General features: G+C 64.2%; 207 protein-coding genes, 1 other RNA gene and 4 pseudogenes (1 of these 212 running past the window's edge). 100 read left to right on the top strand and 112 right to left on the bottom strand.

Annotated elements, in window-relative coordinates; genetic code table 11:
- The 11 genes in view from ACKLLE_RS10345 to ACKLLE_RS10295 are tightly spaced (at most 20 nt apart) and all read left to right on the top strand, a layout consistent with a single transcriptional unit that may run on beyond the window.
- On the top strand, positions 1-619 hold the 3' end of the coding sequence (locus ACKLLE_RS10345; RefSeq protein WP_420057848.1) for an MMPL family transporter. 1,700 nt of this gene lie to the left of the window's left edge; the window shows 619 of its 2,319 coding nt (coding positions 1,701-2,319); its start codon lies off the left edge, out of view; the stop codon is at positions 617-619.
- Positions 616-1,776, top strand: coding sequence for a sodium:proton antiporter (locus ACKLLE_RS10340; protein WP_420057847.1), 1,161 nt, complete (start codon positions 616-618; stop codon positions 1,774-1,776). Before ACKLLE_RS10345 ends, ACKLLE_RS10340 begins: the two co-directional genes overlap by 4 nt.
- Entirely contained in the window at positions 1,763-3,010 is a 1,248-nt protein-coding gene (locus tag ACKLLE_RS10335) for an NAD(P)/FAD-dependent oxidoreductase (RefSeq protein ID WP_420057846.1), read from the top strand. Before ACKLLE_RS10340 ends, ACKLLE_RS10335 begins: the two co-directional genes overlap by 14 nt.
- Positions 3,007-3,738: a class I SAM-dependent methyltransferase gene (locus tag ACKLLE_RS10330; protein WP_420057844.1), complete on the top strand. Its 732-nt coding sequence runs from the start codon at positions 3,007-3,009 to the stop codon at positions 3,736-3,738. Before ACKLLE_RS10335 ends, ACKLLE_RS10330 begins: the two co-directional genes overlap by 4 nt.
- Complete coding sequence (locus ACKLLE_RS10325; RefSeq protein WP_009396848.1) at positions 3,735-4,220, top strand: hypothetical protein; 486 nt, start codon at positions 3,735-3,737, stop codon at positions 4,218-4,220. Before ACKLLE_RS10330 ends, ACKLLE_RS10325 begins: the two co-directional genes overlap by 4 nt.
- The gene (locus ACKLLE_RS10320) at positions 4,217-5,389 is read left to right on the top strand and encodes a beta-ketoacyl-[acyl-carrier-protein] synthase family protein (RefSeq protein ID WP_420057843.1); all 1,173 of its coding nucleotides are present in this window, start codon (positions 4,217-4,219) and stop codon (positions 5,387-5,389) included. Before ACKLLE_RS10325 ends, ACKLLE_RS10320 begins: the two co-directional genes overlap by 4 nt.
- Positions 5,386-5,856 carry a hotdog family protein gene (locus ACKLLE_RS10315; protein WP_009396844.1) on the top strand — a complete coding sequence of 157 codons (471 nt, stop codon included), beginning with the start codon at positions 5,386-5,388 and terminating at the stop codon, positions 5,854-5,856. Before ACKLLE_RS10320 ends, ACKLLE_RS10315 begins: the two co-directional genes overlap by 4 nt.
- Positions 5,849-6,577 (top strand): 3-oxoacyl-ACP reductase FabG, encoded by a 729-nt coding sequence (gene fabG, locus ACKLLE_RS10310; RefSeq protein ID WP_064301193.1) that lies wholly within the window; start codon positions 5,849-5,851, stop codon positions 6,575-6,577. The genes ACKLLE_RS10315 and fabG overlap by 8 nt, the downstream gene beginning before the upstream one ends.
- Complete coding sequence (locus tag ACKLLE_RS10305; RefSeq protein ID WP_420057842.1) at positions 6,577-7,803, top strand: beta-ketoacyl-ACP synthase; 1,227 nt, start codon at positions 6,577-6,579, stop codon at positions 7,801-7,803. Before fabG ends, ACKLLE_RS10305 begins: the two co-directional genes overlap by 1 nt.
- Positions 7,804-7,823: 20 nt before the next feature.
- Positions 7,824-8,264 (top strand): hypothetical protein, encoded by a 441-nt coding sequence (locus ACKLLE_RS10300; protein ID WP_420057840.1) that lies wholly within the window; start codon positions 7,824-7,826, stop codon positions 8,262-8,264.
- 15 nt (positions 8,265-8,279) lie between these two features.
- A complete protein-coding gene (locus tag ACKLLE_RS10295) occupies positions 8,280-8,726 on the top strand; it encodes an excinuclease (RefSeq protein WP_420057839.1) in 447 nt (148 codons plus the stop codon).
- A gap of 6 nt (positions 8,727-8,732) precedes the next feature.
- Here the strand turns inward: ACKLLE_RS10295 and ACKLLE_RS10290 are convergent, their stop codons facing one another.
- A complete protein-coding gene (locus ACKLLE_RS10290) occupies positions 8,733-9,620 on the bottom strand; it encodes a LysR family transcriptional regulator (protein ID WP_420057838.1) in 888 nt (295 codons plus the stop codon).
- 167 nt (positions 9,621-9,787) lie between these two features.
- On the opposite strand from ACKLLE_RS10290, the gene ACKLLE_RS10285 reads away from it, so the two are divergent.
- Positions 9,788-11,005 (top strand): MFS transporter, encoded by a 1,218-nt coding sequence (locus ACKLLE_RS10285; protein ID WP_420057875.1) that lies wholly within the window; start codon positions 9,788-9,790, stop codon positions 11,003-11,005.
- Between the two features lie 116 nt (positions 11,006-11,121).
- Here ACKLLE_RS10285 and ACKLLE_RS10280 read toward each other — a convergent pair whose 3' ends face one another.
- On the bottom strand, positions 11,122-11,475 hold the full coding sequence (locus ACKLLE_RS10280) for a NirD/YgiW/YdeI family stress tolerance protein (RefSeq protein ID WP_064301188.1): 354 nt from the start codon (positions 11,473-11,475) through the stop codon (positions 11,122-11,124).
- A 139-nt stretch (positions 11,476-11,614) separates the two neighbouring features.
- Between ACKLLE_RS10280 and ACKLLE_RS10275 the strand changes: the two genes are divergently transcribed.
- Positions 11,615-12,424 (top strand): hypothetical protein, encoded by an 810-nt coding sequence (locus ACKLLE_RS10275; protein ID WP_420057837.1) that lies wholly within the window; start codon positions 11,615-11,617, stop codon positions 12,422-12,424.
- Between the two features lie 103 nt (positions 12,425-12,527).
- Here the strand turns inward: ACKLLE_RS10275 and hemE are convergent, their stop codons facing one another.
- The 10 genes from hemE to pilM all read right to left on the bottom strand — a co-directional run bounded on the left by hemE (position 12,528) and on the right by pilM (position 27,015).
- Positions 12,528-13,592 carry a uroporphyrinogen decarboxylase gene (hemE, locus tag ACKLLE_RS10270; RefSeq protein ID WP_064301186.1) on the bottom strand — a complete coding sequence of 355 codons (1,065 nt, stop codon included), beginning with the start codon at positions 13,590-13,592 and terminating at the stop codon, positions 12,528-12,530.
- A 107-nt stretch (positions 13,593-13,699) separates the two neighbouring features.
- Positions 13,700-15,118, bottom strand: coding sequence for an FAD-dependent oxidoreductase (locus tag ACKLLE_RS10265; protein ID WP_064301185.1), 1,419 nt, complete (start codon positions 15,116-15,118; stop codon positions 13,700-13,702).
- A gap of 108 nt (positions 15,119-15,226) precedes the next feature.
- Positions 15,227-19,672 carry a glutamate synthase large subunit gene (gene gltB, locus ACKLLE_RS10260; protein WP_279899069.1) on the bottom strand — a complete coding sequence of 1,482 codons (4,446 nt, stop codon included), beginning with the start codon at positions 19,670-19,672 and terminating at the stop codon, positions 15,227-15,229.
- 373 nt (positions 19,673-20,045) lie between these two features.
- On the bottom strand, positions 20,046-21,683 hold the full coding sequence (locus tag ACKLLE_RS10255) for an SPOR domain-containing protein (RefSeq protein ID WP_064301183.1): 1,638 nt from the start codon (positions 21,681-21,683) through the stop codon (positions 20,046-20,048).
- A gap of 16 nt (positions 21,684-21,699) precedes the next feature.
- Entirely contained in the window at positions 21,700-22,797 is a 1,098-nt protein-coding gene (gene aroB, locus ACKLLE_RS10250) for a 3-dehydroquinate synthase (protein WP_064301182.1), read from the bottom strand.
- Between the two features lie 100 nt (positions 22,798-22,897).
- Entirely contained in the window at positions 22,898-23,416 is a 519-nt protein-coding gene (gene aroK, locus ACKLLE_RS10245; protein ID WP_009396827.1) for a shikimate kinase AroK, read from the bottom strand.
- 4 nt (positions 23,417-23,420) lie between these two features.
- Positions 23,421-24,671 carry a type IV pilus secretin PilQ gene (locus ACKLLE_RS10240; protein WP_420057835.1) on the bottom strand — a complete coding sequence of 417 codons (1,251 nt, stop codon included), beginning with the start codon at positions 24,669-24,671 and terminating at the stop codon, positions 23,421-23,423.
- A 39-nt stretch (positions 24,672-24,710) separates the two neighbouring features.
- The gene (pilO, locus tag ACKLLE_RS10235) at positions 24,711-25,577 is read right to left on the bottom strand and encodes a type 4a pilus biogenesis protein PilO (protein ID WP_420057834.1); all 867 of its coding nucleotides are present in this window, start codon (positions 25,575-25,577) and stop codon (positions 24,711-24,713) included.
- Complete coding sequence (locus ACKLLE_RS10230) at positions 25,574-26,110, bottom strand: PilN domain-containing protein (RefSeq protein ID WP_420057833.1); 537 nt, start codon at positions 26,108-26,110, stop codon at positions 25,574-25,576. Before ACKLLE_RS10230 ends, pilO begins: the two co-directional genes overlap by 4 nt.
- Positions 26,110-27,015 (bottom strand): type IV pilus biogenesis protein PilM, encoded by a 906-nt coding sequence (gene pilM, locus ACKLLE_RS10225; protein WP_420057832.1) that lies wholly within the window; start codon positions 27,013-27,015, stop codon positions 26,110-26,112. Before pilM ends, ACKLLE_RS10230 begins: the two co-directional genes overlap by 1 nt.
- Positions 27,016-27,217: 202 nt before the next feature.
- Between pilM and ACKLLE_RS10220 the strand changes: the two genes are divergently transcribed.
- Complete coding sequence (locus tag ACKLLE_RS10220; protein ID WP_420057873.1) at positions 27,218-29,647, top strand: penicillin-binding protein 1A; 2,430 nt, start codon at positions 27,218-27,220, stop codon at positions 29,645-29,647.
- Between the two features lie 268 nt (positions 29,648-29,915).
- Here the strand turns inward: ACKLLE_RS10220 and ACKLLE_RS10215 are convergent, their stop codons facing one another.
- Positions 29,916-30,725: an alpha/beta fold hydrolase gene (locus ACKLLE_RS10215; protein ID WP_420057831.1), complete on the bottom strand. Its 810-nt coding sequence runs from the start codon at positions 30,723-30,725 to the stop codon at positions 29,916-29,918.
- 154 nt (positions 30,726-30,879) lie between these two features.
- On the opposite strand from ACKLLE_RS10215, the gene ACKLLE_RS10210 reads away from it, so the two are divergent.
- Positions 30,880-31,665 (top strand): AraC family transcriptional regulator, encoded by a 786-nt coding sequence (locus tag ACKLLE_RS10210; protein WP_064301176.1) that lies wholly within the window; start codon positions 30,880-30,882, stop codon positions 31,663-31,665.
- 94 nt (positions 31,666-31,759) lie between these two features.
- Here ACKLLE_RS10210 and ACKLLE_RS10205 read toward each other — a convergent pair whose 3' ends face one another.
- The 3 genes from ACKLLE_RS10205 to rpmE form a co-directional block, all read right to left on the bottom strand.
- A complete protein-coding gene (locus ACKLLE_RS10205; RefSeq protein WP_009396821.1) occupies positions 31,760-33,028 on the bottom strand; it encodes a malic enzyme-like NAD(P)-binding protein in 1,269 nt (422 codons plus the stop codon).
- 179 nt (positions 33,029-33,207) lie between these two features.
- Positions 33,208-33,960, bottom strand: a complete 753-nt coding sequence (locus ACKLLE_RS10200) for a thermonuclease family protein (RefSeq protein WP_420057872.1) — start codon at positions 33,958-33,960, stop codon at positions 33,208-33,210.
- Between the two features lie 59 nt (positions 33,961-34,019).
- Positions 34,020-34,235, bottom strand: coding sequence for a 50S ribosomal protein L31 (gene rpmE / locus ACKLLE_RS10195; RefSeq protein WP_009396819.1), 216 nt, complete (start codon positions 34,233-34,235; stop codon positions 34,020-34,022).
- Positions 34,236-34,405: 170 nt separating this feature from the next.
- Between rpmE and ACKLLE_RS10190 the strand changes: the two genes are divergently transcribed.
- From ACKLLE_RS10190 to ACKLLE_RS10180, 3 genes are all read left to right on the top strand, one after another.
- On the top strand, positions 34,406-36,625 hold the full coding sequence (locus tag ACKLLE_RS10190) for a primosomal protein N' (protein WP_009396818.1): 2,220 nt from the start codon (positions 34,406-34,408) through the stop codon (positions 36,623-36,625).
- A gap of 105 nt (positions 36,626-36,730) precedes the next feature.
- Positions 36,731-38,467 (top strand): arginine--tRNA ligase, encoded by a 1,737-nt coding sequence (argS, locus tag ACKLLE_RS10185; RefSeq protein WP_064301175.1) that lies wholly within the window; start codon positions 36,731-36,733, stop codon positions 38,465-38,467.
- 1 nt (position 38,468) lies between these two features.
- A complete protein-coding gene (locus ACKLLE_RS10180; protein ID WP_009396816.1) occupies positions 38,469-39,158 on the top strand; it encodes an SPOR domain-containing protein in 690 nt (229 codons plus the stop codon).
- Between the two features lie 48 nt (positions 39,159-39,206).
- On the opposite strand, the gene ACKLLE_RS10175 is transcribed toward ACKLLE_RS10180, so the two are convergent.
- Complete coding sequence (locus ACKLLE_RS10175) at positions 39,207-39,626, bottom strand: NINE protein (RefSeq protein ID WP_420057830.1); 420 nt, start codon at positions 39,624-39,626, stop codon at positions 39,207-39,209.
- A 156-nt stretch (positions 39,627-39,782) separates the two neighbouring features.
- On the opposite strand from ACKLLE_RS10175, the pseudogene ACKLLE_RS10170 reads away from it, so the two are divergent.
- The 11 genes and pseudogenes from ACKLLE_RS10170 to ACKLLE_RS10120 all read left to right on the top strand — a co-directional run.
- Positions 39,783-39,900 (top strand): annotated as a pseudogene (locus tag ACKLLE_RS10170) (peptidase P60); the annotation flags it as partial.
- A gap of 80 nt (positions 39,901-39,980) precedes the next feature.
- Positions 39,981-40,415, top strand: a pseudogene (locus ACKLLE_RS10165) (C40 family peptidase); the annotation flags it as partial.
- Positions 40,416-40,596: 181 nt separating this feature from the next.
- On the top strand, positions 40,597-41,283 hold the full coding sequence (locus ACKLLE_RS10160; protein ID WP_420057828.1) for a YggS family pyridoxal phosphate-dependent enzyme: 687 nt from the start codon (positions 40,597-40,599) through the stop codon (positions 41,281-41,283).
- Between the two features lie 38 nt (positions 41,284-41,321).
- Positions 41,322-42,140 (top strand): pyrroline-5-carboxylate reductase, encoded by an 819-nt coding sequence (gene proC, locus ACKLLE_RS10155; protein ID WP_064301172.1) that lies wholly within the window; start codon positions 41,322-41,324, stop codon positions 42,138-42,140.
- A 10-nt stretch (positions 42,141-42,150) separates the two neighbouring features.
- A complete protein-coding gene (locus ACKLLE_RS10150) occupies positions 42,151-42,741 on the top strand; it encodes a YggT family protein (protein WP_009396807.1) in 591 nt (196 codons plus the stop codon).
- Positions 42,742-42,911: 170 nt separating this feature from the next.
- Positions 42,912-44,051, top strand: a complete 1,140-nt coding sequence (metX, locus tag ACKLLE_RS10145; RefSeq protein ID WP_420057827.1) for a homoserine O-succinyltransferase MetX — start codon at positions 42,912-42,914, stop codon at positions 44,049-44,051.
- Positions 44,052-44,058: 7 nt separating this feature from the next.
- A complete protein-coding gene (gene metW, locus ACKLLE_RS10140; RefSeq protein ID WP_009396803.1) occupies positions 44,059-44,679 on the top strand; it encodes a methionine biosynthesis protein MetW in 621 nt (206 codons plus the stop codon).
- Between the two features lie 27 nt (positions 44,680-44,706).
- Positions 44,707-45,141 (top strand): DUF4426 domain-containing protein, encoded by a 435-nt coding sequence (locus tag ACKLLE_RS10135; protein WP_009396801.1) that lies wholly within the window; start codon positions 44,707-44,709, stop codon positions 45,139-45,141.
- The gene (gene rdgB / locus ACKLLE_RS10130) at positions 45,138-45,734 is read left to right on the top strand and encodes an RdgB/HAM1 family non-canonical purine NTP pyrophosphatase (RefSeq protein ID WP_009396799.1); all 597 of its coding nucleotides are present in this window, start codon (positions 45,138-45,140) and stop codon (positions 45,732-45,734) included. The genes ACKLLE_RS10135 and rdgB overlap by 4 nt, the downstream gene beginning before the upstream one ends.
- Positions 45,731-46,945 (top strand): radical SAM family heme chaperone HemW, encoded by a 1,215-nt coding sequence (gene hemW / locus ACKLLE_RS10125; RefSeq protein ID WP_420057825.1) that lies wholly within the window; start codon positions 45,731-45,733, stop codon positions 46,943-46,945. The genes rdgB and hemW overlap by 4 nt, the downstream gene beginning before the upstream one ends.
- Before the next feature lie 9 nt (positions 46,946-46,954).
- A complete protein-coding gene (locus ACKLLE_RS10120; RefSeq protein ID WP_009396795.1) occupies positions 46,955-47,281 on the top strand; it encodes a DUF3392 family protein in 327 nt (108 codons plus the stop codon).
- Between the two features lie 97 nt (positions 47,282-47,378).
- Here ACKLLE_RS10120 and trmB read toward each other — a convergent pair whose 3' ends face one another.
- The 4 genes from trmB to ACKLLE_RS10100 form a co-directional block, all read right to left on the bottom strand.
- On the bottom strand, positions 47,379-48,104 hold the full coding sequence (gene trmB / locus ACKLLE_RS10115; protein WP_009396793.1) for a tRNA (guanosine(46)-N7)-methyltransferase TrmB: 726 nt from the start codon (positions 48,102-48,104) through the stop codon (positions 47,379-47,381).
- Positions 48,105-48,113: 9 nt separating this feature from the next.
- Positions 48,114-48,908, bottom strand: a complete 795-nt coding sequence (locus tag ACKLLE_RS10110) for a thiazole synthase (RefSeq protein WP_009396791.1) — start codon at positions 48,906-48,908, stop codon at positions 48,114-48,116.
- Positions 48,909-48,958: 50 nt separating this feature from the next.
- Complete coding sequence (gene thiS, locus ACKLLE_RS10105) at positions 48,959-49,159, bottom strand: sulfur carrier protein ThiS (RefSeq protein WP_009396789.1); 201 nt, start codon at positions 49,157-49,159, stop codon at positions 48,959-48,961.
- Positions 49,160-49,261: 102 nt separating this feature from the next.
- On the bottom strand, positions 49,262-49,633 hold the full coding sequence (locus ACKLLE_RS10100; protein WP_064301168.1) for a DUF423 domain-containing protein: 372 nt from the start codon (positions 49,631-49,633) through the stop codon (positions 49,262-49,264).
- 68 nt (positions 49,634-49,701) lie between these two features.
- Here ACKLLE_RS10100 and mtgA point away from each other — a divergent pair, with 68 nt between their 5' ends.
- Positions 49,702-50,403, top strand: a complete 702-nt coding sequence (gene mtgA / locus ACKLLE_RS10095; RefSeq protein ID WP_064301167.1) for a monofunctional biosynthetic peptidoglycan transglycosylase — start codon at positions 49,702-49,704, stop codon at positions 50,401-50,403.
- A gap of 81 nt (positions 50,404-50,484) precedes the next feature.
- On the opposite strand, the gene rpoH is transcribed toward mtgA, so the two are convergent.
- The 4 genes from rpoH to ftsY form a co-directional block, all read right to left on the bottom strand.
- Positions 50,485-51,339 (bottom strand): RNA polymerase sigma factor RpoH, encoded by an 855-nt coding sequence (gene rpoH / locus ACKLLE_RS10090; RefSeq protein ID WP_009396783.1) that lies wholly within the window; start codon positions 51,337-51,339, stop codon positions 50,485-50,487.
- 110 nt (positions 51,340-51,449) lie between these two features.
- Entirely contained in the window at positions 51,450-52,475 is a 1,026-nt protein-coding gene (ftsX, locus tag ACKLLE_RS10085) for a permease-like cell division protein FtsX (RefSeq protein ID WP_009396781.1), read from the bottom strand.
- Complete coding sequence (gene ftsE, locus ACKLLE_RS10080) at positions 52,472-53,143, bottom strand: cell division ATP-binding protein FtsE (protein ID WP_009396779.1); 672 nt, start codon at positions 53,141-53,143, stop codon at positions 52,472-52,474. The genes ftsX and ftsE overlap by 4 nt, the downstream gene beginning before the upstream one ends.
- Entirely contained in the window at positions 53,140-54,573 is a 1,434-nt protein-coding gene (ftsY, locus tag ACKLLE_RS10075; protein ID WP_420057823.1) for a signal recognition particle-docking protein FtsY, read from the bottom strand. The genes ftsE and ftsY overlap by 4 nt, the downstream gene beginning before the upstream one ends.
- A gap of 237 nt (positions 54,574-54,810) precedes the next feature.
- Here ftsY and ACKLLE_RS10070 point away from each other — a divergent pair, with 237 nt between their 5' ends.
- From ACKLLE_RS10070 to ACKLLE_RS10055, 4 genes are all read left to right on the top strand, one after another.
- Positions 54,811-56,163 (top strand): M16 family metallopeptidase, encoded by a 1,353-nt coding sequence (locus tag ACKLLE_RS10070; protein WP_420057821.1) that lies wholly within the window; start codon positions 54,811-54,813, stop codon positions 56,161-56,163.
- Positions 56,160-57,608 carry a M16 family metallopeptidase gene (locus tag ACKLLE_RS10065; protein ID WP_420057820.1) on the top strand — a complete coding sequence of 483 codons (1,449 nt, stop codon included), beginning with the start codon at positions 56,160-56,162 and terminating at the stop codon, positions 57,606-57,608. The genes ACKLLE_RS10070 and ACKLLE_RS10065 overlap by 4 nt, the downstream gene beginning before the upstream one ends.
- The gene (gene rsmD / locus ACKLLE_RS10060) at positions 57,608-58,189 is read left to right on the top strand and encodes a 16S rRNA (guanine(966)-N(2))-methyltransferase RsmD (RefSeq protein WP_009396770.1); all 582 of its coding nucleotides are present in this window, start codon (positions 57,608-57,610) and stop codon (positions 58,187-58,189) included. The genes ACKLLE_RS10065 and rsmD overlap by 1 nt, the downstream gene beginning before the upstream one ends.
- A gap of 91 nt (positions 58,190-58,280) precedes the next feature.
- Complete coding sequence (locus ACKLLE_RS10055) at positions 58,281-59,267, top strand: hydrolase (RefSeq protein ID WP_420057819.1); 987 nt, start codon at positions 58,281-58,283, stop codon at positions 59,265-59,267.
- Here ACKLLE_RS10055 and ACKLLE_RS10050 read toward each other — a convergent pair whose 3' ends face one another.
- Together ACKLLE_RS10050 and ACKLLE_RS10045 are read right to left on the bottom strand one after the other, a co-directional pair.
- Positions 59,268-60,122 carry a sulfurtransferase gene (locus ACKLLE_RS10050; protein ID WP_420057818.1) on the bottom strand — a complete coding sequence of 285 codons (855 nt, stop codon included), beginning with the start codon at positions 60,120-60,122 and terminating at the stop codon, positions 59,268-59,270.
- Between the two features lie 30 nt (positions 60,123-60,152).
- The gene (locus ACKLLE_RS10045; protein ID WP_064301161.1) at positions 60,153-60,818 is read right to left on the bottom strand and encodes a TetR/AcrR family transcriptional regulator; all 666 of its coding nucleotides are present in this window, start codon (positions 60,816-60,818) and stop codon (positions 60,153-60,155) included.
- Between the two features lie 188 nt (positions 60,819-61,006).
- Here ACKLLE_RS10045 and ACKLLE_RS10040 point away from each other — a divergent pair, with 188 nt between their 5' ends.
- The 6 genes from ACKLLE_RS10040 to ggt all read left to right on the top strand — a co-directional run bounded on the left by ACKLLE_RS10040 (position 61,007) and on the right by ggt (position 67,205).
- Positions 61,007-62,422: a coniferyl aldehyde dehydrogenase gene (locus ACKLLE_RS10040; RefSeq protein WP_420057817.1), complete on the top strand. Its 1,416-nt coding sequence runs from the start codon at positions 61,007-61,009 to the stop codon at positions 62,420-62,422.
- 54 nt (positions 62,423-62,476) lie between these two features.
- Positions 62,477-62,962 (top strand): twin-arginine translocation pathway signal protein, encoded by a 486-nt coding sequence (locus ACKLLE_RS10035; RefSeq protein ID WP_420057871.1) that lies wholly within the window; start codon positions 62,477-62,479, stop codon positions 62,960-62,962.
- A 14-nt stretch (positions 62,963-62,976) separates the two neighbouring features.
- Positions 62,977-64,605 (top strand): GMC family oxidoreductase, encoded by a 1,629-nt coding sequence (locus tag ACKLLE_RS10030; RefSeq protein WP_420057816.1) that lies wholly within the window; start codon positions 62,977-62,979, stop codon positions 64,603-64,605.
- Positions 64,606-64,677: 72 nt separating this feature from the next.
- Positions 64,678-65,157 (top strand): pantetheine-phosphate adenylyltransferase, encoded by a 480-nt coding sequence (coaD, locus tag ACKLLE_RS10025; protein WP_009396756.1) that lies wholly within the window; start codon positions 64,678-64,680, stop codon positions 65,155-65,157.
- Positions 65,158-65,268: 111 nt separating this feature from the next.
- Positions 65,269-65,520, top strand: coding sequence for a YfhL family 4Fe-4S dicluster ferredoxin (locus ACKLLE_RS10020; RefSeq protein ID WP_009396754.1), 252 nt, complete (start codon positions 65,269-65,271; stop codon positions 65,518-65,520).
- Positions 65,520-67,205: a gamma-glutamyltransferase gene (ggt, locus tag ACKLLE_RS10015; RefSeq protein ID WP_420057814.1), complete on the top strand. Its 1,686-nt coding sequence runs from the start codon at positions 65,520-65,522 to the stop codon at positions 67,203-67,205. Before ACKLLE_RS10020 ends, ggt begins: the two co-directional genes overlap by 1 nt.
- Positions 67,206-67,311: 106 nt before the next feature.
- On the opposite strand, the gene mutM is transcribed toward ggt, so the two are convergent.
- Positions 67,312-68,124, bottom strand: coding sequence for a bifunctional DNA-formamidopyrimidine glycosylase/DNA-(apurinic or apyrimidinic site) lyase (mutM, locus tag ACKLLE_RS10010; RefSeq protein ID WP_420057813.1), 813 nt, complete (start codon positions 68,122-68,124; stop codon positions 67,312-67,314).
- Positions 68,125-68,127: 3 nt separating this feature from the next.
- Positions 68,128-68,940 (bottom strand): HDOD domain-containing protein, encoded by an 813-nt coding sequence (locus ACKLLE_RS10005; protein WP_170395222.1) that lies wholly within the window; start codon positions 68,938-68,940, stop codon positions 68,128-68,130.
- A 195-nt stretch (positions 68,941-69,135) separates the two neighbouring features.
- On the opposite strand from ACKLLE_RS10005, the gene ACKLLE_RS10000 reads away from it, so the two are divergent.
- Positions 69,136-70,332, top strand: a complete 1,197-nt coding sequence (locus ACKLLE_RS10000; RefSeq protein WP_420057812.1) for a class I SAM-dependent rRNA methyltransferase — start codon at positions 69,136-69,138, stop codon at positions 70,330-70,332.
- 131 nt (positions 70,333-70,463) lie between these two features.
- On the opposite strand, the gene ACKLLE_RS09995 is transcribed toward ACKLLE_RS10000, so the two are convergent.
- Entirely contained in the window at positions 70,464-70,946 is a 483-nt protein-coding gene (locus tag ACKLLE_RS09995) for a DUF2867 domain-containing protein (RefSeq protein WP_064301155.1), read from the bottom strand.
- A gap of 321 nt (positions 70,947-71,267) precedes the next feature.
- Here ACKLLE_RS09995 and ilvD point away from each other — a divergent pair, with 321 nt between their 5' ends.
- Positions 71,268-73,109, top strand: a complete 1,842-nt coding sequence (gene ilvD, locus ACKLLE_RS09990) for a dihydroxy-acid dehydratase (RefSeq protein ID WP_009396744.1) — start codon at positions 71,268-71,270, stop codon at positions 73,107-73,109.
- Between the two features lie 80 nt (positions 73,110-73,189).
- Here ilvD and ACKLLE_RS09985 read toward each other — a convergent pair whose 3' ends face one another.
- The gene (locus tag ACKLLE_RS09985; RefSeq protein ID WP_420057811.1) at positions 73,190-74,104 is read right to left on the bottom strand and encodes a LysR family transcriptional regulator; all 915 of its coding nucleotides are present in this window, start codon (positions 74,102-74,104) and stop codon (positions 73,190-73,192) included.
- Positions 74,105-74,220: 116 nt separating this feature from the next.
- Between ACKLLE_RS09985 and ACKLLE_RS09980 the strand changes: the two genes are divergently transcribed.
- The 3 genes from ACKLLE_RS09980 to ACKLLE_RS09970 are packed head-to-tail and all read left to right on the top strand — an operon-like array spanning position 74,221 to position 76,471.
- Positions 74,221-75,564 carry a nucleobase:cation symporter-2 family protein gene (locus tag ACKLLE_RS09980; protein ID WP_420057810.1) on the top strand — a complete coding sequence of 448 codons (1,344 nt, stop codon included), beginning with the start codon at positions 74,221-74,223 and terminating at the stop codon, positions 75,562-75,564.
- Between the two features lie 41 nt (positions 75,565-75,605).
- Complete coding sequence (locus tag ACKLLE_RS09975) at positions 75,606-76,115, top strand: nucleoside deaminase (protein WP_420057809.1); 510 nt, start codon at positions 75,606-75,608, stop codon at positions 76,113-76,115.
- Positions 76,112-76,471 carry a hydroxyisourate hydrolase gene (locus ACKLLE_RS09970; protein ID WP_064301151.1) on the top strand — a complete coding sequence of 120 codons (360 nt, stop codon included), beginning with the start codon at positions 76,112-76,114 and terminating at the stop codon, positions 76,469-76,471. The genes ACKLLE_RS09975 and ACKLLE_RS09970 overlap by 4 nt, the downstream gene beginning before the upstream one ends.
- Positions 76,472-76,502: 31 nt before the next feature.
- On the opposite strand, the gene ACKLLE_RS09965 is transcribed toward ACKLLE_RS09970, so the two are convergent.
- Positions 76,503-77,558 carry a hypothetical protein gene (locus ACKLLE_RS09965; RefSeq protein WP_064301150.1) on the bottom strand — a complete coding sequence of 352 codons (1,056 nt, stop codon included), beginning with the start codon at positions 77,556-77,558 and terminating at the stop codon, positions 76,503-76,505.
- Between the two features lie 243 nt (positions 77,559-77,801).
- Here ACKLLE_RS09965 and ACKLLE_RS09960 point away from each other — a divergent pair, with 243 nt between their 5' ends.
- Positions 77,802-79,190 carry an L-cystine transporter gene (locus ACKLLE_RS09960; RefSeq protein ID WP_420057807.1) on the top strand — a complete coding sequence of 463 codons (1,389 nt, stop codon included), beginning with the start codon at positions 77,802-77,804 and terminating at the stop codon, positions 79,188-79,190.
- 73 nt (positions 79,191-79,263) lie between these two features.
- Here the strand turns inward: ACKLLE_RS09960 and ACKLLE_RS09955 are convergent, their stop codons facing one another.
- Positions 79,264-79,782, bottom strand: coding sequence for a dihydrofolate reductase (locus ACKLLE_RS09955; RefSeq protein WP_420057806.1), 519 nt, complete (start codon positions 79,780-79,782; stop codon positions 79,264-79,266).
- Between the two features lie 66 nt (positions 79,783-79,848).
- On the opposite strand from ACKLLE_RS09955, the gene ACKLLE_RS09950 reads away from it, so the two are divergent.
- Positions 79,849-81,228 carry a DUF2868 domain-containing protein gene (locus tag ACKLLE_RS09950; RefSeq protein WP_064301147.1) on the top strand — a complete coding sequence of 460 codons (1,380 nt, stop codon included), beginning with the start codon at positions 79,849-79,851 and terminating at the stop codon, positions 81,226-81,228.
- On the top strand, positions 81,221-82,585 hold the full coding sequence (locus tag ACKLLE_RS09945; RefSeq protein WP_420057805.1) for a GTPase/DUF3482 domain-containing protein: 1,365 nt from the start codon (positions 81,221-81,223) through the stop codon (positions 82,583-82,585). Before ACKLLE_RS09950 ends, ACKLLE_RS09945 begins: the two co-directional genes overlap by 8 nt.
- A gap of 32 nt (positions 82,586-82,617) precedes the next feature.
- On the opposite strand, the gene ACKLLE_RS09940 is transcribed toward ACKLLE_RS09945, so the two are convergent.
- Entirely contained in the window at positions 82,618-84,870 is a 2,253-nt protein-coding gene (locus ACKLLE_RS09940; RefSeq protein ID WP_420057804.1) for a heavy metal translocating P-type ATPase, read from the bottom strand.
- An 84-nt stretch (positions 84,871-84,954) separates the two neighbouring features.
- Between ACKLLE_RS09940 and cadR the strand changes: the two genes are divergently transcribed.
- The gene (gene cadR / locus ACKLLE_RS09935; protein ID WP_420057802.1) at positions 84,955-85,398 is read left to right on the top strand and encodes a Cd(II)/Pb(II)-responsive transcriptional regulator; all 444 of its coding nucleotides are present in this window, start codon (positions 84,955-84,957) and stop codon (positions 85,396-85,398) included.
- 162 nt (positions 85,399-85,560) lie between these two features.
- Here cadR and ACKLLE_RS09930 read toward each other — a convergent pair whose 3' ends face one another.
- Genes ACKLLE_RS09930 through ACKLLE_RS09920 form a run of 3 tightly spaced genes read right to left on the bottom strand, consistent with a single transcriptional unit; the run spans position 85,561 to position 88,188 of the window.
- Positions 85,561-86,532 (bottom strand): thymidylate synthase, encoded by a 972-nt coding sequence (locus ACKLLE_RS09930; RefSeq protein WP_420057800.1) that lies wholly within the window; start codon positions 86,530-86,532, stop codon positions 85,561-85,563.
- A 49-nt stretch (positions 86,533-86,581) separates the two neighbouring features.
- On the bottom strand, positions 86,582-87,391 hold the full coding sequence (gene lgt / locus ACKLLE_RS09925) for a prolipoprotein diacylglyceryl transferase (protein ID WP_009396730.1): 810 nt from the start codon (positions 87,389-87,391) through the stop codon (positions 86,582-86,584).
- Between the two features lie 14 nt (positions 87,392-87,405).
- Positions 87,406-88,188, bottom strand: coding sequence for a sulfite exporter TauE/SafE family protein (locus ACKLLE_RS09920; protein WP_420057798.1), 783 nt, complete (start codon positions 88,186-88,188; stop codon positions 87,406-87,408).
- A 133-nt stretch (positions 88,189-88,321) separates the two neighbouring features.
- Here ACKLLE_RS09920 and ACKLLE_RS09915 point away from each other — a divergent pair, with 133 nt between their 5' ends.
- Positions 88,322-89,065: an NRDE family protein gene (locus ACKLLE_RS09915; protein ID WP_420057797.1), complete on the top strand. Its 744-nt coding sequence runs from the start codon at positions 88,322-88,324 to the stop codon at positions 89,063-89,065.
- 103 nt (positions 89,066-89,168) lie between these two features.
- Here ACKLLE_RS09915 and ptsP read toward each other — a convergent pair whose 3' ends face one another.
- Positions 89,169-91,433: a phosphoenolpyruvate--protein phosphotransferase gene (gene ptsP / locus ACKLLE_RS09910; protein ID WP_064301140.1), complete on the bottom strand. Its 2,265-nt coding sequence runs from the start codon at positions 91,431-91,433 to the stop codon at positions 89,169-89,171.
- A 22-nt stretch (positions 91,434-91,455) separates the two neighbouring features.
- Positions 91,456-91,935, bottom strand: coding sequence for an RNA pyrophosphohydrolase (locus ACKLLE_RS09905; RefSeq protein ID WP_009396722.1), 480 nt, complete (start codon positions 91,933-91,935; stop codon positions 91,456-91,458).
- A 143-nt stretch (positions 91,936-92,078) separates the two neighbouring features.
- Between ACKLLE_RS09905 and ACKLLE_RS09900 the strand changes: the two genes are divergently transcribed.
- Positions 92,079-92,735: a histidinol-phosphatase gene (locus tag ACKLLE_RS09900; RefSeq protein WP_279900802.1), complete on the top strand. Its 657-nt coding sequence runs from the start codon at positions 92,079-92,081 to the stop codon at positions 92,733-92,735.
- A gap of 9 nt (positions 92,736-92,744) precedes the next feature.
- Here ACKLLE_RS09900 and ACKLLE_RS09895 read toward each other — a convergent pair whose 3' ends face one another.
- Together ACKLLE_RS09895 and ilvA are read right to left on the bottom strand one after the other, a co-directional pair.
- Positions 92,745-93,173 carry a DUF2269 family protein gene (locus ACKLLE_RS09895; protein ID WP_420057795.1) on the bottom strand — a complete coding sequence of 143 codons (429 nt, stop codon included), beginning with the start codon at positions 93,171-93,173 and terminating at the stop codon, positions 92,745-92,747.
- 40 nt (positions 93,174-93,213) lie between these two features.
- Positions 93,214-94,728 (bottom strand): threonine ammonia-lyase, biosynthetic, encoded by a 1,515-nt coding sequence (ilvA, locus tag ACKLLE_RS09890; RefSeq protein WP_420057793.1) that lies wholly within the window; start codon positions 94,726-94,728, stop codon positions 93,214-93,216.
- 131 nt (positions 94,729-94,859) lie between these two features.
- Here ilvA and rpiA point away from each other — a divergent pair, with 131 nt between their 5' ends.
- The gene (rpiA, locus tag ACKLLE_RS09885) at positions 94,860-95,531 is read left to right on the top strand and encodes a ribose-5-phosphate isomerase RpiA (protein WP_279900800.1); all 672 of its coding nucleotides are present in this window, start codon (positions 94,860-94,862) and stop codon (positions 95,529-95,531) included.
- A gap of 105 nt (positions 95,532-95,636) precedes the next feature.
- Here the strand turns inward: rpiA and ACKLLE_RS09880 are convergent, their stop codons facing one another.
- The 4 genes from ACKLLE_RS09880 to ACKLLE_RS09865 form a co-directional block, all read right to left on the bottom strand.
- Positions 95,637-96,536: an SdiA-regulated domain-containing protein gene (locus ACKLLE_RS09880; RefSeq protein WP_009396712.1), complete on the bottom strand. Its 900-nt coding sequence runs from the start codon at positions 96,534-96,536 to the stop codon at positions 95,637-95,639.
- Between the two features lie 90 nt (positions 96,537-96,626).
- Positions 96,627-97,565, bottom strand: a complete 939-nt coding sequence (locus tag ACKLLE_RS09875; RefSeq protein WP_420057791.1) for an SdiA-regulated domain-containing protein — start codon at positions 97,563-97,565, stop codon at positions 96,627-96,629.
- A 144-nt stretch (positions 97,566-97,709) separates the two neighbouring features.
- Complete coding sequence (locus ACKLLE_RS09870; protein ID WP_009396708.1) at positions 97,710-98,375, bottom strand: fumarylacetoacetate hydrolase family protein; 666 nt, start codon at positions 98,373-98,375, stop codon at positions 97,710-97,712.
- Between the two features lie 16 nt (positions 98,376-98,391).
- Positions 98,392-99,789, bottom strand: a complete 1,398-nt coding sequence (locus ACKLLE_RS09865) for an FAD-binding oxidoreductase (RefSeq protein WP_064301134.1) — start codon at positions 99,787-99,789, stop codon at positions 98,392-98,394.
- Positions 99,790-99,961: 172 nt separating this feature from the next.
- Here ACKLLE_RS09865 and serA point away from each other — a divergent pair, with 172 nt between their 5' ends.
- Positions 99,962-101,191 (top strand): phosphoglycerate dehydrogenase, encoded by a 1,230-nt coding sequence (serA, locus tag ACKLLE_RS09860; RefSeq protein WP_009396704.1) that lies wholly within the window; start codon positions 99,962-99,964, stop codon positions 101,189-101,191.
- Positions 101,192-101,398: 207 nt separating this feature from the next.
- Positions 101,399-102,175 carry a transporter substrate-binding domain-containing protein gene (locus ACKLLE_RS09855; protein WP_420057789.1) on the top strand — a complete coding sequence of 259 codons (777 nt, stop codon included), beginning with the start codon at positions 101,399-101,401 and terminating at the stop codon, positions 102,173-102,175.
- Between the two features lie 25 nt (positions 102,176-102,200).
- Here ACKLLE_RS09855 and ACKLLE_RS09850 read toward each other — a convergent pair whose 3' ends face one another.
- On the bottom strand, positions 102,201-102,695 hold the full coding sequence (locus ACKLLE_RS09850) for a 2-thiouracil desulfurase family protein (protein WP_420057870.1): 495 nt from the start codon (positions 102,693-102,695) through the stop codon (positions 102,201-102,203).
- Positions 102,685-103,317, bottom strand: coding sequence for a 2OG-Fe(II) oxygenase (locus ACKLLE_RS09845; RefSeq protein ID WP_420057788.1), 633 nt, complete (start codon positions 103,315-103,317; stop codon positions 102,685-102,687). The genes ACKLLE_RS09850 and ACKLLE_RS09845 overlap by 11 nt, the downstream gene beginning before the upstream one ends.
- A gap of 114 nt (positions 103,318-103,431) precedes the next feature.
- Between ACKLLE_RS09845 and ACKLLE_RS09840 the strand changes: the two genes are divergently transcribed.
- Positions 103,432-104,181: a DUF2059 domain-containing protein gene (locus ACKLLE_RS09840; RefSeq protein WP_064301130.1), complete on the top strand. Its 750-nt coding sequence runs from the start codon at positions 103,432-103,434 to the stop codon at positions 104,179-104,181.
- Here the strand turns inward: ACKLLE_RS09840 and bipL are convergent, their stop codons facing one another.
- Complete coding sequence (gene bipL, locus ACKLLE_RS09835; RefSeq protein ID WP_064301129.1) at positions 104,182-105,114, bottom strand: phospholipase BipL; 933 nt, start codon at positions 105,112-105,114, stop codon at positions 104,182-104,184.
- 99 nt (positions 105,115-105,213) lie between these two features.
- On the opposite strand from bipL, the gene ACKLLE_RS09830 reads away from it, so the two are divergent.
- On the top strand, positions 105,214-105,774 hold the full coding sequence (locus tag ACKLLE_RS09830) for a DUF6436 domain-containing protein (protein WP_420057786.1): 561 nt from the start codon (positions 105,214-105,216) through the stop codon (positions 105,772-105,774).
- Positions 105,775-105,876: 102 nt separating this feature from the next.
- Here the strand turns inward: ACKLLE_RS09830 and ACKLLE_RS09825 are convergent, their stop codons facing one another.
- Complete coding sequence (locus ACKLLE_RS09825) at positions 105,877-106,425, bottom strand: sugar O-acetyltransferase (RefSeq protein WP_009395587.1); 549 nt, start codon at positions 106,423-106,425, stop codon at positions 105,877-105,879.
- A gap of 96 nt (positions 106,426-106,521) precedes the next feature.
- Here ACKLLE_RS09825 and ACKLLE_RS09820 point away from each other — a divergent pair, with 96 nt between their 5' ends.
- Complete coding sequence (locus tag ACKLLE_RS09820) at positions 106,522-108,903, top strand: penicillin acylase family protein (RefSeq protein ID WP_420057785.1); 2,382 nt, start codon at positions 106,522-106,524, stop codon at positions 108,901-108,903.
- 108 nt (positions 108,904-109,011) lie between these two features.
- On the opposite strand, the gene ACKLLE_RS09815 is transcribed toward ACKLLE_RS09820, so the two are convergent.
- The 7 genes from ACKLLE_RS09815 to ACKLLE_RS09785 form a co-directional block, all read right to left on the bottom strand.
- The gene (locus tag ACKLLE_RS09815; RefSeq protein WP_009395591.1) at positions 109,012-109,893 is read right to left on the bottom strand and encodes an ABC transporter permease subunit; all 882 of its coding nucleotides are present in this window, start codon (positions 109,891-109,893) and stop codon (positions 109,012-109,014) included.
- The gene (locus ACKLLE_RS09810; RefSeq protein WP_009395593.1) at positions 109,890-110,810 is read right to left on the bottom strand and encodes an ABC transporter permease subunit; all 921 of its coding nucleotides are present in this window, start codon (positions 110,808-110,810) and stop codon (positions 109,890-109,892) included. Before ACKLLE_RS09810 ends, ACKLLE_RS09815 begins: the two co-directional genes overlap by 4 nt.
- Positions 110,807-111,949, bottom strand: a complete 1,143-nt coding sequence (potA, locus tag ACKLLE_RS09805; RefSeq protein WP_009395595.1) for a polyamine ABC transporter ATP-binding protein — start codon at positions 111,947-111,949, stop codon at positions 110,807-110,809. Before potA ends, ACKLLE_RS09810 begins: the two co-directional genes overlap by 4 nt.
- Before the next feature lie 59 nt (positions 111,950-112,008).
- Complete coding sequence (locus ACKLLE_RS09800) at positions 112,009-113,103, bottom strand: polyamine ABC transporter substrate-binding protein (RefSeq protein ID WP_420057783.1); 1,095 nt, start codon at positions 113,101-113,103, stop codon at positions 112,009-112,011.
- Between the two features lie 164 nt (positions 113,104-113,267).
- Positions 113,268-114,362, bottom strand: coding sequence for a polyamine ABC transporter substrate-binding protein (locus tag ACKLLE_RS09795; RefSeq protein WP_064301125.1), 1,095 nt, complete (start codon positions 114,360-114,362; stop codon positions 113,268-113,270).
- Positions 114,363-114,521: 159 nt separating this feature from the next.
- Positions 114,522-115,883: an aspartate aminotransferase family protein gene (locus ACKLLE_RS09790; RefSeq protein WP_009395600.1), complete on the bottom strand. Its 1,362-nt coding sequence runs from the start codon at positions 115,881-115,883 to the stop codon at positions 114,522-114,524.
- 48 nt (positions 115,884-115,931) lie between these two features.
- Positions 115,932-117,293, bottom strand: coding sequence for a glutamine synthetase family protein (locus ACKLLE_RS09785; protein WP_009395601.1), 1,362 nt, complete (start codon positions 117,291-117,293; stop codon positions 115,932-115,934).
- 602 nt (positions 117,294-117,895) lie between these two features.
- On the opposite strand from ACKLLE_RS09785, the gene ACKLLE_RS09780 reads away from it, so the two are divergent.
- Complete coding sequence (locus tag ACKLLE_RS09780) at positions 117,896-119,272, top strand: glutamine synthetase family protein (protein ID WP_064301124.1); 1,377 nt, start codon at positions 117,896-117,898, stop codon at positions 119,270-119,272.
- A gap of 123 nt (positions 119,273-119,395) precedes the next feature.
- Here ACKLLE_RS09780 and argA read toward each other — a convergent pair whose 3' ends face one another.
- Both argA and argE read right to left on the bottom strand, forming a co-directional pair.
- Positions 119,396-120,694 carry an amino-acid N-acetyltransferase gene (gene argA, locus ACKLLE_RS09775; protein ID WP_064301123.1) on the bottom strand — a complete coding sequence of 433 codons (1,299 nt, stop codon included), beginning with the start codon at positions 120,692-120,694 and terminating at the stop codon, positions 119,396-119,398.
- A 113-nt stretch (positions 120,695-120,807) separates the two neighbouring features.
- Positions 120,808-121,965: an acetylornithine deacetylase gene (gene argE, locus ACKLLE_RS09770; protein ID WP_420057781.1), complete on the bottom strand. Its 1,158-nt coding sequence runs from the start codon at positions 121,963-121,965 to the stop codon at positions 120,808-120,810.
- 125 nt (positions 121,966-122,090) lie between these two features.
- Here argE and ACKLLE_RS09765 point away from each other — a divergent pair, with 125 nt between their 5' ends.
- Positions 122,091-123,461 carry a CYTH domain-containing protein gene (locus tag ACKLLE_RS09765; RefSeq protein ID WP_420057780.1) on the top strand — a complete coding sequence of 457 codons (1,371 nt, stop codon included), beginning with the start codon at positions 122,091-122,093 and terminating at the stop codon, positions 123,459-123,461.
- 45 nt (positions 123,462-123,506) lie between these two features.
- Here the strand turns inward: ACKLLE_RS09765 and ACKLLE_RS09760 are convergent, their stop codons facing one another.
- A complete protein-coding gene (locus ACKLLE_RS09760) occupies positions 123,507-123,977 on the bottom strand; it encodes an Lrp/AsnC family transcriptional regulator (RefSeq protein WP_009395606.1) in 471 nt (156 codons plus the stop codon).
- Between the two features lie 126 nt (positions 123,978-124,103).
- On the opposite strand from ACKLLE_RS09760, the gene ACKLLE_RS09755 reads away from it, so the two are divergent.
- The gene (locus ACKLLE_RS09755) at positions 124,104-124,460 is read left to right on the top strand and encodes a hypothetical protein (protein WP_420057778.1); all 357 of its coding nucleotides are present in this window, start codon (positions 124,104-124,106) and stop codon (positions 124,458-124,460) included.
- Between the two features lie 63 nt (positions 124,461-124,523).
- The gene (locus tag ACKLLE_RS09750; RefSeq protein ID WP_420057777.1) at positions 124,524-126,179 is read left to right on the top strand and encodes a GspE/PulE family protein; all 1,656 of its coding nucleotides are present in this window, start codon (positions 124,524-124,526) and stop codon (positions 126,177-126,179) included.
- A gap of 123 nt (positions 126,180-126,302) precedes the next feature.
- Here ACKLLE_RS09750 and gcvP read toward each other — a convergent pair whose 3' ends face one another.
- From gcvP to ACKLLE_RS09705, 9 genes are all read right to left on the bottom strand, one after another.
- On the bottom strand, positions 126,303-129,176 hold the full coding sequence (gcvP, locus tag ACKLLE_RS09745; protein ID WP_420057776.1) for an aminomethyl-transferring glycine dehydrogenase: 2,874 nt from the start codon (positions 129,174-129,176) through the stop codon (positions 126,303-126,305).
- Between the two features lie 116 nt (positions 129,177-129,292).
- Positions 129,293-129,676: a glycine cleavage system protein GcvH gene (gene gcvH / locus ACKLLE_RS09740; protein WP_420057775.1), complete on the bottom strand. Its 384-nt coding sequence runs from the start codon at positions 129,674-129,676 to the stop codon at positions 129,293-129,295.
- Positions 129,677-129,724: 48 nt separating this feature from the next.
- Positions 129,725-130,807, bottom strand: a complete 1,083-nt coding sequence (gene gcvT / locus ACKLLE_RS09735; protein ID WP_420057774.1) for a glycine cleavage system aminomethyltransferase GcvT — start codon at positions 130,805-130,807, stop codon at positions 129,725-129,727.
- Positions 130,808-130,927: 120 nt separating this feature from the next.
- Positions 130,928-132,490, bottom strand: coding sequence for an ABC transporter permease (locus ACKLLE_RS09730; RefSeq protein ID WP_420057869.1), 1,563 nt, complete (start codon positions 132,488-132,490; stop codon positions 130,928-130,930).
- A gap of 238 nt (positions 132,491-132,728) precedes the next feature.
- Positions 132,729-133,730 (bottom strand): extracellular solute-binding protein, encoded by a 1,002-nt coding sequence (locus tag ACKLLE_RS09725; protein WP_420057773.1) that lies wholly within the window; start codon positions 133,728-133,730, stop codon positions 132,729-132,731.
- A 105-nt stretch (positions 133,731-133,835) separates the two neighbouring features.
- The gene (locus ACKLLE_RS09720) at positions 133,836-135,053 is read right to left on the bottom strand and encodes a 2-octaprenyl-3-methyl-6-methoxy-1,4-benzoquinol hydroxylase (protein ID WP_167654015.1); all 1,218 of its coding nucleotides are present in this window, start codon (positions 135,051-135,053) and stop codon (positions 133,836-133,838) included.
- A gap of 41 nt (positions 135,054-135,094) precedes the next feature.
- Positions 135,095-136,294, bottom strand: a complete 1,200-nt coding sequence (ubiH, locus tag ACKLLE_RS09715; protein ID WP_064301112.1) for a 2-octaprenyl-6-methoxyphenyl hydroxylase — start codon at positions 136,292-136,294, stop codon at positions 135,095-135,097.
- Positions 136,291-137,631 (bottom strand): Xaa-Pro aminopeptidase, encoded by a 1,341-nt coding sequence (pepP, locus tag ACKLLE_RS09710; RefSeq protein ID WP_009395625.1) that lies wholly within the window; start codon positions 137,629-137,631, stop codon positions 136,291-136,293. Before pepP ends, ubiH begins: the two co-directional genes overlap by 4 nt.
- 19 nt (positions 137,632-137,650) lie before the next feature.
- The gene (locus tag ACKLLE_RS09705) at positions 137,651-138,205 is read right to left on the bottom strand and encodes a YecA/YgfB family protein (RefSeq protein WP_279898751.1); all 555 of its coding nucleotides are present in this window, start codon (positions 138,203-138,205) and stop codon (positions 137,651-137,653) included.
- Positions 138,206-138,356: 151 nt separating this feature from the next.
- On the opposite strand from ACKLLE_RS09705, the gene ACKLLE_RS09700 reads away from it, so the two are divergent.
- The 4 genes from ACKLLE_RS09700 (at position 138,357) to ACKLLE_RS09685 (ending at position 139,744) form a co-directional block, all read left to right on the top strand.
- The gene (locus ACKLLE_RS09700) at positions 138,357-138,566 is read left to right on the top strand and encodes a TIGR02449 family protein (protein ID WP_009395629.1); all 210 of its coding nucleotides are present in this window, start codon (positions 138,357-138,359) and stop codon (positions 138,564-138,566) included.
- The gene (locus ACKLLE_RS09695) at positions 138,563-138,880 is read left to right on the top strand and encodes a cell division protein ZapA (RefSeq protein ID WP_009395631.1); all 318 of its coding nucleotides are present in this window, start codon (positions 138,563-138,565) and stop codon (positions 138,878-138,880) included. The genes ACKLLE_RS09700 and ACKLLE_RS09695 overlap by 4 nt, the downstream gene beginning before the upstream one ends.
- A 19-nt stretch (positions 138,881-138,899) precedes the next feature.
- Positions 138,900-139,077: non-coding RNA, 6S RNA (ssrS, locus tag ACKLLE_RS09690), on the top strand.
- Positions 139,078-139,138: 61 nt separating this feature from the next.
- Positions 139,139-139,744 (top strand): 5-formyltetrahydrofolate cyclo-ligase, encoded by a 606-nt coding sequence (locus ACKLLE_RS09685; protein WP_009395633.1) that lies wholly within the window; start codon positions 139,139-139,141, stop codon positions 139,742-139,744.
- Position 139,745: 1 nt separating this feature from the next.
- On the opposite strand, the gene ACKLLE_RS09680 is transcribed toward ACKLLE_RS09685, so the two are convergent.
- Positions 139,746-139,904, bottom strand: coding sequence for a hypothetical protein (locus ACKLLE_RS09680; protein ID WP_009395635.1), 159 nt, complete (start codon positions 139,902-139,904; stop codon positions 139,746-139,748).
- Positions 139,905-140,092: 188 nt separating this feature from the next.
- Here ACKLLE_RS09680 and ACKLLE_RS09675 point away from each other — a divergent pair, with 188 nt between their 5' ends.
- The 4 genes from ACKLLE_RS09675 (at position 140,093) to ACKLLE_RS09660 (ending at position 145,428) form a co-directional block, all read left to right on the top strand.
- Positions 140,093-140,542, top strand: coding sequence for an EVE domain-containing protein (locus ACKLLE_RS09675; RefSeq protein WP_420057772.1), 450 nt, complete (start codon positions 140,093-140,095; stop codon positions 140,540-140,542).
- A gap of 100 nt (positions 140,543-140,642) precedes the next feature.
- Positions 140,643-141,602, top strand: coding sequence for an HlyD family secretion protein (locus ACKLLE_RS09670; RefSeq protein WP_080604712.1), 960 nt, complete (start codon positions 140,643-140,645; stop codon positions 141,600-141,602).
- Positions 141,599-144,319: a ribosome-associated ATPase/putative transporter RbbA gene (rbbA, locus tag ACKLLE_RS09665; protein WP_420057770.1), complete on the top strand. Its 2,721-nt coding sequence runs from the start codon at positions 141,599-141,601 to the stop codon at positions 144,317-144,319. The genes ACKLLE_RS09670 and rbbA overlap by 4 nt, the downstream gene beginning before the upstream one ends.
- On the top strand, positions 144,319-145,428 hold the full coding sequence (locus ACKLLE_RS09660; protein ID WP_420057768.1) for an ABC transporter permease: 1,110 nt from the start codon (positions 144,319-144,321) through the stop codon (positions 145,426-145,428). The genes rbbA and ACKLLE_RS09660 overlap by 1 nt, the downstream gene beginning before the upstream one ends.
- Here the strand turns inward: ACKLLE_RS09660 and ACKLLE_RS09655 are convergent, their stop codons facing one another.
- Positions 145,429-145,836 (bottom strand): flagellar basal body-associated protein FliL, encoded by a 408-nt coding sequence (locus tag ACKLLE_RS09655; protein WP_009395646.1) that lies wholly within the window; start codon positions 145,834-145,836, stop codon positions 145,429-145,431. It abuts the gene before it with no gap.
- A 163-nt stretch (positions 145,837-145,999) separates the two neighbouring features.
- Here ACKLLE_RS09655 and ACKLLE_RS09650 point away from each other — a divergent pair, with 163 nt between their 5' ends.
- The gene (locus ACKLLE_RS09650) at positions 146,000-146,977 is read left to right on the top strand and encodes an NADPH:quinone oxidoreductase family protein (protein WP_064301105.1); all 978 of its coding nucleotides are present in this window, start codon (positions 146,000-146,002) and stop codon (positions 146,975-146,977) included.
- Positions 146,978-147,094: 117 nt separating this feature from the next.
- Here ACKLLE_RS09650 and ACKLLE_RS09645 read toward each other — a convergent pair whose 3' ends face one another.
- The 5 genes from ACKLLE_RS09645 to trxA form a co-directional block, all read right to left on the bottom strand.
- Positions 147,095-147,745 carry a gamma-glutamylcyclotransferase gene (locus ACKLLE_RS09645; RefSeq protein ID WP_420057766.1) on the bottom strand — a complete coding sequence of 217 codons (651 nt, stop codon included), beginning with the start codon at positions 147,743-147,745 and terminating at the stop codon, positions 147,095-147,097.
- A 285-nt stretch (positions 147,746-148,030) separates the two neighbouring features.
- Positions 148,031-148,999 carry a CDP-6-deoxy-delta-3,4-glucoseen reductase gene (locus ACKLLE_RS09640; RefSeq protein WP_064301103.1) on the bottom strand — a complete coding sequence of 323 codons (969 nt, stop codon included), beginning with the start codon at positions 148,997-148,999 and terminating at the stop codon, positions 148,031-148,033.
- Complete coding sequence (ubiD, locus tag ACKLLE_RS09635; protein WP_009395653.1) at positions 148,999-150,465, bottom strand: 4-hydroxy-3-polyprenylbenzoate decarboxylase; 1,467 nt, start codon at positions 150,463-150,465, stop codon at positions 148,999-149,001. Before ubiD ends, ACKLLE_RS09640 begins: the two co-directional genes overlap by 1 nt.
- A gap of 127 nt (positions 150,466-150,592) precedes the next feature.
- Positions 150,593-151,852 carry a transcription termination factor Rho gene (gene rho, locus ACKLLE_RS09630; protein WP_009395654.1) on the bottom strand — a complete coding sequence of 420 codons (1,260 nt, stop codon included), beginning with the start codon at positions 151,850-151,852 and terminating at the stop codon, positions 150,593-150,595.
- Positions 151,853-152,079: 227 nt separating this feature from the next.
- Entirely contained in the window at positions 152,080-152,406 is a 327-nt protein-coding gene (gene trxA / locus ACKLLE_RS09625; protein WP_064301237.1) for a thioredoxin TrxA, read from the bottom strand.
- A gap of 240 nt (positions 152,407-152,646) precedes the next feature.
- Here trxA and ppx point away from each other — a divergent pair, with 240 nt between their 5' ends.
- Positions 152,647-154,149 carry an exopolyphosphatase gene (gene ppx / locus ACKLLE_RS09620; protein WP_064301101.1) on the top strand — a complete coding sequence of 501 codons (1,503 nt, stop codon included), beginning with the start codon at positions 152,647-152,649 and terminating at the stop codon, positions 154,147-154,149.
- Here the strand turns inward: ppx and ppk1 are convergent.
- Positions 154,136-156,301: a polyphosphate kinase 1 gene (gene ppk1 / locus ACKLLE_RS09615; RefSeq protein ID WP_420057867.1), complete on the bottom strand. Its 2,166-nt coding sequence runs from the start codon at positions 156,299-156,301 to the stop codon at positions 154,136-154,138. The genes ppx and ppk1 overlap by 14 nt on opposite strands.
- Positions 156,302-156,398: 97 nt before the next feature.
- A complete protein-coding gene (gene hemB, locus ACKLLE_RS09610; protein WP_420057765.1) occupies positions 156,399-157,409 on the bottom strand; it encodes a porphobilinogen synthase in 1,011 nt (336 codons plus the stop codon).
- A gap of 208 nt (positions 157,410-157,617) precedes the next feature.
- Between hemB and ACKLLE_RS09605 the strand changes: the two genes are divergently transcribed.
- On the top strand, positions 157,618-158,253 hold the full coding sequence (locus tag ACKLLE_RS09605) for a DedA family protein (protein WP_081263055.1): 636 nt from the start codon (positions 157,618-157,620) through the stop codon (positions 158,251-158,253).
- Between the two features lie 501 nt (positions 158,254-158,754).
- On the opposite strand, the pseudogene ACKLLE_RS09600 reads toward ACKLLE_RS09605, so the two are convergent.
- A pseudogene (locus ACKLLE_RS09600) lies at positions 158,755-159,303 on the bottom strand (sterol desaturase family protein); the annotation flags it as partial.
- Positions 159,304-159,494: 191 nt separating this feature from the next.
- Between ACKLLE_RS09600 and elbB the strand changes: the two are divergent.
- Positions 159,495-160,160 carry an isoprenoid biosynthesis glyoxalase ElbB gene (gene elbB, locus ACKLLE_RS09595; RefSeq protein WP_420057763.1) on the top strand — a complete coding sequence of 222 codons (666 nt, stop codon included), beginning with the start codon at positions 159,495-159,497 and terminating at the stop codon, positions 160,158-160,160.
- A gap of 107 nt (positions 160,161-160,267) precedes the next feature.
- Here the strand turns inward: elbB and ACKLLE_RS09590 are convergent, their stop codons facing one another.
- Both ACKLLE_RS09590 and ACKLLE_RS09585 read right to left on the bottom strand, forming a co-directional pair.
- Positions 160,268-160,732, bottom strand: a complete 465-nt coding sequence (locus ACKLLE_RS09590) for a YaiI/YqxD family protein (protein ID WP_420057761.1) — start codon at positions 160,730-160,732, stop codon at positions 160,268-160,270.
- A gap of 63 nt (positions 160,733-160,795) precedes the next feature.
- A complete protein-coding gene (locus tag ACKLLE_RS09585) occupies positions 160,796-162,691 on the bottom strand; it encodes an FTR1 family protein (RefSeq protein ID WP_420057760.1) in 1,896 nt (631 codons plus the stop codon).
- Between the two features lie 320 nt (positions 162,692-163,011).
- Between ACKLLE_RS09585 and ACKLLE_RS09580 the strand changes: the two genes are divergently transcribed.
- Genes ACKLLE_RS09580 through ACKLLE_RS09565 form a run of 4 tightly spaced genes read left to right on the top strand, consistent with a single transcriptional unit; the run spans position 163,012 to position 166,149 of the window.
- A complete protein-coding gene (locus ACKLLE_RS09580) occupies positions 163,012-164,406 on the top strand; it encodes a COG3014 family protein (RefSeq protein ID WP_420057759.1) in 1,395 nt (464 codons plus the stop codon).
- Positions 164,407-164,420: 14 nt separating this feature from the next.
- Positions 164,421-164,792 (top strand): YcfL family putative periplasmic lipoprotein, encoded by a 372-nt coding sequence (locus ACKLLE_RS09575; RefSeq protein WP_420057758.1) that lies wholly within the window; start codon positions 164,421-164,423, stop codon positions 164,790-164,792.
- Between the two features lie 19 nt (positions 164,793-164,811).
- Positions 164,812-165,402: a penicillin-binding protein activator LpoB gene (gene lpoB / locus ACKLLE_RS09570; RefSeq protein WP_009395671.1), complete on the top strand. Its 591-nt coding sequence runs from the start codon at positions 164,812-164,814 to the stop codon at positions 165,400-165,402.
- A gap of 3 nt (positions 165,403-165,405) precedes the next feature.
- Positions 165,406-166,149, top strand: coding sequence for a hypothetical protein (locus ACKLLE_RS09565; RefSeq protein ID WP_064301090.1), 744 nt, complete (start codon positions 165,406-165,408; stop codon positions 166,147-166,149).
- Positions 166,150-166,246: 97 nt separating this feature from the next.
- Here the strand turns inward: ACKLLE_RS09565 and ACKLLE_RS09560 are convergent, their stop codons facing one another.
- From ACKLLE_RS09560 to ACKLLE_RS09550, 3 genes are all read right to left on the bottom strand, one after another.
- The gene (locus tag ACKLLE_RS09560) at positions 166,247-166,879 is read right to left on the bottom strand and encodes a LysE family transporter (RefSeq protein WP_064301089.1); all 633 of its coding nucleotides are present in this window, start codon (positions 166,877-166,879) and stop codon (positions 166,247-166,249) included.
- An 85-nt stretch (positions 166,880-166,964) separates the two neighbouring features.
- Positions 166,965-167,552 carry a mechanosensitive ion channel family protein gene (locus ACKLLE_RS09555; protein ID WP_009395675.1) on the bottom strand — a complete coding sequence of 196 codons (588 nt, stop codon included), beginning with the start codon at positions 167,550-167,552 and terminating at the stop codon, positions 166,965-166,967.
- A complete protein-coding gene (locus tag ACKLLE_RS09550; protein WP_420057756.1) occupies positions 167,552-169,462 on the bottom strand; it encodes an ATP-binding cassette domain-containing protein in 1,911 nt (636 codons plus the stop codon). Before ACKLLE_RS09550 ends, ACKLLE_RS09555 begins: the two co-directional genes overlap by 1 nt.
- Positions 169,463-169,512: 50 nt before the next feature.
- On the opposite strand from ACKLLE_RS09550, the gene ACKLLE_RS09545 reads away from it, so the two are divergent.
- The gene (locus ACKLLE_RS09545; protein ID WP_420057754.1) at positions 169,513-169,995 is read left to right on the top strand and encodes a TIGR02444 family protein; all 483 of its coding nucleotides are present in this window, start codon (positions 169,513-169,515) and stop codon (positions 169,993-169,995) included.
- On the opposite strand, the gene ACKLLE_RS09540 is transcribed toward ACKLLE_RS09545, so the two are convergent.
- Entirely contained in the window at positions 169,971-171,116 is a 1,146-nt protein-coding gene (locus ACKLLE_RS09540; RefSeq protein ID WP_420057753.1) for an AlgP family protein, read from the bottom strand. The genes ACKLLE_RS09545 and ACKLLE_RS09540 overlap by 25 nt on opposite strands.
- A gap of 241 nt (positions 171,117-171,357) precedes the next feature.
- Here ACKLLE_RS09540 and ACKLLE_RS09535 point away from each other — a divergent pair, with 241 nt between their 5' ends.
- Positions 171,358-172,020 (top strand): FKBP-type peptidyl-prolyl cis-trans isomerase, encoded by a 663-nt coding sequence (locus ACKLLE_RS09535; protein WP_420057752.1) that lies wholly within the window; start codon positions 171,358-171,360, stop codon positions 172,018-172,020.
- Positions 172,021-172,047: 27 nt separating this feature from the next.
- Here ACKLLE_RS09535 and ACKLLE_RS09530 read toward each other — a convergent pair whose 3' ends face one another.
- From ACKLLE_RS09530 to ACKLLE_RS09500, 7 genes are all read right to left on the bottom strand, one after another.
- The gene (locus tag ACKLLE_RS09530; protein WP_037058943.1) at positions 172,048-172,518 is read right to left on the bottom strand and encodes an Rsd/AlgQ family anti-sigma factor; all 471 of its coding nucleotides are present in this window, start codon (positions 172,516-172,518) and stop codon (positions 172,048-172,050) included.
- Between the two features lie 227 nt (positions 172,519-172,745).
- Positions 172,746-173,267 (bottom strand): disulfide bond formation protein B, encoded by a 522-nt coding sequence (locus tag ACKLLE_RS09525; protein WP_064301084.1) that lies wholly within the window; start codon positions 173,265-173,267, stop codon positions 172,746-172,748.
- A 199-nt stretch (positions 173,268-173,466) separates the two neighbouring features.
- A complete protein-coding gene (locus ACKLLE_RS09520; protein WP_420057750.1) occupies positions 173,467-174,705 on the bottom strand; it encodes a heme biosynthesis HemY N-terminal domain-containing protein in 1,239 nt (412 codons plus the stop codon).
- Complete coding sequence (locus ACKLLE_RS09515) at positions 174,702-175,832, bottom strand: uroporphyrinogen-III C-methyltransferase (RefSeq protein WP_064301082.1); 1,131 nt, start codon at positions 175,830-175,832, stop codon at positions 174,702-174,704. The genes ACKLLE_RS09520 and ACKLLE_RS09515 overlap by 4 nt, the downstream gene beginning before the upstream one ends.
- Positions 175,833-175,876: 44 nt before the next feature.
- Positions 175,877-176,644 carry a uroporphyrinogen-III synthase gene (locus ACKLLE_RS09510; RefSeq protein ID WP_064301081.1) on the bottom strand — a complete coding sequence of 256 codons (768 nt, stop codon included), beginning with the start codon at positions 176,642-176,644 and terminating at the stop codon, positions 175,877-175,879.
- A complete protein-coding gene (gene hemC / locus ACKLLE_RS09505; protein ID WP_420057747.1) occupies positions 176,641-177,582 on the bottom strand; it encodes a hydroxymethylbilane synthase in 942 nt (313 codons plus the stop codon). Before hemC ends, ACKLLE_RS09510 begins: the two co-directional genes overlap by 4 nt.
- A gap of 115 nt (positions 177,583-177,697) precedes the next feature.
- Positions 177,698-178,444 (bottom strand): LytR/AlgR family response regulator transcription factor, encoded by a 747-nt coding sequence (locus ACKLLE_RS09500; protein ID WP_420057746.1) that lies wholly within the window; start codon positions 178,442-178,444, stop codon positions 177,698-177,700.
- 303 nt (positions 178,445-178,747) lie between these two features.
- Here ACKLLE_RS09500 and argH point away from each other — a divergent pair, with 303 nt between their 5' ends.
- On the top strand, positions 178,748-180,142 hold the full coding sequence (gene argH / locus ACKLLE_RS09495) for an argininosuccinate lyase (protein WP_009395695.1): 1,395 nt from the start codon (positions 178,748-178,750) through the stop codon (positions 180,140-180,142).
- A 123-nt stretch (positions 180,143-180,265) separates the two neighbouring features.
- Here argH and ACKLLE_RS09490 read toward each other — a convergent pair whose 3' ends face one another.
- Complete coding sequence (locus ACKLLE_RS09490; RefSeq protein ID WP_064301078.1) at positions 180,266-180,934, bottom strand: glutathione S-transferase family protein; 669 nt, start codon at positions 180,932-180,934, stop codon at positions 180,266-180,268.
- 147 nt (positions 180,935-181,081) lie between these two features.
- Here ACKLLE_RS09490 and ACKLLE_RS09485 point away from each other — a divergent pair, with 147 nt between their 5' ends.
- From ACKLLE_RS09485 to ACKLLE_RS09475, 3 genes are all read left to right on the top strand, one after another.
- On the top strand, positions 181,082-181,366 hold the full coding sequence (locus tag ACKLLE_RS09485; RefSeq protein WP_009395700.1) for a hypothetical protein: 285 nt from the start codon (positions 181,082-181,084) through the stop codon (positions 181,364-181,366).
- Positions 181,367-181,449: 83 nt separating this feature from the next.
- Positions 181,450-181,695 (top strand): TIGR02647 family protein, encoded by a 246-nt coding sequence (locus ACKLLE_RS09480; protein WP_009395701.1) that lies wholly within the window; start codon positions 181,450-181,452, stop codon positions 181,693-181,695.
- A gap of 176 nt (positions 181,696-181,871) precedes the next feature.
- Positions 181,872-184,727: a class I adenylate cyclase gene (locus ACKLLE_RS09475; RefSeq protein ID WP_420057745.1), complete on the top strand. Its 2,856-nt coding sequence runs from the start codon at positions 181,872-181,874 to the stop codon at positions 184,725-184,727.
- Here the strand turns inward: ACKLLE_RS09475 and rnk are convergent, their stop codons facing one another.
- The 3 genes from rnk to cyaY form a co-directional block, all read right to left on the bottom strand.
- Positions 184,728-185,138: a nucleoside diphosphate kinase regulator gene (rnk, locus tag ACKLLE_RS09470; protein ID WP_009395703.1), complete on the bottom strand. Its 411-nt coding sequence runs from the start codon at positions 185,136-185,138 to the stop codon at positions 184,728-184,730.
- A 235-nt stretch (positions 185,139-185,373) separates the two neighbouring features.
- A complete protein-coding gene (locus ACKLLE_RS09465) occupies positions 185,374-185,595 on the bottom strand; it encodes a DUF1289 domain-containing protein (protein WP_009395704.1) in 222 nt (73 codons plus the stop codon).
- 1 nt (position 185,596) lies between these two features.
- Positions 185,597-185,929: an iron donor protein CyaY gene (gene cyaY, locus ACKLLE_RS09460; protein ID WP_009395705.1), complete on the bottom strand. Its 333-nt coding sequence runs from the start codon at positions 185,927-185,929 to the stop codon at positions 185,597-185,599.
- Between the two features lie 185 nt (positions 185,930-186,114).
- Between cyaY and lptM the strand changes: the two genes are divergently transcribed.
- Genes lptM through ACKLLE_RS09430 form a run of 6 tightly spaced genes read left to right on the top strand, consistent with a single transcriptional unit; the run spans position 186,115 to position 190,687 of the window.
- Positions 186,115-186,252, top strand: a complete 138-nt coding sequence (gene lptM / locus ACKLLE_RS09455) for an LPS translocon maturation chaperone LptM (protein ID WP_009395706.1) — start codon at positions 186,115-186,117, stop codon at positions 186,250-186,252.
- Between the two features lie 9 nt (positions 186,253-186,261).
- Positions 186,262-187,509, top strand: coding sequence for a diaminopimelate decarboxylase (gene lysA / locus ACKLLE_RS09450; protein ID WP_009395707.1), 1,248 nt, complete (start codon positions 186,262-186,264; stop codon positions 187,507-187,509).
- Positions 187,510-187,513: 4 nt separating this feature from the next.
- The gene (gene dapF, locus ACKLLE_RS09445) at positions 187,514-188,344 is read left to right on the top strand and encodes a diaminopimelate epimerase (RefSeq protein WP_009395709.1); all 831 of its coding nucleotides are present in this window, start codon (positions 187,514-187,516) and stop codon (positions 188,342-188,344) included.
- Positions 188,345-188,357: 13 nt separating this feature from the next.
- Complete coding sequence (locus ACKLLE_RS09440; RefSeq protein ID WP_420057743.1) at positions 188,358-189,095, top strand: DUF484 family protein; 738 nt, start codon at positions 188,358-188,360, stop codon at positions 189,093-189,095.
- Positions 189,096-189,995 carry a tyrosine recombinase XerC gene (gene xerC, locus ACKLLE_RS09435; protein ID WP_420057742.1) on the top strand — a complete coding sequence of 300 codons (900 nt, stop codon included), beginning with the start codon at positions 189,096-189,098 and terminating at the stop codon, positions 189,993-189,995.
- Complete coding sequence (locus tag ACKLLE_RS09430; protein ID WP_420057741.1) at positions 189,992-190,687, top strand: HAD family hydrolase; 696 nt, start codon at positions 189,992-189,994, stop codon at positions 190,685-190,687. Before xerC ends, ACKLLE_RS09430 begins: the two co-directional genes overlap by 4 nt.
- 166 nt (positions 190,688-190,853) lie before the next feature.
- Here the strand turns inward: ACKLLE_RS09430 and sutA are convergent, their stop codons facing one another.
- The 3 genes from sutA to glnK form a co-directional block, all read right to left on the bottom strand.
- The gene (gene sutA / locus ACKLLE_RS09425) at positions 190,854-191,177 is read right to left on the bottom strand and encodes a transcriptional regulator SutA (RefSeq protein WP_009395717.1); all 324 of its coding nucleotides are present in this window, start codon (positions 191,175-191,177) and stop codon (positions 190,854-190,856) included.
- Between the two features lie 469 nt (positions 191,178-191,646).
- Positions 191,647-192,984: an ammonium transporter gene (locus tag ACKLLE_RS09420; RefSeq protein WP_037058946.1), complete on the bottom strand. Its 1,338-nt coding sequence runs from the start codon at positions 192,982-192,984 to the stop codon at positions 191,647-191,649.
- A gap of 40 nt (positions 192,985-193,024) precedes the next feature.
- The gene (gene glnK, locus ACKLLE_RS09415) at positions 193,025-193,363 is read right to left on the bottom strand and encodes a P-II family nitrogen regulator (protein WP_002555808.1); all 339 of its coding nucleotides are present in this window, start codon (positions 193,361-193,363) and stop codon (positions 193,025-193,027) included.
- 416 nt (positions 193,364-193,779) lie between these two features.
- Between glnK and ACKLLE_RS09410 the strand changes: the two genes are divergently transcribed.
- The 3 genes from ACKLLE_RS09410 (at position 193,780) to dmeF (ending at position 195,391) form a co-directional block, all read left to right on the top strand.
- Positions 193,780-194,043 carry an accessory factor UbiK family protein gene (locus tag ACKLLE_RS09410; protein ID WP_009395804.1) on the top strand — a complete coding sequence of 88 codons (264 nt, stop codon included), beginning with the start codon at positions 193,780-193,782 and terminating at the stop codon, positions 194,041-194,043.
- 158 nt (positions 194,044-194,201) lie between these two features.
- On the top strand, positions 194,202-194,477 hold the full coding sequence (locus ACKLLE_RS09405) for a metal/formaldehyde-sensitive transcriptional repressor (RefSeq protein WP_009395812.1): 276 nt from the start codon (positions 194,202-194,204) through the stop codon (positions 194,475-194,477).
- A gap of 8 nt (positions 194,478-194,485) precedes the next feature.
- Positions 194,486-195,391, top strand: a complete 906-nt coding sequence (gene dmeF, locus ACKLLE_RS09400) for a CDF family Co(II)/Ni(II) efflux transporter DmeF (protein WP_420057726.1) — start codon at positions 194,486-194,488, stop codon at positions 195,389-195,391.
- 324 nt (positions 195,392-195,715) lie between these two features.
- Here the strand turns inward: dmeF and ACKLLE_RS09395 are convergent, their stop codons facing one another.
- Both ACKLLE_RS09395 and ACKLLE_RS09390 read right to left on the bottom strand, forming a co-directional pair.
- Positions 195,716-196,969 (bottom strand): type II toxin-antitoxin system HipA family toxin, encoded by a 1,254-nt coding sequence (locus ACKLLE_RS09395; RefSeq protein ID WP_420057725.1) that lies wholly within the window; start codon positions 196,967-196,969, stop codon positions 195,716-195,718.
- Entirely contained in the window at positions 196,959-197,207 is a 249-nt protein-coding gene (locus ACKLLE_RS09390; protein WP_009395815.1) for a helix-turn-helix domain-containing protein, read from the bottom strand. The genes ACKLLE_RS09395 and ACKLLE_RS09390 overlap by 11 nt, the downstream gene beginning before the upstream one ends.
- A 203-nt stretch (positions 197,208-197,410) precedes the next feature.
- On the opposite strand from ACKLLE_RS09390, the gene ACKLLE_RS09385 reads away from it, so the two are divergent.
- On the top strand, positions 197,411-198,907 hold the full coding sequence (locus tag ACKLLE_RS09385; protein WP_420057724.1) for a YifB family Mg chelatase-like AAA ATPase: 1,497 nt from the start codon (positions 197,411-197,413) through the stop codon (positions 198,905-198,907).
- A gap of 19 nt (positions 198,908-198,926) precedes the next feature.
- Here ACKLLE_RS09385 and vapC read toward each other — a convergent pair whose 3' ends face one another.
- The 3 genes from vapC to ACKLLE_RS09370 all read right to left on the bottom strand — a co-directional run bounded on the left by vapC (position 198,927) and on the right by ACKLLE_RS09370 (position 199,957).
- Positions 198,927-199,340, bottom strand: coding sequence for a type II toxin-antitoxin system tRNA(fMet)-specific endonuclease VapC (gene vapC, locus ACKLLE_RS09380; RefSeq protein ID WP_064301067.1), 414 nt, complete (start codon positions 199,338-199,340; stop codon positions 198,927-198,929).
- Positions 199,340-199,570 (bottom strand): type II toxin-antitoxin system VapB family antitoxin, encoded by a 231-nt coding sequence (vapB, locus tag ACKLLE_RS09375; RefSeq protein ID WP_064301066.1) that lies wholly within the window; start codon positions 199,568-199,570, stop codon positions 199,340-199,342. Before vapB ends, vapC begins: the two co-directional genes overlap by 1 nt.
- A gap of 75 nt (positions 199,571-199,645) precedes the next feature.
- The gene (locus ACKLLE_RS09370) at positions 199,646-199,957 is read right to left on the bottom strand and encodes a DUF6124 family protein (RefSeq protein WP_064301065.1); all 312 of its coding nucleotides are present in this window, start codon (positions 199,955-199,957) and stop codon (positions 199,646-199,648) included.
- Positions 199,958-200,364: 407 nt separating this feature from the next.
- Here ACKLLE_RS09370 and ACKLLE_RS09365 point away from each other — a divergent pair, with 407 nt between their 5' ends.
- Positions 200,365-201,783, top strand: a complete 1,419-nt coding sequence (locus ACKLLE_RS09365; protein ID WP_064301064.1) for a mechanosensitive ion channel family protein — start codon at positions 200,365-200,367, stop codon at positions 201,781-201,783.
- A 39-nt stretch (positions 201,784-201,822) separates the two neighbouring features.
- On the opposite strand, the gene amaA is transcribed toward ACKLLE_RS09365, so the two are convergent.
- Positions 201,823-203,112, bottom strand: coding sequence for an L-pipecolate oxidase (gene amaA / locus ACKLLE_RS09360; RefSeq protein ID WP_420057721.1), 1,290 nt, complete (start codon positions 203,110-203,112; stop codon positions 201,823-201,825).
- Positions 203,113-203,268: 156 nt separating this feature from the next.
- Complete coding sequence (gene amaB / locus ACKLLE_RS09355; RefSeq protein ID WP_420057720.1) at positions 203,269-204,759, bottom strand: L-piperidine-6-carboxylate dehydrogenase; 1,491 nt, start codon at positions 204,757-204,759, stop codon at positions 203,269-203,271.
- Between the two features lie 131 nt (positions 204,760-204,890).
- Between amaB and ACKLLE_RS09350 the strand changes: the two genes are divergently transcribed.
- Both ACKLLE_RS09350 and hglS read left to right on the top strand, forming a co-directional pair.
- A complete protein-coding gene (locus ACKLLE_RS09350) occupies positions 204,891-205,802 on the top strand; it encodes a LysR family transcriptional regulator (protein WP_009395827.1) in 912 nt (303 codons plus the stop codon).
- 84 nt (positions 205,803-205,886) lie between these two features.
- Positions 205,887-207,263, top strand: a complete 1,377-nt coding sequence (gene hglS, locus ACKLLE_RS09345; protein ID WP_420057719.1) for a 2-oxoadipate dioxygenase/decarboxylase HglS — start codon at positions 205,887-205,889, stop codon at positions 207,261-207,263.
- 111 nt (positions 207,264-207,374) lie between these two features.
- On the opposite strand, the gene ACKLLE_RS09340 is transcribed toward hglS, so the two are convergent.
- The 3 genes and pseudogenes from ACKLLE_RS09340 to ACKLLE_RS09330 form a co-directional block, all read right to left on the bottom strand.
- Complete coding sequence (locus ACKLLE_RS09340) at positions 207,375-208,106, bottom strand: methyl-accepting chemotaxis protein (RefSeq protein WP_420057866.1); 732 nt, start codon at positions 208,104-208,106, stop codon at positions 207,375-207,377.
- 135 nt (positions 208,107-208,241) lie between these two features.
- Positions 208,242-209,357: pseudogene (locus ACKLLE_RS09335) on the bottom strand (Cache 3/Cache 2 fusion domain-containing protein); the annotation flags it as partial.
- Between the two features lie 154 nt (positions 209,358-209,511).
- On the bottom strand, positions 209,512-210,456 hold the full coding sequence (locus ACKLLE_RS09330) for a LysR substrate-binding domain-containing protein (RefSeq protein WP_420057717.1): 945 nt from the start codon (positions 210,454-210,456) through the stop codon (positions 209,512-209,514).
- Between the two features lie 132 nt (positions 210,457-210,588).
- Between ACKLLE_RS09330 and ACKLLE_RS09325 the strand changes: the two genes are divergently transcribed.
- The gene (locus tag ACKLLE_RS09325; protein WP_420057716.1) at positions 210,589-211,977 is read left to right on the top strand and encodes a NorM family multidrug efflux MATE transporter; all 1,389 of its coding nucleotides are present in this window, start codon (positions 210,589-210,591) and stop codon (positions 211,975-211,977) included.
- 119 nt (positions 211,978-212,096) lie between these two features.
- On the opposite strand, the gene ACKLLE_RS09320 is transcribed toward ACKLLE_RS09325, so the two are convergent.
- Entirely contained in the window at positions 212,097-213,761 is a 1,665-nt protein-coding gene (locus ACKLLE_RS09320; RefSeq protein ID WP_009395834.1) for a putative bifunctional diguanylate cyclase/phosphodiesterase, read from the bottom strand.
- A 262-nt stretch (positions 213,762-214,023) separates the two neighbouring features.
- On the opposite strand from ACKLLE_RS09320, the gene rep reads away from it, so the two are divergent.
- Both rep and ACKLLE_RS09310 read left to right on the top strand, forming a co-directional pair.
- On the top strand, positions 214,024-216,033 hold the full coding sequence (gene rep, locus ACKLLE_RS09315; RefSeq protein ID WP_009395835.1) for a DNA helicase Rep: 2,010 nt from the start codon (positions 214,024-214,026) through the stop codon (positions 216,031-216,033).
- 66 nt (positions 216,034-216,099) lie between these two features.
- Positions 216,100-216,669, top strand: coding sequence for a xanthine phosphoribosyltransferase (locus ACKLLE_RS09310; RefSeq protein WP_009395836.1), 570 nt, complete (start codon positions 216,100-216,102; stop codon positions 216,667-216,669).
- A gap of 125 nt (positions 216,670-216,794) precedes the next feature.
- On the opposite strand, the gene ACKLLE_RS09305 is transcribed toward ACKLLE_RS09310, so the two are convergent.
- The 3 genes from ACKLLE_RS09305 to ACKLLE_RS09295 are packed head-to-tail and all read right to left on the bottom strand — an operon-like array spanning position 216,795 to position 221,708.
- The gene (locus ACKLLE_RS09305) at positions 216,795-218,168 is read right to left on the bottom strand and encodes an HlyD family type I secretion periplasmic adaptor subunit (protein ID WP_064304358.1); all 1,374 of its coding nucleotides are present in this window, start codon (positions 218,166-218,168) and stop codon (positions 216,795-216,797) included.
- The gene (locus ACKLLE_RS09300) at positions 218,158-220,311 is read right to left on the bottom strand and encodes a type I secretion system permease/ATPase (RefSeq protein WP_009405336.1); all 2,154 of its coding nucleotides are present in this window, start codon (positions 220,309-220,311) and stop codon (positions 218,158-218,160) included. Before ACKLLE_RS09300 ends, ACKLLE_RS09305 begins: the two co-directional genes overlap by 11 nt.
- Positions 220,312-220,349: 38 nt before the next feature.
- On the bottom strand, positions 220,350-221,708 hold the full coding sequence (locus ACKLLE_RS09295; protein WP_420057715.1) for a TolC family outer membrane protein: 1,359 nt from the start codon (positions 221,706-221,708) through the stop codon (positions 220,350-220,352).
- A gap of 351 nt (positions 221,709-222,059) precedes the next feature.
- Here ACKLLE_RS09295 and ACKLLE_RS09290 point away from each other — a divergent pair.
- On the top strand, positions 222,060-223,277 hold a 1,218-nt coding region (locus ACKLLE_RS09290; protein WP_420057713.1), incomplete at its 3' end, for a retention module-containing protein.

The raw sequence follows: 223,277 nt of genomic DNA, 5'->3' as shown, positions 1-223,277 counted from the left end.
CCAGGTCCTGGCCGGCCCGCTGGGCGAGGCCTGGCGCTCGCTGTGGCTGGGCAAGGACGCAGCGGGCGTCGCCGCCGTGGTCAGCCTGCAAGGCGCAAGCGATCCGGCTGTGCTGCGTCAACAAAGCGAAGGCCTCGACGGTGTACAACTGGTGGACCGCCTCGGCGAGCTGAACCGGCTGTTCGCCGCGACCCAGGTCAGCGCGGCGGAATTGAAGCTGCTGTCCTGCGTGCTGATCGTGGTGCTGCTGGTGTTGCCCTTCGGTTTCGGCGCCGCCGCGCGCATCGTCGCCCTGCCCCTGCTGGCGGCGCTGTGCAGCCTGGCCAGCCTCGGCTGGCTGGGCCAGCCCCTGACCCTGTTCAGCCTGTTCGGCCTACTGCTGGTCACGGCCATCAGTGTCGATTACGCGATCCTCATGCACGAACAGATCGGCGGCGCGGCGGTAAGCCTGCTCGGCACCCTGCTGGCGGCGACCACCACCTGGCTGTCGTTCGGCCTGCTGGCAGCTTCGAGCACGCCTGCCGTGAGCAATTTCGGCCTGGCCGTGAGCCTCGGCCTGGCCTTCAGCTTTGCCCTGGCCCCCTGGGCCGCGCCGCGCCACACGGAGAAGTCGGCATGAGTGTCGTGCTGTTCTGGGCCCTGGCCCTGTCGCTGTTCCTGATCGCCGGCGAAATCGGCCGGCGCCTGGGCCTGATCAACATCGTCAGCCACCTGCTGCTGGCGACCCTCGGCCTGCCGCTGCTGATGCTGTTGTGGGTCGAGCCGCACTGGCAGCTCAGCGGCGCGCAACTGATCGCCCCGGCCTGGCTGAAGACCCTGTACGGCCTGAGCTTCGCCCTGTTGCTGGGGCATATCCTGTCCGATGTCGTCGAGCTGAAACTCGACCGCCAGAGCCTGAAGATCGCCCTGCCCAGTTTCCTCGTGCCCTTCGCCTGCGGCCTGGGCTGCGGTTTTCTGCTGTTGCCGGAGCAGCCTTGGCTGACGTCCCTGGCGTTGGGCCTGGTGTTCGCCATTACCGCCGTGCCGGTGCTCTACCTGTACCTGCGCAATATCGGCTATCCACCCGCGGCCACCCGGCGCCTGATGCAGGTGGCGATCGGCATCGATGTGCTGTGCTGGCTGCTGTTCGGCCTGGGCAAGGGCAGCCTGGATCCGCTGAGCCTGGCCTGGCCGCTGCTGGCCGCCTGCGCACCGCTGCCGCTGTACCTGCTGGGGCTGCGCCGCCCGTGGCTGTTCGGCCTGGCGTTTCTCGCCCTGCTGTTCGTCGCCGAGCACTACAAGCTCAACGCGCTGATCCTGGGCATTGGCTACATGGCCTGCCTGGCCTGGCTCAAGCTGCCGCTGCGCCTGCCACTGCCGGCGGCGTGGATCGAACGCCTGCAACAGGGCGTGGCGATCCCGCTGATCCTCACCTTCGGCATCGTCCAGATCGACTTCGGCCACCTGCTGCAATCCCTCGACCTGCTGCAACTGGGCGCGCTGGTGCTGCTGCCGATCCTCAGCAAGATGGCCGGCAACTGGCTGGGCCTGCGCTGGGCCAGCCTGTCGTTCCCCGGCGCCAGCCGCTGGCGGGAAAACCTGCTGCTGAACATTCGCGGCCTGAGCGAAATCGTCTTCCTCAATCTGCTGTTGCAACAGCAACTGATCAGCCCGGCGCTGTATTTCGCCCTGATGCTGATGAGCCTGATCGCCACCCTGATGCCCGCCATCGCCGGGCTGCACCGTCTTCCAGTTCTCAACGTTTCAACGGCAAGGAGGCCCCATGCCCGCCAGTGATGTACAACAACGCCAGGTCCTGATCATCGGCGCCGGCCCGTCCGGCGCCATCGCCGCCGCGCTGCTCAAGCGCAAGGGCCATGATGTACTGGTCATCGAGCGCCAGCTGTTCCCGCGCTTCTCCATCGGCGAGAGCCTGTTGTCGCACTGCATCGATTTCGTCGAGGAAGCCGGCATGCTGCCCGCCCTCGAAGCGGCGGGTTTCCAGTACAAGAACGGCGCGGCCTTCGCCTGGGGCGATGAATACAGCGCCTTCGACTTCGGCCAAGCGTTCAGCAAGGGCCGGCCGAGCACCTTCCAGGTCCAGCGCGCGCGCTTCGACAAGCTGCTGGCCGACGAAGCCGCGGCCCAGGGCGTGGAGATCCGCTACGAAGAGGAAATCGTCGCTGCCGACTTCGAGCGCGAACGCCCGCAGGTGCGCGTGCGGCGCCAGGATGGCAGCGAGTACCAGGTAGAGGCGCAGTTCGTCCTCGATGCCAGCGGCTATGGCCGGGTGCTGCCGCGCCTGCTGGACCTGGAGGCACCGTCGAGCTTCCCGGTACGCCAGGCGGTGTTCACCCATATCGAGGACCGCATCGACCATCCGCACTTCGACCGCAACAAGATCCTCATCACCACCCACCCGGAACATCGGGATATCTGGTTCTGGACCATCCCCTTCAGCGATGGCCGCTGCTCCCTCGGCGTGGTCGCCGCAGCCGAGCATTACGCCGACGCGCCGCAGGACCTGGATGCCTGCCTGAAAGGCTTCGTCGCGCAAACCCCGAGCCTGGCGAAAGTGCTGGCCAAGGCAGTGTGGGACACTCCGGCACGGACCATCGGCGGCTATTCGGCCAACGTGAAAACCCTGCACGGCCCGGGCTTCGCCTTGCTCGGCAACGCGGCGGAATTCCTTGACCCGGTGTTCTCCTCGGGCGTGACCATCGCCATGCGTTCGTCGAGCATGGCCGCCGCCGTGCTCGACCGTCAGCTCAAGGGCGAAGCGGTGGACTGGGAGCGCGAGTTCGCCACCCCGCTCAAGCGTGGCGTGGACACCTTCCGCGCCTATGTCGAAGGCTGGTACAACGGCAGCTTCCAGGACGTGATCTATCACCCTGGGTCTTCGCCCGAGATCCGCGCCATGATCGCCTCGATCCTCGCCGGCTATGCCTGGGACGAGCGCAACCCCTTCGTCAGCGAACCCAAGCGGCGCCTGCGCATGCTCGCGGAAATCTGCGCGAGGGAAGAAGCATGAGCGGGCCGCGCTTCTTCAGCGATACCTATGTCGAGGAAACGAAGTTCGGCTTCTGGTTCCTGCGCAGCCATACCTGGCAGCACCATGTGTTGCGCGTGGCGATCAACGACCTGCGCCGCCTGTTCGATGGCGAGCCGCCGCACGCGCCGGTGCTGCTCGATGTCGGTTGCGGCCAGGGGCGCTCGTTCAAGCACCTGCACCAGGTATTCCGGCCGGGCAAGCTGCTCGGCACCGATGCCGACCCGCACAGCCTGGAACTGAGCGGCGCCGAGGCGGTGAACCTGGGCCTGAAGGTGGAACTGAAGGGCAGCGACTGCGCCAACCTGCAATTCCCCGACGCCAGCATCGATATGCTGTTCTGCCACCAGACCTTCCACCACCTGGTAGAGCAGGAAAAGGCCCTGGCCGAATTCTGGCGGGTGCTCAAGCCCGGCGGTTACCTGCTGTTCGCCGAATCCACCGAGGCCTATATCGATACCTGGGTGATCCGCTGGCTGTTCCGCCATCCGATGCATGTGCAGAAGAGCGCGGAAGGCTACCTGCAGATGCTCCGCGAGCAAGGCTTCGAGTTCGGCGAAAGGAATGTCTCGTACCCCTACCTGTGGTGGAGCCGCTCCAGCGACTTCGGCCTGCTCGAACGCTTCGGCCTGCGCAAGCCCCCACCGCCGGGCCAGCGCGAGGAAACCTTGGTCAACGTGGTGGCACGCAAGCCCCTGAATGCGGCATGAAAAGGCTGTTGCTACTGGTCGCCTGCCTGATCCTGGCCGCCTGCGCGGTGCGCCCGCCGTTGCCGCAGCAGTTGCCACCGCTGAAGCTGCCGATGACCCTGCATGTGCAGCGTGAACAGGCCGATCAGCGCCAGGACTGGTTGCTGGTGATACAACGCGAGGACCAGCGCCTGCGCTGGTCGATGATGGATCTGCTGGGCATTCCCCAGGCCCGCCAGCTGCTGGAGAACGGCGAATGGCAGGCCGACGGCCTGCTGCCACCGAACCCGGCGGCCCGCGAGCTGTTCGCCGCGCTGCTGTTCGCCTTGACCCCGGCCGAGCGCCTGGCGGCGCTTTATCCGGCGGCGCAGCAGCAGGATAATCAGCGCTGGCTTGGCGAGCGCTGGCATGTCAGCTACCGACAGGCCGACGATTTCACCTTGAACATGCAGCAAGGCCTGCGTTATCTAGTCACCCCCCTGCCTGGCGAGAACGCTCCATGACCGCTTACCTCAACGCCCTGGGCCTGGTCTGTGCCCTTGGACGCGATCAGGCCGAAGTCGCCCGCCGCCTGTTCGCCGGTGACTGCTCCGGCATGCGTGAGGCCGACGGCTGGGTGCCGGACAAGCGCGTGGTGGTCGGTGCCGTGGCCGGCGAGCTGAGCCCGCTGCCGGGCGAGAGCCGCAACAACCAGTTGCTGCACGAGGCCGCCCTGCAGATCGAAGCCCCGTTGCGCGCCGCCGTCGAACGCTTCGGCTCGCAGCGGGTCGGCGTGGTCCTGGGCACCAGCACCTCGGGCATCGAGGAAGCCAGCCAAGGCATCGCCGAGTACCTGCGCGAGGGCCGGTTCCCGCCCGGGTACGACTATGCCCAGCAGGAGCTCAGCGCCCCGGCGGTGTTCCTCGCCAACTGGCTGCAGGTCAGCGGCCCGGCCTACGTGATTTCCACCGCCTGCACCTCTGGCGCCCGCGCCCTGCTCAGCGCCCGCCGCCTGCTCGACCTGGGCCTGTGCGACGCGGTGGTGTGCGGCGGCGTGGACAGCCTGTGCAAGCTGACCCTCAACGGCTTCACCGCCCTCGAAGCGATGAGCGGCGAGCGCTGCAACCCGTTCTCGGTGAACCGCAGCGGGATCAATATCGGCGAGGGCGCGGCGTTGTTCCTGATGACCCGCGAGGCGAACGCCGACGGCGGCAACATCGCCCTGCTCGGCGCCGGCGCCAGCTCCGACGCCCACCATATTTCCGCGCCGGAGCCCGCAGGCAAGGGCGCCCTCGCGGCCATGCAGAAAGCCTTGGACAGCGCCGGCCTGAAGCCCGCGCAGATCGATTACCTGAACCTCCACGGCACCGCCACCCGGCACAACGACGCCATGGAAAGCCTGGCGGTCAACGCTTTGTTCGGCGCCCGGCTCGCCTGTTCGTCGAGCAAGGCGATGACCGGCCACACCCTTGGCGCCGCCGGTGCCCTGGAAGCGGCGTTCTGCTGGTTGAGCCTGGCCCACGGCCAACTGCCTCCGCACCTGTGGGACGGCCAGCAGGATCCCGAGCTGGCGCCCTTGAACCTGATCGGCCCCGGCCAGCGCCTGCACGCCGGCGGCCCGCACCATCTGATGAGCAACTCGTTCGCCTTCGGTGGCAACAACATCAGCCTGATTCTCGGAGACACCCCATGATTGCCTGGCCATTGGCCGAACTCCTGCCCCATGCCGGCGACATGATCCTCATCGACGGGATCGAGTCGTTCGACGAGGAGCAGATCCACGCCCACCTGACCGTACGCCCCGGCGGCCTGTTCAACCGCGAGGACGGCAGCCTGCCGGCCTGGGTCGGGATCGAGTTGATGGCCCAGACCGTGGCCGCCTATGCCGGCTGCCGCGCGCGCCAGCAGGGCAAGCCGGTGGAGCTGGGCTTTTTGCTCGGCACACGCAAGTTCGAATGCGCTGTCGAACATTTCCCCGTGGGCGCAGAACTGCGCATCCATGCCCTGCGCTCGCTGGAAGACGACAACGGCATGGGCGTGTTCGAGTGCCATCTGTACGGACCGGGGCTGCACGCCACGGCCCGCCTGAATGTTTTCCGTCCGCCGGAGGTCGCGCAATACCTGGCCGAAGCGGGCGATGAGGAGTCCCGACATGAGTGAGACCATCCTGGTCACCGGTTCCAGCCGCGGTATCGGCCGGGCCATCGCCCTGCGCCTGGCCCGTGCCGGCTTCGACCTGGTGCTGCATTGCCGTAGCGGCCGTACCGAAGCCGAGGCCGTCGCCGACGAAGTGCGCGGCCTGGGCCGGCAGGCCCGGGTGCTGCAGTTCGATGTGGCCGACCGCGCCGCCTGCGCCGCGATCCTCGGCGACGATGTGGAAACCCACGGCGCCTACTACGGCGTGGTGTGCAATGCCGGCCTGACCCGCGACGGCGCCTTCCCGGCCCTGACCGAGGAAGACTGGGACCAGGTGCTGCGCACCAACCTCGACGGTTTCTACAACGTCCTGCACCCGGTGATGATGCCGATGATCCGCCGCCGCGCGCCGGGTCGCATCGTCTGCATCACCTCGGTGTCGGGGCTGATCGGCAACCGCGGCCAGGTCAACTACAGCGCCTCCAAGGCCGGGGTGATCGGTGCCGCCAAGGCCCTCGCCATCGAACTGGGCAAGCGCAGGATCACGGTCAATTGCGTCGCCCCCGGACTGATCGACACCGCCATGCTCGACGAGCACGTACCGGTCGAGGAGCTGCTGAAGATGATCCCGGCCCAGCGCATGGGCACGCCGGAAGAGGTCGCCGGTGCGGTGAACTTCCTGATGTCCGCCGAGGCTTCGTACATCACCCGCCAGGTCCTGGCCGTCAACGGAGGCCTGTGCTGATGAAACGCGTGGTCGTCACCGGCATGGCCGGCATCACCTCCCTGGGCAGCGACTGGGCCACGATCTCGGGCAATTTCGCCGCCAACCGCAGCGGGATCCGGCGGATGGACGAGTGGAACCGTTTCGAAGAGCTCAATACCCGCCTGGCCGGGCCGGTGGATGATTTCGCCGTGCCGTCCGGCTGGACCCGCAAGCAGCTGCGCAGCATGGGCCGGGTCTCGCGGCTGGCGGTGGCGGCGTCGCAGAATGCGCTGCTGGACGCCGGGCTGCTCGATGATCCGTCGATCCGCGACGGGCGCATGGGCGTGGCCTGCGGCTCGTCCACCGGCAGCACCGACGAGATCAAGGCGTTCGGCAACATGCTGCTGAACTCGGTGGCCGAAGGGCTCAATGCCAACTCCTACGTGCGCATGATGCCGCACACCACCGCCGCCAACATCAGCATCTTCTTCGGCCTGACCGGGCGCCTGATCCCCACGTCCAGTGCCTGCACCAGCGGCAGCCAGGGCATCGGCTACGCCTACGAGGCGATCAAGTTCGGCCGCCTGCCGATGATGCTCGCCGGCGGCGCCGAGGAACTGTGCCCCACCGAGGCCATGGTGTTCGATGCGCTATACGCCACCAGCCTGAAGAACGATACCCCGCACAAGACCCCCAGCCCCTACGACAGCGGCCGTGACGGCCTGGTGATCGGCGAAGGCGCCGGCATGCTGGTGCTCGAAGAACTGGAGCACGCCCTGGCCCGGGGCGCGCGCATCCATGCCGAGATCGTCGGTTTCGGCAGCAACGCCGACGGCCAGCACACCACCCGTCCCGAGCAGGCGACCATGCGCCGGGCCATGGAGCTTGCGCTGGAGGATGCCGACCTGGCCCCGCACGCCATCGGCTACGTCAACGGCCACGGCACCGCCACCGAGCAGGGCGACATCGCCGAGACCCTGGCCACCAGCGCCCTGTTCGGCGCGCGGATGCCAATCAGTTCGCAGAAAAGCTTCCTCGGCCACACCCTGGGCGCTTGCGGCGCGCTGGAAGCCTGGTTCAGCATTGAAATGATGAACAGCGACCGCTACGTGCACACCCTCAACCTGGACAACATCGATCCACGCTGTGGCGAGCTGGACTACCTTTGCGGCGAGTTCCGCTCCCTCAGCAACCAATACGTCATGAGCAACAACTTCGCCTTTGGCGGGGTCAACACGTCGTTGATTTTCCGCCGCTGGGCCTGAAACCGACTGGAGAGAAAGGAATGTCTTCAATGATTCGCGCGGCCCTGCTGGGCCTGGTACTGGCTTTCGTCGCTGGCTGCACGTCCAAACCGGTGATGGTCCCCAAGGAACTGCTGGTGGTCGGCCACTCCTACACGGACGAGGAAATCCAGCGGGCCATCGTCAAGGCCTCGGCCGAGCGCGGCTGGACCGTACGCAGTACCAGCCCGGGCCTGGTCCAGGCCGATATCACCGTGCGCAACACCTTCTTCGCTGCCGTGGATATCCGCTACAGCCTGAGCAACTTCCGCATCGAGTACCGCGACAGCCGCAACCTCGGCTACAACGACGGCAAGATCCACCGCAACTACAACCGCTGGGTCTACAACCTCGATAAAAGCATCATGCGCGAACTGCAACGCATCGAGTCCGATCGCATGGTACAGCGCGCCCTCAACGAACAACGCTCCACCATTTATTAATCAAGGAAAGACACCATGCGTTTGAAAACCTGGACCGCCACCACCGCCCTGCTGCTGTGCGCCTTGCCAGGCATCAGCCAGGCCCGGGATACCGCACTGTTCCTGCCGTTCGAAAAGGTGGTTCAACAGATGACCACCGAGAAGAAGCTCGATGGTTCGGTGAAGTTCTATCTGGCCGGTGTACAACCGCGCGGCAAGGTCAGCGTCATCAGCCCGAATGCGACCACCAACAAGAAGACCAACGCCTTCAACAAGAGCGATGAAGCCGCTTGCGAATGGGCCCTGCAGTCGGCCCTGCTGACCATGCAAGACGCGGCCAAGAAGGTGGGAGCCAACGCCGTTACCAATATCGCCAGCTACTACAAGAAGAACGAGCGCAAGGACGCCAGCACCTACGAATGCCACGCCGGAGCCGTTATTGCCGGTGTTGCGCTGAAAGGCGATCTGTCGAAGGTCGACTGATCCCACTCAGCCCTTGCGCGTGAGCAGCTCGACGAAGGCACCCGCCATCGCCGAGCCCTGCTCGCGCCGCTGCACCAACCACACCGCCGTGACCGCATCGGCATCCAGCAGCGTGCGATAGACCACCCCGTCGATACGCATGCGCTGGAACGATGCCGGCAGCACCGACACCCCCAACCCCGCCGAGACCAGACCGATGATGGTCATCACCTCCGCCGCCTCCTGGGCGAAATGCGGGGTGAACCCGGCTTGCCGCGCCAGGCTCAGCAACTGCGCATGCAGGCCGCTGCCATAGCTGCGCGGGAAGAACACGAAGGGCTCGTTGGCCAGGGCCTTGAGCTCCAGGCCCTGTTCCGAACCCTCGACCAGCGGGTGGTCGGCATTGAGCACCGCCACCAGCGGCTCGCGGAACAGCTCGGTGGCCACCAATGATTCCGGTAGCGTCAGGGGCCGCATCAGGCCGACCTCGATGCTTTCGTCCAGCAGGGCGTCGGCGACGTCGCGGCTGCTCATTTCCTTGAGGTTCAGGTGCACCGCCGGGAAACGCTGGCGGAAGCTGTAGATGGCCTTTGGAATGCTGGAATTGAAGGGAGCCGAGGAGGTGAAGCCGATCTTCATCTCGCCCAGTTCACCTAATTGTGCGCGGCGGGCAACGTCGGCGGCCTTGTCCACCTGGGCCAGGACCTGGCGGGCCTCTTCAAGGAACAGGCGCCCGGCTTCACTGAGTGCCACCCGTCGGTTGGTGCGCTCGAACAGGCGCGCCCCAAGCTCCTGTTCCAGGGCCTGGATCTGCTGGCTCAGGGGTGGCTGGGAAATGCCCAGGGCCTGCGCGGCCCGGCCGAAATGCAGCTCTTCGGCGACCGCGATGAAGTAACGCAGATGGCGCAATTCCATGGATGCTCCAATAGGTCGTAGAACCTCTTAAACAGGTCGAACAATATATTGGAAATGATCATTAGCCAGCTATATGCTTTTTTTCAACTGCCCCAGAGGCCGCCCCCACCGAGGCTCCCGTGAAAACTGCTGTAGCGCCCCACGCCCACGACCTTCCCCCCGAACCTGTGGCCGACATCGCCGCCACGCTCAAAGACACCTGGATCGAGAAAGGCACGCCGGCCTTCATGCGGACCGTGCTGGCGCTGTTCTGCGGCGGTTTCGCCACCTTCGCCCTGCTCTACTGCGTACAGCCGATGATGCCGCTGCTGTCCCGCGACTTTGCCATCAATGCGGCGCAAAGCAGCCTGGTGCTGTCGGTGTCCACCGGCTTGCTGGCGTTCGGGCTGCTGATCACCGGACCGATCTCCGACCGTATCGGGCGCAAGCCGGTGATGGTCTTCGCCCTGTTCTGCGCAGCCCTGAGCACCATCGCCAGTGCACTGATGCCGACCTGGGAGGGCGTGCTGGCGATGCGTGCGCTGGTGGGCCTGTCGCTCAGCGGCCTGGCGGCGGTAGCGATGACCTACCTGAGCGAGGAAATTCATCCACAGCACATTGGCCTGGCGATGGGGCTGTACATCGGCGGCAATGCGATTGGCGGGATGAGCGGGCGGCTGATTGCCGGGGTATTGATCGACTTCGTCAGTTGGCATACGGCGATGCTGGTGATCGGTGGCCTGGCCCTGATCGCCGCGGCACTGTTCTGGAAGGTGCTGCCGGAGTCGCGCAACTTCCGTTCGCGCTCGATGAATCCGCGCAGCCTGCTCGATGGCTTTGTCCTGCACTTCCGGGACGCCGGCTTGCCCTGGCTGTTTCTCGAAGCCTTCCTGCTGATGGGTGCGTTCGTCACCCTGTTCAACTACATCGGTTACCGCCTGCTGGCCGAGCCGTTCAACATGAGCCAGGCGCTGGTGGGGCTGCTGTCGATCGTCTATCTATCGGGCATCTACAGCTCGGCGCAAATCGGTGCACTGGCCGACAAGCTAGGCCGGCGCCGGGTGTTCTGGGGCACCATCCTGCTGATGTTCAGCGGCATGCTGCTGACCCTGTTCAGCGCCTTGCCGCTGATCATCGTCGGCATGCTGGTATTCACCTTCGGCTTCTTCGGCGCCCACTCGGTGGCCAGCAGCTGGATCGGCCGCCGGGCATTCAAGGCCAAGGGGCAGGCGTCGTCGCTGTACCTGTTCAGTTACTACGCGGGATCGAGCGTGGCGGGGACGGCGGGCGGGGTGGCCTGGCATTACGCCGGGTGGAACGGGATCGGGGTGTTTATCGGCAGTTTGCTGGTGGTGGCGTTGGGGGTTGCGTTGTACCTCAGCAAACTGCCACCGAAAGCCGCCTGATCACGGGTTTGTGGTGCTGCTGATGGCCTCATCGCCGGCAACGCCGGCTCCCACAGGGTCTGGCGGTGTACGCGGACCTTGTGGGAGCTGGCGTTGCCAGCGATGGGGCCTTCGGATCAGTTCACGATCTCGACGATATCCACATCCACTTCCCGCGACATCAGGTGCTTTTCCACCTCGCCGGTCAGCTTGACCCTGGTCTTGTCATTGAATGCCACCGGCGGCAGGTCTTCGTCGTCGATCTCGACGGTGATGGTGCCGGTGTTGTCCTTGAACTCGTACTTGTCGTCGTTGTTGACCTTCTTGATCACATAGCCGGTCAGCACCACCGGGGTGTCGTCCGCGGCATCGTTGGCGGCGGCCACGGTGGTGACGCTCTGCGCACCCGGGCCGGTGTAGCCGGTGCCGGCAGCCAGGGCAGCGGTACTGAACAGAGGGGCGAGGATAAGGGCGAGGTAACGGGTTTTCATGGTTCTGATTCCTTGGCAGGTTTTGATGGGATCAGATTACCCAGGCAGGCTGAATTGAAGCTTAAACCTGATATTTCTGTCAGTTGTGCCTGATTTGAAGCGCATGGCTTGATGATTCCTCCTTCACGAGGACATCGACATGCTTACATCCTCCCTGCGTTACTTCTGCCTGCTCATTGCGCTGTTCCTGCAGATCCCCTGCGCCATCAGCGCCGATGACCCGGGGCGCAGCGTGGTCCTGCGCCTGCAACAGCGCTTCGACGATATCCGGCCGGAATGCGCCGATGGCAGCGCGGCGATCAACTGCAATGGCGTCATCATCCGCGCCATCCGTGACACGTCCAACCCGGCGTTCTGGAACCCCAGCCCGGAAAATGTCGAGCGCAAGGGCGTGTCCTTTTCCTATATCCGCCGGGACGTAGGCAACGAGCTGCTGGCGGGTGATGCCGGGTTGATCATGGCCCCGCTGGGCGAGCCGAGCGAGCAGCCGCTGACGGTGAAGTGCGTGTTTCCGCTGAATGCCGCGACTGACAGTCGTATCGAAAGTTGTGGCACGGAAGCGTTTCCGTTGCCCTGCCATTTGAGTGGCGTTGTGGATATTCCAACCTGGCAGGCGCACTTTGCCGAGTACACCGGAACCAAAGCTTGCTACTTCGAGCCAACGGCGCAGTGGTTCCAGTTCAGCATCGACGTGCGCCAGCATTTTCCGATCCCGGCTCACCGTCGCATCTGGAACGAAGTCGTGATTGCTCCGTGGCCGGAAGACATTCCCGAGAAGCTGCCACTGGAAGCGCTTTATTACACCGGGGCAGGGCTGGAAAGGGCGCGGCAGATGCAGGACAGCTTCATGGCCGCGACCGGGAAATTCATTCCCATCGTGCAGATCGACCTGACCAGGACGCCGGTGTTCTATTACGAACCGAAGGATCAGGTGGTGATAGTCAACTGATCGTACGCGGTCCATGTGGGAGCGGGTTCACCCGCGATTGCGATAGCGAACTCACCACCGCAATCGCGGGTGAACCCGCTCCCACATGGACCGCGTTGCCCTGTCAGCCGTGGTACTGGGCTGAAAGCTCATGCACTGCGTTGATGAACACGCCTGCATGTTCCGGATCGACTTCCGGGGTGATGCCGTGGCCCAGGTTGAACACATGACCCGTGCCATGCCCATAGCTGGCGAGGATGCGCGCAACCTCGGCGCGGATGGCTTCCGGCTTGGCGTAGAGCACGGTCGGGTCCATGTTGCCTTGCAGCGCGACCTTGTCACCGACGCGGCGGCGGGCGTCGCCGATCTCGCAGGTCCAGTCCAGGCCCAGGGCATCGGCGCCGGCCTCGGCGATGCTTTCCAGCCACAGGCCGCCGTTCTTGGTGAAGAGGATCACCGGCACCTTGCGCCCCTCGTGTTCGCGGATCAGGCCGCTGACGATCTTGCGCATGTAGGCCAGGGAGAATTCCTGGTACGCCGCCGCCGAGAGATTGCCGCCCCAGGTGTCGAAGATCTGCACCGCTTGCGCACCGGCCAGGATCTGCCCGTTGAGGTAGCTGGTGACCGATTGCGCCAGCTTGTCCAGCAGCAGGTGCATGGCCTGGGGGTTGTCGTAGAGCATGGCCTTGGTCTTGCGGAAGTCTTTCGACGAGCCGCCTTCGACCATGTAGGTGGCCAGGGTCCAGGGGCTGCCGGAGAAGCCGATCAGCGGTACGCGGCCATTCAGCTCGCGGCGGATGGTGCTGACAGCGTCCATGACGTAGCCGAGGTCTTTCTGCGGATCGGGGATCGGCAGGGCTTCGATGTCGGCCAGGCTGCCGACCACTTTCTTGAAGCGCGGGCCTTCGCCGGTTTCGAAGTACAGGCCCTGGCCCATGGCGTCGGGAATGGTGAGGATGTCGGAGAAGAGGATCGCCGCGTCCAGCGGGTAGCGGTCCAGCGGTTGCAGGGTCACTTCGCAGGCGAATTGCGGGTTCATGCACAGGCTCATGAAATCCCCGGCCTTGGCGCGGCTGGCGCGGTACTCCGGGAGATAGCGGCCGGCCTGGCGCATCATCCACACCGGGGTGACGTCTACAGGTTGCTTGAGCAGCGCGCGCAGGAAACGATCATTCTTCAAGGCAGTCATGTCGGCATCCGGAAAAAAAGTGCGGGCATTTTCTCAGACGCACAAAGAAAAGGCACGGTGCTAGCCGTGCCTTTTGTCTATCAGGATGCCTTGGGTCAATAGATTTTTCAGACGCCCAGGTAATCCAGGATCCCTTCCGCCGCATTGCGGCCTTCGAAGATCGCCGTCACCACCAGGTCGGAACCACGGACCATGTCGCCACCGGCGAAGATCTTCGGGTTGCTGGTCTGGTGCTTGAACTGGCCTTTTTCCGGAGCAACCACGCGACCCTGGCTGTCGGTGCGGATATCGAACTGCTCGAACCACGGCGCCGGGCTCGGACGGAAACCGAAGGCGATGACCACGGCATCGGCCGGGATGATCTCCTCGGAGCCCGGGATCGGCTCGGGGCTGCGACGGCCACGGGCGTCCGGCTCGCCGAGACGGGTCTCGACCACCTTCACGCCTTCGACCTTGTCTTCGCCGATGATGGCGATCGGCTGGCGGTTGTAGAGGAACTTCACCCCCTCTTCCTTGGCGTTCTTCACCTCTTTGCGCGAGCCGGGCATGTTCGCCTCGTCACGGCGGTAGGCGCAAGTCACGGCCTTGGCGCCCTGGCGGATCGAAGTCCGGTTGCAGTCCATAGCGGTATCGCCACCACCAAGAACCACGACCTTCTTGCCCTTCATGTCGATGAAGTCTTCCGGCGACTTCTCGAAGCCCAGGTTGCGATTGACGTTGGCGACCAGGAAGTCCAGGGCGTCATGCACGCCAGGCAGGTCTTCACCAGGGAAGCCGCCCTTCATGTAGGTGTAGGTGCCCATGCCCATGAACACCGCATCGAACTCTTCGAGCAACTGTTCCATGGTCACATCCTTGCCCACCTCGGTGTTGAGGCGGAACTCGATGCCCATGCCGCTGAAGACTTCGCGACGATTGCTCAGCACGGTCTTTTCCAGCTTGAACTCGGGGATGCCGAAGGTCAGCAGGCCGCCGATTTCCGGGTTCCTGTCGAACACCACCGGGGTCACGCCGCCACGCACCAGGATGTCGGCACAGCCAAGGCCGGCAGGGCCAGCACCGATGATGGCGACGCGCTTGCCGGTCGGCTTGACCTTGGACATGTCGGGGCGCCAGCCCATGGCGAAAGCGGTGTCGGTGATGTACTTCTCGACCGAACCGATGGTCACTGCGCCGAATCCGTCGTTCAGGGTGCAGGCGCCTTCGCAGAGGCGGTCCTGCGGGCACACGCGGCCGCAGACTTCCGGCAGGGTGTTGGTCTGGTGCGACAGCTCGGCCGCCGCGAGGATGTTGCCTTCGGAGACCAGCTTCAGCCAGTTGGGGATGAAGTTGTGGACCGGGCACTTCCATTCGCAATACGGGTTGCCGCAACCCAGGCAGCGGTGGGCCTGCTCGGCCGATTGCTGGGGTTTGAAGGGCTCGTAGATCTCCACGAACTCTTTCTTGCGCTGGCGCAGCAGCTTCTTCTTCGGATCCTTGCGCCCGACTTCGATGAACTGGAAGTCATTACTCAGACGTTCAGCCATTTTTCAAAACCTCTTTACCGCAGTTGCTAGCTTCAAGCTGCAAGCTGCCAGACGATCACGTTTAGCCGGCGAGCCTCGCACTGGGCGAGGTCGCCGCTTGCAACTGCGTTATTGCGGGTTGGCCCGGGTGCTGGAGAGCAGGTTCTTCAGGTTCGCCGCCTTCGGCTTGACCAGCCAGAAGCGACGCACGTAGTCGTCCAGGTTTTCCCAGAGCTCGCGGCCCCATGCACTACCGGTTTCCTCGACGTACTCGGTCAGCACGCGGTGCAGATGGCTGCGGTAAGCCTCCATCGCCTCGCCGGTGATCCGCTGGATTTCCACCAGTTCATGGTTCAGCTTGTCGACGAAGCTGTTGTCCATGTCCAGCACGTAGGCGAAGCCGCCCGTCATGCCGGAGCCGAAGTTGTAGCCGGTCTTGCCCAGGACGCAGACAAAACCACCGGTCATATATTCGCAGCAGTGATCGCCAGTGCCTTCGACGATGGCGTGGGCACCGGAGTTGCGCACCGCGAAACGCTCGCCCGCGGTACCGGCGGCGAACAGCTTGCCGCCGGTGGCGCCGTAGAGGCAAGTGTTACCGACGATGGCGCTGTCCTGGGTGGCGAACGGGCTGCCGGCTGGCGGTACGATGGTCAGCTTGCCACCGGTCATGCCCTTGCCGACGTAGTCGTTGGCATCGCCTTCCAGGTGCATGTTCAGGCCGCCGGCGTTCCAGACGCCGAAGCTCTGGCCTGCGGTGCCCTTGAAGCGGAAGGTGATCGGCGCCTTGGCCATGCCCTGGTTGCCGTGCAGACGGGCGATCTCGCCGGAGACCCGCGCGCCGATGGAACGGTCGCAGTTGCAGATATCCAGTTCGAATTCGCCGCCGCTCAGGTCACGGATGGCCGGGAGCGCCATCTGCACCATCTTCTCGGCCAGCACGCCCTTGTCGAATGGCGGGTTGCGGTCGACCTCGCAGAACTGCGGCTTGTCCGCCGGCACGTGGGCGCTGCCCAGCAGCGGGCTGAGGTCGAGGTGTTTCTGCTTCTCGGTTTCACCCGGGAGCATTTCCAGCAGGTCGGTCCGCCCGATCAGCTCGCCGAGGCTGCGCACGCCCAGCCTGGCCAGCCATTCACGGGTTTCTTCGGCGATGTAGGTGAAGAAGTTCACCACCATATCGACGGTACCGATGTAGTGATCCTTGCGCAGCTTGTCGTTCTGGGTGGCTACGCCGGTGGCGCAGTTGTTCAGGTGGCAGATACGCAGGTACTTGCAGCCCAGGGCGATCATCGGCGCGGTGCCGAAGCCGAAGCTCTCGGCGCCGAGGATGGCGGCCTTGATTACATCGAGGCCGGTCTTCAGGCCGCCGTCGGTCTGTACCCGGACCTTGCCGCGCAGGTCGTTGCCGCGCAGGGTCTGGTGGGTCTCGGCCAGGCCCAGTTCCCACGGGGCGCCGGCGTACTTGATCGAGGTCAGCGGCGAAGCACCGGTGCCGCCGTCATAACCGGAGATGGTGATGAGGTCGGCATAGGCCTTGGCGACACCGGCGGCAATGGTACCGACACCGGCTTCCGCCACCAGCTTGACCGAAACCAGCGCCTGCGGGTTGACCTGCTTGAGGTCGAAGATCAGCTGCGAGAGGTCTTCGATCGAGTAGATGTCGTGGTGCGGCGGTGGCGAGATCAGCGTCACGCCCGGCACTGCGTAGCGCAGCTTGGCGATCAGGCCGTTGACCTTGCCGCCTGGCAGCTGGCCGCCTTCGCCCGGCTTGGCGCCCTGGGCGACCTTGATCTGCAGCACTTCGGCGTTCACCAGGTACTCGGGGGTGACACCGAAACGACCGGTAGCGACCTGCTTGATCTTCGAGCTGCGGATGGTGCCGTAGCGCGACGGGTCTTCGCCGCCTTCACCGGAGTTGGAGCGCGCACCCAGGCGGTTCATCGCCTCGGCCAGGGCTTCGTGGGCTTCCGGCGACAGTGCGCCCAGCGAGATACCGGCGGAGTCGAAGCGCTGCAGGATGGCTTCCAGCGGCTCGACCTCGCTGAGATCCAGGGCCTGGTCGGCGGTCTTGACCTTGAGCAGGTCGCGGATCATCGACACCGGACGGTTGTCCACCAGCGCGGTGTATTCCTTGAACTTGGCGTAGTCGCCCTGCTGCACGGCAGCTTGCAGGGTGTTGACCACGTCAGGGTTGTAGGCATGGTACTCGCCACCGTGGACGAACTTCAGCAGGCCGCCCTGCTGGATCGGCTTGCGCGCGCTCCAGGCTTCGGCAGCGAGCAGCTTCTGCTCGTTCTCGATATCGACGAAGCGCGCGCCCTTCAGGCGGCTGGCCACGCCACGGAAGCTCAGGCCGACCACTTCTTCCGACAGGCCGACGGCTTCGAAGAGCTGCGCGCCACGGTAGGAAGCGATGGTGGAGATGCCCATCTTCGACAGGATCTTCAGCAGGCCCTTGGAGATACCCTTGCGGTAGTACTTGAAGACTTCGTCCAGGTCACCGAGCACTTCGCCGGTGCGGATCAGGTCGGCCAGCACTTCGTAGGAGAGGTACGGGTAGACCGCGGAAGCACCGAAGCCGATCAGCACGGCGAAGTGATGCGGGTCGCGGGCGGTGGCGGTTTCCACCAGGATGTTGCTGTCGCAGCGCAGGCCTTTTTCGGTCAGGCGATGGTGCACGGCGCCGACTGCCAGGGAAGCGTGGACCGGCAGCTTGCCCGGCGCGATGTGACGGTCGGTCAGCACCAGTTGGGTCTTGCCCGAGCGCACGGCTTCCTCGGCCTGGTCGGCGATGCTGCGTACGGCAGCTTCCAGGCCCAGGCTTTCCTCGTAGTTGAGGTCGATGATGTGACGCTCGAAGCCAGGGCGGTCGAGGTTCATCAGCGAGCGCCACTTGGCCGGGGAAATCACCGGCGAGCTGAGGATCACGCGGGAGGCGTGCTCAGGGGACTCCTGGAAGATGTTGCGCTCGGCACCGAGGCAGATCTCCAGCGACATCACGATGGCTTCGCGCAGCGGGTCGATCGGTGGGTTGGTCACCTGGGCGAACTGCTGGCGGAAGTAGTCGTAGGTCGAACGCACGCGCTGCGAGAGGATCGCCATCGGCGTGTCATCGCCCATCGAGCCGACCGCTTCCTGGCCCTGCTCGCCAAGCGGACGCAGCACCTGGTCACGCTCCTCGAAGGTGACCTGGAACATCTTCATGTATTGCTTGAGCTGGTCGGCGTCGTAGCTGGCCACGCCCTGGTCGTCGCTGAGGTCGGCCTGGATGCGCAGGGCATTCTGGCGCAGCCAGCGCTTGTACGGATGGCGCGACTTGAGGCGATCGTCGATGGCATTGGTATCGAGGATCTGGCCGGTCTCGGTGTCCACGGCGAAGATCTGGCCAGGACCGACACGGCCCTTGGCGATCACGTCTTCCGGCTTGTAGTTCCACACGCCGATTTCCGAGGCCAGGGTGATGTAGCCATTGCGGGTGGTCACCCAGCGCGCCGGGCGCAGGCCGTTGCGGTCGAGCAGGCAGACCGCGTGGCGGCCTTCGGTCATCACCACGCCCGCCGGGCCGTCCCACGGCTCCATGTGCATGGAGTTGTACTCGTAGAAGGCGCGCAGGTCGGCGTCCATGGTCTCGACGTTCTGCCACGCTGGCGGAATGATCATGCGCACGCCGCGGAACAGGTCGATGCCGCCGGTGACCATGAGTTCGAGCATGTTGTCCATCGAGGACGAGTCGGAACCTACGCGGTTGACCAGCGGGCCGAGCTCTTCCAGGTCCGGGATCAGTTCGTTCTCGAACTTGGTGCGACGGGCCTGGGCCCAGTTGCGGTTACCGGTGATGGTGTTGATTTCGCCGTTGTGGGCGAGGAAGCGGAACGGCTGCGCCAGCGGCCATTTCGGCAGGGTGTTGGTGGAGAAGCGCTGGTGGAATACGCAGATCGCGGTCTGCAGGCGCTCGTCACCGAGGTCCGGATAGAAGGCGGCGAGGTCCGCCGGCATCATCAGGCCTTTATAGATGATGGTCTTGTGCGAAAAGCTGCAGATGTAGTGGTCGGTGTCTTCGGCGTTGGCTACCGAGGAGCGACGACGAGCGCTGAACAGCTTGATGGCGAATTCCTGGTCGCTCAGGCCTTCACCGCCGATGAACACCTGCTCGATCTGCGGCAGGCGCTCCAGGGCCAGGCGGCCGAGAACGCTGGTGTCGATCGGCACCTGGCGCCAGCCGACCAGTTGCAGGCCGGCAGCGAGGATTTCGCGATTCATGTTTTCGCGGGCGGCTTCGGCCTTGGCGGCGTCCTGGTTGAAGAACACCATGCCTACGGCGTACTGCTTGGGCAGTTCGGTGCCGAAGGTTTCCTGGGCGACGGCGCGCAGGAACTGGTCGGGCTTCTGCATCAGCAGGCCGCAACCGTCACCGGTCTTGCCATCGGCGTTGATCCCACCGCGGTGGGTCATGCAGGTCAGGGCTTCGATAGCCGTTTGCAAAAGGTGGTGGCTGGGTTCGCCCGTCATATGGGCGATCAGACCGAATCCACAGTTGTCCTTGAATTCTTCGGGATGGTACAGACCTGTTTTCATAGACACTTTCTCACCAGGTTCGCCTCTCACAAAGGCAAATCTTTTTAATTCAACCACTTACCATCCACGCCGAACGAACGCCAGCTTTGCGGGGGGCAATACGGGTGCCATTGTTGCACGGCGACAGTGAATCCCACAAATTTGATGACGAATCATCGAAAATCCATGTCGCATTTTTGAATGTTTTTAAGCGATTGCCGTGGTAACGACTTGGCTCCACTCTGAAGCGTTTCAGCCTGGACTGCAAGACGGGCTTGTGGCCGGCAGTCTGGGACAGAAAAGCCTGCCGTGCACATGCACAGCAGGCTGTCTGGAAATTCAGAGGTTGATCTTCAGGTGGCGGGGGTAGGTTGCCACCTGGATCGGCTGTTTACTAGCGAGTCGCAGCGAGCTCTTGCTGGACGCTTGCGACGGTGCGAGGCCAAGGTTTACCAGCCTGGACCTTGGCTGGCAAGGACTTGATGGCATTCAGTGCCGCATCGCGACTGGAGAAGCTGCCGTAGGTCACGACGTAGAGCGGCTTGCCCTGCAGGTTTTTCTTGAAGTAGCGATAGTCGCCACCCTGGGCCTTGACGTATGCCTGGGCGGTGGCTTCCGAACTGGTACCGAGGATCTGCACCACATAATTGCCCGGCGCCTGGGAGGCGTACCAGCCACTGCCAGCGCCACCGGCGGCCGGTTTGGCAGCCGGTTTCTCCGCTGGTTTGACTGCAGGCGCGGCAGGCTTGGCCACGGCGACTTCAGCCGGCTTCGACGCAGGTGCAACCGGTTTGCTGGCTGCCGGAGCGGCTGGCTGGTGAGCCGGGGCAACCGGCTGTGCGGACGCCAGCGTCTGCGACGGCTGGATAGGCTGGGCAGGCGTCGGCGCCGGGCCGGCGACAGCGCCTTCGGGCGGCGCGGTGGTGGTCACGGTTGGCGGCTGCAAGGCGGTATTGCCGGCCGGGCCGCCTTCCTCGCCTTCATTCATGCCGGCAGCTTCCGCCAGCGGGCCGCGCATGACCGGCTGCGACTGACCCACCAGCGGCAGTGGCATCGGCTGCGACGAACCGGCGAACTCGATCGCCGGACCGCCATTGTTCGATTGTGCATTGCCCGGCTGGCCCTGGCCCAGCGGCAGTTGCGCCTGCTCGGCGGGTGCGGCGGTCTTCGGCTGGTCGCCCTTCTTCGGCATCAGCACGGCGGCGCCGACGGCAACGATTACCACGGCGGACAACGCCAGCACATGTTTCTTCGGCATAGAGAACCCCACTGATGGTCGCTTCGCCGTCGAGCGGCTGGCGATCATGGCTTCGATCAAGGTGTCGCGGGCAACCTGGTTGATGTTCCCGGGCCAGCCTTCGGAATTTTGCTGGATATCGGCGATCTGCTCGGCAGTGAACACCTCGATGCCACGCCCTGCACCTTCCAGACGCTGCTCCAGGTATTCCCGGGTCTCGTCTTCGCTGTAGGGCTGCAACTCGATGACATGGAAGCGTTCGTCTTCGATTTCCAGCGCATCCAGGCTGGTGATCAGCGAGGGTTCACCGAACAGGAATACGTGGGGACGACCTTCGGCGGTGCCCGCCGCCAATTCCAGCAACGCTTGGAGCGCCGATTCGCCAAGTTGTTCCGCATCGTCCACCAGCAAGTAGACTTCCTGGCCGGTCAGGCCGAGCTGCACCACCTGGGAAAGGATCGCCGGGACTTCGGCCGTTGCCACGTTGAGCGACTGCGCCACCTGGGCCAGCACACTGGCGGCATCGCTGGCGCCGCGGGCGGAGACCACGACGCTTTGCACCGACTGCTTGTTGGTGCTGGCGACGAGCGCCTGGCGCAGCAGGGTCTTGCCACTGCCGTGCGGGCCGGTCACCACCAGCAGCAGCTGGCTGTAGCGGGCCAGGTGATGCAGTTGGCCCAGGACCGGCTTGCGCTGGGCGGGGAAGAACTTGAAACCCGGGACGCGCGCGGCGAAGGGATCGTGGTTCAGCTGGTAGTGGCCGAGGAAGGCCTCATCGGCATGCAAACTAGTCATCTGGCTCTCATCGACCTCAAAGCTGGGCCACGATGGCGGGGTAGTCCGCCGCCAGGGTGGCCTGAAGAATCTCTTGCGGGTAGTCGTCGGTGACCACCGCCTCGCCCAGCTTGCGCAGCAGGACCAGGCGCAGACGACCATCAAGTACTTTCTTGTCCACGGACATGTGCTGCATGAACTGTGCAGGCGTCATGTCCGCGGGCGGCACGACCGGCAACCCGGCGCGCTGCATCAGGCGAATACCACGATCGCGGTCCGCCTGGCTGATCCAGCCCAGGCGCATAGACATCTCCAGGGCCATGACCGTCCCCGCCGCCACCGCCTCGCCATGAAGCCAGACACCATAGCCCATCTGGGTTTCGATGGCGTGGCCGAAGGTATGGCCGAGGTTCAGGGTGGCGCGCACCCCGGATTCACGTTCGTCGGCGCCTACCACTGCGGCCTTGGCCGCGCAGGAGCGGCGGATGGCCTCGGTCAGGGCCACGCCATCGAGGTTGCGCAGGGCCTCGACGTTGTCTTCCAGCCAGCCGAGGAACGGCTCGTCGCAGATCAGGCCGTACTTGATCACTTCGGCGAGGCCTGCGGACAGCTCCCGCGGCGGCAGGGTGCGCAGGCTGGCAGTATCGATCAGCACGGCGTTGGGCTGGTAGAAGGCACCGACCATGTTCTTGCCCAGCGGGTGGTTGATGCCGGTCTTTCCGCCTACCGAGGAGTCGACCTGGGACAGCAGGGTGGTCGGCACCTGGATGAAGTCCACGCCACGCTGGTAGCAGGCTGCCGCAAAGCCGGCCATGTCGCCGATGACACCACCACCGAGGGCGATGACCGTGGTGCGGCGATCATGTCGTGCGCCGAGCAGCGCGTCGAAGATCAGTTGCAGTGTTTCCCAGTTCTTGTAGGACTCGCCGTCCGGCAGCACCACGGGCAGTACCTTGTAGGCACCGAGGGTCTGGCTGAGGCGCTCCAGGTACAGGGGCGCGACGGTCTCGTTGGAAACGATGGCGACCTGCCGGCCGGCAATGTGCGGCGCCAGCAGTTCAGGTTGTTCCAGCAGCCCTTCACCGATGTAGATCGGGTAGCTGCGTTCGCCCAGGTCGACCTTAAGTGTCTGCATGTATCCCCACGAAGAACGAAGACGCGGCCCCGAAAACCCGGTCCGCGTGATAACAAAGTACCCTGTCAGGGCATGACTGGTCGCCGAGGATAGTCATGCGTCAGCGGGGCGGCAACTTCTGCAAGCGTTCGAGAATATCCAGGACCACCATGCGCGGTGGCCGTTCGTCGGTTTCAACCACCAGGTCGGCGATTTCCCGGTAAAGCGGATCGCGCAACGCCAGCAGGTTGCGCAGGGTTTCCTCGGGATTGGCAGTGCGCAGCAACGGGCGATTGCGGTCGCGCGCGGTGCGCCCCACCTGCTGTTCGACCGAGGCATGCAGGTAGATGACCCGGCCGCCATCATGCAGCGCCTTGCGGTTGGCATCGCGCATCACCGCACCGCCACCGGTAGCCAGGACCAAGCCGTCGGCGGCGCAGAGTTCGGCGATCATGGCCTGCTCGCGATCACGAAAGCCCGGTTCACCCTCTTTATCGAAGATCCACGGGATATTGGCGCCCGTGCGCAATTCAATTTCCTTATCGGAATCCTTGAAAGGCAGGCGCAGCTCTTTGGCAAGCAGGCGGCCGATGGTGCTTTTGCCAGCACCCATCGGCCCAACAAGTATCAAATTTCGCACAGAATCAATGACTCACAGCAATCGCCTGGTCATTCATGATACGCGGAGTCAGGAAGACCAACAGCTCGGATTTTCTTTCTTGGACGGTAGAGCGACGAAACAGCCGCCCAACATACGGCACATCGCCGAAAAATGGCACCTTATCCACCACATTACTTTTGCTGGTGGAGTAAACCCCACCGATCACGATGGTCTGACCGTCGCCGACGCGCACCCGGGCATTGACCTCGTTCTTGCGAATCGGCGGCACGCTGCCCTGGAGATTCAGGTAGTCCGGTTCGTCCTTGGTTACCTTGACCTGCATGCTCACTTCGCCGCCAGGCATGATCCTGGGGGTGACTTCCAGCGAAAGGGACGCCTCGCGGAAAGTGATGGAGGTGGTGCCGTTGGCACCCGACTCCTGGTAAGGAACCTCCGAACCCTTGAGGATCCGCGCGGTTTCCTTGTCGGCAGTGAGGACCTTGGGCTGGGAGATGATCTCGCCGTTGCCGGACTTTTCCATGGCACTGAGCTCCAGGTCCAGCAGACCACTGTCTCCGATCAGGCCGAATCCTATACCTGCGGCGGCGCGCTCGATACCCAGGTCGACGAAGGTTGGCGAATCCTCCTCGCCGATTTCCGGAGCGAGGCGACCGCCCTTTGAACCACCCCAGCGCACGCCCAGGCCTCGCTCGTAATCCACGTTGGCCTCGACGATACGCGCCTCGATCAGCACCTGACGCACCGGTACATCCAACTGCCCGACCAGGCGGCGCAAGGTGTCGAGGCGCTGAGGTTGCTGGCTGGTGATCAGGCTGTTGGTGCGCTCGTCGACGCTGATCGCCCCCCAGGGCTCTTCCTCCGGACCGGCCTCCAGCAAAGGCTGCAGCAACGTGACAATGTCCGCAGCCTGGGCATGGCTGACCGGCAAGAAGGCCTGCTCCCTCGGACCGTAGACCGGACGCCCGGCGTTCTCCAGCTCGCCGAGCGGAGCCACCAGCAGCACGTTTCCGTCCAGGCGCCGGCCCAGGCCCTTGCTCTGCAGCACCGTATCCAGCGCCTGCTCCCAAGGCACTTCGTGCAACCGCAGGGTGATATTGCCGCGTACCTCGTCGCTGACCACCAGATTGACCCCGACGAAGTCGGCCAGTACCTGCAACACGGCCCGGACCTCGACATCCTGGAAGTTCAGCGACAACGGCTTGTCGGGTGCGGCAACGCTCACCGGTGACAACAGCAGCAGGTACAACATCCATGATCTGAACATCCTGTTCATCCATACCTCTACGTATCCATTCATCCATAAGGCCTGGTCTCAGCTTTTGACGAGCCTGAGGATTCGCCCGATCCCTGTCGCCGTGTCTTGTATCTCCACATGCCCCTCCTCTACCGCCAGGATCCGGCCTGCCCCGAAACGGTCGCCTTGACGCAACAGGTGCACAACGGCCCCCACACCGATGAGCGCTGCCGGCCCTTGCGGGTCGCGCAGATAACCGACCATGCGGGCCTGGTCCAGGGGCGGCTCGCCAGCAGCGGTGGCGAAGGGCTCGAACGGGTCGTGCGGCGAGGGGGTAGCCGGTGCCACCGACGGCAGCGTCGCACTCGCCTGGAGGGCGCGGTAGGCCTGGAGCCGCAGGGCAAGACGCAGTAAACCGGGAGTCCCCTGATCTGCCGCCGTCAGTTGCAACTCGTGCAAGGTCACCAGTTGACCCAAGCCGCCCAACCCGGCGAGAAAGCGCTTCAGGGCCCGGTAATCCCCGGACACACGCACCAACAGCGGCAGTTCGACATGGTTCGGCTGCTGCTCGGGCTCCAGCACCGTGACCTGCTCGAAAGACAACCCTGCGCCCAATTGGCCAAGGCTCTGCAACAGGCTCGCCAGGCCATCGTCATCGAACAGCTCGCGCTGCCTGCGCAGCAGGTCATCTTCCAGTCGTGCAAGCTGTGCCCGTTGTTCCGCATGGGTATCCACCTGCGCCGAACGCACCTGCCATTGCTGCTGCAGCTGGTCGTGCCGCTCCTGCGCCCGGGCGATGGAATCGAGCACTCCACGACCGTGGAAACCAAGGACCAGCCCCGGCAGCAGCGACAGGCATGCAGCCAGAAGCGCGCCCTTCGCCCACCACGGCCAGCGCAGCAGCAGGCGCCAGTCCAGCAGGTCGTCGATCAACGCGAGATTCATGGCGCCGGCCGCTGGAGGCTGACCGACACACGGAAGCGCTCACCCGCCGGCGAAGACGCCAGTTCCTGTAGATCCGGTGCCCCCAGGCCCGGCGACTGGCGCAGGTTGCGCAGCAACTGCGCTACCTCGGCACCACCGCGCGCCAGGCCGGAGAGACCCAGCTCACCGTCGGCCATATGCAGTTCGTTCAGCCTGGCTCCCGCCGGAACGATATGCATGAGGTGAAAAAGCAGGTCGCCGCCAGTGCCCTGTCGCTGCTGCAGCCCCTGTAATTCGTCCGATTGCGCCTGCAGTGCAGCGATCCGCTCACCCAGCAGCGTGACCTGCTCCAGCTTTTCGGCAAGCCCGGCGATGCGTTCATCCAGCCGCGCATTGGCCCCTGCCTGACGCTCCAGACGCTGGTCCAGCACTGCGACACCCGCTATCGATAGCAGAGCGCCCACCACCAGGCTACCGAGCAACATCCCTTGCCATCGCCGGATCGCTTGCCGGCGCCGCCATTCGCGCCATGGCAGGAGGTTGACCCCGGCCATCAGTTGCAGCTCCTCAAGGCCAGGCCTGTGGCAACGCCAAGCAAGGGCGCGGCCTGCTGCAATCCGTCGTCGCTCCCTGGCAGCAACAGCCCTGCCAAGGGATCGAAAACCCGCGTGGCAATGCCCAGGCGTCGCTGCAACTGCCCGGCGAGCCCGTCGCGATCCGCATGGGCACCGGCCAGCCACAGCCGATCCGGCATGGCGCCGGGTTCTCGCAACAGGCACTGGTCGACGAATTCCACCAGCATGTCGAGCCGCGGTTCCAGGGGCATCTGGCGCTCGCTGAACGACAGCCCGCCATCCGCGCCGAAGCCATGGAAACCCCAGCCCTCCGGCTCCAGCAGCACCACTGCGGACGACACCAAGGCCTGTCGAGCCAGCACCCGCTGCCAGGCGTGGCTGTCGATATCGACGATCCGCGCATGCAACCCGGCCAGCCCCATAACCCGCTGCAGGCTGTCCAGCCACTCCTGACGACAGGCCGTGAACGCCACGTTGAGCATGCCCGGCGTGCCGGGAACGACCCGATAGTCCAGCGCCGCCTCCTCCACAGCAAAGGGAATGAACTGCTCGGCCTCGTCGCGCAACCGCTCGTCGATTTCATCGTCGTCCAGCCCTGGCGGCATCGCCACCGCGTGCTGGATGACCGCCGCAGACGGCACCGCCAGTGCGGCTTCGCGGGTGCTCGCACCGCTGCGCGCCCGTGCCCGCGCAAGCGCCTCGGCAACCACCTCATGATCCACCACCCGCCCATCGGCCAGTGCGCCCGGTGGCAAGGGTTCGATCGCCCATCCCCGCAAGGCCAGCCCTGACGGACGCCGCTCCAGTTGCAGCAACCTGACCGTACCGGAGGCGATTTCTACTCCCAGCAGTGAACCGGCATCCCGCCCTGTGCGTCCAAACATCCTGTTTTCCCCGTTCGTGGTTGAAGCTTCGTCCTGATAAAAGGCAGCAAGTCGCCGTCCTGGCGAGGGAGGCGACAGCCCCACCTAGACACCCGGTGCAAATCCCGCGTGGAAGTGAAAATTGCTTATAATGCGCAGCGTTTTCCGGCCCGCCGGGCCCTGCGCTCAATCCAAAACCCCAACTGGACACCCCAACGCCTTGATACGCCTGCTGAAGTTCTTCTGGTGGTCTTTCGTCGCAGTCATTTGCGCAGCCGTCCTCGGTCTGAGCGGCGCGTTTCTGTATCTTAGTCCCAGCCTGCCGTCGGTCGAGGCACTGCGAAGCATCCAGTTGCAGATACCGCTGAGGGTGTACAGCAGTGACGGCAAGCTGATCGCCGAGTTCGGCGAAATGCGGCGGTCTCCAATCCGTTTTGCGGATATTCCCCCACACTTCATTCAGGCATTGCTGTCAGCCGAGGACGACAATTTCCTCAATCACTATGGTGTCGACCCCAGCAGCCTGATGCGTGCCGCCACGCAACTGCTCAAGTCCGGGCATATCCAGACCGGCGGCAGCACCATCACCATGCAGGTGGCGAAGAACTTCTTCCTGACCAGCGAGCGCAGCTTCTCGCGCAAGACCAACGAGATCCTCCTCGCCTTGCAGATCGAACGCGAACTGACCAAGGACGAGATCCTCGAGCTGTACGTCAACAAGATCTACCTGGGTAACCGCGCCTACGGCATCGAGGCAGCGGCGCAGGTGTACTACGGCAAGTCGATCCGCGATATCAGCCTGGCGCAGATGGCCATGATCGCCGGCCTGCCCAAGGCGCCGTCGCGCTTCAACCCGCTGGCCAACCCGGCGCGGGCCAAGGAGCGTCGCGACTGGATCCTCGGGCGCATGTACAAGCTGGGCAAGATCGACGAGGCGAGCTACCAGGCCGCACTCGCCGAGCCGCTGAACGCCAGCTACCACGTGCCGACGCCGGAAGTGAACGCGCCGTACATCGCCGAAATGGCCCGCGCCGAGATGGTCGGGCGCTACGGCAGCGACGCCTACACCGAAGGCTTCCGCGTTACTACGACGGTTCCGAGCAACCTGCAGGAAATCGCCAACAAGGCGGTGCTCGACGGCCTGACCGACTACGACCAGCGTCACGGTTATCGCGGCCCCGAATCGCGCCTGCCGGGCAAGACCCGCGCCGCCTGGCTGCTGGAGCTGGCCAAGCAGCGCCCGATGGGCGGCCTGGAGCCGGCCATCGTTACCCAGGTCGACAAGAGCGGCCTGCGCGTGCTGACCCGCAACGGCGATGAGGCCAGCGTGGCCTGGGACACCATGAAGTGGGCCCGACCGTTCCTCAATACCAACAGCCAGGGTCGCGCACCGCAGCAAGCCAGCGACGTGGCCCAGGTCGGCGACCTGATCCGCGTCCGGCGCAAGGATGATGGCAGCCTGGCCTTCAGCCAGGTACCGGGAGCGCAGAGCGCGCTGGTAACCCTCGACCCGAATACCGGCGCGATCCGCGCCCTGGTCGGCGGTTTCTCCTTCGAGCAGAGCAACTACAACCGTGCCACCCAGGCCAAGCGCCAGCCAGGTTCGAGCTTCAAGCCGTTCGTCTACAGCGCTGCCCTGGATAACGGCTACACCGCCGCCAGCCTGGTCAACGATGCACCGATCGTGTTCGTCGACGAGTACCTGGACAAGGTCTGGCGACCGAAGAACGACACCAATACCTTCCTCGGCCCGATCCGCATGCGCGAGGCGCTGTACAAATCGCGCAACCTGGTGTCGATCCGCCTGCTGCAGAGCATGGGCGTGGACAGTACCATCGACTACATCGCGAAATTCGGCTTCAACAAGCAGGACCTGCCGCGCAACCTGTCCCTGGCACTGGGTACCGCAACCCTGACTCCGATGGAGATCGCCACCGGCTGGAGCGCCTTTGCCAACGGCGGCTACAAGATCAATCCGTACCTGATCGAACGCATCGAAAGCCGCAACGGCGAGACGCTGTTCACCGCCAATCCGGCGCGCACCCCAGCCGGCCACGACGACCAGGACGGTATCGCTGCGCCACAGGCACAGCCGATCATCACTGACGGCCAGCAGGCCCCTGCGACGCAGCCGCAGGCCCCGGTGCTCGCCGAGCGGATCATCGACGGCCGGACCAGCTACATCCTCACCAGCATGCTGGAAGACGTGATCAAGCGCGGCACCGGCCGCCGCGCCCTGGCCCTGGGCCGCAACGACCTGGCCGGCAAGACCGGCACCACCAACGAATCCAAGGATGCCTGGTTCTCCGGCTACAACGCGGACTACGTGACCACGGTATGGACCGGCTTCGACCAACCGGAGACCCTGGGTCGTCGTGAATATGGCGGCACCGTGGCGTTGCCGATCTGGATGAACTTCATGGGGCCCGCATTGAAGGGCATGCCGGAGCATCAATTGCCGGAGCCGGAAGGCATCCTCAGCCTGCGCATCGACCCGGTCAGCGGCCGGGCGGCGACGCCGAGCACGCCGAACGCCTACTTCGAGCTGTTCAAGGCCGAGGATACGCCACCCTCGGTGAACGAAATGGGCAACGGCACCGCACCGGGCAGCCCGCTGCCGGCGGACGAGGCGGCACCGATGGATCTGTTCTGATCCTGAGTCTGTATTGGCTTTGCTGGCCTCATCGCTGCGGTGCGGCGGTCCGACAAGCCAGCTCCCACAGGGACCGCATGCACCGCTAACCCTGTGGGAGTCCGCCCAGCCTTTCAGGCTGCGCTGTCGCGCTTAGAACAGTTCCAAAGCACGACGCGTACCCTGTGGGAGCGGGTTCACCCGCGATTGCTATGGTGAATTCACTACTGCAATCGCGGGTGAACCCGCTCCCACAAGGTCCCTGCAAATCAAAGAGTTATGTTTTGTTCTATGAGAGCTGGCCTGCCAGCGATTGGCCCGACCAGACACCATCATTGTCCGTGGCTGTTTCGACAAGGAAGGATTCGATGGCCCTGGCAAGTGCGAGCGGCGTCTCGTTCATCGGATAGTGGCCGGCGTTCTCCAGTATCTCGACAGTGGCATGGAAATAGCGTCGAAGGTAGGTTTTGGCCATCAACCCGGCATTGAATGTTGGATCGTGTTTCCCCACGAGCACCTTTAGCGGATGCCGCCCGACAATCTCGTCGCTGAAATCGGTATCGGCCCATGCACGGAAGTACGCAGCGAACGCTTCCTGAGAGGAGTGCGTCGCCGAATACGCCGCTTTCCATTCGACCCAGGACCAGGGTAACCGTCCGCCGGTGCTGTAGTTGATGATGGCTCTTCGATTGTCCACGCGCTCGGCAGCATCTTCGAGCAGGCGACGCGTCGCGGCATCGTAGGCAATGCCGCCGCAAGGAACCGGCGCAACGGCAACGAGTGCCCGTACTCGATCGGGTGCGAGCGTTGCAATCCGCTCGATCGCCATGCCCCCCATCGAATGACCGATCAGGCTGAACGCGTGGAATCCAAGCGCATCAGCAAGCGTCAACGCATCGGACGCGATCTCGTCGATCGTGTACGCGCCGCTCGCCTCCTGCCTGCTTCCGTAGCCGCGATAATCCATGAAAACGTAACTGAACGCGTGGCTATTCAGCCACGGCTCGATCGGCTCGAACGAGTGCGCGTCGCCGAACCAGCCGTGAAGAACGAGGACTGGGTGGGGGCCGTTCCCCACGCGATGAAATGTATTAGGCACACTGACTCCGGTGCGAAGGGGATGTGGTCTTCATCCGCCCCGACGCGCACGTTCGGTAGGTGTTGTTGCGCCGACGCGACAGATACGGTAGATCGTAAGCTGACCGCCACAGGCCCGCCTTCGGCAACGGGCCATTCACTATAGAATTCGGGCCATGCGAAATACCTTGCTCGACCCCTTCGAAGACATCCCGCGTAGTGTGGTCGTGACGGCGAACGATTACGCCGACGGTTCATCATTTCCAGTCCACGCGCATCGACGCGGTCAGTTCGCGTTCGCCTCTCGCGGTACGATCAGCGTGGCTACTCCAGAAGGCCGATGGCTCGTTCCGCCTCAGCGGGCTTGCTGGGTACCGGCCGGTATGTCCCACGAAATGACGATGAGCGGGCCAGTCACCATGCTCAACGCTTTCGTGTCACTGGAAGAAGCCAAGGCCGAGCAACTGCCTGACCATTGCTGCGTCTATGGTGTTTCGGGACTTCTCAGGCAATTGCTCGAGGAGGCCATCGATTTGCCGGCGATGTACGACGTTGATGGACGCGCCGGCAAGCTAATGAATCTGCTCGTCGCGGAGATAGCCTCAATGCCGCGTCTCTCACTTCATGCGCCGCTGCCGAGGGACACTCGTCTCGCCCGCGCATGCCGGCGCCTGTTCGATGCGCCGTCGATTACAGTCGGGCTCGACATGATGGCCGACGAAGTCGGAATGAGCAGGCGAACCTTTACCCGACTGTTCCGTGCACAGACCGGCGTAAGCTTTGCAGAGTGGCGCCAGCAGGTCTGCCTGCTCGCAGCCATCGAGCGCTTGAGTGGAGGGCAACCTGTGACCCGCGTCGCATTGGATCTGGGCTACGCAAGTCCCAGCGCATTCTCATCCGCGTTTCGTCGCGTACTCGGGGAAACGCCGAGCCAGTATCTGGAGGTACGCCGGGCGGCATGAGGCTGCAGCCACTTGTTTCCGGCAGATCGGGACAGCAGCCATAAAAAAGCCCCGGCTCTCGCGAGCCGGGGCTTTTTCTTGTTACTTCAGCGGATCAACCGTTGAACACTTCATCCACGCTGTTCAGCGGGTAGTGCTTCGGATACGGCAGGGTCGCTACGCCGGATTCGATGGCAGCCTTGGCCACGGCATCGGAAACGACGTTGAGCAGGCGTGGGTCCAGTGGCTTCGGAATGATGTAGCCACGACCGAATTCCAGTGCCTGGACGTTGTAGGCGTCGCAGACTTCCTTCGGCACCGGCAGCTTGGCCAGGTCTTTCAGGGCGTTGGCGGCGGCGATCTTCATTTCTTCGTTGATGCGCTTGGCGCGAACGTCCAGGGCACCGCGGAAGATGAACGGGAAGCCCAGTACGTTGTTGACCTGGTTCGGGTAGTCGGAACGACCGGTGGCCATGATCACGTCGCTACGGGTAGCGTGGGCCAGTTCCGGGGAGATTTCCGGATCCGGGTTGGAGCAGGCGAAGACGATCGGGTTGGCCGCCATCGACTTCAGGCCTTCCGCGCTCAGCAGGTTAGGACCGGACAGGCCGACGAACACGTCTGCGCCATCCAGGGCATCGGCCAGGGTGCGCTTGTCGGTAGCGTGGGCGAACACCGCCTTGTACTGGTTCAGGTCGTCACGGCCAGCGTGGATCACGCCGGAACGGTCGATCATGAAGATGTTCTCGACCTTGGCACCCATGCTGACCAGCAGCTTCATGCAGGAGATGGCGGCAGCACCGGCACCCAGGCAGACGATCTTGGCTTCGCCAAGGGTCTTGCCGGCGATTTCCAGGGCGTTGATCATGCCGGCAGCGGTAACGATCGCAGTGCCGTGCTGGTCATCGTGGAAGACCGGGATGTCGCACTGTTCGATCAGGGCGCGCTCGATCTCGAAGCACTCGGGTGCCTTGATGTCTTCCAGGTTGATGCCACCGAAGGTGATGGAGATGCGCTTGACGGTGTCGATGAAAGCTTGCGGGCTTTCGGAGTCGACTTCGATGTCGAATACGTCGATACCGGCGAAACGCTTGAACAGAACACCCTTGCCTTCCATGACCGGCTTGGACGCCAGCGGGCCGAGGTTACCCAGGCCGAGAATGGCGGTACCGTCGGAGATCACCGCGACCAGGTTGCCCTTGCCGGTGTATTGGTATGCCAGCTCAGGATCGCGACCGATTTCACGCACCGGCTCGGCGACGCCCGGGCTGTAGGCCAGCGCCAGGTCGCGTGCGGTTGCGGTCGGTTTGGTGAGCTCGACGCTCAGTTTCCCCGGACGAGGCTGAGCATGATATTCGAGAGCGGCAGTTTTCAGGTCTGACATGGTGGGCATTCCGCTTGTTTACTGTTCTGACGGACCGCCGAGGATACGCAAAGAGCAATGGGCCGACAAGACTGCCCGGTCACTTGTGTCAAGGCCTTTAACCTACGACTTTCAGCCAAGACCCGCGTAATTCAAGGCTTTCGCTGTGTACAATCGAAGGCAAAAAATGTTCACAATTTTTAGCTCTCGGTCCATTCCAGCATGCTCGCGTCAGTGAGCGGCAGCAACCAGCGTTTTTCGCCACGCTTCAGTCGAGCGCTGCGGGAACGATCCAGCACCCAGCCGCGCACCTCCAGATGGCGGCCTTTCAGACCGGAGGTAAAGGAAGAGGGGAAGCTGTGCAACAAGCGTGCAGGCACCTGCACTACCAGCGAATCGTCCATTTCGATGCGCACACCCTGGCGATTGCGCCGAACATCGCTGACTTTCCCGCCAACCAGGGCAAAACCCGAACGGCTCAGGGCGCTCGCCTTCTGCACCGGAGCATCCCGCCAGATACCCCGCCCGGCCTTGCGCGCCGCCTTCTCAGCCTGACGCTGGCACGCCACCAGGCTGACGTTGGGCGCCACGGCCACGCGAAATCCGAGCCCCTCGCTCAACAGGCTGGCCGCGAGATTGTCACCAGAGCGACCGTACACCTGGGCCAGAGTGCGCCCGTATTTGTCGCGAGGCTCCCGGCCCGGACGCAGCCCGACGCCCCCGCCACTTTCCCGGACCAGCGCCGCCAGACGCCGACGGGCGGCTTCGGCCAGGGGTTCGCCGGGCCTGCCCCGCCGCGCGAGCTCTGGAGCGTTGATGCCGATCAGGCGCACGCTGCGCCCATCGACCAAGCGCAGCGTGTCGCCGTCCACCACATTGCGCACACCGACCATGGCCAGCCTGTCCGGCATCGGACAGAGCGCCAGGGCTGGTATCTGCCAGATCACGGCCATAAAAAAAGCGCCCACAAGGGGCGCTTTCTTCAGCAACGCGGGTAACCCCACGCGCAAACTTACTTCTTGGTGCCGAACATGCCGAAACGGTCGGCGAACTTCTGTACGCGGCCGCCGGTGTCCAGGACTTTCTGCTTACCGGTGTAGAACGGGTGGCACTCGGAGCAAACGTCGATCGCCATTGGCTTGGCCAGGGTCGAACGGGTTTCGAACTTGTTGCCGCAGGAGCAGGTCACAGCGACGACTTCGTAATTCGGGTGAACTTCTGGTTTCATGGTGAAACTCCTCGACTGCGTGCCGCCACCCAACACCATTGTTGAATACCGCACGTAATTAGGCGGCGAATAATACCAGAGGCTGTCCTCAACGCAAGATGTCGCTCGCACCGACCGTCGTCTGCTAGGCTCGCCGGCACCTGGTACCAGCCCTACAGAGAACAACGCGCGTGTCCGACGTCATCCTTCGCCTTGCCCTGCCTTCGCCTTTGCGCAGGCTGTTCGACTACAGGGCCACGGCAAACATGGCCCGCCAGGCGCTGACGCCCGGCATGCGCGTGCGCGTGCCCTTCGGGCGCCGAGAGATGATCGGCATCCTCGTGGAGGTGGCCGAACACAGCGAAGTCCCTGCCGACAAGCTGAAACCGGCGATTGCCCTGCTCGACCCGGTCTCGCCCCTGCCACCGGCGCTGTTCAAGCTGTGCCTGTGGACCGCCCAGTATTACCAGCACAGCCTCGGCGACACCCTGAGCTGGGCGCTGCCGGTGCTGCTGCGCCAGGGCGAACCCGCCGAGGCGCGACAGGAGCGCTTCTGGCAGGTCGCGTCGAATGCGCGCCTGGACGATCCGCGCATCGCCCGCGCGCCACGCCAGCGCGAAGCCCTGAATACCCTGGCGCAACATCCCCACGGCGTTGCCCATGGCCTGCTCGGCAAACTGGGGCTGAGCAAGGACAGCCTCGACCTGCTGCTGGCCAAGGAACTGGTCCAGGTGGAAGTGCGCCGCCACGCCCCGCAGGCACGCCATGAACACTGGCTGGCCCAGCCGGAACTGCCCCTGAACGATGAGCAGCGCGCCGCCTTCCATGCCGTGCGCGCCGGGTTCGGCGCCTTCCACGCCTTTCTCCTGGCCGGCGTGACCGGCAGCGGCAAGACCGAGGTCTACCTGCAGCTGATCCGCGAAACCCTCGAAGCCGGCAAGCAGGCGCTGGTGCTGATCCCGGAGATCAACCTCGGCCCGCAGACCCTGGCGCGCTTCGAGCAGCGCTTCAACGCCCGCATCGCCCTGCTGCATTCGGCGGTCAACGACCGCGAACGCCTGGATGCCTGGCTCGCTGCACGCGACGGCGAGGCCGATATCATCATCGGTACCCGCTCGGCGCTGTTCACGCCGATGAAGAACCCGGGCCTGATCATCATCGACGAGGAGCACGACGGCTCCTATAAACAGCAGGAAGGCCTGCGCTACCACGCCCGCGACCTGGCCCTGGTGCGTGCGCGGCAGGAGAACATCCCGATCCTGCTGGGCTCGGCGACGCCGTCTCTGGAAAGCCTGCACAACGCTCATTCCGGCCGTTACGGCCTGCTGCGCCTGAACCATCGTGCCGGTGGCGCCCAGGCACCGCGATTCCTGCGCCTGGATGTAAAAAGCCGGCCACTGGACAGCGGCATCAGCGGCCCGATGCAACAGGCCATCGGCCAGACGCTCGCGGCCGGCCAGCAGGTGCTGGTGTTCCTCAACCGCCGCGGTTTCGCCCCGACCCTGCTGTGCCACGATTGCGGCTGGCTATCCGAGTGCCCCCGCTGCGACGCACGCATGACCGTGCACCAGCGCTCCGGCGAATTGCGCTGTCATCACTGCGGCTATGACGAGCGCGTACCGCGCCAGTGCCCGCAATGCAGCCACGTCGACCTGCGTCCGGTGGGTGCCGGTACCGAACGGGCCGAGGAACGCCTGGGCATCCTGTTCCCGGATTACCCGGTGTTGCGGGTGGACCGCGACAGCACCGCGCGCAAGGACGCGATGAACCAGCTGTTCGCCACCATCCAGCGCGGCCAGCCGTGCATCCTGGTCGGCACGCAGATGCTCGCCAAGGGCCATCACTTCCCGCGGGTGACCCTGGTGGCCATCCTCGATGCCGATGGCGGCCTGTTTTCCGGCGACTTCCGCGCCAGCGAGCGCATGGCGCAACTGATCGTCCAGGTCGCCGGGCGCGCCGGACGCGCCGAGGAACCGGGCAAGGTGATCATCCAGACCCACCTGGCCGACCATCCTTTATTGGTGCAACTCACCGAGCAGGGTTATTTCGCCTTCGCCGAACAGGCCCTGAGCGAGCGCCGCGCCGCAGGCCTGCCGCCGTTCGCCCACCTGGCCCTGCTGCGTGCCGAAGCACACAAGCCAGGCCAGGCGGAAGGTTTTCTCGACGAAGCCTGCTCCGCCGCCGAACGTTTGCTCGCCGAACAGGGTCTGCATGGCATCGAATTGCTTGGTCCGGTGCCTGCACCGATGGAGCGCCGTGCGGGCCGCTACCGTGCCCAACTGCTCTTGCAGGCCAATGCACGAGCGCCGCTGCACCGGCTGATCGCTGCGTGGCTGCTAGTGTTGGAGGGGCTGCCGAGCGGTCGCCAGGTGCGCTGGTCCATCGACGTGGACCCCGTGGACCTGTACTGAGCCCGGCCCCAAAAGGTTGGCAACCCGCGCCGGGCAACGGATAATGCCCAGTTTTTCCACCTGCGCCCCGAAGCGCCACCGCGCTTGCGGTCGAAAGAGAATCCCATGAAAGACACCATTCGCCAGCTCATCCAGCAAGCCCTGACCCGACTCACCGCCGACGGTGTGCTGCCTGAAGGGCTGTCGCCGGCGATCCAGGTGGAAAACGCCCGGGACAAGACCCACGGTGATTTCGCCAGCAACATCGCCATGATGCTGGCCAAGCCGGCCGGCCTGAAACCGCGCGACCTGGCCGAGAAGATCATCGCCGCGCTGCCGGCCGATGCGCAGGTGAGCAAGGTCGAGATCGCCGGCCCCGGCTTCCTCAACTTCTTCCAGAACACCCAGGCCCTGGCTTCGCGCCTGGATGCCGCCCTGGCCGACGCCAAGCTCGGCGTGCACAAGGCCGGCGCCAGGCAGAAGGTGGTCGTCGATCTGTCCGCGCCGAACCTGGCCAAGGAAATGCACGTTGGCCACCTGCGTTCCACCATCATCGGCGACGCCGTGGCCCGGGTCCTTGAGTTTCTCGGCGACGAGGTGATCCGGCAGAACCACGTCGGCGACTGGGGCACCCAGTTCGGCATGCTGATGGCCTACCTGGAAGAAAACCCGATCACCAGCGACGAGCTGTCGGACCTCGAGAACTTCTATCGCGCGGCGAAGAAGCGTTTCGACGAATCCCCCGAGTTCGCCGACCGTGCCCGCGCCCTGGTGGTCAAGCTGCAGGCCGGCGACGCCGAGTGCCTGAAGCTGTGGACCCGCTTCAAGGACATTTCCCTGTCCCACTGCCAGAAAACCTACGAGTTGCTCAACGTCAAGCTGACCATGGCCGACGTCATGGGCGAGAGTGCCTACAACGACGACCTGCCCAACGTGGTCAACGACCTCAAGGCCAAGGGCCTGCTGGTCGAGAGCAACGGCGCCCAGTGCGTGTTCCTCGAAGAATTCAAGACCGCCGACGGCGAGCCGCTGCCGGTGATCGTGCAGAAGGCCGACGGCGGCTATCTCTACGCCACCACCGACCTGGCCGCCCTGCGCTACCGCAGCAACGTGCTGCATGCCGACCGCGCCCTGTACTTCGTCGACCAGCGCCAGGCCCTGCACTTCCAGCAGGTGTTCGAGGTCGCACGCCGCGCCGGCTTCATCACTCACCCGATGCAGACCGAGCACATGGGTTTCGGCACCATGAACGGCGCCGACGGCCGCCCGTTCAAGACCCGTGACGGCGGCACCGTGAAGCTGATCGACCTGCTGACCGAGGCCAAGGAGCGCGCCTACACCCTGGTCAAGGAAAAGAACCCGGAGCTGCCGGAAGACGAGCTGCGCGCCATCGCCAAGGTGGTCGGTATCGACGCGGTGAAATACGCCGACCTGTCCAAGCACCGCACCAGCGACTACAGCTTCAACTTCGACCTGATGCTGAACTTCGAAGGCAACACCGCGCCCTACCTGCTGTACGCCTATACCCGCGTCGCCGGCGTGTTCCGCAAGCTGGGCAAGGACTTCAGCGAAGTCGATGGCCAGATCGTGCTGCAGGCCCAGCAGGAACAGGACCTCGCCGCGCGCCTGGCGCAATTCGCCGAGATCCTCAACAACGTCGCAGAGAAAGGCACCCCGCACGTCCTGTGCAGCTACCTGTACGATGTCGCCGGCCTGTTCTCCAGCTTCTACGAGAACTGCCCGATCCTCGCAGCGGAAACTCCGCAACAGCAGCAAAGCCGCCTGCGCCTGGCCGCCCTGACCGGCCGCACCCTGAAACAGGGCCTGGAGCTGCTGGGCCTGGAAACCCTGGAGCGCATGTAAGTTGGCTGCCAAGAAAAAACCTGCTCCCAAGCGCGGCGCCAGCCGCAACCAGCCGGCGGCGAAGAAGCCGATTCCGGGCTGGATGTGGCTGGCGGCCGGCCTGACCATCGGCGCGTTCATCGTCTTCCTGATGAAGCTGGAGCCGGGCCGCGATGAGGTGAAGCGGGAGAAGCCCGAGCAGCAGAAAGCCGAGAAGATCGCCGAGGCCAACAAGACCCCGCCAAGCCCGCAGGCGCCGGTCAAGCCGAAGTACGACTTCTACACCTTGCTGCCGGAGTCGGAAGTCATAGTGCCGCCGGAAGCGGTGCCGGAGAAAACCCCGCCGGTCCCTGCGCAACCACCGGTAACCCCGGCCGAAGCCGCGAAGATCGACACGGCACGGGCGCAGGCCGCGCTCAATGGCGAAACGCCGCCGCCAGCGCCACCGGTGATCAAGCCCGCAGCCACCACGCAGTTCTATCTGCAGGCTGGCTCGTTCCGCAAACAGGCGGACGCGGACAAGGTTCGGGCACAGATCATCCTGCTCGGGCAATCGGTGCAGGTAGAGTCCGGCACGGTGAAGGAAGAGACCTGGTACCGCGTGCTGGTCGGCCCGTTCAGCAACCGCGAACAGCTGACCGTAGCGCAGAAGCAACTGGCCGGCAGCGGCTTCAACAACCTGCTGTTGCAGCAGCGCCAGACCCGTCAGTAATCCCCGCCGCACACAAAAAGGCCCTGATGCGAATCAGGGCCTTTTTGCTTAGTAGCGCTCTTGCGCGTTCTTCATCGAAATCTGGGTATTCAGCGTCCAGAAATCGTAAAGCACGCCGATCAGGAACAGGCCGCCGGTGAACAGGTAGATCAGCCCGGTGATCCACTTGCCCATGAACATGCGGTGCACACCGAAGACCCCGAGGAAGGTCAGCAGCAGCCAGGTGATGCTGTAGTTGACCGGCCCGGCATGGAAGCGCAGGTCGGCTTCGCGGTCCATGGCCGGGATCAGGAACAGGTCGATGATCCAGCCGATGCCCAGCAACCCCAGGGTGAAGAACCAGATGGTGCCCGTCACCGGCTTGCCGTAGTAGAAGCGATGCGCCCCGAGAAAACCGAAGATCCATAGCAGGTAGCCGATGACCTTGCTGTGCGTATCCGGGCGTCCTGCGTTTTGATAACCGTTCATTCATAGCCTCGAGGGGTTAGGAAAAAAATATCTAAAAATGATGTGACTTTTTTGGAACTTACCGACGTATGACAGTTCCGAGACGACCAGCGGACCAGAAACTGACAAAAAAGCTGTTATAAAGTTGCGCGCCAACACCTACAAGAGCCTTGCCTAATGCGTTCTTTTTTCAAGACATGGCTGACCATTTGCCTATTGATGCCACTGGCCGCCCACGCCACCAACCGTGAGCAACGTCTTCCCAACGGATATGTCGGCTATACCGCCAACGCCACCGCGGTTCGCTCGAACAAGAGTAGCTCCGGCAAATCCCATCTTTCTCGCCGGGCGACCCACGCCGCTGCCAGGCAGGTCGTCGCGCAGATGCCCGCCAGCCAGAGCAGCGACGTGCTCAGCCGCGCCGTCAACCAGCTGGGCACGCCCTATCGCTGGGGCGGCAGCACCCCGGGCAAGGGCTTCGATTGCAGCGGGCTGGTCAAGTACGCCTTCAACGACATCGACGAAGTAGACCTGCCGCGCACCTCCAATGCCATGGCCAACGGCGATCATGGCGTGAAGGTCGAGCGCAAGGACCTCAAGCCGGGGGACCTGCTGTTCTTCAACATTCGCAGCCGCCGCGTCAATCACGTGGCCATCTACCTGGGCAACGACCGCTTCATCCATGCCCCTCGTACCGGCAAGAACGTGACCATCGATACGCTGAACAAGCCGTACTGGCAAAAGCACTACGTGGTCGCCAAGCGCGTGTTGCCGCAACAGCAACAAGAGCTTCGCCTGGCCAAGCGCTGATCCTTCGGACCTGCACCGAACCCTGTGGGAGCGGGTTCACCCGCGATTGCGGTAGTGAGTTCACCGACGCCATCGCGGGTAAACCCGCTCCCACAGGGTCCGAGTCGCTCTCTCCAAGCGCTCCCCAAAGCCCGACAAGCGGGTAGAATGCCCCGGACCCAAAGCTGCCGGCATCGATCCCATGTCCACCCTAGCAGACAACCTTTCCACCCTCGCCGCCCGCATCCAGGCCGCCGCCACGGCAGCCGGTCGCGATCCGGCGGACATCCAGTTGCTGGCCGTGAGCAAGACCAAGCCCGCCAGCGCCGTGCGCGAAGCCTTCGCCGCCGGGGTACGCGACATCGGCGAGAACTATCTCCAGGAAGCACTGGGCAAACAGGCGGAATTGGCCGACCTGCCCTTGACCTGGCACTTCATCGGCCCCATTCAGTCGAACAAGACTCGCGCCATCGCCGAGCATTTCGATTGGGTACATTCGGTGGACCGACTGAAAATCGCACAACGCCTTTCCGAACAGCGCCCCGACCACCTGGCGCCGCTGAACCTGTGCCTGCAGGTCAACGTCAGTGGCGAGGCCAGCAAATCCGGCTGCACGCCACAGGAACTGCTGGCCCTGGCCCAGGCTGTTGCTGCGCTCCCCAGGCTGCGCCTGCGCGGCCTGATGGCAATTCCCGAACCCACCGACGACCGCGCCGCCCAGGATGCCGCCTTCGCCCGCGTGCGCGAATTGCAGGACAGCCTGGGCCTGGGCCTCGACACCCTGTCCATGGGCATGAGCCATGACCTGGAGAGCGCCATCGCCCAGGGCGCGACCTGGGTCCGCATCGGCACCGCGCTGTTCGGTGCCCGCGACTACGGCCAGGCCTGATCCATGCTTTTTTCCTTTTCTTCTCGCAAGGACCTGACATGAGCAAGACTCGTATTGCCTTTATCGGCGCCGGCAACATGGCCGCCAGCCTGATCGGCGGCCTGCGCGCCCAGGGCCTGGAAGCGGCGCAGATCCGCGCCAGCGACCCGGGCGCCGAACAGCGGGCGAAGATCCACGCCGAGCACGGCATCGACCTGTTCGAAAGCAACGCCGACGCCATCGAGGGTGCCGACGTGGTGGTGCTGTCGGTCAAGCCACAGGCGATGAAAGCCGTCTGCGAAGCACTCAAACCGAGCCTGAAGCCCGGACAGCTGGTGGTCTCGATCGCCGCCGGCATCACCTGCGCCAGCATGAAAAAATGGCTCGGCGCCCAGCCCATCGTGCGCTGCATGCCCAATACGCCGGCCCTGCTGCGCCAAGGCGTCAGCGGCCTGTACGCCACCGACGAAGTCAGCGCCGAGCAGCGCCAGCAGGCCGAGCAACTGCTGTCGGCCGTAGGCATCGCCCTGTGGCTGGACAGCGAGGCCCAACTGGATGCGGTCACCGCCGTCTCCGGCAGCGGCCCGGCCTACTTCTTCCTGCTGATCGAGGCAATGACCGCCGCCGGCGAGAAGCTTGGCCTGTCCCGCGAGACCGCCTCGAAACTGACCCTGCAAACCGCCCTTGGCGCCGCCCACATGGCCGTGTCCAGCGATGTCGACGCTGCCGAACTGCGCCGCCGGGTAACCTCGCCAAACGGCACCACCGAAGCGGCGATCAAATCCTTCCAGGCCAACGGTTTCGAGGCCCTGGTAGAACAAGCACTGGGCGCCGCCGCGCACCGCTCGGCCGAAATGGCCGAACAACTGGGCAACTAAGGAGCCTTACATGATCGGATTGAGTTCCGCCGCCGTCTTCATCCTGCAGACCCTGGGCAGCCTGTACCTGCTGGTGATCATGCTGCGCTTCATCCTGCAACTGGTCCGCGCCGACTTCTACAACCCGCTGAGCCAGTTCGCCGTGCGCGCGACCCAGCCGCTGCTCAAGCCGATGCGCCGGATCATCCCCAGCGTGTTCGGCCTGGACATGTCCTCGCTGGTGCTGGCGATCATCGTGCAGATGCTGCTGATGGGCGTGATCCTGGTGCTGCTCTACGGCACTGCCGGCAATCCGCTGAGCCTGCTGATCTGGGCGCTGATCGGGGTCACCGCGCTGTTCCTCAACATCTTCTTCTACGCACTGATCATCAGCGTGATCCTCTCCTGGGTCGCCCCGGGCAGCCATAATCCGGGCGCGGAGCTGATCAACCAGATCTGCGATCCGTTCCTGGCGCCGTTCCGTCGCATCCTGCCGAACCTCGGCGGCCTGGACATCTCGCCGATCCTCGCGTTCATGGTGCTGAAGCTGATCGACATGCTGGTGATCAACAACCTGGCGCTGATGACCGGGATGCCGGAAGTGCTGCGTCGCCTGATCTGATTTAGCACGGACCTGTGGGAGCGGGTTCACCCGCGATGACGTTGGTGAATCCACCACCGCAATCGCGGGTGAACCCGCTCCCACATTGATCCGCGTCTCTGCAGCACATTGCTTGCCGCTCCCCCCGGTGGTCTTTAGACTGACGCGTCATTCACGCGTGAGCAGGGTCGATGTCCACTGTCCTTCCCGAAGATTCCGTCGGTCTGGTTACACCGCAAATCGCCCGGTTCGATGAACCGCTGGCCCTCGCCTGTGGCCGCTCGCTGGCCGCCTACGAGCTGATCTACGAAACCTACGGCACGCTCAACAGCACTGCCAGCAATGCCGTGCTGATCTGCCATGCGCTGTCCGGCCATCACCATGCCGCCGGCTACCACAAGCCCGACGACCGCAAGCCGGGCTGGTGGGACAGCTGCATCGGCCCAGGCAAGCCGATCGATACCAACCGCTTCTTCGTGGTCAGCCTGAACAACCTCGGTGGCTGCAACGGCAGCACCGGCCCGAGCAGCGTCAATCCGGCTACCGGCAAGCCCTACGGCGCGGATTTCCCCGTCCTGACCGTGGAAGACTGGGTACACAGCCAGGCGCGCCTGGCCGATCGCCTGGGCATCCAGCAGTGGGCGGCGGTCGTCGGCGGCAGCCTCGGCGGCATGCAGGCCCTGCAATGGACCATCACCTATCCGGATCGTGTACGGCATTGCGTGGACATCGCCTCGGCACCCAAGCTGTCGGCGCAGAACATCGCCTTCAACGAAGTGGCCCGCCAGGCCATCCTGACCGACCCGGAGTTCCACGGCGGCTCGTTCCAGGACCAGGGCGTGATTCCCAAGCGCGGCCTGATGCTGGCGCGCATGGTGGGGCATATCACCTACCTGTCCGACGACTCCATGGGCGAGAAATTCGGCCGCGAGCTCAAGAGCGACAAGCTCAACTACGACTTCCACAGCGTCGAGTTCCAGGTGGAAAGCTACCTGCGCTACCAGGGCGAGGAGTTCTCCGGGCGCTTCGACGCCAACACCTACCTGCTGATGACCAAGGCGCTGGACTACTTCGACCCCGCCGCCCGTCACGGCGGCGACCTGGCGGCGAGCCTGGCGCACGTGACCGCGGACTATTGCGTGATGTCCTTCACCACCGACTGGCGCTTCTCCCCGGCGCGCTCGCGGGAGATCGTCGATGCGCTGATCGCCGCGCGCAAGAACGTTTGCTACCTGGACATCGACTCGCCCTACGGCCACGACGCCTTCCTGATCCCGACGCCGCGCTACATCCAGGGCTTCACCAACTACATGAAACGCATCGTCTGCTGAGGACCCCATGAGAGCCGATTTGGAAATCATCCAGGACTGGATCCCCGCCGGCAGCCGCGTCCTCGACCTGGGTTGCGGTAACGGCGAGCTGCTCGCATCGCTGCGCGACAACAAGCAGGTCACCGGCTATGGCCTGGAAATCGACGCCGACAACATCGCCGAATGCGTGGCCAAGGGCGTCAACGTCATCGAGCAGGATCTCGACAAGGGCCTAGGCAACTTCGCCAGCAACAGCTTCGACGTGGTGGTCATGACCCAGGCCCTGCAAGCCGTGGAATACCCGGACCGGATCCTCGACGAAATGCTGCGGGTCGGCCGCCAGTGCATCATCACCTTCCCCAACTTCGGCCACTGGCGCTGCCGCTGGTACCTGGCGACCAAGGGTCGCATGCCGGTTTCGGACTTCATGCCGTATACCTGGTACAACACGCCGAACATCCACTTCTGCACCTTCGAGGACTTCGAGGCCCTGTGCAGCGAGCGCCGCGCCCAGGTACTGAACCGCCTGGCGGTGGACAATCGTCACCGCAACGGTTGGGGCGGCCGCCTGTGGCCTAATCTTCTAGGTGAGATCGGTATCTATCGTGTCAGCAGCCCCGGCCTGCAGGAGCACAAGGTCGCGGTATAACCGTCATCGAAATCGGAGGATAGGATCATGCGTCGTCTAGCCCTGTTGTTGATCAGCCTGTGCCTGGCCATGCCGGCACTGGCCGCCGATGCCGCGAAGCCGGAACGCAAGGAAGTGTTCGGCGACGTCACCGTGCATTACAGCGTGTTCAACTCGACCTTCGTGCAGCCCGCCACGGCCCAGGCCGCCGGGCTGGTCCGCAGCAAGAACCAGGGTGTGATCAACATTACCGTGCTCAAGGGCGGCAAGCCCGCAGTGGCCAATGTCAGCGGTACCGTCAGCGACCTGACCAGCCGCCAGAGCGCCCTGACCTTCAAGCAGGTCACCGACCAGGGCTCCATCTACTACCTGGCGCAGTTCCCGATCGAACAGGAAGAAAGCCGCACCTTCGCGATCAAGGTCGGCTCCGGTGACACCAGCAACGACTTCAGCTTCACTCAAACCGTATTCCCGGGCGAATGATGAATATCCAGCAACTCGTATTGGCCAGCCACAACGCCGGCAAACTCAAGGAACTGCAGGCCATGCTCGGTGACACCGTGCAACTGCGCTCCATTGGTGAATTCAGTAGCGTCGAGCCGGAAGAAACCGGCCTGTCGTTCGTCGAGAACGCCATCCTCAAGGCGCGCAATGCCGCGCGTATTTCCGGTCTGCCGGCACTGGCCGACGACTCGGGCCTGGCCGTGGACTTCCTCGGCGGTGCACCGGGCATCTACTCCGCGCGCTATGCCGACGGCAAGGGCGACGCGGCGAACAATGCCAAGCTGCTCGATGCATTGAAGGATGTACCGGAAGCCGAGCGCGGCGCGCAGTTCGTCTGCGTCCTGGCCCTGGTGCGGCATGCCGATGACCCGCTGCCGATCCTCTGCGAAGGCCTGTGGCACGGGCGCATTCTCACTGCTGCCAGCGGCGAGTACGGCTTTGGCTACGACCCGTTGTTCTGGGTGCCGGAAACCAACTGCTCCAGCGCCGACCTGGCCCCGGCCGACAAGAACCGATTGAGTCACCGCGCCCGTGCAATGAGCCTGCTGCGTCAACGTCTGGGCCTGGCATGACCGAAAAATCGCCAGCCCAGCCACTGCACGCGGACGAGGCAGGTTTCACCACTCAGGCACCACGGGCGGCGCTGCCGCAGCTTCCGCCCCTGGCGCTGTACATCCATATCCCGTGGTGCGTGCGCAAATGCCCGTACTGCGACTTCAACTCGCACACCGCCAGCGCCGACCTGCCTGAAGAGGAATACGTCGACGCGCTGCTGGCCGACCTGGAGCAGGAGCTACCGGCGGTCCATGGCCGGCCGATCAGCAGCATCTTCTTCGGCGGCGGTACGCCGAGCCTGTTCAGCGCCAAGGCCCTGGGCCGGCTGCTGGCCGGGGTCGAGCAACGCATTCCGTTCGCCAGCGATATCGAGATCACCCTGGAAGCCAACCCCGGGACCTTCGAGCAGGAGAAGTTCAAGGCCTACCGCCAGCTGGGCATCAATCGCCTGTCCATCGGCATCCAGAGCTTCCAGCAGAGCAAGCTTGAAGCCCTCGGGCGCATCCACAATGGTGACGAAGCGATTCGCGCGGCGGATATGGCGCGCAATGCCGGCTTCGACAACTTCAACCTCGACCTGATGCACGGCCTGCCGGACCAGACCCTCGATGAAGCCCTGGCCGATCTGCAGCAGGCCATCGACCTGGGTCCGACGCACCTGTCGTGGTACCAGCTGACCCTGGAGCCGAACACGGTGTTCTGGAACCAGCCGCCGGAGCTGCCGGAGGACGACATCCTCTGGGATATCCAGGAAGCCGGCCAGGCCCTGATGGCCCGTCACGGTTATCGCCAGTACGAAATCTCCGCCTACGCCCAGCCGGGCAAGGCAGCACGCCACAACCTGAATTACTGGAGCTTCGGCGACTTCATCGGTATCGGCGCCGGCGCCCACGGCAAGCTCAGCCACCCGGACGGGCGCATCCTGCGCACCTGGAAAACCCGTCTGCCCAAGGACTACCTGAACCCGGCCAAGGCCTTCAAGGCCGGGGAGAAGCTGTTGCCATTGGATGAACTGCCGTTCGAATTCCTGATGAATGCCCTGCGCCTGACCGACGGCGTGGAGACGGCACTCTTCAGCCAACGCACAGGGCTGCCGATGGACCAACTGAAGGAGGCTCGCCGCGAGGCCGAACAAAAGGGCCTTTTGCAAGTCGAACCGACGCGGCTGGTCGCCACGCCACGCGGCCAGTTGTTCCTCAATGACCTGTTGCAGTACTTCTTGACCTAAGGAAAGCGCATGGACCTGGTACTCGACCTGCTCTCGACCATCTCCCGCTGGAGCCGCAGCAATCTGTCGGAGATCTCCCTGGCTTTGGTGGGCTGTCTGCTGGTGCTATTCGGCACCGATATCAAAAGCTGGGTCGAAGGCCGCCTGGGCAACCTGGCCGGCGCCCTGCGCGTGCCGTTCATGGCGCTGCTGGTGCTGATCGGCAGCGGCGCTGCCTTGATCTACGCCACTCCGTGGGTGGTGCGGGGACTGAGCCAGTTCAACAACTATGCGCTGGCTCCGGTGTTGCTGGTGGTGCTGGTGTTGATCGGGGTGGTGGCCGATCGGCGGGGCTAAATCTCTAGGGCCTCATCGCGGGTGAACCCGCTCCCACAGGTTATGCAATCTCTGTGGGAGCGGGTTCACCCGCGATGAGGCCCTAAAGAGCGCTACATCAATCAGCCAGCTTCTCGAACTTCAAATCCCACACCCCATGCCCCAGGCGCTCACCACGGCGCTCGAACTTGGTGATCGGACGCTCTTCCGGCCGCGGCACATAGGCCCCGTCCGCCGCCTGGTTGCGGTAACCCGGCGCTGCACTCATCACTTCCAGCATGTACTCGGCATAGGGCTCCCAGTCGGTAGCCATGTGGAATACACCGCCGACCTTCAGCTTGCGCCGTACCAGCTCGGCGAATTCCGGCTGGACGATACGGCGCTTGTGATGCCGGCTCTTGTGCCATGGATCCGGGAAGAACAGCATCAGGCGATCGAGGCTGTTGTCGGCGACGCAGCGGTTCAGCACTTCGATGGCATCGCAGTCATACACCCGCAGGTTCTTCAGGCCCTGGGTCAGCACGCCGTTGAGCAGCGCGCCGACACCCGGACGATGCACCTCGACCCCGATGAAGTCCTGCTCCGGCGCGGCAGCCGCCATCTCCAGCAGGGAGTGGCCCATGCCGAAGCCGATTTCCAGGGTACGCGGCGCCGAGCGACCGAATACCTGGTCGTAGTCCACCGGGCTGTCGGCCAATTTGAGGATATACAGCGGGCCGCCCTGCTCCAGGCCACGTTGCTGGCCTTCGGTCATGCGCCCGGCGCGCATCACGAAACTCTTGATGCGGCGGTGCTGGCGCTCTTCGCCTTCTTCGGTGACAGGCGTTTCTTGCGATTCGGTCATCTGGGACTCTTACTTGATCAGGCCATCCAGCGGCGACGAGGCGCTGGCATAGAGTTTTTTCGGCATGCGGCCGGCGAGGTAAGCCATGCGACCGGCGATAATCGCGTGCTTCATGGCCTCGGCCATCATCACCGGCTGCTGCGCATGAGCGATGGCAGAGTTCATCAGCACCGCCTCGCAACCCAGCTCCATGGCGATGGTGGCGTCGGAAGCGGTGCCGACACCGGCATCCACCAGCACCGGGACCTTGGCTTCTTCGAGGATGATCTGCAGGTTGTAAGGGTTGCAGATCCCCAGGCCGGTGCCGATCAGGCCAGCCAGCGGCATGACCGCGATGCAGCCGGCTTCGGCCAGCTGGCGGGCGATGATCGGGTCATCGCTGGTGTAGACCATCACGTCGAAACCGTCCTTGACCAGCACTTCGGCGGCCTTGAGGGTTTCGATCACGTTGGGGAACAGGGTTTTCTGGTCGGCCAGCACTTCCAGCTTGACCAGGTTGTGGCCATCCAGCAGCTCGCGGGCCAGGCGGCAGGTGCGCACGGCTTCGACCGCGTCGTAGCAGCCGGCGGTGTTGGGCAGGATGGTGTAGCGGTCTGGCGGCAGTACGTCGAGCAAGTTCGGCTCGCCCGGGTTCTGGCCGATGTTGGTCCGGCGCACGGCGACGGTGACGATCTCGGCGCCCGAGGCCTCGATGGCCAGGCGGGTTTCTTCCAGGTCGCGGTACTTGCCGGTGCCGACCAGCAGGCGCGACTGGAAGGTACGACCGGCCAGGGTGAAGGGCTTGTCGCTACGAACGTTGCTCATCGTTGATCCTCTTGTGGGGGGAGGGACTTGCGGGTGGTCGCGGCTGGTTCCTAGCCGCCGCCGATGGCGTGGACCACCTCGACCTGGTCGCCCTCGCTGAGGGCGGTGCTCTCGTGCTGGCTGCGCGGCACGATGTCCAGGTTCAGTTCGACCGCCACCCGGCGCCCGGCCAGGTCGAGCCGGCCCAACAGGGCCGCGACGCTCTCGCCGTCGGGCAATTCGTAAGGTTCACCGTTCAGTTGGATGCGCATGCGCACGGCCGCCATTGTTTTCAGGGGCCCGCATTCTAGCGCCGATCAACGCCCGAACCCAAGGGTGGCCGGCACCATTCGTCACGATTTTCGACCCGTGAGTCAGCTCAGGCGCCAGGCCGTCAGGCCCAGGCACAGCCAGCCGGCAAGGAATGCCACGCCGCCCAGCGGGGTGATGATGCCGAGCTTGCCGACGCCGCTCAGGGTAAGCAGATACAGGCTGCCGGAAAACAGCAGGATGCCCAGGATGAACAGGCTGCCCGCCCAGGTGGTCAAGCGACCCGGCAAGTGCACGCTGAGGATGGCCACGCCGAACAGGGCCAGGGCGTGGATCAATTGGTAGGTCACGCCGGTCTGGAAGATCGCCAGGTACTCGGCACTGAGGCGGGCCTTCAGGCCATGGGCAGCAAAGGCGCCCAGGGCTACGCCGGTGAAGCCGAAAAAGGCCGCCAGCAAGAGGAAGCTGCGAAGCATGCGAAGAACTCCAAGGAGACACGGGCCTGTATAATGGCCCGCTCATCCGCCGCGGCCAAGCCATCATCATGCTGTCATCCGTTCTCCGCCGCCTTTTCCGTGCCGCGCTCTGGTTCGCCGCTGGCAGCGTCGTGCTGGTGCTGGTTTTCCGCGTCGTTCCGCCGCCGGGGACGGCGTTGATGGTCGAGCGCAAGATCGAGTCGTGGATCGACGGCGAGCCCATCGACCTGCAACGGGACTGGGAGCCCTGGGACAGGATCTCCGACGATCTGAAGGTTGCGGTGATCGCTGGCGAGGACCAGAAGTTCGCCAGCCACCATGGCTTCGACTTCACCGCCATCCAGGCGGCTCTGGCGCATAACGAACGGGGCGGAACCATCCGCGGCGCCAGCACCTTGAGCCAGCAGGTGGCGAAGAACCAATTCCTCTGGTCCGGCCGCAGCTGGCTGCGCAAGGGGCTGGAAGTATGGTTCACCGCGCTGATCGAGCTGTTCTGGTCGAAGGAGCGGATTCTCGAGGTCTACCTGAACAGCGCCGAGTGGGATGAAGGCGTGTTCGGAGCCCAGGCCGCAGCGCGACATCACTTTGGCGTGGATGCGAGCCGGTTGAGCCGGCAGCAGGCCAGCTTGCTGGCAGCGGTGCTGCCCAATCCGCGCAACTGGAGTGCCAGCCACCCGAGCACCTACGTGGCGCGGCGAGCCGGGTGGATTCGGCAGCAGATGAGCCAGTTGGGTGGGGATGGTTATCTGCAGCAGTTGCAGTCACGGTGATAGCGTCTGCTCCGGCCTCGTCGCTGGCAACAAAAAACCCGACCTTGCGAGTCGGGTTTTCTTTTTCCGGCTACCGGAGCGTCAAGCAGCGATCAAGGCCTTCACCTTGTTCATCGCGTTCTTCTCCAGCTGGCGGATACGTTCCGCGGAGACGCTGTACTTGGCCGCCAGGTCATGCAGGGTGGCCTTTTCCTCTGCCAGCCAACGCTGGTAGAGAATATCGCGGCTGCGCTCGTCCAGGCCTTGCAGGGCTTCATGCAGGTTGTTCGACGAGCTGTCGCTCCAGTCGGCATCTTCCAGTTGGCGAGCCGGGTCGTAGCGATGGTCTTCCAGATAGTTGGCCGGCGACTGGAAGGCGCTGTCGTCGTCGGCTTCGGACGCCGGGTCGAAGGCCATGTCCTGGCCGGTCAGGCGACTTTCCATTTCGCGGACTTCACGCGGCTCCACACCCAGGCTTTCAGCGACGCGATGCACTTCGTCGTTGTTCAGCCAGGCCAGACGCTTTTTCTGGCTGCGCAGGTTGAAGAACAGCTTGCGCTGGGCCTTGGTGGTCGCAACCTTGACGATGCGCCAGTTGCGCAGGATGAATTCGTGGATCTCGGCCTTGATCCAGTGCACCGCGAAGGACACCAGACGCACGCCCATTTCCGGGTTGAAGCGCTTGACCGCCTTCATCAGCCCGACGTTGCCTTCCTGGATCAGGTCGGCCTGGGCCAGCCCGTAGCCGGCGTAGCTGCGGGCGATATGTACTACGAAGCGCAGGTGCGCGAGCACCATTTGCCGAGCGGACTCAAGATTTTGCTCATAGTAGAGACTCTCGGCCAGTTCACGCTCCTGCTCGGCGGTCAGCAATGGAATGCTGTTCACCGTGTGCACGTAGGCCTCGAGGTTTGCACCCGGGACCAGCGCATAAGCAGGTTGCAAAGAAGTGGTCATACGAAAAAACCTCCGACTCACTGAACTCGTGCCCGTAGGCACTGCCATCATTGACCGGGAACCGCGAGACAAGTTCCCTCACTTGTATAGTCAATGCCGGCAAAAAGACACTATCGCGGGGCCAGCTCACTCAGGTGGCGAGCCACCGCGATCCATGCACCGATATACCCTAACAGCACCGCCCCAAGCAAGAGCGACAGACCATCGGCCGAGGGCACACCGGCCAGGGCGAAGTCGCTGCCATACAGCCCTGAAAGGTCGACCACCGCGTCATTCAGCCAGTTCAACCCGAATGCCAGTACTCCCCAGGACAGGATCCCCGCCCCCAGGCCATACAGCGCCCCCATATAAAGGAAGGGGCGGCGAACGTAGCTGTCGGTGCCGCCGACCAGCTTGATGACTTCGATTTCCGTACGGCGGTTCTCGATATGCAGGCGAATGGTATTGCCGATCACCAGCAACAGCGCCGACACCAGCAATACGGTCAGGCCGAAGACGAAACGGTCGCCCAGCTTGAGAATCGCCGCCAGGCGCTCGACCCAGACCAGGTCGAGCTGGGCCAGCTCCACATGGGGCAGCTCGGCCAGACGTTGACGCAGTGCGTCCAGCGCCGGCTTGTCGACCTCGTTCGGCGTCACCACCACCACACCCGGCAGCGGGTTTTCCGGCAGCTCGCGCAAGGCTTCGCCGAGGCCGGACTGCTGCTGGAACTCGTTCAGCGCCTGTTCGCGGCTGACGTATTCGGCATCCGCCACCCCGGGCAGTGTCCTGATCTGCTCGCGCAGCGCTTCACCGTCGCGCACGCTGGTATCCAGCTTGAGGTACAGGGAAATCTGTGCCGCGCGTTGCCAGGACCCGCCGAGCCGTTCGATATTGCTGAGGATCAACGACAGGCCCATGGGCAGGCTCAACGCCACCGCCATGACCAGGCAGGTGAAGAAACTGCCGATCGGCTGCTTGCCAAGGCGGCGCAGACTGTCCAGCAGGCTGGAGCGATGGCTTTCCAGCCAGGCGTGCAGCAGGGTGCGGAAATCCGGGCCGTCGTCGTCCTCGGCGCCCTTCTTTTTCTTCGGCTGCGGATCAGCCGGCTTCGGCGCCACCCGTTCGGATACTTTCGGACTGCGTGTCGCACTCATTGCCCGGCCTCCCCATCGCCGATCAGGCGGCCGCGCTGCAGCGTCAGCATGCGGTGACGCATGCGCGCGATCAGGGCCAGGTCGTGGCTGGCGATCAGCACGCTGGTGCCCAGGCGGTTGATATCTTCGAAAACACCCATGATCTCCGCGGCCAGGCGCGGATCGAGGTTACCGGTAGGTTCGTCCGCCAGCAGCAGGGCCGGACGGTGCACGATGGCGCGGGCGATGCCGACGCGCTGCTGCTGGCCGGTGGAAAGATCGCCGGGGAACAGCTCGGCCTTGTCCGAAAGCGCCACGCGCTCGAGCGCCGAATCGACCCGCTTGGCGATCTCGACCTTGGACAGGCCGAGGATCTGCAACGGCAAGGCGACGTTGTTGAACACGGTGCGATCGAACAGCAATTGGTGGTTCTGGAAGACCACGCCGATCTGGCGGCGCAGGAACGGGATCTGCGCAGTGCTGATCTGCCCCAGGTCCTGTCCGGCCAACAGCAGCTTGCCGCTGGTCGGACGCTCCATCGCCAGCAACAGGCGCAACAGGGTGCTCTTGCCGGCGCCGGAGTGACCGGTCACGAACAGAAACTCGCCCCGCCGCACCCGAAAACTCAACTCATGCAGGCCAACGTGACCATTCGGATAGCGTTTGGCGACCTGTTCGAATCGAATCATGGATGCTCCTGCTCGGCAAACAGTGCTTTAACGAAGGGTTCCGCCTCGAACGGACGCAGATCGTCGATCCCTTCCCCTACGCCAATATAGCGAATGGGCAGGCCGAACTGCTTGGCCAGGGCGAAGATCACCCCGCCCTTGGCGGTGCCGTCCAGCTTGGTCAGGGCCAGGCCCGTCAGTTCGACGCTCTGGTTGAAGTGCTTGGCCTGGTTGATGGCGTTCTGGCCGGTACCGGCGTCGAGCACCAGCAGGACCTCGTGCGGCGCATCGGCATCGAGCTTGCCGATGACCCGACGGACCTTCTTCAGCTCTTCCATCAGGTTGTCCTTGGTATGCAGGCGCCCGGCAGTGTCGGCGATCAGCACGTCGATGCCACGGGCCTTGGCGGCCTGCACGGCATCGAAGATCACCGAGGCCGAGTCGGCACCGGTGTGCTGGGCGATGACCGGGATATGGTTGCGCTCGCCCCACACCTGCAACTGCTCCACCGCTGCGGCGCGGAAGGTGTCGCCGGCGGCCAGCATGACCTTCTTGCCTTCGAGCTGGAGCTTCTTCGCCAGCTTGCCGATGGTCGTGGTCTTGCCGGCACCGTTGACGCCGACCACCAGGATCACGAACGGCTTGTTTTGCGATTCGATGCGCAGCGGCTGTTCGACTGGCTTGAGCAGTGCCGCCAGCTCGGCCTGCAGCGACTTGTACAGGGCGTCGGCGTCGGCCAGTTGCTTGCGCGCGACCTTCTGGGTGAGGTTCTGCACGATCAGCGAAGTAGCTTCGACACCGACGTCGGCGGTCAGCAGGCGGGTTTCGATTTCGTCGAGCAGGTCGTCGTCGATGGCCTTCTTGCCGAGGAACAGGCTGGCCATGCCTTCGCCGATGCTGGCGCTGGTCTTCGACAGGCCTTGCTTGAGGCGGGCGAAGAAGCCGGTACGGGTTTCTTCTGCAGCAGCAGGCGCCACCACAGGCGCAGCGACGACCGGTTCAGGCTCGGCCACGACCACCGGAGCGAGCGGTGCGGGCGCTGGAGCAACCACGGGAGCGGGCGGCGGAACCACTGCGGGAGCGGGTTGCGGCGCAGGCTGGGCAGCGACGGCGGGCAGTTCGGGAATCGGCGGCGGGGGTGTCGGCTCCAGGTCAGGCACCAGCGCTACCGGCTCTTCCGGCACCGGCAGGACCAGGCTGGACTCCGGCACGGGAGGCGGTGCAACAGGCGGCTCGACAATCGCCGGCGCGACAGGCTCGGGAGCGACCACCGGCGCAGCCGCGACCGGCACCTCCGCGATCGCTGCCGGAGCAGGTTCGGGAGCGTCAGGGGCCTGGGTTTCAGGCTGTTCGACAACAGGTTGCTGGGGCTTCTTGCGCAGCCAGCCGAACAGGCCTTTCTTTTCACCGGGGGCGCCCGGCGTTTTCTTGTCGTCGTTGGAACCAAACATGGAAGACGGCTATCTCAGGGTGGCGATGCGCCAGTGCGGCGCCTCAGAATTCTTTTGTAACGCAGAACAGACTCCTTTGAAGCCGGCTCGTTCGTGCGCGTCGTCTATTTTGTCGGGGGAGCCTTTGCGGCGACATCCTCGACAGGCATGGTCGCCAGGCAACCGGATCAGTATCCTAGCACCTCCTAGCCCGCCGACGCTAAGGCCAAGCGGGCAGCCCAACAGGTTGAATCATCGATGAATGCTCTAGCCCGCCGTGCCGCCGGCCTGCTGCTCGGCACGATCTGCATGCCCCTCGCGGCCTTCGCCGCCGACCCGCAACCCACCCATGAATTCATCCTCGACAACGGCCTCAAGGTGGTCGTACGCGAAGACCACCGCGCCCCGGTGGTGGTGTCGCAGGTCTGGTACAAGGTGGGTTCCAGCTACGAGACCCCGGGCCAGACCGGCCTGTCCCACGCCCTGGAACACATGATGTTCAAGGGCAGCGAGAAGCTCGGCCCGGGCGAAGCCTCGCGCATCCTGCGCGACCTCGGCGCCGAGGAAAACGCCTTCACCAGCGACGATTACACCGCCTATTACCAGGTGCTGGCCCGCGACCGCCTGAACGTCGCCCTGGAACTGGAGGCCGACCGCATGGCCAGCCTGCGCCTGCCGGCCGACGAGTTCAGCCGCGAAATCGAGGTGATCAAGGAAGAGCGTCGCCTGCGCACCGACGACAATCCGGGGGCCAAGGCCTACGAACTGTTCAAGGCCATGGCCTATCCGGCCAGCGGCTACCACACCCCGACCATCGGCTGGATGGCCGACCTGCAGCGCATGAAGGTCGAGGAACTGCGCCATTGGTACGAGTCCTGGTACGCGCCGAACAACGCCACCCTGGTGGTGGTCGGCGACGTCACCGTGGATGAAGTGCGCAAGCTGGCCGAGCGCTGGTTCGCGAAGATCCCGAAACGCAGCCTGCCGCCGAGCAAATTGCCGCTGGAACTGGCCGAGCCCGGCTTGCGCCAGCTCACCGTGCATGTCCGCACCCAGTTGCCGAGCTTGATCTTCGGCTTCAACGTACCGGGCCTGGCCACTGCGAAGAACCCGCGTGAAGTCCACGCCCTGCGCCTGATCTCCGCCCTGCTCGACGGCGGCTACAGCGCGCGCATGGCCAGCCGCCTGGAGCGCGGCGAAGAACTGGTGGCCGGCGCCTCCAGCCGCTACGACCCGTTCGCCCGCGGCGACAGCCTGTTCGTCCTTTCGGCGACGCCGAACACCCAGAAGAAAAAGACCCTGGCCGAGGTCGAGGCGGGTATCTGGAAACTGCTGGACGAGCTCAAGACCAACCCGCCCAGCGCCGAGGAACTGGAACGCGTGCGCGCCCAGGTCATCGCCGGCCTGGTCTACGACCGCGACTCCATCAGCAGCCAGGCCACCACCATCGGCCAGCTGGAGACCGTCGGCCTGTCGTGGAAGCTGATCGACAACGAACTGGACGAGCTGAAGAGCGTGACCCCGGCGGATATCCAGGCCGCCGCCCGCACCTACTTCACCCGCGAACGCCTGAGCGTTGCCCATGTACTGCCCGAGGAGCCGGCGAAATGATCCAGCCGACCATCCGCTTGTTCGCCGCCACCGCCCTGGCCTTTGCCCTCATGGCTCCGGTGCAGGCCGCTGATACCAAGCCCGCCAACACCCTGCAATCCGTCGCGGAACTGGAGGGCAAGGCGCCACCCACGCACCGCACCCTGGACATCCAGACCTGGAACACCGCCGAAGGCGCCCGCGTGCTCTTCGTCGAGGCCCACGAGCTGCCGATGTTCGACCTGCGCCTGACCTTCGCCGCCGGCAGCAGCCATGACGGCAACCTGCCAGGCATCGCCTCGCTGACCAACGCCATGCTCAACGAAGGCGTGGCCGGCAAGGACGTCAATGCCATCGCCGAAGGCTTCGAAGGCCTGGGCGCGGACTTCGGCAACGGCGCCTACCGTGACATGGCGGTAGCCTCGCTGCGCAGCCTGAGCGTTGCCGACAAGCGCGAGCCGGCGCTCAAGCTGTTCGCCGAAGTGGTCGGCAAACCGACCTTCCCCGCCGATGCCATGGCCCGGATCAAGAACCAGATCCTCGCCGGCTTCGAATACCAGAAGCAGAACCCCGGCAAGCTGGCCAGCCTGCAACTGTTCGAGCGGCTGTACGGCAAGCATCCCTACGGGCATCCGGCCGACGGCACCGCCGAGAGCATCCCGCCGATCACCGTGGACCAGTTGCGCGCCTTCCACGCCAAGGCCTATGCCGCCGGCAACACGGTGATCGCCCTGGTCGGCGACCTCAGCCGCAAGGACGCCGAAGCCATCGCCGCCCAGGTTTCCGCCGCCCTGCCGAAAGGCCCGGCGCTGGCCAAGGTCGAGCAGCCGGTGGAACCCAAGGCCGGCCCGAGCCATATCGACTTCCCGTCCAAGCAGACCCACCTGCTGCTGGCGCAACTGGGCATCGACCGCAACGATCCAGACTACGCCGCGCTGTCCCTGGGCAACCAGATCCTCGGTGGCGGTTCGTTCGGCACCCGGCTGATGAGCGAAGTCCGCGAGAAACGCGGCCTGACCTATGGCGTCTACTCCACCTTCGTGCCGATGCAGGCGCGCGGGCCGTTCATGATCAACCTGCAGACCCGTGCCGAGCTGAGCGAAGGCACCCTGAAGCTGGTCCAGGACCTGCTGCGCGATTACCTCAAGACCGGGCCGACCCAGCAGGAGCTGGACGACGCCAAGCGCGAGCTGGCCGGCAGCTTCCCGCTGTCCAACGCCAGCAACGCAAGCATCGTCGGGCAATTGGGCGCCATCGGCTTCTACAACCTGCCGCTGACCTACCTTGAAGACTACATGCGCCAATCCCAGGAACTGACCGTCGAGCAGGTCCGGGATGCGCTGAATCGCCACCTGTCCGCGGACAAGCTGGTTATCGTTACAGCAGGGCCGAAGGTGCCGCAGCAACCGCTGCCACCCCCCCTCGCCAAACCCGCCGAGCAGCCGCTCGGCGTACCGGAGCATTAATGGCCAGTCCATCCAAGCCGCACGCGGGCCAAGGCCAGTTGCGCATCATCGCCGGCGAATGGCGCAGCCGTCGCCTGAGCTTCCCCGACGCCCCCGGCCTGCGCCCGACGCCGGACCGGGTGCGGGAAACCCTGTTCAACTGGCTTGCGCCCCATATCGAAGGGGCCAAGGTGCTGGATGCCTTTACCGGTGCCGGCGCCCTGTACCTGGAAGCGCTGTCCCGCGGTGCCGGCGACGCCGTGGCCGTGGACAGCAACCCGGCAGCCATCGCCAGCCTGAAGAACAACCTGGAAATCCTTCGCTGTCCGCGCGGGCAGGTGGTGCAGAGCGATGTCCTGCGCTATCTGCAGGGCGAGGCGAAGCAGCGGTTCGACGTGGTCTTCCTCGACCCGCCGTTCCATCAGGATTTGCTGCCGAAAACCTGCGAGTTGCTGGAAAACGGCGGCTGGCTGGCTGATCACGCGTGGATCTACACCGAAAGCGAGGCCGCGCCATCGTCTCTGGCCCTGCCGGGGAGCTGGCGCCTGCACCGGGAAAAGAAAGCCGGCCAGGTGCATTACGCACTGTGGGAACGCGGCTAATCGTCATCTGTCCGTCATACGGCGCGGCAGCTGCTGCAACCAGCACATACACTGGTTGACAGAGCTGCCGCGTTTTTCCGAGTGATGTCCTATGTCCACGTCTTCCTTCACGCCCGCAACGGGCCTGCGCAATCCTCACCTGCAAACCCTCTGGGGGCCTCTGTGGCGCAAATCGTTGCCCCTGGCTCACCAGCGCGAGCGCCTGTGGCTGGCCGATGGCGACTTCCTCGACCTGGACTGGGGCGGCCCGCATCGCGCCGATGCGCCGCTGGTGCTGGTATTGCACGGACTGACCGGGTCGTCGTCCTCCCATTACGTGCTTGGCTTGCAGCACGCCTTGCAGGCGCAAGGCTGGGCCAGCGTGGCGGTGAACTGGCGCGGCTGCTCGGGCGAACCGAACCTGCTCGCCCGCAGTTATCACTCCGGCGCCAGCGAGGACCTGGCCGAGGTGATCGCCCATTTGCGCGCGCAACGGCCCTCGGCGCCGTTGTACGCGGTGGGTTATTCGCTGGGCGGCAATGTGCTGCTCAAGCACCTGGGCGAAGCCGGCTCGGCCAGCCAGTTGCAAGGCGCCGTGGCAGTGTCGGTGCCGTTTCGCCTCGACCAGTGCGCCGACCGCATCAGCCTGGGCTTTTCCCGGGTCTACCAGCGGCACTTCATCCGCGAAATGATCAGCTATGTGAAGACCAAGGAACGCGACTTCCTCCATCGCGGCCATCACGAAGGCCTGGAAGCCTTGTCCCGCCTCGGTCCGCTGACCAACATGCGTACCTTCTGGGACTTCGACGGGCGCATCACCGCGCCGCTCAACGGTTTCAGCGATGCCCACGACTACTACAAGCGCTCGTCCAGCCGCTATTACCTGGGCGAAAACCGCACGCCGACGCTGATCATCCAGTCCAGCGACGACCCCTTCGTGTTCCGCCACAGCCTGCCCGAGGCCAGTGAGCTGGCGCGCACCACCACCCTGGAGCTGCATAGCCACGGTGGTCATGTCGGATTCGTCGATGGCAGCCTGCGCCAGCCGGGGTACTACCTGGAACGGCGGATTCCCGAGTGGCTGGCGCAACTGGGCTGATCAGTCGCCGGTAGCGACCTGGCGCTGCGGGTCGGTGATCCATTCGCTCCAGGAGCCGGCGTACAGCGGTGCCAGCGGGTAGCCGGCGAGGCTCAGGGCAAACAGGTTATGGCAGGCGGTGACGCCGGAACCGCAATAGGCCACCAGTTCTTCCGGCTTGCGCGACCCCAGCATTGCGGCGAAACGCGCCTTGAGCTGGTCGGGCGGGAGGAAGCGCCCGTCGTTGCCGAGGTTGTCGGTGAAAGCCGCGCATTGCGCACCCGGAATATGCCCCGCCACCGGGTCGATCGGTTCCACTTCGCCACGGAAGCGCGGCAGGGCGCGGGCATCGAGCAGGGTCAGGGCCGGGTCGCCCAGGCGCTCGCGCAATTGCTGGGCACTGACCAGCAGCTTCGGATCGGGCTTGCCGCTGAAGGTGCCTTCGTGGCGCTCCGCCGGATCCAGGCTCAACGGCAGGCCCGCCGCGTGCCAGGCCTTCAGCCCGCCATCGAGGATAGATACGCCGTTGCGTTTGCCAAGCCAGGCCAGCAGCCACCAGGCGCGGGCGGCGAAGGCTCCGGGGCCGTCGTCGTACAGCACCACGTCGCTGTCATTGCTGATGCCCCACTGCTGGAAGCGCTCGATCAGCCGCCCGGGCTGCGGCAGCGGATGACGCCCGGTCACACCCTTGACCACCGGTCCGCTGAGGTCGCGCTCCAGGTCGGCGAAATGCGCGCCGGCGATATGCCCCTCGGCGTAGCTGCGCTGACCGTAGTCAACGTCCTCCAGGGCGAAACGACAATCGAGAATCACCAGCTTCGGCTCGCCAAGGCGTTCCGCCAGTTGCCGGGGTGCAATCAGTTGCGCGAGGGGCATGACAGTCTCCATATCGATTGAAAGGGCACGCTACTGCTCCAGCGCCTGCTGCAGCGGAACGTGGAATTCTTCGCACAGCGCGTCCACCGCCGGCTTCGCCGTGGCGGTGACATAGCCGAGCTCCAGCACCAGTACCTGATAGACACCACGCTTGATGGCTTCTTCACTCAGGTGGGCGGAATTTTCCCGGGTGGTGCAGAGAAAGCGCACCCAGGACGTCAGGATGATCCAGGTATTGAGCGTCAGCGCCTCGATCTGCACCGGGGTCATCTCAAGGATCCCGGCGCCGACGAAACCCTCGTAGATGGCCTGGCCCTGCAGCAGGCAGCGCTGGGAAAATCGCCGGTAACGGTCGGCCAGCGCCTTGTCGCTGTCGAGCAGGTGTTCCAGGTCGCGATGCAGGAAGCGGTAGTTCCACATCGCCGCGAGGATCGCCTGCAAATAGAAACGCTTGTCTTCGACCGTGGCCAGGCGGCCCTTGGGCGGATGCAGGAAGCTCTCGACCTGTTCTTCATACTGACTGAACAACTCGGCAATGATTTCCTGCTTATTGGCGAAGTGGTAGTACAGGTTGCCCGGCGAAATCTCCATGTGCGCAGCGATATGGTTGGTGCTGACACTGCGTTCGCCCTGCTGGTTGAACAGCTCCAGGCTGTTTTGCACGATGCGCTCGCGGGTCTTGATGCGCGGGGCCATGACACGGGTTCCGGATTCATCAGCTTGAATGATGGGGTGATCTTACGGCGTCGGTCGGTAGGTTGCATCCATGGGATCTGTGGGGGATTCACCGCGGACCCTGTGGGAGCTGGCTTGCCAGCGATGAGGCCCTCAAAGCCCATACAAAATCAGGATTAGAGTATATGCTCTAGCCAAAACAACAGATCATGGAGGTCCCGATGTCCCAGATGGACTGGCTCGATACCCTGTTCGACGAACAGCGCGCCGCCTTCAATCGCCTGCCCATGCCGCCCCTGGCCCAGCGCCGGCAGTGGCTCAAGGCACTGCGCCAGGCCCTGATCGCACGCCAGGACGAGCTGGTCGCCGCCATCGACCAGGACTTCAACGGCCGCAGCGCCGACGAGACCCGGCTCGCCGAACTCATGCCCAGCGTCCTCGGCCTGGCCCACGCCGAAAAACACCTGTCGCGCTGGATGAAACCCGTACGTCGCGCCGTCGGCCTGGCCTTCCAGCCTGCCAGCGCCCGCATCCATTACCAGCCGCTGGGCGTGGTCGGCGTCATCGTGCCGTGGAACTACCCGCTGTTCCTTGCCATCGGCCCGTTGACCGGCGCCCTCGCCGCCGGCAACCGGGTGATGCTCAAGCTCAGCGAAGCCACCCCGGCGACCGGCCTGGTGCTCAAGTCCGTGCTGGAATCGGTGTTTCCCACCGACATGGTCTGCGTAGTCCTCGGCGAGGCCGAAGTGGGCGAAGCCTTCTCGCGCCTGCCCTTCGACCATCTGCTGTTCACCGGCGCAACCAGCATTGGCCGCAAGGTGATGAGCGCCGCCGCTGCCAACCTGACCCCCGTGACCCTTGAGCTGGGCGGCAAGTCCCCGGCCATCGTCTCGAACACAGTGCCCCTGGCCGACGCCGCCGAACGCATCGCCTTCGGCAAGACCCTCAACGCCGGGCAGACCTGCGTGGCCCCCGACTACGTGCTGGTGCCGCGCGAGCGCATCCCGGGCTTCATCGACGCCTACCGCGACGCCGTTCGGCGCTTTTATCCGCGGATCACCGGCAACCCCGACTACACGGCGATCATCAGCCCGCGCCATCTGGCCCGGCTCAAGGGTTACCTCGACGACGCCCGCCGCCAGGGCGCGCGGATCACCAGCCTGTACCCGGACGAAACCCCAGCGGACCGGCGCTTGCCGCCGCTGGTCCTGGAAAACGTCAGCGATGCCATGCAGGTGATGCAGGACGAGATCTTCGGCCCGTTGCTGCCGGTGGTGCCCTACGACCAGATCGACGATGCCATTGCCTACGTCAACCAGCGCCCGCGCCCTCTGGCCCTGTACTACTTCGGCTACGAGCGCGGGGAGCAGCGCCTGGTACTGGATAACACCCATTCCGGCGGTGCCTGCCTCAACGACACCCTGCTGCATGTGGCCCAGGACGACCTGCCGTTCGGCGGCGTCGGCCCGTCAGGCATGGGGCACTACCACGGTTTCGAGGGTTTCCAGACCTTCAGCCAGGCCAAGGGCGTGCTGGCCAAGCAGCGCCTGAACCTGGCGCGGCTGATCTACCCGCCCTACGGCAAGCGCCTGCAACAGCTGGTGTACCGTTTCTTTATTCGCTGATCGCTGCATAACAGGCCCACAACAATGACAACACGCCTGCACCAGGCCGCCACGCTGAACCGTCGCGGCCTGCTCAAGTTCAGCCTTGGCGCCACGCTGTTCCTCGGCGGCGCCAGCCTGGTCGGCTGCAGCCCCGGAACGGCGGCACCCGGCTATCGCATCCTGCGCGACGACGATCTGCCGATGCTGCGGGCAGTCACGCCGGTGGTGCTGCAAGGTACCGCAGCGCCGCTCGAGCAGGTCCTCGCCCGCCTCGACGAAGCCCTGGCCAGCCTGTCGCCGGAAATGCTCAAGCTGACCCGACAGCTGTTCGATGTGCTCGCCCTGCCTCTCACCCGTGGTCCACTGACCGGGGTCTGGGGCTCATGGCAGCAAGCGACACCGCAGCGCGTCGAAGCCTTTCTCCGGCGCTGGCGCGACAGCTCGCTGAACCTGCTGCGCCAGGGCTATTGCTCGCTGCTGCAACTGCTGCTGATGGCGTGGTACAGCCTGCCCGGATCCTGGGGCGCGTGCGGTTACCCCGGCCCACCGAAGATCTGAACAAGAGCCTGACCATGCCCGTATCCGACCCGTTCCGCGAAGGCCTCGCCCGCGGCTGGAAAGCCCGTGACGCCTCGGCCCTGGATCACCACCTGGACCTGGAAACCGACATTGCCATCATCGGCAGCGGTGCCGGCGGCGCCACCAGCGCAGAGCTACTGAGCGCTGCCGGCTACCGGGTGCTGCTGATCGAAGAAGGTCCGCTGAAAACCAGCAGCGACTTCCGCATGCTGGAGAACGAGGCCTACGCCAGCCTTTACCAGGAAGGCATCGGCCGCCTCAGCAAGGACGGCGCGATTACCATCCTTCAAGGCCGCGCGGTAGGCGGCACCACCCTGATCAACTGGACCTCCAGCTTCCGCACACCGGAGCCGACCCTGCGCCACTGGGCCAGCGCACATGGGGTCGAAGGCCATGGCGTGGACGATCTCGCCCCCTGGTTCGAGCGCATGGAGCGGCGCCTCGGCATCGCGCCCTGGCAGATGCCGCCCAATGCCAACAACGACGTGCTGCGCCGGGGGTGTGCGGCGCTGGGCCTGGACTGGAAGGTGATCCCGCGCAATGTCCGCGGCTGCTGGAACCTGGGTTATTGCGGCATGGGCTGCCCGGTGAATGCCAAGCAGTCGATGCTGGTCACCAGCATTCCGGCGGCACTCGAAGAGGGTGCAGAACTGCTCTACCTGGCCCGCGCCGAACACCTGGAGCACGACGGTGGCAGGATCAAGGCGTTGCACTGCGTGGCCATGGACCCGCAATGCGTGGCGCCGACCGGCCGGCACATCCGCGTCCGCGCCCGCCACTACGTGCTGGCCGGCGGTGGCATCAACAGCCCGGCGCTGCTCCTGCGTTCCAAAGCGCCGGACCCGCACCGGCTTCTCGGCAAGCGCACCTTCCTGCACTTGGTCAATTTCAGCGCCGCGCGCTTTGCCGAGCCGGTGAACCCGTTCTACGGCGCACCGCAGTCGATCTACAGCGATCATTTCCAATGGCGCAACGGCATCGACGGGCCGATGGGCTACAAGCTGGAAGTCCCGCCCCTGCACCCGGCCCTGGCCGCGACCCTGCTCGGCGGGTTCGGCGAGGACAACGCCCTGCGCATGGCCGACCTGCCCAATACCCATGTGATGCTGGCCCTGCTGCGCGACGGTTTTCACCCGCAGAGCGTCGGCGGCAGCGTGGAGCTGCGCAGCGATGGCTCGCCGGTGCTGGACTATTCGGTTTCGCCCTACGCCTGGGACGGGGTGCGCCGGGCCTTCCACAGCATGGCCGAAATCCAGTTCGCAGCCGGCGCCGAAAGCGTGCAGCCGCTGCACGCGGCCAGTCGACCCGCGCACAACCTGGCCGAGGCCAGGGCAATGATCGAGGGCCTCGATCTGCAGCTCTTCCTCACCCGCCTCGGCAGCGCCCACGTGATGGGCGGTTGTGCCATGGGCAAGGACCCGGCCCAGAGCGTCTGCGACAGCCTGGGCCGCCATCACCAGCTGGAAAACCTGTCGATCCACGACGGCTCGCTGTTCCCCACCAGCATCGGTGCCAACCCGCAATTGTCGGTGTACGCCATCGCCGCGCGCCTCAGCCAGTTGCTTGGCGAACGCCTCGCAACCCCAACCGGCGGCCTTGTCCATAGTGCCTTTGGCCGATGATGGCGACTTGGCCCGGGCGTATCGGCTGCGCTACCATCCGAGTCCCTAACGCACTCCTGCCAGGACGACGCGATGAACCGAGTGTTGTACCCGGGTACTTTCGACCCTATTACCAAGGGCCATGGCGATCTGGTCGAACGCGCCTCGCGTCTGTTCGATCATGTGATCATCGCGGTCGCCGCCAGCCCCAAGAAGAATCCGCTGTTCCCCCTTGAACAACGGGTCGAACTGGCGCGTGAAGTGACCAGGCACCTGCCCAACGTCGAAGTCCTCGGCTTCTCCACCTTGCTGGCGCACTTCGCCAAGGAGCAGCAGGCCAACGTGTTCCTGCGCGGCCTGCGCGCGGTGTCCGACTTCGAGTACGAATTCCAGCTGGCGAACATGAACCGGCAACTGGCGCCCGACGTCGAGAGCCTGTTCCTCACCCCGTCGGAACGTTATTCGTTCATCTCCTCGACCCTGGTCCGCGAGATCGCGGCACTGGGCGGCGATATCAGCAAGTTCGTCCACCCCGCGGTGGCCGACGCGCTGACCGAGCGTTTCAAGAAGTAATCTCATCCGGCCAGGAAAACCGCTGCCCGCGTGCAAGATCGGCGCTAATACGGCACAATCGCGCCCATTGGTTTTCAATTGCCAGGGCCTGACAACCTGGCCGGAGTACCCATGTCCCTGATCATCACCGACGATTGCATCAACTGCGACGTCTGCGAACCCGAGTGCCCGAACGCCGCCATCTCCCAAGGCGAAGAGATCTACGTGATCGACCCGAACCTGTGCACCCAATGCGTCGGCCACTATGACGAACCCCAGTGCCAGCAGGTCTGCCCGGTGGACTGTATTCCCCTCGATGAAGCCCATCCGGAAACCGAAGAAGAGCTGATGGCCAAGTACCGCCGTATCACCGGCAAGGCCTGATGACCGGCGCCGCCGCGCTGCGTAACCTGGTTCTTGGCGCCGGCCTGGCGCTATGCAGCGTCGCGGCCCTGGCCGATGGGCCAGGTCGCGCGGCGCTGGCCACGCCCCATCCTGCCGCGACCGCTGCGGCGCGGGAAATCCTCGAGCAAGGCGGCAATGCCTTCGACGCGGCGATTGCCATCAGCGCTGCGCTGGCCGTGGTCGAGCCCTACGGTTCGGGCCTTGGCGGCGGTGGTTTCTTCCTGCTGCGCCAGCCCGGCAATCCAGCCGCCTATCGCTTTATCGACGCCCGTGAACGCGCGCCCGGCAGGGCCACGGCGGACATGTACCTGAAGGACGGCAAGGAACAACCCGGGCTATCGATCAACGGTCCGCTGGCCGCGGCCATTCCCGGCCTGCCGGCGGCGCTGGACGAGTTGGCGGCGCGCTACGGCAAGCTGCCGTTGAAGAATGCCCTGGCCCCGGCGATTCGCCTGGCGAACCAGGGGTTTGCCGTTGATCGCATCTACCGCGACCGCGCCGAAATGCGCCAGGGCGCCATGCGCGACGACGCGGAAACCGCGCGGCTGTTTCTCGACCAGGGCCGCGTGCCTGCGCAAGGAACGCTGATTCGTCAGCCGGAGCTGGCGGCCACCCTGCAACGACTGGCCGAGCACGGCCGCGACGGGTTCTATCGCGGGCCAGTGGCGGCGAAGCTGGTACAGGAAGTGAACGCATCGGGCGGCATCTGGAGCCAGGACGACCTGGCCGATTACCGTGTCGTCGAACGCGAACCGCTGCGCTACCGCCTGGCCGACCAGCGCGAGCTGATCAGCGCCCCGCCGCCCTCTGCCGGCGGTGTCGCCATCGCCCAGAGCCTGGCGATGCTGCAACGCCTGCCGTGGCAAAGCGCGGACCGCATCCAGCGCGCCCACTATGTGCTGGAAGTGCTGCGCCGGGCCTACCGTGATCGCGGCCTGCTCGGCGATCCGGACCATGTGGATAACCCGGTCCCGCGCCTGCTTTCGCGCCATCACCTGACGGCCCTGGCCGACAGTATCGATGTCCACGACGCCACGCCCAGCGCCAGCCTGCCGCCCGCGCCGCCCTGGCGTGAGGGTGACCACACCACGCACTTCGCGGTGATCGATGCCGAGGGCAATGCGGTGGCCGCGACCCTGTCGGTCAACCTGCCATTTGGCGCAGCCTTTACGCCGGTAGGAACCGGCGTGGTGCTGAACAACGAAATGGACGACTTCGCCGCCGACCCCCAAGGCAGCAACAGCTACGGGCTGGCGGGCAGCCAGGCCAACGCGGTGGCGGCGGGCAAGCGGCCGCTGTCGAGCATGAGCCCGAGCTTCCTCGAAAGCCCCAGGGAATTCGCGGCCTTCGGTACGCCAGGGGGCAGCCGGATTCCGAGCATGGTGCTGCTGTCGATGCTGGAATACCTGGACGGACGACCGGTGAATACCTGGCCGGCAGTGCCGCGTTATCACCACCAGTACCTGCCGGATGTGGTGGAGCACGAGCCGGGAGCGTTCACGGCAGCCGAAATCCAGGACCTGCAGGGCCGGGGATACAACCTGAAGGATGTGGGGCGCAGCTACGGGAACCAGCAGGTGCTGTTCTGGAACAAGCAGGACGGGCGGCTGGAGTCGGCCAGCGATCCCCGAGGTGTTGGTAGTTCAGAGGTGCTGGAGCACTGAGCCTTGCAGTGCTCTTGCCGGCCTCATCGCGGGTGAACCCGCTCCCACGAAGACCTTGTGGGAGCGGGTTCACCCGCGATGAGGCCAGTGAATCCGACGAAGATTTCTACTTCTGGCACCGCGGACAAAACACACTGGCCCGCTGCCCCAGCTTCACTTCACGCAAGGTCGAAGCACACACCTTGCACGGCTCCCCGCCCCGCCCATAGACGAACAGCTCCTGCTGGAAATACCCCGGCTGCCCGTCGCCGCCGATAAAGTCGCGCAAGGTGGTGCCGCCACGCTCGATCGCCGCCGCCAGGACGCGCTTGATTTCCACGGTCAGGCGCAGGTAGCGCGCCCGGGAAATGCTCCCCGCCTCGCGCCGCGGATCGATACCGGCCGCGAACAGCGCTTCGGTCGCATAGATATTGCCCACGCCCACCACCACCGCGTTGTCCATGATGAACGGCTTGACCGCCATCGACCGCCCGCGCGACATCTGGAACAGGCGCTCCCCTTCGAACAGGTCGGTCAGCGGCTCCGGCCCGAGCCTGGCCAGCAGTTCATGCTCGAGTGGCGACTGGCTCCACAGCATCGCGCCGAAACGCCGCGGATCGGTGTAGCGCAGCGCCAGCCCGGACTCCAGCTCGATATCCACATGCTCGTGCTTTGCCGCCGACAGGCCGATTTCCACCAGGCGCAGGTTGCCGGACATGCCCAGGTGACTGATCAAGGTTCCCACCTCGGCATTGAGCAGCAGGTACTTGGCCCGTCGCTCGACCGAGACGAAGCGCTGCCCGGACAGGCGCACGTCGAGGTCCTCCGGGATCGGCCAGCGCAGGCGCCGGTCACGGACGATCACGCGGCTGACGCGCTGGCCTTCGAGATAAGGGGCAATGCCGCGGCGAGTGGTCTCGACTTCAGGTAATTCAGGCATGGATCAGTGGCTACCCAGTTCCTGGATGGTTTGCTTGAGGTTGTCGAAGTCGTATTCCGACAGGCCGATATAGTCCAGCACCAGGTGCCCGACCGTGTTCCATTCGTGATCGACGTTCTGGTTGCCCAGCACCCGGTACGAGGCGCAGATATGCTCGGCCATCTTCAGGATCGCCAGCAGGTTCTTCAGCGGCGCGGTGCGCGGCGACTCGTCGCTGAACACCGCCAGGGCGTTGTGGTGGTTGGCGATGGCGCTGCTGACATGCTCCGGCAGGCGCCACGACTTGGCGGTGTAGTAGCCGACCACCGCATGGTTGGTGTTGAACACCTGGTTTTCCGTATCCACCACCCGCTGGCGCTCGCCGGCGCTGGCGTAGGCGTCTTCCAGCACGCTCATGTAATCGGGGAAGCGCTTGTGCATCAGCGGTACGCCGCAGTCGTGGAACAGCCCCAGCGCATAGGCCTCGTCCACCGCCTGGGAGCCGAAGCGCTTGGCCAGGGTCAGGCAGGTCATGGCCACGTCCTGGGCGGTGTCCCAGAAACGGTTGAGGGTAACGATGGTTTCATCGCTCATCTCGCCCTTGATCGACTGGGCGTTGATCAGGTTGATGATCGAGCGGCTGCCCAGCAGGTTCACCGCGCGCTGGATCGAGGCGATCTTGTTGGTAAGCCCGTAGTGCGCCGAATTGACGATCTTCAGCAACGCGCCGGAGAGCCCGGGATCCTGGGAGATCAGCCTGGCGATCACCTCCAGGTCGGGGTCAGGCATGTACTGCTCCATCTGCAGGTCGACCATGATCTGCGGTTGGGGCGGCACGCTGATGCCTTGCAGGGCTTGCTGGATCTGTTCGGCTGAAAGTTCCTGGGTCATGGCTTCATACTCGGGGCTGACGGGCGATTCTAACCCGATCGCCCGGCCGAGTGACGGCCAGTCGCCATGCAATTTGTCGCAGCGGCGGGCGCGGCAAGGGTCGGCACGCTATACTTCCGCTCTTTTTTCCGGAGCGACGTCATGTCCCTGCCCAGCCTTCGTCTCAAAGCCAATGCCGACCGCCGTCTGCGCGCCGGCCACCTGTGGGTGTACAGCAACGAAATCGACGTCGTCGCCACCCCGCTGCACGGTTTCAAGGCTGGTGACCAGGCGGTGCTGGAAGCAGCGGGCGGCAAGACCCTGGGCATCGTCGCCCTGAGCCCGAACAACCTGATCTGCGCCCGTTTGCTGTCGCGCGACACCAAGCTGGCGCTGGACAAGTCGCTGCTGGTGCACCGCCTCAACGTCGCCCTGTCGCTGCGCGAGCGCCTGTTCGACAAGCCGTTCTATCGCTTGGTCTATGGCGACTCCGACCTGCTGCCGGGGTTGGTGGTCGACCGTTTCGGCGACATCCTCGTGGTCCAGCTGGCCTCGCCGACCATGGAACGCCACCGCGACGACGTCCTCGCCGCGCTGATCCAGGTGCTCAAGCCGAGCGGCGTGCTGTTCAAGAACGACTCCTCGGCGCGTGACGCCGAAGGCCTGGAACGGTATGTCGAGACCGTCTACGGCGAAGTGCCGGAGTGGGTCGCGCTGGAAGAGAACGGCGTCAAGTTCGAAGCCCCGGTCATGGAAGGCCAGAAGACCGGCTGGTTCTACGACCACCGCATGAACCGCGCGCGCCTGGCGCCGTACGTCAAGGGCAAGCGCGTGCTCGACCTGTTCAGCTACATCGGTGGCTGGGGTGTGCAGGCCGGAGCCTTCGGTGCCAGCGAAGTGTTCTGTGTCGATGCCTCGGGCTTTGCCCTGGATGGTGTGGAGCGCAACGCCGCGCTCAACGGCTTCGCCGAGAAGGTCACCTGCATCGAAGGTGACGTCTTCGCCGCCCTGCGCGAGCTGAAGGCCGCCGAAGAACGCTTCGACGTCATCGTCGCCGACCCGCCCGCCTTCATCAAACGCAAGAAGGACCTGAAGAACGGCGAGGCCGCCTATCGCCGCCTGAACGAGCAGGCCATGCGCATGCTCAGCAAGGACGGCATCCTGGTCAGCGCCTCGTGCTCGATGCACCTGCCGGAAGACGACCTGCAGAACATCCTGCTGACCAGCGCCCGCCACCTGGACCGCAATATCCAGTTCCTCGAGCGCGGCGGCCAGGGGCCAGACCACCCGGTGCACCCGGCGATTCCTGAGACTCGCTATATCAAGAGCATTACTTGCCGGTTGTTGCCTAACAGCTGATAGGCAATCGAATGAAAAAATCCCGGCCTGGTGCCGGGATTTTTTATGGACACATCTGCATCAATCTGAAGCCGACGCGGTCGCTGTAGGAGCTGGCTTGCCTGCTCCTACAGGTAGAGCGGTATCAGCTTTTAGAGCCCACCCAGCATCGTCTTCACCACCCGCCGATGCATCGGCAGGATCAGGCGCATATACATCCGCCCCAGCAGGTTATGTGGTTCGACGATGGAGGTCAGGCTGAGCTGGTTGTTCGGATCGAGGTGCACCGAGATCAGCACATCCAGGTGACTGTCCTTGAGCGACAGCACCAGTTCCCGGTCGGTCACCGCGGCGATCTGGAAGAAATCCAGCTGTTCGCCGACCTTCGGGGTCTTCTGTTCGCGGAGGTTGAAGCCGGCCACCGGCTTGAGTCCGAACGGCCGCACCAGCAGGTCACGCAGGCGCAGCGCATGGTTTATCCAGCCTGGCACGGCGCGGCTCATGCGCTGGTAGGCATCCAGCGCCGTGAGGCTTTGTTCCGGGGTGATGCGCCGGGCGAAGCAGTCGAAGAACCAGGCCGTGGTAGAGAGCATGCGCAGCACGCTGCTGGCGGGAACATCGGCTGGGTGGACCATATTTCCTCCGTGAAAAATGCGGTCAGGAAGACGAAGGCGATCACGGTAGCGCCATGGCCGGCGGAAAGCGAGCGCGCCGGCAAAATCGTGAGCCTGCGAACCAACTGTCCATTGCGCCATTCCTTCCGCCCGCCAGCGGTGTAGAATCGGGCCTATTCATCGCCAGTCATCCCCCGGCGGGTTTATGAGCTCTGGCCAAGCGTGCGGCGATCCCGCGACGTCTTTGCCTCATCCGTACCAGCGGCCACCTGCCTTCCGGTACCAAGGACAAGAGAAGCTCACTCCCCTTTTTGTTACCTGATTAGCCGCCAGGAGTGCTTCATGCCTGATTACCGTTCCAAAACGTCCACCCACGGCCGCAACATGGCCGGTGCCCGCGCGCTGTGGCGTGCCACCGGCATGAAGGACGAGGATTTCAAGAAGCCGATCATCGCCATCGCCAACTCCTTCACCCAGTTCGTCCCGGGCCACGTGCACCTGAAGGACCTGGGCCAGCTGGTGGCCCGCGAAGTCGAACGCGCCGGCGGCGTGGCCAAGGAATTCAACACCATCGCGGTGGATGACGGCATCGCCATGGGCCACGACGGCATGCTGTATTCCCTGCCGAGCCGCGAGATCATCGCCGACTCCGTCGAGTACATGGTCAACGCCCACTGCGCCGACGCGATCGTCTGCATCTCCAACTGCGACAAGATCACCCCCGGCATGCTGATGGCCGCCCTGCGCCTGAACATCCCGGTGATCTTCGTTTCCGGCGGCCCGATGGAAGCCGGCAAGACCAAGCTCGCCAGCCACGGCCTGGACCTGGTCGATGCCATGGTCATCGCCGCCGACTCCAGCGCCAGCGACGAAAAAGTCGCCGAGTACGAACGCAGCGCCTGCCCGACCTGCGGTTCCTGCTCCGGCATGTTCACCGCCAACTCGATGAACTGCCTGACCGAAGCCCTGGGCCTGTCCCTGCCGGGCAACGGTTCGACCCTGGCGACCCACTCCGACCGCGAGCAGCTGTTCCTCACCGCCGGCCGCACCATCGTCGAGCTGTGCAAGCGCTACTACGGCGACAACGACGCCAGCGTGCTGCCGCGCAACATCGCCAGCTTCAAGGCGTTCGAGAACGCCATGACCCTGGACATCGCCATGGGCGGTTCGACCAATACCATCCTGCACCTGCTGGCCGCCGCCCAGGAGGCCGAGGTGGCCTTCGACCTGCGCGACATCGATCGCCTGTCGCGCAAGGTGCCGCAGCTGTGCAAGGTGGCGCCGAACATCCAGAAGTACCACATGGAGGACGTCCACCGCGCCGGTGGCATCTTCAGCATCCTCGGCGAGCTGGCCCGAGGCGGCCTGCTGCACACCGACGTGCCGACCGTGCACTCGGCGAGCATGGAAGAAGCCATCGCCAAATGGGATATCACCCAGACCAGCGACGAAGCGGTGCACCACTTCTTCAAGGCAGGCCCGGCCGGCATCCCAACCCAGACCGCCTTCAGCCAGTCGACCCGCTGGGACACCCTGGACGCCGACCGTGAAAACGGCTGCATCCGCAGCGTCGAGCACGCCTACTCGCAAGAGGGCGGCCTGGCCGTGCTGTACGGCAACATCGCCCTCGACGGCTGCGTGGTGAAGACCGCCGGCGTGGACGAGTCGATCCATGTCTTCGAAGGCAACGCGAAGATCTTCGAGTCGCAGGACAGCGCCGTGCGCGGCATCCTCGCCGACGAAGTGAAGGAAGGCGATATCGTCATCATTCGCTACGAAGGTCCGAAAGGCGGCCCGGGCATGCAGGAAATGCTGTACCCGACCTCCTACCTGAAGTCCAAGGGCCTGGGCAAGGCCTGCGCCCTGCTGACCGATGGCCGCTTCTCCGGCGGTACCTCGGGCCTGTCCATCGGCCACGCCTCGCCGGAAGCGGCAGCGGGCGGCGCCATCGGCCTGGTGCAGGACGGCGACAAGGTGCTGATCGACATCCCGAACCGCTCGATCAACCTGCTGGTCAGCGATGAAGAACTGGCGGCACGGCGCATCGTGCAGGACCAGAAGGGCTGGAAACCGGTGGAACAGCGTCCGCGCAAGGTGACCACCGCGCTGAAGGCCTACGCCCTGCTGGCGACCAGTGCCGACAAGGGTGCCGTACGCAACAAGGCCCTGCTCGACGGGCTGTGAGTGCTAGCCAGGCGGTATAAAAAAACCGGCGCCCTGGGCGCCGGTTTTTTTATGGAACAGAGGAAAGGCAGGCGCGTTCCTCACAAGGTCGTCGAGCGCCCCAGCCCATCCAGCTCGAACACTTTGCTCTGGCGGATCCGCGCGCGCAGCCAGCGCTCGGCCGGACCGGCGCCCTGGCGCAACGGCCAGATCAGGTCGACGCCCACCAGCCAATCGGTATGTGGGTACGCTTCGAGCTTGAGCTCCACCAGTTCGCCACTCTCCAGCTCGCGACGGATCAACTGCCTGGGCAAGGTCGCCCAGCCCAGTCCGGCGCGGACCATCTCCATCAACGCCAGGTAACTCTCTGCCTGCCACATCTGGGTGGCGCGCAGGTATTCGCTGCTCGGCAGCTTGTTGGCGTGGGCGCTGAACGCCAGCCGGCGATGTCCGTGCAGGTCGGCGAAACTGACGGTATCCAGCGCCGCCAGTGGGTGCCGCGGGTGCGTGACGTGGGACATGATCAACTTGCCCAGTTGCTGGAAGTCCAGCGCCTGCGGGTAACCGGGCTGCGAGAAGGCGATGCCCAGCGCCGCCTCGCCCTTGAGCACCAGCTCGCTGACATCGCCATACACCGGGTGGCGCACGATCAGATCAACGTGGGGAAACACCTGCCCGAACTCCTGCAACACAGGCATGACCGTGTTGTACGGCACCTCGATGGCCAAGGTCAGGCTCGGCTCGACATCGGCGGCCATGCTGTCGGCATGGCTCTCCAGCGCCCGGCAACGTTCCAGTACCGCCTCGGCTTCGAGCAGCAGCTTGTGCCCGGCAGCCGTCAGGCCGGGGATGCGGCTGGAACGGTCGAACAGTTCCACGCCGAGGTCGGCCTCCAGATTGGCGATGGCGGCGCTGACGGTCGATTGGGTCTTGCCCACCCGTCGCGCCGCCGCCGAAAACGACCCGGCCTGCACGGCCAGCACGAATACCTGCAACTGCTCCAGTGAAAAGCGCATGTCACCCTCTCATCCATCGACTGGAGCGATGGTTATTGATTTGTTTCATCGACGGCAAGTGGGAAAAATCGCCCCAACCTCAAAAACGACAGCCGTACCTCCAGGAGACACTCGCCATGAGCCGTATCCCGACCCATCCGGTGGACGAGATCCTTCCGCTGCGCCAGTTGTTCACCTTCGGCCTGCAGCATGTGCTGGTGATGTACGCCGGCGCCGTGGCCGTGCCGCTGATCCTCGGCAGCGCCCTGGGCCTGACCCAGGCGCAGATCATCACCCTGATCAATGCCAACCTGCTTACCTCCGGCATCGCCACGCTGGTCCAGACCCTGGGCTTCTGGAAATTCGGCGCACGCCTGCCGCTGATCCAGGGCTGCTCGTTCATCGCCCTGGCACCGATGATCATGATCGGCAAGGAGTTCGGCCTCAGCGAGATCTTCGGCGCGGTCATCGCCGCCGGAGCCATCACCATCGCCCTGGCGCCGGTCTTCAGCCGCCTGCTGCGCTTTTTCCCACCGGTGGTGATCGGCAGCCTGATCACCATCATCGGCATCTCGCTGATGCCGGCGGCCGCCATCTGGCTCGGCGGCGGACGCCCCGAGGCGCCCGACTTCGGCAGCCCAGCCAACCTGCTGCTGGGGCTGGCGACAGTGGTGGTGACCCTGGTGATCTACGCGCGCTTCTCCGGCTTCATCGGCAACCTCAGCGTACTTATCGGCCTGTTCGCCGGCAGCCTGATCGCTGCCGCCTTCGGCATGACCCGCTTCAGCCAGATCGACAGCGCCGCGTGGTTCGAACTGAGCCCGCCGATGGCCTTCGGTACCCCGGAATTTTCGTTGGTGCCGATCCTGATGATGACCCTGGCAATGCTGGTGATCATGGCCGAAACCACCGGCAACTGCCTGGCGATCGGCAAGCTGACCGGCAAGCCCACCGACCAGCGCACCCTGGGCAACGCCTTTCGCGCCGATGGCCTCTCGACCATGCTCGGCGGCCTGTTCAACAGTTTCCCGTACAACGCCTTCACCCAGAACACCGGGCTGATCGCCCTGTCCAGCGTGAAGAGCCGCTTCGTGGTCGCCGCGGCCGGGGCAATCATGGTGCTGATGGGCCTGTTTCCCAAGCTCGGTGCGCTCATCGCCGCAGTGCCGACGCCGGTGCTCGGCGGCTGCGCCATCGTGATGTTCGGCATGACCACCGTGGCCGGCATCCAGGAGCTGTCCCGGGTGCAGTTCGAAGGCACCCGCAACGGGATCATCGTCGCCGTCTCGGTCAGCGTCGGGGTCTTGCCGATGTCCTTCCCGGCCCTGTTCGCACACGCCGACGGCGCCCTCAGGCTGGTGCTGGAGAGCGGCATCTTCCTCGGGGCGATCACCGCCATCGTGCTCAACATCCTGCTTAACCCCCAACAGAAAAATGCCGTCGAGGCGATGCCCGGCGATGCCGCCGGACTCAGCGACTGAACGGCACGCAACACCTTTCCTACTGCCCAATGGAGTTACCCATGAACCACTTCAGCAACCTCACCCCGACCGGAGTGTCCGCCCTCGACCTGACCCTGCTGCGCGAGGCCATCCGCCTCTCGCAAAGCGCTCGGGACGAAGGCCGCCACCCCTTCGCCGCGCTGGTCGCGGACCGGGACGGCCGGGTGATCGCCAGCGCCGGCAACAATTCGATGCCACCCGAGGGCGACCCGACCCAGCACGCCGAACTGCGCGCCGCCGCCATGGCCGCGACCCGCCTGTCGCCGGAAGAACTGGCGCATTGCACCCTCTACACCAGCGCCGAGCCCTGCTGCATGTGCGCCGGCGCGGTGTACTGGACCGGTATCGGCCGGGTGGTCTACGCGCTGTCCGAACATGCGCTGCTCGGCCTGACCGGCGACCACCCGGAAAACCCGACCTTCTCCCTGCCCTGCCGCGAAGTCTTCGCCCGTGGCCAACGCCAGATCACCGTGCTTGGACCGATGCTGGAAGGCGAAGCCGCGACGGCCCATGAAGGGTTCTGGAAATGAATCGCGGCCTGTCCATCCATGTCGTCGACGTGGCCAGCGGCTGCGTCGCCGAGGGACTGGCGCTGAGCGTGGTGCGTATCGAAGGCCAGCATCGCGAGCCGCTGTGCAGCGGTCGTATCGGCGCCGACGGGCTGCTCGCCGGGCTGGCAAGCCTGGCCGAGCAGTGCCGGGCGGGAGTTTACGAAGTCAGCCTGGAAGTGGCGGCATTCTATCGGCAGCGCGGCATGGAACTGCCGGAGCCTGCGTTTCTGGATGTCCTGCATTACCGCTTCGGCCTGGCCGACACCACCCAGCACTATCATCTGCCGTTCAAGCTGACCGCCTGGGGCGTGTCCTGCTTCCGCGGCGGGGCCTGAGCGGCCCCACCGCGAAAGACACGGTGGTGCGCTACTGGATCTGTTCCGGGGTCACCACCACCCAGTTCTTGTCCGCCGTTACCGGCAAGCCTTCCTTGGCCTGGGCTGCGGCGTTTTTGGCCATCATCCCGTTGATCTGGTCCATGTACTTGGCCTTGCGGTTGATCCACAGGTGAATCCCGCCCTTGGCCACATCGACACCATGGAACAGCATGTAGCCGTCGCTGTTCGGCGTGTCACCGCCTACCAGCACCGGCTTTTTCCATTCATCGATATAGGTGAGGATGGCCGCCTGCTTGCCGGCCATCCAGGTCGCCGGGGTCCACAGGTACGGGGTGAGTTCCAGGCCCATGTTGGCCGCCGCGTCGTAGTGGCCGGCGCTGATCTGCTTGCGCGCAGTGGTCAGGGCGCCGCTGGTGCGGTCCTTGAGCAGCAGGCTGACGCCGATGACGTTCTGCGGCTTGACGTTGTAGCCGTACTTCGGATCCGAAGCGACCATGCGCACCAGTTCCTCGGACGCTGCGGTCATCACGTAGACCTCGATGCCGTTCTCCATCAGCTTGTTGTACAGCTCGGTCTGCCCGGTGAAGACCTTGGGCGGGTTGACCTCGATGGTCTTGACCTGGTCGCCGTCGAAGTAGGTACTCGGCACCGGCTTGCCCGAGGCCATCAGCTCATCGACGTAACCCTTGAGTTCCTTGAGGGTGAAACCGGAGAACACCTGCGCCACCCATGGGTAGCAGACCATGTCGTCGATTTCGCATAGGCGGTAGTAGTAGCTGAACAGGCTTTCCTTGTGCTCGGCGGTGTCCTTGAACGGCATCAGCTTGAGCGAAGGGTCGAGCTTGTCGCGGGTCAGCACGCCCTTGTTCTCCAGGAACGGCAGCAGCGATTCCTCGAGGTCGAAGCGGTAGCTGGTGTTGTCCATGTCGAAGACCGCGTAGTTACCCTTGTGGGCATTGGCGGCGATCATCGCGTCGAGTTGTTTCGCGGCCTCGGCAGGCCAGTGTTTCAGTTCGACGGCCTGGGCTTGCCAGCTGAGCAGCACGGCCAGGCCGGCAGCGAGGAATTTCGGAGCGAACGTCATGGGCGGTTCTCCTGAAGAATGAACGCCTCACCCTAAGCACTCCCGGCTCGCCGCTCCGCTCTGGCAACGACGCCAACAACGCCTGCAAGCGGCAACCACTTGCTTGAAAACGACCCGCGTTTATTCCGGAAACGACGGTAGTCATTCCATATCGATATAAATTCGTTTGTTTTCATACTGTTAGCATTTTCGTTTCAGCAACCGCCCCTCCAGGCGGTTGCTTCGTTTTTGTCTGGAGCTTCGATGAATCTGCCGCTGTTTCTCAATCTGCTGGTGTTCCTGGCGCTGCTGCTGGGCCTGGCCAAACTCAACCCGGGCTGGAGCCTGGCGAAGAAGGTGCTGGCCGGGCTGGTGCTCGGCGTACTCTTCGGTCTTGCCCTGCACACGTTCTACGGCGCCGGCACCCCGGCCCTGAAGGCCACCATCGGCTGGCTGGACCTGGTCGGCATTGGCTATGTGCAACTGCTGCAAATGATCGTCATGCCGCTGATCTTCGTCTCGATCCTGTCCGCCGTGGCCCGCCTGCACAATGCCTCGACCCTGGGCCGGATCAGCGTGCTGACCATCGGCACCCTGCTGTTCACCACGGCCATCGCCGCGTTGATCGGCATCGTCCTGACCAACCTGTTCGGCCTCAGCGCCGAAGGCCTGGTGGCCGGTACCCAGGAAAGCGCACGCCTGGCGACGATCCAGAGCGATTACGCGGGCAAGGTCGCCGACCTGAACATCCCGCAATTGCTGCTCTCGTTCCTGCCGAGCAATCCCGTGGGCGACCTGGCCCGGGCCAGGCCGACCTCGATCATTGGCGTGGTGATCTTCGCCGCCTTCCTCGGCATCGCCGCCCTGCAACTGCTCAAGGACGACGTAGAAAAGGGCAACCGTGCCCTGGCCGCCATCGACACCCTGCAAGCCTGGGTCACCCGCCTGGTACGCCTGGTGATGAAGCTCACGCCGTACGGAGTGCTGGCGCTGATGGCCAAGGTGGTGGCCAGTTCCAACCTCGACGACATCATCAAGCTGGGCAGCTTCGTGGTGGTGTCCTACCTCGGCCTGGCGCTGATGTTCGGCGTGCATGGCGTGCTGCTGGGGCTGGCGGGGATCAATCCGCTGCGCTTCCTGCGCAAGGTCTGGCCGGTACTGACCTTCGCCTTCACCAGCCGCTCCAGTGCCGCCAGCATTCCGCTGAGCATCGAAGCGCAAACCCGGCGTCTCGGTGTGCCGCAGGCGATTGCCAGCTTTGCCGCCTCGTTCGGCGCGACCATTGGCCAGAACGGCTGTGCCGGCCTGTATCCGGCGATGCTCGCGGTAATGGTCGCGCCAGCGGTGGGGATCGATCCGCTGGATCCGCTATGGATCGCTACGTTGGTGGCGGTGGTGACCCTGAGTTCGGCCGGCGTGGCCGGGGTCGGCGGTGGTGCGACCTTCGCCGCGCTGATCGTGCTGCCGGCGATGGGCTTGCCGGTGGAACTGGTGGCCCTGCTGATTTCGGTGGAACCCCTGATCGACATGGGGCGGACGGCGCTGAATGTCAGCGGCTCGATGACCGCCGGGACCATTACCAGCCAGATCCTGGGGCAGACCGACAAGGCTGTTTTGGCTGGGGATGAGCAGGTGCAGCTGAGTCATTCATAGGCCTTTTGGGCCCTATCGCTGGCAAGCCAGCTCCCACAGGTTCCGTGGGAGCTGGCTTGCCAGCGATGAGGCCTCAGACCTGTTCCCAAACCTCGAAGTGATAGGCCGGCTTCCCTTCCTCAACCGGTCCTTGCTGGCTCGATACCTTCTTCCAGACGCGCTCGTCCACCTCGGGGAACCACGCATCCCCTTCAGGATGCATTTCCACCCGGGTCAGGTACAGGCGATCCACCAGGCCCTTCTCCAGCCCCTGCGCATACAACTGCGCGCCGCCGATGAGCATCAGTTCGTCGACGCCCTGCTCGCGCGCCCATTGATCGGCGCGAACGATGGCATCTTCCAGCGAAGCGAACACTTCGGCGCCTTCCAGTTGCAGCCCCGGCTGGCGGCTGACCACCAGGTTCAGGCGGCCCGGCAGCGGCCGGCCCAGCGAGTCCCAGGTCTTGCGCCCCATGATGATCGGCTTGCCCAGGGTGGTGGCCTTGAAATACTTGAAGTCCCCCGGCAGGTGCCAGGGCATGCGGTTGTCGAGGCCAATGACGCGGTTCTCGGCGAGCGCCACGATCAGGCTGAGGGGGAGTGGTGTTTTCATGGCGGCGAGGATAGCAAAGGATGCCTGGGTTATGCTTCCCCGGTGAATGGTTCAAGGAAGCTGTACGTGACTGGACTGACCGATCTGGACAAACGCTGGCTGACCGAAGCAGTGCGCCTGCGTGAAGAACATACCGGCCCCCTCGACGACCAGGAAGCCAACCGTCGCGCCCGCCAGCAAGGCGGCGACCTGGCGCAGCGGATCGAGACCCGCGCCCTGTGGCTGGCCGAACGCGATGGCCTGCGCCAGGCGCTGGAACATTACAGGCGCGGCGCGCGCCTGGCCTTGCTGGCGCTGCTGGTGCTGGCGGTGGTCAGCGGTAGCGGGCTGGCCTTCGCCGCGCTGGGCGACGGGCAGCGCCCGGTCAATGTGTTCTGGGCCCTGGGCAGCCTGCTCGGGCTGAACCTGCTGTTGCTGCTGGGCTGGGCTGGCGGTTTTTTCCTGGCCGGCGACCAGGGCGCGAGCCTCGGCCGCCTGTGGCTGTGGCTAAGCGAGAAACTCGCCCGCGACGCCAAGGCCGCCCATCTCGCCCCTGCCTTGCTGGTGCTGCTGCAGCGCCAGCGCCTGACCCGCTGGCTGCTCGGCGCGCTGGTTCATGGCCTGTGGCTGCTGGCGCTGTGCAGCGCGCTGGTGTTGATGCTGATGTTGCTGTCGACACGCCGCTACGGCTTCGTCTGGGAAACCACCCTGCTCCAGCCCGATACCTTCGTCAGCCTGACCCAGGCCCTGGGCGCCGTGCCTTCGCTGCTCGGCTTCGCGACGCCGGACGTGGCGATGATCCGCGCCAGTGGCGACAGCCTCCCCGCCCTCGACCCCAGCCGCCAGGCCTGGGCCGGCTGGTTGCTGGGGGTGCTGGTGGTCTACGGCATCCTGCCGCGGCTGGTGCTCGCCGCGCTGTGCCAGTGGCGCTGGCGCCAGGGGCGCGCCCGGCTGGCGCCAGACCTCAAGCTGCCCGGCTACAGCAGCCTGCGCGAAGCGCTGATGCCGAGCAGCGAGCGCCTCGGCATCAATGACGCCGCCCCCGAGCAGTTGCCGCAGATCCGCCTTGACCAGGACGATGTCCGCCATGAGGGCGCGCTGATCGTCGGCCTCGAACTGGACGACCAGCGCCCCTGGCCGCCCGCCCTGCCCGCCTCGGTCACCGACGCCGGGGTACTCGACAGCCGCGAGTCCCGCCGCCGCCTGCTGGAACAGATGAGCCATTTCCCGCCCGCCCGCCTGGCCGTCGCCTGCGACCCGCAACGCTCGCCGGATCGCGGCAGCCTGGCGCTGCTCGCCGAGCTGGCGCGCAGCGCGGCGGCAACGCGGATCTGGCTGCTGCTGCCCCCGCCGGGCCAGCAACTGGATGCCGAACGCCTGGGCGACTGGCACCAGGCGCTGGACCGGCTGGGCCTGGCCTACGCCGATACCCCACCGCTGCACTGGCTGGAGCATGGTCATGACTGAGGCCCTGAAACTCGCCGTGGTTGGCCATACCAATGTCGGCAAGACGTCGCTGCTGCGCACCCTGACCCGGGACGTCGGCTTCGGCGAGGTGTCCCATCGTCCCAGCACCACCCGCCATGTCGAAGGGGCGCGGTTGTCGGTGGATGGCCAGCCGCTGCTGGAACTCTACGACACCCCCGGTCTTGAAGATGCCATCGCCTTGCTCGACTACCTGGAACGCCTGGAGCGCCCGGGCGAACGTCTGGATGGTCCGGCACGCCTGGAGCGCTTCCTGCACAGCAGCGAGGCACGCCAGCGCTTCGAGCAGGAAGCCAAGGTGGTGCGCCAATTGATGGCCAGCGATGCCGGACTCTACGTGATCGACGCTCGCGAACCGGTGCTGGCCAAGTACCGCGACGAGCTGGAAGTCCTCGCCGGCTGTGGCAAGCCGCTGCTGCCGGTGCTCAATTTCGTCGCCAGCAGCCAGCACCGCGAGCCCGACTGGCGCGAAGCCCTGGCCCGCCTCGGCCTGCATGCGCTGGTGCGCTTCGACAGCGTGGCGCCGCCCGAAGACGGTGAACGACGGCTGTACGAAAGCCTTGCCCTGATGCTGGAGAACGCCCGCCCGGCCTTGCAGCGGCTGATCGACGACCAGCAGGCGCAACGACAGGTGCGCCTGCACAGCGGCAAGCGCCTCATCGCCGAACTGTTGATGGACTGCGCGGCTGCCCGGCGTAGCGTGGAAGCGAAACCCGAAGCGGAGGCCGCCGCGATCGAGGCCCTGCGCAACGCCATCCGCCAGCGCGAGCAGCGCTGTGTCGAGGCGCTGCTCAAGCTCTACGGGTTTCGTCGCGATGACGCCAATGCCGGCGACCTGCCGCTGCTGGATGGACGCTGGGGCGATGACCTGTTCAATCCGGAAACCCTCAGGCTGCTGGGTATACGCCTGGGCGGCGGGGCCATGGCCGGGGCGGCAGCCGGCGCCGGGATCGATCTGGCGGTGGGCGGCCTGACCCTTGGCGTCGCCGCACTGGCCGGGGCGATTGCCGGTGGCGCGCTGGGCACGGCACGCAGCTACGGCGCGCGCCTGCTCGGCAAATTGAAGGGCCAGCAGGAATTGACGGTGGATGATGCGGTGCTGCGCTTGTTGGCACTGCGCCAGCGCCAGTTGTTGCAGGCGCTGGACAGCCGGGGGCATGCGGCGATGAACCGGATCAATCTGGAAACCCCGCCCGACCAGACGTGGCGCGAGGGCAAGCTGCCGGCGGCATTGGCCAAGGCACGGGCCCATCCGCAATGGTCTTCATTGAATCCGGGAGCCAGGCTGAGCCAGGCGGAGAGACTGGAGCAAATCGAGGGGCTGGTACTGAAAATCTAGATAACCCGGCGCCCCTCATCGTCGTATCCGTCCTACTTCCTCAGCAGGCGCAGCCCGTTGAAGACCACCAGCAGGCTGACGCCCATGTCGGCGAAGACCGCCATCCACATGGTGGCCATACCGGCAAAGGTGATGGCCAGGAAGATCGCCTTGATACCCAGGGCCAGGACGATGTTCTGCACCAGGATCGCCGCGCTTTGCCGCGAGAGCCGCACGAAAGCCGGGATTTTCCGCAAATCGTCGTCCATCAGGGCGACATCCGCAGTCTCGATGGCGGTGTCGGTGCCGGCCGCCGCCATGGCGAAGCCGATCTCGGCGCGGGCCAGGGCCGGGGCGTCGTTGATGCCGTCGCCGACCATGCCGACCCGGTGGCCCTTGGCATACAGGTCCTCGATGGCCGCCAGTTTGTCCGCTGGCAGCAAGTTGCCACGGGCCTCATCGATGCCCACCTGGGCGGCGATGGCGTCGGCGGTATGCGGGTTGTCGCCGGTGAGCATGACAGTGCGAATGCCCAGCTCGTGCAGTTCGGCGATGGCTTCGCGGCTGGTCTGCTTGACCGTGTCGGCCACGGCGAACAGGGCCAGCGGGCCGGAACCGTCGAGCAGCAGGACGACGGTCTTGCCCTGACGTTCGAGCACATCCAGCCTGGCCTCCAGCTCTGGCGAGCACAGGCCCAGCTCTTCCACCAGACGGTGGTTGCCGAGGTGGTAGAGCACACCCTCCACCTGACCGCTGACACCACGACCCGTCAGGGCCTGGAAGTCGCTTACCTCGTCACGGGCCAGACCGTCTTCCTCGCCCTTGCGGGCAATGGCCATGGACACCGGGTGGTCGGAGCGGCCGGCGAGGCTGGCGGCGATGCGCTGGGCACGCGTGGCGTACAGCGGGTCGAGCACCTCGGCATCGGTCTGCACCGGCTTGCCGTGGGTCAGGGTGCCGGTCTTGTCGAGGGCGATGAAGTCCAGCTTGCGCCCGCCTTCCAGATACACGCCGCCCTTGATCAGGATGCCCTTGCGTGCCGCAGCGGCGAGGCCGCTGACGATGGTCACCGGGGTCGAGATCACCAGGGCGCAGGGGCAGGCGACCACCAGCAGGACCAGGGCGCGGTAGATCCAGTCGAACCAGGCGCCGGCCATGAACAGCGGCGGGATCACGGCCACGGCCAGGGCGAAGGCGAAGACCGCCGGGGTGTAGATCCGCGAAAACCGATCGACGAAGCGCTGGGTCGGCGCTCGTGCGCCCTGGGCTTCCTCGACTGCACGGATGATCCGCGCCAGGGTCGACTCACCGGCGGCGGCGGTCACCCGGAACTCCAGGGCGCCGGACTGGTTGATGGTACCGGCGAACACCTTGTCGCCCGGGCCTTTTTCCACCGGCAGGCTTTCCCCGGTAATCGGCGCCTGGTCGATGCTCGACTGGCCGCTGAGCACCTCGCCATCCAGCCCGACCCGCTCGCCTGGACGCAGGCGTACCAGGGCGCCGAGCGGCACCTTGGCGACTTCCATCTCCAGCCACTGGCCGTCGGCTTGCTGCACCGTGGCCATGTCCGGGCTCAACTGCATCAGGCCGCCGATGGCGTTGCGCGCGCGGTCCAGCGACCGGGCCTCGATCACCTCGGCGAGTGTGAACAGCACCATCACCATGGCCGCTTCCGGCCACTGCCCGATCAGCACGGCGCCGGTCACGGCGATGCTCATCAGCGCGTTGATATTGAGGTTGCGGTTCTTCAGGGCGATCCAGCCCTTCTTGTAGGTGCCCAGGCCGCAGCCAAGGATCGCCGCCAGGGCCAGGGCGGCCACCACCCACTCCGGCGCAGCAGCGGTGAAATGCACGATTTCCGCAGCCAGCGCGGCGACGCCGGACAGCGCCAGCGGCCACCAGGATTTCTTCACCGGGGCCGGCCTGGCTTCGGCGGAATCATCGGTCAGCGGCTCGGCCAGCATGCCCAGCGAGGCGATCGCCTGCTCGATGCCCCGGGTGTCGCCGTGGGTGTGGCGAACGCCGAGGATGCGATTGATCAGGTTGAATTCCAGTTGCTCGACGCCGTCCAGCCTGCCGAGCTTGTCCTGGATCAGGGTCTGTTCCGTCGGGCAGTCCATGGCCTCGATGCGGAAGCGGCTGAGCCGGGCGTCGGCGCTGGCCTTTTCGCGCAGTTGCACCAGGGCCGGCGCTTCGCTGCCGGAGCAGCAGGAATGCGCGGCCGGCTTCGGCGCGCAGCAACCCGAGGGCTTATGGCCATGATCGTGGTGCTTGTGGGAATGATCGTGAGTGACAGGCTGGTTCATAAGGGTTCACCGGAAAGGTCCTGTTGCCAAGTGAACACCCTGTAGCCACTATAGGGTCAAGCACACCTATCGAGGTATTTGCAGATGAAGATCGGCGAACTGGCCAAGGCCACCGATTGCGCGGTAGAGACAATCCGCTACTACGAGCGGGAGAACCTGTTGGCGGAGCCGGCGCGCAGCGAGGGCAACTATCGGGTGTACACCCAGGCGCATGTCGAGCGCCTGACCTTCATCCGCAACTGCCGGACGCTGGACATGACGCTGGAAGAAATCCGCAGCCTGCTGAAGCTCAAGGACAGCCCGCAGGACCAATGCGGCAGCGTCAATGCGCTGATCGACGAGCACATCGAGCACGTGCAGGCCAGGATCGACGGGCTGGTCGCGCTGCAGGAGCAACTGGTGGAACTGCGCAGGCGCTGCAACGCCGAAGGCGAACACTGCGCGATCCTGGAGAGGCTGGAGGTGAACGGGGCGGTTTCAGTGCCGGAGGCGGAGCATTCGCATATCGGCAGGAGCCATGGCCATTAAGCCACGCCGCAACCTCTGTGGGAGCGGCTGTTAGCCGCGATTGGGCGCGAAGCGGCCATAAAACCTGCGCCCTCGGTGTGTCAGGCAGACCTGGCACTCAGGTTTTACGACGGCTTCGCCGCCGATCGCGGCTAACAGCCGCTCCTACAGGGTTTTGCGTTTTTAGACAGCCATCGGCGCCGTCATCGGCGCGTGGTGCTCATACCCTTCCAGGCTGAAATCGCTCGGCTCGATCTTTTCCAGCCATTCCGGCTCGTACCTGCCAGTCTTGGCGAACTCCGGCACCCGGTCCGAAATCACCAGCTTCGGCGCTTCCAGCGGCTCGCGCCGGAGTTGCTCGTTGAGCATGTCCAGGTGGTTTTCATACACATGGGCATCACCGATGAAATAGGTGAACCAGCGCGGCGTGTAGCCGGTCAGGCGGCCGATCAGCGATAGCAGCGCCGCACCTTCGGTGAGGTTGAACGGCGTGCCCAGGCCCAGGTCGTTGGAGCGGATGTAGAGCGTCAGGGAGATCTCTTTGGTCTGCGTGTTGGGGTGGAACTGATACAGCAGATGGCAAGGCGGCAGGGCCATTTCGTCCAGCTGCGCGCAGTTCCAGCCGTGGAACAGGATGCGCCGGCTGTTGGGGTCGTTGACGATGGTGTCGACGCACTGGCGGATCTGGTCGATGGCCTTGTACAGCACGACGAAGGCTTCGCCGTTTTCCTCGGACTCGGCGATCTTCACGAAACCGTTCTTCTGCGCCAGCTCGATGGCCGCCGGGTTAGCCAGGGGGATACGCTTGTAGGCCGGCCATTGGCGCCACTGCACGCCGTAGATCTCGCCGAGGTCGTCATGCCCCTGGCGGAACGGGTTGGCCAGCCACTGGGCGTTTTCATTGGCATTCTGGTCCCAGACCTTGCAGCCCAGCTCGCGAAACTCGGCGGCATTCCTGACGCCACGGAGGAAGCCGACCATCTCGCCGATGGCCGACTTGAACGCCAGCTTGCGCGTGGTGATGGCGGGAAAGCCCTTCTGCAGGTCGAAACGCAGCATGGCCCCCGGCAGGGCGATGGTGCGCACGCCGGTGCGGTTTTCCTGCAGGGTGCCGTTCTCGATGACGTCGCGGACCAGGTCCAGATACTGTTTCATAGCGTTCCTGTAACTAGGACGGCAGGGGGATCGCCCCTGCCGTGGAAAATCAGACCGCGGGTTTTACCGACGGGTTGCGATTATAGGCCCACCAGATCAGGGCGAGGCCGCCGATGATCATCGGTACGCAGAGAATCTGACCCATGGTCAGCCAGCCCCAGGCCAGGTAGCCGAGCTGGGCGTCCGGAACGCGGACGAACTCGACGATGAAGCGGAAGATCCCGTAGAACAGGGCGAACATGCCCGATACCGCCATGGTTGGCCGCGGTTTGCGCGAGTACAGCCAGAGGATCAGGAACAGCGCCACGCCCTCCAGGGCGAACTGGTACAGCTGCGAGGGATGCCGCGGCAGTTGCGCCGGGTCGCTGAACGGCGGGAAGACCATGGCCCACGGCACGTCGGTAGCCTTGCCCCACAGTTCGGCGTTGATGAAGTTGCCGATCCGCCCGGCACCCAGGCCGATCGGTACCATCGGCGCGACGAAGTCCATCAGTTCGAAGAAGGTCTTGTTGTTGCGCTTGCCGAACCACAGCGCCGCCAGCATCACGCCGATGAAGCCGCCGTGGAACGACATGCCGCCCTTCCACACTTCGAAGATCAGGGTCGGGTTGGCCAGGTAGGCGCTCAGGTCGTAGAACAGCACGTAGCCGAGCCGTCCGCCGACGATGACGCCCATCGACAGCCAGAACACCAGGTCGGAGAGCTTTTCCTTGGTCCAGGTGGGGTCGAAGCGCTTGAGCCGGCGCGAGGCCAGCAGCCAGGCACCACCGATACCGACCAGGTACATCAGGCCATACCAATGGATTTTCAGCGGCCCGATGGCCAATGCCACGGGATCGATCTGCGGGTAAGGCAGCATGGTGACTCCTCTCGTTAAAGCAAAAAGCTCAGGCCGACGCAGAACAGCAATGCGGCGAACAGGCGTTTGAGCAGGCGCGGCGACAGTTTGTGCGCCAGGCGCGCGCCGAAGCGGGCAAAAAACATGCTGGTCACGGCAATGCCGATCATTGCCGGCAGGTACACGAAGCCCAGGCTATGGGGCGGCAGATGCTCTTCGTGCCAACCCAGCAGCATGAAGCTCAGGGCGCTGACCAGGGCAATCGGCAGGCCGCAGGCCGACGAAGTCGCCACCGCCTGCTGCATCGGCAGGCTGCGCCAGGTCAGGAACGGCACCGTCAGCGAGCCGCCACCGATGCCGAAGATCGCCGAAGCCCAGCCGACCACGCTGCCGGCCAGGGTCAATCCGGCCTTGCCGGGCACGCTGCGGCTGGCCTTGGGCCTGAGGTCCAGGGCCATCTGCACGGCAACCACCAGGGCGAACACGCCGATGATCTTCTGCAGGTGCGGGCCCTGGATCAGCGAGGCCGTCTTGGAGCCGATGACGGCGCCGATCAGGATGCCCAGGGTCATCCAGGCGAAGATCGGCCATTGCACCGCCCCCTTGCGATGGTGCTCGCTGATGGCATTGATCGAGGTAAAGACGATGGTCGCCAGCGACGTGCCGACGGCCAGGTGGGTCAGTACCGAAGCATCGAAGCCTTGCAGGGTGAAGCTGAAGACCAGCACCGGCACGATGATGATGCCGCCACCGACGCCGAACAGCCCGGCCAGCACGCCTGCGCAGGCTCCCAGCAGCAGGTAGAGCACGAATTCCATTGTCGCTCCCGGAAAATTCAGTCCGGCATGGTAACGGAAGCCGGGCACTTGCCTCCACTACAGGCAGATGAAGACCTTGTCAGGACGGTCTGAGGTAGAGTGAGGCACCACCGACAAGACAATGGGACACACGATGTGCCTGATCGTTTTCGCCTGGCGGCCGGGACATGCCCGGCCGCTGATCGTCGCGGCCAACCGTGACGAGTTCTACGCCCGCCCGACCCAGGCCCTGGCCTCGTGGGACGAGGCCCCCGGCGTGCATGCCGGGCGTGACCTGGAAGCCGGCGGGACCTGGTTGGGCGTGGGGCCGCAGGGTCGGTTCGCGGCGCTGACCAATATCCGTGACCCGGGGCAAGCCTTGGGCGCCCGGTCGCGGGGCGAACTGGTGGCGGGCTATTTGCGCGGGGAACTGTCGGTCGAGGCTTATCTGGACAAGGTGGCCGGCGAGGCCCGGCTTTATTCCGGTTTCAACCTGCTGGTGGGGAATGCCGGGCAATTGGGGTATCTGCATGCCGGGGATACGCCGAGGATGCTGGAGGCCGGGGTGTACGGGCTATCCAACGCCGCCCTGGATACGCCGTGGCCGAAGCTGGTCAAGGCGCGGGAGGCGCTGCGGGAGCGGCTGGATGATCCACAGCCGGAAGAGCTGTTCGAACTGCTGGGGGATGCCTGGCCGGCGGCGGACGCGGAGCTTCCCAGCACCGGGGTGGGCCTGGCGACCGAGCGGCTGCTGTCCAGTGTGTTCATTGCCAGCCAGAACTATGGGACCCGGGCGAGTACGGTGCTGGTAGTTGAAGCGGATGGGCGGCGCCGGCTGGTGGAGAGGAGTTTCGGGCCGTTCGGGGGGCATCTGGGAGAGGTCCACTTGAAGCTTTAGCAGGGACCTTGTGGGAGCGGGTTCACCCGCGATTGCAGTAGTGGATTCACTATAGTAATCGCGGGTGAACCCGCTCCCACAGGGGCTGTGGTGATCAGCACAATCAGTGCGGATTGATCATCCGCGACAGGCCCAGGTTCTTCAGGGCCAGGTGCAAGGTGCTGTGGATAACCTGCGGGTTGTCGATCTCCATGACCTGCGCGAGCATTTCCTTCGATTTGCCCATGCTGATCTGGCGCAGCATCCATTTCACCTTCGGCAGGTTGGTGGCGTTCATCGACAGGCTGTCGAAGCCCATCGCCATCAGCAATACCGCAGCCGCCGGGTCACCGGCCATTTCACCACAGATGCTCACCGGCTTGCCTTCGGCATGGGCCGCCGTGACCACATGCTGCAGGGCCTGGAGCACCGCCGGGTGCAGGTAGTCGTAGAGGTCGGCGACGCGCGGGTTGTTGCGGTCCACCGCCAGCAGGTACTGGGTCAGGTCGTTCGAACCGACCGAGAGGAAGTCCACCTGGCGCGCCAGTTCGCGGGTCTGGTACACGGCCGCGGGGATTTCCACCATGACGCCCACCGGCGGCATCGGCACGTCGGTGCCCTCGTCGCGCACCTCGCCCCAGGCACGGTGGATCAGGTGCAGGGCTTCCTCGAGCTCGTGGATGCCGGAGATCATCGGCAGCAGGATGCGCAGGTTGTTCAGGCCTTCGCTGGCCTTGAGCATGGCGCGGGTCTGGACCAGGAAGATCTCCGGGTGGTCGAGGGTAACGCGGATGCCGCGCCAGCCAAGGAAGGGGTTGTCTTCCTTGATCGGGAAATAGGACAGCGCCTTGTCGCCCCCGATGTCCAGGCTGCGCATGGTCACCGGCAACGGATGGAAAGCGGCCAGTTGCTCACGGTAGATGGCCAGTTGTTCCTTTTCGCTGGGGAACCGCTGGTTGATCATGAACGGCACTTCGGTGCGGTACAGGCCGACGCCCTCGGCGCCACGCTGCTGCGCCCGGGCCACGTCGGCGAGCAGGCCGGTGTTGACCCACAGCGGCATGCGGTGGCCGTCGGTGGTTTCGCACGGCAGTTCGCGCAGGGCATCAAGGCCCTGGGCCAGCTGGCGCTCCTCCTCGACCACATCGGCGTACTGCTTGCGCAGCACATCGCTGGGGTTGGTATAGACGTCGCCCTTGTAGCCATCGACGATCATCTGGATGCCGTCGACCTTGGAATACGGCAGGTCGACCAGGCCCATCACCGTGGGAATGCCCATGGCCCGGGCGAGGATCGCCACATGGGAGTTGCCCGAACCCAATACGGACACCAGGCCCACCAGCTTGCCTTCCGGCACTTCGCCGAGCATGGCCGGGGTCAGTTCTTCGCTGACCAGGATGGTGTTGTCCGGGTAGACCAGCGACAGCTGTCGGGCCTCCTGGAGGTAGGCCAGCAGGCGCCGGCCAAGGTCCTTGACGTCCGAGGCACGCTCGCGCAGGTAGGCGTCGTCCATCAGTTCGAAGCGGTTGACGTGCTCGCCGACCACCTGGCGCAGGGCGCCCTGGGCCCATTGACCGGTCTTGATGACCTCGACCACCTCGCCGCCCAGGGCCGCGTCGTCGAGCATCATCAGGTAGACATCGAACAACGCCCGCTCTTCGGGGCGAAGCTGGGTCGCCAGCTTGGCCGAGAGGGTGCGCATGTCGCTGCGCACGCCTTCGAGGGCGTTGTTGAAAAGCTTGAGTTCAGCGTCGATGTCGGTGACGGTCTTGTCCGGCACCACATCCAGGTCGGCTGGCGGCAGCATGACCACCGCAGTACCCACCGCGGCTCCCGGCGAACCCGGCACGCCGACGAACTTGGCTTCCTGGATACCCTTGCCCTGGCGGCCCAGGCCGCGGATCGAACCAGTGGCCTCGGCGTGGGCGATAACCCCGGCGAGCTGCGCGCTCATGGTGACGAGGAAGGCTTCTTCGCCTTCGTCGAACTGGCGCCGCTCCTTTTGCTGGATGACCAGCACCCCGACCACGCGACGGTGGTGGATGATCGGCGCACCCAGGAAGGAGGCGAACCGCTCCTCGCCGGTCTCGGCGAAGTAGCGGTAGCGCGGGTGGTCGGCGGCGTTTTCCAGGTTCAGCGGTTCTTCCCGGGTACCGACCAGGCCGACCAGGCCCTCGTTCGGCGCCATGCTGACCTTGCCGATGGAGCGCTTGTTCAGGCCCTCGGTGGCCATCAGGACGAAACGGTTGGTTTCCGGGTCGAGCAGGTAGACCGAGCAGACCTGGCTGCCCATGGCCTCTTTGACGCGCAAGACGATGATCCCCAACGCCGTCTTGAGATCCTTGGCGGAGTTAACTTCCTGGACGATCTTGCGCAGCGTATTGAGCATGGCTCGGGGTCGAACTCCGTCGTCAGTCGCGCGCCAGAAGGCGCGGGGCAAGCTCTTTGAGCGCGCGGCGGTACACTTCGCGCTTGAATGTCACTACCTGGCCCAGCGGATACCAATAGCTGACCCAGCGCCAGCCATCGAACTCCGGTTTGCCGGTGAGATCCATCCGCACCCGCTGCTCGTTGGAAACCAGCCGCAGCAGGAACCACTTCTGTTTCTGGCCGATGCACAGCGGTTGGCTGTGGGTGCGGACCAGACGTTGGGGTAAACGATAACGCAACCAGCCACGGGTGCAGGCAAGTATTTCCACGTCCTGACGCTCGAGACCTACTTCTTCATTCAACTCGCGGTACAGAGCATCTTCCGGTGTTTCATCGGGGTTGATTCCCCCTTGTGGAAACTGCCAGGCATCCTGGTTGATTCGCCGGGCCCATAGCACCTGTCCAAGATCATTCGTGAGAATGATCCCGACATTGGGGCGAAAACCATCGGGGTCGATCACGGCAGCAACCTCGCAAACGCATGTCGCCGCATTGTTCCACAAAGCCAGCAAGCCCAGCAACGCGCCCGCCATACCTTATGTGCAGCGTTGTGAAAAGTCCGTATTCTGTGGGACTTTTCAGATGTTATGCGAGTGACTCTTCGATGCGCCTGGCTTTATTCGATCTGGACAATACCCTTCTCGGCGGCGACAGCGACCACGCCTGGGGCGACTACCTGTGCGCCCGCGGCATTCTCGATCCGGTCGAGTACCAGAACCGCAACGACGCCTTCTACCAGGATTACCTGGCCGGCAAGCTGGACCTGCAGGCCTACCTGAACTTCAGCCTGGAGATCCTGGCCACCACCGAGATGGCCCAGCTCGACGAATGGCATGGCGACTTCATGCGCGACTGCGTCGAACCGATCATCCTGCCCAAGGCCCTGGCCCTGCTGAAGAAACACCGCGACGCTGGCGACAAGCTGGTCATCATCACCGCCACCAACCGCTTCATCACCGGGCCGATCGCCAAGCGCCTGGAGGTGGAAACCCTGCTCGCCACCGAATGCGAGCTGGTCGACGGCCGCTACACCGGACGCAGCATCGACGTGCCGTGCTTCCGCGAAGGCAAGGTGACCCGCCTGAAGCGCTGGCTGGAAGAGAACGGGCTGACACTCGAAGGCAGCTACTTCTATAGCGACTCGATGAACGACTTGCCGCTGCTGGAACAGGTGGACAATCCGGTGGCGGTCGATCCCGACCCGAACCTGCGGGCCGAGGCCGAAAAACGCGGCTGGCCGGTGATCAGCCTGCGCGATTAAGCCAGGACGTCAGACCGGCTTGGCGCCCATCAAGCCGGCGATGGCGATGAAACAGATGCCGCTGAACAACGCCAGGGCCAGGGTGAACCGGGGTTTGCCCGCGTCCGGTGCGCTACGCAGGTGATTGATCCGGGCCAGCAGCCAGAACCAGGCCAGCGCGCCGAAGGTATACAGCAGGCTCGAACCCAGCACCCAGGTCTGCCCCAGCGGCCAGCCCACCAGGTGGACCAGCCACCAGCCGGTAAACGGCAGGCTCACCAGGCCGATGCCCATCGACAGCCAGAGAAAACCCTGCGGCCGCGCCAGCAGCCGCCCGCTCACTGCCGCATCCCCCGTACGCCGGGCTCTCCAGGTCCAGACCGCCAGCCCCAGTGCGCTGCCAAGCAGCAGCACGGTAGCCAGCACATGAGCGGTTTTCAGCGCGGTCAGCGGTTCCATGGGGACGATTTCCTCGGGGCGTTGCTCAAAGCGTAGCCGCTTAGCCGAGGAACAGCCGGTACGCCGGGTTGTCGGTTTCGTCCCAGTACGGGTAGCCGATCTTCGCCAGCGCCGCCGGCACCAGGTGGCGCTCGTCTTCCGGCACTTGCAGGCCGGCGACCACGCGGCCGTCCGCCGCGCCATGGTTGCGGTAGTGGAACATCGAGATATTCCAGCGCCCGCCCAGCTTGTTGAGGAAGTTGAACAGCGCGCCCGGACGCTCGGGGAACTCGAAGCGCAGGACCATTTCGTCGCTGACCCCGACCGCGTGACCGCCGACCATATGGCGGATATGCAGCTTGGCCAGCTCGTTGTCGGTCAGGTCGGTGACCGGGAAGCCCTTCTCCGTGAGTTGCTGGATCAGTGCGCTGCGCGGATCGTTGTCCGGGTGGGTCTGTACGCCGACGAAAATGTGCGCTTCGCTGCCGGAGTGGTAGCGGTAGTTGAATTCGGTGATCTGGCGCTTGCCGATCGCCTCGCAGAACGCCTTGAAGCTACCCGGCTGCTCGGGAATGGTCACCGCGATGATCGCCTCGCGGCCCTCGCCCAGTTCGGCGCGTTCGGCGACATGGCGCAGGCGGTCGAAGTTGACGTTGGCGCCGGAGTCGATGGCCACCAGGGTCTGGCCGGCCAGGCCGTGCTGCTCCACGTACTTCTTGATCCCGGCAACGCCCAGGGCGCCGGCCGGCTCGGTGATCGAGCGGGTATCGTCGTAGATATCCTTGATGGCTGCGCAGATCTCATCGGTATTGACGGTAATCACTTCATCGACGTGTTCCTTGCAGATGTCGAAGGTGTGCTGGCCGATCTGCGCCACCGCCACGCCATCGGCGAACAGCCCGACCTGCGGCAGGATCACGCGCTCGCCGGCGGCCATGGCGGCCTGCAGGCAGTTGGAGTCGTCCGGTTCGACGCCGATGATCCTGATCTCGGGGCGCAGGTACTTGACGTAGGCGGCGATGCCGGCGATCAGCCCGCCGCCACCGACCGGCACGAAGATCGCGTCCAGGCGGCCCGGGTGCTGACGCAGGATTTCCATGGCCACGGTGCCCTGGCCGGCGATGGTGTGCGGATCGTCGTAGGGGTGGACATAGACGAAGCCCTTTTCCTCGACCAGTTTCAGCGAATAGGCCAGCGCCTCGGGGAACGAATCGCCATGCAGCACCACCTTGCCGCCGCGGGAGCGCACACCTTCGACCTTGATTTCCGGGGTGGTGCGCGGCATGACGATGGTCGCCTTGACCCCCATTTCCCGCGCTGCCAGGGCCAGGCCCTGGGCATGATTGCCGGCCGAGGCGGTGACCACGCCGCGCGCGCGCTCATGCTCGCTCAACTGCGCCAGCTTGTTGTAGGCGCCGCGGATCTTGAAGGAAAACACCGGCTGCAGGTCTTCGCGCTTGAGCAGGATCTGGTTGCCCAGGCGCTTGCTGAGCTGGCCGGCAGCCTGCAGAGGGGTTTCCACGGCGACGTCATAGACGCGCGAGGTGAGGATCTTCTTGACGTACTGTTCGAGCATCGGGAAAGCATCACGGGCGGCTGGACGGGGGATCGGAGTCTACCGCAGCGCCTTGTCGGGCGACCACAGCAAACACGGGGTTTTAGCCGCTATAATGCCCGGCTTCACGATACTCCCGCTTCGGAGCCCGCATGACCCAGGACCAACTCAAACAGGCCGTCGCCCAGGCCGCTGTCGATTTCATCCTGCCGCACCTGGATGCCAAAAGCATCATCGGTGTCGGCACCGGCTCGACGGCCAACTGCTTCATCGACGCCCTGGCCCGGCACAAGACCGCCTTCGACGGCGCCGTGGCCAGCTCCGAGGCCACTGCCGCACGCCTGAAGGGCCATGGCATCCCGGTCTACGAGCTGAACACCGTGAGCGAGCTGGAGTTCTACATCGACGGGGCCGACGAGAGCGACGAGCACCTCAACCTGATCAAGGGCGGTGGCGCAGCCCTGACCCGCGAGAAGATCGTCGCGGCAGTGGCGAAAACCTTCATCTGCATCGCCGACGCCAGCAAGCTGGTGCCGGTGCTGGGTGCCTTCCCGCTTCCGGTCGAGGTCATCCCGATGGCCCGCAGCCATGTGGCGCGCCAGCTGGTGAAACTGGGCGGCGACCCGGTGTACCGCGAGGGCGTGGTGACCGACAACGGCAATATCATCCTCGACGTGCACAACCTGCAGATCACCAATCCGGTGGAGCTGGAAAGCCAGATCAATGCGATCGTCGGCGTGGTCACCAACGGCCTGTTCGCGGCCCGTCCGGCAGACCTGCTGCTGCTGGGCACCAGTGAAGGCGTGAAGACCCTCAAGGCCTGACGGGGCGACGCGATCCCCTGTGGGAGCGGGTTCACCCGCGATTACGATAGTGGATTCACCGACGCAATCGCGGGTGAACCCGCTCCCACAGGGCTCGGTGTTGCTCTACCGATCTGCCTTCCTGAACACATAGAACAGGTTCGGCTCACTCACCAGGTACAGCGTTCCGTCCCCATCCATGGCGATCCCCTCCGCCTGCGGCACGCTCTGCTTCAAGCCCTGGAACCCCTTGCGCAGTGACAGACTGCCCACCGGCCGCCCTTGCACATCCAGTTCCAGCACCAGCTTGGACTCATCCGACAAGGCCAGCAGATGCCCGCTGCGCTCGTCGAACTGCAGGCTCGACAGATCCCGCACGAACAACCGCGAATCCCGCTTGCGGTCCTGCACCACATGCACGGCGTACGGCTGTTGCGGGTTGCCATGAGGGAAACCATGCACCTCATAGATCAGCATCGGGTCGCGCTCCTTGGCGACGAACAGGCGCTTGCCCTGCTGGTCCCAGGCCAGCCCTTCGAAGCCCTTGTTGCCGTTGAGGCCGATACCCAGGGTCAGTTGCTCGGCATCCTTGGCATCGAGGAACGGCGTGTCATCCGTCAGCCGCACCCGGATCAGACGCTGCTGACGCTCGTCGGTGATCACATAGCTGTCACGCCCGACATACTCCACCGCCTCCGGATCACCAAACCCAGTCAACGCCACCCGACGCAGAACCCGGCCTTCGAGCGACAGCTCGATCAGTTCGGGGTTGGTGTTGGTCACGGTAAACAGGCTTTTGCGGTCGGGGTCGTAGGTCAGGGCCGACAGATCGTCCGACAGGCCTTCGATGGGACGGGCCTCGATCACCACGCGATAACGGTCGAGGCCGATGCTCTGGCCGGACGGCTGCATCCAGGTCTTCAGGTTGAACCAGCCACGCTCGTACAGCCGATAGTGCTGCCCGGCATAGGCCAGGACGGCCAACAAGGCAACGAGGAACACAAGGAGAGGAATACGCAGGCGCATCGGCAAGACTCAGGCAGGAAACGGAACGGCCTGAATCTCACCATAGCCAGCTGAAATGAAGCTTAATGCCACTATCGGAAAAATCTTCCGTCATTGCTTGTGGAAGCGATAGAACAGGTTCGGCTCACTGACCATGTACAGGGTGCCCGTTTCATCCATGGCCACGCCTTCGGCCCGTGGAATGCGGTTCTTCAGGCCATTGAAACCGCCAAGCAGGGTCATGAAGCTGACCTGCTCGCCCTGTTTGTCCAGTTCGAGCAGCATGTTGGAGTCTGCCGACAGTACCAGCAGATGGCCCGTACGCGAGTCCACGCCAAGGCCCGACAGATTGCGCAGGTCCAGGTCGTCGTTGGCCAGTTCCTGCTTGGTCCCGGCCAGGTCCGAACGACCATCGGTACGCCAGCTGAACAGCTTGGGCGGACGCTCTTCACCGAGGATCAGCCGCTGTTGCGCCGGATCCCAGGCGATACCCTCGAAACCCTTGTTCTGGTTAGCCGAAGGGCCAAGGTCGTAGTGCGGGAAGTCCTTGATATTCAGCTCGCTGGTGGCGTCGTCGAGGCTGACCAGCGTCAGGCTGTGCTGGCGCTCGTCGGTAATGGCCAGGCGACCATCGGCCAGCACCGCGACGCCCTCGGGATTGGACCAGCCATGCAGCGGGATCTTGCGCAGTACGTCGCCGTCGAGGTTGAGCTCGACCAGGAAGGGGTTCTTGCCCATGACCGCGAACAGGGTCTTGCGCCCGGGATGGTAGGACAGGTCGGAGGCCTCATCGTCCTCCATGCCTGGCAGCACCTTGGCATCGATATCCACCTGGTAGTCAGGCAACCAGACACTGGCCTTTTGGGTAACCTGGTTCTGGAAGCGCTCCTGCAGCCACAGCATGCCGCGGTCGTCCCAATGCATCGCAATGGCCACGCCGTAGCCGATCACGGCGGCCGTCACCAGCCAGGTGGACCAGCGCAGGGCGATGGGGCGCTTGCGCGCGGGCGACAAGGGGTCGCCTGAAGAGCCGGAAGTCAGGGTGGCCATCGGAGAAATTCCTGTTGTTGTGTCCGGCTGACGCAAGCAGCCGCAAGACCGGGTGGGAATTATCCAGATGATTTGTGAAAAAAACGGGAAAACCGACGAATGAATGGACAAATGGGGCAGCCATTGCGGCTGCCCCATTCTGGGTCAGAGCACCTTGCCTTCGAAACGGCTGGCGCCTGGCAGCTCCAGTACCAGCTCATCGCCCGGGTTCAGCGGGCCGACGCCTACCGGGGTGCCGGTGAGGATCACATCGCCAGCCTGCAGGGAAAACTGCGATGCCATGTGCTGGATCATCGGCACGATCGGGTTGAGCATCAGCGCACTGTTGCCGTCCTGGCGCACTTCGCCGTTGATGGTCAGGCGGATACCGATATCGGCGAGGTCTTCGAAGGTGCTGCCAACCACGAACGGCGGCAGGACACAGGCACCATCGAAGCACTTGGCGCGTTCCCAGGGCAGGCCCTTGTCCTTCAATTGCGACTGCAGGTCACGCAGGGTCAGGTCCAGGGCCGGGGCGAAGCCGGAGATCGCGTCCAGCACTTCTTCCTCGGAGGGCTTCGGCGACAGGGACTTGCCCAGCAGCACGGCGATTTCCGCCTCGTAATGCACCGAGCCACGCTCGACCGGAATGGCGAAACCACCTTCCAGGGGCACCACGCAACTGCCCGGCTTGATGAACAGCAGCGGCTCGGTGGGGATCGGGTTGTCCAGTTCCTTGGCATGTTCGGCGTAGTTGCGCCCGATGCATACCACTTTACCCAGCGGGAAGTGGATGCGCGTTCCGTCTACATATTGGTGCTGATAGCTCATTTCCGGCTCCTGTGGGTCATTCGGGGGCGAAGATCTTGCCCGGGTTCATGATCCCGTTGGGATCGAACACCGCCTTGACTGCCTTCATGTAGTCGATTTCCGCCGCCGAGCGGCTGTAGGCGAGGTAGTCGCGCTTGGTCATGCCGACACCATGCTCGGCGGAAATCGATCCGTTGTACTTCTCGACGACTTCGAACACCTGCTTGTTGACCACCGCGCATTTGGCGAAGAACTCGTCCTTGCTCATGTCGTCGGGCTTGAGGATGTTCAAATGCAGGTTGCCATCACCGATGTGGCCGTACCAGACCACGATGAAATCCGGGTAGCTTGCGTTGACGATCACGTCGATATCCCGCAGGAACGCCGGGACCTTGGCCACGGTGACGGAGATATCGTTCTTGTACGGGGTCCAGTGCGAGATGGTTTCCGACAGGTATTCGCGCAGCTTCCATAGATTGCGCAACTGCTGCTCGCTCTGGCTCATCACCCCGTCCAGCACCCAGCCCTGCTCGACGCAGTGTTCGAACAGCGCCAGGGCGTCGTTGCCGACATCCTCGGTGGTGGCCTCGAACTCCAGCAAGGCATAGAAAGGACATTCGGTGGCGAACGGCGCCGGTACATCGCCACGATCGAGGATCTTGGCCAGGCCCTTGTCGGAGAAAAACTCGAACGCCGTCAGGTCCAGCTTGCTCTGAAAGGCGTGCAACACCGGCATGATCGAGTCGAAATCCGGGGTGCCGAGGACCATCGCGGTCAGGTTCTTCGGCGCGCGATCCAGGCGCATGGTCGCTTCGACCACGAAGCCCAGGGTGCCTTCGGCGCCGATGAACAACTGGCGCAGATCGTAGCCGGTGGCGTTCTTGATCAGGTCCTTGTTCAGTTCCAGCAGGTCGCCCTTGCCGGTGACCACCTTGAGCCCGGCAACCCAGTTGCGGGTCATGCCGTAGCGAATGACCTTGATTCCGCCGGCATTGGTGCCAATGTTGCCGCCAATCTGGCTGGACCCCGACGAGGCGAAATCCACCGGGTAATACAGCCCCTGTTCCTCGGCGAAGGCCTGCAATTGCGCGGTAACCACTCCAGGCTGGCAGACCACGGTGCGGTCGAAGGCATTGAAGTCGAGGATGCGGTTCATAGAGTCGAAGGACACCACCACCTCGCCATTGGCCGCGACGGCGGCGGCGGACAGGCCCGTGCGTCCGCCCGAGGGCACCAGGGCGATCCTGTGCCGGTTGGCCCAGAGGACGATGGCCTGTACCTGCTCGACGGTTTTGGGAAAGACGATGGCCGATGGCGCGGGCGGGAAGTGCTTGGTCCAGTCCTTGCCATACGCTTCCAGGGAAGGGGCATCGGTCAGGACCTTGCCGGGCTCGACAAGGGACGTCAGTTCAGCAAGCAGAACGGGATCGATCATGATGGAACTCTCGAACTATTCATGGTCACCCTGAGCACACTTCACGTGCCGGGGATGGTCTGAGCGCGGCGCCGGTATGCTAGCATACGCCCCCCGCTGATCGTGCTTCCCCGCCGATTCTGCGACAGCTTCACTTCCCAGCCATTTTTCTCCGGGACACAGGTTTACGCAGATGAGCAAGACTTCTCTCGATAAGAGCAAGATCAAGTTCCTTCTTCTCGAAGGGGTCCACCAGAACGCCGTGGACGTCCTCAAGGCCGCCGGGTACACCAACATCGAGTACCTCACCGGTTCCCTGCCGGAAGCCGATCTGAAGGAAAAGATCGCCGATGCCCACTTCATCGGTATCCGCTCCCGCACTCAACTGACCGAAGAGATCTTCGACTGCGCCAAGAAACTGGTTGCCGTCGGCTGCTTCTGCATCGGCACCAACCAGGTCGACCTGGACGCAGCCCGCGAGCGCGGCATCGCCGTGTTCAACGCGCCGTACTCCAACACCCGCTCCGTTGCCGAGCTGGTGCTGGCCGAGGCCATCCTGCTGCTGCGCGGCATCCCCGAGAAAAATGCGTCCTGCCACCGTGGCGGCTGGATCAAGAGCGCGGCCAACTCCTTCGAGATCCGCGGCAAGAAGCTGGGCATCGTCGGCTACGGCTCGATCGGTACCCAACTGTCGGTCCTGGCCGAAAGCCTGGGCATGCAGGTGTTCTTCTTCGATCCGCTGACCAAGCTGCCGCTGGGCAACGCCACCCAGGTCACCAGCCTGCACGAACTGCTGGGCCTGGCCGATATCGTCTCGCTGCACGTGCCTGAGCTGCCATCCACCCAGTGGATGATCGGCGAGAAGGAAATCCGTGCAATGAAGAAGGGCTCGATCCTGATCAACGCCGCCCGCGGTACCGTGGTCCAGCTGGAACACCTGGCTGCCGCGATCAAGGACAAGCACCTGATCGGCGCCGCCATCGACGTGTTCCCGGTCGAGCCGCGCTCCAACGATGAAGAGTTCGAAAGCCCGCTGCGCGGCCTGGACAACGTGATCCTGACCCCGCACATCGGCGGCTCCACCGCCGAAGCCCAGGCCAACATCGGCCTGGAAGTGGCGGAGAAGCTGGTCAAGTACAGCGACAACGGTACCTCGGTGTCGTCGGTCAACTTCCCGGAAGTCGCCCTGCCGGCCCACCCGGGCAAGCACCGCCTGCTGCACATCCACGAAAACATCCCGGGCGTGCTCAGCGAGATCAACAAGGTCTTCGCCGAGAACGGCATCAACATCTCCGGTCAGTTCCTGCAGACCAACGAGAAAGTGGGTTACGTGGTAATCGACGTGGACGCCGAGTACTCGGACCTGGCTCAAGAGAAACTGCAACAGGTCAAGGGCACCATCCGTTCCCGCGTTCTGTTCTGAGTTCCTTGCGCTGTTGAAAAGGGAGGCCTTGATGGCCTCCCTTTTTTATTTGCGTTGAAAACATGAAGTTGCATGATTCCGAAGGAAATATTTCAACTAGGGTTAAACATCCGGGGACGGACGCGGTCACAAGGGGCTCTTGACCGGGGCCATGACAGAAGCCGCGGCAACCCTGTGTTTAATTGCCAATGAGAAGAAGGGGCTCAGATGCGTTTCTTTACCGGGGCACTATTGGCCGCCAGCCTGCTCAGCCCGTGGGCACATGCGGATATTCTCGACGAAATCGCCGACCGCAACGAATTGCGAATCGCCATTGAAGCTAAAACGCCACCGTTCAACTTCCGTGATACTGCCGGGCAACTGAGCGGGTTCGAAGTGGAACTGGGGCAGATGCTCGCCAAAGAGCTGGACGTAAATGCCGACTTCATCGTGGTGGACCCGGCCGAACTTCTGCCAGGTGTGGAAAGCGGCAAGTACGATGTGGCGATTAATCAGATTGCCACTACCGCAGAACTGAAAGAGCGCCTGGATTTCAGCAATCCCTACAGTTACACCATCGCCCAACTGATCGTGCGCCAGGAAGAAAAGCGCCCGCTGCATGACCTCGAAGCCTTCAAGGGCCACAGCCTCGGGGTGGTTCAGGGCAGCTCGTTCGCCGCCCAGGCACAGAGCGTCGAAGGCGTGGACCTGCGCAGTTACAAGGATGCGATCCAGCCGATCAAGGAAGTGGCGGACGACCAGATCGACGGCGCCGTCAGTGATCGGCTGCTGATTCCCTATGCAATCAAGGAACGCAACCTGCCGGTGGCCGAGGGCGCGACGGTGGGGCCGGTGCTGAAATTGGCGATTCCGTTCCAGAAGGGCAACCCGGCGTTCCAGAGTGCGCTGGACAACGCGTTGCAACGGGTCAAGGACGATGGCCGGCTGAGCGAATTGTCGAAGAAGTGGTTTGGGGTGGATGCGAGCGAGCCGCCCAAGCAGTAGATATTCAGCGATGAGGCCCTGAAGATCACAGCGGATCCAGCGCCCGAGCCGCTTCTTCCAGCTCCAGCTCACTGAACACCAGCACCCCTTCGCGCCGCAGCAAGGCACTGGTAACCCCCTCACCGGCAACCTTGTTGCCACTGAAGGTCCCGTCATAAACCAGCCGGTTGCCACAGGACGGGCTCCCCGACTTCAACACCGCCACGCGGATCCCGTGCCGCCGCACCAGCTCCAGGGCCATCCGCGCCCCGGCGAGAAACTCGGCGCTGACATCCTCCCCGAGCACCGTCACCACCTGCACCTCGCCATCCAGCACCGCCCCGCCCTGCCCGCCGGGAATTTCCGCCGGCGGCCGAGGCGTCGGCAGCCCACCCGCTACCTCCGGACACAACGGCACCACCCGCCCCTGCTTCTGCCAGGTCTGCAACAGATCGGGATGACCACTGGCACGCCCGTCATAGCGCACCGGCTGGCCCAGCAGGCAGGCGCTCACCAGCACCCGCGACAGATCAGAAGGGATCGTTGCCACGACGGCGGAACCAGCCAGTGACCGAAAGACGCTCGCGATGTGCCATCAGTACTTCATGGGGCAGGTCGGCGGACATGAACACGACCAGGCTGCCGCCCACCGGCGGGATATCCCGCTCGCTGCCATCCGCCAGGTAGATGCGCAGTTCACCGCCGTCCTGCGCCGCCCATTCCTCGTTGAGGTAAATGATGGCCGAGACGGTGCGGCGGTCATCGTCACGGAAGCGGTCGAGGTGCTTGCGATAGAAGGTGCCTGCCGGGTAGCGGGCAAAGTGGCATTCGAAATCCTCCAGCCCCAGGTAGAAGTCGCGATTCAGCGCTTCGCGCAGGCCGTCCATCAACGCCAGGTAGCGGTCGCAGGCCTCGGACTGCCCGGGTTCGATCCAGAGGATATGGTCGCCACGAATGCCTTCGCGCACTTCCTGGCCCTGGCCACGCCCCACGGCCGCCGGGGCCAGCTCGCCTTGTTCGGCACGTTGCCGGCATTCGGCCGCCAGGGCCCGGGTCAACGCCTCGGGCAGGAAGATTGCCTGGTGCGACCAGCCCTGATTGGCGAGGTCGTCGACAATAGCGGGAATCTGCGGATGTTCGGAGGATATGTGCATGGCGCGCATGGTAACGGGCCGGCGGCCAAACCGACAGCGCCACTTGGTCGCATCGACGCACTGGCGTCTCGACAAAGCCCCGCAAGGCCACGGACAATAGCCGCCTGCCGACAGGAGTCCTGAATGCGCCGTTTGTTTTTTCTGCTGTTGATCATCTGCACCACGCCTGTCAGGGCAGACTCCCTCGATCAGCTGTACAAGGTCGCCGGCTGGCCCGAGCAGCGCGCCCACTTCTCCGATGCCATCGCCGCCGCCCAGCAGCGCTACCAGAAAAGCCTGCCGCCCGCGGTGTTCCAGGCGCTGGTGGACAACAGCAACCAGCGTTTCGAAGCCAAGGCCGTGGATCGCCGCGCCGCAGCCCAACTGCGTGCCAACCTGAAGGACCCGTCCCCCGCCCTGACCTTCTTCCAGTCGCCACTGGGGCGCAAGGTGGTGGCCGCCGAACTGCTCGCCACCCGCCGCGACCAGTTGGCGAAGAACGCCAAGGGCCTGCCGAAGATGCAGGCCAGCGACAACCGCCTGCTCATCATCGGCCACCTGGCCCAGGCCCTGCCCGCCCGGGAAGCCGGCGCCGAGGTTAGCCTGGCGATCGCCGGCGTCGCCGCCGACAGCCTCAGCCAGATGATTCCCGGCCTGTTCGGCGGTGGTCAGGCCCAAGGCATGCTGGACGGCCAGCGCCAACGCCTGATGCAGCAGATCGGCGAAGACCTGAACAACACCCTGCTGTACGTCTATCGCGACCTTTCCGATGCCGAGCTGGAGGAGTTCGCCACCTTCGCCGAATCCGCCGAAGGCCAGGCCTACTACAAGGCCGCTCTGGCCGCGATCCGCGCCGGCCTCGCCGTGGGCCAGAGCAGCTCGGACCTGAGGTGATCAGCCCAGGCGCTGTTCGATGAAGGCGAAATAGCGCCGGCGAATGTCCGGCAGTTCATTGGCCAGGTGATGCCGGGCCTCGGGCAGCAGCAATATCTTCGGCGCGTCGAACTTGGCCTTGAGCACCTCGAGGTTGTAGCGCCAGTCCACGGTCATGTCCGCTTCCCCTTGCACGATCAGCGGCTGGCGCGGGCTGCCGGGTGCTGTCTCGATCCGCCGTATCCACTGGACCAATGCACCCACCCAGGCAGTAGGCAGGCGACGCGGCTGCAAAGGGTCGGCGAGCAGGAACGGGAGGAAGGTCGGGTCGTTGCTGTTCTCGCTGAAACGCCGGGCGATGCCGTTGACGAAGGGTTTGAGCATGAAGTAGCTGAGCTTCGACCAACCCCAGGCACGCGGTCGCACCAGCGGCGACAGCAGGATCACCTCGCCGCTGACCGGGCTGCCTTCGCCGCGGTGCAGCAGGTGATCGACCGCAATGGCGCCGCCGGTGCTCTGCCCGCAAAGGTGCCAGGGCTGCGGCAATTGCAGGCCGGCGGCCTGGCGGAACACTTCGTCCAGAACCTGCTGGTACACCGCGAAATCATCGATGCTGGCGCGTTCGCCGCTGGACAGGCCATGCCCGGGCAGATCGCAGGAGATCACCGCGAAGCCTTGTTGCAGCGCCCAGTCGATCACGTGGCGGTACAGGCCCATGTGATCGTAGAAGCCGTGCAGCAACACCAGCGTCGCCACCGGCTCGGCGGGCAGCCAGACCTGGCTGACGACCTCGAAGCCCGCGCAGGAGAAACGCCCCAGCCAGCTCGCCGCGCAAGGCACCCGGTCCAGGCCATAGAAACGCTGGTACGCCTGGCCCTCGACCGACAACGGCTGACGCACCGCCAGGGGTGGCAGGCTGGTACGCAGGGGATCGGCTTGGAACAAGGCGGACATGGAAGGCTTCCGGAAAGGTACTGAAAGGATTGACCTGCGATATTCATCTGTCGGCGGAGGCATGGCAAGCTGGCCCCCTTTTATTTGCCGGTATTGCCCATGTCGGGGAAAACACTGCTCGCCGCCCTCACCCTCGCCCTTTGCGCTGTCGGGCTGTGGCTGGCCTATGACAACTTCCAGAGCCGCTACCTGCGCCCCTTCGACAACCAGACCGCGCTCTTCGCCGGCGACCAGTTGCGCCTGCCGCCCGAACTTGCCGGCCTCGGCCCGATCCGCCTGGTGCACTTCTGGGACCCGGCCTGCCCATGCAACGTCGGCAACCAGCAGCACCTGGGCGAACTGATCGAACACTACGGCCCGCAGGGCGTGGCCTTCCATGTAGTGCAAAAGCCAGGCACCCACGGCCAGCTTCCCGCCAACCTGGGCGCACTGAAGCCCATCGCCAGCCTGCCCGGCGCCGAGCACCTGCCGGCCAGCCCGGCCGTGGCGATTTGGGACAAGGAAGGCAACCTTGCCTACTTCGGGCCGTACAGCGAAGGGGCGACCTGCAATGCCAGCAACAGCTTTATCGAACCGATTCTGCAGGCGCTGACCGAGGGCCGGCCGGTAACAGTGACACAGACAATGGCGGTGGGCTGCTACTGCCCGTGGACTGAGTAACAACACGGACCCTGTGGGAGCTGGCTTGCCAGCGATAGCGGTGGTGAATTCACCATGGCAATCGCTGGCAAGCCAGCTCCCACAGGGTACGCGTCCACCCTTCTACTGCGCTCGGGCAGGGTTACCCATCACCGTCGCCCCCGCCGGCACATCCCGGGTTACCACGCTGCCTGCACCGATGATCGCATCATCCCCCACCGTCACTCCGGGCAGGATGATCGCCCCGCCGCCAATCCAGACATTCCTGCCGATCTTCACCGGCTTCCCGCTCTCCAGGCCGCTGCGTCGCACCACCGGATCGCGCGGGTGGTCCGCCCCGTAGATCTGCACCGCCGGCCCGATCTGGCAGTCGTCGCCGATGCTCACGCTGCAAATGTCGAGAATCACGCAGTTGAAGTTGATGAACACATTGGCGCCGATCTCGATGTTGTAGCCGTAGTCGCAGTAGAACGGCGGGCGGATCACCGCGCCGGGGCCGACCCTGGCGAAGTGTTCCACGAGCATGGCGTGCCGCTGCTCGTTGAGCAGGTCGGCGGAGTCGTTGTAGCGCTGCATCCAGTGCTTGTTGGCGATCTGTTCGGCTTGCAGCTCCGGGCACGTCGCGCGATACAGCTGTCCGGTCAGCATCTTGTGTTTTTCACTGATGTCCATTGGCCCTCACTCCTGGCTGATCTCTCGGCTGGCAAAGTCTATCCTCTGTCCGATCATGACCGACTCGCTGGCTGAAAGATTCCCCAAGGAGCTTCGATGAAACGCCGCCTTACCCTTCTCGCCGTTGCCATAGCCGTTGCGGCAGCCGGCGCCGGTTATCTGTATGTGCAAGGCAAGCAGCCGCAACGTGACGGCGAAGTCGCCCTGACGAAGCTCCAGGCGCCGGTCAGCGTGCGCTACGACGAACGCGGCGTGCCGCATATCCAGGCGCAGAACGAGAGCGACCTGTATCGCGCCCTGGGCTACGTGCACGCCCAGGACCGCCTGTTCCAGATGGAGATCACCCGGCGCCTGGCCAAGGGCGAGCTGGCCGAGGTGCTGGGGCCGAAGATGGTCGCCACCGACATCCTGTTCCGCAGCCTGCGCATCGGCGAACAGGCGCAGGTGATGGTCGATCGGCAGGACAAGCAGTCACCCGCCTGGAACGCCCTGCAAGCCTACCTCGAAGGCGTAAACGCCTGGCAGGACACGCATCCGCAGCCGATCGAATTCGACGTGCTGGGCATCACCCCGCGCCCCTTCACCGCCCAGGACACCCTGAGCATCGCCGGCTTCATGGCCTACAGCTTTGCCGCCGCGTTCCGTACCGAACCGCTGCTGACGTTCGTGCGCGACCATCTTGGCGGCGAATACCTGAAGGTCTTCGATCTCGATTGGCATCCCGACGGCATGCTGCAACACCCGCCCGCCCTGGTCGATGCCGACTGGAAAACCCTGGGCCGACTGGCGACGCTCAGCCAGCAGGCCTTCAGCGAGGCCGGCCTGCCGCAGTTCGAAGGCAGCAATGCCTGGGCCGTCAGCGGCAGCCGTACCCGCAGTGGCAAACCGTTGCTGGCCGGCGATCCGCATATCCGTTTTTCGGTCCCTGCGGTGTGGTACGAGGCCGAGCTGTCGGCACCGGGCCTCCATCTGTACGGCTATCACCAGGCGCTCAACCCCTTCGCTTCCCTCGGGCACAACCGCGAGTTCGGCTGGAGCCTGACCATGTTCCAGAACGACGATGTCGATCTGATCGCCGAAAAGGTCAACCCGGACAATCCCGGACGGGTCATGGTCCACGGCCAGTGGCAGGACCTGGTCCGCAGCGAGCAGCAGATCAAGGTCAAGGGCGAGCCAACGCAGACCGTCACCCTGCTGCGCTCGCCCCATGGCCCGATCGTCAACAAGGTACTGGGCGAAGACGCCGGGCCGACACCGGTCGCCATGTGGTGGGCCTTCCTTGAAAGCGAGAATCCGATCCTCGATGGCTTCTACGAGGTCAACCGCGCCAGCACCCTGGAGGCCATGCGCAGCGCCGTGCAGAAGGTCCAGGCACCGGGGCTGAACTTCGTCTGGGCCAACGCCCGTGGCGATATCGGCTGGTGGGCGGCGGCGGCCTTGCCGATCCGGCCGGACGGGGTCAACCCGGCCTTCATTCTCGACGGCAGCAGCGGCGAGGCGGACAAGTCCGGTTTCTACCCGTTCAGCGTCAACCCACAGTCGGAGAACCCGGACAGCGGTTATATTGTCTCGGCCAACTTCCAGCCGCTATCGCCCACCGGCGTGCCGATTCCCGGCTATTACAACCTGCCGGACCGCGGTCGCGAGCTCGACCGGCAACTCGCAAACGACCAGGTGAAATGGGACCTGCAGAACAGCCAGGCACTGCAACTGGGCACCACCACCGATTACGGCCCGCGTACCCTTGGCCCGCTGTTGCCGGTGCTGCGCCAGGTGGTGCAGGACGCCCGGGGCCGCGAGCTGGTGGAGCAACTGGCGGCCTGGCGCGGCGACTATCCGCTGGATTCGGTCAATGCCACGCTGTTCAACCAGTTCCTCTACGAGCTGGCCTACGCAGCGATGCACGATGAACTGGGCGATGCCTGGTTCCAGGCGCTGATCTCGACCCGGGTGATCGACGATGCCCTGCCGCGCCTGGCATCGGATGTCGATTCCCCTTGGTGGGACACCCAGGGCAGCAGCGAACGCGGCAGCCGCACGGCGGTGGTCAAGCACGCCTGGGACAGGACCGTGGCGCATCTGGGCGAAACCCTTGGCAAGGATCCGGCGGGCTGGCAGTGGGGCAAGGCGCATACCCTGACCCACGGGCATCCGCTGGGCATGCAGAAACCCTTGGACAGGCTGTTCAATGTCGGGCCATTCGCGGCGCCGGGGACTCACGAGGTGCCGAACAACCTGTCGGCGAAGATTGGCCCGGCGCCATGGCCGGTGAACTATGGACCGTCCACGCGGCGCCTGATCGACTTCGCCGATGCCGGGACAGCGCTGAGCATCAACCCGGTCGGGCAAAGCGGGGTGTTGTTCGATCGGCATTATGGGGATCAGGCCAGGCCCTATATCGAAGGGCGGTACCAGAGGGCCTGGCTGGGGTTGGCCGGGGAGACCGAGGGGACGTTGAGGTTGGTGCCAGGCAAGTAGTCTTGCGGAGGTTTTTGAGGGCCAATCGCCGGCAACGCCGGCTCCCACAAGGTCCGCGGTGCACGCAATCCCTGTGGGAGCCGGCGTTGCCGGCGATGGGGCCTCAGATCAGGCCTGAGCCGGACGCCGTACTTCAGGCTGCTTCCAGCCATCCGCCGCGGCTTCCTCGATGGCCTGCTGGATCGCGCGTTTGCGGCGCTCTTCGGCACGGCGGCTGAAGTACCAGACCAGGAAGGTCGCCAGCGATACCGCCAGCAGGATCAGGCTGGCCACAGCGTTGATTTCCGGCTTCACGCCCAGGCGCACGGCCGAGAACACTTCCATCGGCAGGGTGGTGGAGCCCGGGCCGGATACGAAGCTGGCCAGTACCAGGTCATCCAGCGACAGGGCGAAGGACATCATGCCGCCCGCCGCCAGCGACGGCGCGATCATCGGGATGGTGATCAGGAAGAACACCTTCCATGGCCGTGCACCGAGGTCCATGGCCGCTTCTTCGATGGACAGGTCCAGCTCGCGCAGGCGAGCCGACACCACCACGGCTACGTACGCTGCGCAGAACGTCGTGTGGGCGATCCAGATGGTGACGATGCCCCGCTCCTGCGGCCAGCCGATCATCTGTGCCATGGCCACGAACAGCAGCAACAGCGACAGACCGGTAATGACCTCGGGCATGACCAGCGGCGCGGTGACCAGGCCGCCGAACAGGGTACGGCCCTTGAACCGGGTGACCCGGGTCAGCACGAACGCGGCCAGGGTACCCAGCGCCACTGCGGCGACCGCCGTGTAGCAGGCGATTTCCAGCGAGCGCATCACCGAACCCATCAGTTGGGTGTTGTCGAGCAGGCCGACATACCACTTCACCGACCAGCCGCCCCAAACCGTCACCAGCTTGGAGGCGTTGAACGAGTAGATCACCAGGATCAGCATCGGCAGGTAGATGAACAGCAGGCCGAGGACCAGCATTACATTGGAAAATCCGACGCGCTTCATGCCCGGCCCTCCATCTCTTTCGCCTGGCTGCGGTTGAACAGCAGGATCGGCACGATCAGGATCGCCAGCATCACTACCGCCAGGGCCGAAGCCACCGGCCAGTCACGGTTGTTGAAGAATTCCTGCCACAGCACCTTGCCGATCATCAGGGTTTCCGGGCCGCCCAGCAGCTCAGGAATGACGAACTCGCCCACCACCGGGATGAACACCAGCATGCAGCCGGCGATGATGCCGTTCTTCGACAGCGGCACGGTGATCTTCCAGAAGCTGTTGAAACGGCTCGAACCCAGGTCGGATGCGGCTTCCAGCAGGCTCTGGTCGTGTTTCACCAGGTTGGCGAACAGCGGCAGGATCATGAACGGCAGGTACGAATAGACCACGCCGATATACACCGCCAGGTTGGTGTTGAGGATCTGCAGCGGCTGGTCGATCAGCCCCAGCCACATCAGGAAGGCATTGAGCAGGCCGTTGTTGCTGAGGATGCCCATCCAGGCATAGACGCGGATCAGGATCGCGGTCCAGGTCGGCATCATGATCAACAGCAGCAGGACGGTCTGGATGTCCTTGCGCGCGTTTGCGATGGCGTAGGCCATCGGGTAGCCGATCAACAGGCAGAGGATGGTGCTGAAGAAGGCCATCTTCAACGAGCCCAGGTAGGCCGAGATATACAGCTCGTCCTGGGTCAACAGGCCATAGTTGGCCAGGTTGAGCACCACCTGGATCTTGTCCTCGACGTAGCTGTAGATCTCCGTGTACGGCGGGATCGCTACGTCCGCCTCGGCGAAGCTGATCTTCAGGACGATGAAGAACGGCAGCATGAAGAACAGGAACAGCCAGAGGAACGGGATCCCGATGACGACGTGGCGTCCCTCGGGCGTTACGCGGTTGAGTGCTCGCTTGAGCTTGCGCATGTTCATGAACGCAGTACCACGCCGCTGTCGTCTTCCCACCAGACGTAGACTTCGTCGCCCCAGGTCGGACGCGAGCCCTGGCGTTCGGCGTTGGCGACGAACGACTGGACGATCTTGCCGCTCGGCAGTTCGACGTAGAACACCGAGTGGCCGCCCAGGTAGGCGATGTCGTGGACCTTGCCCCGCGACCAGTTGTATTCGCAGGTCGGCTGCTGCGCGGTGACCAGCAGTTTCTCCGGACGCAGCGCGTAGGTGATGTGCTTGTCTTCCACCGAGGTGGTGATGCCGTGGCCGACGTAGATCGGACGCTCCAGCTCGGGGCTGGCGATCAGCGCGTGGCCTTCGGCGTCGTCGACCACTTCACCCTCGAACAGGTTGACGTTGCCGATGAATTCGCAGACCAGGCGGCTGGTCGGGGTCTCATAGACGTCGATCGGGCTGCCGATCTGGGCGATCCAGCCCAGGTGCATGATGGCGATGCGCTGGGCCATGGTCATGGCCTCTTCCTGGTCGTGGGTCACCATTACGCAGGTCACGCCGACCCGCTCGATGATCTCGACCAGCTCAAGCTGCATCTGCGAGCGCAGTTTCTTGTCCAGTGCGCCCATGGGCTCGTCGAGCAGCAGCAGCTTCGGCCGCTTGGCCAGGGAGCGAGCCAGGGCCACGCGCTGGCGCTGGCCGCCAGAAAGCTGGTGCGGCTTGCGCTTGGCGTACTGGGTCATGTGCACCAGCTTGAGCATCTCGGCCACCCGGGCCTCGATCTCGGCCTTGGGCATCTTGTCCTGCTGCAGGCCGAAGGCGATGTTCTGCGCCACGGTCATGTGCGGGAACAGCGCGTAGGACTGGAACATCATGTTGATCGGCCGCTCGTAGGGCGGCATGTCGGTGATATCGACGCCATCGAGGAAAATCCGCCCTTCGGTCGGACGCTCGAAACCGGCCAGCATGCGCAGCAGGGTCGATTTACCCGAGCCGGAGCCGCCGAGCAGGGCGAAGATCTCGCCTTTCCTGATTTCGAGGGAGACATCGTCCACCGCGACGGTTTCGTCGAACTTCTTCGTGACCCGATCGATCTTGACCAGCACCTGCTTGGGTTGCTGGTCGCCTTCGAGGGCTTTCTTGTAGGCGCCGGAGGCAACTGCCATGTGTGAAACTCCCAACAGAATGTTCTGCACCCGCCCCTGCCGTGGCGGGTCCGGATTTATTATTTGCCCGACTTGACCTTGGTCCAGATGCGGGTCATCAAACGCTGCACTTTGGGCGGCAATTCGGAATTGACGTACAGCTTGTCGATCACTTCCTGCGGTGGGTAAACCGCCGGATCCTTGCGGACATCCTGGTCCATCAGCTCGCCAGCCCTGGGGTTCGGGTTGGCGTAACCAACGTAATCGCTGACCTGGGCGATAACCCCGGGTTCAAGCAGATAGTTGATGAAGGCATGGGCCTCCTTGACGTTGCCGGCATCCTTGGGGATGGCCAGCATGTCGAACCAGAGGTTGCCGCCTTCCTTGGGAATCACATAAGCCACGTCCACGCCCTTGCCGGCCTCTTCGGCGCGGGCCTTGGCCTGGAAGACATCGCCGGAGAAGCCGGCGGCGACGCAGATATCGCCATTGGCCAGGTCGGAGATGTACTTGGAGGAATGGAAGTAGGTCACGTAGGGGCGAATGGCGAGGAGCTTGTCCTCGGCCTTCTTGTAGTCCTTGGGGTCCTGGCTGTTGGGGTCGAGACCCAGGTAGTTGAGCATCGCCGGGAGCATTTCGTCCGCCGAGTCGAGGAAGGCGACGCCGCAGGCGGAGAGCTTCTTGATGTTCTCGGGCTCGAACAGCGTGGCCCAGGAATCGATCTTGTCGGTGCCGAGCACTGCCTTGACCTTCTCGACGTTGTAACCGATGCCATTGGTACCCCAAAGGTACGGCACCGCATACTGGTTGCCCGGGTCGTTACGCTCGAGGCGCTTGAGCAGGGCCGGGTCGAGGTTGTTCCAGTTCGGCAGCTGGGCACGGTCGAGCTTCTGGAATGCGCCCGCCTTGATCTGCTTGCCGAGGAAATGGTTGGACGGCACCACCACGTCATAGCCGGTGCGACCGGCTAGCAGCTTGCCTTCCAGGGTTTCGTTGGAATCGAAAACGTCGTACTTCGGCTTAATGCCGGTTTTCGCTTCGAAGTCCGCGAGGGTGGTCTGGCCGATGTAGTCCGACCAGTTGTAGATATGCACCGTGGGCGCCGCTTGGACGCTGCAAGCCAGCGTCAGACCCGCTCCAGCCATGAAGGCCTTGCGAAACATGGAAATAGACAAGTGGGAGGTCCTCTACATTTAGTGCCCGTGTGGCGAACGGCAGTCCTGACTGCCGGATCACCGAACCGGCGCGCAACTTACCTGCGATACACCCATCCAGCAAAAAAAAATTGTGTTACCCGCTCAAGGACGCGGCTTGCACCGCGTCCCTGGCTCAGGTCGGCTTACTTGCCCGACTTGATCTTGGTCCAGCTGCGGGTGATCAGGCGCAGGGTCGCCGGATCCTGGTCGCTGATGGCGTACAGCTGCTTCTTCACCTCATCCGACGGGTAGATGCTCGGATCGCTGGTGATCTCCTTGTCCACCAGCGGGGTCGCCGCCTTGTTGCCGTTCGGGAAACGCACGGCGTTGGTGATCTCGGCCATGATTTCCGGCTGTTGCAGGAAATTCATCCACTTGTAGGCGGCTTCGACGTTCTCGGCATCCTTCGGAATGGCGACCATGTCATAGAAGGTACCGGCGCCTTCCTTCGGAATCACGTAGTCCAGCTTGACCTTGTCGCCGGCCTCGTGGGCGCGGGCCTTGGACTGCTCCAGGTCACCCGAGTAGCCCACGGCCACGCAGATGTTGCCATTGGCCAGGTCCGAGATGTACTTGGAGGAGTGGAAGTAGGTGACCGAAGGACGAATGCTCAGGAACAGCTTCTCGGCGGCCTGCAGATCAGCCTTGTCCTTGCTTGCGGTCGGCTTGCCCAGGTAGTGCAGCGCGGCCGGGATCATCTCGGTCGGGGCATCGAGGAAGCTCACGCCGCAGCTCTTGAGCTTGGCGATATTCTCGGGCTTGAACACCACGTCCCACGAATCGATCTTGTCGATGCCCAGCGCGGCCTTGACCTTCTCCGGGTTGTAGCCGATGCCGATGCTGCCCCACATGTACGGGAAGGCGTATTTGTTGCCCGGGTCGCTGGCGTCGCCGACGGCCTTGAGCAGGTCTTCGTCGAGGTTCTTCCAGTTGGGCAGCTTGGACTTGTCCAGCTCCTGGTAGACGCCGGCCTTGATCTGCTTGGCCAGGAAATTGTTCGACGGGACCACGATGTCGTAGCCGGATTTGCCGGCCAGCAGCTTGGCTTCGAGGGTTTCGTTGCTGTCGAAGACGTCGTAGACGACCTTGATGCCAGTCTGCTGTTCGAACTTGGCCACGGTATCCGGGGCGATGTAGTCGGACCAGTTGTAGACGTGGAGGACCTTGTCATCCGCGTGAGCGGTACCGACCAGCATCCCGAGGGATACGGCCAACAGCGTCTTGCCCATTTTCTTCATGCGTTAATGCTCCAGAATTTTTATAAAGCCATCTGTTCCGCGGCCTGCCCTGTCGGCGCCAGGGGAGCGACTGGAAACAGGCGCTAGTCTGGCAAGATCCAAGGCGTCCTTACAACGCCTTGGCATGCCGCAAAGCCACCATGCCAGCCTAGCACCTCGTTAGATCAGTGCTTCCAGGGTCAGGTCCAGGCATTTACGAGCTTTTTCAATCAGTTCATCGATCTCGTCACGGCTGATCACCAGCGGCGGCGCGATGATCATGGTGTCGCCCACGGCGCGCATGATCAGGCCGTTGTCGAAGCAGAACTGCCGGCAGATCATGCCGACGGCCTTGCCTTCGTAGCGGCTGCGGGTTGCCTTGTCCTTGACCAGCTCGATCGCACCGAGCATGCCCAGGCCGCGCACTTCGCCCACCAGCGGGTGGTCGTTCAGCTCGCGCAGACGCTTCTGCAAATAGGGTGCCGTTTCCTCGCGAACCCGCTCTACGATCTTCTCTTCGCGCAGGATCCGCAGGTTTTCCAGGCCCACCGCCGCCGCTACCGGGTGGCCGGAATACGTGAAGCCGTGGTTGAAATCGCCGCCCTGGCTGACCACCTTCGCCACTTCGTCACGGACGATCACGCCGCCCATGGGGATGTAGCCGGAGGTCAGGCCCTTGGCGATAGTCATCAGGTCGGGCTTGAGGCCGTAGTAGTCGGAGCCGAACCACTCGCCGGTACGACCGAAGCCGCAGATCACTTCGTCGGCGACGAACAGGATGTCGTAGCGGGCGAGGATTTCCTTGATCTTCGGCCAGTAGCTGTCCGGCGGAATGATCACGCCGCCAGCGCCCTGGATCGGCTCGGCGATGAAGGCCGCGACATTGTCGACCCCCAGTTCGAGAATCTTCTGCTCCAGTTGCTCGGCAGCCCAGATACCGAATTCTTCCGGCGACTTGTCACCGCCCTCGCCGAACCAGTACGGCTGCGGGATATGCACGATGCCCGGGATCGGCAGGTCGCCCTGCTCGTGCATGCCGGACATGCCACCAAGGCTGGCACCGGCCACGGTAGAGCCGTGGTAGCCATTGATACGGCCGATGATCACCTTCTTCTGCGGCTTGCCCTTGAGCGCCCAATAGTGGCGGACCATGCGCAGTACGGTGTCGTTGCCTTCGGAGCCGGAACCGGTGAAGAACACATGGCTCATGCCGGCCGGGGCCACTTCGGAAATGGCCTTGGCCAGTTCCAGGGCCGGCGGGTGAGCGGTCTGGAAGAACAGGTTGTAGTACGGCAGCTCGCGCATCTGCTTGCTGGCCGCTTCGGCCAGTTCCTCGCGTCCATAGCCGACCGCCACGCACCACAATCCGGCCATGCCATCGAGGATCTTGTGGCCCTCGCTGTCCCACAGGTGCACGCCCTGGGCCTTGGTGATGATCCGCGGGCCCTTTTCCTGCAACTGTTTATAGTCACTGAAGGGTGCCAGGTGATGATCACGGCTCAGGTCCTGCCACTCGCGGGTTTGCGGGTTCTTGACGCTCATGTGCTTCTCCGATTTCTGGCGGCCGCGCTCCTGCGGCCCCGGGGTTTATCAGACCGCGAACAGCAGGAACTCGCGTTCCCAGGAGCTGATCACGCGCTTGTAGTTTTCATGCTCGGCGCGTTTGGTCGCGACGTAGCCGGCGATGAATTTCTTGCCCAGGTAGGCTTCCAGCGCCCGGCAGTTTTCCATGCGTTCCAGGGCGTCCTCGATGGTCAGCGGCAAACGCAGGTTGCGCCGCTCGTAGCCACGTCCCTGGACCGGCGCGCTGGCGTTGACGCCTTCGACCATGCCGATATAGCCACACAGCAGGCTGGCCGCGATGGCCAGGTACGGGTTGGCGTCGGCGCCCGGCAGACGGTTTTCCACGCGGCGGTTCTGCGGGCCGGCGTCCGGTACGCGCAGGCCGACGGTACGGTTTTCCTCGCCCCATTCGACGTTGACCGGCGCCGAGGTGTCGGGCAGGAAACGGCGGAACGAGTTGACGTTGGGCGCGAACAGCGGCAGCACTTCGGGGATGAACTTCTGCAGGCCACCGATGTGATAAAGGAACAGCTCGCTCATGCTGCCGTCTTCGTTGGAGAAGATGTTCTTCCCGGTGTTCACGTCGATGATGCTCTGGTGCAGGTGCATGGCGCTGCCCGGCTCGCCGGTCATGGGCTTGGCCATGAAGGTGGCGGCGACGTTGTGCTTGAGCGCGGCCTCGCGCATGGTGCGCTTGAACACCAGGATCTGGTCGGCCAGGGACAGGGCGTTGCCGTGACGGAAGTTGATCTCCATCTGGGCGGTGCCGTCCTCGTGGATCAGGGTGTCGAGGTCGAGGTTTTGCAGCTCGCACCAGTCGTAGACGTCTTCGAACAGCGGGTCGAATTCGTTGGCGGCTTCGATGGAGAAGGACTGGCGACCGGTTTCCGGGCGGCCGGAACGACCGATCGGCGGCTGCAGCGGGAAATCCGGGTCTTCGCAGCGCTTGGTCAGGTAGAACTCCATCTCCGGCGCCACGATCGGCTGCCAGCCCTTGTCGGCGTAGAGTTTCAGCACCTTCTTCAGCACGTTGCGCGGCGACAGCTCGACCGGATTGCCCTTCTTGTCGTAGGTGTCGTGGATGACCTGGGCGGTCGGCTCGATGGCCCACGGCACGAGGAATACCGCGTTCTCGTCGGGGCGGCAGACCATGTCGATATCGGCCGGGTCGAGCAACTGGTAATAGATATCGTCGTCGACGTAGTCACCGGTCACGGTCTGCAGCAAAACGCTCTCGGGCAGGCGCATGCCCTTTTCCGCGATGAACTTGTTGGTCGGCGAGATCTTGCCGCGGGTGATGCCGGTCAGGTCGCTGATCAGACATTCGACTTCGGTGATCTTGTGCTCTTTCAGCCAATCGGTGAGCTGGTCGAGATTGCTGCTACTCATACATACCTCGGGAGGTAAATGCCTGGACTATGGTCGGAACGCCCTTGGCAGGCCGTTTCCAGCATTCTGGATGCCCCGCGGGCCCAAAGCAAAAGGCGCGCAGGGAGAATGCGTCTCCGGCATCCATCGGGATGCGGGGGAGCCGACTATAGTCATGAATGGCAGTACGAGAGGGTGAATCTTTGGGGAATGCGACGCCTTGGCCGTCAACTATTTTGGCCGGCACCGGCGCTGCTCGCATGGCGCGCTCGCTGCTTGCGGAAATGGCGTACAGGCCTGCCCACGCTGGACAGCCGCTGTCGCCTATGATCGACAGGCGTAACATGTAACCCCCGGTATTATTGATGTTATGGGTTGCGACCGAGCTTAGCCTTGTTCATTTTTTTACACAACACCCCCGTAAAAAATAAAATACGGCTCTGTTGTTTGAACGCTCGGGCGACGAAAGCAGGCCTTGTCGCTGCCCTCAATTGCAGCAAAAATGCCGCAATGGCGCCCTTTTAGGGCATCATGGGCCTTGCTTGACTTCACTTCGGCTTTCCGATTGACTGGGGTCGCAAGCCCAGATTGATTGATATTTTTAACAACAAAGGTGTTGCATCATGTCGGTACCCCCGCGTGCCGTTCAGCTTAACGAAGCGAACGCGTTCCTTAAGGAACATCCTGAGGTTCTCTACGTTGACCTTCTGATTGCAGATATGAATGGTGTGGTGCGTGGCAAGCGCATCGAGCGCACCAGCCTCCACAAGGTTTACGAGAAAGGCATCAACCTGCCGGCCTCCCTCTTCGCATTGGATATCAACGGCTCCACGGTCGAGAGCACCGGCCTCGGCCTGGACATCGGCGACGCCGACCGGATCTGCTATCCAATCCCGGGCACCCTGTCCAACGAACCCTGGCAGAAGCGCCCGACCGCGCAACTGCTCATGACCATGCACGAACTCGAAGGCGAGCCCTTCTTCGCCGACCCGCGGGAAGTCCTGCGCCAGGTGGTGAGCAAGTTCGACGAACTGGGCCTGACCATCTGCGCCGCGTTCGAGCTGGAGTTCTACCTGATCGACCAGGAGAACGTGAACGGGCGCCCGCAGCCGCCGCGCTCGCCGATCTCCGGCAAACGTCCGCAATCGACCCAGGTCTACCTGATCGACGACCTCGACGAATACGTCGACTGCCTCCAGGACATCCTCGAAGGTGCGAAGGAACAAGGCATTCCCGCCGACGCCATCGTCAAGGAAAGCGCCCCGGCGCAGTTCGAGGTCAACCTGCACCATGTCGCCGACCCGCTGCGGGCCTGTGACTACGCGGTGCTGCTCAAACGCCTGATCAAGAACATCGCCTACGACCATGAAATGGACACCACCTTCATGGCCAAGCCGTATCCAGGCCAGGCGGGTAATGGTCTGCATGTCCATATCTCGGTGCTGGACAAGGATGGCAAGAACATCTTTACCAGCGAGGATCCCGAGCAGAACGCCGCGCTGCGTCACGCGATCGGCGGTGTGCTCGAGACCCTGCCCGCGTCGATGGCGTTCCTCTGCCCGAACGTCAACTCGTACCGCCGTTTCGGTGCGCAGTTCTATGTGCCGAATGCGCCAAGCTGGGGCCTGGACAACCGCACCGTGGCCCTGCGCGTGCCGACCGGCACCGCCGATGCGGTACGCATCGAGCACCGCGTGGCCGGCGCCGACGCCAACCCGTACCTGCTGATGGCCGCCGTGCTGGCGGGCGTGCATCACGGCCTGACCAACCAGGTCGAGCCAAGCAGCCCGGTGGAAGGCAACGCCTACGAACAGGTGGAGCAAAGCCTGCCAAACAACCTGCGCGACGCCCTGCGCGAGCTGGACGACAGCGAGATCCTCAACAAGTACATCGATCCGAAGTACATCGACATCTTCGTCGCGTGCAAGGAGAGTGAACTGGAGGAGTTCGAGCACTCGATCTCGGACCTTGAGTACAACTGGTATCTGCATACCGTGTAATCAAGAACACCGCGGCCCCTGTGGGAGCGGGTTTACCCGCGATTACTGTGGTGAATTCACCATAGCAATCGCGGGTAACTCGGAGCGCCGAACCGCCGCTCCCATAGGGGCCGCGGTGCTTTTCTAGAGGGCTTTTTCGAAGATCTTCGAGTTCCGCTGGTAGTTGTACAGCGAAGCCCGCGCCGCCGGCAGCCTTTCAACCCCGCTCGGCACGAATCCGCGCTCCCTGAACCAGTGCGCCGTCCGGGTCGTCAGGACGAACAGCGTCTTCAACCCCAGCGCCCGCGCCCGTTCCTCGATCCGCTCCAGCAGGTCATCGCCGCGCCCGCCATGGCGATACTCCGGATTGACCGCCAGGCATGCCAGCTCGCCCGCATCGGAATCGGCGATCGGGTACAGCGCCGCACAGGCAATGATGTTGCTTTCGCGCTCCACCACGCTGAACTGCTCGATCTCGCGTTCCAGCACCTCGCGCGAGCGTCGCACCAGAATGCCCTGCTCTTCCAGCGGGCTGATCAGCTCCAGCAGGCCACCGACATCCTCGATCGCCGCTTCGCGCACCACCTCGAACTGCTCCTGGGCGACCAGCGTACCGCCACCGCCACGGGTGAACAGCTCGTTGAGCAGCGCGCCGTTCTCCACATAGCTGACGATATGACTGCGCGCCACTCCACCCCGGCAGGCCTCGGCCGCCGCGTCCAGCAGCTCGGCCTGGTAATCATTGCCAAGACGCTCAAGGTGCGGCGCCACCTGTTGCGGACGAATCTCCTTCACCAGCTTGCCGGAAGCATCCAGCAGCCCAGGCTCGGCGCCGAACAGCAGCAGCTTGTCGGCACCCAGCTCGATGGCCGCCCGGGTAGCGACGTCTTCGCAGGCGAGGTTGAAGATCTCGCCGGTCGGCGAATAGCCCAGCGGCGACAGCAGGACAATGGAACGCTCGTCCAGCAGCCGGCCAATGCCCTTGCGGTCGACCCGGCGTACTTCGCCCGTATGGTGATAGTCGACACCCTCGACCACGCCGATAGGCCGCGCCGTCACCAGGTTGCCCGAGGCAACGCGCAGGCGCGCGCCCTGCATTGGCGAAGCGGCCATGTCCATCGACAGGCGAGCCTCGATGGCGATACGCAACTGCCCGACCGCATCGATCACGCATTCCAGCGTGGCGGCATCGGTGATGCGCAGGCCGTGGTGGTAGTGCGCGCTCAAGCCGCGAGCAGCCAGGCGGCTTTCGATTTGCGGGCGGGAGCCATGCACCAGCACGAGGCGAACCCCGAGGCTGTGCAGCAGCACCAGATCGTGGACGATATTGCCGAAGTTGGGGTGTTCGACCCCGTCTCCCGGGAGCATGACCACGAAGGTGCAGTCCCGGTGGGCATTGATGTAGGGAGAAGCGTGACGCAGCCAGTTGACGTATTCGGGCATGACCTGAGCCTGTAGAAAGTGAAACAAGGACGGAACGGCACACAGCGCTCGAGGGTTATCGTCGCAGCAGGCAAGACGTCACACGCGTTCTCCTCTGGAAAGAATGGCCGGGCTCAGCGGGCGATGGCCGGGCTGAGACAGTAATGTTCGATCAGTCCACGCAACAGACGCACTGTAGGCTCCAGGCGTGACAGTTCAAGGTACTCGCCGGGCTGGTGGGCACAGGCGATATCACCAGGGCCAAGAACCAGGGTCTCGCAGCCCAGGCGCTGAAGATAAGGCGCTTCGGTGCCAAAGGCTACCGCTTCGGCAACATGGCCGGTAAGACGTTCGGCCAGTTGCACCAGTTCGGCATCGGCGCTCTGCTCGAAGGGCGGCACTTCGGGGAACAGCGGCGCATAGTCGATCTTCACCTGGTGCTGCTCGGCCAGCGGCGCCAGCTTGCCGCGAATCGCCGCGCGCAGCACCTGCGGGTCCATGCCCGGCAGCGGGCGCAGGTCGAACTCCAGGGCGCACTGGCCGCAGATCCGATTGGGGTTGTCGCCGCCATGGATGCAGCCGAAGTTCATGGTCGGCTGCGGCACGCTGAACTGGGCGTTGTTGTACTCGCGCTGCCATTGCCGGCGCAGGTCCATCAACGCCCCCATCACCTGGTGCATGGCCTCCATCGCGCTGTGGCCGAGGGACGGGTCCGATGAGTGACCGCTGCGCCCAAGGATATCGATGCGCTCCATCATCACGCCCTTGTGCAGGCGGATCGGCTTCAGCCCGGTCGGCTCGCCGATCACCGCGGCACGGCCCAGCGGCCGCCCGGCCTCGGCCAGGGCGCGGGCACCGGACATGGAACTTTCCTCGTCACAGGTGGCCAGGATCAGCAGCGGCTGCCTGAACGGCTGGTCCAGCAACGGCCGCACCGCCTCGATGATCAACGGGAAGAAACCCTTCATGTCGCACACGCCCAGGCCGATCCAGCGGTCGCCGTCCTCGCTGAGCTTGAGCGGATCGGTTTTCCACAACTGCGGGTCGTACGGCACGGTGTCGCTGTGCCCGGCCAGGACCAGACCGCCAGGGCCGCTGCCGAAGCTGGCGAGCAGGTTGAACTTGCCCGGGGTGACTTGCTGGATCTCGCAGGAGAAACCCAGGTCGCCGAGCCAGGTGGCGAGCTGGTCGATCACCGCACGGTTGGACTGGTCAAGGTCGGGCTGGGTACAACTGACCGAAGGCGCGGCGATCAACGCGGCGAACTGGTCCTTGAGCGATGGCAACGGCATGCGCGTTCTCCTGGAAACGGCCCCCATCATAGGGCCATCGGGCTGCATGAATAAACCGTGGGCTGTCGAGTCCTGTACACTGCACGGCCAAGACGTACCCGCCCTTCCAGCCTGGTTACCCGGCAATGAATAAAGAAACCGAAATCAAACTGCGCATCAGCCGCGAAACCCTCGCCGCGCTGCGCGAACATCCGCTGCTGAAAAAGCGCAACAAGTCCGGCTGGCAGCAGCGCGAACTGCTCAACCAGTACTTCGACACCCCGGAGCGCGATTTGTCCGCCGCCAGGGTCGCCCTGCGCCTGCGCCGCGATGGCGATGTGGTGATCCAGACCCTGAAGACCCGCGGCAACAGCGTCGCCGGCCTGTCCGAGCGCAACGAGTTCCAATGGGAGCTGCCCAAGGCCAAGCTGGACCTGAAGAAACTCGACGATACCTGCTGGCCCGAGTCCCTGGCCGGGCTGGACAAGAAAACCATCAAGCCGCTGTTCACCACCGATTTCGTGCGCGAGTTCGCCGATATCGCCTGGGGCCGCGGCAAGTCCAAGGTGGTCATCGAAGCCGCCCTCGACCTCGGCACCGTCAGCGCCGGCAAGCAGAGGGAAGAAATCTGCGAACTGGAACTGGAACTGCGTGAAGGCGAGCCGGAAGCCCTGCTGGAGCTGGCCGCCGAACTGGCCGCGAGCCTGCCGCTGTTCCCTTGCGATATCAGCAAGGCCGAGCGCGGCTACCGTCTGCTCGATCCGTCCAGCTACCAGGTCAACCTGCCGGCGCCCGAGCTGGATCCGGAAATGTCGCTGGACGACGCCTTCTCTGCCCTCGCCTGGCACCTGCTCGCCAGCAGCCAGCGCCTCGCCGAGCAATACCAGCACACCGGCCACTGGCGCCTGCTGCAGGACTGGGTGCAGTGCCTAGGTGAGCTCCGCGCCCTGGCCAGCAGCCTCGGCCAGGCCGCACCGCGTGCAACCACCCGTGAACTGCGCAGCCGCCTCGACGCCCTGCTGGAAGACTGGCGCACCCTGGTGCTGGCCGGCAACGACGACGAAGACGTGCGCCGTGCCGCCCCCGAGCAGTTCGCCGATGAGCTGCTCGACACGCGCTGGGGCCAGTTCTCCCTGGACACTTCGCGCTGGCTGATCGCCCGCGGCTGGACCGCCGAGCGCAACAAGCGCGGCGAGCGCCAGGGTGCCGCCGCGCTGGCCAACTGGCTGGCCGTAGAACTGGGTGACGAGGCCAAGGCCCTGCAACTGCCGCTGTACCAGCAGCAGCCGGAAGACCTGGCCGAGCAGTTGCCCCGCATCGAGCGCCTGCTGGCCTGGCTGCACTACGCGCGCGACGTATTGCTGGAAGCGCCGGAGCTGGACCGTCTGTACGGCGAGCTGAGCAAGTTGCAACAACTGGCCAACCAGCCAATCAGCGACGAAATCCTCGACGCCCGTGTCCAGCAGGCGTTCGCCGTGGCCCAGAGCCGTGGCTGGAAGCACCTGGTGCGCAAGTAAGCCGATTCCTCGCGGGCGGGCAGCTGTGCCCGCCCGCGAGGACGCTCAACGGATGACCGGCAGGCTGGTGGTGGACTTGATCTCCGACAGCGCAACGGTCGAGTTGACCTCCTGGATCCCCGGGACCATCGACAGTTTCTCGAAGAAAAACCGCTCGTACGCCTCGATGTCGGGGGTGACGATGCGCAGCAGAAAATCCACAGCGCCCATCAGCACATAACACTCCAGCACTTCCGGAAAACCGCGGATCGCTTCGGTGAACTCGGCGAAGTTGGAGCGGCCGTGCGCGTTGAGCTTCACCTCGGCGAAGATCTGCGTGTTGAGGCCGATCTTCTTGCGATCCAGCAGGGTCACCTGGGCACGGATCACCCCTTCCTCCTTCAGCCGCTGGATCCTTCTCCAGCACGGCGATTGCGACAGCCCCACCTTCTCCGCCACCTGCGCGCTGGATAGCGAGGCATCGTCCTGCAGGACGGCCAGAATGCGGCGGTCGTACGCGTCCAGATCGCTGGGCATTATTTTTCCTCGTTATCACCTGAAAACAGATTGAACAATTCGTAAAAAAGTCATTGCGCCTCATGATAGGCAAATAATCTCCGCTTCGCCGTGCAAAGATTCCTTCACCGCTATCGGAGAATTCCCATGACCGCTCTCGAACGCCCTGACCACTTCGCCTTACCCCGGAAGCAAGATGCCGACGACATCGGCGGCGAAAACAACAAGGTGCGCTACCACTATGAATTGCAGGTCGAGCCGGAGTCCGACAGCCTTTGCCGAATCCTTAACCTGTTCGCCTTGCAATGCCTGTTGCCCCATGGCGTGCAGATGCAGCAGCAGGCCGATCTGCTGCGGGTGGACATCGCCATCGATGGCCTGAGCTGGCACCGTGCCCAGTTGATCGCAGAGAAGATGCGCAACCTGATCTGTGTGTGCGAAGTCGTACTGCGCACCGCGCTGCTCAACAGCGAAAGCCGTGGAAAGATCCAGCAACGCTTCTGAAACGGCAGAGCCTCCGGCGAGGACTAGGCTTGGCAATTTCTCCATTGCACAAGGACGTCGCCAATGGATCGCCGCCTGGAGCTTTTCCCCTTGCTGGACAGCCTGGTTGCCCAGCGCCGGATCAGCAGCGAATCCCGCCAGCGTTTCAGCCACGAAACCCCGGGTGAACACCCGCTCGAAAGCATCGCCCGCGAGCGTCTGGACGACCTGCACCGTCCGGGCCACAGCCTCGACCTGGACAGCCTGTGCCAGTGGCTGGCGCAACAGGCCGGGCAACCCTTCCTGCGCCTCGATCCGCTGGGCATCGACCTGCCCGGCATGACCGGCCTGATGTCTGCGGCCTTCGCCCGCCGCCATGGGATCCTGGCAGTGGCACAGAGTGTCGACAGCGTTACCGTGGCCAGCGCCGAGCCGTGGGTCTGCTCATGGGAGGCGGACCTGGCCCGGGCACTCAAGCGCCGGGTGGTGCGGGTGGTAGCCAGCCCGCTGCGGATTCGCCAGATCAGCCAGGATTTCTTCCGCCTTGCCCGCTCGGTCAGCGGCGCCAGCCAACTGGAGGCTGCGCCCCCGGTCAGCGGCAACCTGGAGCAATTGCTGGAACTGGGCGACGGCGAGCCGGAGGCCGATGACGCGCATATCGTCAGCATCGTCGACTGGTTGCTGCAATACGCCTTCGAGCAACGCGCCAGCGATATCCATCTGGAACCGCGCCGTGACCAAGGCCGGCTGCGCCTGCGCATCGACGGCGTACTGCACGATGCCTATCCCTTCCCGCCGACGGTGACCCTGGCCATCACCAGCCGCCTGAAAAACCTCGGGCGGATGAACGTCGCGGAAAAACGCCGCCCTCAGGATGGCCGGATCAAGACCCGCAGCCCGGCCGGCGACGAGGTCGAACTGCGCCTTTCGACCCTGCCCACCACCTTTGGCGAAAAGCTGGTCATGCGTATCTTCGACCCGCAACTGCTGCGCCTGGACAACCGCGCGCTGGGCTTCGACGGCCCCGAGCTGGATCGCTGGCAACGCATGCTGCACAGGCCAAACGGCATCATCCTGGTCACCGGACCGACCGGCTCGGGCAAGACCAGCACCCTCTACAACGCGCTCAAGCAACTGGCTACGCCGGAGGTCAACGTCTGCACCCTGGAGGACCCGATAGAAATGATCGAGCCGGCGTTCAACCAGACCCAGGTGCAGCCGGGCATTGGCCTGGATTTCGCCAATGGCGTGCGCGCGTTGTTGCGACAGGATCCGGACATCATCATGGTGGGCGAGATTCGCGACCTGGAGACGGCGCAAGTCGCGATCCAGGCCGCGTTGACCGGGCATCTGGTGCTGTCGAGCCTGCATACCAACGATGCCTGCTCGGCGATCGGACGATTGCTGGAGTTGGGTGTTGCCCATTATTTGATCAAGGCGACGCTGGTGGGCGTGCTGGCGCAGCGACTGGTGCGGACCTTGTGTCCGGCGTGCAGCACAGCGCAGGGTGCGGTGGGCTGCCGGGAATGCCGGCAGACCGGCTATCGCGGGCGTACCGGCGTGTTTGAGGTGCTGGAACTGAACGAACGGCTGGGCGGGTTGATCGGGCCTGAATGCGATATCCACGCATTGAGGACGCTGGCCCGCAGCGAAGCGATGGACGGGCTGCGGGAGAATGGAATGAGGAAGGTTGCGGCCGGGGTCACGACCCAGGAGGAGATCGACCTGATATCAATTTAAAAGCGCCACGGCCCCTGTGGGAGCGGGTTCATCGGGCCGCCGAACCGCCGCGATTGCGATGGTGAATTCACTACCGCAATCGCGGGTGAACCCGCTCCCACAGGGGCCGTGGTGCCCTTACCTCTAGCGGTAATCCTCCACCGGCACACAGGCACAGAACAGGTTCCGGTCCCCATACACATTGTCCACCCGGTTCACCGCCGGCCAGTACTTGTGTGCCCGGGCGTGAGCGCTCGGCGCCACGGCCTGCTCAAGGCTGTAGGGCCTGTTCCATGTGCCCAGCACATCGGCCAAGGTATGCGGCGCACGCTTGAGCGGGTTGTCCTCCGCTGGCCAGTGACCGTTCTGCACCTCGGCGATCTCCGCGCGGATGCTCAACATAGCCTCGACGAAGCGATCCAGCTCCGCCTTTGGCTCGCTTTCGGTAGGCTCGACCATCAAGGTGCCCGGCACCGGGAACGACATGGTCGGCGCGTGGAAGCCATAGTCCATCAGGCGCTTGGCCACATCCTCCTCGCTGATGCCGGTCTGCGCCTTGAGCGGGCGCAGATCGAGGATGCATTCATGCGCGACCCGCTCGTTGCGCCCGCGATAGAGCACCGGGAACGCCCCGCCCAGGCGCTCGGCCAGGTAGTTGGCAGAAAGGATCGCCACCTCGCTGGCATCCGCCAGTTGCGGCCCCATCATGGCGATGTACATCCAGCTGATCGGCAGGATGCTCGCGCTGCCCCAAGGTGCGGCGCTGACAGCGGTGTTCTGCGGATCCGGCCCCGGCAGCGGAATCACCGGGTGGCTCGCCACAAAGGGCGCCAGGTGTGCGCGCACGCCGATCGGGCCCATGCCCGGGCCGCCACCGCCGTGGGGAATGCAGAAGGTCTTGTGCAGGTTCATGTGCGAAACATCGGCGCCGATATCCGCCGGCCGCGCCAGCCCCACCTGCGCATTGAGGTTGGCGCCGTCCATGTAGACCTGGCCGCCATGCCTGTGGATAACCTCGCAGATCTCGCTGATACCCTCTTCGTAGACGCCATGGGTCGAGGGGTAGGTGGCCATCAGGCAGGACAGCCGCTCACCCGCCTCCTTGGCCTTGAGCTTGAGGTCGTCCAGATCCACGTTGCCGGCGCTATCGCAGGCCACGATCACCACCTGCATGCCGGCCATCTGCGCCGAAGCCGGGTTGGTGCCATGGGCCGAGGCCGGGATCAGGCAGATGTCGCGCTGCCCTTGCTGGCGGCTGCGGTGGTACTTGCTGATCGCCAGCAACCCGGCGTACTCGCCCTGGGCGCCGGAGTTGGGCTGCATGCAGATGGCATCGAAACCGGTGATCGCGCAGAGCCAGCCTTCCAGTTCGTCGATCATGGCCTTGTAGCCGGTCGCCTGTTCCACCGGCGCGAAGGGATGCAACTCGGCAAAACCGGGCCAGGTGATGGGGATCATTTCGCTGCTGGCATTGAGCTTCATGGTGCAGGAGCCCAGCGGGATCATCGACTGGTTCAGTGCCAGATCCTTGTTTTCCAGTTGCTTGAGGTAGCGCAGCATCTCGGTTTCGCTGTGGTGCAGGTTGAACACCGGGTGGGTCAGGTAATCCGAGCGACGCAACAGTTCATCCGGGATACCGGCAGGCAGGTCTTCGCCGTCCAGCCCGGCGACGTCCAGGCCGTGATCGACACCGAGGAACAGGTCGAACAGGCGCAGCACCGTGCTTTCATCGCAGGTTTCGTCGAGCGCCACGCCCAGTTGACCGCGCCCGAGGATACGCAGGTTGATCCGCGCCGCCTCGGCACTCTGGATGATCGCGGTCTGGCTGCCACCGACCTCCAGGGTCAGGGTGTCGAAGAAGTGCTGGTTGAGGCGTTTGACGCCGTTACGCTCCAGCCCGGCCGCAAGGATGGTGGTCAGCCGGTGGACCCGCTGGGCAATCCGGCGCAGCCCGTCGGGTCCGTGATAGACGGCATAGAACCCGGCGATGTTGGCCAGCAGCACCTGGGCGGTGCAGATGTTCGAGTTGGCTTTCTCGCGACGGATATGCTGCTCGCGGGTCTGCAGGGCCATGCGCAATGCCAGGTTGCCGCGGGCATCCTTGGACACACCGATGATGCGCCCGGGCATGGCCCGCTTGAACTCGTCGCGACAGGCGAAATACGCCGCATGCGGCCCGCCATAACCCATGGGCACGCCGAAGCGCTGGGAAGAGCCGAGCACCACGTCGGCGCCCTGCTCGCCTGGCGGGGTCAACAGTACGAGGCTGAGCAGGTCGGCAGCCACGCAGGCGATGGCCTGCTGGCTATGCAGGTGCTGGATGGCGGGACGCAGGTCATGCACAGCGCCATGGGTGTCGGGGTACTGCAGCAAGGCGCCGAACACCTCATGCTGGTCGAGGTTGGCCAGCGAGTCGATCACCAGCTCGAAACCGAAGCCCTCGGCACGGGTCTGCAGCACCGAGAGGGTCTGTGGATGGCAGTGCTCGTCGGCGAAGAAACGGTTGCTGCGGGATTTCGTCACCCGCCTGGCCAGGGCCATGGCCTCGCCGGCGGCGGTGGCCTCATCCAGCAGCGAGGCATTGGCCAGGTCGAGGCCGGTGAGGTCGATGACCATCTGCTGATAGTTCAGCAGCGCTTCCAGGCGGCCCTGGGCGATTTCCGGCTGGTAAGGCGTGTAGGCGGTGTACCAGCCCGGGTTTTCCAGGACGTTGCGCAGAATCACCGTCGGCGTGCGGGTCGCGTGGTAGCCCATGCCGATCAGGCTGGTCCAGCGCTGATTCTGCTCGGCATACCCGCGCAGGCGCTCGAGCGCGGCCTGTTCATCCAGGGCGGGCGGCAGGTCCAGCGGGCGGTTGAAGCGGATGCCGGGCGGCACGGTCTGCTCGATCAGCTCGGTACGGCTGGCGACGCCAAGCACTTCGAGCATGGCTTGCTGCTCGGCGGCATCGGGGCCGAGATGGCGGCGCAGGAACGGATTAGGGTCGTGCAGTTGGCTAAGGGATGGCAACAGGGACATGGCAGCTCTCTCTTCCTAGGCTCTGTACGAGAAGCCTTGACCAAGCCCCGATAGGTCTCGGGGCCATTAGAGTCTAGGAAGGGATTGCCGATCGTGCGGGAAAAACTGCGGCGGGCTTACTCGCCAATGGACTTGGCGTATTCCGCGGCGCTCATCAGCTTGTCCAGTTCGGACTTGTTCGACGGCTTCAGCTTGAAGAACCAGGATTCGTAGACTTCTTCGTTGACCAGCTCCGGGCTATCGCGCACTTCATCGTTGACGGCGATGACTTCGCCGCCGACCGGCGAGTAGATATCCGAGGCCGCCTTGACCGACTCGACCACGCCGGACGCATCGCCTTGAGCGAAGACGCTGCCGACTTCAGGCAGTTCGACGAAGACCACGTCACCCAGGGCTTCCTGGGCATGGTCACTGATACCGACAGTCACGGTGCCATCGGCTTCCAGGCGGGCCCACTCGTGGCTTTCGGCGTAACGCAGGTCGGCAGGGATTTTGCTCATTGTGTTGTTCCTCAACAGGGGGTCAGCGGACGGCCCGCCGGAATTAATTTAGATCAGGATTCGGCCATGGCGAACGAAGGTCGGCTTGACCACCCTCACCGGATACCACTTGCCACGGATTTCCACTTCAGCGCGGTCCGCAGTGGCCATCGGCAGGCGTGCCAGAGCGATTGCCTTGCTCAGCGTAGGCGAGAAACTACCACTGGTGATCTCTCCTTCGCCAATTTCCGCGACTCGCACGACCTGGTGGGCGCGTAGTACACCACGCTCCTCAAGGACCAGTCCGACAAGTTTCTGGGAAACGCCTTGTGCCTTTTCGGCATCCAGCGCCGCGCGCCCGATGAAATCGCGCTCGGCAGGCTCCCAGGCGATGCTCCAGGCCAGGTTCGAGGTCAAGGGCGAATGCCCTTCGTCCATGTCGTTGCCGTACAGGTTCATGCCGGCCTCGAGACGCAGGGTATCGCGGGCGCCAAGGCCACTCGGAGCGATGCCGGCGCCGACCAGGTCGTTGAAGAAGGCCGGTGCCTGCAGTGCAGGGAGGATGATTTCCAGGCCGTCCTCACCGGTATAGCCGGTGCGGGCGATGAACCAGTCGCCTTCGAAATGGGCTTCGAAGGGCTTGAGATCGCGGATCAGGGCAGCGCGGGAGGCGCTGAGCAGTTCGGCGACCTTTTCCCGCGCCTGCGGGCCCTGGATGGCCAGGATCGCCAGCTCCGGACGCTCGCGGAACTGCACTTCGAAACCGCTGCGGCGGGATTCGAGCCAGGCCAGGTCCTTGTCGCGGGTGGCGGCGTTGACCACCAGCCGGTAGCCATCCTCGAGGCGATAGACGATCAGGTCGTCGATCACCCCGCCTTCGTCATTGAGCAGGGGGCTATAGAGGGCCTTGCCGGGCACATCGAGGCGGGCCACGTCATTGGCCAGCAGGTGCCGCAGCCAGACGCTGGCATCAAGGCCAGCGATATCGATGACGGTCATGTGCGACACGTCGAAAACCCCGCAATCGCGGCGCACCTGATGGTGTTCCTCGACCTGCGAGCCGTAATGCAGGGGCATGTCCCAACCGCCAAAATCGACCATCTTGGCGCCAAGCGCCAGGTGCAGGTCATACAGAGGCGTACGCTGTCCCATGGGTTTCTCCTTCCGGGCGTGGCGAAGCTACGGCTGAGGGCAGCGTTCCGGCTACCCGGTCGTGGACCGGCCGCAGCGAATGCCGCGCATTGTATCCGCAAGGAAGCCGGGTGACATCCGTCAGTGACTCTGACCCGGATGACGCGCGGAACGCCGTATCAGGCCGATGACCGGCAGCAGGCCGACCAGCACCAGGGTCAGGGCCGGCAGCGAGGCCCGCGCCCACTCGCCTTCGCTGGTCATTTCGAATACCCGCACCGCCAGGGTGTCCCAGCCGAACGGACGCATCAGCAGGGTCGCCGGCATTTCCTTGAGCACATCGACGAAGACCAGCAAGGCTGCGCTGAGGGCGCCTGGCACCAGCAAGGGGAGATACACCTTGAAAAACAATACCGGCCCACTGACACCCAGGCTGCGTGCTGCTTCCGGCAGCGAGGGACGGATGCGGCCCAGGCTGTTTTCCAGCGGCCCGTAGGCCACGGCGATGAAGCGCACCAGGTAGGCCAGCAACAAGGCCGAGAGACTGCCCAGCAACAAGGGCTTGCCCGCCCCGCCGAGCCAGCCGGACAGCGGGATCACCAGCTCGCGGTCGAGGTAACTGAATGCCAGCATGATCGCCACCGCCAGCACCGAGCCGGGCAATGCATAACCCAGGTTGGCCAGGCTGACCCCGGCACGGATCGCCGGGGCCGAGGACTGACGGCGGGCGAAGGCCAGGACCAGGGCAATGCACACGGTGATCAGCGCCGCCGCCGCACCCAGGTAGAGGGTGTGCAGGATCAACGCGGTATAGCGCTCATCGAGGTCGAAGCGGCCACGCTGCCAGAACCAGGCCAGCAGTTGCAGCATCGGCACGACGAAGGCGCAGGCGAACACCAGCAGGCACCAGGCGCTGGCGGCAGCGGCCTTGATACCGCGCAGGTGATACAGCGCCTTGCCCCGCGGTCGTTCGTTGCTGCTGCGCACGGCGCCACGGGCACGCCGTTCGCCGTAAAGCACCAGCATCACCGCGAGCAGCAGCAGGCTGGCCAGTTGTGCCGCGCTGGATAGGCTGAAGAAGCCATACCAGGTCTTGTAGATGGCGGTGGTGAAGGTGTCGAAATTGAACACCGAAACGGCACCGAAATCCGCCAGGGTTTCCATCAGCGCCAGGGCAAGGCCAGCCAGGATCGCCGGGCGCGCCATCGGCAGGCCAACGCGCCAGAACGCCTGCAACGGCGATTGCCCCAGCACCCGTGCGGCCTCCATCAGGCCCTTGCCCTGGGCCAGGAAGGCATTGCGCGCGAGCAGGTAGACGTAGGGATAGAACACCAGCACCAGCACGACGATCACCCCGCCGGTGGAACGCACCCGCGGCAAACGCATCGGCCCGAACCACTCGCGCAGCAGGGTCTGTACCGGTCCGGAGAAGTCCAGCAGGCCGACGAAGACGAACGCCAGCACATAGGCGGGAATGGCGAAGGGCAGCATCAGTGCCCAGTCCAGCCAGCGCCGTCCTGGAAACTCGCAGAGGCTGGTGAGCCAGGCGAGGCTGACGCCCAGCACGGTGACGCCAATGCCGACGCCCACCACCAGGGTCAGGGTATTGCCCAGCAGGCGGCTCATCTGGGTATCGAGCAGGTGCGACCAGATCTGCAGGTCGATGCTCTGCCACGACAACACGAGCACGCTCAGGGGCAGCATCACCAGCGCAGCGATGGCGAAGACCAGAGGGTACCAGCGGCGTTGGTCGGGGCGGGACAAGGGGTAGTCTCTGAGTGTCAGGCGGGTAAAGATAGGTAAAACAGCGCGGACCCTGTGGGAGCGGGTTTACCCGCGATTGCGATGGTGAACCCACCACCGTCATCGCGGGTGAATCGGAGCGCCGAACCGCCGCTCCCACAGGGTCCGCGTCGTTCTTTCAAAGGATAAAGGCTGAGCCTCAGTTCCAGCCAGCCCGGTCCATCAAGCGAATCGCCTCGGCCTGGCGCTTGCCCGCCACTTCCACCGGCAGGTCATCGGCCTTGAAGCTGCCCCAGGCCGCCACTTCCTCGGACGGAGCGACTTTCGGGTTGGCCGGGAATTCCTGGTTGATGCCGGCGAACATCTTCTGCGCTTCCTCGCCAGTCATCCACTCCACCAGCTTCTTTGCCGCTTCCGGGTGCGGCGCATGCTTGGTCAGGCCGATGCCGGACAGGTTGACGTGCACGCCACGGTCCCCCTGGTTGGGCCAGAACAGCTTGACCGGCAGTTTCGGGTCGGCCTGGTGCAGGCGGCCGTAGTAGTAGGTGTTGACGATGCCCACGTCGCACTGGCCGGCGGCAATGGCGTTGATCACCGCGTTGTCGTCGGAGAACACGTCGGTGGACAGGTTGTTGACCCAGCCCTTGACCAGCTCTTCGGTCCTGGCCTCACCATGGGTCTCGATCATGGTGGCGGTCAGCGACTGGTTGTAGACCTTCTTCGCCGTGCGCAGGCACAGGCGGCCTTCCCATTGCTTGTCAGCCAGCGCTTCGTAGGTGGTCAGTTCGCCCGGCTTGACTCGCTCGGTGGAGTAGACGATGGTCCGCGCGCGCAGGCTCAGGCCGGTCCATTCATGGGAAGACGCGCGGTACTTCTGTGGAATGTTGGCATCGATCACATCGGACTTGATCGGCTGCAGGATGCCCATCTGCTCGGCCTGCCAGAGGTTGCCGGCATCGACGGTGAGCAGCAGGTCGGCCACGCCGTTCTCGCCCTCGGCCTTGATCCGCTGCATCAGCGGGGCTTCCTTGTCGGTGATGAACTTGATCTTCACCCCGGTCTTGGCGGTGTAGGCATCGAATACCGGCTTGATCAGCTCATCGATGCGCGAGGAGTACACCACCACTTCGTCCGCCGCCTGGGCAACCCCGCCGAACAGGGTGAGGGTCAGGGCGGCCAGTAAATGCTTGCGTGGCGACATCGGTTGCGCTCCTCGGTAGCGGAATGAGGCGCAAATGGTAGTTAATGTCATTTGCCATCACAAACCCAAGGCCAGACCGAGGAGTTACCAGATGTTGCGAAGGCGTCAGGCCCTGGCCAGGTCCGGCAGGTCACCGCTCAGGCCCAGGGCCTGACGGACGAACACGGCCTTGGCTTCAGGCATCTGCTCGACCCATTTCAGTCCGCTGTTGCGCAGCCAGCGCAGCGGCAGCGGGTCAGCCTGGAACAGGCGCTCGAAACCTTCCATCGCGGCCATCAGCGCAAGGTTGTGCGGCATGCGCCTGCGCTCGAAACGGCCCAGCACGCGGACATCGGCCAGGCGTTCGCCGCGCTCATGGGCGTGCTGCAACACCTCGGCGAGCACCGCAGCATCGAGGAAGCCCAGGTTGACGCCCTGGCCCGCCAGCGGATGGATGGTGTGGGCGGCATCACCGATCAACGCCAGGCCTTCGGCAACATAGCGCTTGGCGTGGCGCTGGCGCAGCGGCACGCACAGCCTTGGATCGGCATGCAGCACCGAGCCCAGCCGGCCTTCGAAGGCCCTTTCCAGCTCGGTGCAGAACTCGCCGTCCGGCAGCGCCATCAGGCGCGCGGATTGCTCCGGCGTGGTCGACCAGACGATCGAGCACCAGTCCTGCCGGCCGTCGCGCAGCAGCGGCAGGAAGGCCAGCGGCCCTTCATCGGTGAAACGCTGCCAGGCCGTGGCCTGGTGCGGCTTGTCGCACTGCACGCTGGTAACGATGGCGTGGTGCAGATAGTCCCATTCACGGGTTTCGCAGCCGGTGAGGCGGCGCACGGCGGAGTTGGCACCATCGGCGGCGATCACCAGCGGCGCTCGCAGGTTGCGGCCATCGGCGAGGGTCAGCAGCCACTCGTCACCGGAGCGGCGCATGCGCTCCAGGCGAGCGTTGGGCAGCAGGCCGATTTCGCTGTCGTGCAGGCGCTCCAGCAGACCGTCCTGGACCACCCGGTTCTCGACGATATGCCCGAGCACCTCGGCATGCACGCTGGCCGCCGAGAAGTGGATCTGCCCGGTGCCGCTACCGTCCCAGACGTGCATGTCGGAATACGGGCTCAGGCGCCGCCCGCTGATGCCCTGCCAGGCGCCGAGGCGTTCGAGGATGCGCTGGCTGGCGGCCGACAGGGCGCTGACCCGCGGCTCGAAAGGTGCTTCGTCATCGAAGCGCTGCACCGACAGCGGACTGCCATCGATCAGGAGGATTTCCAGGCCGCTGTGCTGCAACGCCAGGGCCAGGGCGCTGCCGACCATACCGGCACCGACAATCAACAGATCCGCGCGCATGTCCATGCTTCAAGCCTGTTCCGGGTAATAGAAAGAGAGGGTCATGCCTTGCCCTGAAGATCAGGACGGGTGCCCAGGCCCATGGCCTGGCGGGCGAACCAGCGCTTGGCCGGCGGCAGCAGGTCGAGGCCGAGCAGGCCCAGGTTGCGTCCGGTGGCGACCAATGGCTGGGCAGTACCGAACAGCCGGGTGACCTTGTCGGAAAAGCCGACGGTCAGGTCCTGGTCCAGGCGCTGGCGCTCGCGGTAGGCATTCAGGGTAGCGAAATCACCCGGCGTGTCCGGGCCGGCGAGCAGTCCATCGGCCAGCGACTGCACATCGCGCAGCGACAGGTTGAAGCCCTGCCCGGCAATCGGATGCAGGCTGTGGGCAGCGTTGCCGAGCACCACAAGGTGTGGACGGACCTGCTCCTGCGCCTCGATCAGCGCCAGCGGATACAGGTGCCGGGCCCCGACCTGGCGCAAGGCGCCGAGGCGATAACCGAAGACGCCCTGCAGCTCATCGAGGAAGCTGCGTTCGTCCAGTTCGGCCAGGCGCCTGGCGTCCATCCCGGCGCGGGTCCAGACCAGCGCGCAACGGTTTTCCGGCAGCGGCAGCAGGGCCATCGGGCCGTCATCGGTGAAGCGCTCGAAGGCCTGGCCGCAGTGGGCTTCGCCCGGAGTGATATTGGCGATCAGCGCGCTCTGGTGGTACGGGCGCTGGTTGACGTGGATTCCCAGTTGCTCGCGCAGGCCGGAGCGGCCGCCATCGGCGAGCACCGCCAGGTCACAATCGACCTGGGTTTCGTCATTCAGGGAAAGACGATAGCCGTCGCCGAGGGGCTGCATGGCAGTGACTTCCGCCGGGCAGCGCCAGCTCACCACTTCGCTATCGAGGCCCTGCCACAGGCATTGGCCGAGCCAGGCGTTCTCCACCACGTAGCCCAGCGCCGGCACGCCTTCTTCGATGGCATCGAGGCGGGTCGCGCCAAAGCGCCCGCGATCGGACACCTGGATCTGCCGGATCGGCTCGGCACGCCGGGAGATGCCCTGCCACAGGCCCAGGCGCTCGTAGATCTGCCGGGTGCCGAACGACAGCGCCGAAGAACGCGCGTCATAGCTGGGCTGGAAACTGTCGCCCGGGGCGAAGGGCTCGATCAGCAGGATCTTCCAGCCACGGGCCCGGGCACCGGCCTGCAGGGCCAGGGCGAGGCTGGCACCGACCAGGCCACCGCCGATGATCGCCAGACTGAACCTGCTCATGCGACCTGGCTTCGTGCAGCGGCCATCAAGGCTTCGATTTCGGCGACCGTCTTCGGCACGCCGGAGGTCAGGATTTCACAGCCGGTCCTGGTTACCACTACGTCATCCTCGATTCGGACACCGATGCCGCGCCATTTCTTCGCGACATTCGGGTTGTCCGCAGCAATGTAGATACCCGGTTCGACCGTCAGGGCCATGCCGGGTTCGAGCACGCGCCACTGGCCGCCGACCTTGTATTCGCCGACATCATGTACATCCATGCCCAGCCAGTGTCCGGCGCGGTGCATGTAGAAGGCCCGGTAGGCCTCGGTTTCGATCAGTTCGTCGACCGCGCCCTTGAGCAGGCCCAGCTCGACCAGGCCTGCGGTAATCACCCGAACGGTCGCCTCGTGGGCCTGGTTCCAGTGCTTCCCGGGGGCGATTTCGGCAAAGGCCGCTTCCTGCGACCTGAGCACCAGCTCGTAGATCGCCTTCTGCTCTGCCGAGAACACGCCGCTGACCGGGAAGGTGCGGGTGATGTCGCTGGCGTAGCAGTCGATCTCGCAACCGGCATCGATCAGCACCAGGTCGCCGTCCTTCAGGGGCGCATCGTTTTCCTGGTAGTGGAGGATGCAACCGTTGCGCCCGGCAGCGACGATGGAGCCATAGGCCGCCATCTTCGCCCCGCCCTTGCGGAACTCGTAGTCCAGCTCGGCTTCGAGGCTGTATTCGTGCAGGCCGGCGCGGCAGGCTTGCATGGCGCGAACGTGGGCCCGAGCGGAAATCGCTGCGGCCTCGCGCATGACCTTCACTTCCGCCGCCGATTTATACAGGCGCATGTCGTGCAGCAGATGATCCAGGGCAACGAATTCGTTCGGCGGCTGCGCGCCCATGCGTGCCTTGGAACGGATCACGTTGATCCACTCCATCAGCCGACGGTCGAACTCGGCGTTGCTGCCCATGGCCGAGTAGACCCGGTCGCGGCCTTCGATCAGGCCGGGGAGAATGTCGTCGATATCGCTGATGGGGAAGGCGTCGTCGGCACCGAAGTCGCGGATCGCGCCTTCCTGGCCGGCGCGCAGGCCGTCCCACTGCTCCCGCTCGGCATTGCGCTCGCGGCAGAACAGCACGTATTCGCCGTGCTCCCGCCCGGGGATCAGCGCGATCACCGCTTCCGGCTCGGGGAAGCCGCTGAGGTACTGGAAATCGCTGTCCTGGCGGTAAAGGTATTCGACGTCACGGTTGCGAATGGCAACCGCGGCCGCCGGCAGGATGGCGATGCTGTTGGGTTCCATCTGCGCCATCAGCGCCTTGCGGCGCCGGGCGTATTCCGCTTTCGGGATATGGGTGACTGCCACGGGGAACCCCTGTTCGGCCTCAGTGCAAGGAAGGTTTGGCGGCGGCGGCGACCGGCTTGGCCAGCTCCGTGTAGAGCAGCAGCGGCGCGACACGCAGGTATTCCATTACTTCCATATAGTCGCTTTCGCCGTCGTCGGACTCTTCCAGGGCGTCCTGGACTTGCGAAATGGCGGTGAGGTCCTGCAGCACTTCCCTGGCTTCGTCGCTCAGGTCCTTGCCGCCGGCATTCAGGCCGAAACCGGCAAGGAAGCCCTGGCACCACTGGCCAAGGGCGCCTGCACGTTCGCTCAGTGGCTGCTCGTCGCCGGGCAGGAGCAGGACGATGGTGATGTCTTCGCCGGTCAGTTCGCCCTTGACCATCTCCTGGAGACCGATCAAAGCGTTGCGAACGTTGTCTACCGGTTCGGTTTCCAGCAGGTGGGCCGCATCGGCCAGCCAGGCGTCGGCATCGAAGCCGGCACCGGCGCAGCTGCGGCCGAGCAGCAGGCCATGCAGCTCGGCGGGGGAAACGGGGTGGCCGTTGCTGCTGAGCAGGCTGGCGAAGGCGGTGTACGGCGATTGGGTATTGGACATGGCAACTAGGCGCCAGACGGCGCAATGACTAGAATGAAGGCCTTGTATCCTAGCACCGGCAGGCGCGCCAAGACCATCGAAGCGGGTAAACCCGGCCAGTGGCGGACGTGGGTACGAAGCGGTCACGGCCAGACGAATCGAGTGGCGAGCAATGCAAGAAGACGAGCTGCAAACGCTGAAGAGCCGTCTCGAACTGCTGATCGAGCGGGTCGAGCAACTAAAACGGCAAAACGCACTCCTATCCGTGCAGGAGAAGTCCTGGCGCGAGGAGCGCGCCCACCTCATCGAAAAAAACGAAATCGCGCGACAGAAAGTCGAATCGATGATTTCGCGGCTCAAGGCCCTGGAGCAAGACTCATGAGTTCACCGAACAATGTCACCGTGCAGATACTCGACAAAGAGTATTCGATCATCTGTCCGCCGGAAGAGCGCAGCAACCTGATCAGTGCCGCCCGCTACCTCGACGGCAAGATGCGCGAGATCCGCAGCAGCGGCAAAGTCATCGGCGCCGACCGCATCGCGGTGATGGCCGCGTTGAACATCACCCACGACCTGCTGCACAACCAGGAGCGTCCCGACGCCCAGAGCGGCGGTGCCACCCGCGAGCAGGTGCGCGAGCTGCTGGACCGCGTGGATCAAGCCCTGGCCGACGACTCGGATACAAAAAGCAACTAACTTTCTGTATACTCCGCCCCACTCCCTGGAGTGCTTGCCAGTCGGTCATGTCCCTGAGCCGATACGCACAACCACGGGGGTTGCACGTGGGGCCGGTGTGCATGTCCGCTTGACGGAAAGCCTTAACGCCTCCTGCAATCTCCACCTTGAACTTTCGGGTTCAAGGGCTACACCGACAGCGGTTCGTCGGGGAGCCTGCTTCCTTTGCCTGCGCACCTTACTTCCTCCGCGCAGGCATGCCTAGGGATCGCCCGTGCCATGACCGACACCGCGTCGCTGACCCGCCCCCAACTTCGCCGCCTGCTTCGCAATGCCCGCCGTGCCCTGACGCCGGCCGAACAACGCCGCGCCGCTCGCGGCCTGTACCGGCAACTGGCGCAGCATCCGCTGTTCCGCCGTGCCCGGCATATCGCCCTGTACCTGCCCAACGACAGCGAGATCGACCCGCGCCTGTTGCTGCGCGAGGCCCAGCGCCGTGGCAAGTGCACCTACCTGCCGGTGCTGCATGCCTGGCCGCGGACCAAGATGGCCTTCCAGCGCTTCGAGCACGGGGAAAAACTGCGCCCCAACCGCTTCCGCATTCCCGAACCGACTATCAGCCTCGCACGGCAACGCCCGGTCTGGGCGCTGGACCTGATCCTGCTGCCGCTGGTGGGGTTCGATGAACTGGGCGGGCGCCTGGGAATGGGCGGTGGCTTCTATGACCGCAGCCTGGCCTATCAGGGCCGTCGCAAGGCGTGGAAAAAACCCTTGCTGCTGGGGCTGGCACATGAATGCCAGAAAGTGGAGCGTCTGGCGCAGGCCAGTTGGGACGTTCCGCTACAGGGAACGGTATCGGACAAAGGCTGGTACCTGGCGCGCTGAATCAGCGCTGGACCTGGGCCTGGGCTTGCGCAGGAACGACCGGCATCTGGTAGGCAGCGTCGGCCTTGCGCTCCCAGAAGCTCTGGGCGTAACCGGTGGTGACCACGCCAAGACCGAACACGAAGACGAGTACCCAGAACAAATCCGGTTTGCGATTCATCGATTGCCCCCCTCAGGCAAACTCATCACGATGTCCGCAGCGGTTCTTGTTATAAGCCGTGCAGCAGCGTCAAGCTGAAAAAATTTGGCGCATTTTCCGACAACGCGCGTCTGCACGCAAACCTTGACGTCAACCAGTCGTCGGTTTGATGCAACAGGTTGTTTCAAAGCAAAACAGGTAGCGAATCCATGGCGTATTGGCTGATGAAATCCGAACCCGACGAGCTGTCCATCGAGGACCTGGCGCGTCTTGGCGAGGCACGCTGGGACGGCGTGCGCAATTACCAGGCGCGCAATTTCCTGCGCGCGATGGCGGTCGGTGACCAGTTCTTTTTCTATCATTCCAGCTGCCCCGAGCCGGGGATCGCCGGCATCGCCCGGATCAGCGCCAGCGCCTATCCGGATCCGACCGCACTGGACCCGCAGAGCCACTACCACGACGCCAAGGCCAGCGCCGAGAAAAACCCCTGGAGCGCAGTGGATGTGGCCCATGTGGAAACCTTCCGCAAGGTCCTGGGCCTTGGCTACCTCAAGCAGCAGGCCGCCCTGGCCGAGCTGCCGCTGGTGCAGAAGGGCAGTCGCCTGTCTGTGATGCCGGTCACAACGGAGCAGTGGGCGGCAATACTCAATCTTCGTTGAACGAGGTAGGATCGGGACTCATTTGACGCGAATCAACCCACCAGGGCAGGTGGTCCGTCACACTCTGACGCGTACGTAAGCAGGATGCGAAACCATGTCGATGAGCCAACATACACCCAGGATCTTCGCCGGCGCACTGATCGCGCTGCTGCTGGCGGCCGGAGGCCTGGGCTACTGGAAATCCCTGCATGACCGCCTGCCCGAGGGCCTGGCCATGGGCAACGGGCGACTCGAAGCCACCGAGGTGCAGATCGCCAGCAAAATCCCCGGGCGCCTTGCCGAAGTGCTGGTCGACGAAGGCGACAAGGTCGTCCGCGGCCAGCTCCTTGCCCGCATCGATACCCGTACCCTCGAAGCCCAGCGCAGCCAGGCCGAGGCCGAAGTCCTGCGGGCCCGGGAAAACTTCGCCGCCGCCCAGGCCACCGTGCAACTGCGCCAGAGCGAACAGTTGCTGGCCAGCCAGGAACTGAAGCGGATCAAGGAACTGTTCCAGCGCAAGTACGCCAGCCAACAGTTGCTCGATCAGCAACAGGCGCGCTTCGACACCAGCAATTCTGCAGTGGTCGCCGCCCGTGCACAGTTGGCGGCGATCAAGGCGGCGATCGGTGCGGCCGAGGCCCAGGTCGCCCAACTGACCAGCGAGATCGACGACAGCAGCCTGCGCGCGCCGCTCGACGGCGTGATCCAGCTGCGCCTGGCCGAGCCGGGCGAAGTGCTGGGTGCCGGCGGTCGCGTACTGCTGCTGATCGACCCCGGCGACCAGTACATGAACCTGTATCTGCCCGCATCGACCACCGGCCGCCTGACGGTCGGCGACGAGGCCCGCATCGTCCTCGACGCCCTTCCCGACCAGGCTCTGCCGGCGAAGATTGCCTTCGTCGCGGCCAAGGCGCAGTTCACCCCCAAACAGGTGGAAACCCGTGACGAGCGGCAGAAGCTGGTGTTCCGGGTGAAACTGCGCCTGACCACACCCGACGCGGTGCCCCAGGCCAAGCCCGGCATGCCCGGGGCCGGCTACGTGCGCACCACCTCCGTGGACTGGCCGGCCAACCTGCAATGAGCGCCCTGGCGCTGCGGGCGAGCGGGATCGATCACCGCTACGGCGCGCTGCAAGCCCTGCGCGACATCACCTTTGACCTGCCCGCCGGCACCCGCTGCGGGCTGATCGGCCCGGACGGCGCCGGCAAATCGACCTTGCTCGGCCTGATCGCCGGGGTAAAGCGCCTGCAGCAGGGCGAACTGGACGTCCTCGGCGGGCCGATCCGCAAGCGCTCGCACCGCGCCAGCCTGTACCCGCTGATCGCCTTCATGCCCCAGGGCCTGGGCGGCAACCTGTACCCGGACCTGTCGATCAGCGAGAACATCCGCTTTTTCGCCACCCTGTTCGGCCTGTCCCGCAGCGAATGCGATGCGCGCATGCAGACCCTGCTCGAAGCCACCGACCTCGCCCGCTTCGCCGAGCGCCCAGCGGGCAAGCTGTCCGGTGGCATGAAGCAGAAGCTCGGCCTGTGCTGCGCGCTGATCCACGAGCCGGACCTGCTGATCCTCGACGAACCCACCACGGGTGTCGATCCGCTGTCACGGCGGCGTTTCTGGGAGCTGGTGGAGCGTGTGCGCCAGCAGCGGCCGCAGCTGACGCTGCTGGTGGCGACGGCCTACATGGAGGAAGCCGAGCAGTTCGAACACTGCCTGATGCTCGACCGCGGCCGGTTGATCGCCGCCGGCCTGAGCAGCGAACTGGCCAGCGTCACCCCGGGCGGCAAGCTGGACGAAGCCTTCACCCATTTCCAGGGTGATCGTCGGCACGACGCCGAGCCCTTGCGGATTCCACCCCGGGACAGCCAGGACGACAGCATCGCCATCGAGGCCCATGAACTGACCTTGCGCTTCGGAGACTTCACCGCAGTGAACAAGGTGAGCTTCGCCATCGGTCGCGGCGAGATCTTCGGTTTCCTCGGGTCCAACGGTTGCGGCAAGACCACCACCATGAAGGTGCTCACCGGCCTGATGCCGGCCAGCGAAGGCAGCGCCACCCTGCTCGGCAGGCCGGTGGACGCCAGGGACCTGGCCACGCGCAAGCGGGTCGGCTTCATGTCGCAGAGTTTCTCGCTGTACGGCGAGCTCAGCGTGCGCCAGAACCTCGAGCTGCACGCCCGCCTGTTCGACCTGGACAAGGCCGACAGCACCCCACGGATCGCCGAACTGATCGAGCGCTTCGACCTTGGCGAGGTGGCCGACCAGCAGTCCGGCGCCCTGCCGCTGGGCCTGCGGCAACGCCTGTCGCTGGCCGTGGCGGTGCTGCATCGCCCGGAAGTGCTGATCCTCGACGAACCGACCTCGGGCGTCGATCCCGCCGCCCGCGACGACTTCTGGCGTTTGCTTGTCGAGCTGTCACGCGAGCAGGGCGTCACCATCTTCCTGTCCACCCACTTCATGAACGAAGCCTTGCGCTGCGATCGCATTTCGCTGATGCACGCCGGCACGGTGCTGGCCTGCGACACGCCAGCAGCGCTGCAGGTACGGTACGGCGGCGAGACGCTGGAGGACGCCTTCGTCACCTGCCTGGAACAGGCCCAGGGTGGCGCGCCGGATACACCGCAGGCCAATCTGGACAACCCTGCCGGCCCGGCCAGTCCGCCACCACGTCGCGGCTTCAGCCTGACCCGGCTGGTCGCGGTGGCCAGCCGCGAGGGCAAGGAGCTGCTGCGCGACAAGGTGCGCCTGGCCTTCGCCCTGGCCGGTGCGCTGTTCATGATGGTCATCTTCGGCCTCGGCATCTCACTGGATGTGGAGAACCTCGCGTTCGCCGTCTACGACCAGGACCAGAGCCCGCAAAGCCGGGCCTATCTGGAAGCCTTCCGCGGCTCGCGCTACTTCGCCGAACAACCGCCCATCCGCGACCCGCAGCAGTTGCACCAGCGCTTGCAACGTTCGGAGATCAAGCTGGCCCTGGAAATCCCGCCCGGTTTCGGGCGCGACCTGATGGCCGGGCGCCAACCAGTGGTCGCTGCCTGGCTCGACGGCGGCATGCCGTTCCGCGCCGAAACCAGCCGTAACTATGTCGAGGCAGTGCACCAGGCCAACCTCGAGCAACTGGCGGCCCTGAGCAGCCCGGCGCAACCGCGCCAGGCGGCGGTAAAACTGGAAACCCGGTTCCGCTACAACCAGGACGTGGTCAGCGTGAACGCCATCGGCCCGGGCGTGATGGCGCTGATCCTCGCCTTCATCCCGGCGATGCTCACCGCACTGGGCATCGTCCGGGAGAAAGAACTGGGCTCGATCACCAACTTCTACGCCACGCCCCTGACCCGCCTGGAATTTCTTCTCGGCAAACAGGTGCCGTACCTGGCGGTGAGCCTGGTCAACCTGGCCTTGCTGGTGGCAATGAACCGCTGGCTGTTCGGCGTACCGTTCAAGGGCAGCGCCCTGGCCCTGGCCTGCGGCGGCGTGCTGTACCTGCTGGCGACCACCAGCCTCGGCCTGCTGATTTCCGCCTTCACCCGCACCCAGATCGCGGCCATCCTCGGCACCATGATCCTCACCAGCCTGCCAACCATCCAGTTTTCCGGGCTGATCGTGCCGCGCTCGTCCCTCGACGGCTCGGCGGCGCTGATGGGCCAGTTGTTCCCGGCGGGCTACTTCCTCGACATCGCCGTCGGCACCTTCACCAAGGCCCTCGACCTGCGCGAGCTGTGGCCGCAGTGCCTCGCGCTGCTGGGCTTTTTCGCCGCGTTCACCGGGTTGAGCCTGGTCATGTTGAAGAAACAGGAGGCCTGATGCAGCGTCTCGCCCATATTCTGCGCCTGGGCCTGAAGGAACTGACCAGCCTGCGCCACGACAGCGTCCTGCTGCTGTTCCTGCTCTACGCCTTCAGCGTGGCCATCTACATGCCGGCGGCGGGCTCGGTGATCGGTGTGCATAACGCCAGTGTCGCGGTGGTCGACGAGGACCGCAGCCTGGTCTCGCGCAAGCTCGCCGAAGCCCTGCAACCACCGGAGTTCCAGGCGGCGGTGCCGCTCGCCTACGAGCAGATGGACCGCAGCCTGGACCACGGCCTGTTCACCTTCGTCATCAATATCCCGGTGAATTTCCATACCGACCTGCTGGCCGGGCGCTCCCCGGAAATCCAGATCAATGTCGACGCCACGGCAATGAGCCAGGCGTTCATGGGCGCGGGCTACATTGCACGGATCTTCGAACGCGAGCTGCTCGACTACGCCAACGCCGCCAATCGCCCGCCGATCCAGCTGGAACCGCGGGCGCTGTTCAATCCCAACCTGGAGGGCGGCTGGTTCCTCGCGGTGATCCAGATCATCAACAACATCACCATCCTTGCCATCGTCCTGACCGGCACCGCGCTGCTGCGCGAACGCGAGCACGGCACTCTCGATCACCTGCTGGTGCTGCCGCTGACGGCAGTGGAAATCATGCTGGCGAAAATCGCCAGCAACGCGCTGGTGGTCGTGCTGTGCACCTGGGTGTCGCTGGAAGTGATCGTGAAGTGGGCTTTGGGCGTGCCGCTGGCGGGCTCGCTGGGGCTGTTTCTCGGAGTGACCGCACTGTATCTGTTCGCCAGCACCGCGCTGGGGATCTTCCTCGCGACCCTGGCACGTTCGACACCGCAGTTCGGCCTGCTGGCGATTCCGGTGATCATCCCGATGCTGCTGCTCTCGGGGGGCAGCACGCCGCTGGACAGCATGCCGCAATGGTTGCAATGGGTGATGCAGCTATCGCCTTCGACCCACTTCGTCAGCCTCGGCGCCGCCATCCTGTTCCGCGACGCCGGAGTCAACGTGGTCTGGCCGGACCTGCTGGCCCTGGCGGCGATCGGCCTGGCGTTCTTCGCGATCGCCCTGGCGCGCTTTCGCCGCAGCCTGGCCTCGTGACTACTGGACGATCAGGTTGTTGAACAGCAGGTCTTCGACGACCGGGCGGCCTTCTTCGTTTTCCAGCACCTGCTGGACCTGCTTGAGGGCTTCCTGGCGCAGCTTTTCCTTGGCCTCGACATTGCTCATGGCATCCAGCGGCTGCTGGGTGAACAGCGCCACCAGCTGGTTGCGGATCAGCGGCTCGTGGTGCTTGACCGCGGCAGCATCGGCGTCGCCGGTGACCTTGAGCGCCACGTCGGCCTTGTACACCCGCAGGCGCGGGCTGCCGTCGAGGGCGTAGTTGCCGACGAATGGCGGGTTCAGACTGACATAGGACACCTTGGGCGCCGCGCCTTCCTTCTCTTCTTCGGCCATTGCCGCTGCTGGCAGCATCAGTGCCAGTACCACCAGGATCCACGCTTTCACGAACTCGCTCCTCGAAACAATGGGTCGCCAGCATACCCAGCGCGCCTGGCAAACCCAAGCCCGGGCTGGCTTATGCCGGCCTATTCAGGCCAGGCCATGCTCGTTGACCCGGCCCCTCGCCTACCTACACTTATCGGCCACCCCTCGCAAAGGAATAGCCCCGATGAAAGCCTTGTTGTGCAAAGCCCATGGTCCGGCCAGCGACCTGGTGCTGGAAGAGGTCGCCAGCCCGGCACCGAAGAAGAACGAGATCCTCCTGGACGTGCACGCAGCCAGCGTCAATTTCCCTGACACCCTGATCATCGAAGGCAAGTACCAGTTCAAGCCGCCCCTGCCGTTTTCGCCTGGTGGCGAAGCGGCAGGGGTGGTCAGCGCAGCCGGGGAAAGCGCTGGCGGCTTCAAGGCCGGCGACCGGGTCATGGCCCTGACCGGCTGGGGCAGTTTCGCCGAGCAGGTGGCGGTGCCGGCCTATAACGTGATGCCGATTCCCGAAGGCATGGACTTCGTCACCGCATCGGCCTTCGGCATGACCTACGGCACGTCGATGCACGCCTTGCGCCAGCGTGGCCAATTGCAGCCGGGCGAGACCCTGCTGGTGCTGGGCGCCTCGGGCGGTGTCGGGCTGGCGGCGGTGGAAATCGGCAAGGCCATGGGCGCGCGGGTAATCGCGGCCGCCAGCAGCGCGGACAAGCTGGAGACCGCCAGGGCCGCCGGGGCGGATGAGCTGATCGACTACAGCCAGGCCAGCCTCAAGGACGAAATCAAGCGCCTGACCGCCGGCAAGGGCGTCGATGTGATCTACGACCCGGTCGGCGGCGACCTGTTCGACCAGGCCGTGCGTGGCCTGGCGTGGAACGGACGGCTGCTGGTGGTGGGCTTTGCCAGCGGGCGGATTCCCGAGTTGCCGGTGAACCTGGTGCTGCTCAAGGGCGGCGCGGTGCTTGGCGTGTTCTGGGGATCGTTCGCCCAGCGCCAGCCGGCGGACAATGCGGCGAACTTCCAGCAGTTGTTCACCTGGTTTGCCGAAGGGAAGCTGAAACCGCTGGTGTCGAAGACCTATCCACTGGCGGAGGCCGGGGAAGCGATCGAGCAACTGGCTAGCCGCAAGGCGGTGGGCAAGTTGGTAATCAAAGTCCGTTAAGACGACGCGGACCTTGTGGGAGCGGGTTTAACCGAGATTGCGATAGTGAAGTCACCATAGCAATCGCGGCGGTTCGGCGCTCCGATGAACCCGCTCCCACAGGGTCCGCGCTCGACTTTAACGCTCCTGCTGGGAATGACAGCGCCGGTACCGCGCCTCAAGGTTGCGGTCCGGCATCGCATGGCTGCGCAACGCTTCCAGGGTTTGCTCCACATACTCCCGGGTGGTGCCGTAGCGCCCCTTGGCGCTGGCGAGGATGTGCGTGAGCAGGCTGTCCGGCAGGTTCCCCGCATAGCAAGGCAGGTGCCGCTCCAGCACGAAGCCCAGGGCCTGGACCTTGCTGCCGTCATCCAGCCGGCAGTTGAGCCAATGCGGCTTGTAGGCCGGGTATGGCATCTCCCGCTGCCACAGCGCCAGCAGCGAGTCCTGCAAGGTTTCTTCGGGCAGGCGATAGGCGAAACCGCTGCACGAACCGCCTCGGTCGAGCCCGAACACCAGCCCCGGGCACTCCGGTGTGCCGCGATGCTCGTGGGACCAGAGGTACAGCCCGCGGTGATAGCCATGCACGCGCCCACGGCGCCGCTCGGTCGATTGGCATTCCGGACGCCAGATCAACGAACCGTAGGCGAACAGCCAGACCGGCCCGCCATGATGCAAGGCCATGGTCTTTTCGACCGATTCAAGAAGTTGTTCCCGGGACAATTGCTGTCCGAAATCCAGCACCGGGGGATACGCCTGGGGGAAAGGTGCAGGTTCAAGTACCGACATAGCCGCCGCCAAAGATCCTCGTGAAATACCGAAGTACCTCACTATAAAGCCAACACTCTCGTTGAACACTTACCGTACGGCAGATAGCGGTGCGTTAACAAGCCCCGTTGCGCTCAGAGCCCGTGAATTCGGGCATTTCGGAATATTCGACTGTACTTTTGCAAGTGTAGCGATAGTTTTTCACGTTGCGCGCAACACTGAATAAATGCCCGTCCTTATAAGCTTTACTTGCGCAGTTGGTTATTTACCTCAGGCGCGCCATTGCAACGCGCCTTATTACCGAAGTTACCCCCGAGGGGCATAAGCGAATACATCGGCACGCATCTGGTGCGCGTCCATGCCGGCTTCGACCAGGGCGTCGAGGGTTGCATAGACCATGTTCGGCGAACCACTGGCATAGACATGGACCGGCGACAGGTCGTCGATATCCTCGCAGACCGCCTCATGCAACAGGCCGCAGCGCCCTGTCCAGCCGCACTGATCGCTGACCACCTGGTGCAGGAACAGGTTGGGCAGTTGCTGCCACTGCGCCCACGCCTCGATCTCGTAGAAGTCCTCGGGCCGGCGCACGCCCCAGTACAGATGCACCGGATGCGCGAACCCCTGCACCCGACAGTGCTCGATCAGGCTGTGCATCTGCGCCATGCCGGTGCCGGCGGCGATCAGCACCAGCGGACCATCGGGCAGTTCGGCCAGGTGGGTATCGCCGAAGGGCATCTCGATCCGGGCCATGCCGTTGCGCTGCAACTGGGCGACCAGGTCTACCGCGCTTTTCTCGCGGGCCAGCACATGCAATTCGAGATCGCGGCCGCTGTGCGGCGCCGAAGCCAGGGAAAAGGCCGCCTTGTCCCCGCCGTCGCGCTCGATCATCAGGTATTGCCCGGCGTGGTAGCGCGGCGGCTTGCCGGCCGGCGCGCGCAGACGGACGCGATAGACATCGCCGCCAACCGGCGCACATTCACTGAGCTGGCAGGCCAGCTTGCGCACCGGCAGCTCACCGAGGGCGAGCACGCCATCCCAGAGCAGCACGCAGTCTTCCAGCGGCTCGGCGATGCAGGTGAACAGCTCACCGTGATCGCGCACCTCGCCGTTCTGGCGCACGCGACCCTCCACCAGCAAGGCGGCGCAAACATGGCAGTTGCCGTTGCGACAGCTCTGCGGGCAGTCGTAACCCAGGCGCTGCGCCGCTTCCAGAATCCTCTCGCCGGGGGTGACGGTCATCACCGCCCCGGACGGCTGCAAGGTCACCTGCATCAATCTATTCCCAACTGGTTCCACAATTCATCGATCCGCTTGGTCACGGCTTCGTCCTTGACGATGACCCGGCCCCATTCGCGGCTGGTTTCACCCGGCCACTTGTTGGTGGCATCCAGGCCCATCTTCGAGCCGAGGCCCGAGACCGGCGAGGCGAAGTCCAGGTAGTCGATCGGGGTGTTGTCGATCATCACCGTATCGCGCTTGGGGTCCATGCGCGTGGTGATGGCCCAGATCACGTCGTTCCAGTCCCGCGCATTGACATCGTCGTCGGTGACGATAACGAACTTGGTGTACATGAACTGTCGCAGGAACGACCACACCCCCAGCATTACGCGCTTGGCGTGGCCCGGGTACTGCTTCTTCATGGTCACCACCGCCATGCGGTACGAGCAGCCTTCGGGCGGCAGGTAGAAGTCGGTGATCTCGGGGAACTGCTTCTGCAGGATCGGCACGAACACCTCGTTCAGCGCCACACCGAGGATCGCCGGCTCATCCGGCGGCCGGCCGGTGTAGGTGCTGTGGTAGATCGGCTTGGTGCGGTGGGTGATGCGCTCGATGGTGAACACCGGGAAGCTGTCGACTTCGTTGTAGTAGCCGGTGTGGTCGCCATACGGGCCTTCCGGCGCGGTTTCGCCCGGATGGATCACGCCTTCGAGGATGATCTCGGCAGTGGCCGGAACCTGCAGGTCGCTGCCGCGGCATTTCACCAGCTCGGTACGGTTGCCGCGCAGCAGGCCGGCGAAGGCGTATTCGGAAAGGGTGTCGGGTACCGGGGTGACGGCGCCGAGGATGGTCGCCGGGTCGGCACCCAGGGCCACGGCCACCGGGAACGGCTTGCCGGGGTTCTTCTCGCACCACTCGCGGTAGTCGAGGGCGCCGCCACGGTGGCTCAGCCAGCGCATGATCACCTTGTTGCGGCCAATCACCTGCTGGCGGTAGATGCCGAGGTTCTGGCGCTCCTTGTTCGGTCCGCGGGTGACGGTCAGGCCCCAGGTGATCAGCGGCGCTACGTCGCCCGGCCAGCAATGCTGGATCGGCAGCATGCCCAGGTCGACGTCGTCGCCTTCGATAACCACTTCGTGGCAGGGCGCATCCTTGACCACCTTCGGCGCCATGGACACGACCTTCTTGAAGATCGGCAGTTTCGACCAGGCGTCCTTCAAGCCTTTCGGCGGCTCTGGCTCCTTGAGGAAAGCCAGCAGCTTGCCGATCTCGCGCAATTCGCTGACCGACTCGGCACCCATGCCCATGGCCACCCGTTCCGGAGTACCGAACAGGTTGCCCAGCACGGGGATGTCGTAACCGGTGGGACGTTCGAACAACAGTGCCGGCCCCTTGGCCCGCAGCGTGCGGTCGCAGACTTCAGTCATTTCCAGGACCGGCGAAATGGGGACCTGGATGCGCTTGAGTTCAGAGCGCTGCTCCAGGCCACGGATAAAGTCGCGCAAATCGCGATACTGCATGCGTGAGCCTCGTATTGGCCGTATCGGTCGGGGTGGGCAGTGTAACGTCGATCCGAGCCGGTCAGAATAGCGTTTATGACAGATAGCAAAAAGCCGGGTTTCCCCGGCTCTTGCATACAGCGAGTGCTTACTTGCGCTTCATCGACAGGAAGAACTCGTCGTTGGTCTTGGTCTGCTTGAGCTTGTCGACCAGGAACTCGATGGCGGCGATCTCGTCCATCGGGTGCAGCAGCTTGCGCAGGATCCACATGCGCTGCAGTTCGTCGTCGGCGGTCAGCAGCTCTTCGCGGCGGGTACCCGAACGGTTGATGTTGATGGCCGGGAACACACGCTTCTCGGCGATGCGACGGTCCAGGGGCAGTTCCATGTTGCCGGTACCCTTGAACTCCTCGTAGATCACTTCGTCCATCTTCGAGCCGGTTTCGACCAGCGCGGTGGCGATGATGGTCAGCGAGCCGCCTTCCTCGATATTACGCGCGGCACCGAAGAAGCGCTTCGGCTTCTCCAGGGCGTGGGCGTCGACACCACCGGTCAGGACCTTGCCGGAGCTCGGGATCACGGTGTTGTAGGCGCGGGCCAGGCGGGTGATGGAGTCGAGCAGGATGACCACGTCCTTCTTGTGCTCGACCAGGCGCTTGGCCTTCTCGATGACCATTTCGGCCACTTGCACGTGACGGGTCGGCGGCTCGTCGAAGGTCGAGGCGACCACTTCGCCGCGCACGGTGCGCTGCATCTCGGTCACTTCTTCCGGGCGCTCGTCGATCAGCAGGACGATCAGGTGGCACTCGGGATTGTTGCGGGTGATGTTCGCCGCGATGTTCTGCAGCATGATGGTCTTGCCCGCTTTCGGCGGGGCGACGATCAGGCCGCGCTGGCCCTTGCCGATCGGGGCGCAGAGGTCGATCACGCGGCCGGTGAGGTCTTCGGTGGAACCGTTGCCGGCTTCCATCTTCAGGCGCTCGTTGGGGAACAGCGGCGTCAGGTTTTCGAACAGGATCTTGTTCTTCGCGTTTTCCGGACGGTCGAAGTTGATGGTGTCGACCTTCAGCAGCGCGAAGTAACGCTCGCCCTCTTTCGGCGGCCGGATCTTGCCGACGATGGTGTCGCCGGTGCGCAGGTTGAAACGACGGATCTGGCTGGGCGAGACATAGATGTCGTCAGGGCCGGCCAGGTAGGAGGAGTCCGCCGAACGCAGGAAGCCGAAACCGTCCTGGAGAATCTCCAGCACGCCGTCACCGGAGATTTCCTCGCCGCTTTTCGCGTGCTTTTTCAGCAGGGAGAAAATCACATCCTGCTTGCGCGAACGGGCCATATTTTCTATGCCCATCTGTTCGGCCATTTCGAGCAGATCGGTAATCGGCTTTTGCTTGAGTTCAGTCAGGTTCATAAGGGGAATGGAGTAATCATGTAAGAAAGGAGAGATTAAGCATCTGGCTTAATGAAGCCGCGCCGCGGGAGGCGAATGATCGCGTACTGAATTCGAATTGGAATGCGGCGACGGGCGTGCAGGGGGCACTGGAGAGTCAGTGCGAGGCCGAATGTAACACCTGCTTTTTCTGGCGTCTAGTCACCAGAAAGAGAAAAGCCCCGACGAATGCGGGGCTTTTTCGAGGCTCAGAGATTGGCGTCGAGGAAGGCTGCCAGCTGCGACTTGGACAGCGCGCCGACCTTGGTAGCCTCGACATTGCCGTTCTTGAACAGCATCAGGGTCGGGATACCACGAACGCCGTGCTTGCCCGGGGTTTCGGCGTTTTCGTCGATGTTCAGCTTGGCGACGGTCAGCTTGCCCGCGTAGGTCTCGGCGATCTCGTCCAGAACAGGAGCGATCATTTTGCAAGGACCGCACCATTCAGCCCAGTAGTCCACCAGTACAGGGCCTTCGGCCTTCAGCACGTCGACCTCGAAAGAGGCGTCGGTGACATGTTTGATAAGATCGCTCATGGAAATCTCCAAGTTCGGAAGCAAAAAAACGTCGCTCATCATAGCCGCCCTGCCAGCCGACAGGAAGTCGCAATCGATTGAGTCTAACTATGATAGTTGATGATTTGCCGAATCGACTGTCACACAAAAGACACAATTCCTACGCGAAACTGCGCCATATCAAGCCCAGGATTGCCGCGCGTTGGCGTATGACGTCTATCGTGGCAGGATTGCCGGGTTAACGACCGAGAAGCCACTACCATGCCCCACTCCTCCGCCAAGAACCTTTCCCTGATCGCCGCCATCGACCTGGGCTCCAACAGTTTCCATATGGTTGTAGCCAAGGCCCATCACAGCGAGATCCGCATTCTGGAGCGCAATGGCGAGAAGGTCCAACTGGCGGCCGGTATCAATGAAGAACGCCATCTCAGCGAAGAGTCCATGCAGCGCGGCCTCGACTGCCTGAAGCGCTTTTCCCAACTGATCAACGGCATGCCGCAGGGCTCGGTGCGCATCGTCGGCACCAACGCCCTGCGCGAAGCGCGCAACCGCGGCGAATTCATCCGCCGCGCCGAAGAAATCCTCGGCCACCCGGTGGAAGTGATTTCCGGTCGCGAGGAAGCCCGCCTCATTTACCTGGGCGTTTCCCATACCCTCGCCGATACGCCGGGCAAGCGCCTGGTCGCCGATATCGGCGGCGGCAGCACCGAATTCATCATCGGCCAGCGTTTCGAACCGCTGCTGCGCGAAAGCCTGCAGATGGGCTGCGTCAGCTTCACCCAGCGTTATTTCCGCGACGGCAAGATCACCCCGGCGCGCTACGCCCAGGCCTATACCGCAGCACGCCTGGAACTGATGAGCATCGAAGGCGCACTGCACCGCCTGGGCTGGGACGAAGCCATCGGTTCCTCCGGCACCATCCGCGCCATCGGCTCGGCGATCAAGGCGGCTGGCCTGGGCAGCGGCGAAGTCAACGCCGAAGGCCTGGCCTGGCTCAAGCGCAAGCTGTTCAAACTGGGCGAGACCGACAGGATCGACTTCGAGGGGGTCAAGCCCGATCGCCGGACGATCTTCCCGGCGGGCCTGGCGATCCTCGAGGCCATCTTCGACGCCCTCGAACTGCAACGCATGGACCATTGCGACGGCGCCCTGCGCGAAGGCGTGCTGTACGACCTGCTCGGTCGCCATCACCATGAGGACGTGCGCGAGCGCACCCTCACCTCGCTGATGGAGCGCTATCACGTCGACCAGGGCCAGGCCGCGCGGGTCGAGCGCAAGGCGCTGCATGCCTTCGACCAGGTGGCCAAGGCGTGGGATCTTGAAGAAGGAATCTGGCGCGAACTGCTGGGCTGGGCGGCCAAGGTGCACGAAGTGGGGCTGGACATCGCCCACTATCACTACCACAAGCACGGCGCCTACCTGATCGAACACTCCGACCTGGCCGGCTTCTCTCGCGAAGACCAGCAAATGCTGGCCCTGCTGGTACGCGGCCATCGCCGCAACATCCCCAGGGACAAGTTCGCCGAGTTCGGCGACGAAGGCACCAAGCTGATCCGCCTGTGCGTGCTGCTGCGCTTCGCCATCCTCTTCCACCACATCCGCGGCAACCAGCAAATGCCGAAGGTGCAGTTGCAAGCCAACGAAAACAGCCTGGACGTGGCCTTCCCCGATGGCTGGCTGCAGGAGAACCAGCTGACCCGGGCCGACTTCGAGCAGGAAGCCGAGTGGCTGACCCGGGTAGGCTTCGTCCTCAGCGTACGCTGAGGACCGGGTTGCTCAGGCGCTCCAGCAGGGTCGCCTGGGCACTGCGCGGGTTCTGGTTGCCGGTCGGCGAGCTGCGTACGTAGCGCCCGTCCGGTTGCAGGATCCAGGCGTGGGTATTGTCGGTCAGGTACCCTTCCAGCTCCTTCTTCACCCGCAGCAGCAATTTCTTGCCTTCCACCGGGAAGCAGGTCTCGACGCGCTTGTCGAGGTTGCGCTCCATCCAGTCGGCACTCGACAGGAAAATCTGCTCGTCGCCGCCATTGAGGAAGTAGAACACCCGCGTGTGCTCGAGGAAGCGGCCGATGATCGAACGCACATGGATGTTGTGCGAAACCCCGGCGATACCCGGACGCAGGCAGCACATGCCGCGCACTACCAGGTCGATGCGCACACCGGACTGGCTGGCCTTGTACAGCGCGCGGATGATCTTCGGATCGGTCAGCGAGTTGAACTTGGCAATGATGTGCGCCGGCTTGCCGTCCAGGGCGAACTGGGTCTCCCGGGCAATCATGTCGAGCATGCCCTTCTTCAGGGTGAAGGGCGCATGCAGCAGCTTCTTCATGCGCAGGGTCTTGCCCATGCCGATCAACTGGCTGAACAGCTTGCCGACGTCTTCGCACAGGGCGTCGTCGGAGGTCAGCAGGCTGTAGTCGGTGTACAAGCGCGCATTGCCGGCGTGGTAGTTACCGGTGCCCAGGTGCGCGTAGCGGACGATCTCGCCGGCTTCGCGACGCAGGATCAGCATCATCTTGGCGTGGGTCTTGAACCCGACCACGCCATAGATCACCACGGCACCAGCGGCTTGCAGACGGCTGGCCATCTGCAGGTTGGACTCTTCGTCGAAGCGCGCGCGCAGTTCGATGACCGCAGTGACTTCCTTGCCGTTACGCGCGGCGTCCACCAGGGCATCGACGATTTCCGAGTTGGCGCCGCTGCGGTACAGGGTCTGGCGCACGGCAAGAACGTGGGGGTCCTTGGCGGCCTGGCGCAACATGTCCACCACCGGTGTGAACGATTCGAACGGGTGCATCAGCAGGATGTCCTGCTTGCCCACCACGCTGAAGATGTTCTCGCTGTTCTGCAGCAGCTTGGGAATCGCCGGCGTGAACGGTGTGTATTGCAGCTCCGGGTGGCTGTCCAGGCCAGTGATGCTGAACAGGCGGGTCAGGTTGACCGGGCCGTTCACTTGGTACAGCTCGCTCTCGCTCAGGCTGAACTGTTTGAGCAGATAGTCGGACAGGTGTTTCGGGCAGGTGTCGGCGACTTCCAGACGCACCGCATCACCGTAGCGACGGGAGAACAGCTCGCCGCGCAGCGCGCGGGCCAGGTCTTCCACGTCTTCGGAATCCAGTGCCAGGTCGGCGTTACGGGTCAGGCGGAACTGGTAGCAGCCCTTGACCTTCATGCCCTGGAACAGGTCGTCGGCGTGCGCATGGATCATCGACGAGAGGAATACATAGTTGTCGCCAGGGCCGCCGACCTCCTCGGGCACACGGATGATCCGCGGCAGCAGGCGCGGCGCCGGGATGATCGCCAGCCCGGAATCGCGGCCGAAGGCATCGACACCTTCCAGCTCGACGATGAAGTTCAGGCTCTTGTTCACCAGCAGCGGGAACGGGTGGGTCGGATCCAGGCCGATCGGCGTGATGATCGGCGCGATCTCGTCGCGGAAGAAGCGGCGCACCCAGGTCTTCAGCTTGGCGGTCCAGTGCCGGCGACGGATAAAGCGAATCTGGTGCTTTTCCAGTTCCGGCAGCAACACATCGTTGAGGATGGCGTACTGGCGCTGAACTTCGCTGTGCACCAGGTCGCTGATCCGCGCCAGCGCCTGGTGCGGCTGCAGGCCGTCGGCGCCGGCCTGTTCGCGGGCGAAGGTGATCTGTTTCTTCAGGCCCGCAACACGAATTTCGAAGAACTCGTCCAGGTTGCTGGAGAAGATCAGCAGGAATTTCAGCCGCTCCAGCAAGGGGTAGGACTCATCCAGCGCCTGTTCCAGCACCCGGATGTTGAACTGCAGCTGCGACAGCTCGCGATGGATATAAAGACTGCTGTCGTCCAGGCCCGGGATCGCCACGGCCGGCACCGGCGCAGCGGCCGCCGTTTCCGCGGAGACGACCGGAACCGCAGCGGGCTCCGGCGGGGTTTCCAGCATCGGCTCGGGAATGACCGGCCCTTCCTTCACATCCTTGATGTCCTTAACCGCAGCTTCGATCAGTGCTTCGTTATTCATATTGCGTTCCTGAAGGGCGTTACTGCCCTCTCATCAATTGTGCGGCGCGCACAGCGAAATACGTGAGAATGCCGTCGGCACCCGCGCGCTTGAAGGCGGTGAGCGATTCGAGAATGACGCCCTCGGACAGCCAGCCATTCTGGATCGCCGCCATGTGCATCGCGTATTCGCCGCTGACCTGGTAAACGAAGGTCGGCACCTTGAACTCGTCCTTGACCCGCTGAAGGATATCCAGATACGGCATGCCTGGCTTGACCATGACCATATCGGCGCCTTCGCTGAGGTCGGCCGCCACTTCATGCAGCGCCTCGTTGGTATTGGCCGGGTCCATCTGGTAGGAGGCCTTGTTGGCCTTGCCCAGGTTGAGCGCCGAACCGACCGCATCGCGGAACGGACCATAATAGGCGCTAGCGTACTTGGCCGAGTAGGCCATGATGCGCACGTTGACATGGCCGGCCACTTCCAGGGCCTCGCGGATCGCCTGGATGCGACCGTCCATCATGTCCGACGGCGCGACCACCTGGGCGCCGGCGTCGGCATGGGACAGCGCCTGGCGGACCAGGACATCGACGGTGATGTCGTTCTGGACGTAACCCTCTTCATCGAGGATGCCGTCCTGGCCGTGGGTGGTGAACGGGTCGAGAGCGACGTCGGTGATCACCCCCAACTCCGGGAAACGCGCGCGCAGCGCACGGGTAGCGCGCTGGGCAATGCCCTCGGGGTTCCAGGCTTCGGCACCATCGAGGGATTTCTTCTCGGCAGGGGTTACCGGGAACAGGGCCAGGGCCGGAATGCCCAGTTCGACCCATTCGGCCGCCGCTTCCAGCAGCAGGTCGATGCTCAAGCGCTCGACGCCCGGCATGGACGCGACTTCCTCGCGACGGTTCTCACCATCGAGAACGAAGACCGGCAGGATCAGGTCATCGACTGTCAGAACATTCTCACGAACCAGGCGACGGGAAAAATCGTCGCGGCGATTGCGACGCAGGCGGGTAGCGGGAAACAGGCGATTGGCAGGGGTAAAGCTCACGGCAGACTCCTGAGCCCGCATGGACAGGCGGGCGCGACAGTTATAAGCGGCCATTATGACGCTTGTGTGACAGGCGGGGACAACCCTGCGACCTACAGACGCAGTCATTGTCCCTTGTAGGAATTGTTCACGTCGAGACACATTTGGACACTTTCCCCGAAGGCCATGAAGGGGTAGGCTGCGCGTTCATTTCGCCAGCATCCAGAAAATGCTCCAACAATTCCTGCAAGATTTTGGCTACTTTGCCCTTTTTCTAGGTACGTTCTTTGAAGGCGAGACCATCCTGGTGCTGGCCGGATTCCTGGCGTTCCGCGGATACATGGATATCAACCTGGTGGTGCTGGTGGCCTTCTTCGGCAGCTACGCCGGCGACCAGCTCTGGTACTTCATGGGGCGTCGCCATGGACGCAAACTGCTGGCGCGCAAACCACGCTGGCAAATGATGGGCGACCGCGCACTGGAGCATGTGCGCCGCCATCCCGACATCTGGGTGCTGAGTTTCCGCTTCGTCTACGGCCTGCGCACGGTGATGCCGGTGGCCATCGGCCTGTCCGGTTATCCACCGCGCCGCTACCTGCTGCTCAATGGCATCGGCGCAGCCATCTGGGCCCTGGCCCTTGGCGCAGCCGCCTACCACTTCGGCGCGATCCTCGAAGGGCTGCTGGGCAATGTGAAAAAGTACGAGCTATGGGTGCTTGGCGGTCTGCTGGTGCTGGGCGGCCTGCTGTGGTTGCGCCGACGCTTCAAGGCTGCGCGCATCGCCAAACAGCAAGCGCAGGCCCAGCAGGCTGAGCAGCCCGTAGGCGAGCAGAACGACCCATCCCAGGACGGTGACCGGCGCTAGACCGGCCCACCCGGCCAGCGCGTAGGCCGGCAGGTTCAGCGCCAGGCGCAGCACTTCCAGCTTCAGCGCCCAGGGACGGTTCTCCAATGCCGTCCCCAGCACGAACAACCCAAACCCGATCACCAGCGCGCCCAGCCACAATGCGGGAAGCGACAGATGCGGGCCCGCGTTCATCAGATAGCTGCCCAGCGCCACGTACACAACGAACTGCAGCACTATATAGAGCTGTCGCGACCAGGCCAGGGGCACCTCGAATTTCCGGAAATTCGCCAGGTCCTGCCCAGCCTGTGGATAACGTTGCGCCACATCCCCCGGTCGCCAGCCGGTGGGCATGAACCAGATGCGCAGCTTGTCCTGCCAGCGCGAGGCGCGGCGCGCATCGTTCCACAGCTGCGCGTAGAACTGCAGGTTGGCCCACAGCGGATTCCAGCTCGCCAGCGGCGTGGTCACGCCGAAGATCACCGGTTCTGCATCATCCTCTGGCTGAAAGGTGCCGAACAGGCGGTCCCAGAGAATGAACACACCACCGTAGTTGCGATCCAAATACAAAGGATTCTGTGCATGGTGGACGCGATGGTTGGAGGGCGTGACGAAGATCCACTCGTACCAGCCAAGCCTGGGGATGTGCCGCGTATGAACCCAGAACTGGTACAGCAGGTTCAACGCGCCGACGCTGATGAACACCAGCAGCGGCACGCCGAGCACCGCCAGCGGCAGATAGAACACCCACGACAACAGGAAGCCCGTGCTGGTTTGGCGCAGCGCCGTGGAAAGGTTGTACTCCTCGCTCTGGTGATGCACCGAGTGCGCTGCCCACAGGATGTTGCGCTCATGCCCGAAGCGGTGCAGCCAGTAATAGCAGAAGTCATAGGCAACGAAGGCGATCACCCATACCCACCAGGCCTCGGACGGCAATTCGAAAAGGGCCAGGTGTTCTACCGCAATGGCGTAGGTCACCAGGCCGACGCCCTTGGTCAGCAAGCCGAAGGTGGTGGACAGTACCCCCGCACTCAGGCTGTTGACGGTATCGGCCAGACGATAGTTGCGCATGCCGCGCCAGCGATCGGCGAGCAGCTCGACCGCTATCAACACGAAGAAAAACGGCACGGCGAGCAGGATGAAGTCCATGGCAGGTCCATTTTCAGGCGATGGATCAAGATTAGGCCTACGATCCACTTATCCCTATGGCGACAACTGCCAAATTAGACGACATTTAGCGCCTTGAAACGGGAGTAGAAAGCATGACCAAAAAAGTTGCTGTGATTCTGTCGGGCTGCGGCGTCTACGACGGCGCGGAAATCCACGAAAGCGTGATCACCCTGCTGCGTCTCGACCAGCGTGGCGCCCAGGTACAGTGCTTCGCGCCGAACATCGCGCAGATGCATGTGATCAACCACCTGACTGGCGAAGAAATGCCCGAAACGCGCAATGTGCTGGTCGAGTCGGCGCGCATTGCCCGCGGCGAGATCAAGGACCTGGGCGAGGCGGACGTCAACGACTTCGACGCGCTGATCGTGCCCGGCGGGTTTGGCGCGGCGAAAAACCTGTCCAGCTTCGCCATCGATGGCCCCGGCTGCAGCGTTCACCCGGATGTACTGGCCCTGGCCGAAGCCTTCGCCGAGGCGGGCAAACCGGTGGGCCTGATCTGCATCTCGCCGGCACTGGCGGCGAAGATCTATGGGCCTGGCGTGGTCTGCACCATCGGCAACGACGCCGATACCAGCGCGGCCATCGTCAAGATGGGCGGCACCCATGAAGAATGCGATGTCCACGACATCGTCGAAGACACCCAGCGCAAGCTGGTCAGCACCCCGGCCTACATGCTGGCGCAGTCGATCAGCGACGCGGCGAGCGGCATCAACAAGCTGGTGGACCGGGTTCTTGAGTTGACCCACGAAGGCGAGTGACATCAAGGCGCCGCGAACTTTGTGGGAGCGGGTTCACCCGCGATTACGATAGTGAATTCACCGACGCAATCGCGGGTAAACCCGCTCCCACAGGGTCTACGGAGGCCCTATGATCCAGGAAACTGCCTCGCCAGCCGGGTCAGGATCCGGTCCAGCGAATTGGCAAACGCCTGCTTCTCCTTCTCCCCGTAGGGCGCCTGCCCGCCGCCAACCTGCCCCTGCTCGCGCAGGTCGGTGAACAGGTTGCGCACCGCCAACCGCTCGCCCATGTTCCGCTCGTCGAACTCGCGGCCGCGCGGGTCCAGCGCTGCCACGCCTTTTTTCACCAGCCGGTCGGCCAGCGGCACGTCGCTGCAGATCACCAGTTCGCCCGGCACGGCATGCTCCACCAGATAGTCATCGGCGGCATCCGGCCCGCTGGGCACGACGATCAGCCTGACAAGGGCGAACGGCGGCTTGGCCTGGGGCCCGCCGGCCACCATCACCACCTCGAACTGGCGCTTTAGCGCGAACTTGACGACCTGGTCCCTGGCCAGCTTCGGACAGGCATCGGCGTCGATCCAGACACGCATGACGGAGTTATCCAGAATTTGAAACGGGCGGGCAGTATGGCTGCTCGCCCGCCCCGCTTCAAATCACGACGCCGCTACGCGTCGCGAAGCCAGCCAACTGCGCCCGTACAGGACGACGACCGCAAGCAGCGCGACGCACTGGGCAGACAGCGAATAGAGATCGGCGTGAATCCCCAGCCATTCGAAGTCGAAGAACGCCACTGGATGAGTGCCGAACACCCCGGCTTCCTGCAAGGCCTTGACCCCGTGGCCGGCGAACACGACCGACAGCGCGCAAAGCAGTGCCGCGTTGATGCTGAAGAACAACGCCAGCGGCAACCTGGCCGAACCACGCAGGATCACCCAGGCCAGACCGACCAGCAGCACCAGCGCCGTCGCACCACCGGCCAGCACCGCCTGATGCCCGCCGGGGCCCGCCTGCAACCACAGGGTTTCGTAGAACAGGATCACTTCGAACAGCTCGCGATACACCGAGAAGAACGCCAATACGGCAAAGCCGAAGCGACCGCCGCCGCCGACCAGGCTGCTCTTGATGTAGTCCTGCCAGGCGGCAGCGTGGCGCCGGTCATGCATCCACACCCCGAGCCAAAGCACCATGACGCTGGCGAACAAGGCCGTACTGCCTTCCAGCAACTCGCGCTGGGCACCGCCGACATCGATCACATAGGCTGCCACCGCCCAGGTGGCAAAACCGGCAACCAGGGCCAGGCCCCAGCCGATGTTGACGCTGCGCACCGCCGCCTGCTGGCCGGTGTTGCGCAGGAACGCCAGGATCGCCGCCAGCACCAGGATCGCTTCCAGGCCCTCGCGCAGCAGGATCAGCAAACCGGAAACGAAGCTCAGCGACCAGCTCAGGCCATCGCCCCCCAGCAGGCCGGCACATTCCTTCAGACTGGCCTTGGCGACATCCAGCCTGGCCATCACCTGATCCAGCGGCAGGCCGTCCTGCAGCGACTGGCGGTAAGCCATCAAGGCCTTTTCGGTGGTCTTGCGCAGGTTGCTATCGACGTTGTCCAGCGAGCTTTCCACCAGCTCGAAACCTTCCAGGTAGGCCGCGACGGAAAGGTCGTAGGCCTGCTCATGGTCACCACTGCGGTAAGCCGCAAGGCTCTGGTCGAGGGTGTTGGCGGTGTAGTCGAGCAGTTGCCCCGGGCCGCGCTTGACCTGCGGCGGCTGGGCGCGCTGGGCGCGGAACGCCGCTACCGCGTCGGTACCCTGGGCCGCCTGGACTTCCGCCGGGGTCTGGCGCGCCAGATCGCCGAGGCTGAACGGCTTGTCACTGGCAGCCTTGGCCGGATCGGCGGTAAAGCTGGCGATGTAGGTCGCCAGGTCCCAGCGCTGGCGCTCATCGAGCTGGTCGGCAAAGGACGGCATGTCGGTGCCTTCGATGCCCAGCCCGAGGGTGCTGTAGATAGCGTAGAGGCTCAGGTGGTCCAGACGGCCGGGATCACGCAGGTTCGCCGGGGCAGGCTCCAGGCCGACACCTGCCGGGCCGTCACCGGCGCCGGTGTCGCCATGGCAGACGGAGCAATGCTGGGCATACAGCGGCGCACCGCGGGTCGGATCGGGCGTGATCAAGGGAGCCAGGGCGACCTCGTAGGTCAAAGCCAGGTCGGCGCCCAACTGTCGGGCCTGACGGGCTACTGCCGGGCCGTCCTGACGTTCGCTGATCGCCTGGCGCAGGGCAGCTACCCCGTCCTCCAGCGCCTTGCGTTGCGGGCGATCCGGCAGGTCGGCCAGCAGCCCTTGCAGCGTGCCGACGAACTCCAGTTGCTCGCGGTACTCGGACTCGTCGAGCACCGCGCCGGCCTTGACCGTCGGCGGATAGTCGGCACCGATGTAATCCAGCAAATGCAGGGCTTTCGCCGCCCCCTCGACAGGTTCGGCGAGTGCCACGGCACTGCCCAGGGCCAGCACTGGCCAGAGCAGCCAGGCGATCAAGCGGGAGCGGGAAATCATGAGCCAATCTCGGACGTCAGCGATGAGGCGAATATTGTTCACCGCCGCCCTGGCAGGCTCAAGGCGAATCGTAAAAATTCGCAACAATTTCATCAGTTGCCACTTTCTTCCTTGGAAAATTACCGCTCGTCGGCTGGCTCAGGGATAATGGCACTCGTAGTGGCACTTACCGGTGGTAACAAACGGCTCCTCCTGCCCCAGGGGAAAAGGTGCTTAATGCCTCGCGCCACCAACTATACCCATTCGAAATTTCAATAAGCCTTATAAGAATTTCCGGACCTAAGCAGCCGGAAAATCCGCCAACACTCAGGGAAGAAGTAATGAAATCCCGCGTACTCACGCTCGCCACCCTCTTCGTGGCTACCCAGCTGACTGGCTGCGCGATGTTCCGCAGCTACGACAACGAACTCAAGGAAACCAACCAGCATCTGAGCACCGGCAATGTCGATGCCGCTCTCGCCGTGCTGGAGAAAAACAACACGGGCGACGACAAGGACCTGCTCTATTGGTTCGAGAAGGGCGAACTGCTGCGCTCCAAGGGCGACCTGGCAGGCAGCCAGAACGCCTGGCGCGAAGCCGACGGCATGGTATTCAAATGGGAAGAATCGGTCAGGCTCGATACCGACAAGTACCTGAGCCAGTTCGGTAGCTACCTGATCAACGACAAGGTCCGCCGCTACGAAGGCTACGACTACGAAAAGGTCATGCTGACCACGCAGATGGCCCTCAACCTGCTGGCACAGAACGATTTCGATGGTGCCCGCACGGCGATCAAGAAAACCCACGAACGCGAGGCAGTGATCGCCGAACTTCGCGACAAGGAATACCTCAAGCGCGAGGAAGAGGCCGAAAAGGAAGGGCTCAAGACCGAGTACAAGGACCTTCAGGGCTATCCGGTGGCGGCCCTGGACGCACCTGAAGTCATCAGCCTCAAGAACAGCTATCAGAGCGCCTTCAGCCACTTCCTGTCCGGCTATGTCTACGAGGCACTTGGCGAACGGGGCCTGGCTGCGCCGGGCTATCGCAAGGCCGCTGAACTGCTGCCCAACACCCCGCTGCTGGAACAGGCGCTGCTCGACCTCGACAAGACCCCGGGCAAGGACCAGGACAGCGACGTACTGATAGTCGTCCAGAGCGGCCTTGCCCCGGCACGCGACTCGATCCGCATTCCCCTGCCCTTGATGATCAGCGGCAACCTGGTGATCACCCCGCTGTCGTTCCCGATCATGCGCGAAGACGCGTCTACCGCACGCATCAGCCAGATCAACCTGGACGACAAGGCGCTGAACCTCACTGCGCTCAACAGCACCTCGGCCATGTCCCGTCGTGCCCTGCGCGACGACATGCCCGGCATCATCCTGCGCACCACCGTACGCGCGGTAACCCGTGGCGTGGCGCAGAAGCAGATCAACGAGACCAACCCGATGGCCGGACTGGTCATGGGCATCGCCTCGACCATCACCGAGGGCGCCGACACCCGCACCTGGCGCACCCTGCCCAACGACACCCTGGTCACCCGCGTGCGTCTGCGCCAGGGCGAGCACCAGTTGAGCCTGCCGTCGGGCCTGGGTGGCAGCAAGGTGGTGGTCAAGGTCGAGCATCCGTACCAGGTCGTCGCCCTGCGCGTGGTCGGCAACCAGGTCTATACCGCCGGCCGGGCGGCCCACGTCCTCACTCCTCCCGCGCCGGCCGCCGCCGTCGCCAGCCTCAAGTAAACGAAGGATTCGTCATGCGCTTCAAACTGTCCCTCACCCTCGCCGCCGCCCTCCTGGCCGGCTGCGCCACCCCGCCGCCACCCGCACCCGGCAGCGCTGCCAGCAAGGTCGCGGTAATGGGCAAGCTGAAGAACATCGAGACCGGCCCGATGCGGGTCGCGCGCGAGAACGGCTTCCTTACCGTCAAGGTAGCGCTGAACAACACCAGTGGCAGCAACAGGACACTCTTCTATCGCTTCGCCTGGCTGGGCAACGACGGCTTCCCGGTAGCCGATGAGGAGAGCTGGAAGACCGTGACCCTTTATGGCTCGCAGTCCACCGTGCTGCCCGCCATCGCACCGGTGCCACAGGCCACCGATTTCCGTCTTGAAGTCCAGTCGCAGTAATTCTTTCCAGGAGTTTTCCATGAAGTTCATCCAGATTTCTCTGCTCGCCGCCGTCGTCGCCCTGGCCAGCGGCTGCTCCAGCCCGTCCCCGGTACTGGGCGGCAAGAACATCAGCTACGGCGACAGCAAGGCCGTCGAACTGGTGACCAACGAGTTCGGCTCCACCGACCTGCAGATGATCGCCGAGAGCATGACCCGCTCGCTGGCCCAGTCCGGCGTGCTGCACGGCCGCCCCGTGGTGCAGGTCTACGACGTGAAGAACAAGACCAGCGAGTACATCGATACCCGCGAGATCACTACGTCGATCAAGACCCAGCTGATGAAGTCCGGCACCGCCCGCTTCGCCAGCGACAACAACCAGATGGACAGCCAGGTCGACCAGCTCAAGCTGCAGAACCAGAGCGGCCTGTACAAGAAAAGCACCGTCGCCAAGACCGGCAACATGATCGCCGCCAAGTACCGCCTGGAAGGTTCGATCAGCTCGATCGTCAAGCGCAGCAGCGATTACAAGGACGTGTTCTACAAGTTCAGCCTGCAACTGGTCGATGTCGAAAGCGGCCTGGCCGAATGGATGGACGAAAAAGAAATCCGCAAGACAACGGAGCGCTAAGCAATGCGTGCATGGATGGGAATCCTCGGCCTGGCTTGCGCCTTCGGCGTGCAAGCGGCCCCCAGGGTGGCGGTGACCGACCTGGCGTACCAGGAACGGGTGGAGCAGTACATCCACATCGTCGCCGCGCAGAGCAATTCATCGGCCAGCCCGTACCACGCCAGCAGCGCGTCGAGCTACGCCGAGTTCGAGAGCAGCGACAGCTACATCGAGCAGACCGAACTGCGCAAGTTCAGCGGCGACATCAAGGGCGAGATCCTCAAGTCAGGGATGTTCCAGCTGGTCCAGGGCAAGCCGTACATCACCGGCAGCAAGACCGATGTCTACGACATCATCAAGCGCATCAAGGCCGGTGATTTCAAGGGCGCCGACTACGTGCTGTTCGGTACGCTCTCGGACATCGACTTCCAGCGCGACATCAATGCCCTCGACCACACCAGCAGCTATTCGGCGGTGCTGGGCCTGACGCTGGTGGCGGACTTCAGCCTGATCAATACACGCACCTACGAAATCACCTCGGCATTCACTGCCATGGGCGAAGGGCAGGACACCAAGCTGGTGGGCTCGCGGGATATCAAGGTCAGCCTGAACCGGCCAAGAGTGGTGCGGGAAGTGTCGAAGGAACTGGGCGTGGACGTAGCCCGGCAGATGGCGGAGCAGTTGGGTGGGCAGGTGCCGGGGGCGGAAGGTCGCCCTTATCCGCGCAACAACCTGCCGCCTGATGAGCCGGCGAAGATCCTGCGCTGAAATGTGGCCTCTGTGGGAGCGGGTTCACCCGCGATTGCGTCAGTGAATTCACCACCGCATCGCGGGTGAACCCGCTCCCACAGGGTAAGCGTCGTTCTCAGACCGGCGCCCGGCGAATCGTGGCCAGCAAGGTCGCCGCCCCCAGGAACAACCCGGCAAAGGTGCGGTTCATCCGCCGCTGCTGTTTCGGCGTGCGCAGCAGGCGCAGCACTTTCGACGCCAGCCCCGTATAACCCGCCATCACCAGCAGATCCACGCTGATCATGGTCACCGTGATCATCACGTACTGCGGCAGCAGCGCTTCATGCGGATTGATGAACTGCGGCAGCACCGCCAGCATGAACACCAGCGCCTTCGGGTTGCTGACATTGACCAGGAACCCGCGGAATACAAGGCTCAGCGGCCTGCCGATCGGGCGCACTGCGGATTCATCGGACAGGTCGGCCGGCAGCGCCCGCCATTGCTTGACCGCGAGATAGACCAGGTAGGCCACCCCGAACCACTTGATCACCTGGAAGGCCGTCGCCGAAGCCGCCAGCACCGCGCCTACCCCGGCAGCGATGATCGCGATCTGCAGGATCAGGCCCAGTTGCAGGCCCAGGGCATTCCAGTACCCGCGCCAGAATCCGTATTGCAGGCCACAGGACATCGAGGCGATGGCCCCGGCACCCGGCGACAGGCTGATTACCCAGCAGGCGGCGAAAAAGGCCAACCACGTTTCCAGCGACATCTCACACCTCGGCCAATAAGTCGGTTCAAGGGCTCAACGCTAATCCGCCTGAAGGAAAATCACCACAAAAGTTTTCAGGGAACCATCATTTGCCGAGGGACTTGTCTTCGCCCACCAGCGGCAGCCCATCGCTACCACGCCAGCGGCGCACGGATTTCTGGAAGAACTGGCTGTTCGGCACCTGCACCAGCGCGCCGCCGGTTTCCGGCATTTCCACCAGGGTGGTGAACAGCAGGTTGATCGCCGTGACCCGGCCCTTGATGCCGGGCTTGTCGGTGGTATCGACCAGTTCCACCACGTCACCGATGCGGAACGGTCCGACGGTGAAAATCAGCACCGCGCAGAGCAGATTGGAAAGCACGCTCCAGATCGCGAAGAAGGCCACCGCTGCCACCGCGACGAACCCCGACAGGGCGGTCCACAACACGGTAGCGGACACACCCAGGCGCTCCAGCACGAACAGCACCGCGCTGCCCATGATCAGCCAGCGCAGGCCGCCACGCAGCGGCATCATCAGTTGCGGCGGCAGCGGGTAGCGTTCGCCCAGGGTCTTGAGGCTGCGCGCCACCAGGCGTTGCAGAACGAAGGCCACCACCAGGATCAGCAGTATCTGCAGGCCCATCCAGAACGGCCCGAGCCATTCCACCGGGATCATCTGCCGCAACGACTCCATCAGGACAATGCCTCCAGCTCCGCCTGCATGGTCTCCAGCACTTCCAGCGCTTCCATCCAGGCTTCTTCCAGTTCCGCTTCGCGGGTTTTCAGTTGCGCCTGACGTGCCAGCAGGTCGCGCAGCTCATCCTTGCGCGCCGCCTCGTAGACGCCACTGTCACCGAGGCTCGCCTCGACCTTCGCGAGGTCTGCGTGCAGCTTGCTCAACTCGGCTTCCAGCTTGTCGGCCTGACGCTTGTGCGGTGCCAGTTGCTGGCGCAGGGCTGCAGCGGCCTGGCGCTGGGCCTTCTTGTCGGTCTTGTCCGGGTTGACCGGAGTGTTGCTGACCGGTGCGTTGCGCTGACGATAATCGACCAGCCAGCGGGCGTAGTCGTCGAGGTCGCCCTCGAACTCGCTGACCTTGCCATCGGCGACCAGGAGGAACTCGTCGGTGGTGCTCTTGAGCAGATGACGATCGTGGGAAACCACCACCACGGCGCCGCTGAACTCCTGCAGGGCCATGGTCAGCGCCAGGCGCATTTCCAGGTCCAGGTGGTTGGTCGGTTCGTCGAGCAGCAACAGGTTCGGCCGCTCCCAGGCGATCAACGCCAGGGCCAGGCGGGCCTTTTCGCCACCGGAGAAATTGACCACCGGTTCGTCGCAGCGATCGCCACGGAAGTCGAAGCCGCCGAGGAAATCGCGCAGGGTCTGCTCGCGCTCGCTGGGCGCCAGGCGTTGCAGATGCAGGAGCGGGCTGGCCTTGCTGTCCAGCGAGTCGAGCTGGTGCTGGGCGAAGTAGCCAACCGCAGTATTCTCGCCGCGAACCAGGCGCCCGGCCAGCGGCTGCAGCTCGCCGGAGAGGTTCTTGATCAGGGTCGATTTACCCGCGCCGTTGGGGCCAAGCAGGCCGATCCGGGCACCAGGCACCAGTTGCAGCTTGACCTTTTCCAGCACGGTCTTCTCGCCGTAACCCAGGCGGGCTTCGGACAGGTCGAGCAACGGGCTGGAGATCTTCTGCGATTCACGGAAAACGAAGTCGAACGGCGAATCGACATGGGCGGCGGTCAGCTCCTCCATGCGTTCCAGCGCCTTGATCCGGCTCTGCGCCTGGCGGGCCTTGGTGGCCTGGGCCTTGAAGCGGGCGATGTACTTTTCCATGTGCGCGCGCTGGGCCTGCTGCTTCTCGTAGGCCTGTTGCTGCTGCGCCAGGCGCTCGGCCCGGGCTCGCTCGAACGCCGTGTAGCCGCCGCGATAGAGCGTCAGCTTGCACTGTTCGACATGGGCGACGTGATCGACCACGGCATCGAGGAAGTCCCGGTCGTGGGAAATCAGCAACAGCGTGCCGGGGTACCCCTTGAGCCAGTCTTCCAGCCAGAGGATCGCATCGAGATCCAGGTGGTTGGTCGGTTCGTCGAGCAGCAGCAGGTCGGAGGGGCACATCAGTGCCTGGGCCAGGTTCAGGCGCATCCGCCAGCCACCGGAGAAGTCACCGACACGACGATCCATCTGTTCGTTGCTGAAGCCCAGGCCGGCCAGCAACTTGCGCGCGCGGGCGTCGGCGGTATAGCCGTCGGCGCTGTCGAGTTCGACATGCAGGCGCGCCAGCGCGGCGTTATCGTGCGCGGCTTCGGCAGCGGCCAGCTCGTCCTGCACCTTGCGCAGGCGAATATCGCCGTCAAGCACATAGTCCACGGCCAGGCGATCGAGGGTGTCGACCTCCTGGCGCATATGGGCGATGCGCCAGTCGCCGGGCAGCTGGCAGTCACCCGAGTCCGGGGTCAGTTCGCCGCGAAGCAAGGCGAACAGGCTGGATTTGCCGGCGCCATTGGCACCGATCAGGCCGGCTTTCTGGCCGGCGTGCAGGGTCAACTCGGCGCCTTCTAGCAGGCGTTGCGGACCACGCTGTAAAGTGAGGTTCGAAAGTCTGATCATAATGGCGGCGGAGTCTACCAGCTTCGCTGGCAACTGGCGCGAGCAGGAATATGCACACCGACCTGTTGGATTTCGCCGTCGGGCTTTATGCCCGTCCTGGCGTGGAAACAGCCTGCCTGGAATTGCAGGCATTGGGCGCCGATGTCTGCCTGCTGCTCTGCGGCGCCTGGCTGGAACAGCGCTGTGTGGCGCTCAGCGACGAGCGTGTTGAAGGGCTTCGGCAACTGGCCAGGCCTTGGCAAACCGATGTGGTCCGACCGTTACGCGCACTGCGCCAGCAATGGCGCGCCGACGCGCTGAAGGATGCGCAACTGGCGGCCCTGCGTGAACGATTGAAGGCACTTGAACTGGATGCGGAACGCCTGCAACTGCAACGCCTGCAAGACATGTGCAGTGGCTGGCCGAACGGAGCCGAAGCCCCGTCGGAAAGCTGGCTGGCCCGGCTGGCGCCGGCAGCCTCCCGCGATCACGACGCGCTGCGTGTGCTGCGCGTCGCGACGGGAACCACTCAGGAAGCCGAAGACGGCGTCTGAGTGCTTGGGGTGGCAGCAGCAGGCGTTGCCGCCGGCGCTGGCGAAGCAGCAGGCGTTGGTGCCGGAGTGGCAGCCGGAGTAGCGGGCTTGGCCGCAGCGGGTTTGGCGGCGGCAGGTTTTGCCGCTGGCTTGGCTGCTGCAGGTTTGGCAGGTGCCTTGGTCGCAGCAGGCTTGGCGGCGGGCTTGGCGGCTGGTTTTGCAGCAACCGGCTTGGCAGCGGCAGGCTTGGCGGCTGGTTTCGCAGCAGCAGGCTTGGCCGCCGGTTTGGCAGCAACTGGCTTGGCAGCGGGTTTCGCAGCGGCAGGCTTGGCAGCAGCTTTGGCTGGAGCTTTAGCAGCAGTGCTGGCCGGCTTGGCCGCTGCTGACTTGGTAGCAGCAGGCTTCGCGGCTGGCTTGGCGGGTGCCTTGGCTGCAGCGGTTTTCGCGGCGGGTTTGGCGGTAGCGGCTTTGCCAGCAGGCTTGGCAGCTACTGGTTTCGCGGCTGGCTTGGCTGGGGCTTTGGCGGCGGCGGTTTTTGCTGCAGGCTTGGCGGCAGCAGGCTTGGCAGCAGCTGGTTTCGCGGCTGGCTTGGCTGGAGCCTTGGTAGCAGCAGCCTTCGCGGCTGGCTTGGCCGGAGCCTTGGCAGCAGCAGCCTTGGCGGCAGGTTTGGCCGGCGCCTTGGCGGCAGCAGGCTTGGCGGCCGGTTTCGCGGCGGCCTTGGCAGCAGCAGGTTTAGCCGGAACGCGAGAGGACAGGGCCTTGGCCGCAGCTTCACGAACCTTGCCGACGCCCTGGGCAATTTTCAGGCTTTCCTGGGCATCTTTTTTCAGTTGCACAATATAAGTACGGGTCTGGGTCTGGCGATCTTTCAAAGAATCGAGCAGTGCTTCCAGTTCGCCAACCGCGGTTTTTGCCTTGTCCTGCGCCTTGGCTTTACCCGAGGCGGCAACGTCCTGAAGTTTCAGGCGCGACTTGTGCAATTTCTCCTGAGCCTTGCCACGTTGTTTTTCCAACTTGGCGAGCAGTTTTTCCGCATCGGCCAGCGCTTGCGAGCAGGCATCTTCCAAATGCTCGAGCAGGCTGCCCGAGAGTTGTTGCAGCAGGTGCAACGGCGTGTTGACTGGCTTCTTGTTGGCCGACATGGCTTTCCTCCTGGCTGACGAAATTGCGGCTCATACTAGACCTGTGCTGCTATCGCCGCTAGGGCATGTTGACAGTAAAGAAGTCGCCGCGTTGCATGCCTGGGCAAAGTTGTCGAAGCTGCCGCTGGGGGCAAGTGTAGTTGCTGCGTTACAGAATGCAGACAATTAACTAACTTGCCCCGGCGAACAGGCATAATCAAACCCGCTGCAACTCTTCTTTTTTCATCTTCGGAGCCAGCCCGTGCCGCGCTATTTGCTGCTGTCGTTATTCTTCCTGCTGCCCCCGGCCCATGCGGAACAATCCGCCGCTGCATCGGATCATGATCTGGCCTACAGCCTCGGCGCCAGCCTTGGCGAACGCTTGCGTGCGGAAGTCCCCGGGCTGCAGCTCCAGGCCCTGATCGAAGGGTTGCAGCAGGCTTACCAGAACAAGCCACTTGCCCTGCCCCAGGCACGTATCGATGCCATCCTCGCCCAACATGACCAACAGGCCAACGATGCGGCCGCACAGTCCCATGTCGAACAGGCACTGGCTGCGGAGCGACGCTTTATCGCCAACGAACGCGGCCGTGCCGGCGTGCGTGAATTGAGCGATGGCGTACTGATGAGCCTGTTGCAGCAAGGCACGGGCGCCAAGCCGAAAGCGGGCGGCAAGGTCAAGGTGCGTTATGTAGGGAGATTGCCGGACGGCACGGTCTTCGACCAGAACGACCAGCCCCAGTGGTTCAACCTGGACAGCGTGATCGCGGGTTGGCAGGCGGCGCTGCCGGAGATGGCGGCGGGCTCGAAATACCGCCTGGTGATCCCGTCCGGGCAGGCTTATGGCGCCGATGGTGCAGGCGACCTGATCGCCCCCTACACGCCACTGGTATTCGAGATCGAATTGCTCGACGTTGCCGACTGAGCGTCGGCAACGTTACAGGGCCCGGCGTCAGGCAAGCGCTGCTGCGTTTTCCTTGTGCGCCGTGTGCAACGCGTCGATGAGGCCATCTTCAAGTTCGAAGCGCTCACGCAACTTGCTGCCCAGTTTCTTCAACTCTTCGGCGAAATGCTCGGGATCGGTACATTCGCCTTTGCTGCAATGATCATTGAACTGCAGCGCCTGTTCAGTGCTGAGACGGATGAACTCATCGATCCCCTGCGCCTTGAGCACGCCGCTATCGTCACCGAAAGCCTTGGCTTCGCTGATCAACTGTTCCCAGATTTCAAAGTGCCAGGCCGAGACATAATCCACGAGGATCTCGCAGAACCGGCCATTGAGTGACTTGTCGGCAAATGCCGGTTTGGCATCGCGCAATTCGCGGAACGCAGTGACCAGCTCCTTTCGCTCCTGCAGCCAGCGGTCAATGAGCTTGTGAACCCCACCCCAGCGTTCCTGAGCATTCTGACAACTATCTAACATGGCGGTCTCATCCCTTAAGGGTCGTGCCCCCTGCGCCCCGATATCGCAAGTCGCGATGAAAAAGGAACAACGGCAGAACGGCATTGAGCAGCAGTGTTTTCGGTATGCGTGCAGGGAGATTATTCCCGCACGCCCTTGGCTTCAAGGTACGCAGTCGACTAGTTTCATACAAGTGTTTGATCCTGCGACCCATCGCCGCCGGCCTTTTGAAATGGCGACCAACCCTTTCATGACCCCGCGGAATCGGCCAGGTTCAGCCGGCGTTGCGGCAGCAAGCGAATCAGCACGGCCACCGCCAGGCCAACGAACGCCAGCAGGCTCCATTCCGGCACGCTCAGGCTGAAGAAACTCCAGGTGATCGGCACGCATTCGGCCGACCCCAGCACCAGGGCATGCAGCCATTGGCTGGCTGTTCCCTGTTCGAGAAGGTAGGCCAGGCTCTGCTCGCATGGAATCTCGGGTGATGGAAACAGCCCTTGCAGCCATACATGCCGTGCCGCCAGGGCACTGCCGGCCAGGGATTGCGCCAGGCAGGCCCATAGCCAGATGCGTGCTGCGACACGCCCGGGCGCGCGCAGCATCGCCACCAGGCAGGTCAGCGAGAATGTCGCCAGCAGGAAACGTTGCCCCAGGCACAGCGGACATGCCGCCAGCCCCAGGCCGAGCTCAAGGTAGAACGAGCCACACAGAACCAGAAGGGACGCCAGGAATGCCGGGAAGAAGAAGGAGCGCAGACAAGCCAGAGGCATGACAGGACCAGGGCAGAAAAGACATTTGGCAACGGTAGAGGAAAGCGCCTCGTTGTTTCAAGAAGCGACTAAAGGGACAAGTCTCTGATTTTTAATGGAAAATTCGCCTAAATCAGTAGGAAAAATCCACAAACCTGCTAAGAAGCCTCTACTAGAGCCTTTTCACGGGCTGACCCTGGCGATCAGCCCGTGATCGCTGTCAAGCCCGCACCGGGTCAGGCAGTGGCAGGGCAAGCAGGCGTTCGTCGAGCAGACCAAGTCCTTCCTGGAACAGCTGGTTGCTGCGCTCGTTGTCACCCAGGCCGGCGAGCAGGCGAGCCAGTTCGGCGCAGGCTTCCGGGTTGCGCTGCAGGCGCAGGCTGTCTTCGAGATAATCCCGCGCCTTGCCCCACAAGCGATTCTGCAGGCTAAGCCGCCCAAGGGTCAGCAGCAGGCCGGGATCCTGCGGATGGGCCTTGAGCCAGCCTTCGGCGGTCTGCAATTGCTTCGCGGGGTCGCTGCCGCGCACCAGCCCGTACAGGCGCGCCAGATGAGTCTCATAATCGCGCTTGAGGGCAACGCGAAGGATTTCCTCCGCCTCGTTTTCCGCGCCAAGTTGACGAAGCTGCTCGGCATAGGCCAGGACCAACTGCGGCTCTTGCCGCTGGGCGTTGGTCAGTTGCTGCCAGGCGCGCTCCAGCGACTGTCGCGCGGCCTGGCCGTCGTCCTCGCGCTGGGCCGCCAGGGAAAGGTTCTGCCCCCAGGCCCGGCGCTCCAGTTCCGCCAGTTCCTTGGCCGAAAGCACCTTGTCCTTGCGCAGTTCCGGCATCAGGCGGATCAGTGCCGACCAGTCGCCACGCTGCTGATACAGACGCTGCAACTGCCTCAGGACCTGCACATTGTGCGGGTGACGCTCGTGCATGGCCTGCAGGGTTTCAAGAGCGGCATCGGTGTCGCCGCGATCGACCTGCAACTGCGCATGAGTCAGGGCGATCGCCAGTTCCGCCTGTGGCTGACGCTCCAGCGCCCGTTCCAGCAGGCTGTCGCTGTCTTCGGTGCGCCCCAGCTCGTTGGCCGCACGGGCCGCGCCGAGGTAGTACAGCAGCGGTTGGCGCTCGGCCTCGGCAGCACGATGCAGATGCCGCTGGGCGCTGGCCCAGCGCCCCTCGGCCAGGTCCAGCTGGCCCTGCTCGATGGCGAGCCGGGTACGCCGGCTGCGGTTGCGCCGCGACCATGGGTTGACCACACCGGTAGAGGTCAGCACCAGACCGATAAGCAGCTTGAGCAACCACAGGACCAGAACCACGGCTGCCAGCAGCGCCAGGGTCGCCCACAGGCTCGATTCATAGCGGAAACCGTCATAGGCGATCAGCACGTAGCCTGTGTGCCTGGCTACGGCGATACCCAGCAGGGTCGCGACGACAATCGCCACGATCACCAGGATGTAGGCGCGTTTCATGGCGTCGCCTCCCCGGCTTTCTCACCCGGCTGGCGCAGGATCGCTTCCTCGGCGGGCAGATGCCGGCGCTCGAGATAGGCCTGGACGGCGGCCAGGCTTTCAGCCAGGTCCGGCGTGACCACGGTCACCGGTTCCTTCACCAGCGCGTTGAGCTGGTCCAGCATCAGGCGGCTCTGTTCGTTGTCCTTGTTGAAGCTGCCCAGCAACACGCTGCGCGCCTCATCCAAGGCCTGGCCGTAGACCTTGGCCTCGCCGTTCAAAGCTGCCCACTGCGCCTGTTCCAGGGCCAGGCTCAGGGCCAGGCGCACCTGGGCAAGGGCCTGTCCGGCGAGCAACGGACGAATGTTGTCATCGGCGTTGAAATCGATACGGAAATAACGCGAGATCTGCGCCCACCACTGCGCCCACCGACTGTCACTGTCGGCGCCGGCCCCCAGGCCGAACAGGGGTTCGCCATCGTTCTTGAATTCCGGCGCCAGCGCATTGAGCTGCACGACCTGTTCACGCAGCGCGGCAAGCTTGAGGAACAGCCCGGTGCGGTCCGGTTGCTGCACGCTGTTCAAGGCGGCAAGACTGCGGGCCAATTGCTCGCGGGCCGCGAAGGAAGCCGGGTCGCTCTGCTCGCGCAGGATCTGGTCGGCACCTTCCACCAGCGCCCGGGCGCTGGCGATGTCCTGCAAGGCTGACAGGCGCAGGCTGGCCAGCCGCAGCAAGTGTTCGGCCTCGGCCAGGCGCCAGTCCTTGCGGCTGGCGCCCAGTACCGTTTCCAGGCGCTGGCTCAGGCGTTGCTGGTCGCCCTGCAGTTGCGCGACCAGGCGGCGGCGGTCCTCCAGCTCGCTGGCCGGCGGCAGGCTGTCGAGCTGCGCCGATAGCTGCTGCTCGCGGGCTTGCAAGGCCTCGCTTTGCTGGTTGAGCTGACGAACCTGCTCGACCTGGTCCTGGTTCACCTGCTGCAGGTGCCGCACCTGCCACAGCCCCCAGCCACCGGCTGCCACACCTGCGGCGCCGAGCAGCAGGGCGAGGATCGCCAGACCGTTTCCGGAACGCCCGGAAGACGCAGGCGCAGGATTCGTCGAAGCCTCGGACGTCGTTTGCTGTTCTTCGTTGGGCAAGGCTGTTTCGCTCACGTATCCATCCTTTGTTTTCAGGCGCGTCGCCTCAGCTTAGCGCCTCAGGAAGCGGGTGCAGGGGTTTCCTGCAGCGCCGCCAGCAAAGCCGCGGCACCGGCGCCACGGCAATCCACCACATTCTGCGCACCGGCCTGGCGGGCGATCTGCGCGACCCGCGGGCTCGGCACGAACAAGGGCAGCCGCGCCAGACGCGGCCAATCCTGCGCAGCAAGCGCGCACAGGTGTTCGAAGCCCTGTCCACTGCTGACCACCACCCCGTTCAGGCGTTCCGCTGCGATCCGCTGCACCAGGGCATTGGCAGGGTAGTCGGGGAGCCCGCGACGGTACAGCGGCAGATAGTCGACATGCGCGCCCTGCGCAGTCAACTGGCTGGCCAGCAGTTCGCGGCCGTCCTCTCCACGCATGATCAGCACCCGCGGCGATGCGCAGGCCAGGGCCGCCTGCAGGCGAGGCAGGCGCAGCAGCGCTTCGCTGTCGTCGGCGCCTTGCGGGTAATGCACCTCCAGCCCCTGCTCCTCAAGCACTGCGGCAGTCGCCGCACCGACGGTGAACCAGGCCAGCGGCGGCAACGAGGACCAGTGTTCGGCACACAGCGCCAGCCCCAGGCGGGCTGCCGGCTTGCTCACCACGATAACCGCACGGTAGCGATCAAGGTTGCGCACCAGCGCCCGCTGCTTCTCCGAAACCGCCAGCGGCTGGATGTCGAGCAAAGGCATGCAACTGCCGTACACACCGGCGGCATCCAGGGTGGCGGCCAGGGCCGCGCAATCTTCGCCCGGCCGGGTCAGCAGCAGCCGCCAGGCGGTCACGGGTGACCGGCCTCGCCATAGACGGCCTTGAGAATGTCACCAGCGCCCTGGGCCAGCAGCGCTTCGGCGACCTGTACGCCAAGGTTTTCGGCATCGCCACGGGGGGCGCGGCCTTGCGCGTTCAGCAGCGCACCGCCAGCCGGCTCGCCCACCAGGCCGCGCAGCCACAGTTGGTCACCTTCGAGCACGGCGTAGCAGGCGATCGGCACCTGGCAGCCGCCGTTGAGATGTTTGTTGAGTGCCCGCTCGGCATTGACGCGGTCGGCAGTGTCGGCGTGATGGAGTGGCGCCAGCAGCGCATGGATTTCGCTGTCGGCGCTGCGGCATTCGATACCGACCGCACCCTGGCCGCCTGCAGGCAGGCTGTCATCGACGCTGATGGTGTCGGTGATGCGGTCTTCGAAACCAAGGCGGATCAGCCCGGCAGCCGCAAGAATGATGGCGTCGTATTCACCGGCGTCCAGCTTGGCCAGGCGGGTGTTGACGTTGCCGCGCAGGAAACGGATCTGCAGGTCAGGGCGGCGAGCCAGCAACTGGGCCTGGCGGCGCAGGCTGGAAGTGCCGACGATGCTGCCGGCCGGCAACGCATCGAGGCTGGAGAAGCTATTGGAAACAAAGGCGTCGCGTGGGTCTTCACGTTCGCAGATGCAGAACAGGCCGAGGCCCTCGGGGAAGTCCATCGGCACGTCCTTCATCGAGTGCACGGCGATATCCGCCTGCTGTTCGAGCAGCGCGGTTTCCAGCTCCTTGACGAACAGGCCCTTGCCGCCGATCTTCGACAACGGCGAGTCGAGCAGCTTGTCGCCGCGACTGACCATCGGCACCAGGGTCACGACCAGGCCGGGATGCGCCTGTTCCAGACGGGCTTTGACATATTCGGCCTGCCACAGGGCAAGGGCGCTTTTGCGGGTGGCAATGCGGATTTCGCGAGTGGACATGGAACGATCCGTACGAGATAGATTCGCCGGATGATAACAGCTAGATCAAAGTCCCTTGCAGATCCATGTCAGCAAAGAAGTGACCGTCCGTGGCCGCGATCGCTCCATCCCCGCCCTAAAGCTGCTGCATCATTTTGCGGACGCCGGCCACATGCCGGCGGCTGACGATCAGCGCATCGCCATTCAAACCCTTGAGAAACAGCTGGAAATGCCCGAGGGGCGTGCGTTGCAGGCGTTCGATGCGGTCGCGCGCGACCAGGGCATTGCGGTGGATGCGCACGAAGCGCTCGCCGAATTCGTCCTCCAGCGCCTTCAGCGGCTCATCCAGAAGGACCTCGCCGTGTTCATGGCGCAAGGTGACGTACTTGTGGTCGGCGATGAAGTAGATCACCTGGTCCAGGGGAATCAGCTCGATGCCCTTGCGGGTCCGCGCGCTGATGTGGCTGCGCGGAGCGCTGCCGCTGTCTCCGGCCGGGCGGGTCAGGGCCGCAAGCTGCGTGCGGTTGGGGCGCTCGGCCTTGCGCAGGGCATCGCGCAGGGCATCGCTCTGCACCGGCTTCAAGACGTAGCCGAGGGTGCTGTCCTTGAACGCCTCGAGGGTGAACTCATCTTCGGCGGTGCAGAACACCAGTGCCGGCGGGGCTTCGCGCTCGCACAGGCGGGCGGCGACCTGCAGGCCGTCCATGCCGGGCATGCGGATGTCGAGCAGGACCACGTCGGGCTTGTGGCTATCGATCAGCGCCAAAGCCTCTTCGCCATTGGTGGCGCTGGGCTCCAGCACGGTATAGCCCTCCAGTTCGCCGAGCAGACGGCTCAGGCGTTCGCGGGCTTGGGGTTCGTCATCAACGATCAGGACATTCATATTGCGCTGGATTCCTGCGTGAGTCTCGCACAAGGCATACGTGGACAATCACGGTGACAGGCCGTCACGGCGACCCACGCTCTGACTCGCACGATGGCTAAAGATTCACTGGTCGACAGCAAACAATGCCGATCCTCTGTCCAACTGTAGACGGTTGCCGCAACACTGCCGTTCAATCGTTGAATATCCCCTGCCAGCGCGACATAAACCCGCACTTGTACCGACCGCCGAGCCCCGTGGCGGCCGGCAACCCTGTTATCATCCGCACACTTTTTCCCGTTCACGCCTTCAACGAGCGAATCCATGAGCACTGACAAGACCAACCAGTCCTGGGGCGGCCGCTTCAGTGAACCCGTCGACGCCTTCGTCGCCCGCTTCACCGCCTCCGTCACCTTCGACCAGCGCCTGTACCGCCACGACATCATGGGTTCGATCGCCCACGCCACCATGCTGGCGAAGGTCGGCGTGCTCACCGACGCCGAGCGCGACAGCATCATCGACGGCCTGAAGACCATCCAGTCCGAGATCGAGGCCGGCAACTTCGACTGGCGCGTCGACCTGGAAGACGTGCACATGAACATCGAGGCACGCCTGACCGACCGCATCGGCATCACCGGCAAGAAACTGCACACCGGCCGCAGCCGCAACGACCAGGTGGCCACCGACATCCGCCTGTGGCTGCGTGACGAGATCGACCTGATCCTCGGCGAGATCACCCGCCTGCAGCAGGGCCTGCTGGAACAGGCCGAGCGCGAGGCGGAAACCGTCATGCCCGGCTTCACCCACCTGCAGACTGCCCAGCCGGTCACCTTCGGCCACCACCTGCTGGCCTGGTTCGAAATGCTCAGCCGCGACTACGAGCGCCTGGTGGATTGCCGCAAGCGTACCAACCGCATGCCCCTGGGCAGCGCCGCCCTGGCCGGCACCACCTACCCCATCGACCGCGAGCTGACCTGCCAGTTGCTGGGCTTCGAAGCCGTGGCCGGCAACTCGCTGGACGGCGTCTCCGATCGCGATTTCGCCATCGAGTTCTGCGCGGCGGCCAGCGTGGCGATGATGCACCTGTCGCGCTTCTCCGAAGAGCTGGTGCTGTGGACCAGCGCGCAGTTCCAGTTCATCGACCTGCCTGACCGGTTCTGCACCGGCAGCTCGATCATGCCGCAGAAGAAGAACCCGGACGTGCCGGAGCTGGTACGCGGCAAGACCGGCCGGGTGTTCGGTGCCCTGACCGGCCTGCTGACCCTGATGAAGGGCCAGCCACTGGCCTATAACAAGGACAACCAGGAAGACAAGGAACCGCTGTTCGACGCCGCCGACACCCTGCGCGACTCGTTGCGGGCATTCGCCGACATGATCCCGGCGATCAAACCGCGTCATGCGGTGATGCGCGAAGCGGCCCTGCGCGGCTTCTCCACAGCAACCGACCTGGCCGACTACCTGGTGCGCCGCGGCCTGCCGTTCCGTGACTGCCACGAGATCGTCGGCCACGCAGTGAAATATGGCGTGGACACCGGCAAGGACCTGGCCGAGATGAGCCTGGAAGAACTGCGCCAGTTCAGCGACCAGATCGATCAGGACGTGTTCGCCGTGCTGACCCTGGAAGGTTCGGTCAATGCGCGCAACCACATTGGTGGGACCGCTCCGGCGCAGGTTCGCGCTGCGGTAGCACGCGGCAAGGCCCTGCTGGCCAGCCGCTAAGCCCTGAAGGCTGGCGCGAACCAATGTGGGAGCGGGTTCACCCGCGATTACAGTGCTGGATTCACTACTGTAATCGCGGGTGAACCCGCTCCCACATTGGTTTGCGTCAAGCCATCCACTGCGTTATTGCTGACTACGCGCCTTCACCACCTTCTCCAGGAAGGTCGGGAACATCGCCGCCTTCGCTTCATTGATCGCCGCCACGTGCGGGTTCTGCCCGATCAGTTCCAGCAGCGCTACCGCCTGCGGGAAGTCTTCCAGTACATCCACGCCATATACCTTCCTGCCCACCGCCCGGGCCAGATCGACGCTGAAGAAGAAATACAGGTCCGCCACGGTGAAGCGTTCACCTGCCACATAAGGCGCGAACACCCCATTGCGCTTGAGGGTTGCCAGCCCAGCCAGCAGCTCCGGCCAGGCCTTGGCCTTGAGCGGTTCCGGTACTTCGGCGCCAAAGAAGGACTGCGGGTAGAACACGCGGGCGGTCAACTCGATGTACAGCTCGATTTCCTTGACCAGCTCCCAGACCTTGGCCCGGGCGAAAGGCTCGGCCGGCAGCAGCGGCTTGCCGCCTTGGGTCTGCTCGATGTAGTCGAGGATGATGTCGGTCTCGCTGAGGAAACCCTGTTCGGTCTCAAGCACCGGGACCTTGCCGCGCGGGCTGATCTTCAGCGAATCCGGAACCTGGCCGCCGAAGAACAGCACTTCTTCGAAGGGCAGGCCTTTTTCCAGCAGCGCCAGTTTGACCATGTTGTAGTAGTTGCTGACCGCAAATCCATGAAGCTTGAGCATGAGGAACAGCCTCCAGGCCGTAAGGGGTTGGCCGCGCTGTTATAGCCGCAACGCCAGGCGACTGACCAGCATCATGCGGGCGGCAGATACCCCGGCATTGCCGGCAAGGCCGTGGCACACTGGCTCCCTTGTCCCAAGGAGCACACCATGAGCGACCACGAGATCGACCACGACGACGATGAAGCCTTCGCCGAATCGACCCTGATCCAGGCCATTGAAAACCAGCTTGAAAGCGGCGAGCCGCCGGCCGCCCAGGCCGTGTTCAACAAGCTGACCCTGGTGGGCTATGAGCGCGATGACATCCTCAACCTGATGGCCCACGTGCTGGCGATAGAGATCGATGCCATGCTCGGCGAAGACCGCCCGTTCAACGCCGAGTGGTACGAAACCGCGTTGCGCGCCCTGCCGGAGCTGCCGCCCGAGAAGGAATAAGGCAAACCCAGGCAAGGCGACTACACTGCAAGACCAGGCATCCGCAGAGGTGCCGCCCTCCTTTTCTTGAAGTCGGAGTATCTATGTCGTTCACCCCCGAGCTGGTTGCCGAACTGGAAATTCTCGCGCTGTTCAACCTGGACAGCACTCAGGAAGGACTCAAGGTCCATGCCACTGCCGCCCCGCAAACCATTGCCGCGGCAAAACGCCTTTATGAAAAGAAGCTGATCGACCAGCCCGACGGCGGCTACCTGACGCAGCTTGGCCATGATGCTGCGGAAGCCACCCAGCAACTGCTGACCATCCTGAACGTCGCCGAGCCCGCCTGATACAGCCCGCCAACGGCCAAGCCCGTCGCCTTTGCAACGGGCTTGCCACGACAGATTCGGCGGCGCCGACAAACGGCGCTGGAAAACTGACGTCAAAAATCAAATAGCGCTTATCGCTGTACTCCGACAGCGGCTAAACTCGCCCCTGCCTCCACGACGGCTGGTTTGAGCTTGCGATGAATCTTCCTCACGAAATCCGCCCTGATCTCGACCAGGGTATCGACCGCAAGGTCCTCGGCCAGTTGCGCAAGCGCTTCATGGACCTCAACCAGGGTCGCCTGACCCGGGCCATGGAAGGGCTGTCCAGCCGCCAGCAACAGGTGCTGACCCTGTTGCCGCTGTTCTTTCACGTCAATCATCCGCTGTTGCCGGGCTATGTGTCCGGCAACACCCCGGCCGGTGTCTCCGCCTACGAGCCGGGCCCGCAGGTGCTGGCCGAGGCCCAGCGCCTGACCCGATCGTTTTCCTACAAGGCCAGGCGTGGTGAACGGCAACAGCCGATCCACGGCCTGTTCCTGATGGGCAGCCTGGGCACCCTGGCCCAGGCGGAACAAAGCGACATGGATATCTGGGTCTGCCACGCGGCCGATGCAGACGAGGCGGCCCTGGCCGAGCTGCGCCGGAAATGCCAGCTGCTGGAAGCCTGGGCCGCCAGCCAGGGTGCCGAGGCGCACCTGTTCCTGATCGAGCCAGGCCAGTTCGTGCGCGGCGAGCGCGACAGCCGCCTGAGTTCCGACAACTGCGGCACCACCCAGCATTACCTGCTGCTCGACGAGTTCTACCGCACCGCGATCTGGCTCGCCGGGCGCACACCGCTGTGGTGGCTGGTGCCGGTCTATGAGGAAAGCAATTACGCGCAGTACACCGAGACCTTGCTGTCCAAGCGCTTCGTGCGCAGCGAGGAGGTGCTGGACCTCGGCAACCTGGCGCAAATCCCGCCCGGTGAGTTCGTCGGCGCCGGGCTGTGGCAGTTGTACAAGGGGATCGAGTCCCCCTACAAATCGGTGCTCAAGCTATTGCTGACCGAGGTCTACGCCAGCGAACACCCCGACGTGCGCTGCCTGAGCCTGCACTTCAAGCAGGCCGTGTTCGCCAACATTCTCGATATCGACGAGCTGGACCCGTACATGATGGTCTACCGCCGCATCGAGCAGTACCTGCAACGGCGCAACGAAACCCAGCGCCTGGAGCTGGTACGACGCAGCCTGTACCTGAAGGTCAACCGCAAGATCAGCCAGATGGCCCGGCAGAAACCCAACTGGCAGAGCGAGCTGCTGCAGCGCCTGACGCACGAGTGGGGCTGGGACGAACGCCAGTTGGCCCTGCTCGACAGCCGCAGCCAATGGAAAGTGCGCCAGGTGGCGGCCGAACGCCGGGTGCTGGTCGCCGAGCTGAACCACAGCTATCGCTTCCTCGACCAGTTCGCCCGCAATCTCGGCGCTACCGCGCGCATCGACCAGCGTGACCTGAACATCCTCGGCCGGCGCCTGTATGCCGCCTTCGAGCGTCGCGCCGGCAAGGTCGAGTTCGTCAACCCGGGCGTGGCGCCGGACCTGGCCGAAGACACCCTGACGCTGGTCAACTCGCCGGACCGCAAGGAGCCGGGCCAGACTCATTGGGGCCTGTACAACGGCAACCTGGCCGTGCACGAATGGGAGCAGTTCATGCCGATCAAGCGCAGCCGCGACCTTCTCGACCTGCTGGCCTGGGCCCATCGCAACGGCGTGATCGACAGCGCCACGCGCCTGGCCCTGCATCCGGGCAGCAGCGACCTGAGCGAGTACGAGCTGTTCAACCTGATCGGCAGCCTGCAACAGAGCGTGATGCTGCCATTGAGCACGGTCAGCGACGCGCGCTTGCTGCGCCCGAGCGTGGCCGACGAGGTACTGCTGCTGGTCAACGTAGGCGTCGACCCGCTGCGCCATCACCGCGACCTGAACATCCTGATGACCACCGAGCGCACCGATTCGCTGAGCTACGCCGGGGTCAGGGAAAACCTGGTCCTCACCCTGGACCAGGTGACCCTCAACAGCTGGAACGAGGTCCAGGTGCTGCGCTACGACGGCGAGCATGCGCTGTTGCGCTGCCTGCGCGACTACCTCAACAGCCTCGACCACAGCCCCGTGGAAGCCCCGCACCGGCCAAGGCTGCGGGTGCGCAGTTTCTGCCACAACCGCGCCCTGGCCATCGCCCAGCGGGTCGAGGAAGTGTTCGTCACCGCCCAGGCCCTGTTCGACCAGCGCCTGGACCACCGCTACCTGATCCAGGTACAGCAGCATACCCACGTGCTGGAACTGTTCGCCGGCGGGGTGAACCTGGTCTCGGTGGACAGCCAGGCCGCGCTGCTGGCGTACCTCGGCGAAGAACGCCACGGCTACAGCCCGTTGGCACTGGACGGCAATGTGCTGGAGGAGCACGACCTGGCGCTGGTCCTGCCGCTGGGCCAGCCGCAGTGCGTGCAGGTGTTCTACCGAGTGCAGGACACCTGGGCGGACGTCTACGTGCTGGACGAATACAACGCCCTGTGGCAACAGCGCCTGCCCTTCCATGATGAAAGCAGCCTGCTCCTGCCGTTGCAGCGCTTCCTGCAATCGGTGGTGTTCCGCCGCAATGCGCGGCTGCCGATGGACGAGCAGCAGGCCCATCCACTGGACACCCTGTATTACCGGATATTGCCCTCGGGCAGCGGCCGAGCGCGGCAGGTCGAGCCATGGCAGGCACCGGAACTGGCCTTCGACCTGCCCTACTACGAAGTACAGGCAATCATCCAGGCCGCAGCGGACGACGCCATGCACGTCACCCTGTACTGCAACCAGAAGGAGTTTTCCGAGCTGGATCACGGCGACCAGCTATACGCCGTGGTCGCCCGCGAGATCATCGAGCAGCGCCGCGATGCGCAGCGCTATCGCTGCTACATCACCGACCTGGATCTGTCCGACCTGCTTGCCGACGGCCAGGGTTCGAGCATCCTGTACCTGCGCTACAAGCAGGAACTGGAGCGCCTGCTCAACCAGGCCCTGGCGGCGGTCTGATCAGAGATCGAAGTCGCCCGCCGCTTCCGGCTGGTATTCGACTTCCAGCAGCTTGAGCTTGAGGGTCTTGCCGCCGGGCGCCGGCCAGTCGATCTGCTCGCCCACCGACAGGCCGAGCAGCGCGCAGCCGATTGGCGCGAGGATCGACACGTTGCCTTCCTTGCCGGCGTCCTGCGGGTAGACCAGGGTCAGGTGATAGTCCTTGCCGCTGGCTTCCTCGCGGCAATGCACGCGGGAATTCATGGTCACCACACCTGCCGGCACCTCATCGTGGCCCACCACCTGAGCAGCGCGATCCAGCTCGCCCTGCAGGGCCAGGACGCCCGGCGCGTTCTCGTCGAGGCTGTCGATCAGGCGCTCCAGACGCTGCACGTCCAGGCGGGTGAGGGTAAGGGAAGGTTTGGTGCTCATGATCCGTTCAGGCTCCTTTTGGCAGATCGCATAAAGCAAAACCCCGCCCAAGGGCGGGGTTTTCAAATGTTCGGCAAATGGCCGGTGTGAGGCTGACACTAACACAGCCCAGCAATTTCTCAAGACCTCGAAAGCACGACGCGGACCCTGTGGGAGCGGGTTCACCCGCGATTGCGGTGGTGGACTCACTGCAGCAATCGCGGGTGAACCCGCTCCCACAGGGCCGCTGTAAACCTCAGGAGCCAGTCGCAGCCAGCCGCCGCGCACTCGCCTCGGCACAAATCTCCCGCCGCCGCTGGTCATCCGCCGAACGCCACTCGCGAATATGCTCCACATGGCGGAAACAGCCGATGCACACCCGCGCCTCATCCAGGCGGCAGGTGCTGATGCAGGGCGACTTCACCGCCGGGCTCACATTGCTGTACAGCGGCTTGGGTGGCCGGATTTCGCTGCTCACCTCAGATCTCTTCGAAATCGAGTTTTTCGCCGGCACGCTCCCAGACGATGCGCTCCAGCATCTCGCCCAGCAGCTCCTCGGTCTTCTCGCAGACCCACTTGCCGCTTTCTTCGTCGTAGTCGAAGTGGAAGCCACCCGAGCGGTCGGCCAGCCATAGCTGGCGCAGCGGCTCCTGGCGGCTGAAGATCAGTTGGGCGCCGTTGTCGAACTTGACGGTCAGCACACCGGCCGAATTTTCCATGTCCAGGTCCAGGTCGCTCTCATCGAACAGGTCTTCCAGTGCCTGTTGGGTCGCGTCTACCAGATCGTGAAAACGCGCTTCGCTCAAACTCATTGCAGGAACCTCGAAAAATGTCTGCTCAACACGCAAGCCGGGCAAGATACGAGCGCCGCGCCGCGAATGCAAAGACAAACGCCAGGCCCGGCACGTGCCGCCCGACGGCTGGCCGGCTACATAGGCAAGGCGCCGGACGCTCGGTATACTCCGGCGCAATACTGCTTAAATCAAAGGATTTCGCCATGAAGCGCCTGATTTCCTCCCTCGCGGCGCTCGTCGCGGTTGCCTGCCTTGTCTCCGCCTGCGGCCAGAAAGGCCCGCTGTACCTTCCTGATGACAGCAAGGACGGCAAGAAGTCGCAATCGCACCAGCACCAGTAAGGGAACCCGATGGACGCTTTCAACTACCGCGACGGCGAGCTGTTCGCGGAAGGTGTAGGCCTGTCGGTCCTTGCCGAACGTTTCGGCACGCCGACCTACGTGTATTCCCGCGCTCATATCGAGGCCCAGTACCGTAGCTACACCGATGCCCTGCAGGGCACCTCGCACCTGGTCTGCTTCGCGGTCAAGGCCAACTCCAACCTGGGCGTGCTGAACGTCCTGGCGCGCCTCGGCGCGGGCTTCGACATCGTTTCCGGCGGCGAGCTGGAGCGTGTCCTGGCTGCAGGCGGCCGCGCCGACCGCGTGGTCTTTTCCGGTGTCGGCAAGACCCGCGCAGACATGCGCCGCGCCCTCGAGGTCGGCGTGCACTGCTTCAACGTCGAGTCCACCGAAGAGCTCGAGCGCCTGGCCCAGGTCGCCGCCGAAATGGGCGTGCGCGCCCCGGTGTCGCTGCGGGTCAACCCGGATGTCGACGCCGGCACCCACCCGTATATCTCCACCGGCCTGAAAGAGAACAAGTTCGGCATCGCCATCGCCGATGCCGAAGAGGTCTACATCCGCGCCGCACAGCTGCCGAGCCTGGACGTGGTCGGGGTGGACTGCCACATCGGGTCGCAACTGACTTCGCTGGAACCGTTCCTCGACGCCCTCGACCGCATCCTGATGCTGGTCGATCGCCTTGGCGATTGCGGCATCCTGCTCCAGCACCTGGACCTCGGCGGCGGCCTCGGTGTGCGCTATCGCGATGAAGAGCCGCCTTTGGCCGGCGACTACATCAAGGCCGTGCGCGAGCGCCTCGGCGACCGCGACCTGGCCCTGGTCTTCGAACCGGGCCGGCACATCGTGGCCAACGCCGGCGTGCTGCTGACCCGCGTGGAATACCTCAAGCACACCGAACACAAGGATTTCGCCATCGTCGACGCGGCGATGAACGACCTGATCCGCCCGGCGCTGTACCAGGCCTGGATGGACATCAGCGCCGTGCGACCACGCGCCGGCGAACCACGCCATTACGACGTGGTCGGGCCGATCTGCGAGACCGGCGACTTCCTTGCCAAGGACCGCGCCCTGAACCTGGCCGAAGGCGATCTGCTGGCCGTTCGCTCCGCGGGCGCCTATGGTTTCGTCATGAGCTCCAACTACAACACCCGTGGCCGCTGCGCCGAAGTGCTGGTCGATGGCGACCGGGCCTTCGAAGTGCGCCGCCGCGAGACCGTAGCCGAGCTGTTCGCCGGCGAAAGCCTGCTGCCGGAGTGACACGATGCTTTTGCGTTTTACCAAGATGCACGGCCTGGGCAACGACTTCATGGTCCTCGACCTGGTCAGCCAGCACGCGCACATCCTGCCCAAGCACGCCAGGCAATGGGGCGATCGCCATACCGGCGTGGGCTTCGACCAGCTGCTGATCGTCGAGGCGCCGAGCAACCCGGAAGTGGATTTTCGCTACCGCATCTTCAATGCCGACGGCTCCGAAGTGGAGCAATGCGGCAACGGCGCGCGCTGCTTTGCCCGCTTCGTCCTCGACAAACGCCTGACCGCGAAGAAACGCATCCGCGTGGAAACCAAGGGCGGCATCATCGAGCTGGACGTGCGCAACGACGGGCAGATCTGCGTTGACATGGGCCCGCCGCGCCTGGCCCCGACGGAAATCCCGTTCCAGGCGCCGGCCCAGGCCCTGAGCTATCCGCTGGAAGTCGGCGGGCAGACCGTCGAGCTGGCGGCCGTCTCGATGGGCAATCCCCACGCCGTATTGCGCGTCGACGACGTCAACAACGCACCGGTCCACGATCTCGGCCCGCAGATCGAAAACCACCCGCGCTTCCCGCAGCGGGTCAACGTCGGTTTTCTCCAGGTCGTCGACCGTCACCGCGCCCAGTTGCGCGTCTGGGAGCGCGGCGCCGGGGAAACCCAGGCCTGCGGTACCGGCGCCTGTGCTGCCGCAGTGGCCGCCATCAGCCAGGGCTGGATGGACTCGCCGCTGCTGATCGACCTGCCCGGCGGACGCCTGTCCATCGAGTGGGGCGGCCCGGGCAAACCGGTGCTGATGACCGGCCCGGCGGTGCGGGTCTACGAAGGACAGGTTCGTCTATGAGTGAGTGCCAGCCATGACCGATCAGCCCAAGGCGCCAGCCGCGGAACCCGACGACAACCTCGTGGAGGGCTCCACGCCCGACGTCGGGGCCGAGGCCGTGGCCGCTTACCTGCGCGCCCATCCCACGTTCTTTGCCGAACATGACGAGCTGCTGCTCGAACTGCAGGTTCCCCACCAGCGCGGCGACAGCGTCTCGCTGGTGGAGCGCCAGCTCAAGCTGCTGCGCGACCGCAACATCGAAATGCGCCACCGTCTTTCGCACCTGATGGATGTCGCCCGCGACAACGACCGGTTGTTCGAGAAGACCCGCCGCCTGATTCTCGACCTGCTCGACGCCGACAGCCTGGAAACCGTGGTCATGGCCGTGGAAGACCGGCTGCGCCAGGACTTCCAGGTGCCCTTCGTCAGCCTCATCCTGTTCGGCGAAAATGCCGCGCCGGTAGGCCGCTGGGTTCCGGCCAGCGAAGCCCAGCAGGCTATCGGCGGCTTGCTGTGTGGCGGCAAGACCGTGAGCGGCAACCTGCGCGACCACGAGCTGGACTTCCTGTTTGGCGAGGCACAGCGCAAGGAAGTCGGCTCCAGCGCGGTGGCGGCCCTGGAAAACCAGGGACTGCACGGCGTCCTGGCGATCGGCAGCCGCGATCCGCACCACTACAAGAGCACCGTCGGAACCCTGTTCCTCGGCTACATCGCCGAAGTGCTCGGTCGCGTCGTACCACGCCTGACCCAGACTCTGCGCCCGGTACGCTGAATGGAACGCCAGCTGGAGGCGTTCTGCAACCATCTGCGCAGCGAGCGGCAGATGTCGGAGCACACCCGGCTGGCCTACCGACGCGACCTCGACAGCGTCCTGGCCTTCTGCGCCACGGTGGGTATCACCGAGTGGAAAACCTTGCAGATCCAGCATCTGCGTCAGTTCATCGCGCGCCGGCACCATCAGGGCCAGTCCTCCCGCAGCCTGGCCCGCCTGCTTTCAGCGGTGCGCGGTTTCTACCGATACCTCAACCGCGAGGGCCTCTGCGAGCACGACCCGGCCAACGGGCTATCTGCGCCCAAGGGCGAGCGGCGCCTGCCGCGCACGCTGGATACAGACCGGGCCCTGCAACTGCTGGAAGGCGGTGTCGAAGACGACTTCCTCGCCCGCCGCGACCAGGCGATCCTGGAGTTGTTCTATTCCTCGGGCCTGCGCTTGTCGGAGCTGACCAGCCTCGACCTAGAGCAGCTCGACCTGCCGGCAGGGCTGGTCCAGGTGCACGGCAAGGGCAGCAAGACCCGTGTCCTGCCGGTGGGGCGCAAGGCTCGCGAGGCACTGGAACACTGGTTGGCCCTGCGCGCGCTGAGCAACCCCAAGGACAGTGCCGTCTTCGTCAGCCAGCAGGGCCGGCGCCTGGGGCCGCGGGCCATCCAGCTAAGGGTGAAGGCCGCCGGTGAGCGGGAGCTGGGCCAGAACCTGCATCCGCATATGCTCCGGCACTCCTTCGCCAGCCACTTGCTGGAATCATCCCAGGACCTGCGTGCCGTCCAGGAGATGCTCGGCCACGCCGACATCAAGACTACCCAGATCTACACCCACCTCGATTTCCAGCACCTTGCCGCGGTCTACGACAGCGCGCATCCTCGTGCCAAACGCAGTAAGGGCGACGACTCATGAGTATCCAGCTGATTACCTTCGACCTTGACGACACCCTGTGGGATACCGCGCCGGTGATCGTCAGTGCCGAAGCGGTTCTGCGCGACTGGCTGGCCGCCAATGCACCAAGCCTCGGCGCGGTGCCGGTGGAACACCTGTACGCCATTCGCGAGCGGGTGGTGCAGGCCGAGCCAGGCCTCAGGCACCGCATCAGCGCCCTGCGCCGGCGCGTGCTGTTCCATGCGCTGGAAGAGGTGGGCTACAGCGAGCACAAGGCCCGCGAGCTGGCCAACGAAGGCTTCGAAGTGTTCCTGCACGCACGCCATCAGATCGAAATCTTCCCCGAGGTGCAGCCGGTGCTGGAACTGCTGCGTCGCCACTACACCCTGGGCGTGGTCACCAACGGCAATGCCGACGTGCGGCGCCTGGGCCTGGCGGATTACTTCAAGTTTGCGCTATGCGCCGAGGACCTGGGGATCGGCAAACCGGATCCGGCGCCGTTTCTCGAAGCGCTGCGCCAGGGTGAGGCGGCTGCCGGGGCGGCCGTGCATATCGGCGATCATCCCGGCGATGACATTGCCGGGGCCCAGCGCGCCGGCCTGCGAGCGGTGTGGTTCAACCCGCAGGGCAAGGCGTGGGAAGCGGATGGCAAGCCGGATGCGGAAATCCAGCGTCTGTCGCAACTACCGGATGTCCTCGCCCGCTGGCGCTGAAAGAGCGGCCTTGCATTGACCTTGTGGGAGCGGGTTCACCCGCGATTGCGTTGGTAAATTCACTACCGCAATCGCGGGTAAACCCGCTCCCACAGGGTCCGCGTTGCCCCTCGGGCAGACACAAAAAAGCCCGCTGTGTAATGGCGGGCTTTTCGTTACGACGGTCTCAGATAGGACGACTGCCGTATTTGTTGTCAGGCTTCTTGGGCGGATCGGCGACCACGTTGGCCTCGACTTCCTGCACCTTGCCACCGCGCGCCAGGAACTCTTCCATGGCACGGGCAAGCGCGTCGCGCTCCTTCTGCTTGGCTTCCATGCTCGGCATCTCGTCGACCGAGACCGCTGCCTTGGATTTGCCCTTTGCCGCAGGGGCCGGGCTATCGTCGCCAGCGTCTTCGGCTACGTCATCGGCCGCCGCTTCGAGGCCTTCATCGCCCTCGTCTTCATCGCCTACTTCGAGGTCGTCATTTTCCAGATCGTCGTCGCTCATGTTCTACCTCATGACTTGCGAAAAGCAGATTAGTTATAGACCAGTCGCCGTAGAGGTTTACGACTGCTGGAGAAAGATCATCGATCACGTGTTGCGCATGATCGACAACGCCCGCCGCTACCGCTGGCGAACGCTGTGCAGGCCCTTCAGAGCCTGACCAAATAAAGAGCTGCCGGTTCAAATAACCCCGGTTTCGTCCCCGCCGATCGGCTCGCTCAACAGCAAGCCTAGCAAAGGGCCATGAAGTGTGTGAACAGGCCACCATCACCCCACGGCGCGCATTCTAGCGTGCCGGATGAAAAAGCAAAGTGCCTAAAACGCCCCGCAGACTGTAAGTTTTCCGCTGACAATCGGACAGCCTTTGCAACAAGAATGAACCTGCAGCGAAAAACCGTTTGCCTGCCGTGCGCAGAGCAAATCCGGGACAAAAAAATGCCCGGCAAGCCGGGCAAGTTTTTTTCTCGGCGGGTTACAGGTTGTAGCCACGCTCGTTGTGTTGAGCCAGGTCGAGGCCGACCGACTCTTCTTCTTCGTTCACACGCAGGCCCATCACTACATCCAGCACTTTCAGGATCACGTAGGTGACGATGGCGGTGTAGATCACGGTGAAGCCGACGCCCTTGGCCTGGATCCAGACTTGCGCGCCGATGTCGGTCACGGTGCCGAAGCCGCCCAGGGCCGGTGCGGCGAACACACCGGTAAGGATTGCACCGACGATACCGCCGACGCCGTGCACACCGAAGGCATCCAGCGAGTCGTCATAGCCCAGCTTGCGTTTCAGGCTGGTGGCGCAGAAGAAGCAGACCACGCCGGATACCAGGCCGATCACCAGGCCGCCCATCGGGCCGGCAGTGCCGGCGGCAGGGGTAATGGCAACCAGGCCGGCAACCACACCCGAAGCGATGCCCAGGGCGCTTGGTTTGCCGTGAGTGATCCATTCGGCGAACATCCAGCCCAGCGCAGCGGCGGCAGTGGCGACCTGGGTCACCAGCATGGCCATGCCGGCAGTGCCGTTGGCAGCCGCAGCGGAACCGGCGTTGAAGCCGAACCAGCCGACCCACAGCATCGCCGCGCCGACCAGGGTGTAGCCCAGGTTGTGCGGAGCCATCGGGGTGGTCGGGAAGCCTTTGCGCTTGCCAAGTACCAGGCACGCCACCAAGCCAGCGATACCGGCGTTGATGTGCACCACGGTGCCGCCAGCGAAGTCCAGCACGCCCCAGTCCCACATCAGGCCGCCGTTACCGGCCCAGACCATGTGCGCGATTGGCGCATAGACCAGGGTGAACCAGACGCCCATGAACACCAGCATCGCGGAAAACTTCATGCGCTCGGCGAATGCACCGACGATCAACGCCGGGGTGATGATCGCGAAGGTCATCTGGAAGACCACGAAGACCGCTTCCGGGAAGGCCGCCGTCAGGCTTTGCGGGGTCACGCCGGCGAGGAAGGCCTTGGAAAGGCCGCCGACGAAGGAATTGAAGTTGGTGACGCCTTGTTCCATACCGGTGGTATCGAAGGCCAGGCTATAGCCGAAGACGACCCACAGCACGCTGATCAGACCGGTAATGGCGAAGCATTGCATCATCACCGACAGCACGTTCTTCGAACGCACCATGCCGCCGTAGAACAGCGCCAGGCCGGGGATGGTCATGAACAGCACGAGGGCAGTGGCAGTCAGCATCCAGGCGGTATCGCCGGAATTGAGCGCAGGAGCCGCAGTGGCCGCAGCGGTTTCCTCGGCCAGCGCGACAGCTGGCATTACGAGGGACAAAAGGGCTCCTAGCCCTGCGAATTTACGCAGAGTCATGTTGTTTTCTCCTGGGGCGTTGGGTTTGGGGCGGCTTTTGTTAGATCGCGTCGGTATCGGTTTCGCCGGTACGGATGCGGATAGCCTGTTCCAGATTCACCACGAAAATCTTGCCGTCACCGATCTTGCCGGTGTTGGCGGCCTTGGTGATGGCTTCGATGACCCGGTCCAGATCCTTGTCGTCGATGGCGACGTCGATCTTGACCTTGGGCAGGAAGTCGACCACGTACTCCGCGCCGCGGTACAGCTCGGTGTGACCCTTCTGCCGACCGAAGCCTTTGACTTCAGTGACAGTGATGCCCTGCACGCCGATTTCGGACAGCGACTCGCGCACATCGTCCAGTTTGAACGGCTTGATGATGGCAGTGACTAGCTTCATGAAACTCTCTCCCGAATAGGTGGACTTGCCCCAGGAAAACAAACCCGACTCAAGTCTAAGCGCAGTGCCTGGGCTTTGTAACGTTTCGTCAGCCTTTAATCCGTAGGGCTGACTGGCGAAACCGGCACCAGGCAACAAACTTCGTGTCATCGCTCCGCCTGAGCACTGCCTCGTCCTGGGACTGCATCAGTGCATGGGTCACGATGGTCTTAGCAGAAACAGTGCCATGTCAGGGAAACCTCCGGATTACAACGACTTGGGGGGAATATCCCATCTTGGCCAGTAGCCAGCAGACAAATGGACGCACTACAACGGTGCGCAACATCGGCGAGACATGTTCAAAAAGCGTGCAGTGAGAGGTGGCCAATCGCCCGTGCTACACTGCCCGCCCTCTTTTCGAAACAGGAGCGTCCGACATGCTCGCGCCCAAAGCCTTTCTCGATGCCCTGAGCGACCAGGCCTCGCGCCTGTTCAGCAATGACCCCACGCAACCGCGCAGCGAGCTGGAGAGCCAGTTCAAGGCGCTGCTGCAAAGCGGCTTCAGCAAGCTCGACCTGGTCAGCCGTGAAGAATTCGACAGCCAGATGGTCGTCCTGGCCCGTACCCGCGCCCGCCTCGAAGCGCTGGAAGCCAAGGTCGAAGCACTCGAAGCCCGCCTGAATCCCATCACCAGCGAGTGATGTTCCCGGTTGCCGACCGGCGCGCCCCTGCGCTGGTCTTGCGGCCAACCCTCCTGCCTTTTCCGCTGCTCGTCCCGGCCTTCGTTCGCCTGTCGCTTGTATAGGGGGAGGGGGTATGCAATGCTGCGCCCCATCCGATAGGCAGGGGGGGTATAGCCATGTCACACACCCACGTGAAAAAGGACGCGCTGCTCAAGCGCGTGAAGCGTATCGCCGGCCAGCTGCAGGCGGTGGAAAAGGCCCTGGAAGAAGGTGCCGACTGCGGCAAGACCCTGCACTTGGTGGCGGCCACCCGCGGCGCCATGAACGGGCTGCTGGAGGAGATCATCGAAGACCACGCCCGCGAGCACGTCGCCAACCCCGAGCTAAGCGACGAAGAGCGCGCCCGGGGCGTGGAAGAACTGCTCGAAGCCATCCGCCGCTATTCGAAGTGAGCACCGTCATGACCGAGCACACGCACGACCATCAGTTCCTCGGCTCCGCCCATGACCAGAACGCTCGCCGCACCTTGTGGGTGGTGATTCTCACCCTGGTGATGATGGCGGCCGAAATCGCTGCCGGCTACATCACCGGCTCCATGGCCTTGCTGGCCGACGGTTTCCATATGGCGACCCATGCCGGGGCGCTGGGTATCGCGGCGGCGGCCTATGCCTACGCGCGGCGGCATGCGGGCAGTTCCCGCTACAGCTTCGGTACCGGCAAGGTCGGCGACCTGGGTGGCTTCGCTTCGGCGCTGATCCTCGGCATCGTGGCGCTCAGCGTCGGCGTCGAATCGACCATCCGCCTGTTCCAGCCGGGCGAGGTGCAGTTCGACATGGCGATCTTCATCGCCGTGATCGGGTTGCTGGTCAATATCGCCAGTGCGCTGCTCCTCGGGCATGGCCACACTCACGACCATCATCATGAGCATGGCCACGACCACCCTCATCACCACGACAACAACCTGCGTTCGGCCTACCTGCATGTGATCGCCGATGCGCTGACGTCAGTGCTGGCGATCGCCGCGCTGCTGGCAGGGCGGTTCCTGGGCTGGGTGTGGCTGGATCCGCTGATGGGGATTGTCGGTGCGCTGGTGATTGCACGCTGGTCATGGAGCTTGATGAAAGTCACGGCCGGAGTGCTGCTGGACCAGACGGACGAGCATGTCGCCGAAGAGATTCGCGAGCTGGTGGAGAAGCCAGGGGATGCGCGGATTACCGACCTGCACGTCTGGCGGGTCGGGCCTGAGGCGCATGCGGCGATTGTCAGCGTGGTGGGCAAGGCCGGGGTGGACCTGGCGAGTATCCGGCAGCGGTTGGTACCGGTGCATGAGGTGCGGCATTTGACGGTTGAAGTGCAAGCGGGGTGAGAACGGCCCTGCCAACTGCATCGTATAGAAGGCACTTCGTAGTAAAGACCGCAAAATGACTCCTATACGATGCAACTCCAGGCTGTACAAATCCATTGATGCGGCGCGGACCCTGTGTGGCGGGTTCACCCGCGATTGCGATGGTGAATTCACTATCGCAATCGCTGGCAAGCCAGCTCCCACAAGGTCCGCGCCGGGCACGAATGCTGCGGTTGACCCAGAACCCTGTGGGAGCTGGCTTGCCAGCGATGAGGCCATCAGCCCCACCGTGGATCCGGCGATGTACCCGGCCCCTGTGGGGGTTTACCCGCGATTGCCTCTCCATCATTTTTTAACCTTATCAACGACCTTGGCCCGCTTCTCCGACATCAAGCTGCGGGCCACACCAACATTCCAGGCATCCAGCATCCTGGTGCCGATCAGTTCGAATTGCGGGTTCTGCCCGAGGTACTCGAGCATTTCCTTTCGAGCATCGCTGATACCGTCGGCGATCTGCTGCAGGGTCTGTTCAACGATCCGCTCGGAAAACCCGCACGTCACGCGTCCGAACTGAGCCAGCCGCTTATGCTTTGGAAAGGCCTTACTCCCTTCCATCATCAGCGCCATCATGTCCTGCGGGCTGTAGGGCGTGGTGGTGACGATGTCATAGGCAGGGGCCAGCTTGATCACGGCGTCCTCGCTGGTGCTGTCGTACATGAGCGCGAAGTTCTTCATGTGAGCGTCGCCGCCTTGCACCGCCGCCGACAGGGCCACACAACGAAAATACTGCAGCAATGCCGCCTGACGCAGCGATGGCTCGACCCATGTATTAATCTGCCGCACGCCACCTTCATAGCTGCCATCGTACTTGCGGTTGGCGCCCCAGCCGTTGAGCACGCAGAAGTCTTCAAGGCCCAGATAGCCCTGCTCGCCGATATCGAATCGCTCGACGATCAGAAACTTGCCGCCGTTGCTCAATTGAAATCCGGGCACCTCCAAACCAGCCAGCTTGGCGGCTCGCATGCAGAAGAACTCATTCGCGGCCAACTCAGGGTAATCCTCATCGCGCCAGGCCTTGACGATGTGCGTCGCTCCCCGGTGCGTAACCCGCTCGACGCCTTCGACATCCTCGTCGCGCACAAGCACCTTCGGCTGCACCCCGGAAACGCCTGAATACTTGGCATATCTGGAAAGCAGATCCTCGAACAGCCCCTGCGCACCATCATGGACAAGCAGCTCATTGATGGAGGTGCCCGGCATCGAGCCTTCCGAATGACCTCCCACGATCACTCGCCCCAACTGGTGAGGGCCTACGATGCCCAGCAGATCGAGATCGTCGAAGCCATGGATGACCTTGGCGAACATCTGCTGCAGTCGGCTTCTGAGAAAGCCCTCGGGCAGGTTCATCTCGAAGATGGGATGCAGACCGCGCTCCCAAAGGTAGTCATCCCGGCGTACTGGCATCGTCAATGACACCGCCTGGCCTTCGGCCGCCGAATCGCGATATCTGAAGGACGTGGCGCCCGGTGTAGAGTCCGCGCGCGCCAGGCTGCCGACATCCAAGCCTCTTACCGCCACGTTCAAGGCTTCATTGCTCATGGAAGTTGGCCTCTTTCAGCTGGTCCAGCGTTGGTCGCCGGCGCTGGGCGACAGCCGTCAGGGTATATCCAAGCATGTTGAGGATGGCCTCGACCTTGCGAATACCAATCTCGGGCACGGTATTGTTTTCGATCCCGGAGATGGTCGAGCGGCTCATGCCCAACTGGCTTGCCAGTTCTGACTGCGAAAGACCTTTCTGTTTGCGGAGGTTCTTGATGGTCCGGCCGATGGCTTCCATTTTTGCACCGTATACAAGACATTTCTGGCTTAAGGCTAGCATATGACTTGTATAGCATTCATTCTGGGTATTAAGCGATCATCGAGTTTTTACTGCCCACCCTCCGGACACACCAGGAAGTAATCTCCCCCAACCCGCCTCCGAACCCACCACTATCCTTGCAAAACCGCACGACGCGGCCCCGCATCGATCATGGAGCGTTCATGTCCCTCGCCATCGTCCACAGCCGCGCCCAGGTGGGGGTGCTGGCGCCGCCGGTTCTTATCGAAGCCCATCTCGCCAACGGTTTGCCGACCCTGACCCTGGTCGGACTGCCCGAAGCCACGGTCAAGGAAAGCAAGGACCGGGTACGCAGCGCGATCGTCAATTCCCGGCTGGAATTTCCCCAGAGGCGGATCACCCTCAACCTCGCGCCTGCCGATCTGCCGAAGGACGGCGGGCGTTTCGACCTGGCAATTGCGCTGGGCTTGCTGGCGGCGAATGGACAATTCACCCAGGCGGCGCTGGACAAGGTGGAGTGTCTCGGCGAACTGGCGTTGTCCGGGGCGGTGCGGCCGGTACAAGGCGTGCTGCCTGCGGCACTCGCTGCCCGCGATGCCGGGCGGGCGCTGGTGGTGCCGAAGGCGAATGCCGAGGAAGCCTGCATGGCGTCGGGGCTGGAGGTGTATGCGGCGGATAATCTGCTGGAGCTGGTCGGGCATTTCAGCGGGCAACAGCCGTTGATGCCGTATCAGCCTAACGGGCTTTTGCTCAATCCCCGGCCCTATCCGGACCTGAGCGAGGTGCAGGGACAGTTGGCAGCGAAGCGGGCGCTGCTGGTGGCTGCGGCGGGGGCGCATAACCTGCTGTTCACGGGGCCGCCCGGAACGGGAAAAACCCTGCTTGCCAGCCGCCTGCCCGGGCTGCTTCCGCCGCTGGATGAACGCGAAGCGCTGGAGGTTGCGGCGATTCAATCGGTTGCGAGTCCGAAGCCGCTGGACTGCTGGCCACAAAGGCCTTTTCGACATCCCCATCACTCTGCTTCCGGGCCTGCATTGGTCGGAGGCGGATCACGTCCGACACCCGGCGAAATCACCCTGGCCCACCACGGCGTGCTGTTCCTCGATGAACTACCCGAGTTCGAGCGTCGCGTGCTGGAGGTGCTCCGCGAGCCACTGGAGTCAGGCGAGATCGTGGTCGCCCGGGCGCGGGACCGGGTGCGCTTCCCCGCCCGCTTCCAGCTCGTTGCAGCAATGAACCCCTGCCCCTGTGGCTATCTCGGCGACCCCACCGGTCGCTGCCGCTGCAGCAGCGAACTGGTGCAGCGCTATCGCAACAAGCTGTCCGGCCCGCTGCTGGACCGGATCGACCTGCATCTTACCGTCGCCCGTGAAGCCACGGCGCTCTCTCCCGGCAGCGAAGACGGCCCCGACAGCGCCACCGTCGCCCGCCAGGTGGCCATCACCCGTGAGCGCCAGCAGCAACGGCAAGGCTGCGCCAATGCCTTCCTCGACCTGCCCGGCTTGCGCCGGCACTGCAGGTTAGCCACGGAGGACGAGCGATGGCTGGAACATGCCTGCGAACGCCTGACCCTGTCGCTGCGGGCAGCGCATCGGTTGCTCAAGGTGGCACGAACGTTGGCCGATCTCGAAGAGGTCGAGGATATCCGGCGGGAGCATCTGGCGGAGGCGTTGCAGTATCGGCCGGCGGGGCAGGAATGAGGGCTGTTGCTTGGCGCTGTCAGACCGTGGGAGTAGGTACCCAGTCCTCGACCCTCAAGCCCGGCACTCGGTCGAATTCGCGGCGGTTGTTGGATACGACGATCAGCCCTTGGGAGCGGGCATGTCCGGCAATCATCTGATCATAAGGGCCAATCTGCTTGCCAAGCCGGGCAAGCTCCGCACGCAACTGCCCTGTATGGGCAGCTGCCTCATGGTCGTATTTGAGCACCTCCAGACGAGCAGCAAATCCTTCAACATCAGCAAGGTTGCGCTCCGGATTCGAGGACTTCTCGGCACCATATACCAACTCCATCAAGGTCACAGTGCTTATACACATCTGTCCATGATGGCGCTTGAAGGTTTCCCGCACCTCATAGGGGCGGTTCTTGATAGTGAAAATGCAGATGTTGGTATCGAGCATGAACTTGAGCATCAGAACGCCTCTCGCTCCTGATCTTCCGGTTGCTCACGGTCTGCCATGAAATCTGCGGTTACGCCCTCGCTCTCGAACCAGCTATCCCAGGATTCGCCAGCCGGCGTGATGATCCTGGTACGTCCGAGGGCTACAACATCGACGCGCTTCACATCATCCGGAAGAGCGACAGCCTTGGGTAACCTTATGGCTTGGCTGCGATTGCTCTGAAAAACGGCACCTTGTTCCATGAATCACCTCGCGGAATATAAATGCATATCCCATGGTAGAGACCATTTGGGATATGTCAATGGGATATGCCAACGCTACTCCCTTCTGCCACTATCAACAAACCCCGCCAACACCGAATCCACCAGCGCCTTGGCCATCTCCGCTTGCTGAGCGATACCGACGACCAGGGCGTGATCGTTGGCGGTGAGGTGCTCAGCGGCATCGCAGGCAGACGCCCGCAGGCAGCTGAGCAACAGACAGGCGTGGACCAGCGCATCTTCGGCGCAGATTTCCTCGCTGACGTTGAACATGCACTTGCCGCTGAAATCGTGAGGGCCAAATGGCGTGCCGCTGGTTTTGAAACGGGAAAAGTCGAAGGGCGGTGGATCGGGGACGGGCTTTTTCATGGTGCAACTCCTATGCGGATAGGCAAAAAAGCCGCCGCCATAGCGCTGCGAAACGAATGGGTGGCAGCTGTACGCGGGTTCGCAGACCGGGCATAGGAACCGGTGCACCCGAAGGTGCCCCGCGCACAACCGCCATGACAGGACAATCGAACGACATTGATCGAATGCTGAAATGAGGTTCTGGCTATGCTCTGGGCTGCGACACCCTGTCACCAGAAATCAGTGACCGTCGGAGCCTAAGCACCCCTCCGCAGAGGCGCAACAGAGCAACAGGCCACGCAGTATGATTCAGAAGCGTCTGACAGAAAACGGCCACAGACCATTGTGAAATCTGTTGTTTCGAATGACATTTGAGATCGCATCGCTGGCAAGCCACACCCACCCAAGGCCCAACTCCCGAGACTCCCATGCCCTACCCTCTCCTGCTCGGCGCCTTCCTCCTGCTTCTCGACCTGCTGCTCTGGCGCGCCATCCCCGTGGAGCGGCGCAACTGGCGCACCGCCGCGCGGGTCGTGGCGTTCCTGCTGTTCACCGGGGTATTGCTGAGCGCCGGCATCAGCCCGCTGCAACCGCCGCCCTGGCCCGAAGACCTGGCCCGCAACCTGCTCGCCACCGTCCTCGAGATCACCTGGTGGCTGTTCGCCGCGCGCACGCTGACCGTGGTGATCGGCCTGATGCTGATCGCCCGCAGCGGCCATACCGGCCGCCTGCTGCAGGACGTCCTCGGCGCGGTGATCTTCCTGGTTGCCATCGTCGCCGCAGCCGCCTACGTGATGCAGCTACCGGTCAAAGGCCTGCTGGCAACCTCGGGCGTGATGGCCATCGTCATCGGCCTGGCCTTGCAGAGCACCCTGAGCGACGTGTTTTCCGGCATCGTCCTGAACACCACCCGCCCTTACCAGATCGATGACTGGATCAGCATCGACGGCACCGAGGGCAAGGTGATCGATATCGACTGGCGCGCCACCCGCCTGCTCACCGGCAACGGCAGCATGGCGGTGATTCCCAATTCGGTGGCGGCCAAGGCCAAGCTGCTCAACTTCAGCCGGCCCAACGATGTGCATGGGGTGTCCATCAGCGTGGTCGTTCCCGCCAGCGTGCGCCCGCGCAAGGTGCTCGATGCCCTGGAGAAGACCCTGCAAGGCAGCAGCGCCTTGCTGGCAGTGCCCAAGCCCAAGGCGACGATCAAGGCGTCGACCCTGGAGTCGGTGGAATACGAGGCCAGCGGCTTCGTCGCGGCGATGGACCAAAAGACCACCGTGCGCAACCAGATGTTCGACCTGGCCCACCGGCACCTGGTGGCTGCCGGGGTGATCTGGAACCCGGAAAACGACACCCGCCCCTGGAGCCGGCAACGCAGCCTGCTGGAAGACGTGCGCATCTTCCGCGCCCTGAGCAGCGAGGAAAAGGACAGCCTGAGCCAGCGCATGATCGCCGTCGAATACCCGGCGGACCAGGTGATCCTCGGCGTCGACGAGGCCTCCGATCATGTATTGGTGATCGGCACAGGCGTGGTGTCGGCGGCGGTCCATGATGGCGAGAAACTGCTGGAAGCCGGTCGCATGGGCCCGGGCGAAGTACTCGGCGTCGAAGGCTTGCTGGACGAAGCCACCTCGGCGGCGGAGTTCCGCACCCTGACCAGCTGCCTGCTCTATCGCATCGACAAGGCCGAGGTGAAGCAATGCCTGGAACAGCGCCATGAAGTGAAGGACGCCCTGGGCAAGCTGCAGAGCGTCCGCGAGCAGAACAGCCAATCACTGTTGCTGCAGAAGCCCGCCGCGATCAAGAAAGGCGGCTTCCTCAACTGGCTGCAGCGCAGGCCTTGAACCTCGGTATCGACGCTCCTACCTGGACCGCGCAAGCCTTCAGAGCACCACCCGCAGGCACTGCCCGGCGTGATACAGCGAGAACCCGGTTTCATAGAAGCCGGTGCGCAGCGCCGGTACCGCCACCGGCTTCATCGGCGAGAATGGGATCGGCAGCGCGGCGGGATCATCCTGCATCAGGAAACGGGCAAACGCCTTGCCGATCACCGTACCGGTGGTGTTGCCGCGGCCGTTGTAGCCGGTGACGGCAACGATGCCCGGCGCCGGTTCGAACAGGCGCATCAGGTGGTCCGGGGTGAAGTCGATGCAGCCGGTCCAGTGCATTTCCCATTCGACCTTGCCCAGTTCCGGGAAGTAATGGCCCTGGATCCTGTCGGCCCAGCGGCGGATGAACCATGACGGCTTGTTGTCCACCCGGCCGAGGCTGCCCAGCAGCAACCGGCCCTGATCGTCGCGACGGATACTGCTGAGCACGGTGCGGGTGTCCCAGGAGCCCTGGCCATGCTTGAGCACGTTATCGGCGGCGGCGCCGTGCAGCGGCACCGAGGCGACCTGGTAGTAGTAGCCGCGGAAAAAATGCTTTTGCAGATCGGTCCAGTCGCCTTCGGTATAGGCGCCGGTGGAGATGACCACTTTCTCGGCTTCCACCACGGCTTTCGCCGTCTTCACCTGCCAGCCGCGACTGCCGTTGCGTTGCAGGCCTTGCACCGGGGAGCGTGTATGGATGCGCCCGCCCAGGCGCTCCACCGCTTCGGCCAGGCCGCGGGTGTAGGCCATTGGATTGATGGTGCCGGCACGGCGGTCCAGCAGCGCGGCGGAGATCTGCCGGGTGCCGCAGTAATCCTCGCAGCGGGCTCCGGTAAGCACTTCCACGTCGGCACCGCGACGGGTCCATTGCGCGTGGCGGGCCTGCAGGTCGGCGACACCGGTAGCGTTGTGCGCCATGTGCAGGGTGCCGTCGTTATGCGCCTGGCAATCGATGCCGAGGCGCTGGATCAGAGCGAAGACTTCCGCAGGGGCCTCGCCCAGCACCTTGTTCAAGCGACTGCCCTGCTGCAGGCCGAGGGTGGCTTCGACATCGTCGGGACGGATCCAGGTGCCGGCGTTGACCAGGCCGACGTTGCGGCCAGAGCCGCCGTGTCCGATGTCACGGGCCTCCAGCACCACCACCGACTTGCCCTGCTCCAGCAAGTGCAGGGCGGCGCAAAGGCCGGTGATGCCGCCGCCGATGATGCAAACGTCCGCGACCGCATCGGTGCTGAGAACCGAAGCGGGGGCCGCAGGCGGGGTGATGTGTTCCCACAAGCATTGTTGACGCAGGTCGGGCATGGGTGGGGTCCCCAGAGCAGGTATTGATCTTGTTATCTGGATTGCTCGGATCTGTGGGAGCGGGTTTACCCGCGATTTGCGGTGGTGAATCCACTACCGCAATCGCGGCGGTTCGGCGGCCCGATGAACCCGCTCCCACAGGGTCGGCGCCGTGTTTCAGTCGAACACGATGCCCTGGGCCAGCGGCAACTCCCGGGAGTAGTTCACGGTGTTGGTCTGACGGCGCATATAGGCCTTCCAGCTGTCCGATCCGGATTCACGGCCACCGCCGGTTTCCTTCTCGCCACCAAAGGCCCCGCCGATCTCCGCGCCACTGGTGCCGATATTGACGTTGGCGATCCCGCAGTCACTGCCCGCCGCACTCTGGAAGCGCTCGGCCTCGCGCAGGTCGGTGGTGAAGATGCACGAGGACAGGCCTTGCGGAACTTCGTTGTTCAGGCGCAGGGCCTCGTCGAAGTCGTCGTAGGCCATTACATAGAGAATCGGCGCGAAGGTCTCGTGGCGCACCACCTCGGTCTGGCCCGGCATTTCCACGATGGCCGGCGCAACGTAGTAGGCATTCGGATACTGATCGGCCAACTGACGCTCACCACCAAAGACCTGGCCGCCTTCATCACGGGCACGGGCCAGCGCGTCCTGCATGGACAGGAACGAAGCCTTGTCGATCAGCGGACCGACCAGGTTGCCCTCGCGCGGGTCACCGATGCGGACCTTGGCGTATGCGGACTTGACCCGCGCCACCACTTCGTCCTTCACCGAACGATGCACGATCACCCTACGCAGGGTGGTGCAACGCTGCCCCGCCGTACCGACGGCACTGAACAACACGGCACGCACGGCGAGATCGAGGTCGGCGCTGGGGGCGAGGATCATGGCGTTGTTGCCGCCCAGTTCGAGAATGCTGCGACCGAAGCGTGCCGCGACCCGAGGACCGACCTCGCGGCCCATGCGGGTGCTGCCGGTGGCACTCACCAGCGGCACACGCGGATCGTCCACCAGCGCCTGGCCAGCATCCCGATCCCCGATGATCACCTGGCTCAAGCCCGCAGGTGCATCGCCAAACCTGCCCAGCGCTTTCTCGAACAGCGCCTGGCAGGCCAGGGCCGTCAACGGCGTCTTCTCGGACGGCTTCCACACCACGGCATTGCCGCAAACCAACGCCAGCGCGGTGTTCCACGCCCACACCGCCACCGGGAAGTTGAAGGCACTGATCACCCCCACCACGCCCAGCGGATGCCAGCTTTCGCGCATATGGTGCCCGGGACGCTCGGAGGCGATGGTCAGGCCGTAGAGCTGGCGCGACAGGCCGACGGCGAAGTCGCAGATGTCGATCATTTCCTGCACTTCGCCCAGGCCTTCCTGGGTGATCTTGCCGGCCTCCACCGACACCAGCTCGCCCAGTTCCGCCTTGTGTTCCCGCAGCACTTCGCCGAACAGCCGGACCAGCTCGCCACGGCGTGGCGCCGGGACATTGCGCCAGGCTTCGAAGGCCTGCTGTGCCTGGGCGATCTTCGCGCCCACGGACGCCGCCGGCTCCAGGTGCACCGACGCGATCAGGCTACCGTCGATCGGGGTATGAACGGGATGGTTGCCCTTGGTGTAGGCACTGGCCGGGACACCCAGGCGGTCAAGCAGTCCATCAACCATTTTGTTCTCCTGCAAGGCGGTGAAAGGTTGTAATCGTGGTTGAGGGTCAGTATTAATCCGATCACTCTAGCGCCACAAACGACCTTTATTCCGCACATCATTCCGTCAGGTAATGACCTGGAGCTACCGTAATGTCCAAGCGCCTGGTGCCGTCGATGGCCGCCCTGCAATGCTTCGAAGCCGCCGCCCGGCATTTGAGCTTCACCCGCGCAGCCGAGGAGCTGCACCTCACCCAGAGCGCAGTGAGCAAGCAGGTGGCGCAACTGGAGGACATGCTGCGCCATCACCTGTTCCTGCGCATTCGCCGCCGCCTGCAACTGACGCCGGCCGGCGCGCTTTATCTGGCCGAGGTGAACAAGATCCTCACCCAGGTGGATATGTCCAGCCGCTACATCATGTCCTACGGCGAGCAGACCGAAGTGCTCAAGGTCGCCACCCAGCCCAGCTTCGGCGTGCGCTGGCTGATTCCGCACCTGAAGGGCTTCGGCAAGCGCTACCCGAATATCCATTTGGATATCCGCAACGAGATGGAGCCGTTTTCCCTGCTCCAGGCCAAGGCCGACGTGGTGTTCTTCTATGGCCAGGGTACCTGGCCGGGGGCGACCTGCATCGAGCTGTTCGGCGAGGAGGTGCTGCCGGTGTGCGCGCCGGACCTGTTGCAGGGGCGCAGCCTGGAGGACGCCAGCGAGCTGTCCGGTTTCGTCCTGCTGCAAAGCACCACCCGCCCGGAAGCCTGGCACGAATGGTTCCTCGAACAGGGCCTGCATTCGCCGAACAGCTATCACGGACCGCGCTTCGACACCTTTCATATGTGCCTGAGCGCAGCCCAGGCCGGCTGCGGCGTGGCGCTGGTTCCGGGTTACCTGGCCGAGGCCGATATCGCCGAGGGCAAGCTGGTGGTGCCCTGGGCGCATCGCATGCGCAGCAACGGCGCGCATTTCCTCGCCTTTTCCGAACACGCCGCCGAGGTACCCAAGGTGCGCTGCCTGGTGGACTGGATCAGCGGACAGGTGGCCGCCGAAAATCAAGAATCCAAGGAATGACTGCTCGACTTTTTTTCGCTTGAAGTCGATCAGCATTCCTCGCTTTCATGTACAGGCCTCGATCCACTCATCAGGAAGCCCGCGATGCCCGCAGAAGATTTCGTCAGCCCGGACCATATCCGTGCGCGGTTCTCCGCCGCCATGTCGTCAATGTACAAGGAGGAGGTTCCGCTCTACGGCACGCTGTTGAAGCTGGTGAGCGAGGTCAATCGGCAGGTGCTGGAGATGCGGCCGGAAGTTGCCGAGGCGTTGCGCTGGACCGGCGAGATCGAGCGTCTCGACCAGGAACGCCACGGCGCCATCCGCGTCGGCACGGCAGCGGAGCTGGCGACCATCGGCCGCCTGTTCGCGGTGATGGGCATGCACCCGGTGGGTTACTACGACCTCAGCAGTGCCGGGGTGCCGGTGCACTCCACCGCGTTTCGTCCGGTGCACGAGCAGTCGTTGCATACCAGTCCGTTCCGGGTCTTCACGTCACTGCTGCGCCTGGAGCTGATCGAGGATCCGGCCCTGCGTGAACTGGCCGGGTCTATCCTGGAAAAGCGCGAGATCTTCACCCCGCGCGTCGTGCAACTGATCGAACGAAGCGAGCGCGAGGGCGGCCTGAACGAAGCCGATGCCCAGGCGTTCGTCGAAGAAGCCCTGCATACCTTCCGCTGGCATCACGAAGCCACGGTCACGGCGCAACAATACCGGCAATTGCATGACCAGCACCGTCTGATCGCCGACGTGGTGGCCTTCAAGGGGCCGCACATCAATCACCTGACCCCGCGCACCCTGGATATCGACGCGATCCAGCTGGGCATGCCGGCCCACGGCATCCCGCCCAAGGCGGTGATCGAAGGGCCGCCGCGCCGCCGGCATCCGATCCTGTTGCGCCAGACCAGCTTCAAGGCTTTGCAGGAGGCTATTGCTTTCCGCGATGCCGAAGGCAGCCATACCGCGCGCTTTGGCGAGATCGAACAGCGCGGCGCGGCGCTGACGCCCAAGGGGCGGCAACTCTATGACCAGTTGCTGGACGCCACCCGCGAGGCCCTGGGCGGAGCGCCGGCAGAGAGCAATGCCGATCGCTACATGAGCCTGCTGGCCGAGACGTTCCAGGCATTTCCGGATGATCTGCGGCAGATGCGCGAGCAGGGGCTGGCGTATTTCCGCTACTTCCCGACCGAGAAAGGGCTGGCGTCGAAGGAGCGCCCGGGCACGCTGGAGGAGCTGATCGAGGCGGGGCATGTCCACTTCGAAGCCTTGGTCTACGAGGACTTCCTGCCGGTCAGTGCGGCGGGGATCTTCCAGTCCAACCTGGGCGATGACGGGCAGGCGGACTATGGCAGCAATGCCAACCGGGAGGCGTTCGAGCAGGCGCTGGGCATGGCGGTGCAGGATGAACTGGCGTTGTATGCCGAGAGCGAAAAGCGCTCTATCGAGGCCTGCCTCAAAGCCCTGACCCTTCCAACCCTCTGAAACACGACGCGGACACCTGTGGGAGCGGGTTCACCCGCGATTACGTCGGTGAATTCATTGCCGTAATCGCGGGTGAACCCGCTCCCACAGGGTTTTGCGGTGTTCGATGGGTCAGTGGCGGACGCGGAAGCGGTCCACCTCCTGGCGCAACTGTCCCGCCAGCCCTTCCAGTTGGCGTGCCGTGGTGGCGAGATCGTTCGCCACTTCTCGCTGGTCATGGTTGGTCGAGGCAATGCTTTGCAGATTGCTGCTCAGCACCGTCGCGGTAGCACTCTGCTCCTGGGTCGCGGTGGTGATCACGGCAAACTGCTCCCCGGCATTGCGGCTTTGCTCATCGATCCTGGCCAGCGCTTCCGCGACCCGGGCATTGCGCTCCAGCCCTTCGCGCATCAGGCGGTTGCCCTGCTCCATGGTGCTGATGGCGTGCCCGGTCTGCTGCTGCACGCTGTCGATCATCGCGGAAATTTCATCCGTGGCCTGGCGCGTCCGTGCGGCCAGGTGCCGGACCTCATCGGCAACCACCGCAAAGCCGCGTCCCTGTTCTCCGGCCCGGGCCGCTTCGATGGCGGCATTGAGGGCGAGCAGGTTGGTCTGCTCGGCAATCGAGGTGATGGTGCCGACGATGCCGCCGATGTCCTGGGAACGGGCACCGAGGATATCGATGACCCTGGCGGTATCGCCCAGGGATTCGGCGATCTGCTGCAACGAGGTCGAAGCCTCGTCCATCGAGGCACGGCCGATCCGCGTCTGCTGGGCGTTGTCCCGGGCCATGCGCTCGGTATTGCCCATGCTGTCGGCGATATTCGCTGACGTTGCGCTGAACTCCTCCACCGCACCGGCCATGCTGGTGATCTCGCCGGACTGCCGGTCCATGCCATCGCAGGCACCTGCCGAGAGATCGGCCAGGGCATGGGCGCGCTGCCCTACCTGCTGCGACGCCTCGCGGATGCGCAAGACCATGTTCGCCAGTGCCTCGCCCATATGGTTGAAGCTGGCGGCGAGCTGGCCGATTTCGTCCTGGCTGGTGACCTGCAGGCGCACGTCCAGGTCACCCGCGCCCAGCGCCTCGGCCTGGTGCACCAGGTCGCTCAGTGGCCGCAGCTTGCGCCGCAACAGCCACAGCGTGGCGCCCACGGCCAGCAGCATCGCCAGCAGGCTGCCGATGGCCAGGCGGGTGCCGACACTCCAGGTTACCGCGCGGATTTCCGCTTCCGGCATGCTCGCCAGCACGGTCCAGGGGCCGCCGGCGAAGGGCATGGCGACGCTGTAGAGGTCTTCCACACCATCGTTCCAGAAGCGCCCCTCGCTAGGTTTTCCGACAAAACCGGCAGCCTCCGCAGCAGCCTGTTGCAGGTCGGTCACACCCGCCGGCGGCACCAGCCAGCGGCCTTGCTCGTCGAGCAGGGCAAGGGAGCCGGTCTGGCCGATGCGGAAGCGCTTGAGGTTGTCGAACTGGTTTTTCTGCGCGTCGGTGTAGTCGAAGCCGACGAACAGGATGGCGATGACCTGGCCGCCAGCGTCACGCACCGGGGTGTATTGGGTCATGTAGAAGCGGTCGAACAGCAGGGCGCGCCCGACATAGGACTGGCCGGCCATGATCCGCGCGTAGGCAGGGCTCTGGCGGTCCAGCAGGGTGCCGATGGCGCGGCTGCCGTCCTGCTTGGTCAGCGAGGTGCTGATGCGTACGAAATCATCGCCGTTGCGCACGAAGATCGTGGCGACACCCGCTGTCATCTGGCGGAATTCATCCACCTCGCTGAAATCGTTGTTCAGCGCCTGGCCGTCGAGGTACAGGCCCGGGGTGGCGACACCGGCGACCGGAATGGACGTCCCTGGCTGCACCGCGAGACGGTTGAAACGCTTTTCGAACAGCCCGGCCAGGCGCTGGGTGCTTTCCCGCAGCGAGTCGTGGAAGGTGCCGAGCTGGTCGGCCAGCAACCGGGCCTCGCTGGTGAGGTGTTCCTGGCGGGTGACCAGGTTGGCGTGGTCGAGGGAGCGCAGGGCGAACAGGGTACTGCCGCTGATCACAACGGCGAGCACGACGGCGAGCGCAAGGCCGAGCTGCGAAGCAATCCGGGCACGAGGTCGAGACATGAAAACTCCTGGCTGAGCGAGGCCGGGACCATCCAGATCACCGGGGGGGCACGAAGGGGCAGGGAAACATGGGCCTCATGGCGGGCCCTTGAGTGCATCATCGGCGGCGCCGGTCGATACTTGAGTGCTGAACACGGTTATTTTGCGCAAACGGTCATTCGCCGCTGTTAGCCGCATTTATCCGCAGCATTTCCACATCTGGCAACCGCATCGCCCGCGCTTCGCCCTGCAGGAAGTCGCTGAGCCGGCGCAAACGCTCGCCGCCCGGACGGGTGCGCGGCCAGACCAGGTAGTAGTCCAGCCCGCTGGCCACCGCCGCCGGCCAGGGCAGGCTGAGCCGCCCTTGCGCCACGTCCTCGGCGACCATCAGCAGATCGCCCATGGACACCCCGTAGCCCCGGGCTGCGGCGATCATGCCCAGTTCCAGTGTGTCGAACACCTGCCCGCCCTTGAGCGAAACCTCGTCGGTCAGGCCCATGCGTGCCAGCCAGGTGCGCCAGTCGCGCTTGTCCGGGGTCGGATGCAGCAGTTCGCAGGCGGCGAGCTTTTCCACGTCCCAAGGGCCGTCCTTGAGCAGCTCCGGTGCGCCTACCGGCACCAGCCATTCGGAAAACAGGCAGCTCACCTCCCAGTCCGGCGGAAAGTGCCCGTCGCCCAGCAACACGGCGCAGTCGAAGGGCTCCTGGTTGAAATCGACGTGATCCACATCCATCCAGGCGCTGGTCAGTTGCACCTCGTTGCCCGGCTGCAGATGACGGAAGCGGCTGAGTCGCGCCAGCAGCCAGCGCATGGTCAGGGTCGAAGGTGCTTTCATGCGCAGCACACCTTCCTCGCTGCGCAGTGTGCTGCAGGCCCGCTCCAGGGCGCCGAAGCCTTCGCGCACGCCGGGCAGCAGCAAACGCGCCGCCTCGCTCAGTTGCAGGCTGCGGCCATTGCGAATGAACAGGCGGCAGGCGAAATGCTCTTCCAGAGTGCGGATATGCCGGCTGACCGCGCTCTGGGTGATGTTCAACTCATCGGCGGCGCGGGTGAAGGAACTGTGCCGCGCGGCAGCCTCGAAAGCGCGCAAGGCATAGAGCGGCGGTAGGCGACTGGACATGAAGAACCTCCTCGGGCACGCATCTTCGCATGAGTTTTACTCATGCCAATGATCGTTTTTATCCTTTTGTGCACAATCGCGCAAACACCGAGAATCAGCGGCTTGTCCCTTCATCATTCAAGGAATCCGACCATGCAGGCGGCGCCAACCCATGAACTCAAGGCACTGCTGCGGCTGGCGGGGCCGCTGATTGCCTCGCAGTTGGCGCATATGCTGATGCTGCTCACCGACACCCTGATGATGGCCAGGATCAGTCCCGAGGCCCTGGCCGGCGGCGGGCTGGGCGCGGCCAGCTATTCGTTCGTGTCGATCTTCTGCCTGGGCGTGATCGCGGCAGTGGGCACCCTGGTCGCGATCCGCCATGGCGCCGGCGACACCGAGGGCGCCACCCGCCTGACCCAGGCCGGATTGTGGCTGGGCTGGATCATGGCGGTGGTCGCGGCGCTGGTGCTGTGGAACCTCGAGCCGGTCCTGCTGCTGCTCGGGCAGACGCCCGGCAACGTCGAGAACGCCGGTCATTTCCTGCTGTTGCTGCCGTTCGCCCTGCCCGGCTACCTGACATTCATGGCCCTGCGCGGCTTTACCAGCGCGCTGGGACGGTCATCGCCGGTGATGGTGATCAGCCTGGTCGGGACGGTGGTCAACTTCCTGCTCAACTACGCGCTGATCGAAGGGATGTTCGGGCTGCCGAAGCTGGGGCTGGTAGGCATCGGCCTGGTCACGGCGGTCGTCGCGAACTGCATGGCGGTGGCGCTAGCCTTGTATATCCGCCGGCATCCGGCCTATGCGCCCTACCCGATCCGCAGGCACCTGGCGCGGCCTTCCATGCCCGCCCTGCGTGAACTGTGGCGGCTGGGGCTGCCGATTGGCGGGACCTATACCGTGGAAGTCGGCCTGTTCGCCTTTGCCGCGCTGTGCATGGGCACCATGGGCAGTACCGAACTGGGGGCGCACCAGATCGCGCTGCAGATCGTGTCCACGGCGTTCATGATTCCGGCGGGGTTGTCCTATGCGGTGACCATGCGCGTCGGCCTGCACTATGGCGCCGACCGGCTGCTGGCCGCACGGCACGCCGGGCGGGTCGGGATCGGCTTCGGCGCGGCGGTGATGCTTGGGTTTTCGGTGCTGTTCTGGCTGCAACCCGAGGCGCTGGTCGGGTTGTTCCTCGACCTGGAGGATCCGGCGTTTGCCGGGGTGGTGCAGCTGGCGGTGAGCCTGTTGATGGTGGCGGCGTGGTTCGAGCTGTTCGACGGGATCCAGACGGTAGCCATGGGCTCGATCCGTGGATTGAAGGATGCCAAGACCACCTTCCTGGTGGGCCTGTGCTGCTACTGGCTGATCGGCGCGCCGGCGGCCTGGGTGATGGCGTTTCCGTTGCAGATGGGCGCGGTCGGGGTATGGTGGGGGCTGGCCCTGGGGTTGGCGTTTGCGGCGGTGAGCCTGACGCTGGCGTTCGAGTGGCGGATGAAGCGGATGATGGGTGGAAACATGACGGCCCCCGTCGTGACACGGCCTCTGTAGGAGCGTGGCTCGCCCGCGAAGGACCGCGCAGCGGTCCCAAAATAGTGTGGCAATGAGATTTGGGACCGCTGCGCGGCCCTTCGCGGGCAAGCCACGCTCCTACGGGATGGAGGCGCCTGTTAGAGGGCAACCGGCCTTTGAGCGGCATTCAGCAGCAGGAACTCCACCAGCGGCTCGATCGCCAGCGGCTTGCTGATCAGGTAGCCCTGCACCTGGTCACAGCCGAAGCTGCGCAGCAGGTCCAGTTGCTCCTCGGTCTCGACACCCTCGGCAACCACCTCCAGATGAAGGTTGTGCGCCAGGTTGATCATGGCGTGTACCAGCTTGCGGTTTTCTTCCCGGCCTTCCATGCCGCCGACGAAGCTGCGATCCACCTTGAGCAAGGCGATCGGCAGGCTGTTGAGGTGAACGAAGGACGAGAAGCCCGTACCGAAGTCATCCAGCGAGAAGCGCACGCCCAGCCGTCCCAGCGCGTCCATGGTCTGCTTGACCAGGTCATTGCGGCGCATTACCGCCGTTTCGGTCAGTTCGAATTCCAGCCAGCGCGCATCGACACCATGCTGGACGATCAGGCGGCTCAAGGTTGCCAGCAACTGGCTGTCCTGGAACTGGCGGAACGACAGGTTCACTGCCATGTGCAGCGGCGTCAGCCCACGCTCGCGGAGAATCTGCATATCGCGCAGGGCCCGGGAAATCACCCAGTAACCCAGCGGCACGATAAGCCCGCTCTGCTCGGCCAGCGGCACGAATTCGCTGGGCGGCAACAGCCCGCGTTCGGCATGGCGCCAGCGCACCAGGGCTTCGAGCCCGACGATACGGCCTTCTTCCAGGTCCAGGCGTGGCTGGTAGTGCAGCTCCAGTTCGTCACGGCGCAGGGCACGGCGCAGCTCGCCTTCGAGATCAGCGAGGCTGCGGGCGTTGCGGTTAATCCGCTCGTCGAAGATGTGGTAGGTGCAACCATGCACGCCCTTGGCCTGCTGCATGGCGATATGCGCATGCCACATCAGCGGGTCGGCACCGGCCTGGGCACGGGCATGGGCCACGCCGAGGCTGCAACCGATCAACAGGCTCTCGCCGTCGATCCAGTACGGCTCGGCCAGCGCCTCGACGATCCGCTCGGCCACGCGCTCGGCGCGCTGCGGTTCACGACGGGTATCGATCAGCAGGGCGAACTCGTCGCTGCCCAGGCGCGCCACACGGTCGCCGGCTTCCAACTGGCTCTTGAGCCGGCCGACCACCTGCAGGATCAGGCGATCGCCGCCCTGGTGCCCGAGGGCATCGTTGGCATGGCGGAAGTTGTCGAGATCAAGGTGGCCCAGGGCGACGCCACGCCCTTCGTTCTCGGCCAGGCGTGCGGTCAGCAGGGTCTGGAAACCCTGGCGGTTGGCGATGCCGGTCAGCGGGTCTTCCTCGGCCAGGCGCTGCAAGGTGGCTTCCAGCACGCCCCGCTCGCGGACATGGCGCAGGCAGCGGCGCAGGGTGTCGCTGCCCAGTTGGCCGCGAACCAGCCAGTCGCTGACGCCCGGCGGAGCCTTGGCCGGCTCCAGGTCCAGCAGCAATACCATCGGCAGATCACAACGCCCGGGCGCGGGCTGGCGGCCCGGCGTGGTCAGAACCACTGCGTTGCGGTCGCGGGCGAACAGGCTGTCCACCGACTCCCAGCTCGGCGCCGTCAGCAATACCGCGGTGCCCGCCAGCGGCGACAAAGCCTCGCCGAGGGCAGCAGCCCACTCGGGCTCTTCGGCCAGCAGCAGCAAACGCAACGGTTCGGCAGGCGTAGACAAGCTCTCTCCTTAGTTGGCAGTACGCGAACGCAGTCGGGTAACGGGCGGATCATTGGCGAGCGCTGCTTGAATGTAAATGATTTTCAATCAGCAGTCCGCACTACCCCGGTAAATCCATCCATTCGGGGGTGCATCCTGATGGAAAGTAGCAGAGCCGGCAAATTTAGATATTGTGCTGCGTCACACTGTCAGACGGTCGCGCCATCACGGCGAAGCCCTGTTAAACTGCGCGGCTATTTTTCAGCCACCCCCGGTTTTCGTCATGTCCCGACTCAATCCCCGGCAGCAAGAAGCCGTGAACTATGTCGGCGGCCCGCTCCTGGTACTCGCCGGCGCAGGCTCCGGCAAGACCAGCGTGATCACCCGCAAGATCGCCCACCTGATCCAGAACTGCGGGATCCGCGCCCAGTACATCGTGGCCATGACCTTCACCAACAAGGCCGCGCGGGAAATGAAGGAGCGGGTCGGCACCCTGCTGCGCAAGGGCGAGGGCCGCGGCCTGACGGTATCCACCTTCCACAACCTCGGTCTCAACATCATCCGCAAGGAACACGTGCGCCTGGGCTACAAGCCCGGTTTCTCGATCTTCGACGAAACCGACGTGAAGGCGCTGATGACCGACATCATGCAGAAGGAGTACTCCGGGGACGACGGCGTCGACGAGATCAAGAACATGATCGGCGCCTGGAAGAACGACCTGATCCTGCCCCCCGAGGCCCTGGAAAAGGCGCGCAACCCCAAGGAACAGACCGCCGCCATCGTCTATGCCCATTACCAGCGCACGCTCAAGGCGTTCAACGCGGTGGACTTCGATGACCTGATCCTGCTGCCGGTGAAACTGTTCGAGGAACACCAGGACATCCTGGAAAAGTGGCAGAACCGCGTGCGCTACCTGCTGGTGGACGAATACCAGGACACCAACGCCAGCCAGTACCTGCTGGTGAAGATGCTGATCGGCACGCGCAACCAGTTCACCGTGGTCGGCGACGACGACCAGTCGATCTACGCCTGGCGCGGCGCGCGCCCGGAAAACCTGATGTTGCTGAAAGAGGACTACCCGTCGCTGAAGGTGGTCATGCTGGAGCAGAACTATCGCTCCACCAGCCGCATCCTGCGCTGCGCCAACGTCCTGATCTCGAACAACCCGCACGCCTTCGAGAAGCAACTGTGGAGCGAGATGGGGCATGGCGACGAGATCCGCGTGATCCGCTGCAAGAACGAGGAGGCCGAGGCCGAGCGCGTGGCCATGGAGATCCTCAGCCTGCACCTGCGCACCGACCGGCCCTATAGCGATTTCGCCATCCTTTACCGCGGCAACTACCAGGCCAAGCTGATCGAGCTGAAACTGCAGCACCACCAGGTGCCGTATCGCCTGTCAGGCGGCAACAGCTTCTTCGGCCGCCAGGAAGTGAAGGACCTGATGGCCTACTTCCGTCTGTTGGTAAACCCGGACGACGACAACGCCTACCTACGGGTCATCAATGTGCCGCGCCGGGAAATCGGCTCCACCACCCTGGAAAAACTCGGCAACTATGCCACCGAGCGCAAGATCTCGATGTACGCCGCCAGCGAGGAACTGGGCCTGCGCGAGCATCTCGACGCCCGCTTCACCGACCGCCTGCACCGCTTCAAGACCTGGATGGACAAGGTGCGCGAGCAGGTGGCCCTGGAAGATCCGATCGCCGCGCTGCGCAGCATGGTGATGGACATCGACTACGAAAACTGGATTCGCAGCAACAGTTCCAGCGACAAGGCCGCGGACTTCCGCATGGGCAACGTCTGGTTCCTGATCGACGCGCTGAAAAGCACGCTGGAGAAGGACGAGGACGGCGACATGACCATCGAGGACGCCATCGGCAAGCTGGTGCTGCGCGACATGCTGGAGCGCCAGCAGGAAGAGGAAGAAGGCGCCGAGGGCGTGCAGATGATGACCCTGCATGCCTCCAAGGGCCTGGAGTTCCCCTACGTGTTCATCATGGGCATGGAGGAAGAAATCCTTCCGCACCGCTCCAGCATCGAGGCCGACACCATCGAGGAAGAGCGCCGCCTGGCGTACGTCGGCATTACCCGGGCCCGCCAGACCCTGGCCTTCACCTTCGCTGCCAAGCGCAAGCAGTATGGTGAAATCATCGATTGTTCGCCGAGCCGCTTCCTGGATGAGCTGCCGCCGGACGACCTGGCCTGGGAAGGTCTGGACGACGCTCCGGTCGAGGTCAAGGCGGCACGGGGCAATACGGCACTTGCCGATATCCGCGCCATGCTCAAACGGTAGATAATCAACCCTTTCAATCGCCCTGGCCCATGCCGGGGCCTTTTGCTTACATCCGAGGAAACCCCAGTGGAAGCACTGCACCAGAAGATTCGCGAAGAAGGCATCGTGCTTTCCGATCAGGTCCTGAAAGTCGATGCATTTCTCAACCATCAGATCGACCCAGCGCTGATGGCACTGATCGGCGACGAATTCGCCCGCCTGTTCGCCGATTCCGGCGTGACCAAGATCGTCACCATCGAAGCCTCGGGCATTGCCCCGGCGGTGATGACCGGCCTGAAGCTGGGCGTTCCGGTGATCTTCGCACGCAAGCACCAGTCCCTGACCCTGACGGAAAACCTGCTGACCGCGTCGGTGTACTCCTTCACCAAGCAGACCGAGAACACCGTGGCCATCTCCCCGCGCCACCTGAACAGCAGCGACCGCGTGCTGGTGATCGATGACTTCCTGGCCAACGGCAAGGCGTCCCAGGCGCTGATCTCGATCATCAAGCAGGCCGGTGCCACCGTTGCCGGCCTGGGCATCGTCATCGAGAAGTCGTTCCAGGGCGGCCGTGCCGAACTGGACAGCCAGGGCTACCGCGTCGAATCGCTGGCCCGGGTCAAATCGCTGGAAGGTGGCCAGGTCACCTTCCTCTGACCGAAGATTTTTACATCCGGGAGCTTTGTGGTGCCTGTTAGGGCCCTATCGCTGGCAAGCCAGCTCCCACAGATCCAGCGGTGCACCCGGTCCCTGTGGGAGCTGGCTTGCCAGCGATGAGGCCCTCAGCGTTCGCGCAAGGCCTCGGCCCGGGCGCGGATGATGGGTTTGAGCAGGTAGCTCAGCACGCTCTTCTTGCCAGTGATGATATCCACCGACGCCACCATCCCCGGGATGATCAGCAGCGGCTTTTCGTCCGTGCCCAGATGGCTGCGGTCGGTGCGCAACTTGATCAGGTAGAAGGTGTTGCCCTCTTCATCGGTGATGGTGTCCGCACCGATCTGCTCCAGTTTGGCCTTGAGCCCGCCGTAGATGGTGAAGTCATAGGCGGTGAACTTGACCATGGCCTCCTGCCCCGGGTGCAGGAAGGCAATGTCCTGCGGGCGGATCCGCGCTTCGACCAGCAGGGTGTCGTCCAGCGGGACGATCTCCACCAGGTCGCTGCCGGGCTGGATCACGCCACCAATGGTGTTGACCAGCACCTGCTTGACGATCCCGCGCACCGGCGAGGTGACCAGGGTGCGGCTGACCCGGTCTTCAAGGGCCTTGCCGGTGGCTTCGGTCTTGTTCAGGTCGGTGCGGGCTTCGTTGAGCTGGGTCAGCGCGTCGCTACGGAATTTGCCGCGGGTTTCGTCGATCTTGCGCTCGACCTCCTTGACCGCCGATTCGGCACGCGGAATCGCCAGGGTGGTGGCGTCGAGCTGCCCGCGGTTTTCCACTTCGGCACGCTTGAGGCGCAACACTTCCACCGGTGACACCGCCCCCTGCGCGACCAGCGGCTCGGACATGCCGATTTCCTGGCGCAGCAGGTTCAAGCTGTTGCGGTACTGGGCCTGCTTGGAGGAAAACTCGCGCAGTTCCTGCTGGCGCTGCACCAACTGCTCCTGGAGCCCGCCGATCTCGTCCTGCAATTGCTGGCGACGGCTCTGGTACAGCGACTCTTCGTTGGCCGCCTGGCTCGGTGCGGCCTTGCGCAGCTCGGCATCGATATTCAGCGGCCGGTCCTCGACCTCGGCGCTCAGGCGCTCGACCCGCAAGGCCAAGCCCACCCGGTCGGCCTCGGTCTCGCCGACGTTGGAGACGAAGCGGGTCGCGTCCAGGCGCAGCAGCGGCGCCCCGGCTTCGACCACCTCGCCTTCGCGAGCAAAGATCTCGGAGACGATACCGCCCTCCAGGTTCTGGATCTTCTGCAGCTTGGACGACGGAATCGCCTTGCCGTCGCCGCGGGTGACTTCGTCGAGCACGGCGAAGTTGGCCCACAGCACCAGGAACAGGAAGAAGCAGATGATGCCCCAGATGGTCAGCCGCACGATGCGCGGGGCGTCTTCCACCAGCGCCTTGTTGACCTCTGGCAGCGGCTCGCCGCCAAAGGATTGCGAGCCTTTGAAGTAGCCGCGCAGGGTGTCCTTGAAACGTCCCGCTCCAGACTTAAGCAACACTGATCTGCCCCTTCTTCAGCGCATCCATGACGGCCGCCTTCGGGCCATCGGCAACGATCTGGCCGCGGTCGATGACGATCAGGCGGTCGACCAGCGACAGCAACGAGGCACGGTGGGTCACCAGTACCACGGTCTTGTTCTCGATTACCGCCTGCAAGCGTTGCTTGAGGCGCTCTTCACCGGTGTTGTCCATGGCCGCGGTGGGCTCGTCGAGCAGCAGGATCTGCGGATTGAGCAACAGCGCGCGGGCCAGGGCCACGTTCTGCCGCTGGCCGCCGGAGAGGTTCTGGCCGCGTTCGCCGACCTGAAGCTCGTAGCCTTGCGGATGCAGGCGGGCGAATTCGTGGACGCCGGCCAGTTCGGCGGCCTGCAGGACCATCTCGTCCTCGACGTAGCGGGCACCGCTGACAAGGTTGTCGCGCAGGGTGCCGGCGAGCAGCTGGATGTCCTGGGGCACGTAGCCGAGGTTATGGCGCAGTTCGCTGACGTCGATCTGGCGAATGTCCACGCCATCGACCAGCAACGAGCCGGCATCGGCTTCGTACAGGCCGACCACCAGCTTGGCCAGCGAGCTCTTGCCCGAGCCGCTGCGGCCGATGATGCCGACCTTCTCGCCCGGGCGGATCGCCAGGTTGATGTTCTTCAGCGCGGCGTTCTGCTGGTTCGGATAGGTGAAGTCGACACCGCGGAACTCCAGGGCGCCCTGGATGACCTGGCGACTCAACGGGCGCTCTTCGAAATTGCGCTCCTGGGGCAGCTCCATCATCTGGTCGGTCGAGACCATGGTCACCTTGGCCTGCTGGTAGCGGGTCAGCAGACCGGCCAACTGGCCCAAAGGCGCCAAGGCACGGCCGCTGAGCATGTAGCAGGCGATCAGGCCGCCCATGCTGAGGTTGCCGGCCATGATCTGGTAGACACCGAAGCAGATCAGGGTAACGCCGGCCATCTGCTGGATCAGCAGGGTGATGTTCATCGCCAGGCCGGAGAGCACTTTCACCCGCAACTCCAGGCGGCTGAGGGTGCCGATGGTCTGCTCCCACATGTACTGGCGTTCGCTTTCGGCATTGTTGACCTTCACCGCGTCGAGCCCGGCCAGGGTCTCGATCAGGCTCGACTGGCGCTCCGAGCCGAGGGCCATGGTGCGTTCCAGGGTGGCGGTCAGGGGCTTTTGCAAGGCGTAGCCGATACCCAGCGCCAGCGGGAAGGCCACTACCGGGATCCATACCAGATGCCCGCCGATGATGCCGATCACCATCAGGATCAACAGGGTGAACGGCAGGTCGATCAGGCTGGCCAGGGTCAGCGAGGCGAGGAAGTCACGCAGGCCCTGGAACTCGTGGATGTTCTGCGCAAAGCTGCCGACCCGCGCCGGGCGATACTTCATCGACATGCCGACAATGCGCTCGAACAGCGTGGCGGAGATGATCAGGTCGGTCTTTTTCCCCGCAAGGTCAAGACACAGGCTGCGCAAGCCCTTGAGGATCAGGTCGAAGATGTACGCCCCGGTGATGCCGATGGCCAGCACCCACAGGGTCGAGGTGGCCTGGTTCGGCACCACGCGGTCGTAGACGTTCATCACGAACAGCGGCGCGGCCATGGCGATGATGTTGATGATCAGGCTGGCGGCGATGGCATCGGCGTAGAGCCAGCGCGAGCGCTTGAGGGTGTCGCGGAACCAGGAGCGGGCGCGGGGAATCAGGTTGCCGTGGTTGACGTCGAACTTGTGCTGCGGTTGGGCGAAGAACACCCGGCCGGTGTAGTCGGCTTCCAGCGCTTCGCGACTGACGTGCACCTCGCCGCCGTCGCTTTCGCTGAGCAGCAAGCGCGCGGTGTTTTCATTTTCCCACCCCAGCAGCACCGTACTGCGCCCGCCCTTGAGCAGGAGCATGGTGGGCATGGCGATGGACGGAATGTGCTCCAGCTTGCGCTGCAACAGGCGCCCCTGCAGCCCCGCCCGGGCAGCGGCCCGCGCAAGCAGCTCGGGGCTCAGGCGCTGGGCCGGCAGCGGCAGGCCGGTGGTGAGCATGGCCCGGCTGGCCGGTTTCTGGTGCAACACGCAAAGCGACAGCAGGCTGTCCAGCAACGGATCGTCGTGCAGGCTTCGCGGATCATGGGTGAGGTTTCTGCTGACAAATGAATCCACGCGGACTTCCTTGCTGGCTGGTAAGGACTACTGGCTAATCAGTTCAGCCCGGGCAGGTTGACCCTCGGCTTCAGATCGTTTTGTACGACCGTCGCCATCGGCGCGACGACACCCTGGCTCTTGAGCAACTGACCAATGGTCGCCTTGATCCGATACTGAGTAAACAACTGCACGCTCTTCACTTCGGCCAGTCGACGCTGTGCGGTGAACAGTTCGTTCTCGCTGTCGAGCAGGTCGAGCAACGAGCGCTCGCCCAGGCTGAACTGACTCTGGTAGGCGGAGCGTACCTTGCTGCTGTGATCGACATATTGCTGGGCGATCGGCACCTGCGCTTCGGCGTTGTGCATAGCATTCCATGCCAAGCCTAACTCCTCGTTGAGCTGGCGCAAGGCGTTGTTGCGAATATCCAGCGCCTGGCTGGCCTGATAGGCCTTGGATTCCAGGTCGGCCTTGTCGCTACCGCCGTCGTACAGGTTGAAGCTCATGCGCAACATGGCTTGCCACTCATTGTTATGCCCGCTCACACCATCGACGTCGTTGTTCGCACTGCGTTCCAGCTCGGCGTCGAAGCGCGGGTAGAACCTGGATTTCGCCGTGTCGTACTGCTTGTCTGCCGCAGCGATATCCGCTTCCGCCGAGCGCAGGGCCGGGTTGCTTTCGACCATTTGCTGGCGGGCCTCATCCAGGGTCGCGGGCAGCAGGTCGATGAAAGGCTCGGGAGGGCTCAATTCATCGGGCAGTTGGCCAACGACACTCAGGTAATTGGTTTGTGCATCGGCGAGGTTGGTTTGTTCCGTCAGCAGGTTGTTCCTTGCCGACGCCAGGCGCGCTTCGGCCTGGTCCATATCGGCCATGCGCCCGATGCCACGGGCGGTACGCAACTGGATCTGGTCGAAGATGCGCTCGTGGCTGCGCAGGTTGTCCTCGGCCAGGCGCACCATCTGCCGGCGGGTCAGGACTTCGATATACACCTTGGCGGTTTCCAGGGCGGTGCGCTCGGAGGTATTGAGCAAGGCATACGCCCGGGCATTGGCGGTGGCTTGTTGACGCCCCACTTCGTTTGACGTCGCAAAACCGTCGAACACCATCTGCCGCAAGCGCAGGCTGGACTCGCCGCGGTTCAGGGTTTCCGAGCTGCCAGCGGCGGCGCGGGTGCTCGGGCTGTCGGTGTTTTCCCGGCCGTAGCCGGCCAGCACATCGACCTTGGGCAGGTAGCCACCTTGGGCAATGCGCACCTGTTGATCGGCGGCCAGGCGACCGTTGATCCCCGCCTGTACCTCCGGGTGGGCTTCAAGGGCTTGTTGCATGGCCTGCGGCAAGGTTTGTGCAAAGGCTTGTGCAGTAGTGAAAGAGGCAAAGAAAGCGAGGGGCAAGGCGCTGAGCAAGGGGCGACGCATGTGGTTTTTCTTCCCTAGGGACGGCAGTCCCACAACAGAGCGAAACGTGGCAAATCGGCGAAAAATGGCTATACAGGAAGCCGCGTGTCGGAAATTTCCGAGTGAGAACCCTGTCACAGATCATGGGGGCTTCACCTAGTGAAATATCAATGTGACATTAAGGAAACGATTGTTTAGGATGGCGACACCCGGGTCAATACTTTGACGAAAAGAAATAAAGACCCCCAATCAGCCATAAAATTGACATAAAGCAAATCAGTAGTGTCTTGCGAAACATTCCAAGCAGATCGCGGCAAACACCAGCCCTATCGCGTAAGGAAGCCACATTGAACGGTTAGTTCGGAGAGTGTCATGAGCAGTGTTGTCGCCATCGTCAAACGTGTTGTTGGCCAGGTTGTCGCCGTTTCCCAGGACGGGATCCAACGTGTACTTATCGAAGGCGACCGACTGTTCGCGGGCGACCAGGTTTTGACGGGGCAGGCCGGTGCCGTGACCCTCGAACTGACGGACGGTCGAACCCTCGATCTGGGCCGTGAAACACAGTGGAGCGCCGACGCTCCTGCCTCCAGCAGTGACCTTGCGCAGGCTACCGCCCAGGCCGCGCCATCGGTGGAGGAACTGCAACAGGCCATCGCCGCCGGTGCCGACCCGACCAAGGACCTTGAAGCGACCGCGGCCGGCCCGCAATCGGAAGGCAGTAGCGCGCCAGGTGGCGGCCACAGCGTGGTCATGCTGGAGGAAGTCGCCGGTTCCGTGGCGCCGGTGATCGGTTATCAGACGGAAGGCCTCACCTTTGCCGGCAATCTGAATGACCAGCTCACCGGAGCGCCAGACCAGACGGTCAACCAGCAGCTGGCGACCGTCCTGGTAGACAGCGGCCTGACCCTGAGCGCGACGCCAAACGTCTCCGAAGCGGGTGGTTCGGTGGTCTATACCGCTACCCTGACCCAGGCTGCGACCAGCGAAACCCGCGTCACCCTGTCCAACGGCCAGGTCATCGTCATCGCCGCCGGGCAATTGACGGGCAGCCTCAGCGTCGCGGTTCCCGCCAGCGACAACGTCTACCTCGACAACCGCCAGATTGCCGTCACCATCACCGGCACCAGCGGCGGCGATGGCCTGAACATCACGCCGAGCACCGCGCCGGCGGTCACCACCATCACCGACACCCTGGATACCACCACTGCCAGCCTGACCGCTGGCAGCAGCGTGACCGAAGGCGGCGCGATCACCTACACCGCCAGCCTGAACAACCCTGCGCAGACGCCGGTGACCATCACCCTGTCCAACGGCGCGGTGATCAGCATCGCCGCGGGCGAATCCAGCGGCAGCGTACAGGTGCAGACCCCGGCCAATGACGTCTACGCCAACGGCAGCACCGTCAGCGTGACCATCACCGGAGCGACGGGCGGCAACTTCGAGAACCTAGTGCCGAATACCACGCCGGCCGTCACCGTTATCAACGACTCGATCGACACGACCACCGTCAGCCTCGGCGCCAGCCCAAGCGTTGCCGAGAACGGTGTGATTACCTACACCGCCAGCGTGACCTCGCCGGTGACTGGCGCC

It is taken from the genome of Pseudomonas bharatica, assembly GCF_048586865.1.
Classification (GTDB): Bacteria; Pseudomonadota; Gammaproteobacteria; order Pseudomonadales; family Pseudomonadaceae; genus Aquipseudomonas; species Aquipseudomonas bharatica.
This window is presented reverse-complemented; position numbering and strand designations above follow the sequence as displayed.

Excerpts from the sequence above, each read along its gene's own strand:
- vapB (WP_064301066.1), bottom strand. The coding sequence starts at position 199,570 with ATGGAACAAGGTGCCGTTTTTCAGAGCAATCGCAGCCAAGCCATAAGG.
- dapF (WP_009395709.1), top strand. The coding sequence starts at position 187,514 with ATGCTTTTGCGTTTTACCAAGATGCACGGCCTGGGCAACGACTTCATG.
- gltB (WP_279899069.1), bottom strand. The coding sequence starts at position 19,672 with ATGAAAACAGGTCTGTACCATCCCGAAGAATTCAAGGACAACTGTGGA.
- rho (WP_009395654.1), bottom strand. The coding sequence starts at position 151,852 with ATGAACCTGACTGAACTCAAGCAAAAGCCGATTACCGATCTGCTCGAA.
- ptsP (WP_064301140.1), bottom strand. The coding sequence starts at position 91,433 with ATGCTCAATACGCTGCGCAAGATCGTCCAGGAAGTTAACTCCGCCAAG.
- ACKLLE_RS09840 (WP_064301130.1), top strand. The coding sequence starts at position 103,432 with ATGCGCCGTTTGTTTTTTCTGCTGTTGATCATCTGCACCACGCCTGTC.
- ACKLLE_RS10265 (WP_064301185.1), bottom strand. The coding sequence starts at position 15,118 with ATGGCTGAACGTCTGAGTAATGACTTCCAGTTCATCGAAGTCGGGCGC.
- ACKLLE_RS10120 (WP_009396795.1), top strand. The coding sequence starts at position 46,955 with ATGGACCTGGTACTCGACCTGCTCTCGACCATCTCCCGCTGGAGCCGC.
- ACKLLE_RS09780 (WP_064301124.1), top strand. The coding sequence starts at position 117,896 with ATGTCGGTACCCCCGCGTGCCGTTCAGCTTAACGAAGCGAACGCGTTC.
- ACKLLE_RS09920 (WP_420057798.1), bottom strand. The coding sequence starts at position 88,188 with ATGGAATTCGTGCTCTACCTGCTGCTGGGAGCCTGCGCAGGCGTGCTG.
- ACKLLE_RS10340 (WP_420057847.1), top strand. The coding sequence starts at position 616 with ATGAGTGTCGTGCTGTTCTGGGCCCTGGCCCTGTCGCTGTTCCTGATC.
- dmeF (WP_420057726.1), top strand. The coding sequence starts at position 194,486 with ATGACCGAGCACACGCACGACCATCAGTTCCTCGGCTCCGCCCATGAC.
- rpoH (WP_009396783.1), bottom strand. The coding sequence starts at position 51,339 with ATGACCACTTCTTTGCAACCTGCTTATGCGCTGGTCCCGGGTGCAAAC.
- ACKLLE_RS09705 (WP_279898751.1), bottom strand. The coding sequence starts at position 138,205 with ATGTCCAATACCCAATCGCCGTACACCGCCTTCGCCAGCCTGCTCAGC.
- ACKLLE_RS10135 (WP_009396801.1), top strand. The coding sequence starts at position 44,707 with ATGCGTCGTCTAGCCCTGTTGTTGATCAGCCTGTGCCTGGCCATGCCG.
- metW (WP_009396803.1), top strand. The coding sequence starts at position 44,059 with ATGAGAGCCGATTTGGAAATCATCCAGGACTGGATCCCCGCCGGCAGC.
- ACKLLE_RS10325 (WP_009396848.1), top strand. The coding sequence starts at position 3,735 with ATGAAAAGGCTGTTGCTACTGGTCGCCTGCCTGATCCTGGCCGCCTGC.
- ACKLLE_RS09955 (WP_420057806.1), bottom strand. The coding sequence starts at position 79,782 with ATGAAAACACCACTCCCCCTCAGCCTGATCGTGGCGCTCGCCGAGAAC.
- fabG (WP_064301193.1), top strand. The coding sequence starts at position 5,849 with ATGAGTGAGACCATCCTGGTCACCGGTTCCAGCCGCGGTATCGGCCGG.
- lpoB (WP_009395671.1), top strand. The coding sequence starts at position 164,812 with ATGAAGTTCATCCAGATTTCTCTGCTCGCCGCCGTCGTCGCCCTGGCC.
- glnK (WP_002555808.1), bottom strand. The coding sequence starts at position 193,363 with ATGAAGCTAGTCACTGCCATCATCAAGCCGTTCAAACTGGACGATGTG.
- amaA (WP_420057721.1), bottom strand. The coding sequence starts at position 203,112 with ATGCCCGACCTGCGTCAACAATGCTTGTGGGAACACATCACCCCGCCT.
- ACKLLE_RS09645 (WP_420057766.1), bottom strand. The coding sequence starts at position 147,745 with ATGTCGGTACTTGAACCTGCACCTTTCCCCCAGGCGTATCCCCCGGTG.
- thiS (WP_009396789.1), bottom strand. The coding sequence starts at position 49,159 with ATGCGCATCCAACTGAACGGTGAACCTTACGAATTGCCCGACGGCGAG.
- ACKLLE_RS09940 (WP_420057804.1), bottom strand. The coding sequence starts at position 84,870 with ATGAACCAGCCTGTCACTCACGATCATTCCCACAAGCACCACGATCAT.
- ACKLLE_RS09930 (WP_420057800.1), bottom strand. The coding sequence starts at position 86,532 with ATGAAACAGTATCTGGACCTGGTCCGCGACGTCATCGAGAACGGCACC.
- ACKLLE_RS09295 (WP_420057715.1), bottom strand. The coding sequence starts at position 221,708 with ATGCGTCGCCCCTTGCTCAGCGCCTTGCCCCTCGCTTTCTTTGCCTCT.
- ACKLLE_RS10240 (WP_420057835.1), bottom strand. The coding sequence starts at position 24,671 with ATGAACAGGATGTTCAGATCATGGATGTTGTACCTGCTGCTGTTGTCA.
- rep (WP_009395835.1), top strand. The coding sequence starts at position 214,024 with ATGTCCCGACTCAATCCCCGGCAGCAAGAAGCCGTGAACTATGTCGGC.
- ACKLLE_RS09660 (WP_420057768.1), top strand. The coding sequence starts at position 144,319 with ATGCAGCGTCTCGCCCATATTCTGCGCCTGGGCCTGAAGGAACTGACC.
- ACKLLE_RS10290 (WP_420057838.1), bottom strand. The coding sequence starts at position 9,620 with ATGGAATTGCGCCATCTGCGTTACTTCATCGCGGTCGCCGAAGAGCTG.
- ACKLLE_RS09555 (WP_009395675.1), bottom strand. The coding sequence starts at position 167,552 with ATGGAGTCGTTGCGGCAGATGATCCCGGTGGAATGGCTCGGGCCGTTC.
- pilM (WP_420057832.1), bottom strand. The coding sequence starts at position 27,015 with ATGTTTGGACGCACAGGGCGGGATGCCGGTTCACTGCTGGGAGTAGAA.
- ACKLLE_RS10175 (WP_420057830.1), bottom strand. The coding sequence starts at position 39,626 with ATGAACGGTTATCAAAACGCAGGACGCCCGGATACGCACAGCAAGGTC.
- ACKLLE_RS09520 (WP_420057750.1), bottom strand. The coding sequence starts at position 174,705 with ATGAAACGCGCCTACATCCTGGTGATCGTGGCGATTGTCGTCGCGACC.
- ACKLLE_RS10020 (WP_009396754.1), top strand. The coding sequence starts at position 65,269 with ATGTCCCTGATCATCACCGACGATTGCATCAACTGCGACGTCTGCGAA.
- hemE (WP_064301186.1), bottom strand. The coding sequence starts at position 13,592 with ATGACTGCCTTGAAGAATGATCGTTTCCTGCGCGCGCTGCTCAAGCAA.
- ACKLLE_RS09565 (WP_064301090.1), top strand. The coding sequence starts at position 165,406 with ATGCGTGCATGGATGGGAATCCTCGGCCTGGCTTGCGCCTTCGGCGTG.
- ACKLLE_RS10330 (WP_420057844.1), top strand. The coding sequence starts at position 3,007 with ATGAGCGGGCCGCGCTTCTTCAGCGATACCTATGTCGAGGAAACGAAG.
- ACKLLE_RS09700 (WP_009395629.1), top strand. The coding sequence starts at position 138,357 with ATGCAAGAAGACGAGCTGCAAACGCTGAAGAGCCGTCTCGAACTGCTG.
- aroB (WP_064301182.1), bottom strand. The coding sequence starts at position 22,797 with ATGCAGACACTTAAGGTCGACCTGGGCGAACGCAGCTACCCGATCTAC.
- ACKLLE_RS09370 (WP_064301065.1), bottom strand. The coding sequence starts at position 199,957 with ATGAAAAAGCCCGTCCCCGATCCACCGCCCTTCGACTTTTCCCGTTTC.
- ACKLLE_RS09755 (WP_420057778.1), top strand. The coding sequence starts at position 124,104 with ATGACCGCTCTCGAACGCCCTGACCACTTCGCCTTACCCCGGAAGCAA.
- ACKLLE_RS09875 (WP_420057791.1), bottom strand. The coding sequence starts at position 97,565 with ATGGCCACCCTGACTTCCGGCTCTTCAGGCGACCCCTTGTCGCCCGCG.
- pilO (WP_420057834.1), bottom strand. The coding sequence starts at position 25,577 with ATGAATCTCGCGTTGATCGACGACCTGCTGGACTGGCGCCTGCTGCTG.
- ACKLLE_RS09830 (WP_420057786.1), top strand. The coding sequence starts at position 105,214 with ATGTCGGGGAAAACACTGCTCGCCGCCCTCACCCTCGCCCTTTGCGCT.
- ACKLLE_RS09490 (WP_064301078.1), bottom strand. The coding sequence starts at position 180,934 with ATGCTCAAGCTTCATGGATTTGCGGTCAGCAACTACTACAACATGGTC.
- ACKLLE_RS10160 (WP_420057828.1), top strand. The coding sequence starts at position 40,597 with ATGTCCACCCTAGCAGACAACCTTTCCACCCTCGCCGCCCGCATCCAG.
- ACKLLE_RS09825 (WP_009395587.1), bottom strand. The coding sequence starts at position 106,425 with ATGGACATCAGTGAAAAACACAAGATGCTGACCGGACAGCTGTATCGC.
- ACKLLE_RS09605 (WP_081263055.1), top strand. The coding sequence starts at position 157,618 with ATGCTCCAACAATTCCTGCAAGATTTTGGCTACTTTGCCCTTTTTCTA.
- ACKLLE_RS10315 (WP_009396844.1), top strand. The coding sequence starts at position 5,386 with ATGATTGCCTGGCCATTGGCCGAACTCCTGCCCCATGCCGGCGACATG.
- ilvD (WP_009396744.1), top strand. The coding sequence starts at position 71,268 with ATGCCTGATTACCGTTCCAAAACGTCCACCCACGGCCGCAACATGGCC.
- ACKLLE_RS09550 (WP_420057756.1), bottom strand. The coding sequence starts at position 169,462 with ATGATCAGACTTTCGAACCTCACTTTACAGCGTGGTCCGCAACGCCTG.
- ACKLLE_RS10070 (WP_420057821.1), top strand. The coding sequence starts at position 54,811 with ATGAATGCTCTAGCCCGCCGTGCCGCCGGCCTGCTGCTCGGCACGATC.
- rdgB (WP_009396799.1), top strand. The coding sequence starts at position 45,138 with ATGATGAATATCCAGCAACTCGTATTGGCCAGCCACAACGCCGGCAAA.
- cadR (WP_420057802.1), top strand. The coding sequence starts at position 84,955 with ATGAAGATCGGCGAACTGGCCAAGGCCACCGATTGCGCGGTAGAGACA.
- ACKLLE_RS09855 (WP_420057789.1), top strand. The coding sequence starts at position 101,399 with ATGCGTTTCTTTACCGGGGCACTATTGGCCGCCAGCCTGCTCAGCCCG.
- ACKLLE_RS09650 (WP_064301105.1), top strand. The coding sequence starts at position 146,000 with ATGAAAGCCTTGTTGTGCAAAGCCCATGGTCCGGCCAGCGACCTGGTG.
- ACKLLE_RS09545 (WP_420057754.1), top strand. The coding sequence starts at position 169,513 with ATGCACACCGACCTGTTGGATTTCGCCGTCGGGCTTTATGCCCGTCCT.
- ACKLLE_RS09395 (WP_420057725.1), bottom strand. The coding sequence starts at position 196,969 with ATGAGCAATGAAGCCTTGAACGTGGCGGTAAGAGGCTTGGATGTCGGC.
- ubiH (WP_064301112.1), bottom strand. The coding sequence starts at position 136,294 with ATGAGCAGGTTCAGTCTGGCGATCATCGGCGGTGGCCTGGTCGGTGCC.
- ACKLLE_RS09730 (WP_420057869.1), bottom strand. The coding sequence starts at position 132,490 with ATGCTGCCCCTGAGCGTGCTCGTGTTGTCGTGGCAGAGCATCGACCTG.
- argE (WP_420057781.1), bottom strand. The coding sequence starts at position 121,965 with ATGCCGTTGCCATCGCTCAAGGACCAGTTCGCCGCGTTGATCGCCGCG.
- ACKLLE_RS09390 (WP_009395815.1), bottom strand. The coding sequence starts at position 197,207 with ATGGAAGCCATCGGCCGGACCATCAAGAACCTCCGCAAACAGAAAGGT.
- ACKLLE_RS09880 (WP_009396712.1), bottom strand. The coding sequence starts at position 96,536 with ATGCGCCTGCGTATTCCTCTCCTTGTGTTCCTCGTTGCCTTGTTGGCC.
- ACKLLE_RS09385 (WP_420057724.1), top strand. The coding sequence starts at position 197,411 with ATGTCCCTCGCCATCGTCCACAGCCGCGCCCAGGTGGGGGTGCTGGCG.
- amaB (WP_420057720.1), bottom strand. The coding sequence starts at position 204,759 with ATGGTTGATGGACTGCTTGACCGCCTGGGTGTCCCGGCCAGTGCCTAC.
- ACKLLE_RS09865 (WP_064301134.1), bottom strand. The coding sequence starts at position 99,789 with ATGATCGATCCCGTTCTGCTTGCTGAACTGACGTCCCTTGTCGAGCCC.
- ACKLLE_RS09420 (WP_037058946.1), bottom strand. The coding sequence starts at position 192,984 with ATGACTCTGCGTAAATTCGCAGGGCTAGGAGCCCTTTTGTCCCTCGTA.
- ACKLLE_RS09695 (WP_009395631.1), top strand. The coding sequence starts at position 138,563 with ATGAGTTCACCGAACAATGTCACCGTGCAGATACTCGACAAAGAGTAT.
- ACKLLE_RS09845 (WP_420057788.1), bottom strand. The coding sequence starts at position 103,317 with ATGCGCGCCATGCACATATCCTCCGAACATCCGCAGATTCCCGCTATT.
- ACKLLE_RS10055 (WP_420057819.1), top strand. The coding sequence starts at position 58,281 with ATGTCCACGTCTTCCTTCACGCCCGCAACGGGCCTGCGCAATCCTCAC.
- ACKLLE_RS09350 (WP_009395827.1), top strand. The coding sequence starts at position 204,891 with ATGTCCAAGCGCCTGGTGCCGTCGATGGCCGCCCTGCAATGCTTCGAA.
- ACKLLE_RS09765 (WP_420057780.1), top strand. The coding sequence starts at position 122,091 with ATGAATAAAGAAACCGAAATCAAACTGCGCATCAGCCGCGAAACCCTC.
- ACKLLE_RS09640 (WP_064301103.1), bottom strand. The coding sequence starts at position 148,999 with ATGCAGGTGACCTTGCAGCCGTCCGGGGCGGTGATGACCGTCACCCCC.
- ftsY (WP_420057823.1), bottom strand. The coding sequence starts at position 54,573 with ATGTTTGGTTCCAACGACGACAAGAAAACGCCGGGCGCCCCCGGTGAA.
- hglS (WP_420057719.1), top strand. The coding sequence starts at position 205,887 with ATGCCCGCAGAAGATTTCGTCAGCCCGGACCATATCCGTGCGCGGTTC.
- ACKLLE_RS09945 (WP_420057805.1), top strand. The coding sequence starts at position 81,221 with ATGACTGAGGCCCTGAAACTCGCCGTGGTTGGCCATACCAATGTCGGC.
- rsmD (WP_009396770.1), top strand. The coding sequence starts at position 57,608 with ATGGCCAGTCCATCCAAGCCGCACGCGGGCCAAGGCCAGTTGCGCATC.
- rpmE (WP_009396819.1), bottom strand. The coding sequence starts at position 34,235 with ATGAAACCAGAAGTTCACCCGAATTACGAAGTCGTCGCTGTGACCTGC.
- ACKLLE_RS10275 (WP_420057837.1), top strand. The coding sequence starts at position 11,615 with ATGCTTACATCCTCCCTGCGTTACTTCTGCCTGCTCATTGCGCTGTTC.
- ppk1 (WP_420057867.1), bottom strand. The coding sequence starts at position 156,301 with ATGCTGGAAACCCCGCCGGAGCCCGCTGCGGTTCCGGTCGTCTCCGCG.
- ACKLLE_RS09915 (WP_420057797.1), top strand. The coding sequence starts at position 88,322 with ATGTGCCTGATCGTTTTCGCCTGGCGGCCGGGACATGCCCGGCCGCTG.
- ACKLLE_RS09440 (WP_420057743.1), top strand. The coding sequence starts at position 188,358 with ATGACCGATCAGCCCAAGGCGCCAGCCGCGGAACCCGACGACAACCTC.
- ACKLLE_RS09870 (WP_009396708.1), bottom strand. The coding sequence starts at position 98,375 with ATGAGCTATCAGCACCAATATGTAGACGGAACGCGCATCCACTTCCCG.
- ACKLLE_RS09585 (WP_420057760.1), bottom strand. The coding sequence starts at position 162,691 with ATGATTTCCCGCTCCCGCTTGATCGCCTGGCTGCTCTGGCCAGTGCTG.
- gcvH (WP_420057775.1), bottom strand. The coding sequence starts at position 129,676 with ATGAGCAAAATCCCTGCCGACCTGCGTTACGCCGAAAGCCACGAGTGG.
- rnk (WP_009395703.1), bottom strand. The coding sequence starts at position 185,138 with ATGAGCACCAAACCTTCCCTTACCCTCACCCGCCTGGACGTGCAGCGT.
- cyaY (WP_009395705.1), bottom strand. The coding sequence starts at position 185,929 with ATGAGTTTGAGCGAAGCGCGTTTTCACGATCTGGTAGACGCGACCCAA.
- ACKLLE_RS09985 (WP_420057811.1), bottom strand. The coding sequence starts at position 74,104 with ATGCGCTTTTCACTGGAGCAGTTGCAGGTATTCGTGCTGGCCGTGCAG.
- xerC (WP_420057742.1), top strand. The coding sequence starts at position 189,096 with ATGGAACGCCAGCTGGAGGCGTTCTGCAACCATCTGCGCAGCGAGCGG.
- ACKLLE_RS09785 (WP_009395601.1), bottom strand. The coding sequence starts at position 117,293 with ATGAGTAGCAGCAATCTCGACCAGCTCACCGATTGGCTGAAAGAGCAC.
- ilvA (WP_420057793.1), bottom strand. The coding sequence starts at position 94,728 with ATGCTCGAACAGTACGTCAAGAAGATCCTCACCTCGCGCGTCTATGAC.
- ACKLLE_RS10050 (WP_420057818.1), bottom strand. The coding sequence starts at position 60,122 with ATGCCCCTCGCGCAACTGATTGCACCCCGGCAACTGGCGGAACGCCTT.
- ACKLLE_RS09525 (WP_064301084.1), bottom strand. The coding sequence starts at position 173,267 with ATGCCTCTGGCTTGTCTGCGCTCCTTCTTCTTCCCGGCATTCCTGGCG.
- potA (WP_009395595.1), bottom strand. The coding sequence starts at position 111,949 with ATGGCAGTTGCCTCCGGCGCCTACAAGAAAGCCCTCGAAGGCGACCAG.
- argH (WP_009395695.1), top strand. The coding sequence starts at position 178,748 with ATGAGCACTGACAAGACCAACCAGTCCTGGGGCGGCCGCTTCAGTGAA.
- ACKLLE_RS09580 (WP_420057759.1), top strand. The coding sequence starts at position 163,012 with ATGAAATCCCGCGTACTCACGCTCGCCACCCTCTTCGTGGCTACCCAG.
- ggt (WP_420057814.1), top strand. The coding sequence starts at position 65,520 with ATGACCGGCGCCGCCGCGCTGCGTAACCTGGTTCTTGGCGCCGGCCTG.
- ACKLLE_RS09410 (WP_009395804.1), top strand. The coding sequence starts at position 193,780 with ATGCTCGCGCCCAAAGCCTTTCTCGATGCCCTGAGCGACCAGGCCTCG.
- vapC (WP_064301067.1), bottom strand. The coding sequence starts at position 199,340 with ATGCTCAAGTTCATGCTCGATACCAACATCTGCATTTTCACTATCAAG.
- lptM (WP_009395706.1), top strand. The coding sequence starts at position 186,115 with ATGAAGCGCCTGATTTCCTCCCTCGCGGCGCTCGTCGCGGTTGCCTGC.
- ACKLLE_RS09480 (WP_009395701.1), top strand. The coding sequence starts at position 181,450 with ATGTCGTTCACCCCCGAGCTGGTTGCCGAACTGGAAATTCTCGCGCTG.
- ACKLLE_RS09405 (WP_009395812.1), top strand. The coding sequence starts at position 194,202 with ATGTCACACACCCACGTGAAAAAGGACGCGCTGCTCAAGCGCGTGAAG.
- ACKLLE_RS10150 (WP_009396807.1), top strand. The coding sequence starts at position 42,151 with ATGATCGGATTGAGTTCCGCCGCCGTCTTCATCCTGCAGACCCTGGGC.
- ACKLLE_RS09815 (WP_009395591.1), bottom strand. The coding sequence starts at position 109,893 with ATGAAGCGCGTCGGATTTTCCAATGTAATGCTGGTCCTCGGCCTGCTG.
- ACKLLE_RS09485 (WP_009395700.1), top strand. The coding sequence starts at position 181,082 with ATGAGCGACCACGAGATCGACCACGACGACGATGAAGCCTTCGCCGAA.
- ACKLLE_RS09720 (WP_167654015.1), bottom strand. The coding sequence starts at position 135,053 with ATGCGCGCGGATCTGTTGATTGTCGGTGCCGGTATGGTCGGCAGCGCC.
- ACKLLE_RS10210 (WP_064301176.1), top strand. The coding sequence starts at position 30,880 with ATGCGAAATACCTTGCTCGACCCCTTCGAAGACATCCCGCGTAGTGTG.
- proC (WP_064301172.1), top strand. The coding sequence starts at position 41,322 with ATGAGCAAGACTCGTATTGCCTTTATCGGCGCCGGCAACATGGCCGCC.
- ACKLLE_RS10110 (WP_009396791.1), bottom strand. The coding sequence starts at position 48,908 with ATGAGCAACGTTCGTAGCGACAAGCCCTTCACCCTGGCCGGTCGTACC.
- ppx (WP_064301101.1), top strand. The coding sequence starts at position 152,647 with ATGCCCCACTCCTCCGCCAAGAACCTTTCCCTGATCGCCGCCATCGAC.
- ACKLLE_RS09760 (WP_009395606.1), bottom strand. The coding sequence starts at position 123,977 with ATGCCCAGCGATCTGGACGCGTACGACCGCCGCATTCTGGCCGTCCTG.
- ACKLLE_RS09970 (WP_064301151.1), top strand. The coding sequence starts at position 76,112 with ATGAATCGCGGCCTGTCCATCCATGTCGTCGACGTGGCCAGCGGCTGC.
- gcvP (WP_420057776.1), bottom strand. The coding sequence starts at position 129,176 with ATGTCCCTGTTGCCATCCCTTAGCCAACTGCACGACCCTAATCCGTTC.
- ACKLLE_RS09575 (WP_420057758.1), top strand. The coding sequence starts at position 164,421 with ATGCGCTTCAAACTGTCCCTCACCCTCGCCGCCGCCCTCCTGGCCGGC.
- ACKLLE_RS10100 (WP_064301168.1), bottom strand. The coding sequence starts at position 49,633 with ATGCTTCGCAGCTTCCTCTTGCTGGCGGCCTTTTTCGGCTTCACCGGC.
- ACKLLE_RS09675 (WP_420057772.1), top strand. The coding sequence starts at position 140,093 with ATGGCGTATTGGCTGATGAAATCCGAACCCGACGAGCTGTCCATCGAG.
- ACKLLE_RS09960 (WP_420057807.1), top strand. The coding sequence starts at position 77,802 with ATGAATCTGCCGCTGTTTCTCAATCTGCTGGTGTTCCTGGCGCTGCTG.
- ACKLLE_RS09500 (WP_420057746.1), bottom strand. The coding sequence starts at position 178,444 with ATGAATGTCCTGATCGTTGATGACGAACCCCAAGCCCGCGAACGCCTG.
- lgt (WP_009396730.1), bottom strand. The coding sequence starts at position 87,391 with ATGCTGCCTTACCCGCAGATCGATCCCGTGGCATTGGCCATCGGGCCG.
- gcvT (WP_420057774.1), bottom strand. The coding sequence starts at position 130,807 with ATGGGACAGCGTACGCCTCTGTATGACCTGCACCTGGCGCTTGGCGCC.
- ACKLLE_RS09965 (WP_064301150.1), bottom strand. The coding sequence starts at position 77,558 with ATGACGTTCGCTCCGAAATTCCTCGCTGCCGGCCTGGCCGTGCTGCTC.
- ACKLLE_RS10280 (WP_064301188.1), bottom strand. The coding sequence starts at position 11,475 with ATGAAAACCCGTTACCTCGCCCTTATCCTCGCCCCTCTGTTCAGTACC.
- ACKLLE_RS09975 (WP_420057809.1), top strand. The coding sequence starts at position 75,606 with ATGAACCACTTCAGCAACCTCACCCCGACCGGAGTGTCCGCCCTCGAC.
- serA (WP_009396704.1), top strand. The coding sequence starts at position 99,962 with ATGAGCAAGACTTCTCTCGATAAGAGCAAGATCAAGTTCCTTCTTCTC.
- ACKLLE_RS09670 (WP_080604712.1), top strand. The coding sequence starts at position 140,643 with ATGAGCCAACATACACCCAGGATCTTCGCCGGCGCACTGATCGCGCTG.
- ACKLLE_RS09325 (WP_420057716.1), top strand. The coding sequence starts at position 210,589 with ATGCAGGCGGCGCCAACCCATGAACTCAAGGCACTGCTGCGGCTGGCG.
- trxA (WP_064301237.1), bottom strand. The coding sequence starts at position 152,406 with ATGAGCGATCTTATCAAACATGTCACCGACGCCTCTTTCGAGGTCGAC.
- ACKLLE_RS09680 (WP_009395635.1), bottom strand. The coding sequence starts at position 139,904 with ATGAATCGCAAACCGGATTTGTTCTGGGTACTCGTCTTCGTGTTCGGT.
- argA (WP_064301123.1), bottom strand. The coding sequence starts at position 120,694 with ATGCCCGAATACGTCAACTGGCTGCGTCACGCTTCTCCCTACATCAAT.
- ACKLLE_RS10320 (WP_420057843.1), top strand. The coding sequence starts at position 4,217 with ATGACCGCTTACCTCAACGCCCTGGGCCTGGTCTGTGCCCTTGGACGC.
- ACKLLE_RS10300 (WP_420057840.1), top strand. The coding sequence starts at position 7,824 with ATGTCTTCAATGATTCGCGCGGCCCTGCTGGGCCTGGTACTGGCTTTC.
- sutA (WP_009395717.1), bottom strand. The coding sequence starts at position 191,177 with ATGAGCGACGACGATCTGGAAAATGACGACCTCGAAGTAGGCGATGAA.
- hemC (WP_420057747.1), bottom strand. The coding sequence starts at position 177,582 with ATGTCCACTCGCGAAATCCGCATTGCCACCCGCAAAAGCGCCCTTGCC.
- mutM (WP_420057813.1), bottom strand. The coding sequence starts at position 68,124 with ATGCCTGAATTACCTGAAGTCGAGACCACTCGCCGCGGCATTGCCCCT.
- ACKLLE_RS09795 (WP_064301125.1), bottom strand. The coding sequence starts at position 114,362 with ATGAAGAAAATGGGCAAGACGCTGTTGGCCGTATCCCTCGGGATGCTG.
- ACKLLE_RS10305 (WP_420057842.1), top strand. The coding sequence starts at position 6,577 with ATGAAACGCGTGGTCGTCACCGGCATGGCCGGCATCACCTCCCTGGGC.
- ACKLLE_RS09365 (WP_064301064.1), top strand. The coding sequence starts at position 200,365 with ATGCCCTACCCTCTCCTGCTCGGCGCCTTCCTCCTGCTTCTCGACCTG.
- ACKLLE_RS09430 (WP_420057741.1), top strand. The coding sequence starts at position 189,992 with ATGAGTATCCAGCTGATTACCTTCGACCTTGACGACACCCTGTGGGAT.
- ACKLLE_RS10255 (WP_064301183.1), bottom strand. The coding sequence starts at position 21,683 with ATGACTAGTTTGCATGCCGATGAGGCCTTCCTCGGCCACTACCAGCTG.
- ftsX (WP_009396781.1), bottom strand. The coding sequence starts at position 52,475 with ATGAGTGCGACACGCAGTCCGAAAGTATCCGAACGGGTGGCGCCGAAG.
- lysA (WP_009395707.1), top strand. The coding sequence starts at position 186,262 with ATGGACGCTTTCAACTACCGCGACGGCGAGCTGTTCGCGGAAGGTGTA.
- ACKLLE_RS10040 (WP_420057817.1), top strand. The coding sequence starts at position 61,007 with ATGGAGGTCCCGATGTCCCAGATGGACTGGCTCGATACCCTGTTCGAC.
- ACKLLE_RS09530 (WP_037058943.1), bottom strand. The coding sequence starts at position 172,518 with ATGTTAGATAGTTGTCAGAATGCTCAGGAACGCTGGGGTGGGGTTCAC.
- hemW (WP_420057825.1), top strand. The coding sequence starts at position 45,731 with ATGACCGAAAAATCGCCAGCCCAGCCACTGCACGCGGACGAGGCAGGT.
- mtgA (WP_064301167.1), top strand. The coding sequence starts at position 49,702 with ATGCTGTCATCCGTTCTCCGCCGCCTTTTCCGTGCCGCGCTCTGGTTC.
- metX (WP_420057827.1), top strand. The coding sequence starts at position 42,912 with ATGTCCACTGTCCTTCCCGAAGATTCCGTCGGTCTGGTTACACCGCAA.
- ACKLLE_RS09590 (WP_420057761.1), bottom strand. The coding sequence starts at position 160,732 with ATGCGTGTCTGGATCGACGCCGATGCCTGTCCGAAGCTGGCCAGGGAC.
- ACKLLE_RS09560 (WP_064301089.1), bottom strand. The coding sequence starts at position 166,879 with ATGTCGCTGGAAACGTGGTTGGCCTTTTTCGCCGCCTGCTGGGTAATC.
- rbbA (WP_420057770.1), top strand. The coding sequence starts at position 141,599 with ATGAGCGCCCTGGCGCTGCGGGCGAGCGGGATCGATCACCGCTACGGC.
- ACKLLE_RS10030 (WP_420057816.1), top strand. The coding sequence starts at position 62,977 with ATGCCCGTATCCGACCCGTTCCGCGAAGGCCTCGCCCGCGGCTGGAAA.
- ACKLLE_RS10205 (WP_009396821.1), bottom strand. The coding sequence starts at position 33,028 with ATGTCAGACCTGAAAACTGCCGCTCTCGAATATCATGCTCAGCCTCGT.
- ubiD (WP_009395653.1), bottom strand. The coding sequence starts at position 150,465 with ATGCAGTATCGCGATTTGCGCGACTTTATCCGTGGCCTGGAGCAGCGC.
- ftsE (WP_009396779.1), bottom strand. The coding sequence starts at position 53,143 with ATGATTCGATTCGAACAGGTCGCCAAACGCTATCCGAATGGTCACGTT.
- ACKLLE_RS10200 (WP_420057872.1), bottom strand. The coding sequence starts at position 33,960 with ATGGCCGTGATCTGGCAGATACCAGCCCTGGCGCTCTGTCCGATGCCG.
- ACKLLE_RS09540 (WP_420057753.1), bottom strand. The coding sequence starts at position 171,116 with ATGTCGGCCAACAAGAAGCCAGTCAACACGCCGTTGCACCTGCTGCAA.
- ACKLLE_RS10295 (WP_420057839.1), top strand. The coding sequence starts at position 8,280 with ATGCGTTTGAAAACCTGGACCGCCACCACCGCCCTGCTGCTGTGCGCC.
- coaD (WP_009396756.1), top strand. The coding sequence starts at position 64,678 with ATGAACCGAGTGTTGTACCCGGGTACTTTCGACCCTATTACCAAGGGC.
- ACKLLE_RS10000 (WP_420057812.1), top strand. The coding sequence starts at position 69,136 with ATGTCCCTGCCCAGCCTTCGTCTCAAAGCCAATGCCGACCGCCGTCTG.
- ACKLLE_RS09750 (WP_420057777.1), top strand. The coding sequence starts at position 124,524 with ATGGATCGCCGCCTGGAGCTTTTCCCCTTGCTGGACAGCCTGGTTGCC.
- ACKLLE_RS09725 (WP_420057773.1), bottom strand. The coding sequence starts at position 133,730 with ATGTCGCCACGCAAGCATTTACTGGCCGCCCTGACCCTCACCCTGTTC.
- ACKLLE_RS09900 (WP_279900802.1), top strand. The coding sequence starts at position 92,079 with ATGCGCCTGGCTTTATTCGATCTGGACAATACCCTTCTCGGCGGCGAC.
- argS (WP_064301175.1), top strand. The coding sequence starts at position 36,731 with ATGAAAGACACCATTCGCCAGCTCATCCAGCAAGCCCTGACCCGACTC.
- ACKLLE_RS10045 (WP_064301161.1), bottom strand. The coding sequence starts at position 60,818 with ATGGCCCCGCGCATCAAGACCCGCGAGCGCATCGTGCAAAACAGCCTG.
- ACKLLE_RS09995 (WP_064301155.1), bottom strand. The coding sequence starts at position 70,946 with ATGGTCCACCCAGCCGATGTTCCCGCCAGCAGCGTGCTGCGCATGCTC.
- ACKLLE_RS10335 (WP_420057846.1), top strand. The coding sequence starts at position 1,763 with ATGCCCGCCAGTGATGTACAACAACGCCAGGTCCTGATCATCGGCGCC.
- ACKLLE_RS09330 (WP_420057717.1), bottom strand. The coding sequence starts at position 210,456 with ATGTCCAGTCGCCTACCGCCGCTCTATGCCTTGCGCGCTTTCGAGGCT.
- ACKLLE_RS09685 (WP_009395633.1), top strand. The coding sequence starts at position 139,139 with ATGACCGACACCGCGTCGCTGACCCGCCCCCAACTTCGCCGCCTGCTT.
- ACKLLE_RS09810 (WP_009395593.1), bottom strand. The coding sequence starts at position 110,810 with ATGAACATGCGCAAGCTCAAGCGAGCACTCAACCGCGTAACGCCCGAG.
- ACKLLE_RS10230 (WP_420057833.1), bottom strand. The coding sequence starts at position 26,110 with ATGGCCGGGGTCAACCTCCTGCCATGGCGCGAATGGCGGCGCCGGCAA.
- rpiA (WP_279900800.1), top strand. The coding sequence starts at position 94,860 with ATGACCCAGGACCAACTCAAACAGGCCGTCGCCCAGGCCGCTGTCGAT.
- ACKLLE_RS09820 (WP_420057785.1), top strand. The coding sequence starts at position 106,522 with ATGAAACGCCGCCTTACCCTTCTCGCCGTTGCCATAGCCGTTGCGGCA.
- trmB (WP_009396793.1), bottom strand. The coding sequence starts at position 48,104 with ATGACCGAATCGCAAGAAACGCCTGTCACCGAAGAAGGCGAAGAGCGC.
- elbB (WP_420057763.1), top strand. The coding sequence starts at position 159,495 with ATGACCAAAAAAGTTGCTGTGATTCTGTCGGGCTGCGGCGTCTACGAC.
- ACKLLE_RS09895 (WP_420057795.1), bottom strand. The coding sequence starts at position 93,173 with ATGGAACCGCTGACCGCGCTGAAAACCGCTCATGTGCTGGCTACCGTG.
- ACKLLE_RS09980 (WP_420057810.1), top strand. The coding sequence starts at position 74,221 with ATGAGCCGTATCCCGACCCATCCGGTGGACGAGATCCTTCCGCTGCGC.
- ACKLLE_RS10065 (WP_420057820.1), top strand. The coding sequence starts at position 56,160 with ATGATCCAGCCGACCATCCGCTTGTTCGCCGCCACCGCCCTGGCCTTT.
- ACKLLE_RS09790 (WP_009395600.1), bottom strand. The coding sequence starts at position 115,883 with ATGAGCGTCAAGAACCCGCAAACCCGCGAGTGGCAGGACCTGAGCCGT.
- ACKLLE_RS09475 (WP_420057745.1), top strand. The coding sequence starts at position 181,872 with ATGAATCTTCCTCACGAAATCCGCCCTGATCTCGACCAGGGTATCGAC.
- bipL (WP_064301129.1), bottom strand. The coding sequence starts at position 105,114 with ATGTCCGCCTTGTTCCAAGCCGATCCCCTGCGTACCAGCCTGCCACCC.
- ACKLLE_RS09340 (WP_420057866.1), bottom strand. The coding sequence starts at position 208,106 with ATGGCCGGTGCGGTGGAGGAGTTCAGCGCAACGTCAGCGAATATCGCC.